Annotated in this window: 199 protein-coding genes, 1 tRNA gene and 12 pseudogenes (1 of these 212 cut by a window edge); 101 read left to right on the top strand and 111 right to left on the bottom strand. The window is 73.4% G+C overall.

Translation table 11 applies throughout. The features are described from left to right. Positions 1–929, bottom strand: partial view of a glycosyltransferase gene (locus ACZ4V6_RS10495; RefSeq protein ID WP_467824809.1) — the 5' portion only. 298 nt of this gene lie to the left of the window's left edge; 929 of the gene's 1,227 nt are visible here — the first part of the coding sequence; it begins with the start codon at positions 927–929; the stop codon falls past the left edge of the window. A gap of 38 nt (positions 930–967) precedes the next feature. On the opposite strand from ACZ4V6_RS10495, the gene ACZ4V6_RS10490 reads away from it, so the two are divergent. The 6 genes from ACZ4V6_RS10490 (at position 968) to ACZ4V6_RS10465 (ending at position 7,842) form a co-directional block, all read left to right on the top strand. After that, positions 968–1,753, top strand: a complete 786-nt coding sequence (locus ACZ4V6_RS10490; protein WP_467824807.1) for a glutamate racemase — start codon at positions 968–970, stop codon at positions 1,751–1,753. Positions 1,754–1,819: 66 nt separating this feature from the next. Beyond that, positions 1,820–2,362, top strand: coding sequence for a hypothetical protein (locus ACZ4V6_RS10485; protein WP_467824804.1), 543 nt, complete (start codon positions 1,820–1,822; stop codon positions 2,360–2,362). A 380-nt stretch (positions 2,363–2,742) separates the two neighbouring features. Beyond that, entirely contained in the window at positions 2,743–4,356 is a 1,614-nt protein-coding gene (gene lnt / locus ACZ4V6_RS10480; RefSeq protein ID WP_467824802.1) for an apolipoprotein N-acyltransferase, read from the top strand. Between the two features lie 68 nt (positions 4,357–4,424). Beyond that, a complete protein-coding gene (locus tag ACZ4V6_RS10475; RefSeq protein ID WP_467824799.1) occupies positions 4,425–4,904 on the top strand; it encodes an NUDIX hydrolase in 480 nt (159 codons plus the stop codon). 54 nt (positions 4,905–4,958) lie between these two features. Then, on the top strand, positions 4,959–5,759 hold the full coding sequence (locus ACZ4V6_RS10470; RefSeq protein WP_467824796.1) for a 3-hydroxybutyrate dehydrogenase: 801 nt from the start codon (positions 4,959–4,961) through the stop codon (positions 5,757–5,759). A 121-nt stretch (positions 5,760–5,880) separates the two neighbouring features. Next, positions 5,881–7,842 (top strand): helix-turn-helix domain-containing protein, encoded by a 1,962-nt coding sequence (locus ACZ4V6_RS10465; protein WP_467824794.1) that lies wholly within the window; start codon positions 5,881–5,883, stop codon positions 7,840–7,842. A 42-nt stretch (positions 7,843–7,884) separates the two neighbouring features. On the opposite strand, the gene ACZ4V6_RS10460 is transcribed toward ACZ4V6_RS10465, so the two are convergent. Then, positions 7,885–9,264: an MFS transporter gene (locus ACZ4V6_RS10460; protein ID WP_467824791.1), complete on the bottom strand. Its 1,380-nt coding sequence runs from the start codon at positions 9,262–9,264 to the stop codon at positions 7,885–7,887. A 1,219-nt stretch (positions 9,265–10,483) separates the two neighbouring features. On the opposite strand from ACZ4V6_RS10460, the gene ACZ4V6_RS10455 reads away from it, so the two are divergent. The 4 genes from ACZ4V6_RS10455 to ACZ4V6_RS10440 are packed head-to-tail and all read left to right on the top strand — an operon-like array spanning position 10,484 to position 12,100. After that, positions 10,484–10,696, top strand: coding sequence for a hypothetical protein (locus ACZ4V6_RS10455; protein WP_079033661.1), 213 nt, complete (start codon positions 10,484–10,486; stop codon positions 10,694–10,696). Then, on the top strand, positions 10,696–11,370 hold the full coding sequence (locus ACZ4V6_RS10450) for a restriction endonuclease (protein WP_467824788.1): 675 nt from the start codon (positions 10,696–10,698) through the stop codon (positions 11,368–11,370). Before ACZ4V6_RS10455 ends, ACZ4V6_RS10450 begins: the two co-directional genes overlap by 1 nt. Before the next feature lie 43 nt (positions 11,371–11,413). Continuing rightward, the gene (locus ACZ4V6_RS10445) at positions 11,414–11,548 is read left to right on the top strand and encodes a hypothetical protein (RefSeq protein ID WP_467824785.1); all 135 of its coding nucleotides are present in this window, start codon (positions 11,414–11,416) and stop codon (positions 11,546–11,548) included. Positions 11,549–11,605: 57 nt separating this feature from the next. Next, positions 11,606–12,100, top strand: coding sequence for a restriction endonuclease (locus tag ACZ4V6_RS10440; protein WP_467825604.1), 495 nt, complete (start codon positions 11,606–11,608; stop codon positions 12,098–12,100). Here the strand turns inward: ACZ4V6_RS10440 and ACZ4V6_RS10435 are convergent. Together ACZ4V6_RS10435 and ACZ4V6_RS10430 are read right to left on the bottom strand one after the other, a co-directional pair. Beyond that, positions 12,013–12,693: pseudogene (locus ACZ4V6_RS10435) on the bottom strand (helix-turn-helix domain-containing protein); the annotation flags it as partial. The gene ACZ4V6_RS10440 and the pseudogene ACZ4V6_RS10435 sit on opposite strands and share 88 nt — an antisense overlap. Before the next feature lie 141 nt (positions 12,694–12,834). After that, positions 12,835–13,806, bottom strand: a complete 972-nt coding sequence (locus tag ACZ4V6_RS10430; protein ID WP_467824783.1) for an SDR family NAD(P)-dependent oxidoreductase — start codon at positions 13,804–13,806, stop codon at positions 12,835–12,837. A 55-nt stretch (positions 13,807–13,861) separates the two neighbouring features. On the opposite strand from ACZ4V6_RS10430, the gene ACZ4V6_RS10425 reads away from it, so the two are divergent. After that, positions 13,862–14,284 (top strand): MerR family transcriptional regulator, encoded by a 423-nt coding sequence (locus ACZ4V6_RS10425; RefSeq protein WP_467824781.1) that lies wholly within the window; start codon positions 13,862–13,864, stop codon positions 14,282–14,284. Between the two features lie 170 nt (positions 14,285–14,454). Here ACZ4V6_RS10425 and ACZ4V6_RS10420 read toward each other — a convergent pair whose 3' ends face one another. Together ACZ4V6_RS10420 and ACZ4V6_RS10415 are read right to left on the bottom strand one after the other, a co-directional pair. Beyond that, complete coding sequence (locus tag ACZ4V6_RS10420) at positions 14,455–14,832, bottom strand: hypothetical protein (RefSeq protein ID WP_467824779.1); 378 nt, start codon at positions 14,830–14,832, stop codon at positions 14,455–14,457. Between the two features lie 566 nt (positions 14,833–15,398). Continuing rightward, a complete protein-coding gene (locus tag ACZ4V6_RS10415; protein ID WP_467824776.1) occupies positions 15,399–16,739 on the bottom strand; it encodes a hypothetical protein in 1,341 nt (446 codons plus the stop codon). A 1,723-nt stretch (positions 16,740–18,462) separates the two neighbouring features. Between ACZ4V6_RS10415 and ACZ4V6_RS10410 the strand changes: the two are divergent. Then, a pseudogene (locus tag ACZ4V6_RS10410) lies at positions 18,463–18,588 on the top strand (IS256 family transposase); the annotation flags it as partial. Further along, positions 18,563–18,874 (top strand): hypothetical protein, encoded by a 312-nt coding sequence (locus tag ACZ4V6_RS10405; protein WP_467825652.1) that lies wholly within the window; start codon positions 18,563–18,565, stop codon positions 18,872–18,874. The pseudogene ACZ4V6_RS10410 and the gene ACZ4V6_RS10405, both read left to right, overlap by 26 nt. A gap of 73 nt (positions 18,875–18,947) precedes the next feature. On the opposite strand, the gene ACZ4V6_RS10400 is transcribed toward ACZ4V6_RS10405, so the two are convergent. Next, the gene (locus tag ACZ4V6_RS10400; RefSeq protein WP_467824774.1) at positions 18,948–19,568 is read right to left on the bottom strand and encodes a helix-turn-helix domain-containing protein; all 621 of its coding nucleotides are present in this window, start codon (positions 19,566–19,568) and stop codon (positions 18,948–18,950) included. Between the two features lie 493 nt (positions 19,569–20,061). Between ACZ4V6_RS10400 and ACZ4V6_RS10395 the strand changes: the two genes are divergently transcribed. Both ACZ4V6_RS10395 and ACZ4V6_RS10390 read left to right on the top strand, forming a co-directional pair. Then, entirely contained in the window at positions 20,062–21,036 is a 975-nt protein-coding gene (locus ACZ4V6_RS10395) for an alpha/beta hydrolase family protein (protein ID WP_467825602.1), read from the top strand. A gap of 97 nt (positions 21,037–21,133) precedes the next feature. Beyond that, on the top strand, positions 21,134–21,655 hold the full coding sequence (locus tag ACZ4V6_RS10390; protein ID WP_467824772.1) for a hypothetical protein: 522 nt from the start codon (positions 21,134–21,136) through the stop codon (positions 21,653–21,655). Between the two features lie 207 nt (positions 21,656–21,862). On the opposite strand, the pseudogene ACZ4V6_RS10385 reads toward ACZ4V6_RS10390, so the two are convergent. Together ACZ4V6_RS10385 and ACZ4V6_RS10380 are read right to left on the bottom strand one after the other, a co-directional pair. Next, positions 21,863–22,873: pseudogene (locus ACZ4V6_RS10385) on the bottom strand (IS481 family transposase); the annotation flags it as partial. Between the two features lie 49 nt (positions 22,874–22,922). After that, positions 22,923–23,321, bottom strand: coding sequence for a VOC family protein (locus ACZ4V6_RS10380; protein WP_467824770.1), 399 nt, complete (start codon positions 23,319–23,321; stop codon positions 22,923–22,925). 92 nt (positions 23,322–23,413) lie between these two features. Between ACZ4V6_RS10380 and ACZ4V6_RS10375 the strand changes: the two genes are divergently transcribed. The 4 genes and pseudogenes from ACZ4V6_RS10375 (at position 23,414) to ACZ4V6_RS10360 (ending at position 26,825) form a co-directional block, all read left to right on the top strand. Continuing rightward, positions 23,414–24,403, top strand: a complete 990-nt coding sequence (locus tag ACZ4V6_RS10375) for a helix-turn-helix transcriptional regulator (RefSeq protein WP_467824768.1) — start codon at positions 23,414–23,416, stop codon at positions 24,401–24,403. Between the two features lie 100 nt (positions 24,404–24,503). Further along, a pseudogene (locus ACZ4V6_RS10370) lies at positions 24,504–25,273 on the top strand (IS256 family transposase); the annotation flags it as partial. A 93-nt stretch (positions 25,274–25,366) separates the two neighbouring features. Beyond that, on the top strand, positions 25,367–26,044 hold the full coding sequence (locus ACZ4V6_RS10365; RefSeq protein WP_467824767.1) for a TetR/AcrR family transcriptional regulator: 678 nt from the start codon (positions 25,367–25,369) through the stop codon (positions 26,042–26,044). A 16-nt stretch (positions 26,045–26,060) separates the two neighbouring features. Then, positions 26,061–26,825, top strand: a complete 765-nt coding sequence (locus tag ACZ4V6_RS10360; RefSeq protein WP_467824765.1) for a glucose 1-dehydrogenase — start codon at positions 26,061–26,063, stop codon at positions 26,823–26,825. Between the two features lie 72 nt (positions 26,826–26,897). On the opposite strand, the gene ACZ4V6_RS10355 is transcribed toward ACZ4V6_RS10360, so the two are convergent. Both ACZ4V6_RS10355 and ACZ4V6_RS10350 read right to left on the bottom strand, forming a co-directional pair. Next, positions 26,898–26,981, bottom strand: a complete 84-nt coding sequence (locus ACZ4V6_RS10355; RefSeq protein ID WP_467825599.1) for a hypothetical protein — start codon at positions 26,979–26,981, stop codon at positions 26,898–26,900. Positions 26,982–27,202: 221 nt separating this feature from the next. Further along, positions 27,203–27,871 carry a TetR family transcriptional regulator gene (locus ACZ4V6_RS10350; protein WP_467824762.1) on the bottom strand — a complete coding sequence of 223 codons (669 nt, stop codon included), beginning with the start codon at positions 27,869–27,871 and terminating at the stop codon, positions 27,203–27,205. A gap of 126 nt (positions 27,872–27,997) precedes the next feature. Between ACZ4V6_RS10350 and ACZ4V6_RS10345 the strand changes: the two genes are divergently transcribed. From ACZ4V6_RS10345 to ACZ4V6_RS10335, 3 genes and pseudogenes are all read left to right on the top strand, one after another. Continuing rightward, a complete protein-coding gene (locus ACZ4V6_RS10345; RefSeq protein ID WP_467824760.1) occupies positions 27,998–28,783 on the top strand; it encodes an SDR family NAD(P)-dependent oxidoreductase in 786 nt (261 codons plus the stop codon). Positions 28,784–29,269: 486 nt separating this feature from the next. Further along, positions 29,270–29,518 (top strand): annotated as a pseudogene (locus ACZ4V6_RS10340) (peptidoglycan-binding protein); the annotation flags it as partial. A 33-nt stretch (positions 29,519–29,551) separates the two neighbouring features. After that, positions 29,552–29,911: a M23 family metallopeptidase gene (locus ACZ4V6_RS10335; RefSeq protein ID WP_467825596.1), complete on the top strand. Its 360-nt coding sequence runs from the start codon at positions 29,552–29,554 to the stop codon at positions 29,909–29,911. A 26-nt stretch (positions 29,912–29,937) separates the two neighbouring features. Here the strand turns inward: ACZ4V6_RS10335 and ACZ4V6_RS10330 are convergent, their stop codons facing one another. The 6 genes and pseudogenes from ACZ4V6_RS10330 to ACZ4V6_RS10305 form a co-directional block, all read right to left on the bottom strand. Further along, the gene (locus tag ACZ4V6_RS10330; protein WP_467824757.1) at positions 29,938–30,060 is read right to left on the bottom strand and encodes a hypothetical protein; all 123 of its coding nucleotides are present in this window, start codon (positions 30,058–30,060) and stop codon (positions 29,938–29,940) included. Then, positions 30,057–31,259 carry a DUF2235 domain-containing protein gene (locus ACZ4V6_RS10325; RefSeq protein WP_467824756.1) on the bottom strand — a complete coding sequence of 401 codons (1,203 nt, stop codon included), beginning with the start codon at positions 31,257–31,259 and terminating at the stop codon, positions 30,057–30,059. Before ACZ4V6_RS10325 ends, ACZ4V6_RS10330 begins: the two co-directional genes overlap by 4 nt. A gap of 205 nt (positions 31,260–31,464) precedes the next feature. Further along, positions 31,465–32,049, bottom strand: a pseudogene (locus ACZ4V6_RS10320) (N-acetylmuramoyl-L-alanine amidase); the annotation flags it as partial. A 557-nt stretch (positions 32,050–32,606) separates the two neighbouring features. After that, positions 32,607–33,464, bottom strand: a complete 858-nt coding sequence (locus ACZ4V6_RS10315) for a 5-oxoprolinase subunit C family protein (RefSeq protein ID WP_467824754.1) — start codon at positions 33,462–33,464, stop codon at positions 32,607–32,609. Next, positions 33,461–34,108 carry a 5-oxoprolinase subunit B family protein gene (locus ACZ4V6_RS10310; protein ID WP_467824751.1) on the bottom strand — a complete coding sequence of 216 codons (648 nt, stop codon included), beginning with the start codon at positions 34,106–34,108 and terminating at the stop codon, positions 33,461–33,463. Before ACZ4V6_RS10310 ends, ACZ4V6_RS10315 begins: the two co-directional genes overlap by 4 nt. Continuing rightward, positions 34,105–34,857, bottom strand: coding sequence for a LamB/YcsF family protein (locus ACZ4V6_RS10305; protein WP_467824749.1), 753 nt, complete (start codon positions 34,855–34,857; stop codon positions 34,105–34,107). The genes ACZ4V6_RS10310 and ACZ4V6_RS10305 overlap by 4 nt, the downstream gene beginning before the upstream one ends. A 220-nt stretch (positions 34,858–35,077) precedes the next feature. Between ACZ4V6_RS10305 and ACZ4V6_RS10300 the strand changes: the two genes are divergently transcribed. From ACZ4V6_RS10300 to ACZ4V6_RS10285, 4 genes are read left to right on the top strand one after another with little or no spacing between them, the layout of a single operon-like run. Next, entirely contained in the window at positions 35,078–35,797 is a 720-nt protein-coding gene (locus tag ACZ4V6_RS10300; RefSeq protein WP_467824746.1) for a DUF969 domain-containing protein, read from the top strand. Beyond that, a complete protein-coding gene (locus tag ACZ4V6_RS10295) occupies positions 35,794–36,768 on the top strand; it encodes a DUF979 domain-containing protein (RefSeq protein ID WP_467824744.1) in 975 nt (324 codons plus the stop codon). Before ACZ4V6_RS10300 ends, ACZ4V6_RS10295 begins: the two co-directional genes overlap by 4 nt. A gap of 34 nt (positions 36,769–36,802) precedes the next feature. Then, positions 36,803–37,453: a pyroglutamyl-peptidase I gene (pcp, locus tag ACZ4V6_RS10290; RefSeq protein ID WP_467824742.1), complete on the top strand. Its 651-nt coding sequence runs from the start codon at positions 36,803–36,805 to the stop codon at positions 37,451–37,453. Further along, a complete protein-coding gene (locus ACZ4V6_RS10285) occupies positions 37,453–38,466 on the top strand; it encodes a DUF2891 domain-containing protein (protein ID WP_467824739.1) in 1,014 nt (337 codons plus the stop codon). The genes pcp and ACZ4V6_RS10285 overlap by 1 nt, the downstream gene beginning before the upstream one ends. A gap of 191 nt (positions 38,467–38,657) precedes the next feature. Here the strand turns inward: ACZ4V6_RS10285 and ACZ4V6_RS10280 are convergent, their stop codons facing one another. Then, the gene (locus ACZ4V6_RS10280; protein ID WP_467824736.1) at positions 38,658–39,323 is read right to left on the bottom strand and encodes a type III effector protein; all 666 of its coding nucleotides are present in this window, start codon (positions 39,321–39,323) and stop codon (positions 38,658–38,660) included. A gap of 151 nt (positions 39,324–39,474) precedes the next feature. Here ACZ4V6_RS10280 and ACZ4V6_RS10275 point away from each other — a divergent pair, with 151 nt between their 5' ends. The 3 genes from ACZ4V6_RS10275 (at position 39,475) to ACZ4V6_RS10265 (ending at position 40,951) form a co-directional block, all read left to right on the top strand. Continuing rightward, complete coding sequence (locus ACZ4V6_RS10275) at positions 39,475–39,912, top strand: Hsp20/alpha crystallin family protein (protein WP_467824733.1); 438 nt, start codon at positions 39,475–39,477, stop codon at positions 39,910–39,912. 98 nt (positions 39,913–40,010) lie between these two features. Then, positions 40,011–40,433: a DUF2267 domain-containing protein gene (locus ACZ4V6_RS10270; RefSeq protein WP_467824731.1), complete on the top strand. Its 423-nt coding sequence runs from the start codon at positions 40,011–40,013 to the stop codon at positions 40,431–40,433. Between the two features lie 77 nt (positions 40,434–40,510). Continuing rightward, positions 40,511–40,951 (top strand): DUF2267 domain-containing protein, encoded by a 441-nt coding sequence (locus ACZ4V6_RS10265; RefSeq protein ID WP_467824728.1) that lies wholly within the window; start codon positions 40,511–40,513, stop codon positions 40,949–40,951. Positions 40,952–41,349: 398 nt separating this feature from the next. On the opposite strand, the gene ACZ4V6_RS10260 is transcribed toward ACZ4V6_RS10265, so the two are convergent. From ACZ4V6_RS10260 to ACZ4V6_RS10240, 5 genes are all read right to left on the bottom strand, one after another. Next, on the bottom strand, positions 41,350–43,617 hold the full coding sequence (locus ACZ4V6_RS10260; RefSeq protein WP_467824726.1) for a hypothetical protein: 2,268 nt from the start codon (positions 43,615–43,617) through the stop codon (positions 41,350–41,352). A gap of 181 nt (positions 43,618–43,798) precedes the next feature. Then, positions 43,799–44,812 (bottom strand): ABC transporter ATP-binding protein, encoded by a 1,014-nt coding sequence (locus ACZ4V6_RS10255; RefSeq protein ID WP_467824723.1) that lies wholly within the window; start codon positions 44,810–44,812, stop codon positions 43,799–43,801. Continuing rightward, on the bottom strand, positions 44,809–46,785 hold the full coding sequence (locus ACZ4V6_RS10250; protein WP_467824721.1) for a dipeptide/oligopeptide/nickel ABC transporter permease/ATP-binding protein: 1,977 nt from the start codon (positions 46,783–46,785) through the stop codon (positions 44,809–44,811). The genes ACZ4V6_RS10255 and ACZ4V6_RS10250 overlap by 4 nt, the downstream gene beginning before the upstream one ends. Then, positions 46,785–47,735, bottom strand: a complete 951-nt coding sequence (locus tag ACZ4V6_RS10245; RefSeq protein WP_467824719.1) for an ABC transporter permease — start codon at positions 47,733–47,735, stop codon at positions 46,785–46,787. Before ACZ4V6_RS10245 ends, ACZ4V6_RS10250 begins: the two co-directional genes overlap by 1 nt. 83 nt (positions 47,736–47,818) lie before the next feature. Next, the gene (locus tag ACZ4V6_RS10240; protein ID WP_467824716.1) at positions 47,819–49,372 is read right to left on the bottom strand and encodes an ABC transporter substrate-binding protein; all 1,554 of its coding nucleotides are present in this window, start codon (positions 49,370–49,372) and stop codon (positions 47,819–47,821) included. A gap of 188 nt (positions 49,373–49,560) precedes the next feature. Between ACZ4V6_RS10240 and ACZ4V6_RS10235 the strand changes: the two genes are divergently transcribed. From ACZ4V6_RS10235 to ACZ4V6_RS10210, 6 genes are all read left to right on the top strand, one after another. Continuing rightward, positions 49,561–50,313, top strand: a complete 753-nt coding sequence (locus ACZ4V6_RS10235) for a FadR/GntR family transcriptional regulator (protein ID WP_077800791.1) — start codon at positions 49,561–49,563, stop codon at positions 50,311–50,313. Positions 50,314–50,546: 233 nt separating this feature from the next. Further along, complete coding sequence (locus ACZ4V6_RS10230) at positions 50,547–51,569, top strand: acetylxylan esterase (RefSeq protein WP_467824713.1); 1,023 nt, start codon at positions 50,547–50,549, stop codon at positions 51,567–51,569. A 26-nt stretch (positions 51,570–51,595) separates the two neighbouring features. Further along, a complete protein-coding gene (locus ACZ4V6_RS10225) occupies positions 51,596–53,071 on the top strand; it encodes an exo-alpha-sialidase (protein WP_467824711.1) in 1,476 nt (491 codons plus the stop codon). A gap of 89 nt (positions 53,072–53,160) precedes the next feature. Next, positions 53,161–54,120 (top strand): dihydrodipicolinate synthase family protein, encoded by a 960-nt coding sequence (locus ACZ4V6_RS10220; RefSeq protein ID WP_467824709.1) that lies wholly within the window; start codon positions 53,161–53,163, stop codon positions 54,118–54,120. Then, complete coding sequence (locus ACZ4V6_RS10215) at positions 54,117–55,064, top strand: ROK family protein (RefSeq protein WP_467824706.1); 948 nt, start codon at positions 54,117–54,119, stop codon at positions 55,062–55,064. The genes ACZ4V6_RS10220 and ACZ4V6_RS10215 overlap by 4 nt, the downstream gene beginning before the upstream one ends. Next, positions 55,061–55,741 carry an N-acetylmannosamine-6-phosphate 2-epimerase gene (locus tag ACZ4V6_RS10210; RefSeq protein WP_467824703.1) on the top strand — a complete coding sequence of 227 codons (681 nt, stop codon included), beginning with the start codon at positions 55,061–55,063 and terminating at the stop codon, positions 55,739–55,741. The genes ACZ4V6_RS10215 and ACZ4V6_RS10210 overlap by 4 nt, the downstream gene beginning before the upstream one ends. A 75-nt stretch (positions 55,742–55,816) precedes the next feature. On the opposite strand, the gene ACZ4V6_RS10205 is transcribed toward ACZ4V6_RS10210, so the two are convergent. From ACZ4V6_RS10205 to ACZ4V6_RS10195, 3 genes and pseudogenes are all read right to left on the bottom strand, one after another. After that, positions 55,817–57,262 carry a glyceraldehyde-3-phosphate dehydrogenase gene (locus tag ACZ4V6_RS10205; RefSeq protein ID WP_467824701.1) on the bottom strand — a complete coding sequence of 482 codons (1,446 nt, stop codon included), beginning with the start codon at positions 57,260–57,262 and terminating at the stop codon, positions 55,817–55,819. A 128-nt stretch (positions 57,263–57,390) separates the two neighbouring features. After that, positions 57,391–57,540, bottom strand: a pseudogene (locus ACZ4V6_RS10200) (AMIN-like domain-containing (lipo)protein); the annotation flags it as partial. A 91-nt stretch (positions 57,541–57,631) separates the two neighbouring features. Beyond that, positions 57,632–57,745 (bottom strand): annotated as a pseudogene (locus tag ACZ4V6_RS10195) (DUF2795 domain-containing protein); the annotation flags it as partial. A gap of 255 nt (positions 57,746–58,000) precedes the next feature. On the opposite strand from ACZ4V6_RS10195, the gene ACZ4V6_RS10190 reads away from it, so the two are divergent. Further along, entirely contained in the window at positions 58,001–58,402 is a 402-nt protein-coding gene (locus ACZ4V6_RS10190; RefSeq protein ID WP_467824698.1) for an SseB family protein, read from the top strand. A 295-nt stretch (positions 58,403–58,697) separates the two neighbouring features. On the opposite strand, the gene ACZ4V6_RS10185 is transcribed toward ACZ4V6_RS10190, so the two are convergent. From ACZ4V6_RS10185 to ACZ4V6_RS10165, 5 genes are all read right to left on the bottom strand, one after another. Continuing rightward, positions 58,698–59,090 (bottom strand): MarR family winged helix-turn-helix transcriptional regulator, encoded by a 393-nt coding sequence (locus ACZ4V6_RS10185; RefSeq protein ID WP_467824696.1) that lies wholly within the window; start codon positions 59,088–59,090, stop codon positions 58,698–58,700. Between the two features lie 90 nt (positions 59,091–59,180). Continuing rightward, entirely contained in the window at positions 59,181–60,212 is a 1,032-nt protein-coding gene (locus ACZ4V6_RS10180) for a LacI family DNA-binding transcriptional regulator (RefSeq protein ID WP_467824693.1), read from the bottom strand. Then, positions 60,209–61,114, bottom strand: coding sequence for a carbohydrate ABC transporter permease (locus ACZ4V6_RS10175; protein ID WP_467824691.1), 906 nt, complete (start codon positions 61,112–61,114; stop codon positions 60,209–60,211). Before ACZ4V6_RS10175 ends, ACZ4V6_RS10180 begins: the two co-directional genes overlap by 4 nt. Then, positions 61,111–62,040: a carbohydrate ABC transporter permease gene (locus ACZ4V6_RS10170; protein WP_467824688.1), complete on the bottom strand. Its 930-nt coding sequence runs from the start codon at positions 62,038–62,040 to the stop codon at positions 61,111–61,113. The genes ACZ4V6_RS10175 and ACZ4V6_RS10170 overlap by 4 nt, the downstream gene beginning before the upstream one ends. Then, positions 62,037–63,356, bottom strand: coding sequence for an ABC transporter substrate-binding protein (locus ACZ4V6_RS10165; RefSeq protein ID WP_467824685.1), 1,320 nt, complete (start codon positions 63,354–63,356; stop codon positions 62,037–62,039). The genes ACZ4V6_RS10170 and ACZ4V6_RS10165 overlap by 4 nt, the downstream gene beginning before the upstream one ends. Before the next feature lie 185 nt (positions 63,357–63,541). Here ACZ4V6_RS10165 and ACZ4V6_RS10160 point away from each other — a divergent pair, with 185 nt between their 5' ends. The 6 genes and pseudogenes from ACZ4V6_RS10160 to ACZ4V6_RS10135 all read left to right on the top strand — a co-directional run. Continuing rightward, entirely contained in the window at positions 63,542–65,563 is a 2,022-nt protein-coding gene (locus ACZ4V6_RS10160) for a beta-galactosidase (protein ID WP_467824683.1), read from the top strand. 135 nt (positions 65,564–65,698) lie between these two features. Then, positions 65,699–66,157, top strand: coding sequence for a hypothetical protein (locus ACZ4V6_RS10155; RefSeq protein WP_467824681.1), 459 nt, complete (start codon positions 65,699–65,701; stop codon positions 66,155–66,157). 13 nt (positions 66,158–66,170) lie between these two features. Continuing rightward, on the top strand, positions 66,171–66,635 hold the full coding sequence (locus tag ACZ4V6_RS10150) for a fluoride efflux transporter FluC (RefSeq protein ID WP_467824678.1): 465 nt from the start codon (positions 66,171–66,173) through the stop codon (positions 66,633–66,635). Next, the gene (locus ACZ4V6_RS10145) at positions 66,632–67,021 is read left to right on the top strand and encodes a DUF190 domain-containing protein (protein ID WP_467824676.1); all 390 of its coding nucleotides are present in this window, start codon (positions 66,632–66,634) and stop codon (positions 67,019–67,021) included. Before ACZ4V6_RS10150 ends, ACZ4V6_RS10145 begins: the two co-directional genes overlap by 4 nt. Beyond that, entirely contained in the window at positions 67,018–67,392 is a 375-nt protein-coding gene (gene crcB / locus ACZ4V6_RS10140) for a fluoride efflux transporter CrcB (protein ID WP_467824674.1), read from the top strand. Before ACZ4V6_RS10145 ends, crcB begins: the two co-directional genes overlap by 4 nt. An 81-nt stretch (positions 67,393–67,473) precedes the next feature. Then, positions 67,474–67,701 (top strand): annotated as a pseudogene (locus ACZ4V6_RS10135) (hypothetical protein); the annotation flags it as partial. A 196-nt stretch (positions 67,702–67,897) separates the two neighbouring features. Here ACZ4V6_RS10135 and ACZ4V6_RS10130 read toward each other — a convergent pair. Then, complete coding sequence (locus tag ACZ4V6_RS10130; RefSeq protein WP_467824672.1) at positions 67,898–69,004, bottom strand: fatty acid desaturase family protein; 1,107 nt, start codon at positions 69,002–69,004, stop codon at positions 67,898–67,900. A gap of 117 nt (positions 69,005–69,121) precedes the next feature. Between ACZ4V6_RS10130 and ACZ4V6_RS10125 the strand changes: the two genes are divergently transcribed. Then, positions 69,122–70,045, top strand: coding sequence for a glutaminase (locus tag ACZ4V6_RS10125; RefSeq protein ID WP_467824669.1), 924 nt, complete (start codon positions 69,122–69,124; stop codon positions 70,043–70,045). A 15-nt stretch (positions 70,046–70,060) separates the two neighbouring features. Here the strand turns inward: ACZ4V6_RS10125 and ACZ4V6_RS10120 are convergent, their stop codons facing one another. The 3 genes from ACZ4V6_RS10120 to ACZ4V6_RS10110 form a co-directional block, all read right to left on the bottom strand. Then, the gene (locus tag ACZ4V6_RS10120) at positions 70,061–71,239 is read right to left on the bottom strand and encodes a D-alanyl-D-alanine carboxypeptidase family protein (RefSeq protein WP_467824666.1); all 1,179 of its coding nucleotides are present in this window, start codon (positions 71,237–71,239) and stop codon (positions 70,061–70,063) included. 118 nt (positions 71,240–71,357) lie between these two features. Next, the gene (gene rho, locus ACZ4V6_RS10115) at positions 71,358–72,497 is read right to left on the bottom strand and encodes a transcription termination factor Rho (RefSeq protein WP_467824664.1); all 1,140 of its coding nucleotides are present in this window, start codon (positions 72,495–72,497) and stop codon (positions 71,358–71,360) included. A gap of 426 nt (positions 72,498–72,923) precedes the next feature. After that, on the bottom strand, positions 72,924–73,316 hold the full coding sequence (locus tag ACZ4V6_RS10110) for a nuclear transport factor 2 family protein (RefSeq protein ID WP_467824663.1): 393 nt from the start codon (positions 73,314–73,316) through the stop codon (positions 72,924–72,926). A gap of 67 nt (positions 73,317–73,383) precedes the next feature. Here ACZ4V6_RS10110 and ACZ4V6_RS10105 point away from each other — a divergent pair, with 67 nt between their 5' ends. Together ACZ4V6_RS10105 and ACZ4V6_RS10100 are read left to right on the top strand one after the other, a co-directional pair. Further along, entirely contained in the window at positions 73,384–73,968 is a 585-nt protein-coding gene (locus tag ACZ4V6_RS10105) for a PadR family transcriptional regulator (protein WP_467824660.1), read from the top strand. Between the two features lie 5 nt (positions 73,969–73,973). Beyond that, positions 73,974–74,699: a class I SAM-dependent methyltransferase gene (locus ACZ4V6_RS10100; protein ID WP_467824655.1), complete on the top strand. Its 726-nt coding sequence runs from the start codon at positions 73,974–73,976 to the stop codon at positions 74,697–74,699. 7 nt (positions 74,700–74,706) lie between these two features. Here the strand turns inward: ACZ4V6_RS10100 and ACZ4V6_RS10095 are convergent, their stop codons facing one another. From ACZ4V6_RS10095 to ACZ4V6_RS10070, 6 genes are all read right to left on the bottom strand, one after another. Next, the gene (locus tag ACZ4V6_RS10095) at positions 74,707–75,873 is read right to left on the bottom strand and encodes a serine hydrolase domain-containing protein (protein ID WP_467824653.1); all 1,167 of its coding nucleotides are present in this window, start codon (positions 75,871–75,873) and stop codon (positions 74,707–74,709) included. A gap of 110 nt (positions 75,874–75,983) precedes the next feature. After that, positions 75,984–76,952: an acetylxylan esterase gene (locus tag ACZ4V6_RS10090; RefSeq protein ID WP_467824650.1), complete on the bottom strand. Its 969-nt coding sequence runs from the start codon at positions 76,950–76,952 to the stop codon at positions 75,984–75,986. 129 nt (positions 76,953–77,081) lie between these two features. Next, positions 77,082–77,663, bottom strand: a complete 582-nt coding sequence (locus tag ACZ4V6_RS10085) for an Rv1733c family protein (RefSeq protein ID WP_467824647.1) — start codon at positions 77,661–77,663, stop codon at positions 77,082–77,084. Positions 77,664–77,895: 232 nt separating this feature from the next. After that, entirely contained in the window at positions 77,896–78,675 is a 780-nt protein-coding gene (locus ACZ4V6_RS10080) for a ferredoxin reductase (RefSeq protein ID WP_467824644.1), read from the bottom strand. Then, positions 78,668–79,273, bottom strand: a complete 606-nt coding sequence (locus tag ACZ4V6_RS10075) for a sulfite oxidase-like oxidoreductase (RefSeq protein WP_467824642.1) — start codon at positions 79,271–79,273, stop codon at positions 78,668–78,670. The genes ACZ4V6_RS10080 and ACZ4V6_RS10075 overlap by 8 nt, the downstream gene beginning before the upstream one ends. A 93-nt stretch (positions 79,274–79,366) precedes the next feature. After that, positions 79,367–79,861: a MarR family winged helix-turn-helix transcriptional regulator gene (locus ACZ4V6_RS10070; RefSeq protein ID WP_467824640.1), complete on the bottom strand. Its 495-nt coding sequence runs from the start codon at positions 79,859–79,861 to the stop codon at positions 79,367–79,369. Positions 79,862–79,940: 79 nt separating this feature from the next. On the opposite strand from ACZ4V6_RS10070, the gene ACZ4V6_RS10065 reads away from it, so the two are divergent. Beyond that, complete coding sequence (locus ACZ4V6_RS10065) at positions 79,941–81,002, top strand: hypothetical protein (protein ID WP_467824638.1); 1,062 nt, start codon at positions 79,941–79,943, stop codon at positions 81,000–81,002. A gap of 172 nt (positions 81,003–81,174) precedes the next feature. Continuing rightward, entirely contained in the window at positions 81,175–81,978 is an 804-nt protein-coding gene (locus tag ACZ4V6_RS10060) for a putative protein N(5)-glutamine methyltransferase (protein ID WP_467824637.1), read from the top strand. A gap of 12 nt (positions 81,979–81,990) precedes the next feature. On the opposite strand, the gene ACZ4V6_RS10055 is transcribed toward ACZ4V6_RS10060, so the two are convergent. Further along, the gene (locus ACZ4V6_RS10055) at positions 81,991–84,069 is read right to left on the bottom strand and encodes a SpoIIE family protein phosphatase (protein ID WP_467824635.1); all 2,079 of its coding nucleotides are present in this window, start codon (positions 84,067–84,069) and stop codon (positions 81,991–81,993) included. 249 nt (positions 84,070–84,318) lie between these two features. On the opposite strand from ACZ4V6_RS10055, the gene ACZ4V6_RS10050 reads away from it, so the two are divergent. The 4 genes from ACZ4V6_RS10050 (at position 84,319) to ACZ4V6_RS10035 (ending at position 88,423) form a co-directional block, all read left to right on the top strand. Beyond that, on the top strand, positions 84,319–85,188 hold the full coding sequence (locus tag ACZ4V6_RS10050; RefSeq protein WP_467824634.1) for a hypothetical protein: 870 nt from the start codon (positions 84,319–84,321) through the stop codon (positions 85,186–85,188). A gap of 140 nt (positions 85,189–85,328) precedes the next feature. Next, positions 85,329–85,700, top strand: coding sequence for a hypothetical protein (locus ACZ4V6_RS10045; RefSeq protein ID WP_467824631.1), 372 nt, complete (start codon positions 85,329–85,331; stop codon positions 85,698–85,700). A gap of 113 nt (positions 85,701–85,813) precedes the next feature. Then, positions 85,814–87,829 (top strand): oxidoreductase, encoded by a 2,016-nt coding sequence (locus ACZ4V6_RS10040; protein ID WP_467824628.1) that lies wholly within the window; start codon positions 85,814–85,816, stop codon positions 87,827–87,829. A gap of 42 nt (positions 87,830–87,871) precedes the next feature. Continuing rightward, positions 87,872–88,423 (top strand): PadR family transcriptional regulator, encoded by a 552-nt coding sequence (locus ACZ4V6_RS10035; protein ID WP_467824626.1) that lies wholly within the window; start codon positions 87,872–87,874, stop codon positions 88,421–88,423. 16 nt (positions 88,424–88,439) lie between these two features. On the opposite strand, the gene ACZ4V6_RS10030 is transcribed toward ACZ4V6_RS10035, so the two are convergent. Both ACZ4V6_RS10030 and ACZ4V6_RS10025 read right to left on the bottom strand, forming a co-directional pair. Continuing rightward, positions 88,440–88,985, bottom strand: coding sequence for a hypothetical protein (locus ACZ4V6_RS10030; protein WP_467824625.1), 546 nt, complete (start codon positions 88,983–88,985; stop codon positions 88,440–88,442). A 164-nt stretch (positions 88,986–89,149) separates the two neighbouring features. Further along, positions 89,150–90,145 carry a fibronectin type III domain-containing protein gene (locus tag ACZ4V6_RS10025; RefSeq protein WP_467824622.1) on the bottom strand — a complete coding sequence of 332 codons (996 nt, stop codon included), beginning with the start codon at positions 90,143–90,145 and terminating at the stop codon, positions 89,150–89,152. A 362-nt stretch (positions 90,146–90,507) separates the two neighbouring features. Here ACZ4V6_RS10025 and ACZ4V6_RS10020 point away from each other — a divergent pair, with 362 nt between their 5' ends. After that, the gene (locus ACZ4V6_RS10020) at positions 90,508–91,359 is read left to right on the top strand and encodes a glycoside hydrolase family 75 protein (RefSeq protein ID WP_467824619.1); all 852 of its coding nucleotides are present in this window, start codon (positions 90,508–90,510) and stop codon (positions 91,357–91,359) included. A 90-nt stretch (positions 91,360–91,449) separates the two neighbouring features. Here ACZ4V6_RS10020 and ACZ4V6_RS10015 read toward each other — a convergent pair whose 3' ends face one another. The 3 genes from ACZ4V6_RS10015 to dhaK are packed head-to-tail and all read right to left on the bottom strand — an operon-like array spanning position 91,450 to position 93,494. Next, complete coding sequence (locus ACZ4V6_RS10015; RefSeq protein ID WP_467824616.1) at positions 91,450–91,860, bottom strand: PTS-dependent dihydroxyacetone kinase phosphotransferase subunit DhaM; 411 nt, start codon at positions 91,858–91,860, stop codon at positions 91,450–91,452. Beyond that, positions 91,853–92,452: a dihydroxyacetone kinase subunit DhaL gene (gene dhaL / locus ACZ4V6_RS10010; protein WP_467824614.1), complete on the bottom strand. Its 600-nt coding sequence runs from the start codon at positions 92,450–92,452 to the stop codon at positions 91,853–91,855. Before dhaL ends, ACZ4V6_RS10015 begins: the two co-directional genes overlap by 8 nt. 49 nt (positions 92,453–92,501) lie before the next feature. Beyond that, positions 92,502–93,494, bottom strand: coding sequence for a dihydroxyacetone kinase subunit DhaK (gene dhaK, locus ACZ4V6_RS10005; protein ID WP_467824611.1), 993 nt, complete (start codon positions 93,492–93,494; stop codon positions 92,502–92,504). Positions 93,495–94,051: 557 nt separating this feature from the next. On the opposite strand from dhaK, the gene ACZ4V6_RS10000 reads away from it, so the two are divergent. Next, positions 94,052–94,792 (top strand): alpha/beta hydrolase, encoded by a 741-nt coding sequence (locus ACZ4V6_RS10000; RefSeq protein WP_467824609.1) that lies wholly within the window; start codon positions 94,052–94,054, stop codon positions 94,790–94,792. 431 nt (positions 94,793–95,223) lie between these two features. Further along, positions 95,224–97,107, top strand: a complete 1,884-nt coding sequence (locus tag ACZ4V6_RS09995) for a hypothetical protein (protein WP_467824606.1) — start codon at positions 95,224–95,226, stop codon at positions 97,105–97,107. A 262-nt stretch (positions 97,108–97,369) separates the two neighbouring features. Here the strand turns inward: ACZ4V6_RS09995 and ACZ4V6_RS09990 are convergent, their stop codons facing one another. Further along, on the bottom strand, positions 97,370–99,712 hold the full coding sequence (locus ACZ4V6_RS09990; protein ID WP_467825594.1) for a beta-N-acetylglucosaminidase domain-containing protein: 2,343 nt from the start codon (positions 99,710–99,712) through the stop codon (positions 97,370–97,372). 337 nt (positions 99,713–100,049) lie between these two features. Here ACZ4V6_RS09990 and ACZ4V6_RS09985 point away from each other — a divergent pair, with 337 nt between their 5' ends. After that, entirely contained in the window at positions 100,050–100,922 is an 873-nt protein-coding gene (locus ACZ4V6_RS09985; RefSeq protein WP_467824603.1) for a GyrI-like domain-containing protein, read from the top strand. A gap of 54 nt (positions 100,923–100,976) precedes the next feature. Here the strand turns inward: ACZ4V6_RS09985 and ACZ4V6_RS09980 are convergent, their stop codons facing one another. After that, positions 100,977–102,554 (bottom strand): carbohydrate-binding protein, encoded by a 1,578-nt coding sequence (locus ACZ4V6_RS09980; RefSeq protein ID WP_467824600.1) that lies wholly within the window; start codon positions 102,552–102,554, stop codon positions 100,977–100,979. A 361-nt stretch (positions 102,555–102,915) separates the two neighbouring features. On the opposite strand from ACZ4V6_RS09980, the gene selA reads away from it, so the two are divergent. The 3 genes from selA (at position 102,916) to ACZ4V6_RS09965 (ending at position 106,477) form a co-directional block, all read left to right on the top strand. Continuing rightward, on the top strand, positions 102,916–104,190 hold the full coding sequence (selA, locus tag ACZ4V6_RS09975; protein WP_467825591.1) for an L-seryl-tRNA(Sec) selenium transferase: 1,275 nt from the start codon (positions 102,916–102,918) through the stop codon (positions 104,188–104,190). Between the two features lie 5 nt (positions 104,191–104,195). Beyond that, complete coding sequence (locus tag ACZ4V6_RS09970; RefSeq protein WP_467824598.1) at positions 104,196–105,980, top strand: SelB domain-containing protein; 1,785 nt, start codon at positions 104,196–104,198, stop codon at positions 105,978–105,980. A gap of 62 nt (positions 105,981–106,042) precedes the next feature. Beyond that, positions 106,043–106,477 carry a VOC family protein gene (locus ACZ4V6_RS09965; protein WP_467824596.1) on the top strand — a complete coding sequence of 145 codons (435 nt, stop codon included), beginning with the start codon at positions 106,043–106,045 and terminating at the stop codon, positions 106,475–106,477. A 175-nt stretch (positions 106,478–106,652) separates the two neighbouring features. Here ACZ4V6_RS09965 and ACZ4V6_RS09960 read toward each other — a convergent pair. Next, positions 106,653–106,745 (bottom strand) — tRNA-Sec (locus ACZ4V6_RS09960). 61 nt (positions 106,746–106,806) lie between these two features. On the opposite strand from ACZ4V6_RS09960, the gene selD reads away from it, so the two are divergent. Beyond that, positions 106,807–107,832, top strand: coding sequence for a selenide, water dikinase SelD (gene selD, locus ACZ4V6_RS09955; protein ID WP_467824594.1), 1,026 nt, complete (start codon positions 106,807–106,809; stop codon positions 107,830–107,832). A 40-nt stretch (positions 107,833–107,872) separates the two neighbouring features. On the opposite strand, the gene fdh is transcribed toward selD, so the two are convergent. From fdh to ACZ4V6_RS09940, 3 genes are all read right to left on the bottom strand, one after another. Next, entirely contained in the window at positions 107,873–111,133 is a 3,261-nt protein-coding gene (gene fdh, locus ACZ4V6_RS09950; RefSeq protein ID WP_467824592.1) for a formate dehydrogenase, read from the bottom strand. Between the two features lie 118 nt (positions 111,134–111,251). After that, on the bottom strand, positions 111,252–112,292 hold the full coding sequence (gene nrfD / locus ACZ4V6_RS09945) for an NrfD/PsrC family molybdoenzyme membrane anchor subunit (protein ID WP_467824589.1): 1,041 nt from the start codon (positions 112,290–112,292) through the stop codon (positions 111,252–111,254). Next, on the bottom strand, positions 112,289–113,332 hold the full coding sequence (locus ACZ4V6_RS09940) for a 4Fe-4S dicluster domain-containing protein (RefSeq protein ID WP_467824588.1): 1,044 nt from the start codon (positions 113,330–113,332) through the stop codon (positions 112,289–112,291). Before ACZ4V6_RS09940 ends, nrfD begins: the two co-directional genes overlap by 4 nt. Positions 113,333–113,849: 517 nt before the next feature. On the opposite strand from ACZ4V6_RS09940, the gene ACZ4V6_RS09935 reads away from it, so the two are divergent. From ACZ4V6_RS09935 to ACZ4V6_RS09925, 3 genes are read left to right on the top strand one after another with little or no spacing between them, the layout of a single operon-like run. Then, positions 113,850–115,013, top strand: a complete 1,164-nt coding sequence (locus ACZ4V6_RS09935) for a CaiB/BaiF CoA transferase family protein (protein WP_467824585.1) — start codon at positions 113,850–113,852, stop codon at positions 115,011–115,013. 57 nt (positions 115,014–115,070) lie between these two features. Next, positions 115,071–116,747, top strand: a complete 1,677-nt coding sequence (ctaD, locus tag ACZ4V6_RS09930; RefSeq protein WP_467824583.1) for an aa3-type cytochrome oxidase subunit I — start codon at positions 115,071–115,073, stop codon at positions 116,745–116,747. Next, complete coding sequence (locus tag ACZ4V6_RS09925) at positions 116,744–117,199, top strand: cytochrome c oxidase subunit 4 (protein ID WP_467824581.1); 456 nt, start codon at positions 116,744–116,746, stop codon at positions 117,197–117,199. Before ctaD ends, ACZ4V6_RS09925 begins: the two co-directional genes overlap by 4 nt. Here the strand turns inward: ACZ4V6_RS09925 and qcrB are convergent. The 3 genes from qcrB to ACZ4V6_RS09910 all read right to left on the bottom strand — a co-directional run bounded on the left by qcrB (position 117,130) and on the right by ACZ4V6_RS09910 (position 119,617). Then, on the bottom strand, positions 117,130–118,746 hold the full coding sequence (gene qcrB, locus ACZ4V6_RS09920) for a cytochrome bc1 complex cytochrome b subunit (protein WP_467824579.1): 1,617 nt from the start codon (positions 118,744–118,746) through the stop codon (positions 117,130–117,132). The two genes, ACZ4V6_RS09925 and qcrB, sit on opposite strands and share 70 nt — an antisense overlap. Before the next feature lie 55 nt (positions 118,747–118,801). After that, positions 118,802–119,152, bottom strand: a complete 351-nt coding sequence (locus ACZ4V6_RS09915; RefSeq protein ID WP_467824578.1) for a DUF8129 domain-containing protein — start codon at positions 119,150–119,152, stop codon at positions 118,802–118,804. Positions 119,153–119,257: 105 nt separating this feature from the next. Beyond that, positions 119,258–119,617 carry a DUF6479 family protein gene (locus ACZ4V6_RS09910; protein WP_467824576.1) on the bottom strand — a complete coding sequence of 120 codons (360 nt, stop codon included), beginning with the start codon at positions 119,615–119,617 and terminating at the stop codon, positions 119,258–119,260. 179 nt (positions 119,618–119,796) lie between these two features. On the opposite strand from ACZ4V6_RS09910, the pseudogene ACZ4V6_RS09905 reads away from it, so the two are divergent. From ACZ4V6_RS09905 to ACZ4V6_RS09890, 4 genes and pseudogenes are all read left to right on the top strand, one after another. Next, positions 119,797–120,169, top strand: a pseudogene (locus tag ACZ4V6_RS09905) (four-helix bundle copper-binding protein). A 351-nt stretch (positions 120,170–120,520) separates the two neighbouring features. Further along, positions 120,521–122,749 (top strand): annotated as a pseudogene (locus ACZ4V6_RS09900) (serine/threonine-protein kinase). Between the two features lie 173 nt (positions 122,750–122,922). Further along, the gene (locus ACZ4V6_RS09895) at positions 122,923–124,491 is read left to right on the top strand and encodes a phytoene desaturase family protein (RefSeq protein ID WP_467824573.1); all 1,569 of its coding nucleotides are present in this window, start codon (positions 122,923–122,925) and stop codon (positions 124,489–124,491) included. Positions 124,492–124,573: 82 nt separating this feature from the next. Further along, a complete protein-coding gene (locus ACZ4V6_RS09890; RefSeq protein ID WP_467824571.1) occupies positions 124,574–124,765 on the top strand; it encodes a DUF2795 domain-containing protein in 192 nt (63 codons plus the stop codon). Between the two features lie 21 nt (positions 124,766–124,786). On the opposite strand, the gene ACZ4V6_RS09885 is transcribed toward ACZ4V6_RS09890, so the two are convergent. Then, on the bottom strand, positions 124,787–126,562 hold the full coding sequence (locus tag ACZ4V6_RS09885; RefSeq protein ID WP_467824569.1) for a serine hydrolase domain-containing protein: 1,776 nt from the start codon (positions 126,560–126,562) through the stop codon (positions 124,787–124,789). A 159-nt stretch (positions 126,563–126,721) separates the two neighbouring features. Continuing rightward, entirely contained in the window at positions 126,722–129,145 is a 2,424-nt protein-coding gene (locus ACZ4V6_RS09880) for a penicillin acylase family protein (RefSeq protein ID WP_467824567.1), read from the bottom strand. Positions 129,146–129,285: 140 nt separating this feature from the next. Between ACZ4V6_RS09880 and ACZ4V6_RS09875 the strand changes: the two genes are divergently transcribed. From ACZ4V6_RS09875 to ACZ4V6_RS09855, 5 genes are all read left to right on the top strand, one after another. Further along, on the top strand, positions 129,286–130,785 hold the full coding sequence (locus tag ACZ4V6_RS09875) for an acyl-CoA synthetase (protein ID WP_467824565.1): 1,500 nt from the start codon (positions 129,286–129,288) through the stop codon (positions 130,783–130,785). Between the two features lie 565 nt (positions 130,786–131,350). Beyond that, the gene (locus ACZ4V6_RS09870) at positions 131,351–132,190 is read left to right on the top strand and encodes an alpha/beta fold hydrolase (protein ID WP_467824562.1); all 840 of its coding nucleotides are present in this window, start codon (positions 131,351–131,353) and stop codon (positions 132,188–132,190) included. A 125-nt stretch (positions 132,191–132,315) separates the two neighbouring features. After that, positions 132,316–132,558 (top strand): DUF397 domain-containing protein, encoded by a 243-nt coding sequence (locus tag ACZ4V6_RS09865; RefSeq protein WP_356552451.1) that lies wholly within the window; start codon positions 132,316–132,318, stop codon positions 132,556–132,558. Between the two features lie 160 nt (positions 132,559–132,718). Next, on the top strand, positions 132,719–133,621 hold the full coding sequence (locus ACZ4V6_RS09860) for a universal stress protein (RefSeq protein ID WP_467824560.1): 903 nt from the start codon (positions 132,719–132,721) through the stop codon (positions 133,619–133,621). A gap of 106 nt (positions 133,622–133,727) precedes the next feature. Further along, positions 133,728–134,225 carry a hypothetical protein gene (locus ACZ4V6_RS09855; protein ID WP_467824558.1) on the top strand — a complete coding sequence of 166 codons (498 nt, stop codon included), beginning with the start codon at positions 133,728–133,730 and terminating at the stop codon, positions 134,223–134,225. Positions 134,226–134,233: 8 nt separating this feature from the next. Here ACZ4V6_RS09855 and ACZ4V6_RS09850 read toward each other — a convergent pair whose 3' ends face one another. Further along, entirely contained in the window at positions 134,234–136,210 is a 1,977-nt protein-coding gene (locus tag ACZ4V6_RS09850) for an N-acetylmuramoyl-L-alanine amidase (RefSeq protein ID WP_467824555.1), read from the bottom strand. A 264-nt stretch (positions 136,211–136,474) separates the two neighbouring features. After that, positions 136,475–137,605, bottom strand: coding sequence for an aminoglycoside phosphotransferase family protein (locus tag ACZ4V6_RS09845; protein WP_467824553.1), 1,131 nt, complete (start codon positions 137,603–137,605; stop codon positions 136,475–136,477). A 280-nt stretch (positions 137,606–137,885) separates the two neighbouring features. Between ACZ4V6_RS09845 and ACZ4V6_RS09840 the strand changes: the two genes are divergently transcribed. Continuing rightward, positions 137,886–139,394, top strand: coding sequence for a DNA-binding protein NsdB (locus tag ACZ4V6_RS09840; RefSeq protein WP_467824550.1), 1,509 nt, complete (start codon positions 137,886–137,888; stop codon positions 139,392–139,394). A 15-nt stretch (positions 139,395–139,409) separates the two neighbouring features. Here the strand turns inward: ACZ4V6_RS09840 and ACZ4V6_RS09835 are convergent, their stop codons facing one another. From ACZ4V6_RS09835 to ACZ4V6_RS09820, 4 genes are all read right to left on the bottom strand, one after another. Further along, positions 139,410–140,741 carry a SpoIIE family protein phosphatase gene (locus tag ACZ4V6_RS09835; protein ID WP_467824548.1) on the bottom strand — a complete coding sequence of 444 codons (1,332 nt, stop codon included), beginning with the start codon at positions 140,739–140,741 and terminating at the stop codon, positions 139,410–139,412. A gap of 248 nt (positions 140,742–140,989) precedes the next feature. Continuing rightward, positions 140,990–142,033: a Gfo/Idh/MocA family protein gene (locus ACZ4V6_RS09830; protein WP_467824546.1), complete on the bottom strand. Its 1,044-nt coding sequence runs from the start codon at positions 142,031–142,033 to the stop codon at positions 140,990–140,992. A gap of 106 nt (positions 142,034–142,139) precedes the next feature. Beyond that, positions 142,140–143,234 (bottom strand): baeRF3 domain-containing protein, encoded by a 1,095-nt coding sequence (locus tag ACZ4V6_RS09825; RefSeq protein WP_467824543.1) that lies wholly within the window; start codon positions 143,232–143,234, stop codon positions 142,140–142,142. 90 nt (positions 143,235–143,324) lie between these two features. Continuing rightward, on the bottom strand, positions 143,325–144,911 hold the full coding sequence (locus ACZ4V6_RS09820; RefSeq protein ID WP_467824540.1) for an alpha/beta hydrolase: 1,587 nt from the start codon (positions 144,909–144,911) through the stop codon (positions 143,325–143,327). Between the two features lie 259 nt (positions 144,912–145,170). On the opposite strand from ACZ4V6_RS09820, the gene ACZ4V6_RS09815 reads away from it, so the two are divergent. Then, on the top strand, positions 145,171–145,860 hold the full coding sequence (locus ACZ4V6_RS09815) for a chaplin (protein WP_467824538.1): 690 nt from the start codon (positions 145,171–145,173) through the stop codon (positions 145,858–145,860). A 163-nt stretch (positions 145,861–146,023) separates the two neighbouring features. Here ACZ4V6_RS09815 and ACZ4V6_RS09810 read toward each other — a convergent pair whose 3' ends face one another. Together ACZ4V6_RS09810 and ACZ4V6_RS09805 are read right to left on the bottom strand one after the other, a co-directional pair. After that, complete coding sequence (locus tag ACZ4V6_RS09810) at positions 146,024–146,509, bottom strand: nucleoside deaminase (protein WP_467824535.1); 486 nt, start codon at positions 146,507–146,509, stop codon at positions 146,024–146,026. A 222-nt stretch (positions 146,510–146,731) separates the two neighbouring features. Then, the gene (locus ACZ4V6_RS09805; protein WP_467824532.1) at positions 146,732–147,172 is read right to left on the bottom strand and encodes an SPW repeat protein; all 441 of its coding nucleotides are present in this window, start codon (positions 147,170–147,172) and stop codon (positions 146,732–146,734) included. Positions 147,173–147,378: 206 nt separating this feature from the next. Between ACZ4V6_RS09805 and ACZ4V6_RS09800 the strand changes: the two genes are divergently transcribed. The 4 genes from ACZ4V6_RS09800 (at position 147,379) to ACZ4V6_RS09785 (ending at position 151,076) form a co-directional block, all read left to right on the top strand. Continuing rightward, positions 147,379–147,564 carry a hypothetical protein gene (locus ACZ4V6_RS09800; protein ID WP_467825588.1) on the top strand — a complete coding sequence of 62 codons (186 nt, stop codon included), beginning with the start codon at positions 147,379–147,381 and terminating at the stop codon, positions 147,562–147,564. A gap of 149 nt (positions 147,565–147,713) precedes the next feature. Then, positions 147,714–149,036 (top strand): aldehyde dehydrogenase family protein, encoded by a 1,323-nt coding sequence (locus tag ACZ4V6_RS09795; RefSeq protein ID WP_467824530.1) that lies wholly within the window; start codon positions 147,714–147,716, stop codon positions 149,034–149,036. Between the two features lie 218 nt (positions 149,037–149,254). Beyond that, positions 149,255–150,145: a glycoside hydrolase family 19 protein gene (locus tag ACZ4V6_RS09790; RefSeq protein ID WP_467824527.1), complete on the top strand. Its 891-nt coding sequence runs from the start codon at positions 149,255–149,257 to the stop codon at positions 150,143–150,145. Between the two features lie 31 nt (positions 150,146–150,176). After that, a complete protein-coding gene (locus ACZ4V6_RS09785; RefSeq protein ID WP_467824524.1) occupies positions 150,177–151,076 on the top strand; it encodes an oxidoreductase in 900 nt (299 codons plus the stop codon). Positions 151,077–151,178: 102 nt separating this feature from the next. Here the strand turns inward: ACZ4V6_RS09785 and ACZ4V6_RS09780 are convergent, their stop codons facing one another. Beyond that, on the bottom strand, positions 151,179–151,637 hold the full coding sequence (locus ACZ4V6_RS09780) for a pyridoxamine 5'-phosphate oxidase family protein (protein WP_467824522.1): 459 nt from the start codon (positions 151,635–151,637) through the stop codon (positions 151,179–151,181). A gap of 125 nt (positions 151,638–151,762) precedes the next feature. Between ACZ4V6_RS09780 and ACZ4V6_RS09775 the strand changes: the two genes are divergently transcribed. Then, complete coding sequence (locus ACZ4V6_RS09775; protein WP_467824520.1) at positions 151,763–152,164, top strand: VOC family protein; 402 nt, start codon at positions 151,763–151,765, stop codon at positions 152,162–152,164. Between the two features lie 45 nt (positions 152,165–152,209). Then, positions 152,210–153,289 carry an adenosine deaminase gene (locus ACZ4V6_RS09770; RefSeq protein WP_467824518.1) on the top strand — a complete coding sequence of 360 codons (1,080 nt, stop codon included), beginning with the start codon at positions 152,210–152,212 and terminating at the stop codon, positions 153,287–153,289. Here the strand turns inward: ACZ4V6_RS09770 and ACZ4V6_RS09765 are convergent. Both ACZ4V6_RS09765 and ACZ4V6_RS09760 read right to left on the bottom strand, forming a co-directional pair. After that, positions 153,271–153,786, bottom strand: coding sequence for a mycothiol transferase (locus ACZ4V6_RS09765; protein WP_467824516.1), 516 nt, complete (start codon positions 153,784–153,786; stop codon positions 153,271–153,273). The two genes, ACZ4V6_RS09770 and ACZ4V6_RS09765, sit on opposite strands and share 19 nt — an antisense overlap. 25 nt (positions 153,787–153,811) lie before the next feature. Continuing rightward, positions 153,812–154,696 carry a LysR family transcriptional regulator gene (locus ACZ4V6_RS09760; RefSeq protein WP_467824514.1) on the bottom strand — a complete coding sequence of 295 codons (885 nt, stop codon included), beginning with the start codon at positions 154,694–154,696 and terminating at the stop codon, positions 153,812–153,814. Positions 154,697–154,824: 128 nt separating this feature from the next. Between ACZ4V6_RS09760 and mgrA the strand changes: the two genes are divergently transcribed. Next, a complete protein-coding gene (mgrA, locus tag ACZ4V6_RS09755) occupies positions 154,825–155,817 on the top strand; it encodes an L-glyceraldehyde 3-phosphate reductase (protein WP_467824511.1) in 993 nt (330 codons plus the stop codon). Positions 155,818–156,077: 260 nt separating this feature from the next. Here the strand turns inward: mgrA and ACZ4V6_RS09750 are convergent, their stop codons facing one another. Next, positions 156,078–156,458: a nuclear transport factor 2 family protein gene (locus tag ACZ4V6_RS09750; RefSeq protein WP_467824509.1), complete on the bottom strand. Its 381-nt coding sequence runs from the start codon at positions 156,456–156,458 to the stop codon at positions 156,078–156,080. Between the two features lie 337 nt (positions 156,459–156,795). Between ACZ4V6_RS09750 and ACZ4V6_RS09745 the strand changes: the two genes are divergently transcribed. Further along, positions 156,796–157,206, top strand: coding sequence for a hypothetical protein (locus ACZ4V6_RS09745; protein ID WP_077799143.1), 411 nt, complete (start codon positions 156,796–156,798; stop codon positions 157,204–157,206). A gap of 140 nt (positions 157,207–157,346) precedes the next feature. Here ACZ4V6_RS09745 and ACZ4V6_RS09740 read toward each other — a convergent pair whose 3' ends face one another. From ACZ4V6_RS09740 to ACZ4V6_RS09730, 3 genes are all read right to left on the bottom strand, one after another. Next, positions 157,347–158,615 carry a streptophobe family protein gene (locus tag ACZ4V6_RS09740; protein WP_467824505.1) on the bottom strand — a complete coding sequence of 423 codons (1,269 nt, stop codon included), beginning with the start codon at positions 158,613–158,615 and terminating at the stop codon, positions 157,347–157,349. A gap of 80 nt (positions 158,616–158,695) precedes the next feature. Further along, positions 158,696–159,112 (bottom strand): PRC-barrel domain-containing protein, encoded by a 417-nt coding sequence (locus ACZ4V6_RS09735; protein WP_467824502.1) that lies wholly within the window; start codon positions 159,110–159,112, stop codon positions 158,696–158,698. Continuing rightward, on the bottom strand, positions 159,109–159,693 hold the full coding sequence (locus ACZ4V6_RS09730) for a PRC-barrel domain-containing protein (RefSeq protein ID WP_467824499.1): 585 nt from the start codon (positions 159,691–159,693) through the stop codon (positions 159,109–159,111). Before ACZ4V6_RS09730 ends, ACZ4V6_RS09735 begins: the two co-directional genes overlap by 4 nt. A 146-nt stretch (positions 159,694–159,839) precedes the next feature. Between ACZ4V6_RS09730 and ACZ4V6_RS09725 the strand changes: the two genes are divergently transcribed. Continuing rightward, the gene (locus tag ACZ4V6_RS09725; RefSeq protein WP_467824497.1) at positions 159,840–160,295 is read left to right on the top strand and encodes an ATP-binding protein; all 456 of its coding nucleotides are present in this window, start codon (positions 159,840–159,842) and stop codon (positions 160,293–160,295) included. Positions 160,296–160,393: 98 nt separating this feature from the next. Here ACZ4V6_RS09725 and ACZ4V6_RS09720 read toward each other — a convergent pair whose 3' ends face one another. Continuing rightward, positions 160,394–161,281, bottom strand: coding sequence for an RNA polymerase sigma factor SigF (locus tag ACZ4V6_RS09720; RefSeq protein WP_467824495.1), 888 nt, complete (start codon positions 161,279–161,281; stop codon positions 160,394–160,396). Positions 161,282–161,559: 278 nt separating this feature from the next. Here ACZ4V6_RS09720 and ACZ4V6_RS09715 point away from each other — a divergent pair, with 278 nt between their 5' ends. Further along, entirely contained in the window at positions 161,560–161,952 is a 393-nt protein-coding gene (locus tag ACZ4V6_RS09715) for a helix-turn-helix domain-containing protein (RefSeq protein ID WP_467824493.1), read from the top strand. 79 nt (positions 161,953–162,031) lie between these two features. On the opposite strand, the gene ACZ4V6_RS09710 is transcribed toward ACZ4V6_RS09715, so the two are convergent. Further along, a complete protein-coding gene (locus tag ACZ4V6_RS09710) occupies positions 162,032–162,634 on the bottom strand; it encodes a ClpP family protease (RefSeq protein WP_467824490.1) in 603 nt (200 codons plus the stop codon). Beyond that, positions 162,634–163,287, bottom strand: coding sequence for an ATP-dependent Clp protease proteolytic subunit (locus tag ACZ4V6_RS09705; protein WP_467824488.1), 654 nt, complete (start codon positions 163,285–163,287; stop codon positions 162,634–162,636). Before ACZ4V6_RS09705 ends, ACZ4V6_RS09710 begins: the two co-directional genes overlap by 1 nt. 234 nt (positions 163,288–163,521) lie before the next feature. Between ACZ4V6_RS09705 and ACZ4V6_RS09700 the strand changes: the two genes are divergently transcribed. From ACZ4V6_RS09700 to ACZ4V6_RS09690, 3 genes and pseudogenes are all read left to right on the top strand, one after another. Then, complete coding sequence (locus ACZ4V6_RS09700; RefSeq protein WP_467824486.1) at positions 163,522–164,004, top strand: VOC family protein; 483 nt, start codon at positions 163,522–163,524, stop codon at positions 164,002–164,004. Between the two features lie 169 nt (positions 164,005–164,173). After that, a pseudogene (locus ACZ4V6_RS09695) lies at positions 164,174–164,956 on the top strand (VOC family protein); the annotation flags it as partial. A gap of 60 nt (positions 164,957–165,016) precedes the next feature. Further along, a complete protein-coding gene (locus ACZ4V6_RS09690; protein WP_467825586.1) occupies positions 165,017–165,724 on the top strand; it encodes a ribonuclease H family protein in 708 nt (235 codons plus the stop codon). 1 nt (position 165,725) lies between these two features. Here ACZ4V6_RS09690 and ACZ4V6_RS09685 read toward each other — a convergent pair whose 3' ends face one another. Then, the gene (locus tag ACZ4V6_RS09685) at positions 165,726–166,178 is read right to left on the bottom strand and encodes an SRPBCC family protein (RefSeq protein WP_467824483.1); all 453 of its coding nucleotides are present in this window, start codon (positions 166,176–166,178) and stop codon (positions 165,726–165,728) included. A 130-nt stretch (positions 166,179–166,308) separates the two neighbouring features. On the opposite strand from ACZ4V6_RS09685, the gene ACZ4V6_RS09680 reads away from it, so the two are divergent. Next, positions 166,309–167,292, top strand: coding sequence for an aldo/keto reductase (locus ACZ4V6_RS09680; protein ID WP_467824481.1), 984 nt, complete (start codon positions 166,309–166,311; stop codon positions 167,290–167,292). Between the two features lie 39 nt (positions 167,293–167,331). Here ACZ4V6_RS09680 and ACZ4V6_RS09675 read toward each other — a convergent pair whose 3' ends face one another. Beyond that, positions 167,332–167,679: a hypothetical protein gene (locus tag ACZ4V6_RS09675; protein WP_467824479.1), complete on the bottom strand. Its 348-nt coding sequence runs from the start codon at positions 167,677–167,679 to the stop codon at positions 167,332–167,334. A 150-nt stretch (positions 167,680–167,829) separates the two neighbouring features. Here ACZ4V6_RS09675 and ACZ4V6_RS09670 point away from each other — a divergent pair, with 150 nt between their 5' ends. Then, on the top strand, positions 167,830–168,339 hold the full coding sequence (locus tag ACZ4V6_RS09670) for a DUF6328 family protein (RefSeq protein ID WP_467824476.1): 510 nt from the start codon (positions 167,830–167,832) through the stop codon (positions 168,337–168,339). Positions 168,340–168,388: 49 nt separating this feature from the next. On the opposite strand, the gene ACZ4V6_RS09665 is transcribed toward ACZ4V6_RS09670, so the two are convergent. The 9 genes from ACZ4V6_RS09665 to ACZ4V6_RS09625 all read right to left on the bottom strand — a co-directional run bounded on the left by ACZ4V6_RS09665 (position 168,389) and on the right by ACZ4V6_RS09625 (position 179,988). After that, entirely contained in the window at positions 168,389–168,814 is a 426-nt protein-coding gene (locus tag ACZ4V6_RS09665; RefSeq protein WP_467824473.1) for an SsgA family sporulation/cell division regulator, read from the bottom strand. A gap of 100 nt (positions 168,815–168,914) precedes the next feature. After that, positions 168,915–169,889: an LLM class F420-dependent oxidoreductase gene (locus ACZ4V6_RS09660; RefSeq protein ID WP_467824471.1), complete on the bottom strand. Its 975-nt coding sequence runs from the start codon at positions 169,887–169,889 to the stop codon at positions 168,915–168,917. Between the two features lie 54 nt (positions 169,890–169,943). Further along, positions 169,944–170,090 carry a hypothetical protein gene (locus ACZ4V6_RS09655; RefSeq protein WP_467824468.1) on the bottom strand — a complete coding sequence of 49 codons (147 nt, stop codon included), beginning with the start codon at positions 170,088–170,090 and terminating at the stop codon, positions 169,944–169,946. 603 nt (positions 170,091–170,693) lie between these two features. Further along, positions 170,694–171,653 carry a threonine/serine dehydratase gene (locus ACZ4V6_RS09650; RefSeq protein WP_077799159.1) on the bottom strand — a complete coding sequence of 320 codons (960 nt, stop codon included), beginning with the start codon at positions 171,651–171,653 and terminating at the stop codon, positions 170,694–170,696. Between the two features lie 427 nt (positions 171,654–172,080). Then, positions 172,081–173,373: a CAP domain-containing protein gene (locus ACZ4V6_RS09645; RefSeq protein WP_467824465.1), complete on the bottom strand. Its 1,293-nt coding sequence runs from the start codon at positions 173,371–173,373 to the stop codon at positions 172,081–172,083. A 90-nt stretch (positions 173,374–173,463) separates the two neighbouring features. After that, positions 173,464–176,415, bottom strand: a complete 2,952-nt coding sequence (locus tag ACZ4V6_RS09640; protein WP_467824463.1) for a helix-turn-helix transcriptional regulator — start codon at positions 176,413–176,415, stop codon at positions 173,464–173,466. Between the two features lie 50 nt (positions 176,416–176,465). Next, a complete protein-coding gene (locus tag ACZ4V6_RS09635; RefSeq protein ID WP_467824460.1) occupies positions 176,466–176,819 on the bottom strand; it encodes a UBP-type zinc finger domain-containing protein in 354 nt (117 codons plus the stop codon). Further along, entirely contained in the window at positions 176,816–178,315 is a 1,500-nt protein-coding gene (locus ACZ4V6_RS09630; RefSeq protein ID WP_467824458.1) for an ATP-binding protein, read from the bottom strand. Before ACZ4V6_RS09630 ends, ACZ4V6_RS09635 begins: the two co-directional genes overlap by 4 nt. Then, positions 178,312–179,988 (bottom strand): NAD(P)/FAD-dependent oxidoreductase, encoded by a 1,677-nt coding sequence (locus tag ACZ4V6_RS09625; protein WP_467824455.1) that lies wholly within the window; start codon positions 179,986–179,988, stop codon positions 178,312–178,314. Before ACZ4V6_RS09625 ends, ACZ4V6_RS09630 begins: the two co-directional genes overlap by 4 nt. 242 nt (positions 179,989–180,230) lie before the next feature. Here ACZ4V6_RS09625 and ACZ4V6_RS09620 point away from each other — a divergent pair, with 242 nt between their 5' ends. Beyond that, complete coding sequence (locus ACZ4V6_RS09620) at positions 180,231–181,103, top strand: universal stress protein (protein WP_467824453.1); 873 nt, start codon at positions 180,231–180,233, stop codon at positions 181,101–181,103. A 16-nt stretch (positions 181,104–181,119) separates the two neighbouring features. Here ACZ4V6_RS09620 and ACZ4V6_RS09615 read toward each other — a convergent pair whose 3' ends face one another. The 3 genes from ACZ4V6_RS09615 to ACZ4V6_RS09605 all read right to left on the bottom strand — a co-directional run bounded on the left by ACZ4V6_RS09615 (position 181,120) and on the right by ACZ4V6_RS09605 (position 183,644). After that, positions 181,120–182,352 carry a DUF4032 domain-containing protein gene (locus tag ACZ4V6_RS09615; protein WP_467824451.1) on the bottom strand — a complete coding sequence of 411 codons (1,233 nt, stop codon included), beginning with the start codon at positions 182,350–182,352 and terminating at the stop codon, positions 181,120–181,122. A gap of 10 nt (positions 182,353–182,362) precedes the next feature. Next, positions 182,363–183,109, bottom strand: a complete 747-nt coding sequence (locus ACZ4V6_RS09610; protein ID WP_467824448.1) for an MBL fold metallo-hydrolase — start codon at positions 183,107–183,109, stop codon at positions 182,363–182,365. Between the two features lie 349 nt (positions 183,110–183,458). Further along, positions 183,459–183,644: a hypothetical protein gene (locus ACZ4V6_RS09605; RefSeq protein WP_467824445.1), complete on the bottom strand. Its 186-nt coding sequence runs from the start codon at positions 183,642–183,644 to the stop codon at positions 183,459–183,461. Positions 183,645–183,866: 222 nt separating this feature from the next. Between ACZ4V6_RS09605 and ACZ4V6_RS09600 the strand changes: the two genes are divergently transcribed. The 3 genes from ACZ4V6_RS09600 (at position 183,867) to ACZ4V6_RS09590 (ending at position 186,746) form a co-directional block, all read left to right on the top strand. Beyond that, on the top strand, positions 183,867–184,514 hold the full coding sequence (locus tag ACZ4V6_RS09600; protein ID WP_467824443.1) for a TetR/AcrR family transcriptional regulator: 648 nt from the start codon (positions 183,867–183,869) through the stop codon (positions 184,512–184,514). A gap of 38 nt (positions 184,515–184,552) precedes the next feature. Further along, positions 184,553–186,226, top strand: a complete 1,674-nt coding sequence (locus ACZ4V6_RS09595; RefSeq protein ID WP_467824441.1) for an FAD-binding dehydrogenase — start codon at positions 184,553–184,555, stop codon at positions 186,224–186,226. 70 nt (positions 186,227–186,296) lie between these two features. Then, positions 186,297–186,746 (top strand): DUF6098 family protein, encoded by a 450-nt coding sequence (locus ACZ4V6_RS09590; RefSeq protein ID WP_467824439.1) that lies wholly within the window; start codon positions 186,297–186,299, stop codon positions 186,744–186,746. A gap of 10 nt (positions 186,747–186,756) precedes the next feature. Here the strand turns inward: ACZ4V6_RS09590 and ACZ4V6_RS09585 are convergent, their stop codons facing one another. Together ACZ4V6_RS09585 and ACZ4V6_RS09580 are read right to left on the bottom strand one after the other, a co-directional pair. Beyond that, a complete protein-coding gene (locus ACZ4V6_RS09585; protein ID WP_467824437.1) occupies positions 186,757–187,008 on the bottom strand; it encodes a WhiB family transcriptional regulator in 252 nt (83 codons plus the stop codon). Between the two features lie 114 nt (positions 187,009–187,122). Further along, complete coding sequence (locus ACZ4V6_RS09580) at positions 187,123–188,028, bottom strand: LysR family transcriptional regulator ArgP (protein ID WP_467824435.1); 906 nt, start codon at positions 188,026–188,028, stop codon at positions 187,123–187,125. Positions 188,029–188,116: 88 nt separating this feature from the next. Here ACZ4V6_RS09580 and ACZ4V6_RS09575 point away from each other — a divergent pair, with 88 nt between their 5' ends. After that, positions 188,117–188,731: a LysE/ArgO family amino acid transporter gene (locus ACZ4V6_RS09575; RefSeq protein WP_467824433.1), complete on the top strand. Its 615-nt coding sequence runs from the start codon at positions 188,117–188,119 to the stop codon at positions 188,729–188,731. A 102-nt stretch (positions 188,732–188,833) separates the two neighbouring features. Beyond that, positions 188,834–190,150, top strand: coding sequence for an MFS transporter (locus tag ACZ4V6_RS09570; RefSeq protein WP_467824431.1), 1,317 nt, complete (start codon positions 188,834–188,836; stop codon positions 190,148–190,150). A gap of 7 nt (positions 190,151–190,157) precedes the next feature. Here ACZ4V6_RS09570 and ACZ4V6_RS09565 read toward each other — a convergent pair whose 3' ends face one another. The 3 genes from ACZ4V6_RS09565 to ACZ4V6_RS09555 all read right to left on the bottom strand — a co-directional run bounded on the left by ACZ4V6_RS09565 (position 190,158) and on the right by ACZ4V6_RS09555 (position 192,960). Beyond that, positions 190,158–190,613, bottom strand: a complete 456-nt coding sequence (locus tag ACZ4V6_RS09565; RefSeq protein ID WP_467824428.1) for a cyclic nucleotide-binding domain-containing protein — start codon at positions 190,611–190,613, stop codon at positions 190,158–190,160. A 326-nt stretch (positions 190,614–190,939) separates the two neighbouring features. Next, on the bottom strand, positions 190,940–192,418 hold the full coding sequence (locus ACZ4V6_RS09560; RefSeq protein WP_467824426.1) for an aminotransferase class I/II-fold pyridoxal phosphate-dependent enzyme: 1,479 nt from the start codon (positions 192,416–192,418) through the stop codon (positions 190,940–190,942). A 320-nt stretch (positions 192,419–192,738) separates the two neighbouring features. After that, positions 192,739–192,960: a hypothetical protein gene (locus tag ACZ4V6_RS09555; RefSeq protein WP_467824424.1), complete on the bottom strand. Its 222-nt coding sequence runs from the start codon at positions 192,958–192,960 to the stop codon at positions 192,739–192,741. A gap of 176 nt (positions 192,961–193,136) precedes the next feature. Between ACZ4V6_RS09555 and ACZ4V6_RS09550 the strand changes: the two genes are divergently transcribed. The 4 genes from ACZ4V6_RS09550 to ACZ4V6_RS09535 all read left to right on the top strand — a co-directional run bounded on the left by ACZ4V6_RS09550 (position 193,137) and on the right by ACZ4V6_RS09535 (position 197,112). After that, positions 193,137–193,580 carry an ATP-binding protein gene (locus ACZ4V6_RS09550; protein WP_467824422.1) on the top strand — a complete coding sequence of 148 codons (444 nt, stop codon included), beginning with the start codon at positions 193,137–193,139 and terminating at the stop codon, positions 193,578–193,580. Between the two features lie 179 nt (positions 193,581–193,759). Beyond that, entirely contained in the window at positions 193,760–194,626 is an 867-nt protein-coding gene (locus ACZ4V6_RS09545) for a SigB/SigF/SigG family RNA polymerase sigma factor (RefSeq protein WP_467824420.1), read from the top strand. A gap of 1,176 nt (positions 194,627–195,802) precedes the next feature. Beyond that, positions 195,803–196,636 carry a DUF1206 domain-containing protein gene (locus ACZ4V6_RS09540; protein WP_467825583.1) on the top strand — a complete coding sequence of 278 codons (834 nt, stop codon included), beginning with the start codon at positions 195,803–195,805 and terminating at the stop codon, positions 196,634–196,636. 41 nt (positions 196,637–196,677) lie between these two features. Further along, complete coding sequence (locus ACZ4V6_RS09535; RefSeq protein WP_467824418.1) at positions 196,678–197,112, top strand: hypothetical protein; 435 nt, start codon at positions 196,678–196,680, stop codon at positions 197,110–197,112. 4 nt (positions 197,113–197,116) lie between these two features. Here the strand turns inward: ACZ4V6_RS09535 and ACZ4V6_RS09530 are convergent, their stop codons facing one another. The 10 genes from ACZ4V6_RS09530 to ACZ4V6_RS09485 form a co-directional block, all read right to left on the bottom strand. Beyond that, positions 197,117–199,363, bottom strand: a complete 2,247-nt coding sequence (locus ACZ4V6_RS09530; protein WP_467824416.1) for an FUSC family protein — start codon at positions 199,361–199,363, stop codon at positions 197,117–197,119. Between the two features lie 89 nt (positions 199,364–199,452). Then, the gene (locus ACZ4V6_RS09525) at positions 199,453–200,829 is read right to left on the bottom strand and encodes an NAD(P)/FAD-dependent oxidoreductase (RefSeq protein ID WP_467824413.1); all 1,377 of its coding nucleotides are present in this window, start codon (positions 200,827–200,829) and stop codon (positions 199,453–199,455) included. A 223-nt stretch (positions 200,830–201,052) separates the two neighbouring features. Continuing rightward, positions 201,053–202,789: a PP2C family protein-serine/threonine phosphatase gene (locus ACZ4V6_RS09520; protein WP_467824410.1), complete on the bottom strand. Its 1,737-nt coding sequence runs from the start codon at positions 202,787–202,789 to the stop codon at positions 201,053–201,055. Then, complete coding sequence (locus ACZ4V6_RS09515; RefSeq protein ID WP_467824408.1) at positions 202,786–203,850, bottom strand: SpoIIE family protein phosphatase; 1,065 nt, start codon at positions 203,848–203,850, stop codon at positions 202,786–202,788. Before ACZ4V6_RS09515 ends, ACZ4V6_RS09520 begins: the two co-directional genes overlap by 4 nt. After that, positions 203,850–204,290, bottom strand: a complete 441-nt coding sequence (locus ACZ4V6_RS09510) for an anti-sigma regulatory factor (RefSeq protein ID WP_467825581.1) — start codon at positions 204,288–204,290, stop codon at positions 203,850–203,852. The genes ACZ4V6_RS09515 and ACZ4V6_RS09510 overlap by 1 nt, the downstream gene beginning before the upstream one ends. Beyond that, positions 204,290–204,721 carry an STAS domain-containing protein gene (locus ACZ4V6_RS09505; protein ID WP_467824406.1) on the bottom strand — a complete coding sequence of 144 codons (432 nt, stop codon included), beginning with the start codon at positions 204,719–204,721 and terminating at the stop codon, positions 204,290–204,292. The genes ACZ4V6_RS09510 and ACZ4V6_RS09505 overlap by 1 nt, the downstream gene beginning before the upstream one ends. After that, entirely contained in the window at positions 204,718–205,614 is an 897-nt protein-coding gene (locus ACZ4V6_RS09500) for an STAS domain-containing protein (RefSeq protein ID WP_467824403.1), read from the bottom strand. Before ACZ4V6_RS09500 ends, ACZ4V6_RS09505 begins: the two co-directional genes overlap by 4 nt. Positions 205,615–205,768: 154 nt before the next feature. Beyond that, positions 205,769–206,161 (bottom strand): STAS domain-containing protein, encoded by a 393-nt coding sequence (locus ACZ4V6_RS09495; RefSeq protein WP_467824400.1) that lies wholly within the window; start codon positions 206,159–206,161, stop codon positions 205,769–205,771. A 171-nt stretch (positions 206,162–206,332) separates the two neighbouring features. Further along, on the bottom strand, positions 206,333–208,822 hold the full coding sequence (locus ACZ4V6_RS09490) for a SpoIIE family protein phosphatase (protein ID WP_467824397.1): 2,490 nt from the start codon (positions 208,820–208,822) through the stop codon (positions 206,333–206,335). Between the two features lie 97 nt (positions 208,823–208,919). After that, entirely contained in the window at positions 208,920–212,915 is a 3,996-nt protein-coding gene (locus ACZ4V6_RS09485; protein ID WP_467824394.1) for a HAMP domain-containing protein, read from the bottom strand. A 339-nt stretch (positions 212,916–213,254) separates the two neighbouring features. Here ACZ4V6_RS09485 and ACZ4V6_RS09480 point away from each other — a divergent pair, with 339 nt between their 5' ends. Next, entirely contained in the window at positions 213,255–213,626 is a 372-nt protein-coding gene (locus ACZ4V6_RS09480) for a PRC-barrel domain-containing protein (protein WP_467824391.1), read from the top strand. A 67-nt stretch (positions 213,627–213,693) separates the two neighbouring features. Then, the gene (locus ACZ4V6_RS09475) at positions 213,694–214,143 is read left to right on the top strand and encodes an ATP-binding protein (RefSeq protein WP_467824388.1); all 450 of its coding nucleotides are present in this window, start codon (positions 213,694–213,696) and stop codon (positions 214,141–214,143) included. Between the two features lie 7 nt (positions 214,144–214,150). Here ACZ4V6_RS09475 and ACZ4V6_RS09470 read toward each other — a convergent pair whose 3' ends face one another. Both ACZ4V6_RS09470 and ACZ4V6_RS09465 read right to left on the bottom strand, forming a co-directional pair. Beyond that, positions 214,151–214,585, bottom strand: a complete 435-nt coding sequence (locus ACZ4V6_RS09470) for an ATP-binding protein (RefSeq protein WP_467824386.1) — start codon at positions 214,583–214,585, stop codon at positions 214,151–214,153. A gap of 152 nt (positions 214,586–214,737) precedes the next feature. After that, positions 214,738–216,648, bottom strand: a complete 1,911-nt coding sequence (locus tag ACZ4V6_RS09465) for an AMP-dependent synthetase/ligase (protein ID WP_467825578.1) — start codon at positions 216,646–216,648, stop codon at positions 214,738–214,740. Positions 216,649–216,797: 149 nt separating this feature from the next. Between ACZ4V6_RS09465 and ACZ4V6_RS09460 the strand changes: the two genes are divergently transcribed. Further along, the gene (locus ACZ4V6_RS09460) at positions 216,798–217,031 is read left to right on the top strand and encodes a DUF6480 family protein (RefSeq protein WP_403520780.1); all 234 of its coding nucleotides are present in this window, start codon (positions 216,798–216,800) and stop codon (positions 217,029–217,031) included. Positions 217,032–217,076: 45 nt separating this feature from the next. Here ACZ4V6_RS09460 and ACZ4V6_RS09455 read toward each other — a convergent pair whose 3' ends face one another. From ACZ4V6_RS09455 to treS, 4 genes are all read right to left on the bottom strand, one after another. Beyond that, entirely contained in the window at positions 217,077–218,168 is a 1,092-nt protein-coding gene (locus tag ACZ4V6_RS09455) for a glutamate--cysteine ligase 2 (RefSeq protein WP_467824383.1), read from the bottom strand. A 108-nt stretch (positions 218,169–218,276) separates the two neighbouring features. Further along, the gene (gene glgB / locus ACZ4V6_RS09450; RefSeq protein WP_467824381.1) at positions 218,277–220,499 is read right to left on the bottom strand and encodes a 1,4-alpha-glucan branching enzyme; all 2,223 of its coding nucleotides are present in this window, start codon (positions 220,497–220,499) and stop codon (positions 218,277–218,279) included. Between the two features lie 3 nt (positions 220,500–220,502). After that, positions 220,503–221,864 (bottom strand): maltokinase N-terminal cap-like domain-containing protein, encoded by a 1,362-nt coding sequence (locus tag ACZ4V6_RS09445; protein ID WP_467824378.1) that lies wholly within the window; start codon positions 221,862–221,864, stop codon positions 220,503–220,505. Positions 221,865–221,892: 28 nt separating this feature from the next. Beyond that, a partial coding sequence (gene treS, locus ACZ4V6_RS09440) for a maltose alpha-D-glucosyltransferase (RefSeq protein ID WP_467824375.1) occupies positions 221,893–223,255 on the bottom strand: 1,363 nt, incomplete at its 5' end.

Genomic DNA, 223,255 nt, shown 5'->3' with positions numbered 1-223,255 from the left:
ACCGTGCCGGCGAGCAGCAGCGGGTTGTGCCGCAACTGGGCGTAGGCGCTGCGCGAGACCATCCGCCACAGGTCGCGCAGCCGCGGATAGGGGCGCACGCTCTCCACCCCGTCGGCCAGTCCCAGCCACACCCGGCCGCCGCTGCCCTTGACCGCCCGGGCGAGGGCCACGTCGTCGATGACCGCGTGCCGGATGGCGTCCGGGATCCGCGCCCGCTCGGCGGCGCCGGTGCGCAGCAGCACGCAGCCGCCCGCCGCCGCCGCCGTCCGCGTCCCCTTCTTCCCGGCCCGGGCCCCGCCGATGCGCCGGAACGGGTACAGCTGCGCGAAGAAGTAGACGAAGGCCGGCACCACGAGCCGCTCCCACGCGCTCTCGACCCGCAGGCGGGCCATCTGGGAGACGACGTCGAACCCGCCGGTGCGGGCCGCGGCCACCAACTGCCGCAGGCTGTCCGGCGCGTGGGCGATGTCGGCGTCCGTCAGCAGCAGGTACTCGGGGTCGCGCGCGCGTGCCAGGGCGATGCCGTGCCGCACCGCCCAGAGCTTGCCCGTCCAGCCCGCCGGCGGCTCCCCGGGCGAGGCCACGGTGAGCGGCAGGCCTTCCTGGCGCCGGGCCAGATCGCGCGCCAGGCCGCCGGTGCCGTCCGTGCTGCCGTCGTCGATCAGGAAGACCTCCGCCCGCCCCGGATAGTCCTGGGCGAGCAGCGACGGCAGGCTCGCCGGCAGGACCGCCGCCTCGTCGCGCGCCGGCACGACGACGCACACGGGCGGCCACGCGTCCGGCTCCTCGCGGCCGGGCAGTCTGACGTCCGTGCGCCAGAAGAAGCCCTGGGCGAGCAGCAGCCACAGCCAGGCGGCGAGGGACAGGGCGGAGACGACGGTCACGACGGAAGCCCACGCATCGGCACTCACGTGCGCAGTCTGCCCCACGACGCGGCGCGCGGAGGCCCATCGTCTATCGTGGCCTGGTGAAGATCGCGCTCATGGACTCCGGAATCGGTCTGCTGGCGGCCACCGCAGCGGTACGGCGCCTGCGGCCGGACGCCGATCTCATCCTCTCCCTGGACCCCGACGGCATGCCCTGGGGCCCGCGGACCCCGGAGGACCTCACCGGACGGGCCCTGGCCGTCGCCGAGGCCGCCGCCGCGCACCGGCCGGAGGCCCTGATCGTCGGCTGCAACACCGCCACCGTGCACGCGCTGCCCGCGCTGCGGGCCCGCTTCGAACCCGGCCTGCCGGTCGTCGGCACCGTCCCGGCGATCAAGCCCGCCGCGGCCGGCGGCGGGCCCGTGGCGATCTGGGCGACGCCCGCCACCACCGGCAGTCCCTACCAGCGCGGACTCATCGAGGACTTCGCCGTCGGCACGTCCGTCACCGAGGTGCCGTGCCACGGTCTCGCCGAGGCCGTCGAGCACGCGGACGAGACGGCGATCACCGCCGCCGTGGCAGCCGCCGCCGCGCTGACGCCCGAGGACGTGAGGACCGTCGTCCTGGGCTGCACCCATTACGAACTGGTCGCCGAACGCATCCGCGCCGCCGTGCAGCGCCCCGGATCCCCGCGCCTCGCCCTGCGCGGCTCCGCCGGCGCGGTCGCCGCGCAGGCGCTGCGCCGGATCGGCGCCCGGCCCGACCCCGGGGCACCCGCCGCGGGCACCCTCACCGTGCTGCTGAGCGGACGCGAGGGCACCCTGCCCGCGGCCGCGGCGGCCTACGAGGAGGGCCGGCTGCTGCGCACGGTCACGCCGGCCGGCTGACCGGTCGGCCCGGTCACCCTGCGTGACGAGGTGGCCGCGCAGCGAAACATGAGTAACCTCGTAGCCATGAGGCATCGCCCCGGCGAGAGCACCCCCGTACCGGACGTCTGGACCGGACGTGCCACCAACCGCGTCCAGTGGTTCCTGGCGCTCATCGGCGTCGCCTGCGTGGCGCTCGGCATCGTGCTGGCCGTCGACTCGGCCTGGGAATCCGGTGTCGCCCCGCTGACCATGGCCGTCGTCGGCTGCATCGCGGCCGGACTGCTCGTGCTCTTCGGCACGCTGGCGTTCGTGCACGTCGCGCTGAGAGTCGACGAGGAGTGCCTCGAAGTGCGCTGCGGCCACATCGGCGTGCCCCGCCGGCGCATCCCCCTCTCGCACGTCGTCGGAGCGGAGTTCACCCCGCACGTCACTCCGCGGCACTGGGGCGGCTGGGGCTACCGCTGGCGGCCGGAGAAGGGCACCGCCGTCGTCGTGCGGCGCGGCGAGGGCCTGATCCTGCGGCTGGGGGACGGCCACACCTTCACCATCACCGTGGACGACGCGGAAGCGGCCGTCCAGGTCATCAAGGACCGTCTCCGTCCGAAGGCCCCGGGCCCGGCGCACTGAGGCCGCCGCACACGCCCCGGCGGTCGCGGCGCACCCTGCTCCCCGCCGGTACCCCCGTCCGGCGGCGCGCCGCGCGGTCGCCGGGCCCCGGAGCGTCCGCCGGGTGCGCACCATGACGCGCGCCCGTCCCCTCCTGAGGAGAGCCGCCCGCGCCCCACCGTGCCCCCGCCCGTGTCGCCCCGGCCTCCACGGGCCCCGCCGCCCGGACGGCAGGACCGGACGACCGAGGCTCCGGCGCACCGCAACGGCCGGCCGGCGGATCGGGGCCGGTCCGGCAGCCGGCCGTGCCGAAACGGTGCGGCACCGGCTGCCCGCGGGCCCCGCGGCCCCCTTCGAACCATGCTGCCGGCGGTGAAGTCACGCGCCGTACACTCCGGGGGGTGACCGTCACCGCAACCACCGTCGGCGAGCCGGACCGGCTGAAGCCGCAGGCCGCATCCGCCTCGCGCCTCGCCGCGCGGCTCACACGCCTGTTCCCGGCCGCCGCGGCCGCGCTCTCCGGAGTGCTGCTCTACGTCAGCTTCCCGCCGCGCACCCTGTGGTGGCTGGCCCTGCCCGCCTTCGCCGTCCTCGGCGCGGTGCTGCGCGGCCGGAGCTGGAAGGCGGGCCTCGGCCTCGGCTACCTGTTCGGTCTCGGCTTCCTGCTGCCCCTTCTGGTGTGGACCGGCGTGGAGGTCGGCCCCGGCCCCTGGCTCGCCCTGGCCGTGATCGAGGCGGTCTTCGTCGCACTGGTCGGTGCGGGCGTCGCCGCGGTGTCGAGGCTCCCGGCCTGGCCGGTGTGGGCGGCGGCCGTGTGGATCGCCGGAGAGGCCGCACGCGCGCGCGTGCCCTTCCACGGCTTCCCGTGGGGAAAGATCGCGTTCGGACAGGCGGACGGCGTGTTCCTGCCGCTCGCCGCGGTCGGCGGCACACCCGTGCTCGGCTTCGCGGTCGTCCTGTGCGGCTTCGGTCTCGGTGAGACCGTCCGCCTGGCCGTCGGGGCACGCCGCACCGGCACGGTACGGCGGGGCGCGGCGGCGGCGGCCCTGCTCGGCGTGGCCGTGCCCGTCGTGGGCGCCGTGGCCGCCCGGCCACTGGTCACCGACGAGGCGGAGGACGGCACCGCGACCGTCGCCGTCGTCCAGGGCAACGTGCCGCGCGCCGGCCTCGACTTCAACGCCCAGCGCCGCGCCGTGCTCGACCACCACGCGCGCGAGACGGAACGCCTGGCCGCGGAGGTCGAGGCCGGCAGGGCCGACCGCCCCGACTTCGTGCTCTGGCCGGAGAACTCCTCCGACATCGACCCGTTCGCCAACGCCGACGCGCGCTACGTCATCGAACGGGCCGTCAAGGCGATCGGCGTGCCCGTCTCGGTCGGCGGCGTCGTCGAACGCGGCGGCAAGCTGCTCAACGAGCAGATCCTGTGGGACCCGGACGAGGGCCCCGTCGACACCTACGACAAGCGGCAGATCCAGCCCTTCGGCGAGTACCTGCCGCTGCGCTCGCTGATCGGCGCGATCAACGGCGACTGGACCTCCATGGTCAGCCGGGACTTCAGCCGCGGCACCGAGCCCGGCGTCTTCACCATGGCCGGCACCCGGGTCGGCCTCGTCACCTGTTACGAGGCCGCCTTCGACTGGGCCGTGCGCTCCGAGGTCACCGACGGCGCCCAGATGATCTCCGTACCCAGCAACAACGCGACGTTCGACCGCAGCGAGATGACCTACCAGCAGCTCGCCATGTCCCGCATCCGCGCCGTCGAGCACAGCCGGACCGTCACCGTGCCGGTGACCAGCGGCGTCAGCGCCATCATCATGCCGGACGGACGGATCACCCAGAAGACCGGCATGTTCGTGGCGGACTCCCTGGTCCAGGAGGTGCCGCTGCGCTCCTCCGAGACCCCCGCCACCCGGTGGGGCGTGTGGCCGGAGACCGTCCTCGTGCTGGTCGCGGCCGGCGGACTCGGCTGGGCCGTCGGCGCCGGTGTGCGCGGGCGGCGCGCCCGTGGTGTGTGACCGTCCGCCCGCCCCTCGCCCCGGGTCGCCCCCGGGAGCGGCGCGCCCGGCCCGCTAGGGTCGGGCGCATGCCTACTCCCGACTTCATCCGCGACCTGCGCGCCTCGGCCGGACACCAGCTGCTGTGGCTCCCCGGAGTCACCGCCGTCGTCCTCGACGAGGAGGGGAGGGTGCTGCTGGGCCGGCGGGCCGACAACCGGCGCTGGTCGCTGATCGGCGGCATCCCGGAGCCGGGGGAGCAGCCCGCCGCCTGCGCCGTGCGCGAGGTGGAGGAGGAGACCGCCGTCCGGTGCGTCGTCGAGCGACTGGTCCTCGTCCAGGCACTCGATCCGGTCACCTACCAGAACGGCGACGTCTGCCAGTTCATGGACATCACCTTCCGCTGCCGGGCCGTCGGCGGCGAGGCCCGGGTCAACGACGACGAGTCACTGGACGTGGGCTGGTTCGCGGTGGACGCCCTGCCGGACCTCGGGGAGTTCGGGCAGTTCCGGATCAAGCAGGCACTGTCCGACGCACCCACATGGTTCGACCCCACTAGTTCCATCTGAACTATGGGGCGTGCCCACATGGGGTGTGGGATGGGCCCTGCCTAGGGTCGGGACATGACCTCGCCCAGTGTCCCCCCGGCCCCCCACGCCTCCCCGCTCGACCTCGGCGGCCGCACCGCCCTCGTCACCGGCGCCGCCGGCGGCATCGGCCGCGCCTGCGCGCTGCGGCTCGCCGCCGCCGGGGCCAAGGTCAGAGCGGTCGACCGGGACGCCGCGGGGCTGGACGCGCTCACCGAGCTGGCCGTGGACCTCACGGGCACGGTCGAACCGCACGTCCTGGACCTGACCGATCTGGACGCCGCCGAGCACGCGGCCGCCGGCACCGACGTCCTCGTCAACAACGCCGGACTGCAGATGGTGCGGCCCCTGGAGGAATTCCCGCCGGACGTCTTCCACACGGTGCTCACCGTCATGCTGGAGGCCCCCTTCCGGCTGATCCGCGGCGCCCTGCCCCACATGTACGGGCAGGGCTGGGGCCGCATCGTGAACATCTCCTCCGTGCACGGACTGCGTGCCTCCGCCTACAAGGCGGCCTATGTGTCCGCCAAGCACGGGCTGGAGGGCCTGTCCAAGACCGCCGCCCTGGAGGGGGCCGCCCACGGCGTCACCTCCAACTGCGTGAACCCCGCCTACGTGCGCACCCCGCTGGTGGAGAAGCAGATCACCGACCAGGCCCGTGCGCACGGCGTCCCCGAGGAACAGGTGCTGTCCGACGTGCTGCTGCGGGACAGCGCGGTGCGGCGGCTCATCGAACCGGAGGAGGTCGCCGAGGCCGTGGCGTACCTGTGCGGCCCGCAGGCGTCCTTCGTCACCGGCACCTCCCTCGTCCTGGACGGCGGCTGGACCGCCCACTGACCGCCGTGAGCGCCCTGTACAGCCGGGGGAGGAACGGCGCGCCGAGCGGTGCGCTCCCCCCGGCGGCCCGGGTTTTCCACAGGGCTGCCGGGGCGAGCGCGCGATGGGGAATCCTGTGACCATGTCCCGCGATCACGCGCAGTCCGCCGAGCGCCCCGTCCACGACGCCGAAGCGTCCCTCCACCATGCGGCGTCCGCCGGTGCCGAGACGCCCTTCCTGGAGCTGCTGGCCCGGGGAGCCTCCGCCGACGCCTACGAGCGTCCGGTGCTGCTCGCCCGCGCGGAGGGCCGACCGGCCGAGCGGATCGCCGCGCTGGAACGGGCCAAGCTCCTCGCGTTGCGCGTGCGTTCCGAGCTGGAGGGCCGGCGCCGGCGCGAGGCCGAGCTGTCGGCACTCTTCGAGACGGCCCACGACCTCGCCGGACTGCGCGACCTGGACGCCGTACTGCGCGCGATCGTGCAGCGGGCCCGCTCACTGCTCGGCACGGACGTGGCCTACCTCAGCCTCAACGACCCGGCCCGCGGCGACACCTACATGCGGGTCACCGAGGGCTCGGTCGCGGCCCGCTTCCAGCAGCTGAGGCTCGGCATGGGGGAGGGGCTCGGCGGCCTGGTCGCCCAGACCGCCCGGCCCTACGTCACCGAGAACTACTTCGAGGACGCCCGCTTCCAGCACACCCGCGCCATCGACACGGGCGTACGGGACGAGGGACTGGTCGCGATCCTGGGCGTTCCCCTGATGCTCGGGCACCACGTCATCGGGGTGCTGTTCGCGGCGGACCGGCGCGCCCGGGTCTTCGAGCGGGAGCAGATCGCCCTGCTCGGTTCCTTCGCGGCCCTCGCGGCGGCGGCCATCGACACCGCGAACCTGCTCGCGGAGACCCGCTCGGCCCTCGCCGAGCTGGAGCGGGCCAACGCGATCATCAAGGACCGCAGCGGCGTCATCGAACGCGCCTCCGACGTCCACGACCGGCTCGCCGAACTGGTCCTGCGCGGCGGTGGCGTCCACGACGTGGCCGCCGCGGTCTCCCAGGTCCTGGCCGGCACCGTCGAGTTCACCGAGGCCGCCGCGGCACCCGCCGGCGCCCTGGAGACGTCCCGCGCGGAAGGGCACGCGGTGCGGCACGACGACGACTGGATCGCCGCCGTCGCCGCCGGCGGCGAACTGCTCGGCGCCCTCGTCCTGCGCGGCCACCCCGGACTCGACCCCGTGGACCAGCTCACCCTGGAGCGGGCCGCGATGGTCACCTCCCTGCTGCTGCTCGCCCGGCGCTCCGCCGCCGAGGCCGAACAGCGGGTGCGCGGCGAACTGCTGGACGACCTGCTCGACGCACGCGACCGCGACCCGCGCCTGCTGCGCGAACGCGCCCACAGGCTGCAGGCCGACCTCGACGCCACGCACGTCGTCCTCGCCGCCCGCCTCGACACCACCGCACCCGACGCCGACCAGGAGGCGGACGCCCGCCGACGCCTGTGGTCCGCTGCCTCCCACCTCGCCGCGACCCGGCACGGCCTGGCCGCCGCCCGCGACGGCGGCACCGTCCTGCTGCTGCCCCTCGACGACCGGGACGACGCCACGGAACTGGCCCGCCGCACCGCGCGCGACCTCGGTACCGCCGTCCACGAGGCCGTCACCGTCGGCGCCTCCGCACCCGTCGAGGACCTCGCCGCCCGCCCCGAGACCGTGGCCGCCGCCTACACCGAGGCCAGACGCTGCCAGGACGCCCTGCGGCTGCTGAACCGCTCCGGGGACGGCGCCGCCGCCGAGGACTTCGGGTTCCTGGGGCTGCTCCTGGCCGGCGACCGGGACATCGCGGGTTTCGTCGACCGCACCATCGGCCAGGTCGTGGCCTACGACGAGCGGCGCGGCACCGAACTGCTGCGCACCCTCGACGCGTACTTCGCCTGCGGAATGAGCCCCGCGCGCACCAAGGACGAGCTCCACGTGCACGTGAACACGGTCGCCCAGCGCCTGGAACGCGTCGGCCGCCTCCTCGGCGACGACTGGCAGAGCCCCGCCCGCACCCTGGAGATACAACTGGCCCTGAGGCTGCACCGGCTGTCGGCCCCGGCACAGCGCTGACCCCCGTACGCCCGGGCGTACGGGGGGCCGGCGGCGCGGTGGTCAGACGGTGCGCGCACCGGTGGGGCGGGAGCCGGCCGGCTCCTCGGAGCCCTCCTGCTCGGTCGCCACGTCGGAGAGGTCCCGGTGGCGGGTCTCCTTCGCCACGCCCACGGCGACCAGCGTGAGCAGGGCCGCGGCGATGACGTAGAGCGAGATCGGCGTCGAACTGTCGTACTCGGACAGCAGCGCCGTGGCGATCAGCGGCGCCGGGGCGCCTGCCGCGACCGACGCGAACTGCGCGCCGATGGAGGCGCCGGAGTAGCGCATCCGGGTCGCGAACATCTCGGAGAAGAAGGCCGCCTGGGGCGCGTACATCGCGCCGTGCAGCACCAGACCCACGGTCACCGCGAGGAGGAGGCCGCCGAAGTGCCCGGAGTCGATGAGCATGAAGAACGGGAACATCCACAGCCCGACCCCGGCCGCCCCCAGCAGGTACACGGGACGACGGCCGATCCGGTCCGACAGCGCGCCCCACGCCGGGATGACCGCGAAGTGCACGGCCGAGGCGATCAGCACCGCGTTGAGCGCGGTCTGTTTGGAGACGTCGGCCGCGGTGGTGGCGTAGACGAGGATGAAGGCCGTGATGACGTAATAGCTGATGTTCTCCGCCATCCGCGCGCCCATCGCGATCAGCACGTCGCGCCAGTGGTGCCGCACCACGGCGACCAGCGGAAGCGGCTCGGCGTCCGCCTTGCGCGCCTCCGCCTGCGCCAGCGCCTGCTTGAAGACGGGGGATTCGTCGACGGACAGACGGATCCACAGGCCGACCACGACCAGTACGCCGGAGAGCAGGAACGGTATCCGCCAGCCCCAGCTGGTGAACGCGGCGTCCGACAGCACCGCCGTCAGCAGTGACAGCACGCCGGTCGCCAGCAGCTGTCCGGCCGGCGCTCCGGTCTGCGGCCACGAGGCCCAGAACCCGCGGTGGCGGGCGTCCCCGTGCTCGGACACCAGCAGCACGGCGCCGCCCCACTCGCCGCCGAGCGCGAAGCCCTGGACGAGCCGCAGCACGGTCAGCAGCACGGGAGCGGCCGTGCCGACGGTCGCGTGCGTGGGCAGCAGCCCGATCGCGAAGGTCGCCCCGCCCATCATCAGCAGGCTCAGCACCAGCAGCTTCTTGCGTCCGAGCCGGTCACCGTAGTGCCCGAAGACCAGCGCGCCGAGCGGACGGGCGGCGAAGCCGACGGCATAGGTCAGGAACGACAGCAGGGTGCCGACCAGCGGGTCGGAATCCGGGAAGAACAGCTTGTTGAAGACCAGGGCGGCGGCGGAGCCGTAGAGGAAGAAGTCGTACCACTCGATGGTGGTGCCGATGAGGGACGCGGCGACGATGCGCTTGAGGTTGTTCGGAGCTGGTGGAGCGGTTGCGGGCGACGACATCGGCACCACTTCCTGGGGTGTGACGGGGACGTTTGCGTGTCGCCACACCGTAGGAATCCGCAGGTCAGGCGCACATGTGGCGGGGCAACATAGTTTGAGGGGTCGCTATGCGTGCGGCCACCATGCCGGCTCGCGGGAAGGCGGTTCAGGGGATTAATGGTGGTCGAAACGAGTGCCGTCCGGGACGCGTAGTTCAGTACGATTTGACGGTGCCGTGCTGGCTCCCGTGCTGGTTTGGTGCTGACTACGCTTCGTTGAACTCGGGCATCTGGGATTGATCGACTCAGAGTCGTTGCGTGGCAGGTGGCCGGACTGAGAAACCAAGTCCGGCCTTGCCGCTCAGCCGCCGTCGGCACCGGCCAAGGCGCTGTGCCTGGGCGCGGTGCACGTTGATGCCAGGAGGTTCTTCGTCTGCTGGTGGTACACGGCTCAGATGCAGTTTGACCAGCGAAAACAGCTCTGGTCGCCACAAGCTGCGGACAGCTGGCCCGGGTATGGTCCGGATCTTTGTTCGAAGGTTCGTGGTGATGAGCGCTGCTCGCATGTTGCGCTCGTACGACGATAACGGCCTCGGCACTGCTTCGAGAGGCGACGACGGGCCGCAGGAGACTGTCCTGACCGGGCTGCACCAAGGCTGGATCCGGCGCTGGCGGAGGCCAGCGGCAGTTTCTTCCGGCCCGGCCCTACAACCGTGGCGCTGTCCTTGCAGGACCGCGACGACACCGCGTTGAGAATTCGTCCCGTGGGGGCTCGGTTGGCCGAGGCGGCGCAGCGGCGGGTTGATCAGTGCCTACCAGTGCCTCCCGATCCTGTGACGCCCCCGGGTCATGGTCGCAGAACCACGGTTCGAAGGGGCGGCGCCGGCGCACTATGGCTGTGAGCGCGCTTCCGCTGCTTTTCGCCATTCGTCAGCAGAGCTCCGCTTGGCGTGACCGGGGCTGTTTCCGCAGCTGAGAGACGGGCGGTCACGCGCCGTGTGAGGGCTGGCGGAAAGGACCATAGTGAACCGCCTGGGAGCTGAGAAGGGCATTCGCCCAGCTGAGCGGCCTCAGGCTCGCTGCCCCGTGAATTGGCCTGACGGTGTGGGCCCTCCTGGCCTGATAGCGACTCGACCGGGGTGTAGCGCCGTGATGACCCATCAGCTGCTGTCAGTGCCCACTGCTACACCTTTTTGTCGGGATGAGCCGCGCTCCGCGGCCCACCGACGGGAGGGGGAAACATGTCGAAGGTGCCGGACGGGTTCCATCGGGTACGCGGTCACATTCGTCGCAATCCGAAGCCCAGGAGCGCCAAGCGCATGAGCGGTTGGATGATTGCCGGCTTACTGGCCGGCGTGTGGCTGTGGGGGCAGGTGTTCGGGTTCAGTGAGTCCACCGCCACAACACCGCCGACGGATCCGAAGCCGGCGGCCAGCGCGACGGCCGACCGCTGATGGGACGGATACGTCTGCGGCGCCCTCGCGGTGCTGCGGAACTGGTCGCAGCGGCTGTGGTCGCCCTGGCTGTGCTCGTCCTGGTGGCGCGGACGGTGGCTACCGCGGTCGGCGCGCTGAAGGCGGCCTGGCCCGCCCTGCTGGCTCTCGCTCTGCTCACGGGAGCAGGTGCGGCGTGGCGGATCAGGCAGGCGACCACGATGCGGCGTCGGGCGAAGGAGCGGCTGGCCACTCTGCGGATCACGCTCGCGGAGTTCGACACCATGGACGACCGTCGCTTCGAGTACGCCCTGCGGGACCTGCTGGTCCGCGACGGCTGGCCGGCCCGCAGAGTGGGTGGCGGCGGCGACCAGGCCGCCGACGTCATCGGTGACCATCCGCAGCGCGGCCGGATCGTGGTGCAGGCCAAGCACACCCGCGTCGGCGGGAAGGTGGGCTCATCGGTGATGTACGCGGTGAAGGGGACGGCCGGGCCGGTCCACAAAGCCGATCACGCTGTCGTCGTCACCAATGGAGCCTTCACCCGGGATGCCATGGCGTGGGGTGACCGGCACGGTGTCCACTGGATCGACCGGGAGAAGCTACGGCGCTGGGCCGAGGACGGGGCCGCTCTGCACGAGCTCCTCGGATTGTCCGCGCGCTCCCGCCCGAGCCGATTCAGGCGTGCGGCATGACTGGCAAAGATCGTGATCGCTGCCCAAGACGTCTGGAGGTGTGGTGCTCGATGAGGACGGGTCGCTCGACCCGCTGCTGAAGTTCCTGCTGTATGCGGTCATCGCGCTGGCCGTCGGCAAGATGCTCTGGGAGTGGCTCACCGAGGATGTCGGCCAGTGGATCACCGTAGATTTGTGAGGGCTGGTAGCCGATCACCCGTGGTGGACCGGGCTCTTCGTGGCAAGCGGACTGACCATGCTGCTCCTGCTCGGCAGAATTCTGTCGTTCCTGCTTGGCGCCAACACCTACGCCAACGTGGACGACACGTTCGCCGCTCCCTCTGGCGATGCGATCGAAGCGGACGCGCTGACCCTCAAGATGAAGCAGCTTTCGTCGATGAGCGCGACGGGTTTCGAGCAGGCGTGCACTGATCTCCTGGCCCGTGACGGATTCCGGCGTCCGAAGCGGGTCGGGGGCGCCGGTGACCTCGGCGTGGACATCACTGCCCGCGATGACGAAGACCGCCTCCTGATCACGCAGTGCAAGCAGTATCAGAGCCCAGTCGGGTCAGGCCACGTGCAGAAGTTCAACGGGACAGCCCGCCCGCACCACGGAGCCGACCTCCCGATCATAATCGCACTCAACGGATTCGCGCAGCCGGCGATGCCGTGGGCCGCGAACCAGGCTTTGGCCCGGTGCAGGAACGCGACGGCGGTCGTGGCCTGCTCGTCGGAGAGCGCTTCGGTGTAGGCGAGTCGGCTGTATCCGTCGACGGCGGAGTGAAGGTAGACGTAGCCGCCGCGTGCGCCCTTAACCTTGCGGCGCTCGACGGTCTTGGCTTGAGAGCTCCCGCGTCCGTGGACGCGCCAGCCGCCGCCGTCCGGGATCCGGCCGACCTTCTTGACGTCGATGTGGACCATGTGTCCGGGACGGCGGGCGGTGATCTTCCGCGGTTCCCGGTTCGTGTCGCCGCTGGGGTCGATGAATCGGCGCCGGTTAAGGCCGAGGGCGAGCAGGTGCCGGGAGACGGTGCGGCGGCTGAGTGCGTACCCCTCGGCCTGGAGCTCGAACGTGATCCGGGATGCCGACCACTTCTCGGCCCGGCGTAGTGCCTCGATCCTGGCCACGACGTCTGGGGGAGTCGCGGTCGGCTGGCGTCGCGGTGCGGACGAACGGTCCAGCAGACCGAGTTCCCCGTGCCGCCGGTAGCGGTTGACCCATTTCGACGCGCAGGCACGGGAGATGCCCATCTCGGCGGCAACGTGCGCGATCGGGCGGGTGCGGCAGCGTTCAATGAGCCGCTGCCGGCCCTCGACCGTAAGAGGTGCATTGCGGTGCGGCATACATAGATCCCTTGATCCCTTGGCCTCAGACGGCGGAACGCCGGAGGTCTCTGCCCGGCGCGGCCGTGATCGGTCCGGGGGCGGTCCGCACCCTGCTGCCCGCCGCAGCGGCGGGCAGCAGGGCAGGTCCAGAGCGCGGCTTCATCGGGTGATCGGCGTGGCGCCGGTGGCGGCGAGAGACGTCGACCAGAGCCGGGCGGCTTCGTCAGGATCGATGGCGTAGGCGCGAACGCCGCCGTCATCCATGGGGGTGTCGGGGGCGGAGACGCGCGCGATGTCGCAGTCCTCCAGGTAGAGGCCGCCCCGGTTATCGAGGAGTGGGGAGGTGGCGGCCCACAGGCCGGTGGCGGCACCCTGGGAGGGGGTCTTGAAGCCCTCGCCGATGACATTGCCGTGCTCATCCACCCAGCCGCGGTCGATCTGTTCCTTCAAGGCCATCTCGCGCTGGAGGCCGGTGATGATTTTGCCGGGGTGAAGGGCGAACGCCCGGACGCCGTCGCCTTGCCCGATGGCGTCGAGGTGCACGGCGAACAGGGCGTTGGCGGTCTTGGCCTGGCCGTAGGCCAGCCACTTGTCGTAGCCGATACGGAAGTGCGGGTCGTGCCAGCGGATGCCGGTCAGGGTGTGTCCGGCGGAGCTGTTGACGACGACGCGCGCGCCGTCCGCGGCGGCCAGGAGGGGATAGAGCTCGCAGGCGAGGGTGAAGTGCCCGAAGTGGTTGGCGGTGAGCTGGCCTTCCCAGCCGGGCCCGACGCGCCGCTCCGGGGTGGCCATGACGCCGGCGATGGCCATCAGGACATCGATCCGGTTGAGCTGGTCGCTCAGGTGCGCGGCGGCTGAGCGGACACTGGCGAGGTCGGCCAGGTCCATGGGGATGACCTCGCAGTTCTTCACCTCCTGCAGAGCGGCACGGGCAGCGTCGGGGCGGCGGGCGGGAACGATGACCCTGGCTCCGACGGCCGTCAGCGCCAGTGTGGTGGCCAGGCCGAGCCCGGAATAGCCCCCTGTCACCACGGCCGTCTTTCCGGAGAGGTCGAGGCCAGCCACGATGTCCTCGGCAGTGGTGGAGGCAGAGAAGGGCGAGCCGAGCGACTGCTGATCAGTAATGGTCATGCCGCAGACGCTACGATCTAGAGCGAGGTCTAGATCAAGCCAAGGGGTGAGCGGGATGACGACCAGCGAGGATGCTGCGCAGTCGCTGAGCATCGGCGAGGTGGCCGAGCGCACCGGGCTGAGCGTGCACGCGCTGCGCTTCTACGAGCGCGAGGGCCTGCTCGTCGGACCCGTCCAGCGCACGTCGGGCGGCCGACGGCGCTACACCCCCGTCGACGTCGAGTGGCTGCTGGTCTGTGTCAAACTCCGCGAATCCGGCATGCCGCTCGCCGACCTCAAGCACTTCGCCGAACTGGTACGTCGCGGACCGGGCAACGAAGCGGAACGCCTGCACCTGCTCGACACCCATCGCCAGCGCGTCGACGCACAGATCCAGGCGTTGGAGGAGTGCCGATCCGTCATCACCTGGAAGGTCGCCGTCTACACCGAGCACCTCGCCCGCGGTGCAGCCGACGGACTCTGGGCCCCGACTACCTGAAGCGACCTTCTCGGGTGCGGTGCGCCAGCCATGGAGCGACGAGCCCCGGCACACCGTAGCTGCACGGATATGCCCTGCCAGGAGCGTCAACAATGTCATGACCCGCAACAGCTAGTGCCTTCACCCAGGGCAGATTCCCGTGATCAATGACATGCGAGGCAGTCTGCTGGTTACGTCTCGTGTGTCCGCTGGGGCTGCGCGACGTTCGGAGTGATGAACACCGCAAGGCAGCGGAACTCGCCACTTGAACCATCCAGTTGGGTGTACTGACGCCAGGCGAGCGTGTAGGCGCCGTGCAGCACTCGGGTGTTGTCCGGGAAGGAACCGCCGGCCCACAGCAAGGTGCCGCTCAGTTCGCGCCCGTGGTGGATGCGGAACTCCTCGTCCCTGGTGGGCATCCTGCGTTGCCTGGGGCGCCACAGGGCCGCCTCGTTTGTGATGAGCAGGGCCAGCCCGTTCTGGTCCTCGCGGTCGCAGAAGCGTTCCAGCCTTGCTACGTCCCGCAGGTAGTCCCTACGTGCGATGTCTGGGGCGTTGTGTCCGCACAAGGCGTACTCCTCGGGAGGCGTCCCTGCTGTACCCGACCATTGTCGGGTCACGTACTTGAACTCGATTGCCGTACGGCTCGCTGGCCCCAGGCATAGGAGGTCCAGGTACTCTGAGGCGTTGCTTCCGCGCACCGGGATCTCGAGACGGCACCTGACATCCGGTGCGACCTCGCCTACGGCGAGGGCGAAACTGTGCTGGAGATCGGCCTCGGAGTGGAACACCGGCCGCCGCGCGCGTAGACACTCCAGCACTTCGTCCAGCGTGGCGCTACCCGCGATCGTCTCCGGAGTGGGGGGCGGGGGCGGGGTGTTGGCATCGGCGTGGCCATGACGCCATTGAAGACTGTGCGGCCTGCCCATGTCAGCTGACAGTCGACTACCGTCAACAGGATGTCGGCCACATCGCTGGACGCCGAAGCGCTCATGATCCGCCGAACTCATCTTCAAAGGGGGGCCGATACCGAGGATGCCGTCAGGCGGCAGCGATCTCCTAAAGAAGGTTCGTACGACGGAACCCGGGCTTGCTCGACTACTGGTGCAGCGGCGGCGTGCATCGTGACCAACGGTTATCGAGTCGCGCCTCGGGAGCACGTTCCGCACGCGGTACGGCCTCCTACGATGCTGGTCAGGGTGAGGGTGATGGCCGTTCTGCACCTGCAGCGGCAGCGCCACCGGTCGGTGGTCTTCCCCGGATAGGGCTCCAACGGCTCGAACCCGGCGGCGCGTGCCTCCGCGGCGGCTGCCGCGGGATCGGTTCGGCCACCGGATCGGGGGCACTTCTTGCAGCCGGTGGTTCCAGACCGGACGGATGACAGGCGCGTCATGACCTCGTTTCCGCAGGAACAGCGGCAGCGCCAACGGTCTGTGGTACGGCCGGGGTACGGCTCCAGCGGCTCGAACCCGGCCGCTCGCACTTCGGCGGACGCACGCTCGTCGGTTGCCGAGTTGAGGGCACAGAACCGGCAGCCCTTCGAACCGCTGTTGACGTTGGAGTAGGTGGGGCTGGTTTCGCGACCGCATGTGGTGCAGCGGCACCGCCACGGCGTTTGGCTGCCCGGGTAGGGTTCAAGCGGTTGGAGTCCGGCCGCGCGCATGGTTTCTTGGGCCTTCGGCGCGTTCGTGGCGGCGCGTTTCGCCTGGATTTCCTTTGCCCGGCAGACGCGACAGCGCTGGCCCGCGTTACGGACGGCATTGAACGTAGGACGCCCCTCGTGCCCGCAGGTCATGCAGCGCGAGGGCCAAGTCGCGTTGGTGCGGCCGGGATACAGCACGAGTGGCTCGTATCCGCAAGCCCGCATCTCAGCGGCTGCGGCCTCCGCGTCGATGAGGACCACAGCACGTGGTCGGCCGCCAACTCGGGGCGCATAGGGTTTTTCTGCGCTCCGTGTTTCCTCATCGACCATGGCCCAGACCTCGGCCGCCGTGATGCGAGCTGCGGAGCAGGTCTCGGTCCAGCCGTTCGGCATGACGTCGCTCGTGAGGAAAGGAACGAGTCCGGCCTGATGCAGTCGGCCCAGCACGGCCTGCTCGACGTCGTAGGCGGCTGCGCCGGTGGTGTAGTCACGGGCCTGATGCAGTCGCCAACCCTGGCGTTCGTGTTGGATGAGGCGAGAGGTGTAGCCGGTGCAGGCACCGATCCCGATCTTGACAGCTTTCCACTCCTGGTGGGTGATCACGTAAACCTTCGACGGTCCTGACAGGTCGATGCCGTGGGTGGCACAGAACTTGCACCCTCCACCAGCACGAATCTTCATGAGCGTCGGGGAGGCCTCGTTGGCGCAGGTTACGCAACGGCACCGCCACGCAGTCACCGAGGTGACATAGGGCTCCAGCGGCTCCAGCCCAGCCGCGCGCATGGCAGCCACCGCGATGTCCGGGGCGGTCTTTCTGCCCGCTGCCGCCCTCACGTCGGCACAGTGCCGACAGCCGCCCTGGCCCGCCAGAATGCCGCCCAGACTCGGTGACGTCTCACACCCACAGCCGTTGCAGCGACACCGCCACGCCTTGTCACGACGCCCGGCGTACGGTTCGAGCGGTTCCAGGTCAGCGGCACGCATGAGGGCCTCGGCCTCGTCCGCGGGCCAGCGGCGTCGGCCACCCGAGGAGGGAGGGCAGTACGGGCATGCCCGAAGGCCGCGCCTGAGGTTGCTCAACCTGATCTCGACGTCTCGGCCGCACGCGAGGTGGCGGCAGTGCCACAGCCCGCTCGGTCCCGGGTAGGGCTCCAGCGGCTCGAGGTCGAAGTCCTTCGCCTCAATTGCGGCCCGGTCGCCGTCCGTGCGGGGCAGTTCGCGGCGACGCGACCATGCCCGGCTGATGCCCTGCCCGGCGTTCTTGCGCCCGCACGGGCCGCAGCCCCCTTGTCCGCCCTTGACCGACCCATGAGTGGGAGTCCTGATCGTGCCGCATGTTGTGCAGCGGCACTGCCAGGGGATGTCGGTCCCGGGATAGGGCTCCAACGGTTCCAGACCCGCCGACCTCATGAGCGCGGCGGCCTGGTCCGGATCGACCGGCGCGTTCGGCGCGCACCATCGGCACGGTCCCCCTCCGCGCTTGATGTACGAGTAGCGCGGCTTGACCTCCCGACCGCACGGCACGTGCCGGCAGCGCCAAGGGGGTGTCGCCCCGGGATACGGCTCCAGCGGTTCCAGGCCGGCCGAGCGCATCAACGCCACCGCCGCCTCTGGCGGAATCGGAGCCGTGCCTGAGCAGTACCGGCAGCCGCCCTGCCGGCCCGCCGCAATGTTGCCCAGCCGCGGTGACACTTCTCTCCCGCACGCTTCATGGCGGCAGCGCCAGGTCTTATCACTTCCTGGATAGGGCTCCAGTGGTTCGAGCCTGGCATCCCGCATAATCAGCACCGGATCGCGTGGATACTTCCGTGGACGTCCCGTCGCCACCCAGCCTCCTTCTGAAGTGCCCGCTTCCGGGGTGAGGATCGCACGCGGCACTGACAACAGCCTTGCTCGCGTCGCGAGCTCGGGGCGGCTTCCTCGCGGCGGCTCTCTCGCTTGGCCCTTCCGGGCTGTCCTGTTCGTGGCCTTCGGCAGCTTGTGAACCTTGGCAGGCCCGTTTTCGCCGCGAGGAGGCTTCGCTCGGGTGGGGACTCGTTCAGGGCGGTCATGAGGTCCGATGAGCTCTCCCAGTCCTGCTGGCGGTTTGGGCGCTGCTTGCGGGTATCGGCGGGTCGCTGCGCTCGTGACCGGGCGGCTCGTGGGGTGATGTCCCGAGGCGCTACTTGGTCCGCGACTGGTCCGGAGGGATCTCCTTTGGATGCCAGACAGTAGCTCGAAGAACCCAATTGATTACAGTGGATACCTATAGCGTCGGGGTGCCTGGAGCGCAAAATACCTTCAGGCAACCCGAATGCAGGCTCTAGAAGAACCCAAGCTTCTGAGGGCTGTAAGAACAAAGAATGTTCTTCGTCTGCTGGTGGTACACGGCTCAGATGCGGTTTGACCGGCGAAAACAGCTCTGGTCGCCACAAACTGCGGTTGCGTCCGGGGAAGTGGTGTACGGGTTCCCACCTGATCCGGGCGTTTGGCCCGGCGTCGAAGCGAGTATCTGGATATGAGAACGGCCACCGGCTGATCTTTCAAGACGACCAAGTCTTTGAATGAGATCAGCATGATGCCCGCACCCGACAGTCTGCCCCTGTACGCTCTCGCGGAGGACAATCTCGCCTCGGCGAGTCCGGACCTGCTGTGCGCGATGGTCAAGACGTTCACCGATGGGCTCATGTCGGCGGAGGCCGACGCCCCCCGACCGCACCGCCGTCATCAGGCTCGTCCGGGCGGTCCTGGCCGAGCAGAACGACGAGTGGACCGAAGCCCGCTGCTACATGGGCCGCGAACTCCTCGCCAAAGCCCGAATCCACCCGATCGAGTCAGAAAACGACGACCCCGCCCTGCCCACCGAACTCACCGCACAGCCTCAGACCGAGATCACCGAGTGGCCGTCGATACACCACTCCAGCGGACGTGACCCGACGCTGCCGCGCATCGCAGAACGGCTCACCTCCGCCTGTGCGGAGCGGACGTGACCCGGCCCACCGGTCAGCGCTTTCCCATGGGGGTCGGCAAGGTGGCAGTTGAGCCAAGACATCGCAGGTCCACCTACCGCACGGTTCTGGCATAGCCACCTGCGCTCACGCCGAATTCCCGTCGGAAGTGCCGATTGAGCTGGCTCTGGTCACAGTAACCGAGCTCGGCGGCGGTCTCTGCCACGGATCGTCCCGCCGCCAGCATGGACTTGGCGCGGGCCAAGCGCAACAGGGTCCGGTAATGGTGCGGTGGAACCCCGTAAGCCTGCCGGAAACTCCTGATCAAGTGGCGTTTGCTGCAACCGGCGACTGCCGCGAGGTCGTCGAGCTTGATGTTGGAGTTCAGTTGGCTGTGGAGCATATCCCGTACTTGACGAAGCGCTCGAGGGCGAAGTGTCGGACTTGCTGCGCCGGGAGCATCCGCATGCCTGGCGAGCAGGACGGTCAGCAAGCGGATCAGCGACGACTCGAGATCCAACTCGTCCTCGCCGTGCGCCAAACCCCTGTGCAGTGCAGCAATGCCGTTGAAGAGGCCGCGGTCTGGATAGGTCACCTCATGAAAGCGCGGCCGGCCTGTGCCGACTGGCATGAGATCGGCGTCAATGAACATCAGTTGCACAATGGCCTGGCCGTCAGCGGCGGCTTTGTCCTGATCGAGGCAGCTCACGACCTCATGGGGCTCGATCACCGTCACTGCGCCAGGAACAGGGGGACCCTGGGTTCGCCCGAGGTACCGAAAAGGGGGTGCAGAGCCGCCATGCGTGATCTTGACAGTGTACCCATCGTTCACAACGGTCGGGAAGTCGCCATCGGCAACGCGCACAACCAGGCTCTCGACTCCTAACCGTGCTCTTCTGTGACGCCCATCGATTGCGGACTCAGTCATGTCACTTTCGCCCTAGTTCGGTTTGTTCGGTTGGTCTTACAGTTCCCGGCAAGACAAGTGCATCCGTCGAGCTGGGGAGGCATGACAGTCGATGGTTGAGCCAGTCGCCCTCCCCTGCCGTCGGACCGCGGGACGAACACCTGACGAGATCTGTGCACCGCTGCGGAGATCACCGTCCACACCGATCCAGGTGCCGGGCGGCCGTTCCCGGCCCATCAGGCTCGCGGCCACGACCGCCAGTTCCATGCCTACCGCCAGTTACGACAGGCGCTATGTCAACACCGATCTCGAGAGGGCTCCGATGAGCAAGCCGTACAGCGACGCCGCCAACATCCCGGTCAACGCGTCGCAACCCGTCCTCACCTACCATCCGGTCACCCTCGACGTTCCCGGCCGGCCCGTGCCGCTGGAGGTCAAGGTGTCGGTCCCCGCGACCGGCACCGACCTGCCGCTCATCCTCCTGTCCCACGGGCACGGGCTGGCGAACTTCCTGTCCTCCTACAACGGCTACGGGCCGCTGGCGAACTTCTTCGCCGCCCACGGGTTCGCGGTCATCCAGCCGACCCACCTGGACTCGACGGCCCTCGGTCTGCGCGACACCGACCTCAAGGACGCGCCCCTGTTCTGGCGTGACCGCGCCACCGACATGCACAACATCCTCGACCGCCTCGACGACATCGAGGCCGCCGTCCCTGGTCTTGCCGAACGGCGGATCGACAGGGACCGTGTCGGTGCCGTAGGACACTCCCTGGGCGGCAACACCGTCTCCCTCCTCCTCGGAGCCCGGATGCTGGACCCGGACGACGACCGGCCGAAGGACCTCTCCGACTCTCGTGTCAGGGCGGGAGTGCTCATCGGGGCTCCAGGCATCGGCAACGACGAGCACTTCGCCGAGTGGGCCAAGACGAACTACCCGGTGCTGTATTACACCGACTTCGAGCAGATGACAGGCACCAGCCTGATCATCGTGGGCGATCAGGATCTCAACCCCAACTTCTCCAATCGGCTCAGTTACCGTGCTGACGCTTACTCGGCCAGCCCCGGCGGCAACAAAACCATGGTGACCATGTACGGCGCTGGTCACATCTTCGGTGGCATATCCGGATACGACGCGGCAGAGACGGACGACGAAAATCCCGAGCGCGTGGCGACTCTGCGGGCTCTCGTGTGGGCCTACTTGCGCAGCCAGCTCTACTCGGCCGACCCGTCCTGGAAGAACGCGGTGAACGCTCTGGAGAACGGTGAAGACCCGATGGCCAAGGTCGAAACGAGGTAGTTCCGCGAGGTGGGCGGCGGTGCGACGGCCGCCGCCCACCGCACTTCATCGCACCGAGACCTTCCACCCCAGCACGGATCGCACAGGAGCAACCGCCATGTGGACCACGTTCGCTGCAACCGTCGGCGGAAGCGCCGCCGGCCTCACCGGCCTCACCTTCATCGTTGTCGCCTTCCGCTTCGACGTCGCCGCCGCCTCCCGGGAATACCGCAACCGCGCCGCGCAAACCGTCTCCCTGTTCCTGACAACCACGGTCACCGCATCGCTGGTCACCCTGCCGCAACCGACCTGGGCGCTCGGGGCCGAACTGTTGGTCGCCGCAGCAGCAAGCGCAAGTCTGCTCTCGGTGCTCGACCACGCAGCCCGCCGTGGCACGTCCCAGCATGCGCGGCCCATCCTCGTCGTCGCGCTCGTCGTGTTCGCGGCAGGTATCGCCGCCGCCGGACTGTTCGCCACCGTCGGCTCCACCAACGGAATGGGCTTCTACGCCGCGAGTTCGCTGCTCGGCCTCATGTGGGGCGTCTACGGGACGTGGGTCTTCCTCACCCAGGCGGGCACAGATCAGATCAACGCGGTAGCAAACGTGCATGACCAACTCGGCACCGTGCCGGCCGCCTGACCGGCCCCGCACAGTGAGGCGGTGCGGGACTGTGACGGAGTGCGGGTCTGTACGGTGAGTGGTGCAACTCCCAGGCAGGAAAAGCCGGTCAAGTGTGGTGTCTCGGGGCCTTGGTTGCACGAAGTCCTCGAAGGTGAGCTGCTGCGGGATGTCCGAGAGTGGTTCGGGCGGCTGGTCAGAGACGATCCAGTGGTCGCTCCCGGCGGTCCGGCTGACGGGCGGTCGGCCGCCGAGCGCGGCGTGCGGCCGCTCGTGGTTGTAGTGGTTCACGAACTCCACGAGTGCGACGCGTCGTTCACGCTCGGTCGTGTAGTCGCGGACGTACGCCCACTCGCGGGAGAGCGTCCCGTCATACCTCTCCGCCTTCCCGTTCGTGCGCGGCGTGTACGGTCTGGTCCGCTTGTGTTTCGTACCGGTCGCGGCGAGCGCGTCAGCCCAGGTCGCAGACCGGTAGCACGCGCCGTTGTCGGTGAGGCAGCGGCGGACCGGTGTGATGCCGTGGGCGGCGAAGAAGGCAACGGCACGGTGCCAGAAGGCGACCGCGGTGACGGCCTTCTCATCGTCCAGGGCCTCGGTGCAGGCGAGCCGGGAGTGGTCGTCGAGCGCCGAATGCAGGTACGTGTGTCCGACCTTGCCGGTGTCGGGACCGGTGCGTTTGGAAGCGCGGGCGGACTCGGTGCCGACGCCGTGCATCCGCCGGCCGCCGCCGGTCGGGATACGTCCGAGTTTCTTGGCGTCGACGTGGACCAGGTCGCCGAGCCGGTCGTGCTCGTAGCGGATGACCTCCCGCAGCTGCTCGCCGGTCGGTGGATCGAGGTCCCGGAGCCGGTTGGGTCCTCGCCTCACCAGGATGCGGTGGGCGGTCGCCGGTGCGAGTGTGACGCCGTGCAGCCGCTGTAGGTCGGCGGCGAGCCGGGCCGGCCCGTGCTCGGTCCGCCGCCGCAGCGCCTCCACCAGGTCGGCGATGTCCTCGGGGGTGCGGGCGGGGCTGGTAGCGGGGCGGGAGGAGTGGTCGAGCAGTCCGTTCTCGCCGTGCGTCCGCCAGCGGGCGTACCACTTGGCCAGGCAACGGCGCGAGATCCCGGCTTCCGCAGCGACGTGCGCGATCGGACGTGCGGCGTCGATCCGCAGGCACAAGCGCAGACGTCCTTCGGGGGTCAGCGGGGCGTTCCAGTGCCCCCTGCTGGTGGCGCTCCTGGACTCGGCGGCCGCGTTCACCGGGAACCCTGGGATCTCAGGGCTCCCGCGTGAGCGGCTGTGCGTGGTGTCAGCGTGCGAACTTTTCGATAGCCGCCGGGGTGACGGGGGTGAAGAAGTTGACGAGGTTGCCGTCGGGGTCACGAAGCAGCAGCGACCGGTTGCCCCAGGGCATCGTGGTGGGCTCGGTGACGAAGTCGGTGACGAAGCCGGTCAGGTTCTGGTGGACGCGGTCCACGTCGTCGACGAGGAACTCGGTGATCACGCTGTGGTTGTCCGCCGGGCGGGCAGAGCCCGGGGCGAACAGCGGGACGGTGCGGGTGCCGGCGATCGCGAGGGTGGCGCCCGGGGTCTTGAGCTCGGCGAAGTCCTCGGTGGCCCACGTCGCCCGCACTCCTGTGGCTCGCTCGTAGAACTCGACGAGACGCGCTACGTCGCTGGTGATGATGCGGATCGAGACGAAGTCCATGGGGATCTCCTTGGCTGTGTGGAGTCGTGCACGTCGCAGGCTAGGAGAAATAGTGGACAGAATCGGTCCTGTATTCGCGTTAGGTTGTGCACATGCCTCGACCCACTGGCCGCGTGCTGACACTCCTGGAACTGCTGCAGTCGGGCGGCACCCGGACGGTGGCCGAACTCGCCGACCGGCTCGGCGTCGAAGGGCGCACCGTGCGGCGGTATGTGGACCAGCTGATCGACCTCGACGTGCCCGTGGAATCGGTGCGCGGCCGCTACGGCGGGTACCGGCTCGCCCCCGGGTACCGCTTGCCTCCGCTCATGCTCAGCGACGACGAGGCGCTGGCCGTGCTGCTCGGCCTGGTCGCCGGCCGCCGGGCAGGGCTGACAACGACGCAGCACACGGCAAGCGAGACGGCATCGGCCAAGATCCGGAGGGTGCTGCCCAAGCACATCGCCCGCCGGCTCGACACACTCCTGGAATCCCTCGCCTTCACGGACCAGCCCGGAGACTCCGACACCCCGGACGCCGGGGTCCTGCTCACCATCGCCGATGCGGTGCGCCACCGCCGACCGGCCTCGATCCGCTACACCGACCGCGACGAACGGCGCAGCGAACGCACGCTGCACGCGTACGGGATCGTCGCCCATGCGGGCCGGTGGTACGTCACGGGCAAGGACGCCCGGATCGGCGAGGACCGAACCTTCCGGCTCGATCGCATCGCAGACGCGCGGACCCTGCCCGGCTCGTTCGAAGCGCCGGCGGGCCCCGATCCGGCACAGCGCGTGTTGTCAGGCTTCGCCACGGCTGACTACCGGCATGAGGTGACCTTGCGGATCCACGGGACGGTCGAGCAGATCCGCGCCCACCTTCCCGCCAGCGTCGCGAGCCTGGAGGAGCACGAACCCGCGGTGGGCGAGGACCGGGTGACCGAGCGCTGGCTACGCGTCGAGCTGCGGGCGGAGCGGCTCGACTGGGTGCCTCCGGTACTCGCCTCACTCGACCGGCCGTTCGTCATCGAGCGCCCCGACGAACTTCGCGACCTCGTCATCGAGCTCGCCGATCGCCTCGCGTCCCACGCCCGCCGAGCCTGACAGCGAGGAACCAATGTCATGAGATGACACAGTCAAGGCTGGTGAACCTCCCGGGGAGGAACATTCGAGTGAGCCGGCGGCCGAGGCCGTTGAGCCAGAGCTGGACCGGGCTCTCGTGGGTGGGCTGGTGGCCCGGGCGAAGGCCGACGGGGTCCGGATGACCGGTGAAGGCGGCCTGCTGGCGCAGTTGACGAAGCTCGTGGTCGAGGGAGCTCTGGAGGGTGAGCTCACCGATCGCCTCGGGCGGGAGAGCGGGGAGCGGGCCGACGAGGGCCGCAGCGGGAACTGCCGCAACGGGCATCGCGCGAAGACGGTGACGGGCGAGGCCGGGCCGGTGGAGATCAAGGTGCCCAGGGACCGCAACGGCTCGTTCGATCCGCAGTTGGTGCGCAAGCGGCAGCGGCGTCTGACCGGGGTGGACGAGATGGTGTTGTCGCTGTCGGCCGAGGGCCCGGCCCACGGGGAGATCTCCGCCCGTCTCCAGGAGGTCTACGGCGCGGAGGTGTCGAAGCAGACCATCTCCACGATCACGGACAGCGTGGTCGACGCGATGAGGAGTGGCAGAACCGGCCGCTGGACCGTGTCTACCCGGTCGTGTTCATCGACTGCGCGCACGTGGAGATCCGCGACGGCCAGGTCGCGAACCGGCCCGTCTGCATCGTGCTGGCCGTCACGGCGGAGGGCACGAGGAACATCCTCGGCCTGTGGGCCGGCGATGGCGGTGAAGGGGCGAAGTGCTGGCAGCAGGTTCTCACCGAACTGAAGAACCGGGGGTTGCGCGATGTCCTGATGCTGGTCTGCGACGGTCTGAAGGAGCTGTCCGCGGCGGTGAACAACGTGTGGCCGCAGACCGTGGTCCAGACGTGCATCGCTCCGGAGGCGGTGCCGGGGCCTGCGAGGTGAGGAACGCGACCTCGTCCGCCCGGGCCGCACCTCCTTCCCTTTTTAATGTCGAGCATTAACATGGTGGGTGTGGCGAGAACATCGGGACCCGGGACCCGGGAGAAACTGATCCGTGCGGCGGAGGCGCTCTTCGCCGAGCAGGGCGTCCACGGCGCACAGCTGCGGGACGTCGTCGCACTGGCCGGACAGGGGAATCCGTCGGCCGTGCAGTACCACTTCGGCTCCCGCGCCGGGCTGCTGGACGCGGTCATGGCCGGCCGGCAACGGCGCACCGAACAGGTCCTCGCGCCGCTCCTGGAGGCCTCCCCCGACGAACTGCCCGCACTGGTCGGCGCACTGGTCACGGCGGAGGCCAGTGAGCTGCGCAGCGAGCGGGGCCGACGGTGCCTGCGCATCTCCGCCCAGCTCAGCCACGAGAGCGGCGTCCGCGCCCGCACGCCCCATCCCACGCTCGCCGGCACGGCCTACTGGCGCCTGATCGAGCGGACCGAGGCCTGCCTGACCGCCCACGGGCTGCCCGGGCCGTTGCTCCTGGAGCGCCTCGACCTGGCCCTCACCCTGGTGGGCGCCGCCATGGCGGACCGCGCCCGTCAGTACCTGGACGGCACCGAACCGCTGACCGGCGAGGAGCTGTTCCTCGCCGATCTGGCCGGTACCGTCACCGCCCTCCTCCTGGCGGAGCCACCGGCCCGGCCCGAGGGCGCCCGGACGGCCTTCGCACGACCCGGAAAACCCTGAAAGGACTCCTCTTCTCATGAACGATCTCACCGGCAGGACCGTGCTGATCACCGGCGGCGCCCGCGGCCTGGGTGCCGAGGCGGCCCGGCAGGCGGTGGCCGCCGGGGCGAACGTGGTGGTCACCGACGTGCTCGACGAGGAGGGCGGGGCGATTGCCGACGCGCTCGGCGAGCGGGCCCGCTTCGTCCACCACGACGTGACCTCCGAGGAGGAGTGGGAGGCGGCCGTCGCCTTCGCGGTGGAGGAGTTCGGCGGCCTGCACGGCCTGGTGAACAACGCCGGCATCTCCACCGGCACGCTCCTGGAGACCGAGTCCGTCGAGCACTTCCGCAAGGTCCTCGACATCAACCTGACCGGTGTCTTCATCGGCATGAAGACCGCCATACCCGTGATGAAGGAGGCCGGCGGCGGTTCCATCGTCAACATCTCCTCGGCGGCGGGCCTGATGGGCCTGGCCCTGACGGCCGGCTACGGCGCCTCCAAGTGGGGCGTCCGGGGACTGACGAAGATCGGCGCGGTGGAGCTCGGCACCGCCGGCATCCGTGTCAACTCGGTCCACCCGGGCATGACGTACACGCCGATGACCGCCGCCGTCGGCATCGAGCGCGGCGAGGGCAAGTACCCCAACACCCCCATGGGCCGGGTCGGCGAGGCCGACGAGATCGCCGGCGCGGTGGTCTTCCTGCTCTCGGACGCCGCCTCGTACGTCACCGGCGCGGAGCTGGCCGTGGACGGCGGCTGGACCACCGGTCCGACGGTGAAGTACGTCATGGGCCAGTAGACGCCCGCAGGACGCGGGGCCTTCGTGCCGCCGCCCGCGCGGCCCCCGCGACGGCGCGGGCCCGGCCCGTGCTCACCGGCTGGAGTATCCGCCGTCGACCACGAACTCCGAGCCCGTCGAGCAGCTCGCCTCGTCCGACAGCAGGTACGGCACCATGTCCGAGATCTCGGCGGGCCGGGCCTCCCGCCGGATCGGCTGGTGGGGTCATGGGCGCCACCTGCCCGGGCCCCGGCGCCACCGTCGGCCCCGCCGTGAGCTTCGGCCGGCTCGCGGCCGACCACGTCTCCCGTACGTGAAACCGCGGCGACCGGCGGAAGGAAGGAGGAGGGGGCACCGCGCGCACCGTCACGGGGGACGGCGGGCCGAGCCGCGCCGGTTCACGGCCGGACCGTCAGCAGGCGCAGGCCGCCCGTCAGTTCCCGCAGGCACCGCACCACGAGCTCCGCCGGGGAGGCCGCTTCGCCGGTGTCCGCGTCCGTCAGGGCCCAGGTCTCCAACGCCACGCGGATCGCGTCGGTCGCCGCGGCGGCGACCAGGCGTGCCTCCAGCGGGTCGCAGTCCGGTCCCGCCAGGCGGGTGACGATCGGCAGCAGCTCCTCCTCGGACTCCTGGTTCACCCGGTACCAGACGGCGCGCAGTGCGGGGTCGTTCCGGGCCGCCCGCAGCAGCCCGCGGGTCCAGCGCAGGCCTTCGTCCTCCTCCGCGGGCCCCGAGGGGGACAGGGAGGCGATCGCGGCGGACTCCAGGGCCGGGGCGAGCGCCGCCTGCGAACCGGTCTCGGCGAGCAGCTCCCGCCAACGGTCCCCGCCGGCCGACAGCAGCGGCCCGACCGCGTCCTGCTTGCTGCGGAAATACCGGTAGAACGTGCGCAGCGCGACGCCCGCGCGGTCCGCGATCTCCTCCGCCGTCGTGCCGTCGGGCCCCTTCTCGGTGAACAGCTCGGCCGCTGCGCGGGCGATGTCCAGCTGCGTCGCCGCCTTGCGGCGCTCCGTCAGCGAGGTCGGGGTCGAGGTCGAGGCGGAGCGGGACGGCCGGGACTGGGTCATGGGGAAAGCCTACGCGGCCACTCCCTCCACAGGCGCGTCATGCCTTGATGTCAAAACGTGCCACCAAGGCGTACAGTGGACACGCTGCGACGACGTCGCGGTACCCACCACCAGAGGGAGAACACCATGAACCGATTTCAGGGGCGCCGTGCGCTGATCACCGGCGGCGGATCGGGCATCGGCCAGGCCACCGTGCTGCGCGTCCTGGCCGAGGGCGGCGAGGTGGTGGCCGCGGACGTGAGCGAAGCGGGGCTGAAGGACACGTCCGCCAAGGCGGGGTCCGACGCCGAGCGGCTGACCACACTGGTGCTGGACATCTCCGACGAAGCGTCGGTGCGCGCGGGTGCCGCCTCCGCCCTGGCAGCCCTCGGCGGCCTCGACGTCCTGGTCAACGCGGCGGGCATCCTGCGCTCCTCGCACACCCACGCCACGTCCCTCGCCGACTTCACCCGCGTCATCTCGGTGAACCTGACCGGCACCTTCCTGATGATCCGCGAAGCGATCCCGGCGCTTCTGGAAGGCAACGCCCCGGCCGTCGTCAACTTCAGCTCGACCTCCGCGATGTTCGCCCACCCCTACATGGCGGCCTACGCGGCGAGCAAGGGCGGCATCCAGTCCATGACCCACGCGCTGGCGGCCGAGTACGGCAAGCAGGGCATCCGCTTCACCGCCGTACAGCCCGGTTCCATCTCCTCCGGCATGACCGACGGGTCCGGGGAGAGCAGGCAGAGCCGGGGCCCCGGCCTGCCCGAGGACACCGACTGGAGCCTGTTCGCCAAGCTGTCCCCCGCGCTGGGGGACGGGTTCGCCGGACCGGAGGCCGTCGCCGGCGTCGTGGCCATGCTCGCCTCCGAGGACGGCAGGTTCATCACCGGCACCGAGATACGCATCGACGGCGGCACGCACTTCTGAGCGAGCGGCCCCGCAAGGCGCCCGCGCCGCCGCGGAGCGGACGGTGACGGGGCGGTGCGCCCTGCGCGCGTCGGCCGAGCGTGAAGCGCAGCGGTGTCCCGACTCCACCCGTGCCGGCCGCCGGAGGCTGTTGTCCGCAGGCGAGCGGCGGGGTTCCACAGCTGACGGGCCGCCCGTCGGAACCTCCCCCCGTGCAGCGGCGGTTGCGGGGGTTTGCGCGTGCCTCATGACGGAGGCATGGTGGAGGTGAGGAGACCGTGCCTCGACCGACAGCGCATTCACGGTGCGGAACGGCGGCGCACACCGGGACCTGCCGGCCCCGCTGCCGAGGAATTCCCCCACCGGCCGGACGCGGAGCCGGAGGACGACGTGAACGAGGCGGGCTCGGTCCGGGCGGACGGTGCGCCGGTACGGCGGCACCTCACGCTGCCGACAGGCCGTTCCGCCTCGTGGCCCGGCTCCTTGCCGAAGGGAGAGAGGGCCATGCCTGCTTTGGCGCCGTTCCCAGGAGCGGGATTCTTCCACAAGGGGCAACGCAGTCCCGTGATCGCCGCGATGGGAGAACGCCTGGTGAAGGAAGGATGCGGCAAGTACCGGACGGGCCCGGGGCCCGAGTGGACGGATGCCGACCGACAGTCGTACGCCGCCTGGCAGCACAAGATCGGATTCGAAGGGGCCGAGGCCAACGGCATTCCGGGCAGGACCTCCTGGGACCGGCTCCACGTCCCGGCCTCGCCGCCGGCACCCGGCAGTCGCGTCGCAACTCCCGTGCCGGAGCACCGTGTGACGACCGCCTACCGGCTCGAGGGACCTCACTGGAGCCTGGGCTACCACACCGGCGCGGACTACGCCGCTCCGGACGGCACACCTTGTGTCGCCGTGCTCAGCGGTTCCGTGGCCCGCAACGGACACGACCGCAGTTTCGGCAACTTCCTCGTGCTGCGTGCCGACGGGTTCGACTACTGGTACTGCCACCTCTCGGAGCAGATCGTGAAGGGCGGGGCGGTCAGGGCCGGCCAGAGGATCGGGAAGGTCGGCTCCACCGGGAACGCCACCGGCCCGCATCTCCACTTCGAGAAGCGCCCGGCCGGTGGCGGCTTCGGGTCCGACGTGACCCCCACCTGGTAGCCGGCGGAGGAACGTTCACCGGCCCGTCAGCGGTTCTCGCTGGTCACCTGTTCGAGGGTGTCGAGAGACGACTCGTCCTGCTGCAGACGCTCCTTCAGGACCTCCAGCCGTTTTGCTCTTCCCGGCGCTTCCCTCAACCGCAGGGTCATGGGGAGCGGTCGAGTCCGTCGTGCGCGTCTGCCGCTCCGGGGCCGGACGCGGCCGGCGGCATGGGCGGCAGGCCTGCGGAGAGGCCCGGCAGCAGGACGGGCTCCAGCCGGACCTCTCCCTGCCTGCTCAGGTAGCGCTCCAGCTCCGGCGGCCGGTAGGCGGTGTTCCGGTCGTAGCGCTCCTTCGTGGGCACCGAGAGGAACTCGTTGCCGTCGGGCTCGCCGTCGTTCATCGCCTCCCCGATGGGCCGATGCAGCGGCTCGGCCAGTCGGTACATGCCCGTCCGCGAGATGTGGAGAGTGCCCGAAGCGTCCGGCCGGACGCGGAAGTCGATGCTCTCCCGAGGCCGCATCACCCGTGGCCCGTCCGTGCTCAGCGCCCCGGCATCGAACTCCAGCCCGTGTCTGCGGGCCTGGTCGACCATCCACAGCAGGGCGATGTCGGACAGACCCGTCTCCTTGTAGCCGCCACCGACATCGCAGTGGACACCGGCGAACCACACCTGTTTCAGCTCCTGGCCCGATGCGGCGGAACCGGGCTTCCGGTGCCACAACGTCGGCCGGAACGCCGAGCGCTGTTCGTCGGTGGCCAGTGCGTGGAAGGCCGCCCTGACCCAGCTGCTCAGTTCGGTGTCGTGGAACGCCCAGCGGCGGTTGAACCGGTCCGTCGCCGGTCGCAGCCACGTCGCGTCCGGGACCGGGACGCCCAGGGCGCCCACGGTGTCCCACACCCCGATGAACCTGATCTCGCTCTCGCGCGCGTACGAGCGGCGGAACAACGTGGCGGCCGCGCCGTTCGGTCGCTCGATCCGGTCACGGTACAGGGCCCAGGCCTCAGGGATCCGGCCGGCGTGGCCCCGTCGCACGATGCCGCTGTTGCGGACCAGCCCCGCGAGGCTGCGGGCGGTGAACGCACCGCGGCTGAAGCCGAAGAGGAACAACTCGTCGCCCGGCTCGTACGTCTCGACGAGGAACCGGTAGGCGTCCAGGACGTTCCGGGACAGACCCACGCCGAACGCGCCGCCGCGCAGACGCTCCCCCCGTCGGCTGCCGACACCGCTGTGGTAGTAGACGCGTTGCTCCGCCCCGGCGACGGATCCGGGGCGCACCGACAGGGCGACCTTGGCGACGTTCGTCTTGCTCGGCTGGTCCGCGGAATTCCACGTCCCGTCACAGCAGACGACCAGACGCTTGGCCATGACCATCCCTCCTCACGAAAGCCCGGAACGGTACACGGCACCACTTCCAGGATCGCACCGTCCGGCACGCCCGACCATGCCGAGCGGGACGTCGTGCACGCGGCCCGCGATCCGGGGGCGAGGGGACCGGCGTCCCGGCCGTGTCGGTGCCGTCGGACCGGCCGGGGCCCTACGCCATGGCGCGGTTCCGGGTCATGGCGGTGCTCAGGCGGTCCTTGACCCGCCCCCGCACCGAGGCCATGCCGAAGCCCTTGGGGTCGATCTTGCCGGGCTGCCACTCCAGATGGCCGATCACGCTGCGCTCGGACCAGTGGTGAGCCCGGCAGACGGCGGCGGCCGCCTTCTCGATCGCCTCCAGCCGCATCTCGGGCCAGGGGTCGACGCCGTCGCCGAGGTCGATCGCCTCGAAGCCGTAGAAGTGCCGGTTGCCGTCGGTGTCGGCCTCGTTGTCCGGCGGCAGGGCGACCTCGTCGATCACCGCGCGCAACACGTCGCCGTCACCGGACCCCGCGTGATCGGCGCGGCCGTTGCCGACCAGGTGCACGGTACCGTCCTCGGCGATGACTCCGTGGCACAGCGGCCCGGGCAGGCCGGGGCGGCCGTCGTCACACAACCGGACACTGCTCGGGGTGCCGGCGGTGACCGTGTGATGGATCATCACCCCGTTCACCGGGCCCCAGGGGCCCTTGTGGTCGCGGTTGTGCGTGCGCCGTGACCGGTGCTCGACGACGGTGAGGCCTTCGTCGCGCAGCGAGTCGAGGAACCTGTCTGCTGACATCGGGACGGCCACGGCTGTCCTCCTCGGCGTGCGTGCACAGGAGGTCTCCTCGACGGAAGGCCTTCCGCAGAGGGCTCCCGAGGGGCACCGGGGCTCCGTCGGCCCCGCGATGGTTCGAGTGTCGCGGCCGGCGTGTCACCGTCGTGTGACGGCCGCGTGACTCCCGCACCGTACCGCCGCCCTCCGTCAGGGCCGGTGACCGTCTCCTCCAGCCGGTCCCGGACCACCACCGAGAGAACGGAGGTGCCCGGACCGGCGGGCTCCGGCTCGATCCGGCCGCCACAGCGACGAGGGCCGCGACGGTGATCCTGTCGACGCGCATCGTGCGCTCCTCGGCAACGGCCCGGGTGCCGGCGCGTCGGTGCGGGCGAGGCCTTCCGGACATCAGGAGTCGCCCGGCTCGTTCCGCCCGGCCGCCCGCTACGACACGCCGGTGACGAGCAGGACCGGGCACCGCGCACACCGCCACCGGCCTGTCCTCCGACCGCACCGCACCACCCTCCCGTTGCCCATGACGACGTCGGGCAAGGGAGACGGGGCCCGCGCCCGGAGCGCCCCGCCACGCCGCGTCACGCGGGTGTGAAGCGCACCGGTGTCCCGACCGCGGCCTGGGCCGCCGCCGCGAGGGCGGGTTCGGCGACGACGGCGATCACCGGGTAGCCGCCGGTGGTCGGATGGTCGTGGAGGAACACCACGGGACGGCCGTCCGGCGGGACCTGGACCGCGCCGAGGACCATGCCCTCGCTGGGCAGTTCGGCCGTCGACGCCCGCTCGAGCGCCGGTCCCTCGGTGCGCAGGCCGATGCGGTTGCTGTGCGGGGAGACGCGGTACGTCGCCGAGGTGAAGGCGCGCAGCGCGGCCGGGGCGAACCAGTCGGCGCGGGGACCGGGCCGTACCGGGAGGACCAGTTCGGCGGGCGGCCCCGGCCAGGGGACGGCGGCCGGCGGTGCCGTCCGCCCCGCGGGGGTGCCCAGGGCGAGGACGTGCCCGTCGCGCAGGGGCTCCGGGCCGAGTCCGGAGAGCAGGTCGGTGGAGCAGCTGCCGAGCACCGGTTCCGCGGCGATGCCTCCGGCGAACGCCACGTACGAGCGCACGCCCGCGCTCACCGCCCCCACGTCGAGGACGGCGCCCGCCGGCACCCGCACCGGTGCCCCCCAGGGCGCCGGACGCCCGTCCACCGTCACCGGGCAGGGCGCGCCGCCGACCACGACGGTGACGGCACGGTCGGGCCGCACGGCGCACCCGGTCAGGGTGGTCTCCAGGACGGCGGCGTCGGGATCGTTGCCGAGCAGCCGGTTGGCGAGCCTCATCGCGGGCGCGTCCAGGGCGCCGGAGCGGGGGACGCCCAGGTGGGCGTGGCCGCGCCGGCCCGCGTCCTGCACCGTGGTCAGGGCACCGGCCCGCACGGTTGTGAGCTCGGCGTTCATGCCGCACCCTCCGCGGCGACGAAACGCACCCGGGTGCCCGGGGCGAGCAGCGCCGCCCGTTCCCTCGCGGGGTCCCACAGGAGGCCCGGGTCCGGCATCGTGCCGATCAGCTGCCAGCCGCCGGGGGTGGAGCGGGGGTAGACCGCGCTGTAGGGACCGGCGAGCGCGACCGCTCCGGCCGGGACCCGGGTCCGTGGTGTGGCCCGGCGCGGGACGTGCAGTTCCGGGGGCAGCCCGGTGAGATAGCCGAAGCCCGGCGCGAAACCGCAGAACGCGACCCGGTACGTACGGGAGGAGTGGAGGTCCGCCACCTCGTGCGGGGCGACCCCCCACAGGGCCGCCACGTCGGCGAGGTCGGGGCCGTCGTAGCGCACGGCGATGTCCACGACGGTCCCGTCGTCCGCGGCGCCCGCCGGGATCTCCCAGCCGGCGAGCCGGCGGGCCAGCGCCTCGGGGTCCCGCACTCCGTCCAGGAGCACGGTCCGCGCTCCCGGCACGACCTCCTCCACCGGCGGCAGGGTCCCCGCCGCGCGCCGTCGCAGCAGTTCGGCGTGGAAGGCCGCGGTCCGCTCGGCGTCGGGCAGTTCGACGAGGAGTGCGTGCCGCCCGGCGGGGCGGGCCGTGAGCAGCGGGTTCCGGGTCATGCGAAGGCCCCGACCCCGACCCCGGCCGCCTCCAGCGCCTCGCGCACCCGCACCGCGATCTCGGCCGCGCCCGGGGTGTCGCCGTGCACGCACAGGGAACGGGCGGCGACCGCGACGGTCGTACCGTCCACCGCCTCGACCGCGCCGTCCACCGCGAACGCCAGCGCCCGCCGTACCACCGCGTCCCCGTCCGTCACCACGGAGTTCGCCTCGCGGCGCGGGACGAGGGTGCCCTCGGGGGTGTAGGCGCGGTCCGCGAAGGCCTCGGGTACGCCGGTGAGGCCGGCGTCCTCGGCGGCGGCGAGCAGGCGCGAGCCCGGCAGGCCGAGCACCGGCAGGGCGCCGCCCGCCAGCCGTACGCCCTCCACCACCGCGCCGGCCTGCTCCGGGTCGTGGACGGTGCGGTTGTAGAGCGCGCCGTGCGGCTTCACGTAGGCCACCCGCGCCCCGGCGGCCTCGGCGAAGACCCGCAGCGCGCCGATCTGGTACGCCACCTCGGCCGCGAGTTCACCGGAGGGCACGTCCATGGTGCGCCGCCCGAAGCCGGCCAGGTCGCGGTAGGACACCTGGGCCCCGATGCGCACCCCGCGCTCGGCGGCGAGGTCGCAGACGCGCCGCATCACCGAGGGGTCGCCGGCGTGGAAGCCGCAGGCGATGTTGGCACTGGTGACGACGGAGAGCAGGGCGTCGTCGTCGGTGAGGGTCCAGCGGCCGAAGCCTTCGCCGAGGTCTGCGTTGAGGTCGATCACAGCCCGAACGTAATGGATTGTTGAACGATTCCACAAGGGTGGAGTGAAGTGCGTACCGGCGGTCCGGATGTGAAAGTCACCTCTTGTTAGATCGTTGAACGATCGTCTAGGGTCCGTGCATCTGCCACGTACCCGGAGCCATGGCCCGAGGACCGCTGAAGCGCCGGTTCCGGGACTCCGGGCCCGTGCCCCGCCCCCGATGCCTGAAGAAGGCCGCCGAATGATCGTTCTCCTCGGTGTGGTCGTGGTGATCCTCGGATTCGTCACGCGCCGCAACCCCGTCCTCGTGGTGGGTGTCGCCGGTATCGTCACCGGACTGCTCGGCAGGATGGACCCGCTGGAGGTCCTCGCGGCCTTCGGCCGCTCCTTCGCCGACAGCCGCTCGGTCACCGTCTACGCCATCGTGCTCCCCGTGATCGGGCTGCTCGAGCGCTACGGCCTGCGCGAACAGGCCCGCACCCTCATCGGCCGCCTGGGCCGGCTCAGCGCAGGCCGCTTCCTCACCGTCTACCTGCTGGTCCGGCAGGTCACCGCGGCCTTCGGCCTCAACAGCATCGGCGGCCCGGCGCAGACCGTGCGGCCGCTCGTGGCACCCATGGCCGAGGCCGCCGCCGAGCGCTCCACGGGGGCGAAGCTGCCCGACCGCCTGCGGGAGAAGGTGCGCTCCTACTCCGCGTCGGCCGACACCGTGGGCGTCTTCTTCGGCGAGGACTGCTTCATCGCGATCGGCTCCATCCTGCTGATCACCGGCTTCGTGAACTCCACCTACCACCAGGACATCGAACCGACCCAGCTGGCCCTGTGGGCGATCCCGCTCGCCGTGTGCGCCTTCCTCATCCACGGCGCCCGCCTGCTGCTCATGGACAGGCAGCTGGAGCGCGAGATGGCGCTCGCCGCAGCCGAGCACGACCTGCCGCTTCCCGAGGGGGCCGACAAGTGATCAAGGTCGAATGGCTGTACTGGCTGATAGGCCTCGTCTTCGTCGTCATGGCCGTGCAGATGGCCATGGACCGCAGCAACCCCAAGCGGTGGACGTCCGCCGCCTTCTGGGGCCTGCTCGGACTCACCTTCCCCTACGGCACCGGCGTCGCCAACGCCACGGCGGACAACGGTGACTGGACCCTGCCCGCCGAACCGCTCGGCGTCGCCGTCCTCGCCCTGATCGTGCTCGCCGGGTTCAACTTCCTCGGCAAGGGCGTCCCGGTCACCACCACCGGCGAACAGCGCGAGGCCTCCGCCGCCCGGCTGGGCAACAAGATCTTCGTCCCCGCCCTGACGATCCCCCTCGTCGCCATCGTCTGCGCCTCCGTGCTGGACGAGTCCGGCCTGTTCGAGACCGGCAGGGCCACGCTCCTCGGACTCGGCCTCGGCTGTATCGCCGCGCTGGTCGTCGGCATGATCGTCACCGGCGAGAAGAAGGTCTCGGTCCCGGTCCACTCCGGCCGCTCCATGCTGGAGGCCATGGGCTCCGCCCTGCTGCTGCCCCAGCTGCTGGCCGTGCTCGGCTCGATCTTCGCCGCGGCGGGCGTGGGCGACCAGGTCGGCGACCTCATGAACAAGGTCCTGCCCGACGACTCCAAGTACCTCGCGGTGATCGCCTACTGCGTCGGCATGTTCCTGTTCACCGTCATCATGGGCAACGCCTTCGCCGCCTTCCCGGTGATGACCGCGGCGATCGGCTGGCCGGTGCTCATCCAGCAGATGCACGGCAACGAACCCGCCGTCCTCGCGATCGGCATGCTGGCCGGCTTCGCCGGCACGCTCTGCACACCGATGGCCGCCAACTTCAACATCGTCCCGGCCACCCTGCTCGAACTGAAGGACCAGTACGGGCCGATCAAGGCCCAGCTGCCCACGGGGCTCGCGCTCCTCGTCTGCTGCACCGTGATCATGGCGGTCTTCGCCTTCTGAGCCGCCCGCCCCGCCACCGTAATAAGGAAGTGCTGTGACCCGCGTCCTCATCACCGGCTTCGCCCCCTTCGGCGGCGAGCGCGTGAACCCGTCCTGGCAGGCGGCGTCCCTGGTGGCCGCCGAACCGCCCGCCGGGCTCTCGGTCACCGCCGTCGAACTGCCCTGCGCGTTCGGCGAGTCCCTCGACGCCCTGGGCGACGCCGTCCGCGCGACCGCGCCCGACCTGGTCCTCTGCCTGGGCCAGGCGGGCGGGCGCCCCGGTGTCACCGTCGAACGCGTGGGCATCAACGTCGACGACGCCCGGATCCCCGACAACCGGGGCCGGCAGCCCATCGACGAACCGGTGGTCCCGGGCGGCCCCGCCGCCTACTTCTCCACCCTCCCCGTCAAGGCCTGCGTCGCCGCGATGCGCGAGGCCGGAGTCCCGGCCGCCGTGTCCCACACCGCCGGCACCTTCGTCTGCAACCACGTCGCCTACGGCCTCGGCCACCTCATCGCCACCCGGTTCCCGCACGTCCGGGGCGGATTCGTCCACGTCCCCTGGGCCCCGGAACAGGTCACCGACGGCCAGGCGCCGTCCCTGCCGCCCGCCACCGTCGCCCACGGCCTGCGCGCCCTGCTGGCCACCGCCGCCCGCACGCCGGCCGGACACGACCTGAAGACCACCGAGGGAGCCACCCACTGATGCCGCTCAGCACCCACGCCGCCCCCTTCGCGCGGCTCGCCCTCGCCAACATCACCCGGGAGTACCCCAACTTCCCGGCCCACCTGACCCTCTCCGCCGACGAGCGCGTCGCGCCCCGGTCCCTGCACCCCGCCTTCTACGGCGCCTACGACTGGCACTCCTCGGTCCACATGCACTGGCTGCTCGTCCGCCTGCTGCGCCGCCACGGCGGCACCCCCGCACTGCCGGACACCGGGCCGGCCGTCGACGCCCTCGACCGGCACCTCACCCCCGGCAACCTCGCCGCCGAGGCCGCCTACCTCCGCGACCACCCCTCCTTCGAGCGGCCCTACGGCTGGGCCTGGCTGCTCGCGCTCGCCGCCGAGTGCCGGGCGCACCAGGGGGCGCAGGGCGCCCGCTGGGCCCAGGCCCTGGCACCGGCCGTCGCCGTCGTCGACCGGCTGCTGGCCGACTGGCTGCCGAAGGCGACGTACCCCGTACGCCACGGCAACCACCCCAACAGCGCCTTCGCGCTGGGCCTCGCCCTCGACTCGGGAGAGCTGTCGGCCGCGACCGACCGGGCCGTACGGGAACGCCTGCTGTCCTGGTTCGCCGACGACCACGACGCGCCCGCGCACTGGGAACCCTCGGGGCAGGACTTCCTGTCCCCGGCCCTGAGCGAGGCCGACGCGGTGCGCAGGGTCCTCCCGGCGGAGGAGTTCGCGCCGTGGCTCGACCGCTTCCTGCCCGCGCTGGGCACCGGCGCCCCCTGCCCGCTGCTGGACGTGCCGGTCGTCTCCGACCACGCCGACCCGCAGATCGGCCACCTGCTCGGCCTGACCCTCAGCAGGGCCGCCGCGCTGCGCTCCCTCGCGGACGCCCTGCCCGACGGGCCGGTCCGCAGCCGCCTGGACGCGGCGGCCGGGGCACACCTCGCGGCGGGCCTGCCGGCCGTGGAACGCGGCGACTTCACCACCGACCACTGGCTGGCCACCTTCGCCGCACTGGCCCTGGACCCCCTCACCCGCCCCTAGGAGCGGCGTTCGGACCGCGCCGGGGCCCGCGGGGTCCGGCACGCGCGTCCGCGGCGTCGCCGTCGGTCGCCGGGGCTCCGCCCGCGTACGGCCCGCGCACGTGGGGCCGAGGCGCGCCGCGGCCTTCGCCCGGCGGACGGGCCGCCCGACCCGCCGTGGGGGACCGGCCGCGTCACCGTACGCGCACGCGGTCACCGGTCGACGGGGGAAGGCGGTTCGCCGTCCCCCGTTTCGCGCAGCCGGTCCGTGTGCCGGGTGAGAGTGTCGATGCGGGCGGCCAGCTCGGCGTGTTCGTCCGGGAGGTGCGCGCGGGCGCCGGCCAGCGGGGCGAGGAGGCCGGCGGCGTCGTCGTGGCCCAGGGCGCGTACGAGGGGGGTGCGGGCCTCGGCGGGGAGAGCGGTGAGGGCGGTGATCTGACCGGCGAGTTGCCGCAGGTCGGCGGCGTTGCCGCGGGCCCAGGCGGTGACGGCGCGGTCGGCGGCGCGGCGGTCGCGGGTGGCCTGGACGCGTTGCTCGCCGGTGGTGCCGGGGGCTCCGGGGCGCAGGCGCAGGTAGCGGCGTTCGGCGGCCTGCCGGCTGGCGACACCGAGGGGGTGGGCGAGGTCGGCCCAGCTGGCGCCCGCCTCACGGGCGGTCTCGATCAGCCCCGTCTCCCACCCCGCGAGCTGGGTGCGCACTTCACGCAGGAGCAGCAGTGCGGCCAGGGCCTGCTCGGAGCTGACCTCGGCGGCGGGCTGCCCGGCGGCGGGCCGGGGCGTCTGGGCGCTGTGGACGGCTTCCTCGATCGCCGCGAGCGCGGCCCGGGCGGCGGGGAAGGAGGCGGGCTGGGGAAGGGAGTGCTGGGGGTCTGCGGTCATGGTCACCTCCGCTCGGTCGTGTCACCCGGCCGCGCCACCGATCATGTCACCGGCTGGATGACGAACCCACTTGTCATCGTTTCGATGACATGCTACAAGAAATACAGGAAGCAGCGCATGAGCGGATCGCTCGGACTGGAGGTGTTTCCCGATGCTGATGCGCACCGATCCCTTCCGTGAGTTCGACCGGCTCACCCAGCAGCTGTTCGGCAATGCGTCCGGCACCTGGTCGCGTCCGACGGCGATGCCGATGGACGCCTACCGCGAGGGCGAGGCGTACGTGATCGCCCTGGACCTGCCCGGTGTCGACCCGGACGCGATCGACATCGACGTCGAACGGAACATGCTGACCGTCAAGGCCGAACGCCGGCCCGTCACCAAGGGCGACGACGTCCAGATGGAGCTCTCGGAGCGCCCCCTGGGTGTCTTCTCGCGACAGGTGATGCTGGCGGACACCCTCGACACCGAGCACATCAGTGCCGACTACGAGGCGGGCGTCCTCACGCTGCGCATCCCGATCGCCGAGCGGGCCAAGCCCCGCAAGATCTCCATCGGCGGCGGAGCGGACCGCAAGGAGATCTCCGGCTGAGACGGAGACGGCGACGACAAGGCGCGGAGGGCGGTGGCCGTCCCGACGGCGCGCCCTCCGCCCCCGGACACGCATCGTCCAGGGCAAGGAGGATCCCGATGGCCGTGCACTGGGACGTGTTCCTCGACCAGGTGCAGGAACGCGGCCAGTACGAGACCCGTGCGGAAGCGGACCGTGCCGCGCGCACCGTGCTGGCGCTCCTGGGCGCGCACCTGGTGGGCGAGGTGCGCGCCGAGCTGGCCGCCAGACTTCCGGAGACGTTCGCCCTGATCCTGCTCAACCCGCTCCAGGCCGCCGAACCGCTGTCCGCGGACCGGTTCGTGCGGGCCACCGCGGCGTGGATCGAGGGAGCCACCGAACGCACCGCGGCCTGGGACGTCGGCGCCGTGCTCAGCGTGGCCGCCGACGCGGCGGGCGAGGAGCTGACCCGTCGCGTGCTGCTGCAGCTCCCGCCCGGATACGACCTGCTCCTCGGCCGGCCGCAGGACACCACGATCGGTCTCCCCCCGGACGTCCGGTGACGAAGACCCGTCCGGGCCCGCGGTCACCGGCCGGCCCCACCAGACCATCCCACGAGCGAGAAAGGCCCCATCCACCGATGCTGACCAAGACGGACCCGGCGACGGTCACCACCATCCCGGCCATGACGTACGGCCAGATGCTGGAGCAGGTCCGTTACAACGGCGCGTACCCCACCCGCGAGCGGGCCGAACAGGTCGTCCACGCCGTCCTGTCCGCCCTCGGCCGCCGCGTCACCGGCGAGGAACGCGTCGAGCTGGCCGCCCGCCTGCCCCGCGAAGCGGCCCGGATCTTCGCCGCCGAGATCCCCGGGACCGAGGCGATGACCGGCTGGGCCTTCGTCAGGGACCTCGCCACCCGCACCGGGGGCAGCCTGGCCACCACCCGCTGGGACGTCGGCTCCGTCCTGGGCGTCGTCGCCCGTCTGGCCGGCCCCGACCTGCTCGACCGCGTCCTCGCCCAGCTCCCCTCCGGCTACGCGATCCTCTTCGGGCGCGCGGAACTCACCCAGGCGGCCTGAGCCCGGCCCGGCGGGCGGCACACCGGCCGCCGCGCGGCGCTCCGCTGCCCGGGGAGCCGGATCAGGCGCCGGTCCGGCCGGGCGGGGTGTCCGTGGTCATCCGCGCCTCTGATCGGAGGGCTCTGCTCGGGGAGAGCGTCGAGGGGCCCTGGTGCCGTCCGGCACCGGGGCCCCGAGGGATGTGCGACACCGTCCGCCGGCTCACTGCGACGCCGCCCTTCGACGAACTCCCGTCGTGCCACTGTCCGGCAGGCGGGCAGCTCGTCCCCGTCACGTTTCGCCGACCTCCTGGCCACAACAGGACGGTGGACCCGCCGACGAGCGCATCTCCGCATCGCCCACGAGGGATTTCGCCCCGAACGGGCGAACGCCTCCCCGCACCCACGCTCTCCGGGGCGTCACCGTCCGCCGGCCCGTCGGCCCGCGGCGCCGGCCCGCACCGCGCCGGGGAGCTCCTCCGGCGGCCGCTTCACGGGGAACCGCGGATCGTCCCGGAGCCGCTCGGCGTTGAGCTCGTCGACCGCGCCCCGGGCGTCGCCGACCGTGGCGTAGTCCACGGCGACGAAGTTGACCGGCCTGCCCCGCCGCCGCTCGCAGTCGTGCGCCCGTTCCAGCACCCGCTGCCGGGAGTTGACCGTACCGGCGTCGAGCCGCCGGCCGCCGCCGGCCGTGACGAAGTGGTTGAGCAGGAACAGCCGCTTGTCCGTGCCGCCCCGGTTCGGCAGGCAGGTCATCGTGTCGGGGCTGCGGAAGGCGAACGGCGTCTCCATGCCGTACCGGTAGAAGTTCCGGTACCACGGGGCGGGACCGTCCGCCTTCTCCGCGAACACCACCAGGCGCCGGCCACTGTCGATCATGTCCTTCAGCTTCGGCCACGGGCGGTCCGGATCGTCGGCCGGCACGTACAGCAGACCCGCGAGTCCGGCCTGCTCGAAGGCGCGCCGGGTGGCCTCGGCGCCGACCCCGTCCTGCACGATCAGGGTGACGATCTCCGAGGGGTGCGCCCGCAGCCAGTCGCCGATCTGACGCACCGTGGGCGTCAGCTCCAGCGCGCCCGCGCCGCACACCGAGTGGCACAGCCACAGGCCCGGGTGGGGCGGATTCACCCGTTCCAGGATCCCGGTGAGCCGCCGGCGCAGCTCCGGGGAGAACTCGGAGGTGCTCAGCCGGTCCGCGACCTCCTCGGGGCGCTCCCAGCGGTGGGTGTCGAGGAGCAGGGCGCGCACCCCGGCGTCCAACTGGCCCACGATGTCGGGATCCTGGAGGGGGCCGATGAAGCGGTCCGCCGTCGTGGCCATGGCGTTGTGCGCCGCGAGCTGGGCGATCTCGTCGTAGCGGGCGTCGCACAGCTCGGCGCTGCCCTGGCAGATCCGCGGGGAGGCGCCCGTCAGCGCCACGGGGGCGAACACCGTCCCGGCCAGCGCGCACGCCGACACGACGACGGTCAGTGCCGGTCCGTGCCGCGGGTCGGTGAACACGGGCACCGTCGGCCTGGTCTGCCAGACCCAGGCGACGGTGATCAGCAGCGCTCCCGCGGCGAGCAGGATCACGGCGACGACGGTGGCCGTGGCCGACACCCGGTCCAGAGCGGTGGCCTGGACGTCGGCGAGGAGACGGGCGGCCGTCGGGGGCCACGACGCCGGCGCCCCGAAGAGCGCGTCGCCCAGCGTGAGCCGCAGGAGGAACACCGCCAGCGCCGTGAGCGAGGCGGCGGAGGTCAGCACCCAGCCCAGCGGCATCAGCCGCCGCTTGACGGGGGAAGGGGTGGAGAACCACAGCAGCGAGAGCGCGGCCGCGCACAGGAGCGCGGCGACCGGCTCCACGACCTCCTGGAACAGACGCGTGACCGCGCGTGCCCGGTGCACCGGTGCCAGCTCGTCGCGGGAGGGGTCGAGGTGCACGGTGACGACCCAGGTGCCGTCGCGCGCCTCCCGCAGCAGCTCGGCCGCGGTCGCCCGGACCTGGTCCGTCAGGGCGACCGGCGCGAGCGCGGCCAGCGCCGCGGCCACGTCCCCCCGGTCCAGCGCGGTCTCCACGGTGGGCCCGATGCCGTCCCGCGCGCCCTCCGGCACCAGCCGCAGCAGCGCCTGGGTGGCCGCGGCCGCCTGGGCGGGGGAGAGCGGCAGCGTCGGCAGGTCCTCGAGCGGCGCCTCGCCCGCCACCACCTGCGCGGCCATGTCGGACAGACGTTGCACGAAGGCCCGGAAGTCGGGTTCGGTGCGCTGTTGCAGGGCGGCGACGGCGTCACCGAAGTACGCCCGGCTGAGCCTCTCGACGTTCGCGACGACGGGTTCGAGGTCCACCGTGACGCGCAGCCCGTCGCGGTCGCCCTCCAGGTAGTGGACCACCTCGGCGATCTGCCGGTCGCCCATGGTCCGCAGCGTCTCCGGCGGGATCACGACCTTGATGTTCGAGGTGATGGTGGACTGCGGGACGGGCAGCCGGTCCAGCAGTTCCTGGGTGAGCGGCGTACTGTGCGGATCGACCAGCACCTCGTCGTAGAACCGCTGGTAGGCGTGCTCGTCCTCGAGCACCCGGCTGTAGAACGAGGGGTCGAGCACGGTGCTGCGCACCACGGCGGCCGCGGCCAGGACGGTCAGGCTCAGCACGGCCACGGTCCGGACCAGCACGTGGACCCATGCCGAGCGGTGAACCAGTCCCTCCATGGCGCCCATTCTCGTTCCCGCCGGCCTCGTGCCGGCCACCGCTTCCGCCCCCGTGGCGGCGACAGATGCCGTCGGGGTGACCTGCGGGTCCGTGGGCAGGTCCCGTCCCTCGTACCCAGGAAGGGCGGACAGGTCACCCCTGCCCGCCCTTCCCGCACTCCGGCCCGCCGACCGGAACGGTTCACCCCGTGGTCGTGACGCGGACCTCGGCGGGCTGCGGGTGGACGCAGTGCCAGCGATGCCCGTCGGGACCGTCCGTCGCCGCCGGGAAGACGGTGGCGCACGCGTCGTCCGCCTTCCAGCAGCGGGTGCGGAACGGGCAGCCGGACGGCGGGTTGGTGGCCGAGGGCACCGGACCGTGCAGCACGATCCGCTCGGGCCGCTCCAGCAGGCTCGGCGTCGCGGACAGCAGCGCCTCGGTGTACGGGTGCCGCGAGGCACCGGAGACCTGGGCGGCCCCGCCCTCCTCGACGACGCGCCCCAGGTACAGCACCGCGATGCGGTCCGCCAGATAGCGCACCGTCTGGACGTCGTGGGAGATGAACACCATGCCCAGGCCGAGACGGGCACGCAGATCCACCAGCAGGTTGAGGATCTGGGCCCGCACCGACACGTCCAGGGCGCTGGTGGGCTCGTCGGCGACGATCAGCTCCGGCTCGAGGGCCAGCGCACGGGCGATGGCCACGCGCTGGCGCTGTCCGCCGGACAGCTGGCCCGGCAGCGCCTCGAGGGTGTGGCCGGGCAGCCCGACCAGGTCGAGCAGCTCCTCGACCCGGCTCTCCCGCTCGGCCGGCGTGCCCCGCTTGTGGACGTCCAGCGGATCGCGCAGGATCCGGCGTACGGTCAGCCGCGGGTTCAGCGCGGTCGACGCGTCCTGGAAGACCACGCCGACGGCGGCCCCGAACCCGGTACGGCGCTCGGCGGCGCCCATGGTCCACAGGTCCTGACCCCGGAAGTACACCTGCCCCTCGGTGGGGCGCTGGAGCCCGGTGATCACGCGGGCCAGCGTGGACTTGCCGCAGCCCGACTCGCCGACCAGCCCGAGGATCTCGCCGCGCCGGACCTCGAGGGAGGCGTCGGTGAGGGCGTGCACCGCGTCCCGGCGGAAGACACCGCCGCTGCGGGCCTTGTGCCGTACGTGGATGCGGTCGAGCCGGACGAGTGGGTCCATGGTGCTGTCCTCGGTGGCGGTCATCGGGCACTCTCCAGCGACTTCGCCGCACGGTTCGCGGACGCCGGGTGGTGGCAGGCGAAGACGTGGTCGAGACCGGCGTCGCGGTCGGTGGCGGGCGGCGGGGTGGTGGCGCACAGGTCGGTGGCGGCGGCGCAGCGGGACGCGAACCGGCAGCCGGGACCGAACGCCTTCGGGGCCGGCACGACACCGCGGATCTGGTGCAGCCGCCGGGCCCCCGACTCCAGCGACACGACCGAGCCGAGCAGACCCCGGCTGTAGTGGTGCGCCGGGTCGGTCAGCAGCGCGCGGGTGCCGCCGGCCTCGGCGACCTGTCCGGCGTACATGACCGCGACCCGATGGGCGAGGTCGCCGACCAGGGCGAGGTCGTGGGAGACGAGGACCATCGCGAAGCCGAGTTCGTCGCGCAGCCGGACCAACAGCTCGACCACCTGGGCCTGCACGGTGACGTCGAGGGCGGTGGTCGGCTCGTCGGCGATGAGCAGGCGCGGGCTGCGGGAGAGCGCCATCGCGATCAGCACCCGCTGGCGCTGCCCGCCCGACAGCTCGTGCGGATAGCTGCGCAGGGTGCGCTCGGGGGACAAGCCGACCAGTTCGAGCAGCTCGGCGGGGGTGCGGGTGCCGCCGCGGGAGGTGAGCCACTTCAGCTGGGTGCCGATCAGCACGGACGGGTTCAGGGACGACATGGCGTCCTGGTAGACCATCGCGATCTCCGGGCCCATCAGCGCCCGGCGTTCCTTCGGCGCGAGCTCGAGCAGGTCGCGGCCCCGGTAGAGGATCTCGCCCTCGGCCTCGGCGTTGCGGGCCAGCAGGCCCATGATCGCGAGGCTGGTGATGGACTTGCCGCAGCCCGACTCGCCGACCAGGCCGAGGGTCTCGCCCTCGCGGACGGTGAAGGAGATGCCGTCGACGACGCGGGTGTCGCCGTAGCGGTCCGGGAAGCGGATGGACAGGTCGCGCACGACCAGCAGTTCGGCCGCGTCCTCGGCGAGCGGCGGCACGGCGGGCTCCATGGCCTCGAGCCGGGTCGCCAGCTCGGCGAGCGCGGCGTTCACCTCGGCGTCGTCCGCCGCGGGCGCCGGGGCGGCGGCGTTGTCGTCGGAGTCGGTGCCGCCGGTGCGGGACTTGTCCGGGGAGGCGGCGGCGTCCGTCATGCCCTCGGAGAGCACGTTCAGCGCGAGCACCGTGACCAGCACGCACAGGCCGGGGAAGAGGGTCGCCCACCAGCCGCCCGACAGCAGGATCTGCCGGCCGTAGGCCAGCACGCTGCCCCAGCTCGGGTCGGGGTCCTGCACACCGGCGCCGATGAAGGACAGGCTCGCCTCGAAGATGATGGAGTCGGCGACCATGACCGTCGCGAACACCAGCACCGGCGCCGCGCAGTTGATCGCGACGTGCCGGGCCACGATGTAGCCGCGGCGGGCGCCGATGACCCGCTCGGCGGCGACGTAGTCCTCGCCGTACTGCTCCAGCACGTTGGCCCGCACCACGCGGGCGAGCGAGGGCGAGTAGACGAACGCGATGGTGAAGATGATGACCGGCACGCTTGGTCCGAAGACCGCGACGAGCACGGCGGCCAGCGCGATCGGCGGGAAGGACATGACGACGTCGAGCGTGCGCATCACCGACTCGTCGGCGAGCTTGCGCGAGGTGGCCGCCAGCGCGCCCAGGGCGGAGCCGAGGACCAGGGCGAGCAGGGTGGCGCCGAGTCCGATGACCAGGGAGTAGCGGGCGCCGTGCACGACCCGGGCGAACACGTCGCGGCCGGCCCGGTCGGTGCCGAACCAGTGGTCGGCGCCCGGTGCCTGGGCGGGGATGCCGGTGGCGAGCGGGTCCTGGGTGAGCAGCGGGGCGAACACCGCGCCCAGTACCACCACGAGGAGGATCCCGAGGGCGATCCGGGAGGGCACGGGCAACCGGCGCAGGCGGGTGCCGGGCCGGGCGAGGCGCCCGGCGAGGGAGCGTGGAGCGAACATCACACCGTCCTGATGCGCGGGTTGACGAGCAGGTAGAGCAGGTCGACGACGACGTTGACCACGAGGAAGGCGATCGCGATGGTGAGCACGGTGCCCTGGACCAGCCCGACGTCGCCTCCGTTGACGCCTTCGAGGATCAGCTTGCCCATGCCGGGCAGGTCGAAGATCGCCTCGATGACGACGGCGCCGCTGAGCATGTAGCCGACCTTGACGCCGAGCACGGTCAGCGGGGTGACCAGGGCGTTGCGCAGCACCGAGCGGATGATCAGGAACGGCGGCAGGCCGCTGCCCCGGGCGGTGCGCACGTAGTCGCGGTCGAGTTCGGTGACCATCGAGGTGCGGATCAGCCGGGCGAGCGACGAGGCGACCGGCAGGGCGAGGGAGAGCGCGGGCAGCGTCATGCTCTCGATCCAGCCGGAGAAGGAGTCGGCCGGGTTGACGTAGCCGCCGGTCGGGAAGAGCGGCATGTTCAGCGAGAACTGCTGGATGAGCAGCACGCCGATCCAGAACGAGGGCAGGGCGATGCCGGCCATCGACAGCACCCGGAAGACCTGGTCCGGCCAGCGGTCGCGGTAGACGGCGCTGAGGACGCCGAAGACCAGCGCCAGCACGACGGCCAGCGCGAGGCCGAGCAGGGTCAGCTGCAGCGTGAGCGGGAACGCGGTGGCGATCCGGTCGGTGACGGGCTGGCTGGGCGACATGGTGACGCCGAGGTCCCCCCGCAGCAGGTCGCCCAGGAAGGCGAAGTAGCGCACGGGCAGGGGGTCGTCGAGTCCGTTCGCCTCGGCGAACGCCGCTCGCGCCTCCGGGCTCGCCGACTCGCCCAGCGCGTTGTACGCGGGGTCGGTCGGCGAGAACTGGAGGACCACGAAGACCAGCAGCGCGATGCCGAGGACCATCACCGGCATCATCGCGACGCGGCGCAGCGCGAGCCGGAGAAATGCAACCATCGTGAGGTTCCTAGCGATTGGGGCGGGGGCCGCCGCAGCCCGTGCTGGCGCGGCGGCGGCCCGACGGCGTGGGCGTGCGGGGGTCAGCCCCGGCCGACGTCGAGGAAGGACAGCCCGGTGGTGGGCAGCGGCCTGAAGTTCGTCAGCGCCCCTTCCCGCCAGGCGGTGGGCAGCTTGCGGTGCAGGATCGGGTACAGGGCGGCCTCGTCGGCGACGAGGTCGGTCACCTTGCCCCACAGCTCCTTGCGCTTCGCCTCGTCGGCCTCGGCCGCGGCCTTGTCGAGCAGCGCCTTGGTCTGCTTGTAGGCGTCGCTGCCCTTCCACGCGTAGCGGTTCTCCGGCCAGAAGCCGTAGTAGAACCAGCGCAGCAGCAGGTCGGCGTCGTTGCCGAACACGGACGGGTCGCCCGGCGCGGCCAGTGCCTCGAAGCTGCCCTGGTCGATCTTGGCGTACTGGGCGGCGGACTGCTGGATGTCCAGTTTGGCGTCGACGCCCACCGCGGCCCAGCTCTCCTTGATCAGCGGCGCGATGTCCTTGACCCAGCCGTTGTCGGTGAGCATCAGCGTGAAGGACAGCTTGCCCACGCCGGCCTCGGCGAGCAGCTTCTTCGCCTTCGCCGGGTCGTGCGTGTAGACGGTGGCGGCCTTGTGGTAGTCCGGGTGGGTGGCCGGGACGTACCCGGAGGCGGCCTCGGCGTTGCCCAGGAGCGCGGTGGAGATGATCTTCTCGGTGTCCAGGGCGTAGTGCAGCGCCTGCCGCACCCGCTTGTCCGCGAACCGCTTGTCGGCGCAGTTGAACATCAGGAAGAGCAGCCCGAACGACTGGACCGACTCCACCTTGTCCTTGCCGGTGAAGCCCTTGATGTCGATGTAGGGCACGTCCTCGATGGCCTGCACGCGCCCGGACTTGAGCGCGCTGACCCGCGCGGACGGGTCGGACATCAGCCGCCAGATCATCTTCTTGGCCTTGGCCGGGCGCGGCCCGTTGTACTTGTCGTACGCCTCCATGACGATCTTGTCCTCGCGGACCGCCGAGACGAACTTGTACGGGCCCGTGCCGACGGGCCTGGCGTCGAAGGACTTGGCGTCGGCGCCCGCGATCTTCTCCGGAACGATCCGCACCACGGATATGCGGGAGGGGAAGAGCGCGAAGGCGTGCTTCAGCTTGAACTCCACCGTCGACTTGTCGACGGCCGTGACCTGGTCGATGAACGGGACGAACTGCGCCATCAGCGAGGCGTTCTTCTCGTCGAGGACGCGCTCGAAGCTGAACACCACGTCGTCCGCCGTGACCGCCGAGCCGTCGTGGAAGGTCGCGCCCGCGCGCAGGGTGGCCCGGTAGGTGGTGGCGTTGATCTTCTTGGGCATCTCGGTGGCGAGCGCCGGCCGCGCCACGAGCGTGACCGGGTCGAGGTCGACGAGCCCCTCGAAGATGTGCATGTTGGCGGCGTACGGGGTCGCGCCCGAGGTGATCATCGGGTCGAAGCCGGTGGACAGCGGGTACGAGAGGCCGGCCTCGATGGTGTCGCCGGCGCCGCCCGAGTCACCGGTACCGTCTCCGCTGGACGCCGGGCCTCCGCAGGCCGTCAGACCCGTGGTGATCGCGGTCGCCACACCGATGGCACTGGTATATCTCATGAAGGTGCGGCGATCGACGCCGGCTGCACTGCGCGCGGACAAGGAGTCCTCCAGGCGGGAGATGAGAGATGTCGAGCAAGGTGGAGGAGGCGGATGTGGTCGGCGCCTCACCGACTGCGCATCAGACGTCTGATGTCTGATGCTTGATAACGTGGGAACGTAGCCGGGCAAATGAGAGGGGTCAAGAGGTGGCGGTGGGGCAAAGGGCGATTCGGCAGAGAGTGCCGGAGCCCAAGACGGTACGACAACCGTTGCGACAGGAGGTCGTGGACGGCATCAAGTCCTACATCCTGCGCAACGACCTGCGCCCGGGGGATCCCTTGCCGACCGAGCCCGCCCTGTGCGAGGCGCTCGGCGCGAGCCGCTCCAGCGTGCGGGAGGCGATCAGGATCCTCACCGCGCTCGACATCGTCGAGGTGCGGCACGGTCACGGCACCTACGTCGGCAGGCTGAGCCTGTCCGCCCTGGTGGAGAGCCTGACCTTCCGGGGGCTCCTCAGTCCCGACGACGACTTCCAGGTGATGAGCGACCTCATCGAGGTGCGCGAGCTGTTCGAGCGGGGCATGGCGGACCGGCTCGTCTCCTCCCTGGCCGAGGAGCAGATCGACCTCCTCGCGCAGCACGTCGACGAGATGCGCAGAGCCGGCGCGGGGGAGGGGCGCGGCTTCGTCGAGGCCGACCGGGCCTTCCACACCCTGCTCCTCGCCCCGCTCGGCAACGACCTCATCGGTCAGCTGTCCACGGCGTTCTGGGACGTCTACGTCATCGTCGCACCGCACCTGGACGTGTTCACGCGCGAGCACGAGGCGGCCACCATCGCCAATCACCAGCGCATCGTGGACGCCGTGCGCGACCGCGATCCGGTCGAGTTCGCGGCGGCCCTCACCGAACACTACGCTCCGGTGCGTCAGCGGATCGAGGAGGCCCGCGCCCGACGCTGACGGCCCCGCCGACGACCGAGGCGCCCCCCGCCGGGGGGCGCCTTCTTCGTGCGCGCGGCAGGCGGACGCGCCGGGCGTCCCCGGGGCGGGGCACTTGACGGCCGCCGCAGCGGTCTCTAGTGTCCTCGATCAACAGACATCAGACGTCTGCTGTTTCGACGGGGCCGGTTCCGGCCGGCCCTCCCGTTCTCCGCGCTGCGCCGCGCGCACGCCTCACCCACCGGGGCCCCCTCATGCCACTGACGGACCTCACCCTCGCCCAGTGCCTGGCACTGCGGCCGGACCTCGACGAGCCCGCCGACCTCGACGCCTTCTGGGAGCAGACCCTGCGGGAGGCCCGCGAACACGGCGGCGCGCCCGGCTTCACCCGCGTGGACACCGGCCTGACCGAGGTGACGACCTACGACGTCACGGTGCCGGGCTTCGCCGGCGAGCCCGTCCGGGGCTGGCTGCACCTGCCCGCACGGGCGAGCGGACCCCTCGGCTGCGTGGTGGAGTTCCTCGGCTACGGACGCGGACGCGGCCTGCCGCACGAGCAGGTGCTCTGGGCCAACGCCGGCTACGCGCACCTCATCATGGACACGCGCGGCCAGGGCTGGTCCACCGCCGGCGGGGACACCCCCGACACCGCCGCCCTGAACGGCACCGTCCCCGGCTTCCTGACCCGGGGCGTCGAAAGCCCCCACGACCACTACTACCGGCGGGTCTACACCGACGCCGTGCGCTTCGTGGAGGCGGCCCTCGCCCATCCGGCCGTGGACCCGGACCGGGTCGTCGTCACCGGCATCAGCCAGGGCGGCGGCATCGCCCTCGCGGTGGCCGGGCTCGTGCCGGGCCTGGCCGGGGTGATGCCCGACGTCCCCTTCCTCTGCGACATCCGGCGCGGCGCGACGATCGCGGCCCAGCCGCCCTACACCGAGGTCGCCGAGTACCTGCGCCTGCACCGCGACCGCACCGGGACGGTCTTCACCACCCTGTCCTACGTCGACGCGGCGCTGCTGGCCGCGCGCGCCACCGCCCCGGCCCTCTTCTCCATCGCGATGATGGACGAGGTCTGCCCGCCCTCGACGAGCTTCGCGGCCTACCACCGCTACGGCGGCTCCAAGGACGTACGCGTCTACGAGTTCAACGGCCACGAAGGCGGCGGCGGCCACCACCGCCGCGAACAACTGGCCTGGGTACGGGAGCTGCTCCGCGCACCCCGCCCCGAGGCCCCCACCGCTCTCTCCGCCCTGCACGACCCCCAACTCGCCTGACCCCTCACCCGAGAAGAGGCCCGTTCATGCAGCGAAGAGTCACCCTCGCCCTCGCCACCGCGGCCCTGACCGTCCTGGCCGCCACCGTCCCCGCCGCCCACGGGGCCACCTCCGCCCCGACGGCCACCGGCACCCTGACCTCCCAGGACATCGCCACGGCGGGCACCGGCTCCCCCTACTACCGCATCCCCGCCCTGACCCGCACCACCCGGGGCACGCTGATCGCCGCGTACGACGCCCGCCCCACCCTCGGCGACCTGCCGGGCAACATCGGCATCGTCCTCAGGCGCAGCACCGACGGCGGCGCCACCTGGCAGGCCCAGCAGGTCGTGCGCAAGGACGCCGCCCCCAAGGGCTACGGCGACCCCAGCCTGCTCGTCGACCGCGAGACCGGCCGCGTCTTCGTCTTCTACGCGGCCTCCGTGAACCAGGGCTTCTTCGGCTCGGCCACCGGCAACGACGAGAGCGACCCGAACATCGTCCAGGCCGACTACAGCTACTCCGACGACGACGGGGTGACCTGGAAGCACGAGCGGATCACCGCCGACATCAAGAACCCGGCCTGGGCCGGCATGTTCGCCGCCTCCGGAGAGGGCATCCAGCTGCGCCACGGCGCCCACAAGGGCCGGCTCGTCCAGCAGTACGCCATCCGCAACAACGGGGCCAACTACGCGGTCAGCGCCTACAGCGACGACCACGGCGCCACCTGGAAGATGGGCACCCCCGTCGGACCCGGCGGCGACGAGAACAAGACCGTCGAGCTGTCCGACGGCCGCGTCATGCTCAACAACCGCTCCGCGCCGTACCGCACGGTGGCGTACTCCTCCGACGGCGGTGTCACCTACACCCCCTTCAAGCAGGACACCGAGCTGCCGGACCCGGCGAACAACGGCTCCATCACCCGCTTCGCGCCGGACGTGGCCGCCTCGCACCCGCGCGCCTCCTGGCTGGTGTTCAGCAACACGGCGACGACCAACGGCCGCAGCAACCTCACCGTCCGCCTCTCCTGCGACAACGGGGAGACCTGGCCGGTGCGCAGGACCGTCGAGTCCGGCGCGGCCGCCTACTCGACGCTCACCCCGCTCAGCGACGGCACCGGCGGCAACGCCGCCATGGGCCTGCTGTGGGAGCGGGCAGGCTACCAGCACATCACCTACTCCTCCTTCGACCTGAAGTGGCTCGGCGGAGTCTGCGCCCCGGTCACCGTCACCCCGCCCGCGTCCCTGCCCGCCGGCCGGACCACCGACGTCACCGTCCGCGTCGTCAGCCAGAACGACGTGGCGCTCCCGGCCGGCACGGTCTCCCTGACGCTGCCCGCGGGCTGGAGCGCCCCCACCGTCACCATGCCGGCGCTCAACCCGGGCCAGGGCGCCAACGTCAGGATCCCCGTCACCGTCCCCGCGAACGCCACCGCGGGCACCGTGTCGACGACCGCGGCCTACGAGGTCCGCGGCACCCAGCACTCCTACGGCGACAAGACGCTCACCGTCACCGCGCCGTAGCCCGGCCACGGCCCGCCCGGCGCCGGCATCCCGGCGCCCGGCGGCCCGTTCCACCCGTACCACCACTCGCACAGCCCAGGAGAAACACCATGTCCTCGTCCCAGCCCCTGAGCGGCGTCGTGCCGCCCGTCTGCACTCCTCTGGACGCGTCGGGCGAAGTCGACACCGCCTCGCTCACCCGACTCGTCGAGCACCTCGTCGGCGGGGGAGTGCACGGGCTGTTCGCCCTGGGCTCCAGCAGCGAGGTCGCCTTCCTCACCGACCGGCAGCGGGCCGTCGCCCTGGAGACGGTCGTCGAGGCCGTCGCCGGCCGCGTCCCCGTGCTGGCGGGCGTCATCGACATGACCACGCCCCGGGTGCTCGTCCACGCCGAGGCCGCCCGCGAGGCCGGCGCCGACGCCCTGGTGGCGACCGCCCCCTTCTACGCCCGCACCCACCCGCGCGAGACCGCCGCCCACTTCCGGGCGGTCCGCTCCGCCGTCGACCTGCCCCTGTACGCCTACGACATCCCCGTCTCGGTGCACAGCAAGCTCTCCGCCGCCCTGGTGCGCGAACTCGCCGAGGACGGCACGCTGGCCGGCCTCAAGGACAGCAGCGGCGACGAGGGCGGCCTGCGCCGGCTCATCGTCGAACTCGGCGGACGCCACGGCCGCGCCGACGGTCCCGCGCCCTCCTTCAGCATCCTCACCGGGTCCGAACTGACCGTGGACGCCGCCCTGCTGGCCGGCGCCGACGGCGTCGTCCCGGGACTGGGCAACGTCGACCCGGCCGGCTACGTCCGCCTCTACGACGCCGTGCGCGGCGGCGACCTGGACGGCGCCGTCAAGGAACAGGAGCGGCTCGTGGAGCTGTTCGGCCTGGTCGACGCGGGTCCGGAGAGCGAGATGGGGCGCAACTCCTCGGCCATCGGCGCCTTCAAGCACGCGCTGCGGCTGCTCGGGGTGATCACCCACGGCACCACCGCCGCCTCGCAGGTCCAGCTGGGCGAGGAGTCCGTCGCCCACGTCGAGCGGCACCTGCGCGGCGCCGGGCTGCTGCCGGTCCGATGACCGCACGGCACCTCGACGGGCCGGTGATCGGCCTCGACCTCGGCGGCACCAAGATCGCCGCCGCCCTGGTCGGGGCCGGCGGCACCGTACTGGCCCGGCACACCCTGCCCACCCCGGCGACCCGGGGCGCCGGGGCGGTCCTGGACACGATGGCGGAGGCCGCCCGCGCGGTGTGGGCGCCCGGTACCACCGCGATCGGCGTCGCCGCGGCCGGTGTGATCGACCCCGTCACCGGGACCGTCACCAGCGCCACCGACACCATCCGGGGCTGGGCGGGCACCGGCCTCGCGGCGGGCCTCGCCGCCCGTACGGGACTCCCCGTGGCCTGCGACAACGACGTACGCGCCGCCGCCGCGACGGAACTGGACGGACCCGAGGACGACGGCACGCTGATCTACGCCGCCGTCGGCACCGGAGTCGGCGGCGCCGTCGCCGCCGCGGGACGCGTGCTGCACGGTGCCGCCGGAATCGCCGGGCACCTCGGGCACCTGCCCAGCCCCGAGGCCGACGGGCTGCCCTGCACCTGCGGAGCCACCGGCCATCTGGAGGCCATCGCGGCGGGCCCCGCCATCACCGCCCACTGCGCACGCCTCGGCGGCCGACCGGCCGACCGCCTCCAGACCGTCGCCGAGCGCGCCGCGCAGGGCGACCCGCACGCGACGCGGGCCATCACGCTCGGCGCCCGCGCGGCGGGCCGCGCCCTGGGCGGCCTCGCCAACGCGCTCGGCCCGCACCGCGTCGTCGTCGCCGGTGGCGTTCCCCGCATCGGCGCCCTCTACTGGGACGCCCTGTGCGAGGCCTTCGCCGCCGAGCTCATGCCCCCGCTGCGCGGACTGAGCCCGCGGCATCCGCGGGGCGGCGCCGACGCCGCGGTCCTCGGGGCGGCCGCGCTGCCCCGCACCCTGCCCCTGCACCAGCCCCAGACCACCGGAGCACCGTCATGACCCCGCCCCAGTCCCTGGCCGACACCTGGAAGGGCCGTCTGATCGTGTCCTGCCAGGCACCTCCCGGCGATCCGATGCGCCACACCGACACACTGGTCCGCATGACGCTGGCGGCGCGCGACGGCGGCGCGGCGGCCGTGCGCGTCAACGACCCGGAGGTCGTCGCGGCCACCGTCGCGGCCGTCGACCTGCCGGTGATCGGCCTGTGGAAGGACGGCGACAGCGGCGTCTTCATCACCCCGACCGTGCGCCACGCGCTCGCCCTGGTGGAGGCCGGTGCCGCCGTCGTCGCCGCCGACGCGACCGCTCGTCCGCGGCCCGACGGCAGTACCTTCGCGGAGCTGGTCGAGGCCGTGCACGCCGCCGGCGCCCAGGTCATGGCCGACGTGTCGACCCTGGGCGAGGGCCGTGCGGCCGCCGACCAGGGTGCCGACTTCATCGGCACCACCCTGTCCGGCTACGTGCCGGGCACCCCCGTGCAGAGCGCCCCCGACCTGGCTCTCGTGACCGACCTCGCCGACGCGCTCGGCACCCCGGTGATCGCCGAAGGCCGTATCGCCACTCCCGAGCAGGCCGTCCGGGCGCTCGCGGCGGGGGCGCACAGCGTCGTCGTCGGCACCGCCATCACCGCACCGACCGCGCTGACCCGGCTCTTCGCCCGGGCCCTGGCACCCTGACCGGCACGGCACGCGCGAGGGGCGGCGGGACCCGGTGTCCCGCCGCCCCTCGCACGTGCTCGTGGTGCTTTCGGATCAGACCGCCGGCGACGGGTACGTCGGGTACTCCACCCCGGAGACGTGCTGGACGACGCGGACGACCTGGCAGGAGTAGCCGAACTCGTTGTCGTACCAGAGGTAGAGGATGGCGTTGTCGCCCTCGACCTTGAGCGCGCCGGCGTCGACGATCGAGGCGTGGCGCGAGCCGATGAAGTCGCTGGAGACCGCGTCGGGGGCGCTGATGAAGTCGATCTGGCGCTTGAGCGGCGAGGTGAGCGACACCTCGCGCAGGTGGTCGAGGACGTCCTCGCGGGTCGTCTCGCGGGCCAGCTGGAGGTTGAGGATCGCGATCGAGACGTCCGGGACCGGGACGCGGATCGAGCTGCCGGTGATCTTCGCCTTGAGGTCGGGCAGCGCCTTGGCGACGGCGGAGGCGGCACCGGTCTCGGTGATGACCATGTTCAGCGGCGCCGACCGGCCACGGCGGTCCGACTTGTGGTAGTTGTCCAGCAGGTTCTGGTCGTTGGTGAACGAGTGGACGGTCTCCACGTGGCCGCGCAGCACGCCGTACTCGTCGGCCATCGCCTTCAGCGGCGGCACGATCGCGTTGGTGGTGCAGGACGCGCAGGACAGGATCTGCTCGTCGGGCTTGACGGTGTCGTGGTTGACGCCGTGCACGATGTTCGGGACGTCGCCCTTGCCCGGCGCGGTCAGGACGACCTTGTCGATGCCGGGGCGCAGGTGCTTCGACAGGCCCTCGCGGTCGCGCCACTTGCCGGTGTTGTCGATGAGGATGGCGTTCTTGATGCCGTACGCCGTGTAGTCGACCTGCGTCGGGTCGTCGGCGTGGATCACCCTGATCGCGTTGCCGTTGGCGACGATCGTGCTGTTGTCCTCGTCGACGGTGATCGTGCCCTGGAACTGGCCGTGCACGGAGTCGCGGCGCAGCAGCGAGGCGCGCTTGACGAGGTCCTGCTCCCCGCCGCCCCGGACGACGATGGCGCGCAGTCGCAGGCCGTTGCCCGAGCCCGCCTTCTCGATGAGCAGGCGGGCGACGAGGCGGCCGATGCGGCCGAAGCCGTACAGGACGACGTCGCGCGGCTCGCGGCGGTCGATCTTGTTCGCGCCGGTGGCGCCGGCGACGGCCTCGGCGGTGAACTCCGCCACCGACAGGCCGCGGTCGTCCTCCTTGTAGGTGGAGGCCAGCATGCCGACGTCGATCTGGGAGGGGCCGAGGTCCAGCGTGGTGAGGGCCTGGACGAAGGGGAGCGTCTCGGTGACCGACAGCTCGGCACCGGCGATCTGCCGGGCGAAGCGGTGGGTCTTCAGGATGCTGACCACCGACTTGTTCACCAGGGAGCGGCTGTGCAGCAGGACGGTGACGTCCCGCTCGCGGTGCAGCTTCCCGATCATCGGGATCATCGACTCCGCGATCTCCTCGCGGTTCTTCCAATTGGTGAACGAGTCCTCGTTGACAGTCACGTCTCTATCTTTCGAGCTAGGCGGCGCTCATATGCTAACCCCACCGCCTCTGTGATCGATCAAGTGGGCCCCTGGTTGATCAGATGAGTGCCGGGACGCGCCCGGTCCGCTCCGCGGCCGCACGTCTGTCAGTGCGCGGCGCCCCGGGAGCGGGCGACGTCCACCACGACACGGCCGTCCAGGACCTGCGCCCGGAACGGCAGCCGGGCCCGGACGCCGAGCCCGGGCTGCGTCTCGCCCTCGGAGCCGCCCGCGAAGCGGGCGCCCCGGAAGGCCGAGGCCGGAGGCGGGGTCCACGCGGACCGACCGGGCCACCTCCTCACGGTCGGCGTGGCTCTCCGGCGGGATCCCGTGCAGCGCGGCGACCGCGTCCCGCGAGGCGCCCGACCTGTGCGCCGCCTCGATCGGTTCGTCCTTGTCCGCGGGGAGGTCGACGTCCTCGACCGTGTCGACCACCTCGTGGGCGCTGGTGTGGTGGGACATGGGCACCCCTCCCGGTCCGCGGCTCGACTCCCGGAAGGCTTCCGGGCGACCGCCTGAGCCCCATTTCTCGCGTTCCGGCCGTTTCGCCCACGCGTCGTCGTCGCGGCCCCCGGTGCCCCGGACGGGCCCGACCGCGGGGCCGCGGGTCCCTCGAACAGGATTGCGCCGTGGGCGATCGGGTACGCGAGGCTGGACCGCGCCCGCGCCGATGATCCGCGCGGGCCCCATCCCACCGCCGCTACCAGGGAATCTGCCATGGAGACACCCGCGAACGACAGCCCCACCACACCCGCCCAGCAGGCACTGGACGCGCTCGCCGAGAACACCGAGGACACGGCGGCGCTCGACACGCTGGCGAGCAGCGAGGTGCTCGTGCCGGTACCGGACGACGCGAACGAGCAGGACGCCGCCGACCCCGGGATGCTGGCCCTGCCGGTGCTGGAACAGCAGGGCGGACGCCAGGTGGTGCCCGTGTTCACCTCGGAGCTGGAGATGGCCGACCTGCTGCCGTACGTCTCGCGCTACCGCATGGTGCCGCTCGGCGCGCTCGCCGCACAGTGGCCGGCCGACGACCTGTCGCTGTCCATCGACGCCGGCTCGGAGCACCGCCTGACGCTCACCTCGGAGGGCGTCCGCACCCTGCTGGCCCGCCCCTAGGGCCCGGCGCGCCGAGAGCGCGCACCTGACGCCGCGAAGCCCGCCCTCCGGGCGGACGGCGGGAGTTCGACGACAGGCCCTGGGGACGCCGGAGCCGGCTCGCCCCGGGCCAGGGAGTGTCGTGCGGATCGTGCCGGGGTCGCGGGGGCGGAACGCGCGTCCGCGGCGTCGCCGCCGGCCGCCGGGGCTTCTGCCCCGTCACCCTCCTCCGCCTCGCGGCCGCACGCGCCGGACCCCGCTCGGGCCGGCCGCAAGGCACCGCCGCCCGGAGCCGGACCGATCCGAACGGCATCCCCTAACGGTCGCCCAGCGTGCGGGCCAGCACGGACCGCTGCAGCGGCAGCACCTCGGCGTGCAGGTCGCGGCCCCGGCGGGTCAGGGCGACCCACACACCGCGCCGGTCCTCCGCGCACATGGAGCGCTCCACCAGCCCCTCCTTCTCCAGCCGCGCGATGAGGCGGGAGAGCGCGCTCTGGCTCAGGTGGACCCGGCCGACCAGGTTCTGCACCCGGCACTGGGCGCCTTCCTCCGGCGCCTCGGACACCAGGATGTCGAGCACCTCGAAGTCGCTCGCGCCCAGGCCGTGCGGGTGCAGCACGCGGTCGATCTCGCACATCGTGCGGGCGTGCACCGAGAGGATCTCCCGCCACCGTTCCTCGAGCCGCGCCCCGGCCGTCTTGGCTGCCATACCTGCACGGTAGCACCGGACGGAACGTTCGTTGATCGTGCAACTACTCGGGTGCGAGGAACGGTCCGCCCCGCCTCCGCCCGGCCGTGCTCAGGCCGAGCCGCGCCGCACCAGTTCCGTCGGCAGGATCACGGTCGCCGGGTCCTCGCCGCCGATCTGGGCCAGCAGCACCCGGACCATCTCGGCGCTGATCCGGTCCCAGGGCTGGCGGATGGTGGTCAGTTCGGGGCTGGCGGCGACCGCGGCGGGGGAGTCGTCGAACCCGCCCACCGCCACGTCCTGGGGCACCCGCCGGCCGGCCCGCTGCAACGCGGTCAGCACCCCCTGCGCCATCAGGTCGGAGGCCACGAACACGGCGTCCACGTCCGGGGCCTGCGCCAGCAGCCGCTCCGCGCCCGCCTCGCCGCTGGCCCGGCTGTAGTCGCCGGAGACGACGAGCCGCTCGTCGATCCCGACGCCCGCCTCGGTGAGCACCTCCTGGTAGCCGGCGAGGCGCTCCACACCGCCCGGGGTGTCCAGCGGTCCGGTGACCACACCGATGCGCCGCCGCCCCAGCGACAGCAGATGACGGACCATGTCCCGGGCGCCGTCGCGGTCGTCGGCGGCCACGTAACTCACCTTGGAACCCAGCCCGATCGGCTTGCCGCACGCCACCAGCGGCACCCCGGCCGCGCGAAGTTCCTCGGCGACCGGGTCACCGGAGCGGCTGGAGACCAGCAGCACCCCGTCGACGTGCCCTGCCGTGATGTACCGCGTGATGCGCCGCCGCTCGTCCTTCGTCCCCGCCAGCATCAGCAGCAGCGGCACGTCGTGCGCGGCCAGCGCCTGCGTGCAACCGCGCAGCAGGACGTTGAAGTTGGGGTCCTCGAAGAACCGCTCCTGCGGCTCGGTGAGCAGGAAGCCCACCGAGTCGGAACGCCCGGTGATCAGCGACCGGGCGTGCCGGTTGACGACGTAACCGGTCTTGCGGATCGCGGCGTCGACGGCCTCCCGCGCGGCCGGGCTGACGTAGTGCCCGCCGTTGAGCACCCGTGACACCGTGCCCCGCGAGACGCCCGCCTCGCGCGCCACGTCGTGGATCGTGGGCGGTCGGCGCCGTCCCCCCGTGCTGCTCATGGTCATGACTTTACGGCCCCGGAGAGCAGGTCGAGGTTCCAGAACCGCTGGACCACCAGGAACAGCGCGACCAGCGGGATCACCGCGAGGAACGCGCCCGTGACCACCAGCGTGTAGAGCGCCGGAGTGTTGGCCCCCTGTTCGAGCAGCGTGTACAGACCGAGCGTGATCGGGAACTTCTCGTCGTCGCTCAGCATGATGTACGGCAGCAGGAAGTTGTTCCACACGGCCACGAACTGGAACAGGAAGACCGTCACCAGACCCGGCACCATCATCGGCAGCGCGACCCGGACGAAGATGCGCCACTCGCTCGCCCCGTCCATCCGTCCGGCCTCCACCACGTCGGCGGGCACGGCCGCCGACGCGTAGATGCGCGCCAGGTAGACCCCGTAGGGGGAGAGGATCTGGGGGAGCAGCACCGACAGGTACGAGTCCGTGAGGTCCGCCTGCGCCAGCAGCAGGTACTGGGGGACGGCGAGAATCACGGGCGGCATCAGCACGCCGGCGAGCAGCACGTTGAACAGCGTCTCGCGGCCCCGGAAGCGGTAGACGGCCAGCGCGTAGCCGCTGAACGCCGACACGGCCGTCGACAGCAGGGCGCCGAGCCCGGCGTAGAGGGCGGAGTTGGCCATCCACCGCCAGTAGACGCCGTCGCGGTAGGCGTTCAGGTCGCCCACGTTGTCGGCGAAGCCCGTGCCCGGCAGGAAGGTGAAGGTGGAGAACAGCTCGCTGCCCGACTTGGTGGCCGCGATGACCACCCAGGCCACCGGCAGCAGGCAGTAGACCGCGCCGAGCAGCAGCGTGAGCGTCGGCACCAGCGCGGTGCGCCCGCGTCGCGGGGGACCCTGTGCGGTGCCGGGCGTGGTGCCCGCCGCCGGCTGTGCCTTGCGCACGGCAAGGGAACTCATCGTGCTGCCTCCTGCTTGTTGCGCCGGTTCGCCGCCCGCAGGAACCCGAAGGAGAGCACCAGAGTGGCGAGCGCGATGATCGCGGCCTGTGCGGCGGCGGCGTGGACGTCGCCCTTGCCGAAGGCGTCCTGGTACACCTTCATCAGCGGACTCCAGGTCGTGGAAACGGAGTTGGTGAGGGGCTTGAGGGTGGTCGGCTCGTTGAACACCTGGAGCGTGGCGATGATCGAGAAGAAGAACGTCAGCACCAGCGAGGGCGCCACCATCGGGATCTTGATCCGCAGCGCGATCTGCAGCGGGGAGGCGCCGTCCAGTTTCGCCGCCTCGTACACCTCGGCCGGAACGGCCCGCAGCGAGGTGTAGATGACGATCATGTTGAAGCCGGTGCCGCCCCAGACCGCGATGTTGGACAGGGCCAGGTACAGCGGGCCGCCGTCCAGCAGGTCCGGCTGCGGCAGACCGAGCCGGTCGAGCACGAAGTAGAAGGGACTGACGTCCGGCAGGTACAAAAAGCCCCACAACAGCGCCGCCACCACACCGGGGATGGCGTACGGCAGGAAGATCGCGAGCCGGGTGACGGGGGTGAAGCGCACCTTGTCGGAGTCCAGCATCAGCGCGAACAGCAGGGCGAGGCCCAGCATCACGGGCACGACGACGCAGCCGTAGCCGAGGACGCGCAGCGCACCGTCCAGCAGCTCGCTGTCGCCGAGCGCGTCGGCGTAGTTCCGGAAGCCGGCCCAGACCTCCTTGCGCGCCCCGGAGCCGAGGCCCAGCCCGGACACCTCCACCTTGCGGAAGCTGAGCCAGACCGCGTACCCGATGGGCAGCGCGAAGAAGAGCAGGAACAGGACGGTCGCCGGGACCAGGAAGGCGTACGGGGCGCTCCTGACCCCGTACGGCCGGCGGCGTGCGGTCGGGCTGCTCACCGGGCGACCTCGAAGCCCTGCTTCTCCAGGTCGGCGACCGTCTCCTCCTGCATGGTGCCGAGGGCGGCGGTGAAGTCCGACTTGTTCTTGGCGGCGGCGCCGAACGCGTCCTTGAAGGCCGTGTAGGCGACGTTGACGTTGGGGCCCCAGGCCGCGGGCGCCGTGGTCCTCGCGATCTCGGCGGCGCGGGTGTAGAAGTCCGGCTGGTCGGCGAAGTACGCCGGCGGGTTGGTGAAGGCGCCGCTGAGCTGGGCGGAGGTGGAGGCGGGGTAGATGCCGCCCTCCTTGGCGAGCGCGTTGAGCGCGTCGCCGTCGGTGTTCAGCCAGGCGGCGAACTTCGCGGCCGCCTCCTTGTGCTCGGAGTCGGTGGTGACGCCGGTGGAGGAACCGCCCCAGCTGCCGGTGCGGTTCTCGGCGGCCGACCACTGGGGGAGCGGGGCCATGGCCCACTTGCCCCGGGTGTCCGGCGCGGCCGTGGTCAGCGTGCCGGGCGCCCACACGGCGCTGACCCAGGCGATCTGCTTGCCGGTGTTGAGCGCCTTGTTCCAGGCCGGGGTGTACATCGGCTGGTTGTCGATCGCGCCCTCCTCGACGAGGCCGCCCCAGAAGCCGGCCACCTTCTTCGTCGCCGGGTCGTCGATGCCGACCTTCCACTTCTCGCCCTCGGTCGTCCACCACCGGGCGCCGGCCTGCTGGGCGAGGCCCGCGAAGAGGCCGGAGTCGTTGGCGGAGAAGGTGGTGAGGGCCTTGTCGGGGGCCGCCTTCTTCAGCTTGCGCGCGGTCTGGGCGAACTCGTCCCAGGTGGCGGGGACCTCGAGGCCGTACTTCTCGAACAGGTCCTCGCGGTAGTAGAACATCATCGGCCCGATGTCCTGCGGGACGGCGTAGACGGCGTCCGTGCCGAGCGTGGTCTGCTGCCACACACCCTCGGCGAACCTGTCCTCCACGCCGCCGACCTCGCCCGCTATGTCGGCGAGGGCGTCGTTGCTGACCAGCGTCGGCAGTGCCTGGTACTCGGCCTGGACGAGGTCGGGCGCCTGACCGGCCTTGTGCGCGGTGAGGATCTTGGTGACCAGGGTGTCGCCGGACGCCTGCTTCTTCACCGTGACGGTGATCTGCTCCTTCTTGCCCGGCCCCTTGTTCCACAGGTCGACGACCTTGTCCATGCCGGGCGTCCACGTCCAGTACGTCAGCGAGACCGGACCCGACTGCGCGTCGCCGCTGTCGTCGGAGGAGCCGCAGGCGGCGAGGGCGGTGGCACCGAGAGCGACGGCGACGGCGGACGCCGCCAGGCGGCGGCGCTTCGTGTACGGCATGGATCTCTCCCCTGACCTGGGGTCCTCGCCTGCTGCGAGGACCTGCCATGCTTCTGTGAGCGTTCACAGTAGAGAAACATCCCGGACACTTGTCAATGGTTGTTGCTGTGCGGTTATGTTGGCTCAGCGCCGCCCCTCAGGTGTGTGCACGTTCCCAATTGATCGATCACATCGGGAGACCATCCATGCCGGAGACCACCCCCAGGGGCCTCACCGGGCTCGCCTTCGGCGGGGACTACAACCCCGAGCAGTGGCCGGAGAGCGTCTGGCAGGAGGACGTCCGGCTGATGCGCGAGGCCGGCGTCACCATGGTGAGCGCCGGGATCTTCTCCTGGGCCCTGCTGGAGCCCGCCCCCGGCACCTACGACTTCGGCTGGCTCGACCGGCTCCTCGACCTGCTGCACGAGAACGGCGTCCGCGTCGACCTCGGCACCCCCACCGTCGCACCGCCCGCCTGGTTCTACCGGGCCCACCCCGAGGCCCTCCCGGTCACCGCCGAGGGCGTGCGCCACGAGTTCGGCTCCCGGGGGGCCATCTGCCACAGCAACGCCGACTACCGCGCCGCCGCGGCGAACATCACCACCAGGCTCGCCGAGCGCTACGGCGGCCACCCGGCGCTGGCGCTCTGGCACGTCCACAACGAGTACGGCGTCCCCGTCTCCGCCTGCTACTGCGACTCCTGCGCCGCGCACTTCCGCCGCTGGCTCGCGACGACGTACGGCACGGTCGACGCCGTCAACGAGGCCTGGGGCACGGCCTTCTGGGGCCAGCGCTACGCGGACCTCGACCAGATCAACCCGCCGCGCGTCACCCCGACGGCCGGCAACCCGGCCCAGGCGCTGGACTACAGGCGCTTCGCCGACGCCACCATGCGCGAGAACTTCCGCGCGGAGCGCGACATCCTGCACCGCCTCTCACCCGGTGTCCCCGTCACCACCAACTTCATGACCGCCCTCAGCCAGTGCGACTCCGTGGACTACTGGGCCTGGGGCCGCGAGGTCGACCTCGTCACCAACGACCACTACCTGATCACCGACGGCCGCCGCACCCACGTCAACCTCGCCATGGCCGCCGACCTCACCCGCTCCGTCGCGGGCGGCGCCCCCTGGCTGCTGCTCGAACACTCCACCTCGGGCGTCAACTGGCAGCCCCGCAACCCCGCCAAGGCGCCCGGCCAGATGGCCCGCAACTCCCTGGCGCACGTGGCCCGCGGTTCCGAGGGCGCCATGTTCTTCCAGTGGCGCCAGTCCCGGCGCGGCGCCGAGAAGTTCCACTCGGCGATGCTGCCGCACGGCGGCACCGGGACGCGCGTCTGGCGCGAGGTGGTCGAACTCGGTGCCTCGGTCGGCTCGCTGGACCCCGTCCGCGGCACCCGCACCGAGGCCGACGTCGCGATGCTCTGGGACTGGCACTCCTGGTGGGCGCAGACCCTCCAGTGGCGCCCCAGCGAGGACCACGACCCGCGCGAACGCGCCGACGCCTTCTACGAGGCCCTCTACGACCGTCACCTCACCGTCGACTTCGCCCACCCGGAAGCCGACTTGTCGTCCTATCCCCTCGTCGTCGTCCCCGCCCTGTACCTGATGACGGAGGCGGCCGGGAACAACCTGCGGGAGTACGTGGAGAGGGGCGGAACCCTGGTCGTCTCCTACTTCTCCGGCATCGTCGACGAGCACGACGCCGTCCACGAGGGCGCCCACCCCGGTGCGCTGAGGGACGTGCTGGGCCTGACCGTCGAGGAGTTCTCGCCGCTGCTGGCGGGCGAACGGGTGCGGATCACGGGCCCCGACGGATCCGAGACGAGCGGCGACGTGTGGACGGAGTTCGTCGTCCCGCGCGGCGCCGAGCCGGTGTGGACGTACGCCGACGGCCTGACCGCCGGCGGGCCCGCCGTCACCCGGCACCGCCTGGGCGAGGGCACCGCCTGGTACGTCTCCACCCGCCTCGGCGCCGAGGGCCTGGACGCGGTCCTCGGCCGGGCGTCGGAGGACGCGCGCGTCCCCGCTCGCGCCGGCCTGCCCCGCGACGTCGAAGTGGTGCGCCGCACCGGCGGGCCGGGCACCTTCCTGTTCGCGGTCAACCACACCGCGTCGGACGCCGAGGTGCCCCTGGACACCCACGGCACCGAGCTGCTGACCGGGGAACGCACCGCGGGCCCCCTCACGGTCCCGGCCGGGGCCGTACGGGTCGTACGGCTGGACGGCTAGACCTTCCCTCCCCCCTCCCGGGCCTGCGCCGGGGAGGGGCCGGTGCCGGACACGGCGGCCGGAGTCCCGGACGGCGGGGCCCCGGCCGCGGGACACGTGGAGGGAGGCGGCACGGGGGCCCGGAGGGAGGGCGGGATGCCGAGGACTCCCGTGCGCGGTACGCGTCTCGACGTCCTGGAGCGGCTCGAGGACCCGGTCGCGCACTTCCCGCCGCAACGCCGCCCGGACGCCCTCGCGCACGGTGTCGACGCGGGCCTCGTCGCCGCGAAGCCCGGCGTGCCGCGCCGGGCGGCCGGGAGCCTCCTGCGCCGGCTCGTCGCCCTCGGCCTGATGCGCACCAGCAGAATCCGCCGGCGCACCCACCACCGGCGCGACGAGGGCCGGACCGCCGAAGCGCCGCGCCTGTCCGAGAAGGGCCGGCAGCCCCCGGACCGCTCCCCAAGTGACCCGGGCGGGGCTCCGGCGTTAGGCTGGCGGGCAGCCGCGGCCGGTGCGCGCGGCGCGGCGGTGGGGCCCGCCGTACCCGAACCGCGGCACAGGTGCCGCCAACGGTCCCTACTTGCGAACGGGGGCACCCCCATGCCCGGCGAGTAGGAGACGCACGACCATGACAGTCCCGGACACGGACAGCCCCGGCGGTCTGCGCCCCGCGGCGCCCCGGCGCCCCGCCCGGCTCGCACAGGCACCGGTCGTCGCGGTCGTGGCGCTCGGCGGCGGCCTCGGCGCCACCGCGCGCTACGCGGTCTCCCTGGGATGGCCCACGCACACCGGCGGCTTCCCCTGGGCGACCTTCTGGGTCAACGTCACCGGCTGCGCGGTGATCGGCGTGTTCATGGTCGTCATCACCGACGTGTGGGCCGCCCACCGCCTCGTGCGGCCCTTCTTCGGCACCGGTGTGCTCGGCGGCTTCACCACCTTCTCCACCTACGCCGTCGACAGCCGGCAGCTGTTCGCCACCGGCCACGTCCGCACGGGCCTGGCCTACCTCGCCGCGACCCCGCCCGCGGCCCTCACGGCGGTCGGCCTCGCCGCATGGGCGACCCGCCGCGTCCTGAAGCGGAGGCAGCCATGACACGGCTCACCGGCAGCGCCCTGCGCCTGACCGTCCTGGTCGGCGAGAACGACACCTGGCACCACCGGCCCCTGTACTCGGAGATCGTCCACCGGGCCCACCGGGCGGGCCTCGCCGGCGCGAGCGTCTTCCGGGGCATCGAGGGCTTCGGCGCCTCCTCGCTGGTCCACACCACCCGGCTGCTGTCCCTGAGCGAGGACCTGCCGGTGGCCGTCGTGATCGTGGACACCGAGGAGCGCGTACGGGCCTTCCTGCCGCAGCTCGACGAACTCGTCACCGAGGGCCTGGTGATCCTCGACGACTGCGAGGTCATCCGGTACGCCGGCCGCGAGAGGACGCCCGGTGGTCCGGGCGCGAGGGACCCGAAGGAAGAGGAGTCGTCGTGAACTGGCTGCTGGTGGCCGCGGGCGCCATGGTCGGCGCCCCGCTCCGCTACCTCACCGACCGCGCCATGCAGTCCCGGCACGACTCGGTCTTCCCCTGGGGCACCTTCGCGGTCAACGTCGTCGGCTGTCTCGTCCTCGGCGTGCTGACCGGCGCGGCGCTCGCCGGAGCCGCCTCCTCCCGCCTCCAGCTGCTGCTCGGCACCGGCCTGTGCGGCGCCCTGACGACGTACTCGACCTTCTCCTACGAGACGCTGCGGCTGACCGGGACGGGCGCCCGCCTGCACGCCGCCGTCAACGTGGCGGCGAGCGTGGCGGCCGGCCTCGGCGCGGCCTTCGCGGGGGTGGCACTGGCCGACGCGCTCTGGGGGTGAGACGGCGCGTCGCCCCGCGGGCGGGAGGACCGGCCCGTCCGCGACTGCCGTCCGCGCCCGCCCCGGGCAGAACGGGACCCCCTGAGCGTCATCGGCATCGGCCGCGCGGTCGTCGAGAAGGCGACCGGCTTCCGGCCCGTCTCCTCCACCGGTCACCTCGAGACCGTCGAGGGGCTGACGGGCCTCCCGGTCGTCGTCGGCCCGGCGGCCGAGCCGCCGGGCCGAGGCCCCCTCGCCTCGCCGCGGGTGGTCGCGGGCTCGCCGATCGCCGGCAGCGGCGTCATCGGGGTGGCGGACCGGACCGGCCGGCCGTCGGCACGGTCGTGTCCCTCGGGGTGGCCTGCGCCTCCACCGCCCGGCTGCCGGGGTTCGTCGCCGAGCACTGCACTCCTTTGACGCCCTCGTGATCCACCGGATCGTGGCCGGCGTCCTGCTGCCCGGACCGCTCGGCACGGACGCGCTGCACGGCCGGCCGCCGCGCGCCGGTCCCGGCCGGCCACGCGCCTCAGCGGGCGTCGCGCAGCGGCTCCCCGACGCTCCTCATGTGCCGCAGGGCCTCGCGGTGCGAGGCGAGCAGCCCGGTCTGGTGGTAGGGGACGCCCAGCTCGGCGCAGTACCGCTCGGTGATGACCTGGGCCCCGGCGAGGGCGGGCGTCGGCATGCTGGGGAACAGGTGGTGCTCGATCTGGTAGTTGAGGCCGCCCATGAAGGCGTCGATGAAGGCACCGCCCCGCACGTTGCGTGAGGTGAGGACCTGCCGGCGCAGGAAGTCGAGCCGCGTGCCCTCCTCGATCATCGGCATGCCCTTGTGGTTGGGCGCGAAGACCGAGCCCAGGTAGATCCCGAACAGGCCCTGGTGCACGGCGATGAAGGCGAGCGCCCTGCCGGGGGAGAGGACCGCGAACAGGCCGCCGAAGTACAGGACGAAATGGGCGACGAGCAGGGTTCCCTCCAGCACCGGCCGCTTCATCGACGGGCTGCGCAGCGCCTTGAAACTGCTGAAACTCAGATTGAGTCCTTCCAGCGTCAGCAACGGGAAGAACAGGGCGGCCTGGTGCTTTCCGAGGAAACGGGGAAGGCCCGTGGCCCTGCTCGCCTGGCGCCGCGACCAGACCAGGATGTCGGGGGAGACGTCCGGGTCCTTCTCCTCGTGATTGGGATTGGCGTGGTGACGGGTGTGCTTGTTCATCCACCAGCCGTAGCTCATGCCCAGCAACAGGTTGGCCACCAGCAGACCGCCCGCCTCGCTCGGGCGGCGCCGTGAGAAGACCTGCCGGTGGGCGAGGTCGTGGGCGGCGAGCCCGAGCTGGCCGAAGACGACGGCCGACGCCACGGCGACGGCCAACTGGCTCCAGCTGTCCCCCAGGACGACGAAGGCCGTGACGACGCCGGCGAGCGCGAGGGCGACGGCGCCGAAACGCACCGTGTAGTACAGCGGGCGGCGCCGGAGCAGCCCCGCGTCGGCTATGCGCCGCGACAGCTCGGAGAAGTCGCTTCCTTTTCCGTTCTCTTTCCCGCTTCCTTTTCCGTTTTCTTTTCCACCGGCTCTTTCGCTTCCCCCTTCCTTCTCATGGGCGGACGACGTTTCGATGAGTACCGTGGGATTGGCCATGCGCTCCAGTATGTGAAGGGCCGTCCGTCCGCAGAATGACGTCAGCCCCCGAAGGGGGGTGCGGCTGACCCCACCCCCCGCACGCCGGGCCGCACCCGGGGGAAGAAGATGGTGACCATGAGTACGCCGACGACCTTCCAGCCGGTCCTGGAGCGCATCGCCGAGGAGATCGCGCGGACCCCCGGCAGCGGCCGGCCCGCCGACTACATCCCGGCGCTCGCCGCCTGCGACCCGCGCCGCTTCGGCATGGCCGTCGCCGAGCCGGACGGCACGGTGTACGGCGTGGGGGAGTGGCGGGAGCCGTTCTCCGCGCAGTCCATCACCAAGGTCTTCACCCTCGCCCTCGACCTGGCCCGCGAGGGCGACGCCCTGTGGGAGCACGTGGGGCGCGAACCGTCGGGCAACCCGTTCAACTCCCTGGTGCAGCTGGAGTACGAGAACGGCATCCCGCGCAACCCGTTCATCAACGCGGGCGCCCTGGTCGTCACCGACCGGCTGCACACCCGCACCGGCGACGCGGCGGGCGAACTCCTCGCCTTCCTGCGTGCCGAGAGCGGCAACCCGGACCTGACCTTCGACGAGGAGGTCGCCGCGTCCGAGACCACCCACGGCGACCGGAACGCCGCCCTGGGCCACTTCATGGCGTCCTACGGCAACATCGACAACCCGGTGCCGGTCCTGCTGGAGCAGTACTTCCGCCAGTGCTCCGTCGCCGCGTCCTGTGCCGACCTCGCCCTCGCCACCGGGTTCCTCGCCCGGCACGGGGTCCGCGCCGACGGCACCCGGCTGCTGAGCCGCAGCCAGGCCAAGCAGGTCAACGCGGTGATGCTGACCTGCGGGACGTACGACGCGGCCGGCGACTTCGCCTACCGGGTGGGTCTGCCGGGCAAGAGCGGGGTCGGCGGCGGCATCATCGCGGTCGTGCCGGGCCGCTGCACGCTGTGCGTGTGGAGCCCCGGTCTGGACGAGCGGGGCAACTCGGTCGCCGGGGTGGCGGCCCTGGACCGCTTCACCACGCTGACGGGACTGTCGGTGTTCTGACCCGGGTCCGCCCGGTCAACTCCGTTCCGCCCGAACCGCCTTGATCCGCAGGACCAGTGCCATGGCGCCCGCGCCGAGCCCGGCCGCGCCCAGGATCGCGCCGGTCTCCTGCCATCCCGGCTCGTCCCGGACCGGCTCCGCGGCCGCCGTCGCGGGCGCGGCCCCGGGGCCCGGCCGCGACCGGACGCCCCCGGGGTCCAGCGAACCGACCGGGTCCACCCGGCCGGCGGCGCCGAACCCCCAGTCGAGCAGCGAGCGGGCCTCCTCGTACACGGCGTACCCGCCGCCCTCCTGGGGGTTCATCACGGTCACCACCAGGGTGCGCCCGTCGCGCCGGGCGGCGGCGACGAGCGTGTTGCCGGCGTCGCTGGTGTAGCCGTTCTTGATGCCGATCAGCCCCGGATAGGGCTCCACGCCGTCCGCGCCCGTGAGCAGCCGGTTGGTGTTCATGATCCCGTACGAGTCGCCGTCGCCGTCGGGGAACATCGCGTCGATCCTGGAGCAGTACCGCGCGAAGTCGGGGTTGCGCAGTCCGGCCCGCCCGAAGACCGCCAGGTCGTAGGCCGAGGAGACCTGGCCCGGGGCGTCGTAGCCGTCGGGTGAGCGGACGTGCGTGTCGTGGGCGCCGAGGGCGCGGGCCTCGGCCTGCATCCGGGCGGTGGTGGTGTTCCAGCCGCCGACGAGCGAGGCGAGGACGTGGACGGCGTCGTTGCCGGAGTTGAGGAACACGCCGTTCCAGAGGTCGGAGACCCGGTACGTGCGCCCCTCCACGACCCCGACCAGACTGCTGCCGGGCCCGATGTCCGACAGTTCCTCGGTACTCACCCGGTGGCTGAGGCCGCCCGGCAGGGCCGGCAGCACCGTGAGCGCGAAGAGCGTCTTGAGGGTGCTGGCGGGCGGGAGCCTGCGGTGCGCGTCGTGCGCGGCCAGCACCTCGCCGCTGCCGGCGTCGGCCACCACCCAGGCCAGGGCGGAGACATCGGGGACCTCCGCCGCGCCGGGGCGGAGCCGGACCTGGGTGCCGGAGCGGTACAGCAGGGACGCCTGCGGTGCCGTGGCCCGTGGCCCGCCGGGCACACCCGGGTCCGGCCGCACGACGCGGGCGGCCGCGGCGGCGGGCATGAGCGTCAGCAGGCCCGCCACGCAGAGCACACAGGTGGACCGAGTTGTCCGGGATGAAAATCCGATAGTCATACCGCAAACGTAGGAAGGGGACCGCGCGACGCCACGCTGCCCGGGCCGAGCCGCGCCCGCGACCACCCGGATGGCCGCGACGGGCCCGGACGCCGGCGGACCACTGTCCGTCGGCCCGTCAGCCGGAGGGCAGCGTCGGCCGGACGTCCCGCAGGAACGTGGCGTTGTCGGGGGTCCGGCGCATCCGTTCGAGCAGTGTCTCCAGACCGGACTGTCCGTCCCGGGTCCCCAGGGCCCGCCGCAGACCCCGTACGGCCGTCGACTCGGCGTGGGAGAGCAGGAGTTCCTCGCGGCGGGTGCCGGAGCCGGCCAGGTCCACGGCCGGGAAGACGCGGCGGGAGGCGAGCTCCCGGCTGAGCCGCAGCTCCATGTTGCCGGTGCTCTTGAGCTCCTCGAAGTAGAAGTCGTCCGCGCGCGAGCCGGTCTCCACCAGCGCGGTGGCGAGAACGGTGAGCGAGCCGCCCTCCTCCGCCTTCCGGGCGGCCCCGAAGAACCGCTTGGGCCCGAGCAGCGCACCGGCGTCGACACCGCCGCTGAGCGTGCGGCCGCCGGAGGCGGCGGCGTTGTTGTGCGCCCGGCACAGCCGGGTGAGGGAGTCGAGGAGGATCACGACGTCCTCACCGGCCTCGACGAGGCGCTTGGCCCGCTCGATCACCAGGTCGGCGAGCGCGATGTGGTGTCCGGCGCTCAGGTCGAACGTCGAGGCGTACACCTCGCCCCGGACGGAGCGCCGCATGTCGGTGACCTCCTCGGGCCGCTCGTCGAGCAGCACCACCATCAGGTGCGCCTCGGGGTGGTTGCCGGCGACGGCGGCGGCGATCCGCTGGAGCAGGACGGTCTTGCCGGTCTTGGGCGGGGCGACGATCAGGCCGCGCTGGCCCTTGCCGACCGGGGCGATCAGGTCGGCGACGCGCCCGGCCGGCCCGGCCGCGGGGTGCTCCAGGCGCAGCCGCTCGTACGGGTGCAGCGGGGTCAGGTCCCGGAAGTGCCGCCGTCCGCCGGGACCCGTGGGCACACGCCCGTCGACCCGGACGACGCCGGTCAGGGCGCGGCGGTCGCCGAGCACGCCCTCGACCAGATCGCCCTTGCGCAGGCCGTGCCGGCGGACCAGCGCGGGGGAGAGGGTCGGGTCGGACGGTTCGGGCAGCAGGTTCTCGCCGCGCAGGCGGCCCCTGCCTCCCGCGTCGATGTCGAGGACACCGGAGGCGGTCTCGGCCGGGGACTGCTGCACAGGGGGAGGTTCGAGTGTGGTGGTCATGGTGTTCGGTCCTTTCACGGACGCGGGCATGAGACATGCGGGAGGAAGGGGGAGAAGCCGTGCGAGGGGGCGGACGACGCCCTGAGGACGGCGGGGAACGGCACCTCGGACGCCAGGGGGGAAGACCCTGTTCACGAGGGTGTGCCGGGAAGCGGACGCGCCGGTCGTGCCAGGACGGGCGGGTCGGCGAACCGAAGGGGGGAAGCGCACCGGCGCCCGAAGAGGTCCGAGGGCCTCGAAGGAAAAGGGAGGGCGTACACAGGTGCTGAGGGCACTGTACCACCACGAGCGGTGGAGTGGGGGAGCGGGGCGGCCGGACCGCCGCGCTCCGCACGGCGCGGCGGGCGCCGCGGAGGTTCCGCGCCGATCGGCCCGGAGCCCCGCCGGGCCGCTGCGCCCGGCGGGGCTGGGAGCCTCAGGGGCCCGTCAGGCGCTCCCGGTCTCCTCGGCGATCCGCTCGAACTGCGCCGCCATCGCGGCCTGCAGCGCCTGAGCGCCCGACAGCGGGCGCACCATCACGGTGAGTTCGGCGATGCGGCCGGCCTCGTCGAGGCGCAGGAAGTCGCAGCCGCCGATCTCCCGGTCGCCAACCCGCGCGCTGAACATGAGCGCGTGGTCGCGGCCGTCCTCCTCGCCGATCACCCGCTCGTACCGGAAGTCCTCGAAGACGCGCTCGACCGCGCGCAGGATCGCCGTCGTGACCGCCTTGCCGCGGTACGGCTTGAACACGACCGGGCTGGTGAAGACGACGTCCTCGGCCAGCAGTGCCTCGACGGCGTCGATGTCGTGCGCCTCGACGGCCGCGCGGAATGCGTGCATCGCCCCTCCTATTAAACTATTTGAATAGGTGTGCAGGAGAGTAGTCATTCCTTGCTAGCGTGTCGACATGTCTCTCAAGTACGCCGTCCTGGCCGCCCTGCTGGAGGGCGAGGCATCGGGTTACGAGCTGTCCAAGGTCTTCGACGTCTCGCTCGCCAACTTCTGGCCCGCCACACCCCAGCAGCTCTACCGGGAGCTGGACCGGCTCGCGGGCGAGGGGCTGATCGAGTCCCGGACGGTGCCGCAGGAGCGCCGGCCCACCAAGCGCCTGTTCTCGCTGACGCCGGCCGGCCGGGAGCGGCTGAGCGCCTTCGCCGCCGAGCCGACGCGGCGTCCCACCGCCGTCCGCGACGAGTTCCTGATCAAGATGCAGGCCATGGACGGCATCGGCCCCGAGGAGGTCCGCGCGCTGGTCGAGGAGCGCAGGTCCTGGGCCCTGGGCAAGCTCGCCCGCTACGAACGCGTCCGCGAGCGCCTCCTCGACGGCCGCGCGGAGGACGAGTACCTGCGCGACGCGGACCGCGTCGGCCCCTACCTCACGCTGGCCGCCGGGATCACCTTCGAACAGGAGAACGTCCGCTGGTGCGAGCGCGTCCTCGACGTGCTGGAACGGCGTGCTCCCGCCGGGGCGGCCCGGCGGGTCCGGGGCTGACCGCGATGTTCGGCCCCGAAGGTCCCACCCTGCGTGAACTCGCCGTCCAGGCGCTGTCGTCGGTCGAGCGCGGCTACGACCTGCTCGCCCCGAAGTTCGACCGCACCCCGTACCGCACGCCGGACCGGATCCTGGACGCCGTGGCGTCGGCGCTGGAGCCGATGGGCCCGTTCGGCACCGGTCTCGACCTGTGCTGCGGCACGGGCGCGGGCGTGGACGTCCTCGGCCGGGTGTGCCGGGAACGGGTCACGGGCGTCGACTTCAGCGCGGGCATGCTGTCCGTCGCGCGCCGGCGCCCCGTGCCCGGGGGCCCCGCGGTCTCCTGGGTGCGCGCCGACGCCCGCGCCCTGCCGTTCGGGCCCGCCTTCGACCTCGTGGTGAGCTTCGGGGCGTTCGGGCACTTCCTGCCCCGCGAACTGCCGGGCCTGTTCACCCAGGTGCGCTCCGTGCTGCGGCCGGGCGGCTGCTTCGCCTTCCCCGTCGGCGCCCCGTCCCGCCCCGGCTCCCGGGCGTACTGGGCGCTGCTGGGCTTCGACGCGGCGATGCGCGTGCGCAACGCCCTGTGGAGGCCGCCGTTCGTCATGTACTACCGGACGTTCCGGCTCGGCGACGTGGGCCGCGAGCTGGCGCGCACCGGTTTCCGGGTCGGCCTGCACGCCCTGCCCGCCTTCGGGTGCCGGCCCGACGGCAGCCCGCGTGCCCGGCTGGTCGTGGCCCGGCGGCTGCCGTGAACGGCGCTCACAGAGCGCTGTACAGGGCCTCCACCAGCGCCATCTTCCGCGGGTCGTCGGAGATGTGCGGCCCCATGCGGTTCATCGCATAGCCCAGCGAGACCCCCGCCTCGGGGTCCGCCAGTCCGCAGGACCCGCCGAAGCCGTCGTGTCCGAAGGCCCGCGGGTTGGGTCCGTAGGAGCCGTTCGCGCCGCTGAGCCACAGTCCGAGACCGATCTCCGTCTCGTGGGCGAAACCGGCGCCGAGGACCAGGTCGCGGCAGGCGCCCTGCCCCTCGCGCACCCGCTCGGCGGCCTGCGGGGACAGCAGGCGGCGGCCGCCGTACGAGCCCCGGCCCGCGAAGATCCCGTAGAGCGCGGCGACCGCCCGCGCCGTGCCGTGTCCGTTCGCCGCCGGGATCTCGGCGGCCCGCCACGCCGCCGTGTTGGCCTCCGCCGCGCCCACCGGGGGGTTGGTCAGCGCGGCGAGGGCCGCGGGCGTCAACCGGGCGAAGACCGCCGCCTGTCCGCTGCCGGACTCGGTGCGGGGGTGCACCAGCTCGGCCGCCCGGCCCGCCTCCCGCTCGGGCAGTCCGAAGGTGAAGTCGATCCCGAGCGGCCCGGTCACCTCGCGTTCGAGGAAGGCCCCGGGCAGCAGCCCCGACACGCGCCGCACGACCTCGCCGACCAGGAACCCGTACGTGACCGCGTGGTAGCCCGACCGGGTGCCCGGCTCCCACCAGGGCTCCATGGCCGCCAGCCGCGCGGTGGTCGACTCCCAGTCGTACAGCGCGGCCAGATCGTGCGGTTCCCGCAGGCCGGACAGGCCGGCGCGGTGCGACAGGAGGTGCCGTACGAGCACCTTCTCCTTCCCCGAAGCGGCGAACTCGGGCCAGTAGGCGGCCACCGGCGCGTCGAGGTCGAGCAGCCCGCGGTCGGCGAGGATGTGCGCGCACAGGGCGGTCGGGCCCTTGGACGTCGACCACAGGTTCACCAGCGTGTCCCGCTCCCAGGGGCGCGTGCGGGCCGCGTCGGCCCAGCCGCCCCACAGGTCCACCACCGTCGCGCCGTCGACGGTGACGGTCACCGCGGCGCCCAGCTCCCCCCGGTCCCGGAAGTTCTCCTCGAACGCGGTGCGCACCGCCGCGAAGCGGGCGTCGCAGCGGCCGTCGACCTGTACCTCGTGCTCGGACATGGACCCTCCGTCGTGCGCCGGGAAACCGGGCCGCGATGCGACGGCCCGGCCCGAAGAACGTACCGACTGGTCGGACCGGGTGGAAGTCCGCGGGCACGGCCCGTCCGGGCTCAGGCGTACGAGCGCAGCCAGCGCAGCTTCGCGGCCTCCTGGAAGGGGCCGCCTCCCTCGTGGTCGTTGAAGTCGTACACCTCGATCGCCTTGTCCTCGTGCGCCCACGCGTTGAACGCCGCGAAGACGGTCGACGGCGGGCAGGTCTGGTCCTCCAGGGCCGCCGAGAACAGGGCGGGAGCGCGGCCGCGTGCCGCGAAGTGCACGCCGTCGAAGTAGGACAGCGTGCGCAGGGCGTCCTGCGTGCGGCCGCGGTGCGTCTTCAGGTACAGGCCGACCTCCCGGTACGGGTGCCGGTCGGTGAGCGTGACCGCGCGGGGGAAGTCGCAGAGGAACGGCACGTCCGGCGCGACGGCCGTCAGGTCCGGCACCAGGCCGCCGACCGCGATCGTGATGCCGCCGCCCTGGCTGCCGCCGAGCGCGACCGTGCGCGCCGGGTCGGTCAGCGGGTGCGAGCGGGCCGCCTCGACCGCGCGCACCGCGTCGGTGAAGACACGGCGGTAGTAGTAGTTCTCCGGGGCGTCGATGCCGCGGGTCATGAAGCCCGGGTACGCGGGGGTGCCGCCGACCGGGTCGGCGGTCCCGCCACCGCCGCCCCAGGCGCTGCCCTGGCCGCGGGTGTCCATCACGAAGTGCGCCCGGCCCGTCGACGCCCACAGCAGGTGCTCGTGCGGCAGTCCGCGCCCGCCGCCGTACCCGACGAACTCCACGACCAGGGGCAACGGCTCCTCGGCCGCGGCGGGCAGCGTCAGCCAGCCCTTCACCGGGTGACCGCCGAACCCGGCGAACGTCACGTCGTGCACCCGTACCGTGGACAGTCCCGTGTCGACCGGTTCGAAGCGGGCGTCGAGGTCGTGCGCGCGGGCCTCCTGGAGCGTCTTGTCCCAGAACGCGTCGAAGTCCTCGGGTTCGGCGGACTCGCTGCGGTACGCGCGGAGTTCCTCGAGCGGAAGGTCGAACAGGGCCATCGAGAACCGCCTTTGCGGGGAGAACAGTGCCGGGCCGTACGGATGATCACACCGTATGCGAGCGGCCGGACGACTCGCCAGGTCCCCGGGGGCCGGCCGCGCGCCGCGCGGGAGGCGGAGCCGAGGGCGTCACGCCCGGCGGTGCGTCCACCGCGGTTCCGTACGCGCCCAGTCGCGCTCCCACTCGGCCGCCCGGCGCCGGAGCGCCGCCCGGTGGACGACGCCGTGCCCGACGAGGACCGTGAGGGCGGCGCCCAGGGCCGCGAACGCGCCGACGGTGACGGTGTGCTCCCGGACCGCGGAGTCGCCGACCGGAGGAGGCACGCTCCGGCCACGGGCGTCGAGCCACACGGCGACCACGTCGCCCGGCCGGGCACCGGCCGGGACGCGGCTCGTGGCGGTCCGCGTGTCACCGTCCGGCGTGGTCCAGCGCACGGCCACGCGGTACGACTGTCCGCCGGTCTGCGCCGACGGCAGGCTGCCGGGGGTGCGGTCGACCACCGTGGCGTGCACCCGGTGGCGTTCGGCCCGCTGCTGCGCCGCGATCGTCCGCGCCTGGTCCTGGGCCCACGAGGCCGCGGACACCCCCGCCACCGGGGCGCCGGCGAACAGCAGGACGGCGGCGACCAGCGCGGTCCACGCCTCGACGACGTCCGACCGGCGCCGCAGCGGATTGCGCCGCCGGCGCCGGCCGCGCACCAGGGTTCGCATGCCGACCTCCTCGCGATCACCGCGGCCGGAGGACCGGACGACGGCCGTACGAGGCGGGGCCGCCGTCGTCTCCGCATCGCGTCACGCGCGCGTGTGCCCGCACAGGTCTGGTACCCCGCCGGCGGACCTCGCTCACCGCCCACCACGACGCCCGCGCCGGATCGCCCGAGGGCCGTCGCACACCGCCGCCCGAGTGTCCGGCGGAACCACGGGGAACACGGCCCGCCGGGGGTCAGCCGAAGCGCTCGATGCGGATCCGGTCCACCGGCTGTCCCGCCGCCACCAGCAGTCGCGAGGCGTGTTCCGCGAAGGAGTTGGATCCGCAGACGTACGCCTCCCAGCCGCCGGCGGGCGGGTCGGCGAGCAGGGGGGTCAGGTGCGTGGCCGCCAGCCGTCCCACCGGCGTCCCCTCCGGGGCGCTCCGGGTGAACACGGGCGTCGTCTCCGCGCCGAACTCCCGCGCGTAGATCAGCTCCTCCGGGCTGCGCGCCGACACCAGCAGCCGCACCGGGACCGGCAGTCCCCGCGCCCGGTGGTGGCGCACCATCGACATGAGCGGCACCACCCCGGAGCCGGCGCCGAGCAGCAGGGCGGGGCGGTCCCCGGGCCAGGCGAAGAAGCCGCTGAGCGGACCGCGCACCTCGATCCGGTCGCCGGGCCGGGCCACCGTGTGGAACCAGCCCGACACCTCGCCGCCGGCGACGTGGTCGAGGGTCAGCTCGATGTGTCCCGAGTCGTCGGGCGCGGACGCCAGGGAGTAGTGGCGCTGGGCCACGTATCCGTCGGGCGCGGTCAGCCGCAGCATCAGGTGCTGGCCGGGCAGGTGGCCCGCCCAGCCCGGCACCGCCAGCCGGAAGGTGGCCGCGCGGGGCGTCTCGCGGCGGATCTCCGTGAGCGTGGCCGTCTGCCACGTCCCGGCCACCCCGCCGTCCACCTCGATGCGCCCGGGCACGGCGAACCGCGTCGGGGGGGTGGAGGCGCGTGCGCTGTGCGCCGAAGCCGTCTCAGTCACCGGAGTACCGCTGCTCCTCCCAGGGATTGCCGCGCGCGTGGTAGCCGTTCTGCTCCCAGAAGCCCGGCTCGTCGTGGTCGAGGAGCTCCAGGCCCGCGATCCACTTGACGCTCTTCCAGAAGTACAGGTGCGGCACCACCAGCCGCGCCGGACCACCGTGCTCGGGGGCCAGCGGCCGCCCGTCGTACTCCCAGGCGATCCACGCGCGTCCGCCGGTCAGGTCCGCCAGCGGCAGGTTCGCGGTGTAGCCGGTGTGCGCGTAGGCGACGGCGTGCGTGGCGGACGGCAGCGGGCCGGCCGCCTCCAGGAAGGCGTCCAGGGACACGCCCCCGAACCGCACCCCGAACTTCGACCAGCCGGTCACGCAGTGGATGTCGCCGGTGTACGCCGAGGTCGGCAGCCGGCCGGCGTCGGCCCGGTCCCAGGTGCGGGGCTCGGCCACCAGGCCGCCGATGCGGAAGGACCAGTCGTCGGGTGCCAGGTCGGGTGTGACCTCGGCGGACAGCACGGGCCAGTCGTCGCCCGCGTCGTACTGGCCGGGCGGCAGGCCCGGCCGGGCGGAGCGCGCGCGTCCGGTGAAGCCTCGGGTGGTGTTCATGCGGTGGGGCCTTTCGGCCGACGGGGAGGGACTGCCCGCGGTCGGCGTGATCGGTGCGTACGCGGTCAACGGTACGTGCTGCCGGGCGGCGCCTCAGTCCCGGCTCTCCCCGGACCCGGGGCCCTGCCACGCGTTGTACCGCTCCAGATACGCGGCGAAGCGGGCCAGGTCCTCCTCGGGCCACTGGGCGAGCCGCTCCCGGAAGGCGGTCCGGCGGCTCTCGGTGACCTGGGTCAGGATGCGCCGGCCGGCGTCCGTCAGATGCAGCACCTGGACCCGCTGGTCGTCCGGGTCGACGCGCCGTTCGACCAGCTCGGCGCGTTCCAGGGCGGCCACCTGCCGGCTCACGGTGGACTTGTCCAGGGCGTAGTGGGCGGCCAGGTCGGTGGCCCGGCACCCGTCCCGCTCCTCCAGATGCCCGAGCAGCGTGTACGACACCAGCGACAGCTCGGGGTGCATGCGTCCCGCCGAGGCGCGGGCGCGGCGGGCGAAGGCCGTCATCTCCCGCTGGATGGTCTCCACGGCCGCGTCCGCCGCACGGACACCGGGGGTGACAGTCGTCTCATCGGGCCTGTCGGCTGCCGTCACGGATCCTCCTTCGCAGTGCTGGTTGTATAGTACAACGAAAAGGAAGTTGTAAAAGCCAACCATTGGAGGATGCGGGCCGATGAGGTCGCACGCCCTGCGCCATGTGCTCACGCACCTGATCACCCCGCTGCTGATGTGCATCGGCATGGGGCTCGCGTACATGGGGGCCTTCGTCACCCCCGAGCCGAACCACCTGCCCGTCGCCGTCGTCGGCTCGGGCCCCGAGACCAAGGTGCTCGCCCAGACGGTCAAGGACCGGGGCGGCGACGCGCTCGACGTCCGGACCGTCCCCACCCGCGCCGAGGCCGTCGACCTGCTCCGGCACCGCGACATCACCGGTGCCTACGTGCCCGGCGGCAAGGCGCCCGAGGTCGTCGTGGCCACCGCCGCCTCCGACATGGGCGCCATGGCGGCGGAGAAGGTCTTCACCCCCCTCGCCGAGCGGCAGGGCGTCCCGCTGAAGGTCTCCGACGTCGCCGCCCCGGTCGACGACGACCCCACCGGGCAGGGCCTGTTCTTCCTCCTGATCGCGATCAGCATCGGCTCCTACGCCTCCGTGGCCGCCCTCGGCGCCGCCGGATCGGCCCTGGCGATGCGTGTGCGGGCGCTGCTGACGCTCGGCGTCTCGGTCGTCGTCGCCGGCATCGGCACCCTGCTGGCCGGCCCGGTCTTCCACCTCGCGCACCACGGCCTCGCCGGTGTCTTCGGCATGGCCTGGATCTACGCGGCGGGCATCCTGTTCCTCGGCGTGGGCCTGCACACCTTCCTCAAGCGGTGGACCACCCTCGCCATGATGGTGCTGTTCGTGATGCTCAACTTCACCACCTCCGGCGGCCTGTTCCGGCCCGAGCTGCAGAACGGGTTCTTCGGCACCCTGCACGCCTTCTGGAACGGCGCCGGCTTCGTCGAGGGCGTCCGCGGCCTGCTCTACTTCGACGGCGACGGACTGGGCCGCGGCGTCTGGACCCTGGCCGCCTGGCTGCTGCTCGGCCTCGTGGTGACGGGAGTCGCCGCCCTCCGCGAGCGGGCCGCCGCCCCCGCGCCGGCGCACCCGAGGCACGCGCGGCCGGACGCGGAGAAGGCGGGACCGGCCGTCGGCGAGAAGGCCGAGGAAGAGGCCGAGGAGGCCGTCGGCGTCTGATCGTTGGGGTAGGGTGACCGACGGCCGCGGACCGTCCCGGCCGTCGGACACCTGGGAGGTGAGACCCATCACCGCTGTGTCGGCCCGGGCGCTCTCACCTCTCGGCGACGCGGTCACCGGCGACCGGTGACCGGGAGAGCGCCCTTCGGTTCTCGAAAGGCTCCCGGCTTCCATGCCTCCATCGTTCTCCGCGTTCCCTTCCGCCTTCCCCTCCCGTGACTCCGTCGTGGCCGCGCTCCGCGCCGCGGGGTGCGTCTTCGCCGAGGACGAGGCGGAGCTGATCCTCACCGCCGCCCGCACCCCCGGCGAACTGGCCGCGCTGGTCGACCGGCGCGTCGCCGGCCTGCCCCTCGAACTCGTCCTCGGCTGGGCCGAGTTCCGCGGACTGCGCATCGCCGTGGCTCCCGGCGTCTTCGTCCCCCGCCGCCGTACCGAGTTCCTCGTGGAGCAGGCCCTCACCCACGCGCCCGGCGCGGGTGTCGTCGTGGACCTGTGCTGCGGCTCGGGCGCCGTCGGCGCGGCCCTGGCCGCCGCGCTCGACCGGCCCGAGGTGCACGCCGCCGACGTCGACCCGGCCGCCGTGCGCTGCGCCCGCGGCAACCTCTCGGCCGCCGGCGGCCGGGTGCACACCGGCGACCTGTTCGACGCGCTGCCCGGTGCGCTGCGCGGCCGCATCGACATACTCGCCGCCAACGTGCCCTACGTGCCCACCGGCGAGGTCGCCCTGCTGCCCGCCGAGGCCCGCGACCACGAGCCGCTGGTCGCCCTCGACGGCGGCACCGACGGGCTCGACGTGCTGCGCCGCGTCGCCGCCGAGGCGCCCGGCTGGCTCGCGCCCGGCGGCTGCCTGCTGGTCGAGACGAGCGAACGCCAGGCCCCGGCCGCCGTCGACGCCTTCACCCGCGGCGGCCTGACCACCCGACTGGAGGTCAGCGACGAGCTGTACGCCCACGTGGTGATCGGCGTCAGGCGGTAGCGGGGCGCCGGCCTACTCCGGTGGCGTGGCCCGGGCGATCAGCAGGGCCACGTCGTCGGAGTTCTGCGGCTCGTGCAGCGTGCGCAGAAGCAGGTCGCAGACCTCCTCCAAGGGCCGGTCCGGGCCTTCCAGCAGGGCGAGGAGCGCGGCCAGCCGCTCGTCGATCGGCTGCTGCCGCGTCTCGACGAGGCCGTCGGTGTAGAACACCAGCCGGTCGCCCGGGTCCAGGTCGACGGTGGTGGTGGAGAAGGCGACGCCGCCCACTCCGAGCGGCACCCCGGTGGGCAGGTCCAGCAGCTCCGGAGGACGGCCCGCGCGCAGCCGCACCGGCGGCAGGTGGCCGGCGTTGGCGATGCGGCACTGCCGGGCGTGCGGGTCGTGGACGGCGTAGACGCAGGTCGCGATGGCCTGGTCCAGGCCGGCCGTGGTCCGGTCGAGGTGTTCGAGCAGCAGCGCCGGATCCAGGTCCAGGGCGGCCAGCGTGTTCGTCGCGGTGCGCAGCCGCCCCATGGACGCCGCCGCCGTGATGCCGCTGCCCATCACGTCGCCCACGACCAGCGCGGTCTTGCAGCCCTCCAGCGGGATCACGTCGAACCAGTCGCCGCCGACCTCGCTGGTGGCCTCGGCGGGCTGGTAGCGGGAGGCGACCTCCAGGCCGCCCGTCACCCGCGGATGGCTCGGCAGCATGCTGCGCTGCAGGGTGAGGGCGGCGTCGCGGGCGTTCTGGTACCAGCGGGCGTTGTCGATCTGCACCGCCGCGCGCGCGGCGAGCTCCCGGGCCAGCAGCAGGTCGTCCTCGCCGAACGGCAGCGGATTGCCGGTCCGCTTCAGGTCCAGGGCGCCGAGCACCTCACCGCGCGCGATCAGCGGCACGGCCAGGTACGAGTGCACACCGGCCCGGCGCAGCAGCTCGGCCGCCTCGGGCGAACGGGCGATGCGGGTCAGGTCCTCGTCCGTCACCTGCGCCACCAGCACGGGCCGGGCGGTGCGCACGCACTCGGTGACCAGGCGGTCCGGCCCGTACCGGGCCACCTGTCCGGGCGGATCGGCCGCCCGCAGTGCCTCCGGGGAGTCCTCCGCCTGGACGGCCAGGGCCCGGATCACCGCCGGCTCGGCGGGCTCCAGGGCGCTGCGCCGGCCCTTGACCACGGCCTCCAGCAGATCCACGGCCGCTATGTCGGCGAGGCCCGGCACGGCCACGTCGGCCAGCTCGCGGGCCGTGCGGTCCAGCTCCAGCGTGGTGCCGATGCGGGCGGACGCGTCGGCGACGGCGGCGAGGCGGCGCCGCGCGGCCTCCGCCTCGACGCCCGCCCGGTACTGCTCGGTGACGTCCACGATCGACATGGCCACGCCCAGCACCGCGCCGAGGGCGTCCTCCAGCCGGTACAGCGAGACCGACCAGGCGTGGTCCTCGTCCGGGTCGGCCGGGGTCCGTCCGGTCGCCGACCGGTCGACGACCGGACGGCCGGTCTCCAGCACCTTGCGCGCCGCTCCCTCCAGCGCGTCGGCGTCCATCTGGGGCAGCGCCTCCCGGACCGTCCGGCCGATGTGGGCCTCGGCGGGAAGACCGTCGATCCGCTCCAGCGCCGGGTTGACCGAGACGTACCGCAGACCCGTGTCCAGGACCGCCAGCCCGATGGGGGACTGCGTGATCACCCGGGCGGACAGTGCCACGTCGCGCTCCAGCCGGCGCACGGTCGACCGGTCGGCCGCGAGCCCCAGCGCGTAGACGTCGCCCCGGTCGTCGAGCAGCCGCATGTTGCGGAACTCCACCAGCCGGGTGTCGCCGTCCTTGCGGCGGATGGGGAAGGCGCCGGCCCAGCTCCGGCCGGTCCTCATCACGTCGGCGAACAGCTTCACGACCAGCTCGAGGTGCTTCTCGTGGACCATGATCCGGGCGGCGTACTGACCCAGCGCCTCCTGGGCGGAGTAGCCGAACAGCTCCTCGGCCTGCGGGCTCCACAGCACGATCCGGCCCTCGGCGTCCAGCACGACCGAGGCCACGTTCAACACGTCGAGCAGTCCGCTGGGACGCACCGGTCCGCGCGGTGACCCGGCGCCCTCGAACCCGGCAGACCCGGCTGCACTCATCCCACGCCCCGCCTTCGCCGTGCCACGCGGCACGTCTTCCCGATGCCGACACCCCTGTTCTACCGCGTTCCCTCACGTACAGGGTCGTTCCTCCGGGCCCCTGTCGCCTCCTCCAGGATCTCCCCGTGGGGCGGTCACCGCCCCACGGGACGGCCGCACCCGGCGTGTTTTGGTATGTACATGACTGTCACGGGCGGTCACACTGTGCGCCGAGTGCGTGCCGCCCGACCCCCACCGAGGAGCCGCCCCATGCCCCTGCGCGCCCGGCGTCGTCACGCGGTCCTGACCGGACTCGCCGCCCTCGCCCTCCTCCTCGCCGCCCCGCCCGCCGGGGCCGCCCCGGCCGCCGGCACCTGGACGGAGGCCGGCTCGGACCGGGCCGACCCGCTCACCGAGAGCCAGGGCCTGGCCTCGGTGGAGGTCCCGGCCGGCAGCCCCAACCGGTACACCGGGATCGGCACCGTCCCCTGGGGTCTCGCCGTGCGCGGCTGGAACCACGTCGGCGACCCCGACGCCTCCTACGACGGGCACTACGTCGAGCCGTACCAGCGCGACGACGGGAACGCGAAGATGTTCCGCGTGCAGGCGCCGGACGGGCGGTGGTCGGAGTACGTGCACACGCTGGGCGCGGACGAGGCGCCGAACAACTCCTGGGCCGCGATCTCGCCGGACGGCCAGTGGATGCTGTCCGGCGAGTGGGGCACCATGGACCGGCTGCTGGTCTTCCCGACGCCCGGCGTCAACCCGGCCACCTCGCCCTCGGCGGACCTCCCCCGGGCGGCCACCGTCCGCCTGGACCGCGCCGTGCGCGACGTCCAGGGCTGCGACTTCCTCGACGCCACCACCCTCCTGTGCTCCTCCGACGACCCGGAGGGCACCCTCTTCGGGCTCACCCGACCGCTGCTGCGCATCGACCTCTCCGCCGCTCCGGCCGGCGCCGACGTCACCGGCCGCGTCACCGCCCTGCGGCAGCTGCCGCTGCGCAGTGCCTGCTCCGGCGGCTTCGAGGCGGAGGGCGTCGACTACGACCGCCGTACCGGCACCCTGCGCGTGATCGTCGTCTCCCCGGGCTTCTGCGCGCTGACCGACAGCAAGACCTACCGCCTCGTCCGCGGCTGAGGCGGCGGCCGTCGGCCCGTGCCGGTAGTGCTCTGCCCGAGGTGGTGCTTTTCTGGGGGTATGGGTGCGGTCTCCGAGGGGCGTCCACGCAGTGGGGCGGCCGACGGCGGCGCACCGCGGCCAGGAGAGGAGCGATCACGATGGACGGCGAGCGACTGCATCCGGAGGCCGTCTCGGTGGAGCTGAGCGGATGCGACAAGGAGGACGCCCGGACCGTGTTCGACGCCCTGTGCGCGTGTTTCTCGTCCGACCGGCACGCGGGCGACGCGACCCGGGAGTACGACGCGGTGCGCCCGACCGTGTGGCTCGGCACCTTCGACGTGGCCGACGCCCACGGGGGTGAGTGCGCCCCCACCCGGCTCCACGCCTCCGTGGAGGCCGACGTGCAGGGCGGCTACTGGGCGATCGAGCGGTTCCGCACCACCCTGGACTCCCTGTTCACCGTGCACGACCTGAGCACGGCCTCCGGCGACCAGGAGCGCGAACTGCACGTACGGCTGGAAAGCCGCTGACCGGGTCCCGCCGGCGCGGCGGTGTGGTGTGCGCCGCCTCTTTGTGCAACTAGTTGCACAAAGAGGCGGCCGTCCTCTACAACAGAGGCACCACACCGCGCACGGAGGGCCCGATGAGCCGTTACCCCCACCTGCTGAGCCCGCTCGACCTGGGCTTCACCACCCTGCCCAACCGGGTCCTCATGGGCTCCATGCACGTGGGTCTGGAGGAGGTGGAGCGCGGTTTCGAGCGCATGGCCGCCTTCTATGCCGCCCGGGCCCGCGGGGGAGTGGGCCTCATCGTCACCGGCGGCATCGCCCCCAACGACGAGGGCCGGCCCTACGAGGGCGGGGCCAAGCTCACCACCGAGGCGGAGGCCGCGCGGCACCGGGTCGTCACCGAGGCCGTGCACCGCGAGGGCGGCCGGATCGCGATGCAGATCCTGCACTTCGGCCGCTACGCCTACCACGCCGGCCTCGTCGCGCCGAGTCCGCTCCAGGCGCCGATCAGCCCCCACGTGCCCCGGGAGCTGACCGACGACGAGGTCGAGCGGACCGTCGACGACTACGTCCGCGCCGCCCGCCTCGCCCGCGGGGCCGGTTACGACGGCGTCGAGATCATGGGCTCCGAGGGTTACCTGATCAACGAGTTCACCGCCGCGCACACCAACCACCGCACCGACCGCTGGGGCGGCTCCCACGAGAACCGCATGCGCTTCCCCGTCGAGATCGTCCGCCGGGTGCGCGAGGCGGTCGGCGAGGACTTCATCCTCGTCTACCGCCTGTCCATGCTCGACCTGGTCCCCGGCGGCTCCACGCTGGAGGAGGTCGTCACGCTCGCCAAGGCCGTCGAGGCCGCCGGGGCGACCATCATCAACACCGGCATCGGCTGGCACGAGGCCCGCATCCCCACCATCGCCACCTCCGTGCCGCGCGGCGCGTACACCTGGGTGACCAAGCGGCTGATGGGCGAGGTGTCGGTGCCGCTCGTCACCACCAACCGCATCAACACCCCGGACCTGGCGGAGCAGTTGCTCGCCGAGGGCGCCGCGGACATGGTGTCGATGGCCCGCCCGATGCTCGCCGACCCCGACTTCGTCGCCAAGGCGGAGGCGGGCCGCCCCGAGGCCATCAACACCTGCATCGGCTGCAACCAGGCGTGCCTGGACCACACCTTCAGCGGGCGGATCACCTCCTGTCTGGTCAACCCGCGCGCCTGTCACGAGACCGAACTGGTCCTCTCCCCGACCCGGCTGCGCAAGCGCGTCGCGGTCGTCGGCGCCGGACCGGCCGGACTGGCCTGTGCGGTCGGCGCGGCCGAGCGCGGCCACGAGGTCACCCTCTTCGACGCCGCCGGCGAGATCGGCGGGCAGCTCAACGTCGCCCGCAAGGTCCCCGGCAAGCAGGAGTTCGACGAGACGCTGCGCTACTTCCGCACCCAGCTCGACGCGCACGGCGTCGACGTACGGCTGAACACCCCGGTGGGCGTCGACGACCTCACCGGTTACGACGAGGTCGTCGTCGCCACCGGCGTCACCCCCCGCACCCCGGACATCCCCGGCGTCGACCACCCGAGCGTCCTCGGCTACCTGGACGTCCTGCGCGACGGCGCCCCCGTCGGCGACCGCGTCGCGATCCTCGGCGCGGGCGGCATCGGCTTCGACGTCGCCGAGTTCCTCACCGACGGCGGCGACAAGGCCCACGAGAACCCCGCCGCCTACTTCCGCCTGTGGGGCGTCGACATGGACTACCGCTCGCCCGGCGGCCTCGCCGCACCCGAGCGCCCCGCCCCGCCGCGCACCGTCCACCTGCTCCAGCGCAAGACGTCCAAGGTCGGCGCCGGCCTCGGCAGGACCACCGGCTGGATCCACCGCACCGAACTCAAGCACCGCGGCGTCACCATGCTCCCGGGCGTGCGCTACGACCGGATCGACGACGCCGGCCTGCACGTCACGATCGGCGACGAGTCCACGGTGCTGGAGGTCGACACGGTCGTCCTGTGCACCGGCCAGGAGCCTCGCCGCGGCCTGTACGACGAGCTGGTCGCCGCCGGCCGCGACGCCCACCTCATCGGCGGCGCGGACGTGGCCGCCGAACTGGACGCCAAGCGTGCCGTCAAGCAGGGCACCGAGCTGGCGGCGGTGCTGTAGGAGACGCGGGGGAGCGGCGTGGGCCGTCCCTAGGATGAGCCCATGTCACTCCCGCACGCGATCCTCACCGCCCTGGTCGAAAAGCCGTCGTCCGGGCTGGAGCTGACCCGCCGGTTCGACAAGTCGATCGGCTACTTCTGGTCGGCGACGCACCAGCAGATCTACCGCGAGCTGGGAAAACTGGAGGCGCAGGGGCTGATCCGCGCACTGCCCGCGCAGCAGCCCGCCCGCGGGCAGAAGAAGAGCTACGAGGTCCTGCCCGCGGGCCGCGACGAACTGGCCCGGTGGACCGCCACCGCGCAGGACCCGCGCCCCCTGCGGGACACGATGCTGCTGCGGCTGCGGGCCGCCGCCGTGGTCGGCACCACCGGCATCGAGGCGGACCTGCGGCGCCATCTGGAGCTGCACGAGCGGCAGTTGTCCGAGTACGAGGAGATCGAGAAGCGCGACTTCCCGCCGGGGAAGGACGGCCCCGAGGACCGGCTGCGGCACCTGGTGCTGCGCGCCGGCATCGACCTGGAGACCTTCTGGACCCAGTGGCTCAGGCACGCCCTGGCGGAATTCGCCGGGCTTCCCGGCGACGACCCGTCATGACGCCCGCGCGGCGCGCTCAGAACCGGTACGGCTTCGAGCGGCGGCGCAGGAACCAGGCCGCGGCGGTGACCCCGCCCCCCATCAGCGCGCTGCCCACCACGAGGGCGACCGTGCTGTAGTCCTGGACGGCCCCGCCGACCCCGCCCAGGACCCCGCGCGGCGACGCGGACGGCGAGGGGGAGGCGGACCGGCCGGGGGAGGCGGAGGGCGAGGGCGCCGGGGACACGATGACGGTCTGGGTGCCGGCGGTGCTGTTGTTCGCGCACACGACGACGACCGTGTAGGTGCCCGGGGAGATGCCCGGCCACGCGGCGGACTGACCCGCGCCCGTTTCGGACAGCGCGACCTGGCGGCCCTCCGCGAAGCTGCCCTGGCCGCTGGTGAGCAGCGAGGCCGTGCCCCAGCTCCCGTCGAGCCGGGCGCAGGCGGTGGTCGTGACCGACACGGTGCTCCCGGTGGTGCTCACCGAGATCCCCGGGCCCGCGGCGGCGGGGACGACGGGCAGCGCGGCGGCGGTTGCCACGGTCAGGCCGGAGCGGAGGAGTGGCGATGAGATGCGCATGTGGGCTGCCCTCCGGCGGCACGGTCGGCGGACATCCCTCGCGCCGCCGGGATCGGATCGCTCGTGCCTCTCAGGCGCAGCCGACAGGGCGGCGACCGGGCCCGCACCCGGAGCGCGACCGGTCAGGTGACGCGCTCACCGGCCGCGCGCGCACCGCCGGGACCTCACCGCCCCTCGCCCGTCGTCACCGTCCGCTCCTCCGAGAAGCCGCCCCAGGTGCCGTCGGGCAGCTTGGCCCGCACCCGCACCCGGTGCGTGACGCCGGCCTCCGGCCCGGCGTAGAAGCTGTACTCGGCCCGGTCGCGCGGCGCGTCGCCGCCGTACACGAGCGAGGTGGCCATGCTGCCGTCCAGGTGGATCTCGTACGCGGTGACCACGCCGTCGGTGCGCGGCGGGACCCAGTCGAGGTCGATGTAGTACGCGCCGCCGGCGCGGTGGACCGCCGCGCGCAGGCCGGTGGGCGCGGCGGCGCGGCCGTCGTCGGAGCCCGGGGTGGTGAGGCGGACGGCGGCACTGGCGGGGGAGAGGTTGTCGGCGGCGTCCCGCGCCCGGACGGTGAACACGTAGCGGGTGCCGGGGCGCAGGCCGGTGAGGACGGCCGCGGTCTGGGCGCCGCCGACGCTGTGGATCTTCGTGTCGCCCTGGTAGACGTCGTACGAGACGACGCCCCGGTCGTCCGTGGCGGCGGACCAGGTGAGCTGGACCGCACGGCTGCCCGCCGCCCGGCCGTGCGCGTCCGGCGGCGGGGTGGGCGCGGAGCGGTCGGCGGCCCCGGCGGCCGGGGTGGTCGCCCGGACCTCCGCACTGCGCGGTCCGAGCCGCCCGTCGGCGTCGCGCGCCCGCACGGTGAAGGTGTAGGCGGTGGAGGGGCGGAGCCGGGTGACGTCGACCATGCGGCCGGTGGCCGGCACCTCCCGCACCTCGGTGGCGCCGCGGTACACCTCGTAGCTCTCGGCCCCATCGACGGCGTTCCACATCACGTGCACGCTCGTCGCGCTGCCCGCCTCGGCGGTGACGCCCGTCGGTGCCCCGGGCGGGCCGCCACCCCCGTCGTCGTGGCCCGTGCCCCAGCCGCAGGACGAGACCAGCACGAGGGCGCCGCAGAGAAGGGCGCAGCGGCGCGGGACGTGGTGGGGCGCGGGAACGGGAACGCCTCGCACGGCTCTGCCTCCCGGGACGGCCAGACGGCAATGGTCCGGACCAATATGCCGCCGTGATGCGATCACATCAAGGGGCTCGTGGTGGCCGATCACCCGGAAGAGTTACGTATCCTGAGTTCCCGACGGCCCAAGTCCCCGGACCGACAGGGGAACCGGGCCGGTGGCGCGGGCCGCTGTCGTCGCTGATCCCGCGCCGACGCGGGAGGCCGGGCGGGCCGGGGACCGGTACCGGACCCGGCCCCCCGCCCCTTTGTCGCGCAACCGGACGTGCACCGTCTGGCCCTGTCATGGTGGTCCGCGCGCCCGTTCCGGGGACAGATGGGGCCGAGTGCCCGTCCACGCCCCCCAGGAGAGGCCCCAACGTGCGTGTCCAGTCGCTGACACTGGTCGCGGCCAGTGCCGCCCTGCTCGCCCCCACGGCGTTCCCCGCCGCACCGTCGCCGCCCCGGCCGGGCCCGCAGTCCCAGGCCCGGCCGACGACCGAGGCCGGGTCCCGGTCCCGGGCGGCGTCCGTGCCCGAGGCCGTCTCCCGCCTCAGGCCGGAGCACAGGGCCGGCTCCCGGTCCGGGGCCCGGCCGCCCGTACCCGGCCCGGACACCGGTGCCCGCACCGCGGACGGCGCATCCGGGGAGCCCGTCCGCGCCGCCGACCTGCTGGCCAGGACCCGGGACTGCGCCCCCGTCTCGCACGGCCGCTACCGCAGCGACGCGGGGGCACCGGCGGACATCCCGGTCTGCGGCACCCGGGACGCCGTGTTCTGGAAGGCCGACCTGGACATCGACTGCGACGGCCGGAGCGGCGAACGCTGCAACGCCCGCACCGACCCGCACTTCACCGCCGCCACGGCCTACACCCGCTCCGACGGCGGCCCGCTCGACGCGGAGAAGCTGCCCTACGTCGTCGTGCCCCAGCCCAGCGGCATCTGGGACCACAGGGCGGACGGCGTGCGCGGCGGCTCGGTCGTGGCCGTCGTCCACGGGGACCGGGTGGGATACGCGGTCGTCGGCGACATCGGCCCGCGCGAGGTCATCGGCGAGGCGTCGTACGCGGCCGCCGAGGCGCTCGGGGTCCCCGCCGACCCGCGCACCGGCGGTGTCGCCTCCGGGGTGACGTACATCCTCTTCAAGGACACCGCGACCGAGCCCATCGAGGACACGGCCGCCACCGAGCGGACGGGGGAACGGCTGGCCCGGGAGTTCGCCGACGGCGACTGAGCGGGCGGGGCGGGGGCCGCCCGCCCCGCCCGGCACGTCGGCCGTCCGGCACCAGGAGCGACGCGCGCGCCGTGCCGCCGCCCCGGCGCGCTACGCCTTCCGGTAGGAGTACGCCTCCGCCGCGGCCGCCTCCACCGCCGCCAGGTCCGCGCCCGTCGCCGCCGTGACGACCGCGGCCACCGCGCCCTCCACGAACGGGGCGTCGACCAGGCGGGTGTTCTCCGGCAGTTCGTCACCCTCGGCCAGCAGGGCCTTGACGGTGAGCACCGCGCTGCCCAGATCGGTCAGGACGGCGACACCCGCGCCCCGGTCCACGGACGCGGCGGCGGCGGAGACCAGCTCGGAACTGGTGCCGAACCCGCCGGCCGCGGTACCGCCCGCCGGAGCCACCGGCACCGCCGCGCCACCGCCCGACAGGGCCTTCGCCAGCTCCGCCACGGACGCCGCGACCTCGACGCTGTGCGACACCAGCACGATCCCGACCAGCTTCTCGTCACTCACCGGATGCCTCCTGAAGCCCTTCGATCAGCAGCGCCGCCGACGTGGCACCGGGATCCTGGTGCCCGATGCTGCGCTCGCCCAGATAACTCGCCCTGCCCTTGCGCGCCTGCAGCGGCGTGGTCGCCTCGGCGCCCTCCTCGGCGGCGGCACGGGCCGCGGCGAACGAGTCGCCGAGGGCGTCCACGGCCGGCACCAGGGCATCGACCATCGTCTTGTCGCCCGGCGCCGCGCCCCCGAGCGTCCGGACGGCGTCCACCCCCGTCCGCAACGCCTCGGCCAGCTGCTCCGCGCTCACCTCGGCGGCGTCGCCGAGCGCCTTGCCGGTGCGGCGCAGCAGCGTCCCGTACAACGGCCCCGAGGCGCCGCCGACCGTGGAGATGAGCTGCCGTCCGGCGAGCGTCAGGACCGCGCCGGGCGTGCCGGGTGCCTCCTTCTCCAGCGTGGCCGTCACGGCCGTGAAACCGCGCTGGAGATTGCTGCCGTGGTCCGCGTCGCCGATGGGCGAGTCGAGGGCGGTGAGCCGCTCCGCCTCGCGGTCGACCAACGCGGCGGTCGCCGTCATCCAACGGCGGAAGAATTCGGCGTCGAGCACAGGATCTCCTTGCCTGGTAGGTGTGTTCCGATCCCTTCCCCGCCCACCGTCACATGCCCCACCGGAGCCCGGGCGTCCGCACCGGCGCGTCCCACAGTCCGAGCAGCTCCTCGTCGATCTCGCACAGGGTGACCGAGGCGCCCGCCATGTCGAGGGAGGTCACGTAGTTGCCGACGAGGGTGCGGGCGACGGCGACACCCCGCTCGCCGAGCACGCGCTGCACCTCGGCGTTGAAGCCGTACAGCTCCAGCAGCGGCGTGGCGCCCATGCCGTTGACGAGGACCAGTACGGGATTGCGGGGGGCGAGGTCGGTCAGTACCGCGTCCACGGCGGCCTCGGCGATCTCGCCCGAGGTCATCATCGGCCGCCGCTCCCGGCCGGGCTCCCCGTGGATGCCGATGCCCAGCTCCAGTTCACCGGCGGGCAGGTCGAAGGTGGGGCTGCCCTTGGCCGGCGTGGTGCAGGCGCTCAGCGCGACACCGAAGCTCCGGGAGCTGCCGTTGACCCGCCGGGCGACCGCCTCCACCTGCTCCAGCGGACGGCCCTCCTCCGCCGCGGCGCCCGCGATCTTCTCCACGAACAGCGTGGCCCCCGTGCCGCGCCGCCCCGCCGTGTACAGGCTGTCCGTCACCGCCACGTCGTCGTCGACCAGCACCTTCGCGACCCGGATGCCCTCGTCCTCGGCCAGCTCGGCGGCCATGTCGAAGTTGAGCACGTCGCCGGTGTAGTTCTTGACGACGAACAGCACCCCCGCGCCGCTGTCCACGGCCGCGGCGGCCCGCAGCATCTGGTCCGGCACCGGCGAGGTGAACACCTCTCCCGGACAGGCCGCCGTCAGCATCCCCGGCCCCACGAACCCGCCGTGCAGCGGCTCGTGCCCCGACCCGCCCCCGGACACCAGGGCGACCTTCCCGCCCACCGGGGCGTCCCGCCGCACGATCACCCGGTTCTCGACGTCCACCGTCAGCTCCGGGTGGGCGGCGGCCATCCCCCGCAGCGCGTCCGCGACCACGGTCTCCGGAACGTTGATGAGCATCTTCACTGGTGCCTCCTGGGAAGAGTAGTAGCTGGGTCTTCGAACAGGGTCTTCGCTGGTGGGAGCGGGTGTGGGCGGTTCTCGGCCGCGGCGGTCCGCAGCGGCCCCGAGCGGGGCCGGCGGTACTGGTGCCGATGTGGCGCCGACGTCGGTGTCGGCCCGACAGGTCTGCTGGACGATCGGACGATCGGACGAGGGGGCGACTGCGGTACTCCTGTCCGAAGTATCAGCCTTGCGGAGGCGAAGGTCACGTGCGCGGGCACCCGGGCGTGCCAGGAGGCGGGACGGCCCGTGCCACTCCGCGACGGCGCGGGCCCGAAGCCCTCGTCCGCCCGGCCCCGGCCTTCGGGCGAGCGGCTCCGTGGCGTCCGGAGGCGGAGCAGCCGCGGGAAACCGTTTGGCGGACCACGGCGACCACTGCTACTTTCCCGGAGGCCGTGCGAGAGAAGGAGGAGGTGGTACCCGTGAACACATCGACGTGGGTGCTCTCCTCCGGGGTCACGGTCGGGCGATAGGTCGTCGTCCGGGAGCGCCGTTCGTGAGCACTCCCGAAAGGCACGACCGTGCACTTCACTTCCGAGCAACACCTCGACGACGGTGTCCTCGAGCGCGCATTCACCCTCGGCGGGATCCCCGGCATCCTGTGGACGCCCGCGTCCGCATCGGCACCGGCACCGGCACCGCTGATCCTGCTCGGCCCCCCTCCCCTCGGGCTGCGCAAGGCGTACCCCCGGCTGGCGGCCCGGGCCCGGCGCTCCGCGGCGGACGGCTTCGCCACGGCGACCATCGAGCTCCCCGGAAGCGGCGACCGGCCCCGTTGCCCCGCCGTCGAACAGGCCCGCGCCGGCCTGCGCAGGGCGACGGAGGCCGGTGAGCCGGTCGGCGACGAGATCGTCGACGCCCTCGTCCTCCCGCTGGTCGAGAAGGCGGTCCCGGAATGGCAGGCCGCCCTGGACGCCCTCCTGGCGCTGCCCGGGATCGGCGGCCCGGTCGGGTACTCGGGGGGAGTGATCTCCATCGGGATCCGACTGGCGGTGGTCGAGCCGCGCATCTCGGCCGCCGTCCTGTTCGCCGGGAGCCTCGTGCCCCGCGCCGTGTTCGAGGAGGCCCGGCAGGTCACCGTTCCGCTGCACGTCCTGCTGCAGTGGGACGACGAAGGGAACGACCGGCAGGCGGCCCTGGAGCTGTTCGACGCCTTCGGCTCCGAGGAGAAGTCCCTGCACGCCAACCTGGGCGGGCACACCGGCGTCCCGCAGTTCGCGGGGGACGTCGCGGCCCGGTTCTTCACCCGGCACCTGCGCTAGCCGCCCGCCGTCCCCGCCGCCCGGGCGGCGGGGACGGCGGGCGGTGCCGACCGGCCGGGGCGGCGCGCGGGCGCGTCCGCCTCGGCGGCGGTACGGGGAGGACGTGAAGGACTTCGTCCGTCTCCGTCTCCGTCTCCGTCTCCGTCTCGGTGAGGGACTGGGCCGCGCCGTGGTGGGCGACGGCACCGTCCGCCGCGTCCGCCGGGCTCGTCGGGGAGGTCGCCCACCTGCGCGCCGCGGGGCCCGACGGACCGGCCGTGGCCCTCGCCGACGTACGGCCGGACGGGTGGTGTGCGGGGTATGGCGCGACCGGGGCCGGTGAGGTGAAGATGCCTCCAGGCACGGTGTGCGCCGGACCGGGGGAGCCATCCAGGATGCGGACCACAGAGTCATCGACGGGGGAGTCACTGTCGCGGACGTCGGATTCCGACGTGACACGGCTGCTCTGCACGGCGCTCTACGCGCGCCCGGCCCGTGCCGGCGGCCCCGGGCCGTGGAGCGGGACGTCGCTGCCCCGGCTGGTCAAGGACGTGCTGCGCGAACCGGCGCGCGCGGTCCCGTCGTACGGTTTCGATCTGGTGCCGGTGCTCGTGCACGGAGCGCGCGTCCGCCGGTGGCGGCTGCTGCGCCGGGTCGCGGTGGCGGTGGTGCTCGGCACTGTCGTGGTCTGGGCGCCGGCCGCGGCCCTGGCGTGGCTGGGCGCGCTCGGCCTCGCCTGGGTGCTGGGCTCGTCCGGCCCCGGCTGGGCGCTGACACCGCTGATCGGGTTCTGGGCGTTCACGCCGGTGGCGATGCGCAAGCACGACGATTTCCACGAACTGTGGGTGCGCGCAGCCCAGTTGCCCCTCGTGCTGGCCTCGGCCGTGGCCCTGGTGTACGTCGTCGACGGGGTGGTCGCCCGGTCGGCACGGAGACGGGTGGGCCGGGACGGCGGCACCCGGGAGCGGCTGCCCTCGGTCGGGCCGCGGACCCGCGCACGTGTGGAGCGGGTCCGCACCCGGCAGAACGGCACCGCGCTGCCGTACGACGTCGCGGGCCGTTTCATCGGCGCGGGCGGGGAAGTGCGGGGCGCGGCGGAGATGCGCGTGCCGTTGCGGCCCGGGTGGCCCGGGCGAGCCGTGGTGCCCCTGCGCGAGACGGAGGTGCTGGACAGCATCGGGGCCGCGCTGACCGCCACCGGTCAGGGTGGGGACGGGCCCGGCGGCACCGAGGAGACCGCCCCACTGCCCGGTTTCTCGGTGGCCCGGGTCCTGGCCCTGCCGGCCGGCCTGTGGCTGGAGCGCGGCCGGAACGGGACCGGGGCGCCGCAGGCGGCGGGCGGCCTGGGCCGGCCGGAGCGGCCGTGCCTGCGGGCTCAGTGCGTCAGCTGGCAGGGACAGCTCGTGGTGAGTCTCTTCGTGCACGCGGCCCTCCAGGCCGGCGAATTGCGGCTCACGCTGCGGCCGCAGGTGCTGGCACCGCTGCTGCCGCTGCCCGAACCGGCCGGTCCCGCGGCGCTCGAAGGACTGCGCGGTGCGGCGCGGCTGTGGCTGGCGCTGTGGCGGCGGCTGCGCAAGACACCGGCGCGGGAGCCGGACCCGGCCGGGGACGACGGCCCGCTGAGTCTGCGCGACGCCCTGGCCCTGCCCGAGGTTTCCGACCTGCACCAGAAAGGCGACGCCGAACGCCACGTCGAGCTGATGCAGGCCGCCGTCCTGCACGCGGTGGAGGCCCTGCTCGAACGCCACGGGTTCGCGACGGAGGCGTTCTCCGACCGGCGCACGGTGATCAACAGCATTCAGGTGCTGGGGGACAACAACGCCGGGATCCAACTCGCGGGAGGTGTGACGCTGACCCAGGTGGCGCAGACGGCGCCCGCGGCGCCCGCCCCCGCCCCGACCGGAGGAGTGCTCATGAGCCGAGGGTTTTCGCGCAGGACCCCGTCCCCCGAGCCCGCCGGGGCCCCGGGGGCCGGCATCAGCATCGGCGGCGACAACACCGGCACCGCGCAGAACGCCGTCGGTCGTCGCCTGTCCCGCATCACGCAGACCGGCACCGGCCAGGGCGGCGTTCCGTCCGACGCCCTCGACTCCCTCGCCACCCTCCTGACCGCCTTCCGCGCGGACATCGACCGCAACGCGGCCCTGCTGGGGGACCCGGACGCGCTGCGGGACCAGACGACGGTGCTGGCGGGTGCCCTGACGGATCCGGAGAACGACGGCTTCCGTCCCGCCCTGCGGACAGCGGTCCGTTCCCTGCCCGCACTGGTCGCCGGAACGGCCGTCCAGCAGACGGGCGAGGCGGTGGTGACGGCGATCAGACAGCTGCTGGGCTGAACGCGTCCGGCGCCGAGCGCGGCCGAGGTGCCGGATCCGGCCGGAGACGCCGGCCGCCTCGCCGCCGCGGGCCGGCACCGGGGAAGCTCTCCGGCCCGCCCCGGTGCCGGCCGTCACCGGCGAGGCCGACGTGCCGCGCGACGGGGCGAGGCGTCCGCCGGCGAGCCGCGCGAGACCCACGCCGCCCGGACCGCCGTCACCCGGGCCGTCACCGTCCCGCGCACCGCACCGCACCCGCCGCCGGCCGAGCCCGGCCGCCGCCTCAGGAGGCGGGCGTCCCGTAGACGCCCATCTCGTAGAGGGAGTAGCCCCACGTCGTCCTCCGCTCGACGCCCTGCATGCGGACGTACCGCACGGCCTCGTCGGAGGTGAGCCGGACGACGTCGTCGCCGCAGCCGTCCGGGCGCTGGGTGGACACGGTCCGCCAGGTCACGCCGTCCAGGGAGGTCCGGACGGCGTACTCCGTCGCACAGGCGCCCTCCCACGCGAGGGTCACCGCCGAGACCTTCGCAGGGGCGGCGAGTTCGACCTGAACCCACGCGTCGTCCGCGTAACCGGAGGCCCAACGGGTGCTCATTTGACCGTCGTTGACGTACCGGGCCGCCAGCCGGTCGAGGTTCTGTTCCACGCTGGACGCGGACGCCTTCCCCTTCAGGGCCAGGTTCTCCGCGCCGCCCGCGGAGTCCCACAGCCGCAGCCTAAGGCCGGCCTGCAGGAGGAAGGTGTCCAGCACGCCGTCACCGACCTTGGGCTGGACCTTGCCCCAGGAGTTGCGCGGCGGGTCGACCCGCACGGCCCGGGCGCGCTGCTGCAGGTCGTCCGACTCGGCCAGCAACCGGTCGGACGCCTCCACGTCACCGTCCTGACGCGCCGTGAGCGCGTCGAGCATCGTCACCATGGCCCCGCCCCACAGCCGGGTGGCGTCCAGCCAGGGCGACGCGTCGGCCACGAAGCCCCTGTCCACGGCTCCGCCGCGGATGGTCGCCGGGGCCTGCTCGACCGCGGTCGCGTGGGCGCGCAGGGCCCCGACCGCCTCGGTGCGTTTCCCCTCGTCCCACATCGCCCAGAACTGCCGCACGCGCCGGTCGAGTTCGGGCGCCTGCGGTTGCCAGGGAGTGGCGCCGAAGGTCGGGGCCATGTGCTCCAGGTCGCCGAGGACCAGCAGGGCGGCCGTGGCCTCGGGGTCGCCGCCCGCGAGGTAGGACATGGCGCGCGGCCAGTTCTCCCGCGCGTCGTAGGCGCGGTCGTTCCAGGTGAAGTCCGCGGTGCCGAAGACGGCGACCTTGCTGGCGTAGGGCTGGTTCATGGGGTTGGCGACGATGCCGGAGAGGTGCTCGGACAGGCCGGCCTCACGCTTGTCGTACGGTGCGAGCAGCAGTCGCCCGCTGGTGTTGCCGAAGTCGTTGACCGGGTAGTTGTCCCAGACGAAGACCTTGCGGCCGAAGAGTTTCGAGACCCGGTCGGCCTCGTCGTTGGTGATCTTCGGCGGGACCACGGCCGTGCCGGTCCACATCACCACGACCGCCGGGTCCAGGGTCGCGCGCATGGTCTGCTTGTAGGCGGTGTCGGTGAGGTCGCCGTACTCGGTGGGCACCGTCTGCAGCGGTCGCGTGCCCTCGTGGGTGGCGACGAAGTTCCGCTGCACGTCGTTGAGCAGGTCGACCTGAGCCCTCGCGGCCGCCGCGCGACCGGGCTCGCCGTACGCGGTCCGGTCGCCCTCGCAGTTCCAGCGGGTGTAGCTGATGTCGTCGAGCGGGATGGAGAAGGCGCGGGTCCCCAGGTCGTACAGTGCCTGGAGCTTGGCCTCGAGGGCCTGGCGGTCGGCGGGATCGGAGTAGCAGATCGACTCGCCGGGGGAGACGGCGAAGGTGAAGCGCACGTGGTTCGCCGTGGCCCGGTCCACCAGCTCGCCGAGTTCGGCCAGCTTGTTCGCCGGATAGGGCTCGCGCCACCTGCCCCGGTGGTAGGGGTCGTCCTTGGGGGCGTAGATGTAGGTGTTGGCCTTGACGTCTCCGTAGAAGTCCATCTGGTCGAGCCGTTCGGCGTGGGTCCACGGCTGACCGTAGAAGCCCTCGATGGTGCCCCGCAGCGGCATCGACGGGTGGTCGCTCACCCGCACGCCCGCCACCTCCCAGCGGTCGGCGCCCGCGCGGACGAAGAGCTGGCGCAGGGTCTGCACGGCGTAGAACTGGCCGGCGGCGTCCGTGCCGCCGAGGGCGATGTGCCGTCCGCGCTTCCCGGACGAGACGTTCAGGGCGTAGCCCTCCGGGCGGTCCGGCACCGCCGTGCCGTCGAGGGCCCGGGCGATGTCGGGCCGCGTGGCCGGGCCGAGCCGGACGGTGAGCAGTCCCGCGGCCGCCCTGGGGACGTTCCCGGGGGCGACGACGTCCACCCGGTCCGCTCCGTGGGCCCTCAGCTCGCGGACGAGCCGGTCCCGGGCGCCGGCGTCGGTCTTCCCGTCCGCCACGACGAGGACCCGGCCGGTCACCGTGACGTCGCCGTCCGAGCGGGTGAGGGACTGGGGGGTCGGTGACACCGGCGGCACCGCGGACGCCGCGACGGGCGGGGCGCCCGCGACGGTGGGCGACAGGGCCTCGCTCGTCATCGTGCTTGCGAGTGCGAAGCAGATGCCGAGCGTCGTGACGGCTTTCACGCGTCTTCCCACGAGATCTCCCTGCTTGGTCTGGACCACATGGACCACCTTGCTCCCAGGGATGATGCGGCAAGGGGAGGGTCGGGCGTAAGGCGTACGGGGTCTAGACCTCTTGGTCGCTCGGCTTTACTCTGGCCAACACCGACGGGCGACGGCGGAGTTCGGCGTGCCCGGCTTCCGGCCGCCGGGCCGGGCGCGGCCGGCGCGCCCCACCGCACCGGGCACAGGATGCAGGGTCCGCCGCCCCCGGCGCTCCCTGGCGTGAGGGGCGAAAGGGGAGGAGGCCGGGGTGCTGGAGCGGCTGAACCGGGCCATGGGGCACATCGAGGCGCGTCCCGGCGGGCAGGTCGACGCGGCCGGGCCGGCGCGCACCGCGCCGACGTCGGAGCACCACTTCCGGCGCATGTTCTCCGCGCTGTCGGGGATGCCGCTGTCGGAGTACGTCCGGCGCGGGCGGCTGACGGTGACGGGCGCCGAGGTGCTCGCCGGCGGACGGAAGCTGCTGGACATCGCGGGCCGCTACGGCTACGGCTACGGCTCGGGCGAGGTCTTCGCGCGGGCCTTCCGCGCCATGCGCGGGGTCGGTCCGGGCGAGGTCCGGCGCACCGGTGCGGCTCTGCGCTCCCAGCCCCGGATGTCCTTCCGGAGCGTCATCGAAGGGGGCGGCGGCATGCGATACGGGATCGCCGACGAGAAGGAGTTCCGGATCGTCGGCAGGAAGGCCCGGGTGCCCCTCGTCCACGAGGGGGTCGACCCGGCGATCGCCGAGTTCGTCCGGGGCATGGGTCCCGGCACGCTACGGCGCCTGGCGGCCCTGTCCGACCAGGAACCGGAAGGCGTCGTGGGGGTGAGCGACCAGCTCGCCCCGAGCCGGGCGGAGGGCACCGAACTCGACTGCTGCCACGCGGTGGTGACCGACGCCGAGGCGCCCGGGGACATGGACGTGCTGCCGGTCCCGGCGGGGGCCTGGGCCGCCTTCGAGAGCTCCGGCCCGTTCCCGCGGGAACTCCAGCACCTGTGGCGGGACGTGTACACGCAGTGGTTCCCCTCGAACCCGTACCGCAGCAGGCCGGGGCCCGAGGTCCTCCGCGTCGGCCTGTCCGAGGACGGGGCGCGGGCGGACGCGGAGGTGTGGATCCCCGTGGAGCGGGTCACAGGCTGAACCCGGCGGCCCGGCGGCCCGGTGGTACGGACGCCGGGCCGCCGGGCGCGTCGGCTACGGCGTCACCGTCCTGCCGCCGAAGGTCACGACGAGGCGGCCGTCGGAGGCGAATGACCAGCCGAGCGCGCCGCTGTACGCGGAGCAGCGGGAGCCGTTCGAACCGGTCCAGAACTGGTTCGAGGCGTCGGCGTCGCCCACGGTCTTGTCGTTCGACCCGTCGTCGCCGCGGCACGAGGTGTTGCCGCGGAAGACCGAGGTGCCCTTGTCGAACGAGAAGTTGCGCTGGGCGTTGTCGACGCTGACGTTGTCCGACACCGTCATCGAGCCCGGGTTGCTGTTGTAGGTGAACCCGTGCTTGCCGTTGGCGTAGGCGATGCTGCGCCGCACGACGTGGTCCACCTCGATGTCCTCGCCGCCGAGCTTGTAGCCGTTGCGGTCGCCGCTGGAGTTCTGAGTGCCGTCGGAGAGGGTGCCGTTCTCGTAGGCGAGGGAGTCCTCGATGGCCACCGGGCCGATGGGGCCGGTGTCCGTCTTGGTGTAGAGGTCCCAGCCGTCGTCGATGTTGTTGTGGGACACGGCGTGGCGGAAGACGTTGCCGGGCCCGACGGTCAGCTTCGCGGCGAAGCCGTCGGCGTCCTCGCCGTCGGAGTCGGCGTTGTCGTGCGACTCCGCGCTCAGGATCAGGTTGTTCGACGGCCACTGGTCGCGGGGCGTCGTGGAGGCCGTCCGGGACAGCTGGAGGCCGGTGTCGCGGTTGAAGCGGGTGACCGTGCGCTCGATGACGTTGTTGCTGCCGCCGACGAAGACGCCGTTGTCCCCGGCGTGTTCGACGACGAGGCCCTTGACGTGCCAGTAGGACGCGTTCAGCGCGAGGCCTCGGTTGGCCGGGTCCTCGCTCTGCGCGGAGAAGTCCAGCACCGGCGTCTCGCCCGGGTAGGCGGCGAGTTCGGTGCGGTCGCCGGAGGTTCCGTCGTTGCCCTGCGGGATGGTGACGGTCCGGGCGTAGCGGTAGGTCCCGCCGCGGAGGTAGATCGTGCCGCCGGGAGCGACGCGGCCGATCGCCGAGGTGAGCGTCGTCGGATCGGACTGGGTGCCGGACGCGCCGTCGCTGCCGTTCGGCGACACGTACAGCGCGGATCCGGCCGGCGGCGTCGTCCCACCGCCCGTCACCTCGGCGTCGAGGCGGTCGAGGTTGGGCAGGCCGGAGGAGGTGGTGGGGCTGAGCCGGACGGTGTTGCCGCCCGCCCTCACCGGCACCGTGAGCGTCTTCGTCGCCCACGTCGTCCAGGCGCCGGTGGCCTCGAAGGAGGCCGATGCGACGGTGGTGCCGTTCACGATGATGTCCGCGGCCCGTTTGCCGGTGGTGCCGTTGGCGAAGCGGATCTTCAGTGTCGCGGTGCCCGCCGAGGCGGCGTCCACCGTGAACTGGGCGTAGGCCCCGGCCTTGTTGGTGCCGTTGCAGAATCCGCTGCCGGAGTAGCCGGTCCAGTCGGAGTCGATGGTGCCGGTGCAGACCGCCGGGGAACTCTCGGCCTCGTAGCGGACGGACGCGGCCTGCGCCGTGGGGCCGGACAGGGCGACGAGGGTGCCGGCCAGCAGGCCGGCGCACGCGGCCAGGGATCTCATGTGCATCGTGTCTCCAGGTGGGTCGGGCCCCAGGACTGGTGGGGGAGAGAGCATGGAGAAAGCGCTTTCAAGGCGGACCGTAAAGGCTTGCCGTGAACGCGTCAATGGTTGTGTATTTGATTCACGTTCACATCCCTGACTTTCTGAAGGGGTGTCAGGGCTCTACCGGCGTGTCGTGACACGCGTGCCGGGCGCTGGAGGACGATGGGGGCTCCCCGGGCAGACGCGGGAACGGCCGGACGAGGAGGGACGCGTGGATCAGCGGGCCGTACGGGAGGCGACCGCGACGGCGGACGGCCCGGCCCCGGCCGGCGCCCGCAGGCGCGGCCACGACCAGGACCGGGAGGCGGCGGACGCCCGGCGGCGCATCCCCCGCACCGACGCCGTGCTGCGCGACCCGAGGCTCGCAGATGCGGTGCGCCGGCTCGGCCCCGAGACGGTGAAGTCGGCCGTCCGGCAGGCCCAGGACCGGGCCCGTGAGGGGACGGTCCCGCCCGAGGGGGTGGCGGACACGGCCCTCGCCCTGCTGCCGTCCACGGCCGGCGGACTGCGGCCGGTGATCAACGCGACCGGCGTGCTGCTCCACACCAACCTGGGCCGGGCCCCGCTGTCACGGGCGGCCCGGCGCGCCGTGCAGGAGGCCGCCGGACCGACGGACGTCGAACTCGACCTGCGCACCGGCGCACGCGCCCGCCGGGGGCGTACCGCACTGGACGCCCTGCGCGCACGGGTGCCCTCGGCCGGGGGCGCGCACGTCGTGAACAACGGCGCCGCCGCACTGGTCCTGGCCGCGACCGCGCTCGCCGCCGGCCGCGAGATCGTCATCAGCCGCGGGGAGATGGTGGAGATCGGGGACGGTTTCCGCCTGCCCGACCTCCTGGTGTCGACCGGAGCCCGGCTGCGCGAGGTCGGCACCACCAACCGCACCACCGTCGCCGACTACGCCGACGCCCTCGGCCCGGAGACGGGCTTCGTCCTGAAGGTCCACCCCTCCAACTTCCGCATCACCGGATTCACCCACGCCGCGAGCACCGGCGAACTCGCCGCGCTGGGCGTGCCGGTCGTCGTCGACATCGGCTCCGGGCTGCTCGCCCCCCACCCGCTGCTGCCCGAGGAGCCCGACGCCGAGAGCCGGCTCCGGGCCGGAGCCTCCCTCGTGACGGCCAGCGGCGACAAACTGCTCGGCGGCCCCCAGTGCGGACTGCTGCTCGGCGACGACGACCTCGTACGGAAGGTGTCCCGGCACCCCCTCGCCCGCGCCCTGCGCGTGGACAAGCTGACCCTCGCCGCCCTGCAGGCCACCCTGACCGGCCCCGGCACGCCGACCGCCGACGCCCTCGCCGCCGACCCGGCGCGCCTCGCGCACCGCGCCGAGCGGCTGGCCGCCGCGCTGGGCGCCGCCGGCGTCGACGCGCGTGCCGTCGCGAGCGAGGCGGCGGTGGGCGGCGGCGGTGCCCCCGGAGTGACGCTGCCCAGCGCCGCCGTGTCCCTGCCGGAGGCGTACGCCGCCGCGCTGCGCACCGCCCCGGTCCCCGTGGTGGGGCGTGTGGAGGGCGGCCGGTGCCTGCTCGACCTGCGCACCGTGCCGGCCGAGGACGACGAGCGGCTGGCCGCGGCCGTACGGGCCGCGGCGAAGAGGTAGGGGACATGCGGGTGGTGGCCACCGCCGGTCACGTCGACCACGGCAAGTCCGCCCTGGTGCGGGCGCTGACGGGCATGGAACCCGACCGCTACGAGGAGGAGCGCCGCCGCGGGCTCACCCTGGACCTCGGATTCGTCTGGACCCGGACCGGGCAGGACGAGGATCTCGCCTTCGTGGACGTGCCCGGGCACGAGCGGTTCGTCGCCACCATGCTGGCCGGCGTCGGACCGGTGCCCGCCGTGCTCTTCGTGGTCGCCGCCGACCAGGGCTGGCAACAGCAGTCGCAGGAACACCTCGCGATCATCGACGCCCTCGGCGTACGGCACGCCGTCCTCGCGGTGACCCGCAGCGACCTCGCCGACCCCGAGCCCGTACGGGCCGACGCCGTCGAACGCCTCGCCGCGACCTCCCTGGGCGAGGTGCCGTCCGTCGCGGTCAGTTCCGTGACCGGCACCGGACTCGAGGAGCTGCGCGGGGAGCTGGTACGGCTGGCCCGGTCCCTGCCGGTGCCGCCGGCGGACGCCGACGTACGGCTGTGGCTGGACCGGGCCTTCACCGTGCGCGGGCGCGGCACGGTCGTCACCGGCACGCTCGGCGCGGGCACGCTGCGCGTCGGCGACCGGCTGCTGACGGGGGACGGCACGGCGGAGCTGCGGGTGCGCGGGATGCAGTGCCTGCGCGAGGAATGCACCGCCGTGAGCGGGGTGGCCCGCGTGGCGGTCGACGTGCACGGAGCCGCCGACGGCACCCTGCGCCGGGGCCAGGTCCTGCTGTCACCGGACCGCTGGCTGCTCACCGCGCTGACCGACGTCCGCGTCACCGGGGAACCGGTCGCCGGGCTCCCCCGGACGTCGACCCTGCACATCGGGACGGCCGCGGTGCCGGCGACCGTCCGCCCGCTGGGCGAGGACACGGCCAGGCTGACCCTGGCCCGTCCGCTGCCCCTGCGCGTCGGCGACCGCGCCGTCCTGCGCGAACCCGGCGGCACCCGCGTCCCCTGCGCGGTCACCGTCCTCGACGTACGTCCGCCACGCCTGACCCGGCGCGGCGCCGCCCGCGCCCGCGCCGGGGAACTGGCCGCGATGACCGGGCGTCCCGACGGCGCCGCCGAGCTGCGGCGGCGCAGGCTCGTACGACGCGGCGAACTGCGGGCGATAGGAGTGACCCCGCCGGCCGCGCCCGTCGCCGGGGACTGGCTGGCCGACGCGGACCACTGGAAACGGCTGCGCGCCCGTCTCGCCGAGGAGGTCGAGCGGCACGCCCGGCAGCACCCGATGGACCCGGGTCTGCCCACCGAGGCCGCGCGCCGTCTGCTCGGCCTCCCCGACCGGCTGCTGGTCGACGCGCTGGCCCGGGCCCCCGGCGACGAGCGGCTCCACCACCGCCAGGGCCGGTTGTACGGGGCCGACGCCATGCCCACCCTGCCACCGCCCCTGGACGCGGCCGTGGACGCCGTGCGCGGTGACCTGAGCCGCGCGCCCTTCCGCGCGCCCGAGGCGGACCGGCTGACGGAACTCGGACTCACCCGCAAGGCACTGGCCGCGGCCGTCGCCGCCGGAGCACTCCTGCGGGTCGGGGACACCGTCGTGCTGCTGCCGGGCGCGGACACCGAGGCGGCCGCCGTCCTGGCCCGCCTCCCGCAGCCGTTCACCCTCAGCGAGGCCCGCCGCGCCCTGGACACGACGCGCCGGGTGGCCGTACCGCTGCTGGAGCACCTGGACGCGCGGGGACTGACGGAGCGGGTGGGCGACCGGCACCGGCGCTGCCGGCCCGCCGGCGGCGCTCGATGACCCGGCGGCGACCGGTTCCCCGCCGGGAGATGAGCGGTCAGGCCCCCTGCTATGGTGCGCCGATGTCATCGATCAGGCAGGTCCAGGTCACCTTCGACTGCGCGGATCCGCAGCGTGTCGCTCGTTTCTGGTGCGAGGTGCTGGGGTACGTCGTCCCGCCGCCGCCGAAGGGATTCGCCACGTGGGACGACTACGACCGCTCGCAGCCGCCGAAGGAGCGGGGGGCGTGGTTCGCGTGCGGTGATCCCTCGGGCGTGGGCCCGCGACTGTTCTTCCAGCGCGTTCCCGAGGGGAAGACCGCCAAGAACCGGGTGCACCTCGACGTGCGGGCCGGCACGGGGCTCGTGGGAGAAGAGCGCCTGGCCGTTCTCGAGGCCGAGTGCGCACGACTGGTCGCGCTCGGCGCGGTCCACGTGCGAACCCTGTTCGCCGATGAGGACAACGAGTCGTGCATCGTGATGCAGGACGTCGAGGGCAACGAGTTCTGCCTCGACTGAGCATCCGCCGGGACGACGAGAACCGGGACGACGAGAAGGGGAGCCGCCGCCCTCGGGCCTCCCCGGGGCCGCCGCGGCCGGGACGCCACGGTCCTCGGCGGGAGGGGACCGGGCCCGCGCCAGGGCCCGCGTTCGGCCCAATCCCGAAGCCGGGCACGTCACCGCAGGTAGAAAACGGAGGCGGACGGGAATCGAACCCGCCTGCCCGAGATCCTCGGACACCTCGGTTTTGAAGACCGGGAGGGCCACCAGGCACCCACACGCCTCCACCGCCCGGCCAGGCTACACGGACATCCGGTCACCGTCCCGTCACCACCAAGGAGCACGGCATGACCTCGACGAGCGGGACCGCCGCACGCCTCACCCAGTACGCCCACGGCGGCGGCTGCGCCTGCAAGATCCCGCCCGGCGAACTCGAGGACATGCTCGGTCCGCCGGCCCGGACGCGGGTCACCGCGGGCGACACCCCGCTCCTGGTGGGGTCCGCCAGCGGCGACGACGCGGCCGTCGTCACCCTGCCCACGCCGCCCGGCGCCGCCGCACAGGCCGTGGTCTCCACGGCCGACTTCTTCACCCCGGTCGTCGACGACCCCTACGACTGGGGGCGCATCGCCGCCGCCAACGCGCTCTCCGACGTCTACGCGATGGGCGGCCGCCCCGTCCTCGCGGTCAACCTGCTGGCCTGGCCGCGCGACGTCCTGCCCCTCGAACTGGCCCGCGAGGTGCTGCGCGGCGGCCTGGACATCGCCACCGAGGCCGGCTGCCACGTGGGCGGCGGACACAGCGTCGACGACCCCGAACCGAAGTACGGCATGGCCGTCACCGGTCTGGCCGATCCCGCCCGGCTGCTGCGCAACGACGCGGGCCGTCCCGGTGTACCGCTGTCGCTGACCAAGCCCCTCGGCCTCGGTGTCCTGAACAACCGTCACAAGGCCACCGGCGAACGGTTCGAGCAGGCGGTGGCCACCATGACCGCGCTCAACCGGGACGCCGCCACCGCCGCCCTGGACGCCGGCGCGGTCTGCGCCACCGACGTCACCGGCTTCGGTCTCCTCGGCCACCTGCACAAACTGGCCCGCGCCTCCTCGGTGACCGCCGTGCTGGACACCGCCGCCGTGCCCTACCTGGACGGCGCGCGGGAGGCGGTGCGCGACGGCTACGTCAGCGGCGGCACCCGGCGCAACCTGGAGTGGGTGGCCCCGCACACCGACTTCGGGGACGCCGACGCCGACACCCGCCTCCTGCTGGCCGACGCCCAGACCTCGGGCGGGCTGCTCGTGGCCGGCGAAGTGCCGGGGGCGCCGGTGATCGGCGAACTGGTCGCACGCGGGCCGTACTCGGTCGTCCTGCGCTGACCGGCGGGCGCCCGCCGCGCCGGTCCGCGGGCGCCCGTCGTCACAGCTCCGTGCCGGTGTGCTCGTCGATGCCCGCGCGCGCCCGGTACTCCCGCACCAGCTCCAGGGCCGCCGGGCCCCGCGGACGCCGGCCCGGCCGGATGTCCACGGCCAGCGCCTTGGCCTCCTGGATGTGGGTGTTCGGGTCGAGGGACAGGTGCAGCAGCTCGTTGGCCGCGTCGCCCGTGCTGTAGCCGTTCGGGCCCCAGTGGTAGGGCAGTCCGACCTGGTGCAGGGTCCGGCCGTGCACGGTCAGCGGCGGCACGCGGTCGGTGACCAGCACCCGTGCCTCGATCACGCCGCGGGCGCTGACGACCGTCGCCCAGCCGGTGTGCTCCAGCGCGCGCTCGGCGGCCAGCTCGGGGGAGACCTCGCAGAAGAACTCCGGCTGCAGCTCCGCGAGATACGGCTGCCAGCGGGACATGCCGCCCGCCGTGTGGTGCTCGGTGAGCCGGTACGTGGTGGCGACGTACGGGTACACCTCGGAGCCGGGTGCGCCCGCGCTCGGCTGGTAGCGGTTGTCGGGGTGCGGGGGCAGCAGGTGCCGCACCGGGTTGCGCTGCCGGCCGTACAGCAGGTTGGGGAAGGGGGAGTCCTGCGGCTCGTAGTGCGCGGGCAGCGGCCCGTCGGTGAGGCCGGAGGGCGCGTACAGCCAGGCCTTGCCGTCGGCCTGCATGATGAACGCGTCGGTGCCCGACAGGGCCTCGGGCCCCGTGGCGTCCGGCGGCGGCACGTGGCCGGGGGACCTGTCGGGGGGGAAGTCCGGGACGTCGTGCCCCACCCACTTCTCCTGGCCCTCGTCCCACCACACCAGCGCCTTGCGCTCGCTCCACGGCCTGCCGTCCGGGTCGGCCGACGCGCGGTTGTACAGCACGCGGCGGTTGGCGGGCCACGCCCAGCCCCACTCGGCCGCCACCCAGTCCTGCTGCGCACCGGGCTTGCGGCGGGCGGCCTGGTTCACGCCGTCGGCGTGGACGCCGCAGTAGATCCAGCAGCCGCACACCGTGGAGCCGTCGTCGCTCAACTGCTCGTAGGAGGACAGGGGGACGCCCTCGGCGTCGTGGCCGTTGATCTCGGCGAGGACCGCCTCCGCGTCCGGCTCGGACAGCTCACCCTTGACCGGGTAGTCCCAGGTCAGGTCGATGAGCGGCCGGTCCGCCGGGTCGGTGGAGCCGGCGAGCCTGTGACGGATGATCCGGCCGAGGTGGTACGTGAACCACAGGTCGCTGCGCGCCTCGCCGGGCGGCCGGACCGCCTGGTGGTGCCACTGCAGCAGCCGCTGCGTGTTGGTGAAACTGCCGTCCTTCTCGGTGTGGGCGGCGGCCGGCAGGAAGAACACCTCGGTGCCGATGTCCTCCGTGCGCATCTCACCCGTCTCGATCTCCGGGCCGTCCTTCCACCAGGTCGCGGACTCGATGAGGGAGAAGTCCCGCACCACCAGCCAGTCCAGGTTCGCCATCCCGAGCCGCTGCATCTTGGCGTTGCCCGAGCCGACCGCCGGGTTCTCGCCCATCAGGAAGTAGCCCTTGCAGGTCCCCTCCAGCTGGGCCATGACCGTCTCGTACGTGGAGTGCGAGCCCGTCAGCCGCGGCAGGTAGTCGAAGCAGAAGTCGTTCTCCGCCGTCGCCGCGTCGCCCCAGTAGGCCTTCAGCAGGCTCACCAGGTAGGCGCGCATGTTGCCCCAGTAGCCCTTGCGGGCCGCCTCGCCCCGCACGAACGCGTCCAGGTCCTCCTGCCGGTGCGCGTGCGGCATCGGGATGTAGCCGGGCAGCAGGTTGAACAGGGTCGGGATGTCCGTGGAGCCCTGGATGGAGGCGTGCCCCCGCAGGGCCAGGATGCCGCCGCCGGGCCGGCCGATGTTGCCCAGCAGGCTCTGCAGCACGGAGGCCGCGCGGATGTACTGCACGCCCACCGTGTGCTGCGTCCAGCCGACCGCGTAGGCGAAGGCGGTGGTCCGCTCCCGGCCCGAGTTCTCCGTGACCAGCTCGCACACCTGCCGGAACAGGCCCTGCGGCACCCCGCAGATCCGCTCGACCATCTCCGGCGTGTAGCGGGCGTAGTGCCGCTTCAGCACCTGGAGGACGCAGCGCGGGTGCGTCATCGTCTCGTCCCGCTCGATCCCGCCCTCGCCGATGTCGGCGCCGCCCGAGCCGTGGGACTCGCCGCGCGCCGCCTCCGTCACCGAGGAGCCGCCGCCGGAGCGCTCGTCGTACTCCAGGTCCCGCTCGCCGGAGGCCGCCTGCATCTCCGTGCCCTCGTACTGCCAGCTGCCGTTGTCGTAGCTGCGGCTGTCGGGGTCGAGGCCGGAGAAGACGCCGTCGAGGTCCTCGGTGTCGCGGAAGTCCTCGCGCAGCACGACGGGACCGTTGGTGTAGGCGACCACGTAGTCGCGGAAGTACTTGTCCTCACTGAGGACGTGGTTGACGATCCCGCCGAGGAAGGCGATGTCCGAGCCCGCGCGCAGCGGCACGTGCACGTCGGCCAGCGCGCTGGTGCGGGTGAACCGCGGGTCGACGTGGATCACCTTCGCGCCCCGCGCCTTGGCCTCCATCACCCACTGGAACCCGACCGGATGGCACTCGGCCATGTTCGAGCCCTGGATGACGATGCAGTCCGCGTTCTGCAGGTCCTGCTGGAAGGTGGTCGCGCCGCCGCGGCCGAACGAGGTTCCCAGACCGGGAACGGTGGAGGAGTGTCAAATACGGGCCTGATTCTCGATCTGCACCGCGCCCAGGGCGGTGAACAGCTTCTTGATCAGGTAGTTCTCCTCGTTGTCCAGTGTCGCGCCGCCGAGGCTCGCGATGCCGAGCGTGCGGCGGGTGCGGGCCCCGTCGGCCTCCCACTGCCAGCCCGCGCGCCGTGCCTCGATGACCCGGTCGGCGATCATGTCCATCGCCGTGTCCAGGTCGAGGCGCTCCCAGTCGGTGCCGTGCGGGCGCCGGTACAGGACGTGCTGCTCGCGGGCGCCGCCCGTGGTCAGCTGGAGGCTCGCCGAACCCTTGGGGCACAGCCGGCCGCGGGAGACGGGGGAGTCGGGGTCGCCCTCGATCTGGGTGACGCGGCCGTCCTCGACGTACACGTTCTGGCCGCAGCCGACCGCGCAGTACGGACAGACGGACTTCACGACCTTGTCCGCCGAGGCGACCCGGGGGGTGAGCCGCGCGCTGGTCCCGCTCTTGGCGGCGGCGCCGCGGCCCAGGGGGTCGGTGCCCTTGAGCTGGCGGTAGACCGGCCAGGAGTCGATCCACGTGCGTACGCCCATGCCGTCCTCCGGACCTCTCTCGGTGCGTTCCGCCGGCCCGGGTGTCCCGTCTCCGGCGGTTCAATCTCCTTGCGGCGCCGTCCGGCGGACGGCGGTTCCCGCACACGGCGCGGACCGGTCAGCCCGTGCCGTCCGTGCCGTCCGTGCGATGCGCGCCGCGCGCGAGTCGCTCCCGCTGCGGTACGACGGTGTACTTCGGGTCCTCCGCCGAGGCCACCCCGGCGTGGAACACGCCGAACCGCAGGGCCGCGGAACCGGCCAGCAGCGCCGCCCCGGCCACCGCGGCCGTCCCACGGCGACGACCCGCCACGGCCGCCAGCGCGGCACCACCGGCCGTCAGGGCCTCCGCCCCGCGCAGCAGGGCGCGCGCCCTGCCGCGCTCGAACGGCTCGGCCACCATGCCCATCCGCCGTTTCATCAGCCGGAAGACGCCCAGTTCCAGTGCCGCGCCGAGCACCGCCGCCCGGCGCGCGGGCCCCGTCTGCGCCACCGGCACGCCGGCCAGCGCCAGCCCCGCCGCCGCGGTCGCCGCCGAACCGGCGAAGACGTACGGCAGCTCCCGGTGGCCCTCGTGCCAGGAGGGCACCGCGGTGTCCGAGACCAGCACGGCGGTGTACGTGGCGACCGCCGGGCCGAGCAAGGAGGCCGCCGCCGTGGCGGCGGCCCCGGCCGGCCGGCAGCGGCCGGTCACGTCGGCCGCCACGGCGGCCAGGGTGAGCGGGGCGTAACCGGCCAGCAGCCAGGACCCCACGTTCATCGGCGAGGTGGGCTTGAAGACGCGCAGCATGTTGAGGAACCGGGCGGGCCGGCCCAGGTCGTGCACGAGCGCGCCCAGCGACAGCGAGACGGCGCCCGCCGCTCCCAGCTTCGCCGTCCGCGCCAGCGCCGGACGCCCCGTGGCGTGCCCGCCGGCCGCCAGCAGGGACGACGCGCCCGCGAGCCCGCCCAGCCAGAGGTAGCCCGCGATGTCGAGGGCCGCCCACCTCGGCTTGTTCAGCACCGGCCTGCCGTAGTACGAGGAGAACTCGGCGTCCGGCACCATCGGTTGCTCACCGCGTCCACGGCGACGGCGGCGACGCCCGGCGTGCGCTCCCGTCGGAGCGTCCCGCCCGGGCAGCGCGCCCCGGACACCGTCGCGGGTGACGTCCGAACCGCTCATCGGGGCCTCCCGGCGAAGCTCACGGCGGCCATCGCGGCCAGCGCGGCGGCGGCCGCCGCCGCGTGCCGCCACATCGCGGGCAGGTCCTGGGTGGTGACCACCGGATCGGGCGGCAGCCCGTACACCTCCGGTTCGTCCAGCAGCAGGAAGAAGGCGCCGTCGCCGCCCACGCCGTCGTCCGGGCTCTCGCCGTACAACCGGGCGTCGGTCACCCCGGCCGCGTGCAGGTGCGCGACCCGGGCCGCCGCCCGCTCCCGCAGCTCGTCCAGCGGGCCGAACTGGATGGAGTCGGTCGGGCACGCCTTCGCGCAGGCCGGTTCCATGCCGACGCCGAGCCGGTCGTAGCACAGCGTGCACTTCCAGGCGCGTCCGTCGTCCTCGCGCTGGTCGATGACGCCGTACGGGCAGGCGGGCACGCAGTAGCCGCAGCCGTTGCAGACGTCCTCCTGCACGACCACCGTGCCGAACTCGGTGCGGAACAGGGAACCGGTGGGGCACACGTCCAGACACGCGGCGTGGGTGCAGTGCTTGCACACGTCGGAGGCCATGAGCCAGCGCAGCTCGGTGCGTCCGTCCGGTGCCACGGGGGAGATGCCGCCGGCCGGGGCCCCCGAGGGCGCCCGGCCCGGCGGGGGGCTGGTGGCACCGGGGCCGGGGGAGGAGGGCGAGGTGCCCAGGCTCCGGGCGGACTCGAACACGTCCACGTCCCCGTGACCGGTCCCCGGCTCCTGGCCGCCGAGCGGCTTGCGCTGCTCGATGAAGGCGACGTGCCGCCAGGTGTCGGCGCCGAGCCCCTGCGTGTTGTCGTAGGACGTGCCGGTGAACAGCAGACCGTCCTCCGGCACGGCGTTCCATTCCTTGCAGGCCACCTCGCAGGCCTTGCAGCCGATGCACACGGAGGTGTCGGTGAAGAAGCCGACGCGGGGCGGGGGGTCGGGGTGACCTGCCGCGGCCGCCACGTCCGGCTGCGGTCCGGAGATCCGGTGGGCGCGGGCCGCGCGTCCGCCGGTCCGGGCGGCGCCGGCGTTCTCCTCGGTCATGCCGTACCTCCACGCCCCTGCCGTTCGCGGCGTCCGGTTCCTCAGCCTGGGTGGCTCGGTGCCCTCCCGAGCCTGGCACGGGTGCCCGGGGCGCGCGCGTCCGAAGCGGCCGACGGGAGCTCCCGGGCCCGGGACGGCGAGCGGGCGCGCGTCGGGCGGCGCCGGGGGCCGGTGCCGCGCCGGCCGTCGTCGTGGGGCCGGACGTCGGTGGTGCGGCCCTGGAACCCCTCGGCCTGCCGCGTCATCACCGGCGCGGGCCGTCCCGGGCCGGGGCGGCCCCCGCGGCCGTGGCCCGGGAAGTGCCCGGCCCCGTGGCCGACGACGAGCGCCCGTTACGGCGCCCGGCTGCGCCAGGACCCGGAACGGGGGAGCGCGCAGGCGACCGTGGAGCAGCCCGGCGGCCGGCCGGTCCGGCGACGACTGCCCGCGCACGGCGGTCGCACCCCCTGTCGGCGGACCATGCGCAGGTGGCACCGTGTCCGGCGTGAGGGAAGCGGAGACGACGAGGAGCCCGGACATGCCGACGAACCACCACACGGACGACCCCCGGGCGCTGCGGGGCGTGCGGATCGCGGACTTCTCCCGCGTGCTGGCCGGGCCGTACGCCACGATGCTCCTCGCCGACCTGGGCGCCGAGGTCGTCAAGGTGGAACGGCCCGGCACCGGCGACGACACCCGGGCCTGGCGTCCGCCCGTCGACGCCCGCGGGACCTCCACGTACTTCCTGGGCGTCAACCGCAACAAGCGGTCCGTCGCCCTCGACCTGACCACCGACGAGGGACGCGAGCGGGCCCGCACGCTGATCGCCCGCTCGGACGTCGTGGTGGAGAACTTCCGCCCCGGCACCATGGAGAAGCTCGGGCTCGGCCCCGGGGAACTCCTCGCCGCCGACCCGCGGCTCGTCTACTGCTCCGTCACCGGCTTCGGCACCGGCGCCGGGGCGGCACTGCCCGGCTACGACCTCCTGGTGCAGGCGGTGGGCGGGCTGATGAGCGTCACGGGGGAACCCGACGGGGAGCCCCTCAAGACCGGCGTCGCCCTCGTCGACGTCATCACCGGGCTGCACGCGGTCGTCGGCATCCTGGCCGCGCTGCGCCACCGGGAGCGGACCGGCCGGGGACAGCTCGTCGAGGTCAGCCTGCTCGGTTCGCTGCTGTCGGCGATGGCCAACCAGTCCTCCGGTTACGTGTCCGCCGGCGTCGTCCCGGGACGGCTCGGCAACGCCCATCCGAGCATCGCCCCGTACGAGACCTTCCCCACGGCGGACCGTCCGATCGCCCTCGCGGTCGGCAACGACCGGCAGTTCGCCGCGCTGGCCGCGCTGCTGGGACGTCCGGAACTCGCCGAGGACGAGCGGTTCCGCACCAATCCCGGCCGCGTCGCCCACCGGAGCGAACTCCGCCCGCTCCTCCAGGAGCCGCTGCGCACCCGCACCGCCGACCACTGGGCCGGCGTCCTGCCCGCCGCCGGGGTGCCGGCCGGGCCGGTCAACGCCCTCGACGAGGCCTTCGCCTACGCCGAACGGCTGGGCGTCGAGGCCGTCGTGGACGTCGGGGGCACCCGCCAGGTGGCCCACCCGATCCGTCTCGGGGCCACGCCGGCGCAGTACCGGCTCGCACCGCCTGAGCTGGGCGAACACACCGATGAGGTGTTCCGCGCCGACGAAGGGCGCGATGCCTGACGGCGCCTCGGCGTGGCCGTGCGTCTGGCGCCCGGGCCCCTGGGTACCCTCCGCCGCATGGCGGTGGACAGAAGGACCGGGCCGCCGCGCCGGACGCCGGCGCGGCAGCGGACGAACCGCACCCTCGGACGGGCGCTGGCGCGGTGGGCGAGGACGACCGACCACAAGGTGATCGGGAACCTCTACATGACCACGTCGTTCGGTTTCTTCCTCTTCGGCGGCGTGCTGGCCATGCTGATGCGCACCGAACTCGCCCGCCCGGGGCTGCAGCTGTTCTCCGCCGAGCAGTACAACCAGCTCTTCACCGTGCACGGCACCGTCATGATGCTGCTGTTCGCGACCCCTTTGTTCGCCGGGTTCACCAACGCCGTCATGCCGCTGCAGATCGGCGCCCCCGACATGGCGTTCCCCCGGCTCAACGCGCTGTCGTACTGGATGTACCTGTTCGGCGGCCTGATGGTGGTGTCCGGATTCCTGACCCCGCAGGGGGCGGCCTCCTTCGGATGGTTCGCCTACGCGCCGCTGAACAGCGCCACGTTCACCCCGGGGCCGGGCGGCGACCTGTGGACCATGGGCCTGGTGGTGAGCGGTGTGTCGACCACGCTCAGCGCGGTCAACTTCATCACCACCATCGTGTGCCTGCGCGCGCCCGGCATGACCATGTTCCGGATGCCGATCTTCACCTGGAACGTGCTGTTCACGTCGATCCTGGTGCTGCCCGCCTTCCCCGTGCTCACGGCCGCCCTGTTCGCGCTGGAGGCCGACCGGAAGTTCGGCGCGCACATCTACGACCCCGCGAACGGCGGGGCGCTGCTGTGGCAGCACCTGTTCTGGTTCTTCGGGCACCCCGAGGTGTACATCGTCGCGCTGCCGTTCTTCGGCATCGTCTCCGAGATCATCCCGGTGTTCAGCCGCAAGCCGATCTTCGGCTACGTCAGCCTGATCGGCGCCACCATCGCCATCACCATGCTCTCCGCGGTGGTGTGGGCCCACCACATGTTCGCCACCGGGGCCGTGCTGCTGCCGTTCTTCTCGGTGATGTCGTTCCTGATCGCGGTGCCCACGGGCGTGAAGTTCTTCAACTGGATCGGCACGATGATCCGCGGCTCGCTGTCCTTCGAGACACCCATGCTGTGGTCGTGCGGCTTCCTGGTGACGTTCCTGCTCGGCGGCATGAGCGGCGTCCTCATCGCCTCACCGCCCCTGGACTTCCACCTGACGGACTCGTACTTCATCGTCGCCCATCTGCACTACGTGCTGTTCGGCACGGTCGTGTTCGCGATGTTCGCCGGCTTCTACTTCTGGTGGCCCAAGTTCACCGGCAAGCTCCTCGACGAACGCCTCGGGAGGATCCACTTCTGGACGCTCTTCGTCGGCTTCCAGACCACGTTCCTCGTCCAGCACTGGCTCGGCGAGCAGGGCATGCCGCGCCGCTACGCCGACTACCTGGCCGCGGACGGCTTCACCGCCCTCAACACCGTCAGCTCCGTCGGCGCCTTCCTGCTGGGCCTGTCCACGCTGCCGTTCCTCTACAACGTCTGGCGCACCCACCAGTACGGCGTCCGGGTGGAGCACGACGACCCCTGGGGCTACGGCCGTTCCCTCGAATGGGCCACCTCCTGCCCGCCCCCGCGCCACAACTTCACGTCGCTGCCCCGGGTGCGCTCCGAGTCCCCGGCGTTCGACCTGCACCACCCCGATATCACCCGACACGACCAGAGGCACGTGCAGTGAGGACCGAGTCCCGGCTGTTCACCGGTGTGGCCGTCTTCTTCGGCAGCGCCGCCGTTCTCTACGGCTGGTGGTCGACGGAGCCCGCCGGCACCGCCGCCCTGACCATCGCCTTCCTGATGGCCTCGCTCGTCGCGTTCTTCTTCCGCGTGCAGCACCACAAACGCGGTCCGCGGGCCCAGGACCTCGACGACGCCGAGGTCGCCGACTCCGCGGGGCCGCTGGACTTCTTCCCGCCGCACAGCCCCTGGCCGATCACGATCGCGCTGGGCGCCGTCGTCCTCGCCCTCGGCATCGTCTACGGCCTGTGGCTCGCCCTGATCGGCTTCGGGGTGGTCGCCTTCGCCGTCTCCGGGCTGGTCTTCCAGTACGCCCGCCGGGGCGTTCAGCGCTCCAGCCCGCCCGAGGGGGAAGGCTCCCGCTCCGGCTCCTCGGCGTCGACCCGGTCCCCGTAGTACCACTCGCTGAGCGTCGCCCGCAGCCGTCCGACGTGCGGTGCCTCGGCCTCGGCCTCAGGCACGGTCCGCGCGAGCGGCTCGGGTTCCCTCCGGGACCGCAGTACGTGCCGTTCCTCGGCGTCGAGCGGCTCGTGGCTCTCGGCGTAACCGCCCGCGAGGGTCTGCCGCAGCTCGCCCGTCTCCTCGCCCTCGGCCAGCCGTTCGCGGTCCGACTCCTGCATCGCCAGGCAGACCCGCTTGGTCACCATGAAGGCGGCCGGCGGCAGCACCACCAGGGAGATCCGGAACACCCACGTCAGCAGGTTCAGCGAGACGTCGAACGTGTGGGCGATGATGTCGTTGCCGCCCGCGGCGAGCAGCACCGCGTAGAAGACGCTCCCGGCGACTCCCAGACCGGTCCGCACCGGCTTGTCCCGGGGCCGGTCGCACAGGTGGTGCTCCTCGTGGTCCCCCGTCACCCACCGCTCGAAGAACGGGTACGCGTACAGCACGGCGAACAGGAGGAGCGGCAGGAGCACCGCCGGGACCAGCACGTTCCACATCAGGGTGTGCCCGGCCACCACCGTCTCGAAGGGCGGCATCAGGCGCAGCGAGCCCTCCAGGAAGCCGACGTACCAGTCCGGCTGCGAGCCCGTCGAGACGACGTCGGTGCGGTAGGGGCCGTACGTCCAGACGGGGTTGACCTGCGCCACCGCCGCGAGCACCGTCAGGACCCCGGACACCATGAGGAACAGGCCGGTCGAACTCGCCGCGAACTGCGGGAAGAGCGGCTTGCCGACGACGTTGCGGCCGGTGCGGCCCCGGCCCGCCCACTGGGTGTGCTTCAGGTAGAAGACCAGCACGAGGTGGAGGGTGACGAGCGCCAGCAGCAGCCCCGGGATCAGCAGGATGTGCACCGAGTACAACCGCGGGACGAAGTCGTGGCCGGGGTACTGGCCGCCGAACACGAACATGCTGACGTACGTCCCCACCACGGGGACGGACAGCATGATGCCCTGCGCGATGCGCAGCCCCGTCCCGGACAGCAGGTCGTCGGGGAGCGAGTAGCCGGCGAAGCCCTCGGCGAGCGCCAGCAGGAACAGCGTGACGCCGATCAGCCAGTTGACCTCACGCGGACGGCGGAACGCGCCCGTGAAGAAGATCCGCAGCAGGTGCACCCCGATGGCCGACAGGAACACCAGGGCCGCCCAGTGGTGCAGCTGCCGGATCAGCAGCCCGCCGCGCACGTCGAAACTGATGTCCAGCGTCGAGCGGTACGCCTCCGACATGCGCACCCCGAGCAGCGGCCGGTAGGAGCCGGCGTAGTCGATCTCCGTCATCGACGGATGGAAGAAGAGGGTCAGCCAGACCCCGGTCAGCAGCAGGACGACGAAGCTGTAGAGGGCGATCTCGCCCAGCAGGAAGGACCAGTGCTCGGGGAAGGCCTTGCGCAGCAGCCCCCCGCCCTCGGACACGGGCAGCCGTCCGTCGGCCCAGTCGGCGGTGCGTTCGGCCGCGTGGCGGGCCCGCGCTCCGGCGCGGGCCCTTCTCCTCTTCGACAGCACGGCGCATGGGTTCCCCGGTGTCCGTGCCGGAAACTACCTCCGTGTCACCGCGGCGTCACGTACGGTCCCCCTTCGGCTTGCCCCGCTGGTCCGGCGTGCCGTGCGGGGGCGGGCCGAACGGCTGGGGGGAGGTCGCCGGCGTCACGGGAGAGCCCTTGTGGCCCTGGCCCTGCTCCGGGCGCAGCGCGCCGGGGTCGCCCGAGGACGGCTCGGCACCGGACTTCAACTGCTCCAGACGGGTGGCCAGCAGCTCCGTCACCGGAACGCGGTCGGCGTGCGAGCGTTCGTACGCCAGCAGTTCCTCCACCTGGTCCACGTCCAGCGACCGGATGCGGCTCTCCAGACCGCCGATCGGCAGGTGGTCGTAGTCGGGCAGCGGCAGGGTGTCGCGGGCGGGATCCGTCATGGTTCTCACTTCCCTCTGTACGACGGCCCGGGCGCGGCGGTGTCAGGATGCGCCCGGGCCCCTTCGAAGCCGTGCCGGGCCCCGTGGGACGGGACGGCGGACGGGTCAGCGCGCACCCCCCGGGCCGCCGCCGCCGAACGAACCGCTGGTGCCCTCGTCCCACCGCGGCCGGTCCTGACCGGACGCGGTGCGGCTGCCCTGGTGCCGGAGCTCGTGCGGCAGCGTCCGGTCGTCGCTCCTGGGCATCTCCTCGGGCTCCCGGTTCTCCAGGACCTCGCGGACGGGTCCGCCCTCCGGCATGCGGGGCTGCTCCTCGGGGAGGGGCGGCGGGGGCTCCCTGCGCTTCAAGCGGCTGCCGAAGACGAAGGCGCCGATCAGTACCGCCACCACCACGACGGCCGCCACCACCAGCCAGACGCCGGCGGCGCCGGAGCCCGCGGCCATGTCCATCGTTGCGCTAGTCATGGAGCGCGGGTACCCCCGGCGGACCCGGACAAGCAGGCCGGCTCGACCGCGCGCCGTCGGGTCCCCGCCTCCGGCGCGTCGTCGGAGGCCCGGCGACGCACCGGGAAAAACGGGCCACACCCCTTGGGAACACGGGCCTGCGGGGGTTTGGCGCCGGTCACGGCGGCAACCCGCGCGGTGTGACATCGACGACTTCCCAGCAGGAACTGTTCCGCTTCCTGGAGGACCGCTTCGCATGCGCACAGGCGTGCACCGAGTGCGCACGGGCGTGCGCGCTGCGGGCGAGCCTGGTGGACCCGGACGGGACCGAGCACCAGGAACTCGTACGGCGCAAGGGCATCATGTGCGCGGAGGTGTGCGACGCCACCTGCCGGGTGCTGTCCGAGCAGAACCAGGTGGACGAGACCGCGATCCGCGTCCAGCTGGAGTGGTGCATGCAGGTGTGCCTGGAGAGCGCACGTCTTCGACAAGCAGCCGGGCGCCGAGGACAGCGCCGAGGCGTGCCGGGCCTGCGCCCGGGCCTGCGGAGAGTTCCTCGCCACGCTGCGCTGAGCCGCCCGGACGGCACGGACCCGGTGCCGCGGGGCGCCCCGCCCCGGCCCCGTACGCGGCCTGACGGCCTGCCGCCTGCCGCATCCGGCGTACCCGCACCTGCGCCCGTGCGGCCACGGGCGCTACGGCGGGCCGGCTCCCGCACCCGCCACCGCCACCCGCCGGCCGCGTGCCCCGGCGGTCGGACCGCACGGGTTCCCGCACGTCCGCGGCCCGCGCCCCGTTCCAAACGCCCCCGGCCCGACCCGGCCGGGCACGGGTCCGGCACCGTACAAACCCGGGTCATGAGCCGTCATACTGGACCGGCCAGGGGAGGGCGGGGCGGACTGAACCACGGGGGCGGGTGCGGTGATGGGGGAGAGCACGCTGATCCAGGGCCGGTACCGGTTGCTCGACCGGATCGGGCGCGGCGGCATGGGCGAGGTGTGGCGGGCGCGGGACGAGTCGCTGGGACGGCGCGTCGCGGTGAAGTGCCTCAAGCCACTGGGCACGCAGCACGACCAGTCCTTCACCCGCGTGCTGCGGGAGCGGTTCCGGCGCGAGGCCCGGGTGGCCGCCGCGCTCCAGCACCGCGGGGTGACCGTCGTGCACGACTTCGGCGAGTACGACGGCGTGCTCTTCCTGGTCATGGAACTGCTGGAGGGCCGCGACCTCAGCCGGCTGCTGGAGGACAACAGGCACCACCCGCTGCCGGTCGCCGACGTCCTGGACATCGCCGAACAGGTCGCCGCCGCGCTCGCCCACACGCACGAACAGGGCATCGTGCACCGTGACCTGAAACCCGCCAACATCGTGCGCCTGGCCGACGGCACCGTGAAGATCTGCGACTTCGGCATCGCCAGGCTCGGCCACGACGTCGGGTTCACCGCCCGCCTGACCGGCACCGGCATCGCCATGGGCACCCCGCACTACATGTCGCCCGAGCAGATCGGCGGCGACGAGGTCGACCGGCGCAGTGACCTGTACTCGCTGGGCTGCGTGCTCTACGAGATCGCCACCGGCGTCCCGCCCTTCGACCTCGACGACGCGTGGGCCGTCCTCGTCGGCCACCGCGACACCGAGCCCGAGCCGCCGCGCCGGCACCGCCCCGAACTGCCCGGGCACCTGGAGCGGCTCGTCCTGGACCTGCTGGCCAAACAGCCCGGGCAGCGGCCGCAGGACGCCCGCGAAGTGGTCCGCCGGCTCACCGCGCACCACGCGGCGCCGGGGTACGCGCCGGCCGTGGTGGCGCTCCGGGCCGCCGCGCGGACGCCGGAACCGGTCGGGGGCGGGGCCGCCCCGCCGTCCTGGTCCCACGGCACGGCCCCCGGGCCCGAGGCGGCCGGCACCGGGCCGTGCCCCACGCCCCCGGAGCCCGCGGCAGGGCCGTCCGGGGACGGGGGCCCGCGCCCCGCCGGTGACGAGGCGGCGGCACCCGCGCCCGGCGAGCGGCCCGGCCCGGTGCCGGAGGCCCTGACCGCGCTGGCCGAACGGCACGACGCCGCGCTGAGCCTCGGCCGGCTCGGCCGCTGGAAGGAGGCGGCGCGGCTGCACCGGGCCGTGGCCGGCGAACGCGAGCGCCTGCTGGGCCCCGACCATCCCGACACCCTCGCCAGCCGCTACGAGATCGCCTTCACCCTCAGCCGCACCGGCCGCGCCGCCGACGCGCTGCGCGCGTACAAACGCGTGGCCGAGGCACGGATCCGGACCCTGGGCGCCGACCACGCCGACACGCTCGCCGTGCGCCAGGAGATGGCGTACGTCCTGGGCAGGCTGGGCCGGTACGCCGACGCCCACCAGGTCTACACGGCCGTGCTCGCCGCCCGGGAGCGCACCATGGGCGCCGATCACCCCGACACCCTGCGCTGCCGTCACAACCTCGCCTTCAACCTCGGCCGGCTCGGCCGCCCCGAGGACGCCCACCGCATGGCCCGCGAGGTCGCCGGGGCCCGCGCCCGGATCCTCGGGCCCGATCACCCCGACACCCTGGTCACCCGCTACGAGGTGGCCTACGCGCTCGGCCGGCTCGGCCGCTGGCGGGAAGCCCTCGAGACCTACCGCGAGGTCGCCGACGCCCGTGCCCGGGCCCTCGGCCCGGACCACCCCGACACCCTCGCCGCCCGCTACGAGTCGGGCATCTGCCTCGGCCGCCTCGGGCGCAGCGCCGAGGCGCTGACGCTCTACGCCGCGCTGATCGGCGACCGCACCCGCGTCCAGGGCCCCGAGCATCCCGAGACCCTGCGCGCCCGGCACGGCCTCGGGGTCAACCTCGGGCGCCTCGGCCGCTGAGAGGAGGCGCTCACGACGGCGCGCGAGGTCCGGGCGATCCGCGAGCGGGTCCTCGGGCCCGACCACCCCGACACCCTGGTCAGCCGCCGGGAGGTCGCCGTGGGCCTCGGCTGGCTGGGCCGCTGGTCCGCCGCCCTGACCGAGTACCGCGAGGTCGCGGCCGCCCGGGAACGCGTCCTCGGGCCCGACCACCCCGACACCCTCGCGAGCCGTGACGACGAGGCGCACTGCCTGGAGCGGCTGGGCCGGGCGCCGGAGGCGGTGGAGCTCTACCGCAGGGCGGCGGTCCTCCGACGGGCCGGGTCCGGCTGAGCCGCCTGCCGCCTGCCGCCTGCCGCTTGCCGCCTGCCCCTGCGGCCTGCCGGCCGTGGTGCGCAGCGCGCCGGTCCGGAGGCCGCGCCGCGCCGTCCGCCCGGGAACGCCCGGGCACCGGCCGCCCCGGTCCACCCCTGGCACCCCGGGATCACCACGTGCTACCAAGAGCCATGACCCCACCCCGCGCATCCCGCGCCTACGACGCCGTCATCGTCGGCGGCGGCCACAACGGGCTGGTCGCCGCCGCCTACCTGGCCCGCGCCGGGCGCTCCGTGCTGGTGCTGGAGCGGCTCGGCCACACCGGGGGCGCGGCCGTGTCCACCCGGCCGTTCGCCGGGGTCGACGCGCGGCTGTCCCGGTACTCGTACCTGGTCAGCCTGCTGCCCCGGAAGATCGTGCGCGACCTCGGCCTCGGCTTCCGGGTGCGCGGCCGCACCGTCTCCTCGTACACGCCGGTCCACCGGGACGGCCGGCCCACCGGACTGCTCGTCGGCGGGGGCGAGCGGCGCACCCGGGAGTCGTTCGCCGCGCTCACCGGCTCGGACCGGGAGTACGCGGCCTGGCGGAGGTTCTACGGCATGACCGGCCACGTCGCCCAGCGGGTCTTCCCGACCCTCACCGAGCCGCTGCCCACCCGGGAGGAGCTGCGCCGCCGGATCGACGACGAGGACGCCTGGCGGGCGCTGTTCGAGGAGCCGATCGGCGTCGCGATCGAGGAGCACTTCGCGGACGACCTGGTGCGGGGCGTGGCCCTCACCGACGCGCTGATCGGCACCTTCGCCGACGCCCACGACCCCGCCCTGAGCCAGAACCGCTGCTTCCTGTACCACGTGATCGGCGGCGGCACCGGCGCCTGGGACGTGCCGGTCGGCGGCATGGGCGCCCTCACCGACGCGCTGGCCGGCGCGGCCCGGGCCGCGGGCGCCGTGCTCGCCACCGGACACGAGGCGGTGCGCGTCGACACGGACGGCAGAACGGCCGAGGTCGCCCACCGGTCGGCGGACGGCGAGGGCGTCGCCGTCGCGCGCCACGTCCTGGTGAACGCCTCCCCGCGGGAGCTGGCGGCCCTGACCGGCCAGGCGCCGCCCCCGCCCGCCGAGGGCGCCCAGCTCAAGGTGAACATGCTGCTGAAGCGCCTGCCGGCGCTGCGCGACCCCGCGGTCGACCCGCGCGAGGCCTTCGCGGGGACCTTCCACATCGCGGAGGGCTACGAGCAGCTGGCAGGCGCGTACGCGCGGGCCGCGGCCGGTGACCTGCCCGCCGCCCCGCCCTCGGAGATCTACTGCCACTCGCTGACCGACCCCACGATCCTCGCCCCCGACCTCGCCGAGCGGGGCCTGCACACCCTCACCCTGTTCGGGCTCCACACCCCCGCCCGGCTCTTCGCCCGGGACAACGACGCCGTCCGCGAGGAACTGCTGAAGTCGACACTCGCCCAGCTCGACGCCCACCTGGCCGAACCCCTCGCGGACTGTCTGGCGACCGACGCCGAGGGGCGGCCCTGCGTCGAGGCGAGATCGCCGCTGGACCTGGACCGCGACCTCCGGCTGCCCGGCGGCCACATCTTCCACCGCGAGCTGTCCTGGCCCCACGCGGCCGAGGGCACCGGCCGCTGGGGCGTGGAGACGGGGCAGGCCAACGTCCTGCTGTGCGGGGCGGGGGCGGTGCGCGGAGGAGGGGTCAGCGGGGTGCCGGGCCACAACGCCGCGATGGCCGTGCTGGAACGGACCGGAGGGTGACCGGTGCATGCGCCGGACCGGGCCGGGTACCGCGACATGACGGAAATTCCGTACATGCGACCAGCGTGACAAGGAGCCTGCCATGGCGGACCTGAGCCCCATCGACCTGCAGAAGGCCCTCAGCGGCATGGACTACCCGGCGGACAGGAAGGCGCTCGTCGACTGCGCCCGCAGGAACAAGGCGGACGACAAGGTCGTCAGCCGCCTCGACGGCCTGAAGGAGAACAGCTTCGACGGGCCGAACGAGGTGCAGAAGGCCGTGTTCAACGGGTAGCGGACCCGTCCGCGGCCTGCCCTAGTCGGCCGACGGCGTCCACCCCGCCGCTTCGATCCGCGCCGCGTCCGCCGGGCGCGCGTCGTCGAACAGGACGCCGCCGGCCGCCCGGACGCGCAGCCCGTCGACGTACGCCCCGCGGCCCACGTACAGCCGGTCGGTGGTGTACCGCCAGCGCAGGACGAGCCCGCGGGCGGCCGGGAGATCCGCCGTCAGGCGGTGCCACACGCGCCCCGACCAGCCGCCGACCGAACCCGCCGGACGCGGCTGCGGCTCCTCGCCGCGGCGCGTGGTCGTGAAGGGGACGGGCCGCCACGTGGCGCCGCCGTCCGTGGTGGCCTCCAGGGCGAGCGCGTCCGCTCCGGGCTCGGTGTCCCACCACAGCGCGCAGCGCAGCCGGGCCTTTCCGGCGGACGTGTCCAGCGCGGGCAGGGCGAGGGTCGCCGACGCGGAACTCGCCGTCCCCGAGAACCATGCGGTGCGTCCGTGCGCCGGACGGACGGGCACGGCGCGCGCCAGATGCGTGCCGGCCGCCACCCGGGGAGCCGATCCCGAGCGCCAGCTGCGCACAGGGTGGACGGAGTTGCCCAGCACCACCAGGAACGAGTCGGTCGTCGGGTCGAGCACCAGCGAGGTGCCCGTGAAGCCGGTGTGCCCGGCGGTGCGCGGAGTGGCCATGGCGCCCATGTACCAGTGCTGGTAGAGCTCGAAGCCCAGGCCGTGCTCGTCGCCGGGGAAGGCGGTGTTGAAGTCGGTGAACATCAGCTCCACCGACTCCGGCCGCAGGATGCGCGCCCGCCCGTAGGACCCGCCGTTGAGCAGCGTGCGGCCGAGCACCGCCAGGTCCCACGCGCAGGAGAACACCCCTGCGTGGCCGGCGACCCCGCCGAGGCCGAAGGCGTTCTCGTCGTGCACCTCGCCCCACACCAGGCCCCGGTCGAGACCGGACCAGGGCCGGCGGGCGTCCTCCGTGGCCGCGATCTTCGGCCGCCAGGAGGCGGGCGGGTTGTAGCGGGTGCGGCGCAGGCCCAGCGGGGTGGTGATCTCCTCGCGCAGCAGGACGTCCAGGGTGCGGCCCGTGACCTTCTCCAGCACCAGCTGGAGCGAGATCATGTTCAGGTCCGAGTAGAGGTACGCGGTGCCGGGCGGGCTGACCGGTGCCTCGTCGAGGACGAGCCGGACCTTCTCCTCGTACGTCGGCGCGCTGTACAAGGGGATCCAGGCCCGGAACCCGGAGGTGTGGGTCAGGAGCTGACGTATCGTCACCTCCTGCTTGCCCGCACGTCCGAAGTCCGGCAGGTACGAGGCGACCGGCGCCCGAAGCTCCAGCGCACCCCGCTCCATCTGCTGCACGGCGAGGAGCGAGGTGAACAGCTTGGAGATCGACGCCAGGTCGAACACCGTGTCCTCGGCCATCGGGATCTGCTGCCCGGCCGGGAACTCGACGCCGGTGTCGGTCTTCTCGTCGTACGCCCGGTAGCGCACCGCCATGCCGATCGGCTCGTGCAGCGCCACCGTGCCGCCGCGCCCGGCGAGCAGCACGGCGCCCGCGTACCAGGGATGCTTGGGGGAGGGGCCGAGGAACGCCTCGGCGTCGGTGACCAGTTGCCGCAGGTGGCCGCGGAGCAGCCCGGCGCGCTCCGCCGAGCCGCGTTCGAGGGTGGGGCGGCGGCCCTTGTCCGCGACGGCCTCGGCGGGCCCGGCCGCGAACGGGGCGATCGCCAGCGCCCCGCCCAGCGCCAGGGCGCCGGCGCCCAGTTGCCGCCGCGTGAATCCGCTCGTCCCCTGACCGGCCATCGAAGAGCCTCCCGCCGCCGAAGCTGAAAGTATCTTTCCCGGATCGCCGTGCGGAGTGAAACTTTCCTGTCAGCGGCGGGTCGTGTCAATGGGTCGTGCGAGCCCCACGGGCCGCGGCCCGCCCGGCGGGTCACCGGACGGGCCGCGGGACGGCGCCGTTCAGCGTTCGCGCACCCGGACGATCCGCAGCGCGGGCGACGTCAGGATGTCCCGCTCGCAGAAGCGGGACGTCACCCACTTCTCCTCGGAGAACAGCCGGGTCTGGTCCGCGTGGTGCGGCGAACCCGGGTCGGAGGACTGGGAGTAGGTCAGCAGCGTACGGGCCACCGGGCACCGGCCGCCGTCCCAGCCGACGGCCTGGAGGTAGCTGGAGCCGGTGGTCACCTCGGTGTAGCCGCCGTGCGCCGGGTCCCAGACCGGCTCGACCTTGTTCCAGACGCCCAGGGACTCGGTGCCGCCGCCGACGGGGACGCGCACGCCGTCGCGGACGACGAACTGGTGCGTCCCGAGCGGCGCGTCGAGCGGGATGCCCGCGGCCCGCAGCTCGCCGACCGCGTTCGCGAGGGCGGTGGCGAAGCCCTTCGCGCCGGTGTTCAGCGTGTGCGGGGTGCGGACCGGGTCCGCCGGGGAGAACGGCACCTTCCACAGCTCGCCCGCCGGTACGGTCCTGGTGAGGGACCGCCAGAACCGGTCGAAGAGCAGCGCGCCCCGGCTGCCGCCGTCCATGGTGCGGTCCCAGCCGGCGAGCACGTCACAGGCCTCCCGCACGTCCACGGACCGGCCGTCGCCGCCGGTCGCGGTGGAGCCGGGCAGCGCGGCACAGGCCTTCGCGGCGTCGGCCGCGGCCAGCTCCCCGGCGGGCGCCCGGTCGGCGAACTGCTGCCGCTGCAGGTCCCGGACGGTCAGCCCGCCCCGGTCCGCCATCGCCGCCACGTCCTCGACCGCGCCGCGCGTGCGCATCGACCGCTGGGTGCCGACCGTGCCGAAGATCCGCTCGTAACCGGTCAGCGGCCGGTCCGCGTTGGCCAGCCAGGCGCTGTCGTTGGAGTTCTCCGCGTACGGCGCGTCCTTCAGCGTGGGCATGCTCGACGGACCGAAGATCCCCGGCTGGACCGCGTCCCGGTCACGGCCGGGCGCGCAGTCCCCGCGCGAGCCGTCCAGCACCGCCAGCCCCGAGGACGGGTAGGTCACCTTGCCGAGCGGCGTGGAGCAGCGCCCGGCGAGGTCGTCGGTGATGCGGGGGAGCACCTGGGACTGGGTGAACAGGGTGTGGCCGCGCGAGTCGGCGGCGATCGTGTTCACCCACGGCAGCCCCTGCGTGCGGCGCAGGGAGGCCAGCACGTCGTCCGTGCCGCGGGCCCGGCTGAAGCCGAGGGCGGTGTCGGAGCCGCGCAGGTTGGCGGCGTTCGGATCGTTCAGCGCGTACGCGGTCGTCGCCGTCCACGGCAGCGGCAGCGAGGCGCCGAGCGAGGTCACCACCGGGCCGTACCGGGTCCACCACTGGGTCCTCGTCACCGGTGCGCCGTTCTTCACGGCGACGGTGACGGACCGCTTCGTCATCCGCTCGCGCCTGCCGTCGACCAGGTAGGCCGTCGGGTCGGCCGGATCCAGCGTCAGCTGGTGCAGGTTGAGGGTGACGCCCGTGGCGACGGTGTGGCTCCAGGCGACGTACGCGTTGTGGCCGATGGACACGGTCGCCGAGCCGAGCAGCGAGGCGCCCGCGACGTTCAGCCGCCCGGGGATCGTCTGCTGGGACTGCCAGAAGCGGCGCCCGCCCTGCCACGGGTAGTGAGGGTTGCCGAGCAGCAGCCCGCGGCCGTTCGCCGTGGTGCCGGCGCCGAAGGCGACCGCGTTGGAGCCCATGTCCGCGTCGTCGGCGGCGAAGAGCTCCCGGGCGGCACGGGCGGCCGCCTGGGCGCCGGGGCCCTGCGCGGCACCGGACCCGGCCGTCGCACTCGGCGGCCGTGCCGCCGTGATGCCGTCCACCGCCCGGCCCTGGCCGCCCAGGACGGAGAGGGCGAAGCCGCGCGCGGCCACGTCCAGCGCGGTCACCGGCCGCACCCAGGCGGCGCCCCGGCACGCCGGGTCGGTGATCCGGTTCTGTGCCAGCCAGGCGTTGTAGCCCGCGGCGAAGCCCCGCATCAGCTCCTTGGCGTCCCGGCTCGGGCCCCGGGGCGCCGGCTCGGCGAGCAGCCTCTCCACGGTGCCCGCGCGGCGCACCCCGGAGAAGTACAGGTCGCTGGAGAGGTTCGTGGCGGCGGAGGAGAGGGAGAGGTCGGGCGCCGCGTCCGGGCCGAAGTGGCGGGAGCGTTCGCCGCGCACGGTCACGAAGCCGTCGGCCAGGGTGCAGACCTGGTCGGCGGCCTGCGCCCACCCGGTGCCGAAGCCGAGGTTCGCGTAGTCCTTCGCGACGATGTGCGGAATGCCGTACTCGGTGTACCGGACGACGGCGGACAGGCCGCCGTGGGACGGCCGTTCGGCCCGGCCGCCCGAGTGGCCGTCCGCGGCGGCCGAGGGCAGGGCGGTCGCCGCGGTGAGCAGGGCGACGGCCGTGACGACGAGTCGTCTCCGGCGGATGCGCATGGTGCCTCCCGACGTCTTTGGGGAAGGGGCGGCTGAGCGTACCAGTCGGTATGTGAACGTGTCAGTGGCATGACAGCACGAGCCGGGGCGTCACCCGCACACGTCTTGACCCGCCCCCCGTACCGGCCGAGGATCATGCCATGACGCCCGGACACCGCAGCACGGTCGACGGGGTGCTGCGGCGCAGCGCCCGACGCACCCCCGCGCGCGTCGCGGTGGAGTACCGCGACCGCTCCTGGACGTACGGGGAACTCGACACCGCGGTCTCCCGCGCGGCGAGCGTCCTGCGGGACCAGGGGCTCGCCCCCGGCGACCGGGTCGGCGCCTACGGGCACAACTCGGACGCCTACCTGATCGCCTTCCTCGCCTGTGCCCGCGCGGGCCTCGTGCACGTCCCGGTCAACCAGAACCTCACCGGCGACGACCTCGCCCACATCGTCCGCCAGTCCGGCAGCGCGCTCGTCCTCGCCGACCCGGACCTCGCCGGCCGCCTTCCCGAGGGCGTACGCACCCTGGCGCTGCGCGACGCCGACGGCAGCCTGCTCGACCGGCTGGCCACGGCACCCGCGTACGACGGGCCCGAGCCGGACGGCGAGGACCTGGTGCAGCTGCTCTACACCTCGGGCACCACCGCGCTGCCCAAGGGCGCGATGATGACCCACCGGGCCCTGGTGCACGAGTACCTCAGCGCCATCACCGCCCTGGACCTCGGCGCCGGCGACCGCCCCGTGCACGCGCTGCCCCTCTACCACTCGGCGCAGACGCACGTCTTCCTGCTGCCCTACCTCGCCGTCGGCGCGACCAACATCATCCTGGACGCACCGGACGGCGACCGCCTCTTCGACCTGATCGAAGCCGGCCGCGTGGACAGCCTGTTCGCACCGCCCACGGTCTGGATCGGCCTCGCGAGCCGCGCCGACTTCGCCACCCGTGACCTCGACGGCCTGCGCAAGGCCTACTACGGGGCGTCGATCATGCCCGTGCCCGTCCTGGAGCGGTTGCGCGAGCGCCTCCCGCACCTCGCCTTCTACAACTGCTTCGGCCAGAGCGAGATCGGCCCCCTCGCCACCGTCCTCGGCCCCGACGAGCACGAGGGCCGCATGGACTCCTGCGGGCGGCCCGTCCTGTTCGTCGACGCGCGCGTGGTCGACGAGGACGGCAAGGACGTGCCCGACGGCGTACCCGGCGAAGTCGTCTACCGCTCACCGCAGTTGTGCGAGGGCTACTGGGACAGGCCCGAGGAGACCGAGGCGGCCTTCCACGACGGCTGGTTCCACTCCGGCGACCTCGCGGTCCGGGACGCCGACGGCTACCTCACCATCGTCGACCGGGTGAAGGACGTCATCAACTCCGGCGGCGTCCTGGTCGCCTCCCGCCAGGTCGAGGACGCCCTCTACACCCACGAGGCCGTCGCCGAGGCCGCCGTCGTCGGCCTGCCCGACGAACGCTGGATCGAGGCGGTCACGGCGGTCGTCGTCCGCCGCGGCGAGGTCACCGAGGACGAACTGATCGCCCACGCCCGCGAGAAGCTGCCCGCCTTCAAGGCACCCAAGCGGGTCCTGTTCGTGGACGCCCTGCCGCGCAACGCCAGCGGGAAGATCCTCAAGCGGGACCTGCGGGACCGCTTCGCCGGTTCCTAGCCCGGCCCCGGTCCGCCCTCCTCCCACCGCCGGGGGCCGCTGTGCACGTCCCTCAGGAGGTCCTCGAAGGCCCCGGCGTCGGACAGCCCCCGTTGTGGACCGCCCGGACCCGTCTGCCGTCGGTCGCGGCGGCGGGCGCCCCCGGCCCCCGGCGGTCCGCTGTTCCGCCGGCCCGCTCGTGCGCCTTCCCCGGGGCCGTCACGAAGGAGCGGTACTTCATCGTCCTCACGGCCGTGTCGAACCCGGGGCAGCGCGGACCCCGCGTACGGCCGCACCCTCGTGCTCGCGTCCGGACCACCCGCCAGGACCGGGACACCGCCCTCACCGGGTCTCTGCGGCGGCTCCTCCGCCCCCGGGCGGCCGGGCGCCGCCTTCGCCGCCCGTCGCCCACGGCCGGTCGGCACCGGCACGACCCGCCGCCCCCTGCGCACCGTGCGTCACCCCCTCCCCGGAGAACAGGCGGACGGCAGGACATCCGCGAGCCGGACGCGCCGTCGGTCCCCCGGCCGCGGCACCACGGCGGCTCCGTTGCGGCGCGGTGCCGCCGACGGCCATGATCGGCGCCATGCCGACCCTCACCTCGTACGACGGGACCGAACTCGCCTACCACCTCCGGGGCGACGGTGATCCGCTGGTCGTCCTGCCGGGCGGGCCCATGCGCGCCTCCGCCTACCTGGGCGACCTCGGCGGCCTGACGGCCCACCGCCGGCTGGTCCTGCTCGACCTGCGCGGCACCGGCGGCTCCGCGGTGCCCGACGACCCCGCGACGTACCGCTGCGACCGGCTCGTGGACGACGTGGAGGCCCTCCGCGTCCACCTCGGACTGGAGCGCATGGACCTCCTCGCGCACTCGGCGGGCGGCAGCCTCGCCCTGCTGTACGCCGCCCGCCACCCGGCACGCGTGCGGCGGCTGGTCCTGGTCACCGCCACACCGTGGGCGCTGGGCATGCCGGCGACGGCCGAGGACCGGCTCGAGGCGGCGCTGCTGCGGGGGGACGAGCCCTGGTTCGAGGAGGCGTTCGGGCCCTTTCGGGCCTGGCTGGACGGGACCGGCGACTTCGATCCCGTGTTCGTCCCCTTCTTCCACGGCCGCTGGGACGACGCGGCCCGGGACCACGACGCCCGCGGCGACGAGGAGACCAACGAGGAGGCCGCGGACGTCTGCCTGTCCCCGGACGCCTTCGACCCGCCCGCCACCCGTGCGGCCCTCGCCCGTTGCGCCGCCCGGGTGCTCGTCCTCGCCGGCGAACTCGACGGCGGCCCCCGCCCGGAACTCGCCCGCCGCTGCGCCGACGTCTTCCCGCACGCCGAGGTCGCGGTCCAGCCGGGCGCCGCGCACTACCCGTGGCAGGACGATCCGCGGTGGTTCGTCCGCCGGGTCGCCGCCTTCCTCGGGCACGGCTGAGCCGGGCGGCAGCGGGGAGCGGGACGGCGCGGGTCTCCCGGAAGGCGCTCCTCGCACGGCCTGTCGGCGGTCCCGCCCGGTCGCTAGGCTGGCCCGCGGACGACGAAACCGGGAGGAGCACGGACGTGGCCGAGAGCACCACCCACCAGCGCCCGCTCACGGGCTGGCACAAGCCGGAGCTGGATCTCAGCAACGCGCAGTGGCAGTCCAGCAGCCGAGGACTGGGGGATGTCCAGATCGCCTTTGTCGAGGGGTTCATCGCCATGCGGAACAGCGGCAGCCCGGAAAGCCCCTCCCTGATCTTCACCCCCGCGGAGTGGGGCGCGTTCGTGTCGGGAGCGCGGGAAGGGGAGTTCGACCTCACCTGACGCCCGGCGCGGAGCGCGCCGGGCGTCAGGCCGTCCGGCCGATCCGGCGGTGTTCCACCCGTTTTTCCGGACACGCGACCGTGAGCACCCTTTCGGGGCCGCCGCCTGAGCGAGGCTGACGCCACGAGGGGGAGGTCGTCCTTCCGGAGGTGAGGAACCCATGAGGACCCTGCCGGTCATCGCGGCGGTCGACGGTTCGCAGGACAGCCTGCGCGCACTGGACTGGGCCGTCGACGCGGCCCGCGGACGCGCGGCGCCGCTGCGCGTGGTGCACGTGCGGCAGTACGCCCCCTGGGCGCAGGGCGACGTCCTGGTCGCCGGCCCACCGGACACCGGCGAGGACCCGGTGATCGAGGAAGCCCGTGCCCGTCTGCGGGACCGGGCCGACGCGCCGGAGACGGAGTACCTCGGCATGGAGGGCGTACCGGGCGCCGTGCTGCCGGAACTGGGCGCCGACGCCCAACTGCTGGTGCTCGGCTCCCGTGGCCGCGGCGGATTCGCCAGTCTGCTGCTCGGTTCCAACGGTCTGGCCGCCGCCCGCGACGCCGAGTGCCCCGTCGTCGTGGTGCCCCGCCCCGGCCGCGAGGTGCACGGCGAGCCGCCGGCCGAGCCCGGCCCGCGGGTGGTCGTCGGCCTGCACGTGGACAGTCCCGACGACGCGGTGCTGTCCTTCGCCTTCGCCGAGGCCGCACGGCGCGGCGCCCGCCTCCAGGTCGTGGCCGCCTACCCGTGGCCGGTGCAGACCTGGGCCGCCGCGGGCCAGATGATGCCCCTCGTGATCGACGAGGTCTCCGTCGAGAGCGAGACCCGTGTCCTGGCCGACGGCCTCCTCGCGCCCTACCGCGGACGTCACCACGACGTCCGCGCCGACGCGTACGTCGTGGCCGGTGACGCGGCGGGACACCTCGTCGCGGCCTCCCGGGACGCCGAACTGGTCGTCGTCGGCCGCCACCGCCGGCGCCTGCTGGCCCCCGCCCGCATGATGGGCTCGGTCACCCACGCCGTCCTGCTGCACGCCGCGTCCCCGGTCGCGGTGGTGCCGCCCGCCCCGCCGCAGGAGTGACCCCGCACGGCTCCCGGGGGGACCGGACGCGGCCGTCGCCGTCACCCCGCGGTCCCGGCGTCCGCCCGCACTCCGTCCAGGGGGTCCGGCCACGTACCATGGCGGCATGTCGTTCCTCCGCCGCCGCAGCGCCACGCCCGCCGGGCCCGACTTCGACGTACTGGCCATGGACCCCGGTGACTGGCCCGGGAACCTGGGCGCCGGGCTCCTCCCCGCGCCCGACGGCAGCTGCCAGGGTGTCTTCCTGCGCTACGACCTGTTCGGCGGGCGCGGCCCCGCGATGATCATCGGCAATCTGCCGGAGGGCTCCCCGGCCCGCGACGTCCCCGAGGGCGAGATCCCCTTCGAGGTGGCCCAGCTGCTGCTGGCCCTGGAGAACGACGAGGAGATCACCGTCGTCGGCACCGAGGACGTGCCGGTCATGCAGGGCGACAACCTGCTGATCGTGCGCCGCCTCAAGCTCTCCGAGAGCCGGATCTCCTGCGTGCAGTTCGACCGCAGCGACGGCGTCCTCGTGACCATCGCCGCCTGGGACCGCCCCATCACCGACGACCTGTACGCCCTGCTGAAGCCGCTCCCGGCGGAGCTTTTCCAGCAGGGCTGACGCGGCCGCTACCGCGCGGTCGCGAGCGTGACGTCCGCGGCACGCACGTACGCGACCCGGTGGCCGTACTGGATCTCGTAGTACCGGTCCTCGCCGGTCACCACCCGGTGGGACGCCTCGTCGAAGGTGACCGCGTAGTAGTACTCGCCCGGCACCTCGTCGCCCACCACGTACGCCTGCCCCTTCGGCAGCGTGTACCGCAGCGGCGACACGGCCTGGGCGGGGACGTCCGCCGGGTAGGCGGCCTTCTCCGGGTACGCGCGCCCGTACACCGGGACGCTCTCCAGACCGGCGCGCGGGGTGACCAGCCGGCCCGAGGCGGGCACCGCGGCCGGGGCCTTCTGAGGATCCTGGAACCAGGCCTTCTGGCCCAGGTACCAGATGGCCGTCCAGTCGCCCCACCGGTCGGCCACCGCGAACTGCTGGCCCGTGGAGACCCGCGAGGACAGGTCGTTCACCCCGGTCGTCGGGGTGGTGCCGAGACCCACGTCCTTGACCAGGGGCGCGTTCACGTCGTGGTCGGTGTACAGCCGCACCTCGCTGGAACCGTGCGCCGGACAGGGCGTGCCCGCGGCGGCGCAGCCGGTGTACTCCGGGCGGTTCGTGTCGTAGTCGGGGCGGATCGTCACCAGCTGCGCCTTCTTGCCGGCGGTCGGCTCGATCGGGCGGCCCAGCAGCTGGAAGTAGTGCCGCCAGTCCCAGTACGGTCCCGGGTCGGTGTGCATCCCGGGGACGGTCGAGGCGGTCGGGCCGGGCACGTTGTCGTGGCCCAGGACGTGCTGCCGGTCCAGCGGGATGTCGTACTTCGCGGCAAGGTACTTCACCAGCCGCGCCGACGACCGGTACATCGCCTCCGTGTACCAGGCGTCCGGGTCCGCGAGGAAGCCCTCGTGCTCCAGGCCGACGGAATTCGCGTTGACGTACCAGTTGCCCGCGTGCCAGGCGACGTCCTCGGCCTTCACGTGCTGCGCGATGTGGCCGTCGGTGGAGCGCAGCGTGTAGTTCCAGGAGACGTAGGTCGGGTCCTGCACCATGTTCAGGACGCCGTTCCAGGTGCCCTCCGTGTCGTGCACGACGATGTACCGGATGCGCTGGGAGGCGGGACGGTCCCCCAGGTCGTGGTTGCCGTAGTCGCCGTCCCCGAACTCCTCGTACGGTGCCGGGATCCACTCGCAGGAGACCGACGCCGGGCACTCGGTGCCGGCCGAGGCGGCGGCGCGCAGACCGGTGCGCGCCAACTGCGCGGTGTCGGGAGCCACGCCGGGGCGGGCGGCCAGCGTGATCCGCTGCCCGGCGTCCGTGGTCCGCCGCTCACCGGCGCGGATCACCCCGTACACGTCGTCGGCGTACGCCGCCGCCGTGGCGGAGTCGTCGGCGCCCGAGAAGCGGGCCACCGCCCCGTACCAGTCCGCGGGGTCCTCGCTGAGCGGCTCGCCCAGTTCACGCTGTGCGGCGGCCAGCAGCGCGGCGCCCCCCGACACGTTCGCGGCCGGGTCGGTGCGCAGCGCGTCCGGGCTCAGCCCGGTCAGCTCGGCCGCCCTCCGCAGCGTGGTCAGCCGGGCCGGCAGCCCGGCGGCCGCGGGGGGAGCCGCCTCCCGCGTGCGCAGCGGGGTGCGGGCGTCGTCGCCGCGCGGATCCTCGGCACCCCCGCCGTGGTGCGAGGCCCCGGCCAGTGCGGTGCGGGCGTCGGTGAGGTGCATGGGGCCGTAGCCGCCGGTCACGCTCGGGGCGCCGCCGTGCGCGTCCCAGCGGGACTGGAGGTAGGAGACGCCGAGCAGGACGGACTGCGGCACGTGGTACTCGGCCGCCGCGGCGGCGAACGCCCGCTGGAGGCGGTCCGGGGCGGGCGGTGCGGCCGGCCCGGCGACGGACGGGGCCGCACCGAGCAGCGGCAGCAGCAGCGCCGCCGCGGCCAGGGCACCTGCCGTCGTACGGACGCGTCTGCCGCCGGGGGCGGGCTCGGGAACGGTGGCGGATCCTCGCAAAGCGGCCTCCTGTGACGGTCGGGCGTAGCGGGGTGTGCGGGGCCGGGCGTGGGGTCAGTGGTACCCGGCGGTCCGACGATCCGTCAATCATGCCGACACTGCGGCGATTTCCCACGTCAGCAGGGCTTCGGCGAGTTTCGTGGCGGCGGCTCACGGGCCTGCGGAGCGTCAGTGGAGTACACCAATGGCCCTCCCCGTGCGCCGCGGACACAGGAAATCCGCGGCGCGCCCCCCGGAGGGCGCACCGCGGATTCTCCGGGTCCGTCAGCGCGTGCCGACCGCCGCGCGCACGGCCCGCCGGGCCAGCTGACAGTCGTCGTGCAGCCGCCGCAGCAGCAGCCGCTGCTCCTCCCCGGAGGGCACGGCACCCGCCGGGGCCACCGGGGCCGTCTCCCGCATCGACCGCTGCACGGCCGTCTCGTACGTGCGGATCTCCCGGGTCAGCACGAGCATCAGGTTCACCAGGAAGGCGTCGCGCGCCGCGGGACCCTGTGACTGGGCGATCTGACTGATCTGGCGGCGGGCCACCGGGGCGTCACCGAGCACCGACCACAGGGTCGCCAGGTCGTAGCCCGGCAGGTACCAGCCCGCATGCTCCCAGTCCACCAGCACCGGACCGGCCGGTGACATCAGGATGTTGGAGAGCAGCGCGTCGCCGTGGCAGAACTGGCCCATGCCCTGACGCCCGGCCGCGTGGGCGATGCCGTGCAGCAGCTTCTGCAGGTCGCCCAGGTCCCGGTCGGTGAGCAGTCCGAGCTCGTGGTACCGGGAGATCCGCGCCGCGTAGTCCAGCGGGGCGTCGAAGGTCCCGACCGGCGGCCGCCAGGCGTTGAGCCGGCAGACCGCGCCGAGCACCGCCCTGATGTCCGCCCGCGGCGGCGTCTCCAGTGGGTGCCGCTGCAGTGCCGCGGGCCGCCCCGGCATCCGCTCGATCACCAGTGTGCCGTTGTCCGGGTCCGCCGCGATCAGCCTCGGCACCCGCACCGGCGGGCGGTGCCGGACGAACGAGCGGTATGCCGCTATTTCGTGCCGAACCCGTTCGGCCCACGCGGGGGAGTGGTCCAGTAAACACTTGGCGACAGCCGTGCTGCGTCCGGTCGTACCGACCAGGAGGACGGACCGCCCGCTGCGGCGCAGCACCTGCACCGGGGCGAACTCCGGGCAGATCCGGTGCACGGAGGCGATCGCCGTGCGCAGCTGGGCACCCTGGGCGCCGGACAGGTCGATTCTGCCGCTGAGCGGTTGCGTGCCGGTTCCCGCGCCGCGCCGCACCCTGCCCGCCCCGAGCACCGGGGCCGCCGGACGCGCGGGGGCGAGGTAGGGGCCGCCGCCCGCCGCAGGGCGGGGGTGGAGCGATCGCTGCGGGGCGGACACGGAGGACGATGCTGCGTACATGGGCGAGACAGATCCCTTCGTGTGCCTGCTGTGCCTGCCTGGAGGCGGTGCCCGCCGGAACGGGTGCGCCCTCCGAGAAGCCTTCGCGCCGCCCGCCCGGCCGCCGGGGGCCACCCTGGGGAGTACCCCCGCGGCGACCGGGTCGAGGTGGCGCATTCCTACCTGACACCCGGCCGCCCGTGGCACACCATCTGGCGCACCCTGGCGAACGGTGGCGAATAGTCGCCCGGCAACCCGCACCGGGCTACTGTCAACTCAGCCGAGAACCTGGGGGCTTGACGTGAGCGGAGAACCCAACACCCGTCTGTCGGATCTGTTCGGCCTGGCCGGCTGGTCCAAGGGCGAGCTCGCGAGGCTGGTCAACCGGCAGGCGGCGGCCATGGGCCACCCCCAGCTGGCGACTGACACCTCGCGGGTGCGGCGGTGGATCGACATGGGAGAGATCCCGCGCGATCCGGTGCCGCGGGTGCTGGCGGCTTTGTTCACCGAGCGTCTCGGCCGTGTCGTGACCATCGAGGACCTCGGTCTGGTCCGGCACGGGCGTGCGGGGAAACGGCGGACCGGCGGGGGCGAGGAGCATCCCGACGGAGTGCCGTGGGCGCCCGAGCGGACCGCGGCGGTCCTCACCGAATTCACGGGAATGGACCTCATGCTCAACCGACGCGGCTTGGTGGGCGCGGGCGCCGCGCTCGCCGCGGGATCCGCACTCAGCAGCGCCATGCACGACTGGCTGCACACCGACCCTGTCCTGGCTGCCGACGCACCCCACGTCACCGATCCCCTGCACGCCGACCCCGCCGGGTACGACCGTTACGAGGCCGCCCCCGTCGGGTCGGAGGAGGTCGAGGAACTGGAGCGTTCGGTCGAGGTGTTCCGCGCCTGGGACGCCGCCCGCGGCGGCGGACTCCAGCGCAAGGCCGTGGTGGGTCAGCTCAACGAGGTGGGCGGTATGCTCGCCTACCACCACCCACCCCATCTCCAGCGGCGCCTGTGGGGCGTCGCCGCCAACCTGGCGGTCCTCGCGGGCTGGATGTCGCACGACGTCGGTCTGGAGCCCACGGCCCAGAAGTACTTCGTCATCGCCGCCCATGCCGCACGCGAGGGCGGCGACCGCCCCCGGGCGGGGGAGGCGCTCTCCCGGGCGGCCCGCCAGATGGTGCACCTGGGCCGGCCCGACGAGGCGCTGGACCTGATGAAGCTGGCCCGGTCCGGCTCCGGTGAGCAGGTGCTGCCGCGCACCAAGGCCATGCTGTACACCATCGAGGCCTGGGCGCAGGCGTCCATGGGCAAGGGCCAGGCGATGCGGCGCACCCTGGGACGGGCCGAGGACCTCTTCGTCTCCGACAAGGCCGACGTACCGCCGCCCGACTGGATGCAGACGTTCAAGGAGGAGGACCTGTACGGCATGCAGGCCCTGGCCTACCGCACGCTCGCCGAGTTCGAGCCGGGCGCGGCCGCGCACGCCCAGCACTACGCCGAGAAGGCCCTGTCCCTGCGGGTCGACGGCCGGCAGCGCTCGAAGATCTTCGACTACCTGTCGATGGCCTCGGCCTGCTTCATCGCCGACGACCCCGAACAGGCGGACCGTTACGCGCGTCTCGCCCTGGTGTCGATGGGGTCCAACTCCTCCCAGCGCACCTGGGACCGGCTGCGTCAGATGTACCGGCTCACCGCCGAGTACGCCGGCTGTCCGAGGATCCAGGAACTGCGGGAGGAGATCGAACTCGCGCTGCCGAGGGGAAAGCCGTCCAAGGGCGGGGGGAGGGGCGGGAACACCGCTCCGGCGTAGCGGACGGCGTCTTTCCTACGACGTCACCCGGGCGACCAGCACACAGGCGCCGTCCCGGTGGCCGGACGCGCCGCATCCGCCGAGCGCCTCCGTCACGATCCGCACGCCGTCCCGCGCCGTGCGCGCCCCGGTGAGACGGGGTGCCAGGGCGAGGAGGCGGTGCACGGTTGCAGGCGCGGGTCCGCCGGTGCGCAGGAGCAGCAGGTCGCCCGCCTCGAGCGTCGCCGCGGTCCCCTCGTCCAGCTCGCGCCCCGTTCCGTCGCGGAACAGCAGCGGGGCGGGGGCTCCGGCGCGTGCCCACGTCAGGGCTCGGGTGCGGGGCCGGTAACCGCAGTACACGGCGTCGCGCACGGACGGCAGGGCGGTGGTTCCCAGCAGGCGGGCGAGTCGCTCCGGCAGTTGCGGGGGACGCGCGCCTCCCGTCGCCAGGCCGCGCAGGGCACTGATCACCATCGCCGGAGCCGGCGTCACGCCGGTGTCCGGGGCCGCGAGGCCGCCGACGCCGAGCAGCGTCTCGTCGTCGTCGGCGAGCGGGCACGCGTCGTACCAGACGCACCCGGGTGCGTCGGCGGTCGACGACAGGTGTCCGGCGGCCAGGTCCAGGCCGGGCCGCCCCTGGTCCGGGAACCGCAGGAGGGCGCGCCAGGGCGGTGGCACGGCCTCCTGCGGTTCCGCCACGGCCCGTTGCCCGATGTCCGCGTCCCGCGGGTGGCGGTGGAGCGAGTCACGGGTCTCGCTCACCACCCGCTGGCTGCGGCGCAGTTCGCTGACGTCCCGCAGCACCGCCCACATCGAGGCGGTGCTGCCGTCGGCGTCGAGCACGGGCTCGCCCATCATGTGCACGGTCCTCACGGTGCCGTCGGGGCGCACGACGCGGAACTCCCCGTCGATGGACCGGGCGTCGACGAGACAGTCCGTGACCATCGCGGTGAGCTTCGACCGGTCCTCGGCGAGCACCAGGGACGGCAGCTCGTCGAGGCTGAGCGGACCGGCGGCCGGGTCGAGGCCGAGGATCCGGAAGAGCTCACCGGACCAGTCGGCCTCGTCGGTCAGCAGGTTCCATTCGGCGCTGCCGACCCGGCTGAGCAGCGATCCGGACCGCGGCGCGGGGGCCGGGCCGTCCCGCAACTGCGCCAAGTGCTCGTCCAGATCGGTGAGCTGGTGGAGCGCCAGGTCGCACAGGGCACGCTGCCAGCGTCCCCGCGGGTCCGCCGCGTCGTGCCCGGTGCCCCGTCGTACGGCGTCCACGTCGCCCCGCAGCCGCCGCGTCTGCGAGAGCAGTGCCTCGACCGAGCCGCCGCCCGGCGGCTGGGCGACCGGGCGGTCCGCGGAGAGATGGGACGACATGACGCACTCCGATGTGCAGACGGTACGACCGAGGCGGATCCGGGGGGTGGCGGAAGGGCCGCTACGACTGTCGCACAGCCCGCGACGGCCCGTAAGGGATTCGGCAACACACGATACGGTGGTGCTCCTGGCATATGCCAGGGTCTTCCCGGGGCGGTCTCCGCGCATGGACGGCGTACGTCCGTGGCCGTCCAAGTCGTAGTGTTCCTAAGTCATTTGAGGCCCTCGGCCCCCGGGTGCGTCGTCGCTCAGACGTTCGTCGGACCCCTGTTCCAGTCCGGGGCGTGCAGCGCCGGGCGGGGTGCCGCCTCGACCACGGTGCGCATCCCCGTCCCCAGGGCCCGGACGCCGGCTTCGGCGACCACGGAGGCGGCGTACCCGTCCCAGGCGCTCGCACCGGTGACCCGCCCCCGCCGGGTGGCGTCCACCCACTCCTGCACCTCGCGGTCGTAGGCGTCGGCGAACCGCACGAGGTAGTCCTGCGGCACCTCCTCCCGGGCGCCGCCCGCCGCCGTCACCACCATGGTGCGCGCCTCCCCGATCCGGGCACTGCCCGCCTCGCAGACGGCCTCGCAACGGACCTCGTAGCCGAAACCGCAGTTGACGAAGACCTCCACGTCCACCAGCGCGCCCCGCTCGGTCTCGAAGAGCACGAACTGCGGATCGAGCAGCCCCTCGGGCGCGCCCGAGGACGGCCGGGGCCGCAGGACGGTCACCGCGGTCAGCTCCTCGCCCAGCAGCCAGCGGGCGGCGTCGATCTCGTGCGAGACGGAGCTGTTGACCAGCATCGCGGAGGTGAAGTGCGGCGGGGAGGACACGTTGCGGTGCACGCAGTGCAGCATCAGCGGCCGGCCCAGCCGCCCGCCGTCCAGCAGGGACTTCAGGCGGCGGTACCCGGCGTCGTACCGCCGCATGAAGCCGATCTGCGCCAGCCTGCGGCCGAGCCGCGCCTCCGCCTCCACCACGCGCAGCGCGCCCGCCGGGTCCGGCACCATCGGCTTCTCGCACAGCACCGGCAGGCCGCGGGCGAAGGCGGCCAGCAGCGCCTCCTCGTGCGCCTCGCCCGGCGAGGCGATCAGGACGGCCTCGACACCGGGCGCGTCGAGCGCGGCCTCGGCGTCCGTGTGCACGACCACCCCGTCGATCCCGGCCACGGCCTCCCGCGCCCGTGCGGCGTCGGGGTCCGCGACGGCGGCGACCCTGGCGCCGCTCACCACTCTGTCGAGGCGTCGTATGTGATCGGCGCCCATGTGACCCGCGCCCAGGACCGCCACACCCAGAAGACCGCTCACGCTCGGCCCGTCCCTTCCCTGTCCGCCGCGCACCCGCGGGGAGGGGTACGTGTACGGCGGACAGGGTTTCACGGTCGTCAAGGCCCCACGGGGCACGGCGACGGCGTCAGTACCGCAGCACCCCCGCGATGCCGTCCACGTCGTCCAGCGCACCGTCCGGCACGAACCGGACGTCGGCGCCCGTCTCCAGGCACTGTTCGACGATCTCGTCCACGATGTCCTCGCGGGCGTCGAGATCGCCGCTGTCCGCGGGCATCAGGTGGCCGCCGTCGTCCCGCATCGTCACCCGGAAGTTCTCCTCGACGGCGAGCAGCCGGACCCGCCCGGTGTGCGCGCTCTCCCACAGCTCGTCGACGCCCGCCGCGAAGTCCTTGCGCCCGCGGGCCGCCTCCAGCTCCCTGGCCACGGCCTCGACGATGCCGTGCGCCTCGTCGTCGAGCACCGGCCGCACCGCCTGCCGTACGGCCTCGGCGGTGCCGTGGGCGAGGCCGCCGTGCGGGACGAGCACCGCGTCCGCCGCGATCGCCCCGGCCTCCTCGAACAGCGACAGCGCGGCCTCGGGACCGGTGACGTACAGCGGCCGGGGATGGGCGCGCAGCACCTTGCCCATCGCGGCGTCGGCCTCGCGCAGGAACCGGCGGGTGCCCTCGTCGCGGAAGGAGCTCGGCGCGTCGCCGATCCGCTCCTGGCGCTCGGGGTCGAAGTCCTCCGGCGGCCGGTCCATCGGGAAGCCGCCGGCGCGCTCCTCGGCGACCCGGTCCCCGCCGCCGTTCCACAGCGTGACGCGGTCCGTGGCGACCGACAGCACCCAGAACGGCCGCTCGGCGGCCTGCGCGGCGACGAGGCTGCGGGTCAGGAAGGTGTCCGAGAGCACGACGCGCTCGGGCACGGAACGGGCCAGCGTCCACACCTGGTGCTCGCCGGGGGCGGCGAAGATCGCCAGGCCGTCCTCGGCGTGCGTGAGATCGACTTCGGCGAGGGCCCGGTCCAGTTCCCGTGCGACGTCGAGGCGCCGCTCCCGGGTGACGGCCGGATCGTCCTCCAGCCGTTTCTTGGCCTCGGCGACCGCGTTGCGCAGCCGGACCGGGTCCTGGGCGTTGTCCGGTTCGCGGCGGTGCGTCGGTGTCAGCACGGACACCGCCGGGTACGGGCGGGGCCGGCGCAGCTCGGCGAGGGCGGCGGGACTCAGATCGTGCTCCATGTCAGCACCATAGAGCCGTTGGACGTATCAGGCATTCGGGGCAATCCGTGTACGCCGACGGGGTCCTCCTCCGCGCTCCGCGGCGGCGGCTCAGCCCTCCTCGTCCTCGGGGCCGCAGGAGCTGCCGTCGGGCGGCAGGGAGCCGTACAGCAGGAAGTCGTCGATCTTGCGGTGGACGCAGTCGGAGGACGCGTAACCGGTGTGGCCCTCGCCCTTGTTGTCCAGCACCACCGCCGAGGGGCCGAGCCGCTCGGCCGTCTCCACGGTCCAGCGGTACGGGGTCGCCGGGTCGCCGCGGGTGCCGACCAGCAGCATCCTCGCGGTGTCGACGTCCTTCACGTCGTCGCGTATGTAGTCGGTGCCCTTCGGACGGCCGTAGCACATCAGCACCTGGGTGAGCCGGTAGCGCCCGAAGACCGGCGAGGCCTCCTCGTACCGCTCGCGCAGCCGTCCCAGGGAGCGGGCGACCTGCCCGGCGGTGGGGCGGTCGGGGTCGTCCGCGCAGTTGATGGCCATCAGGGCGGCCGGCAGGTTGTCCACGGGGACGTCCTCCTCGTCGGTGAGGCCGCCGCCGTCCGCACGGCTCTCCCCGCGGACGGGGAAGGCGACGCCGCCGGACACGAAGCCCTCCAGACCGCGGGTGTCGCCGTCCTCCAGCAGCTGCGCGAGGGCGCGCTCCAGCGAGGGCCACAGCTTCCGGCTGTAGAGCGCCTGCCCGACGGCGCCCACCATGTCCTCGCCGGAGAAGGACCCGCCGAAGGCCGTCGGCACCGGGTCCGCGTTGAGCGAGCCCACCAGCCGGACGACCTGGCGGCGGGCTTCCCGGGCGTCCTGTCCGAACGGGCAGGCGATGTCCTCGACGCACCAGTCGAGGAAGTTCTCCAGCGCGGTCTGCTGCCCCCGCGCGCCGGCCAGCCCCTGTTCGGCCAGCGGTTCCGTCAGCGTGTCCACGCCGTCCAGGACCATCCGGCCCACCTTGTCGGGGAACTGCGCGGCGTAGACCGAGCCCAGCCGGGTGCCGTAGGAGAAGCCGAGGTAGTTGAGCCGGTCGTCGCCGAGCGCCGCGCGCATCACGTCCATGTCCCGGGCGGCGTTCACCGTTCCTATGTGGGGCAGCACGGGCCCCGAGTGCTTCGCGCACGCGGCGGCCGCGTCGCGCAGCAGCCGGAGCACGGACCGCGGGTCGCCGATCTCCTCGTCCCCGTCCGTCGCCTCGACGATCTCGCCGATGGCGGGGCCGCAGGTGACCGGGGAGGACCGGCCGACGCCGCGGGGGTCGAACGTCACCACGTCGTAGCCGTTGGTCAGGTGCATGAAGTCCTTGCCCCCGGCGGACAGTTCGCCGACGCCCGAATCGCCGGGCCCGCCGAAGTTCAGCAGCACCGAGCCCCGTGAGTGACCGGTCGCCCGGTACCGGGCGAGGGCCAGGTCGAGGGTTCTGCCCCCGGGACGGCCGTAGTCGAGGGGAACGGTGACCTTCCCGCACTGCAGGTCCTCCGGCACCTCCAGGCCCTCGCACGCCGACCATCTGATCTTCTGGTCGTAGAAACGGGACAGGCCGGGTCCGGTGCCGTCCATGGCCGCGGCGGGCAGCCCCGCGCCCAGCAGGGCCAGCCCGAGCGCCCCGGTGACCGCGCAACGCCGGACCGAGGACCGAGTCGACAGCTTGGCCAGCATCGATGCCTCCCGGGCGCCCCGTCGAGGACCCGCCGTCGGCACCCTCGATCACCATAAACGGGCCCCGCGGCCCGCGCCTCCGGGCGCTTTCGCCGGGCGCGCGGGGTCCTGGGCGGGCGTGCGGACGCCGTGCCGCTCGTTCGACAAACCGCCCACTCGATGGAGTGAAAGGCCGATAAGCCATAACTCGGATGGTGCGCCCGCGTTTTAACCGGTGCGGGCGAGCGCCCGCGACAATGTCTGGAAGGCAGGGAACCTCATGCGAAGGGTTACCCGAAACGGTGTGTTCGCTGTCGCCGCCTCCGGCGCGCTGGCCGTGACGATGCCGGCGTACGCGGCGTTCGCGTCCGACGGTGCCGTCGCGGACGGCTCCGCGAGCGGTTCGCCCGGAGTGATCTCCGGCAACACCGTGCAGATCCCCGTGGACGTCCCGGTGAACGTGTGCGGGAACACGGTGAACGTGGTCGGGCTCCTGAACCCGGCCGTGGGCAACAGCTGCGCCAACACCGGCGCGGGCGGCGGGGCGCACGCCGGGACGGACGCCTCGCCCGGCACGTCCGGTGGCGGCGCCGTCGCCGAGGGGGAGACCGCGGGTTCCCCGGGCGTGCTCTCCGGCAACGGGGTGCAGTTGCCGGTCCACGCCCCGGTGAACGTCAGCGGCAACAGCGTGAACGTGGTCGGCATCGGCAACCCGGCCGTCGGCAACGAGTCGACGAACACCTCCGGAGAGCGTCCCGAGGAACCGAGTCGTCCGGCGAAGCCGGCGCCCGCCCCCACCGAGGAGCGCGCGCAGCCCCGGCCGTCCCCGCACACGGAACCGCCGCGGGCCGTGGCGTCCCTCGCCCACACGGGCACGGACGCGGCCCTGCCCGTCCTCGCGGGGGGTGCCGCGCTCGTCCTGGGCGGAGCGGTCCTCTACCGGCGTTTCCGTCCGGGGGCCGGGAGCTGACCGGGGCGGACGCCCGTCCCGGCCTCCCGTCGGCGGGACGGGCCGCGGCGCCCGACCCGCCGGGGTGAGGCGGCGGGCACGGGCCCGTGGGCCGCGCCCTTCCTGCGGCCTCCCGGCCCGTGACACCCCCGGCGTCCGGTCGCGTCGGGGGCCTCGTGCGGCGTCAGGCACGTCCCCCGTGGAACCGGCGGTGCAGCGCCCGCACCTCGTCCGTCAGCTCCGGCACGGGGCCCTCGACCGTCACGCCGGGCGCCACCTCGCCGACCGGCAGTGCCCGCACCGGTGAGGCGGGCACGCCCCATTCGGCCAGCCAGGCGCCGAGCTGCTCCGACGAGGCGACGTACACGATGCGCCCGAGGCCCACCCAGGCGTGCGCGGCGGCACACATCGGACAGTGCTCGCCGGACGTGTACACCGTCGCCGCGGCCCGCTCCTCGGGGGAGAGGCGGGCGGCGGACCAGCGCGCGAGCTCGAACTCGGGGTGCCGGGTGCGGTCCCCGGACGCCACCCGGTTGTGGTCCTCGGCCAGCACCGTCCCGTCCGGTCCCACCAGGACCGACCCGAACGGTTCGTCCCCGGCCTCCAGCGCCTCGGCGGCCAGTTCCACGCAGCGGCGCAGGTGTCGCAGCTCGGCGTCCTTCACGACCATGGCCCACGGCCCTCCTCGCGATGTGATCCTCGACGGGCACCCTACGTCCTGCGCGACCGTTCCCGGCCGGGCGCCCCCGGCGCGTCCGCGGACGGGGCGGACGCCACGCGGGCCCGGTGCGGCAGGCGCGCGAGCCGGTGAGGACGCACGGGCGCGGCGCGCCGCATCCGGCGCGCCGCGTCGAGCTGTCCGGCCCGTCCTTCCGTGCCGGGCCTCGTGGATCTACCGCCGGTGGGCGCTCCTCGCCGCCGTGGCGGCGCAGACCGTGCCCAGGGCCAGCGTCAGGGCTCCGATGATGACGTTGTTCCAGATGACGCCGGCGTCCGGGTTCCTGCCGACGATCCACGGCGATATGATCATCCACACGCCCATGGCGCACATGGCCCCGCTGAGGCCGTACATGCGCTCGGGGGCCCGGGTGAACCCGAGGGCGAGCAGGCCGATCGCGATTCCGATGATCAGGTTGTGGGCGACGAGCGCGGGCTGGCTCGTGGTGAAGTGGAGTATCCACGGGGACACGGCACAGTACAGGCCGAGCAGGAACACCGGCCCGTCCACGAGTGCCACGTCGCGACCGTCGAGCACGCGGGCGTAGCGCGCCTGCATCTCCGGTGCGTCGGGGTGGCCGCTGAGGTCACCTCTGGTGTGCGAGACGTTGGCCATGAGTCGTCTCCTTCGACTTGCCGGGCCGACCGCGTCGGATGGGGTGCGGTAGCGTCCTATATCACCCATTCTGCTCTTATTTGTCCCTTATGTGTAGGGGCGGGTGGCCCGTGCGCGTCTCCCACATGTCTCCCCGGATCGCGGGCATCCGCAGGAGTACGCGAGCGATCGACCGATACGAGGGAACGGTGGAGGTGGCGACCATCATGGGTGCGAAGGTGTTGGAGCGGTTTCCGGCGGGGTCTCCGCGCGGGTCGTGGCCGGCGGAGGAGTTCGCGGCGCGGCGCAGGGCCGAGGGTGAGCCCGCCACCGTCGTGATGGACCTGAAGACGGACGCCTTCCTGGTCGTGGTGCCGGCCCGCGACGAGGACGGGGTGCGGGCCGGTGCGTGAGAACCGCGCGTGAGTGACGGTGGGTGACGGGGTGCGCGGAACGGGGCCCCGGGGCGGGAATGTATTTCGCCACCTGAAATGTTGGTGAATACATCTAGTCGGCGACCGTCACCGGTCGCCGTCCCCGTGTCACACACCAGCGAGGCACCGTGAACCACCCCGCCCCCGAGCGGCCGGCCGACATCCTGGCCCGGCTGCGCGCCACCTTCCGCACCGGCCGCACCAAGCCCGTCGAGTGGCGCACCGCGCAGCTGGGCCGGCTGCGCGCGCTGCTCACGGAGAACGGTCCGGACCTGGAGGCCGCGCTCCACGCCGACCTGGGCAAGAGCGCCGCCGAGGCGCAGCGCACCGAGATCGGCTTCACCGTGCGCGAGATCGACCACACCCTCGAGCACCTCGCCGGCTGGCTGCGCCCCGAGCCCGCACCCGTCCCGGCCCACCTCGGCGCCGACGCGACCGCCTGGACCCAGTACGACCCCCTGGGCGTCGTCCTCGTCATCGCGCCCTGGAACTACCCCGCCCAACTGCTGCTCACCCCGGTGGCGGGCGCCCTGGCCGCGGGCAACGCGGTGGTCGCCAAACCGAGCGAGCTGGCCCCCGCCACCTCCGCCGCGCTGGCCCGGCTGCTGCTGGCCTACCTCGACCCCGAGGCCGTCGCCGTCGTCGAGGGCGGGGTGCCCGAGACCACGGCCCTGCTCGCCGAGCGCTTCGACCACGTCTTCTACACCGGCAACGGCACCGTCGGCCGCATCGTCATGCGCGCCGCCGCCGAGCACCTCACCCCGGTCACCCTCGAACTCGGCGGCAAGTCCCCGGCGTTCGTCGACCGCGGCACGGACCTCGACGTGGTCGCCGCCCGGCTGGCGGCCGGCAAGTTCCTGAACGCCGGGCAGACCTGCGTGGCCCCCGACTACGTGCTGACCGACCCGGAGACCGCCGCGGCCCTGGAGCCCGCCCTGGCCCGCGCGGTGGAGGCCCTGTACGGCGACGACCCGGCGGACTCGCCCGACTACGGCCGGATCGTCAACGAGCGGCACTTCGACAGGCTCACGGGACTGCTGGACTCGGGCCGCCCGGTCGTGGGCGGCGGCAGCGACCGCGCGGCGAGGTACATCGCGCCGACCGTGCTGGCCGACGTCGAGCCCGGAGCGCCCGTGATGGACGAGGAGATCTTCGGCCCGATCCTGCCGATCGTCACCGTCCCCGGGCTCGACGAGGCCATCGACTTCGTCAACGACCGCGACAAGCCGCTCGCCCTCTACGTCTTCAGCCGGTCCGCGCGGACCCGGGAGCGGTTCGCCGCCGAGACGTCCTCCGGCGCGCTCGGCCAGGGACTGCCGCTCGCCCATCTCACCGTCTCCGACCTGCCGTTCGGCGGCGTGGGGGAGAGCGGCATGGGCAACTACCACGGCCGGTACTCCATCGAGACGTTCAGCCACCGCAAGGCGGTCCTCGACAAGCCGGTCGGCTGACCGGACAGCCGCTCCGCCTCGACCCGGCCGGGATCAGGCCGGGTCGAAGTGGTCTGGACCCTTGACTGGTACAGACCAAGGCGGTTGAGTATGCCTCCACACCCCCCACCACGGCCGCCCCCACGCCCGGCCGGCCCGACCGGCACGCGCGGACAAGGCCCGGCTCCCCCCTGCCCTTGTCGCGGGGAGCGGCCGTGCTCCGCAAAGGAGGCAGACCTGTGCCGAGACGCCGTATCTCCGCCGTCGTGACCGCACTCGCCCTCGCGGGCGCCGTACCCGCCTTCCTGCCGGCCACCGAGGCGTCGGCCGCCGCCTGTTCGAGCTACCCGAACTGGACGGCCGGCAAGTCCTACAACACCGGCGACATCGTCCGCTACACCGACGGCAAGGCCTACGTCGCCGAGCACGCCAACCCGGGGTACGACCCGGTCATCAGCACCTGGTACTGGGAGCCGTACGCCTGCGACGGCGGCTCGCAGACGCCGGCCGGCACCTTCGTGGTCAGCGAGGCCCAGTTCAACCAGATGTTCCCGGGGCGGAGTTCCTTCTACACCTACAGCGGCCTCACCGCCGCGCTCGCCGCCTACCCGGGCTTCGCGGGCACCGGCAGCGACACGACGAAGAAGCAGGAGGCCGCCGCCTTCCTCGCCAACGTCAGCCACGAGACCGGCGGCCTGGTGCACGTCGTCGAACAGAACACCGCCAACTACCCGCACTACTGCGACTGGAGCCGGCCCTACGGCTGCCCCGCCGGCCAGGCCGCCTACTACGGGCGCGGGCCGATCCAGCTCAGCTGGAACTTCAACTACAAGGCCGCGGGCGACGCGCTCGGCATCGACCTGCTGAACAACCCCTGGCTGGTGCAGAACGACGCGGCCGTCGCCTGGAAGACCGGCCTGTGGTACTGGAACACCCAGACCGGTCCGGGCACCATGACCCCGCACAACGCCATGGTCAACGGCGCCGGGTTCGGCCAGACGATCCGCTCCATCAACGGCTCCCTGGAGTGCGACGGCAGGAATCCCGCGCAGGTCCAGAGCCGGGTCTCCACCTACCAGCGGTTCAGTCAGATCCTCGGCGTCCCGCCGGGCGGCAACCTGTACTGCTGAGCCCGGGCCGGTCCTGTGCGAGACTCCGCCGATGACCTCGGAAACGATCACCGCGGAGTCCGCGGGCACCTGGAACCTCGGCGACCTGCCCGTCAACCGCGTCGGTCTCGGCGCGATGCGGCTGACGGGCAGCGCCGCCTTCCACCTCGGCACGCCGAGCGACCGTGAGCGCTCCCTCGCCGTACTGCGCCGGGCCGTCGAACTCGGCGTCAACCACATCGACACCGCCGCCTTCTACTTCTCCTCCCTGCGCTCCGCCAACGAACTGATCAACAGCGCGCTGGCGCCGTACCCCGACGACCTCGTGATCGTCACCAAGGTCGGGCCGTACCGCGACTGGTCGGGCCGGTGGGGCACCTCCGCCCGTCCCGAGGACCTGCGCGCCCACGTCGAGGAGAACCTGCGCCAGCTCGGCCGGGACCACCTCGACGTCGTCAACCTGCGCCGCATGCGGCAGGACTCGATCGCCGAACACTTCGGCGCCCTCGCCGAGCTGCGCGAGGCGGGCCTGATCCGCCACCTCGGCCTCTCCGACGTCGAGCCCCGCCACCTCGCCGAGGCCCGGGCCATCGCGCCCGTGGTCTGCGTCCAGAACCGCTACGGCCTCGGCTTCCACGATCCCGCCACCGACGAACTCCTCGCCCTGTGCCGGGACCAGGGCATCGCCTTCGTGCCCTTCTACGCCATCGCCGGCGAGGCCGGGCCGCATGGCGCCGGCGCCGCGCACGAGGACGAGGTCCGTGCCGTCGCCCGTGCCCACGGCGCGAGTCCCGCGCAGGTCAGGATCGCCTGGACGCTGCACCAGGGGCCGAACGTCCTCGCCATTCCCGGCACCGGTGACCCCGGCCACCTCGCCGAGAACGTGGCCGCGGGCGCCCTGCGCCTGACCGACGAGGACCTGGCGCGACTCGACGGCGCCCGGAAGGGCTGACGCGCCAGGGGGCGTCGTCCGGGTCCTGCCGGGGCCGCGGGGTCCGGTGCGCGCGGCTGCCGGGCGCCGTCGCCCGGAGCCGTCCCGATCCGGACGGCACGCCTAGACGGTCCAGGCGCCGTCCCGCATGATGTGCCGCTGCTTCAGTTCGCGCTGCCCGTGCCACGCCTGCACCGCGAGCGGGCGCACCCGGAACCAGGCGTACGAGGCGCCGTCCTCGCGCGGGTCCCAGCCGGTCTTCGCGAGGAACGCCTCGGCCGCCGCGGCCGGAGCCTCCCGCAGACCGAACGTCTCCGCCTCGCCGTCGACCAGCACGACGTCCCGGGTGTGCCCGAACGCCAGCCGGGCCCGGCCGCCGTCCCGCAGGTTGCGGCCGGTCGGGTTGGTGAGCCGCGTGCACAGCCAGACCGACTCCCCGTCCCAGGCGAACCACAGGGGAACCATGCACGGCAGCCCGGCGGCGTCCGCCGTGGCCACCCAGACGTCCTCCTCCCGTTCCAGGCGGTCCAGCACGTCCTGCTTGCGGCGACCGGGCTCGCGCGGCGGTGCGGTGATCTTCATGGCCGTGACGGTAGTGGACGGGGCCGTGCTCGCACCTCGGGCCCGGGACGTAGGACCGGAGACTGGCGCCGCGGCGGGTTTTACGTATAACCTCTCCCGTCGATCACCCGTCCCGGAAGGTCCCGATGACACGCATCGCCCTGGTCACCCTCGTCGTCGACGACTACGACGAGGCGATCCGCTTCTACACCGAGGCCCTCGGGTTCCGGCTCGTCGAGGACGCGCCCCGGCCCGACGGCTCCCGCTGGGTCGTCGTCGAGCCCGGAGCCGCCGGCGCTCCGGCGCGGGGCGCCGCCCTGCTGCTGGCCCGGGCGAAGGGCGAGGCCCAGCGCGCCAGGACCGGTGACCAGACGGGCGGGCGCGTCGGCTTCTTCCTGCACACCGACGACTTCGCCCGCGACCACGCCCGCATGAGCGCGGCCGGCGTGACCTTCCTGGAGGAACCCCGGCACGAGCCCTACGGCTCGGTCGCCGTCTTCCAGGACCTGTACGGCAACCGCTGGGACCTGCTCCAGCCTGCCGTCTGACCCGCCCCGCTTTCCCGCACAGACCCTGCCGAGGAATCACCGCACATGTCATCTACGCGCATAGACGCCGATACCCTCCGCCGCCTCCCCAAGGCGGTGCTGCACGACCACCTCGACGGCGGCCTGCGCCCCGCGACCGTGGTGGAGCTGGCCGGGTCCGTCGGCCACACCCTGCCCACCACCGACCCCGACGAGCTGGCCGCCTGGTACTACGAGGCCGCCAACTCGGGCGACCTGGTGCGCTACATCGCCACCTTCGAGCACACCCTCGCCGTGATGCAGAACCGCGAGGGACTGCTGCGCACGGCCGAGGAGTACGTCCTCGACCTCGCCGCCGACGGTGTCGTCTACGGCGAGGTCCGCTACGCCCCCGAGCTGATGACGAACGGCGGGCTGAGCCTCGCCGAGGTCGTGGAGACGGTCCAGGAGGGCCTGGCCGCCGGCATGGCCAAGGCCGCGGCGGCGGGCACACCGGTCCGCGTCGGGACCCTGCTGTGCGGCATGCGGATGTTCGACCGCACCCGTGCCACCGCCGACCTCGCGGTCGCGTTCCGGGACGCGGGCGTCGTCGGCTTCGACATCGCCGGGGCCGAGGACGGCTTCCCGCCCGCCGACCACCTCGACGCCTTCGAGCACCTGCGCCGCGAGAACGTGCCCTTCACCATCCACGCCGGCGAGGCACACGGGCTGCCCAGCATCCACCAGGCCCTCCAGGTGTGCGGTGCCCAGCGCATCGGTCACGGGGTGCGCATCACCGACGACATCCCCGACCTCGCGGGCGGCAAGCTCGGGCGCCTCGCCGCCTGGATCCGCGACCGCCGCATCGCCCTGGAGATGTGCCCGACCTCCAACCTCCAGACCGGCGCCGCCACCTCCATCGCCGAGCACCCGATCACGGCGCTCAAGGACCTCGGCTTCCGCGTCACCCTCAACACCGACAACCGCCTGGTGTCGGGCACGACGATGACCCGCGAGATGTCCCTCCTCGTCGAGCAGGCCGGCTGGACGGCCGAGGACCTGCGCACGGTCACGGTGAACGCCCTCAAGAGCGCCTTCATCCCCTTCGACGAGCGCAAGGCCCTGATCGAGGACGTCGTCCTGCCGGGTTACGCCGCGGCGCTCTGAACGAGCCCGCGCACGTAGGCGGCCTGTCCGGCGTGCTGGAGATCGTCGGACAGGACGCTGACCAGCCGCACGCCCAGCGTGACCGGCGGATCCCAGTTCTCGTCCACGACCCGCTCCAGGTCCCCCGCGGTCAGGGAGCGCAGGGCGCCGAGCGTCTGCTCGTGGACGGCGTCGTAGTAGCCGGTCAGCAGGTCGGCCGAGTCGACCCGCACCTCGGCGACCTTCGCCGAGCTGTGGCCGTACCCGGTGTCGCGGCGGGGCAGGTCCAGCCCGAAGCGCTTCTCCCAGTCCCGGGTCAGCCACACCTGGTCCAGCCCGAAGGCGTCCGCGATGTGGTCGTCCTGCACCCGGGTGAGGTGCCAGACCAGCCAGGCGACGGAGTTGGCGTCGGCGGCGGGGCGGGCGTTCAGGCCGTCGGGGTCCAGGCCCTCGACCGCGGCGTGGACTTCTTCCCGGACACGGCCGTAGCCCTCGATGAGGATGTCCTTGGCATGCATGGGTCCACCATCGCGCAGTCCGCCCTCACGCGCCCCCCGTTTCCAGCAGCCCCATCAGCGCCCGCGCCGCGGGGCTGGTGGCCTCGGCGGGCGGCAGCAGGGCGATGGTCTCGTACGCCCTCCCGTCGCCGTCCCCCAGCGGCAGCGAGGTGAGCGAGGCCCGCTTGTGCCGGAAGTGGCGCGGCACGACCGCGATGCCGAGGTCCTCGTCGAGCAGGTCGAGCAGCCCGTGGACGTCGTTGACCTCCAGTGCGACGGTCCGCCGCACGCCGGCCGCGGCGAAGGCCGCGTCGGTGACGCGGCGCGGGCCCCAGTCCGGGTGGAAGTCGACGAAGACCTCGTCGGCGAGATCCTGCGGGCTCAGCACCGGGCCGCCGCGCGCCAGCCGGTGGCCGGGGTGGCACAGGACGGTCATCGGCTCGCCCGCCAGCGAGACCGAACGCAGCTGGTCCGTGTCCGCCTGCGTCCGGTAGGCGAAGGCGAGGTCCAGCCGCCCGGCCGCGACCTCCTCCGCCAGCTCCCCGGAACCCGCCTGCCGCAGCCGGATCTCCACGTCCGGATGCCGGCGCCGGAACGCGGCCAGCAGCCCCGCCACCGGCACCCCGGCGATGCACTGCTCGGTGCCCAGCGACAGGGTCCCGCGCAGCACCCCCTGCACCGCGGCGACCGCCTCGTGCGCCGACCGCACCTGCGCCAGGACGCGCTGGGCCTCGCCCAGCAGAGCCCGCCCGGCCTCGGTCAGCGTCACACGGCGGGTCGTGCGCACGAACAGCGGCGCCCGCAGCTCCCGCTCCAGCGCCCGGATGGACGCGGACAGGCCGGACTGGGACACCAGCAGCCGTTCCGCCGCCCGGGTGAAGTGCTGGTCCTCGGCGACCGCCACGAAGTGCTGGAGATGACGCAGTTCCATGACTCAGAAGCGTAAGCGCACAATCCCATCGGATTCTTCTGTTGGACCACTGCGCGCAGGTCACGACAGAGTGGGACGCGGTTCCGCACAAGTCCCGCACCCCGGGTGCCAACCCCACTGGAGTCGCGTTGTACACCGCACACCCCGACCGCTACGCGGAGATGCCCTACCGGCGCACCGGACGCAGCGGCCTGAAACTCCCCGCGATCTCGCTCGGCCTGTGGCACAACTTCGGCCCGGACCGCCCCGTCGAGACCCAGCGTGCCATCCTGCGCCGCGCCTTCGACCTCGGCGTCACCCACTTCGACCTCGCCAACAACTACGGCCCGCCGCCCGGCGCCGCCGAGTCCGCCCTCGGCGAGGCCCTGAAGGCCGACTTCGCGCCGTACCGCGACGAGCTGGTGATCTCCACCAAGGCCGGCTACCTGATGTGGCCCGGCCCGTACGGCGAGTGGGGATCGCGCAAGTACCTGCTCTCCTCGCTCGACCAGAGCCTGAAGCGGATGGGTCTGGAGCACGTCGACATCTTCTACTCGCACCGTCCGGACCCGGAGACTCCCCTGGAGGAGACGATGGGCGCCCTGCACACCGCGGTCCAGCAGGGCAAGGCGCTCTACGTCGGCGTCTCCAACTACTCGCCGGAGCAGACCCGCGAGGCCGCCCGCATCCTCGCCGATCTGGGCACCCCGCTGCTCATCCACCAGCCGCGCTACTCCATGCTCGACCGGCGCCCGGAGACCAGCGGCCTCCTGGACGCCCTCGACGAGCTGAAGGCCGGCTCCATCGCCTACTCCCCGCTGGAGCAGGGCCTGCTGACCGGCCGTTACCTCGACGGCATCCCCGAGGACTCGCGCGCCGCGAGCGACAGCCCCTTCCTGAACTCCGACGCGGTCACCGGGGAACTGGTCGGCACACTGCGCGCGCTGGACGAGATCGCCAAGTCCCGCGGCCAGTCCCTGGCCCAGATGGCCCTGGCCTGGGTGCTGCGCGAGGGACGGGTGACCTCGGCCCTCGTCGGCGCGAGCAGCCCCGGCCAGCTGGAGGACAGCGTCTCGGCCATCGGGAACCTCGCCTTCGACGCCGACGAACTGGCCCGGATCGACGCCCTCGTCACCCGGTAGGGCGCCCGTGCGCCGCGGTCGCGTTCCGGGCCGTCCCTCCGGCCGGACCGTGACCGCGGCGCACCCCTCCCCCCCCGGCGGCCCGGCGGGCCCCGGCCGGGCGAGACAGGTCCGGCCGCCCTTGCCGGGGCTCCTGCGCGGGAAGGTCGTGAATTCCTCGTCCGGTTCCCGTCCACGGCCGTGGCCCCTGCTCCCAGGGGCCCGGCGCCCGTCTCCCGGCAGACCCCGGGAGCCGTGGAACCCGCCGCGGCGGCGTGGTCTCACGCCTCCGCGGGCACCCGGTCCAGGAAGCCGTACACGGCCCGGATCCGGCCCTCGCCGTCCAGCGTGATGACGTCGGACCCCGCCACGGGCGCCGAGCCGTCGGCCTCGTCCACCAGCTCCCAGGAGAAGCGGGCCGTGTCGTGGTGCCCGTCGACGGCGCCGGACAGCCGGAAGACGAACCCCGGGAACTGCTCGCGGGCTGCCGTGATCACCGCGGCGATCCGCTCGTGGCCGCGCACGTCGGCGAGGGGGTCGGTGTAGCCGCCGTCGGCGGCCCAGGCCGCGGCGACCGCCTCGTCCCGCGCTTCCGCTCCGGCGTTCCAGGCCTCGAAGTAGCGGGCTACGGCATCCTCGTGACGGTGGGTGGGTGCGGACATGTCGATCAGCCTCCATGGGGGGGGTGCGTGCTGGTCAGGTGCCGGATCCCGTCCCGGCGACCCGGCACCGCAACCATGCCCGCGCCCGGTCGGAGCCGTCGATTACCCCGGGGGTCATGACGGCGGGCCGGGCCGATCGTCATGTTTTCGGCCAACAGGCGCCGTGAATATGCCAGGAGACTGGCCGGAAATTCATGGTGACACTGATTCAGCGGTGAACATACTCACCTCTAGGGCGTCTCACACCACGCGACAGCGTCCTCACGCACCGCACGCACGAGCCGCACGGACGTCATGCCCGACCGGCGGACGAGCCGGGCGACGGGGGAGGGGAGCAGTGCACGACGAGTTCCTGTGCCATGTCACCGCCTACGGCGTCTGCGACGGCCGGCGCGTGGGCGTACCCCTGGGCACCTACCGGGCTCCCACGCTCGCCCTCGCCCTGTGGTGGCTGCGCGACCGCGCGTCCTGGATCGCCGAGCGCCTCGACCCGCAGCCCGACTCCCCGCACTTACCGCGCGGCGCCCTGACCCCGGTCGCCGACGACGCGCCCGACGTGCCGCGCGTCCTGCGCGTGTGGTGCGCGGACGTCGTCCAGCAGGAGCTGGTCGCCGACGAACTGGCCGCGGGGCGCCTGGTGCGCATCGCCACCAGCGACGACACCACCGAGTACGAGCTGCTGGCCGAGTCCGTCGACGCCCTGCGCATGCAGCGTGCCGCACCACCGCTGGTCGTCCCCGTCGCCTGAGCCCGCGTGCGGCAGCGGGGTCCGAGGAGTGACGTCCGGATCGGGCCGGCGGCGCCTTGCAGCGGACGGCGACGCCGCGGACGCGCGTGCCGGCCCCCGCGGCCCCGGCACGACCCGGACGACACCCCCTGGACCGAGCCTCACCCGGCCGCGCCGCCCCTGCCGCGCACCCCCCGCGCGAGCAGTGCGCCGAGGAACCCGGCGACCAGGCCCCACGGCAGGGCGAGGCCGACCGCGCCCCACAGCCGCGGGCGCAGGAACAGCCGCCCGGACAGCCCTCCGCCCAGGTCGCCGATGCCGAGCACCGACAGGCCGTAGTACGCGGAGATCCTGCCCACCGCGCAGATCATGAACACCGTGAGCGCCAGTGCGACCGCCATGTGCACGGCGTGCCGCCAGGCCGGCGTCCCGGCCGGCGAGCGGGCCGCCGCCAGACACCCGGCGGCCAGCAGCAGCAGCACCACGGCCGCGACCAGGAGCCACCACATCCGCCCGTCCCGCTCGGTGAGCGTGCCCAGATCCACCGTGGAGACGTCCGGCGTGCGCAGCACCTCGTCGAGCACCTGCGGCATCGGCAGCCCGAACGGTCCCTCCACCCGTCCGTCCCAGGCGGCGCCGAGGCCGATGGTGAGCGCGGGCCACGCCAGGTTCGGCAGACCGAGCAGCAGGACGGCGAGGGTGTCCGCCGGATGCCCCCGCGTCCCGGTGACGACCAGGCCGACGACGACACCGACGACGACGTGGGCGAGCAACAGCGCCACCATCGCGTACGCCACCGGCCGCACCGACGCCTGGAAGCGCGGCAGCCGCCCCGGCAGCGGCGCCCCGCGCGACACCAGCAGGGCCAGTACCAGCACACCCGCCAGCCACAGCAGTCCGAACAGCACGGTCAGCGGCACGTCCGTGGTGAAGCCGATCCGCGGAGTGATGCCGAGCAGGTCCCCGAGGTCGTCGAGGATCCCCTCCCCGAGCGGCACCTCGAAGGTCTGCCGCGAGGCGAAGGCCAGTCCGACGAGGGCGAGCAGCCACAGCACGGCGATGCGGCCGGCCCAGCCGGCCAGCTCACCGGCGCCGGCGACCGCCCGGTGGCGCAGCGGCCGCAGGAACCCCGCGGCGATCACCAGCGCCCCGGCCAGTGTGACGGACAGCGGCATCACGGTCAGCCCCGCCTCGGTGCCGGCGAGTCCGCCGACGTCCCCGGACAGCTCCAGCGAACCGCCCACGGCGGCGACGACCGTCGCCGTGACGACCCGGGGAAAGGCGTTGCCGGGCAGGTCCGCCGCGCCGGCCGCCCACAGTCCGAACGCGGCCACGGCTCCCATGGCGAGCAGTCCGGCCAGCACCGTGGCGAGGGCCTGAGCCCAGCCGTGCCGGGCCGCTGCCGGGCCGGAGGGGTTTCGTGAGCTCACGCGACCACGCTAAGCAGCACCCGCGCGCCGCGCCCTTCCGGCGGGGCCGTCCGCGTCGGCCCGCGCCCGGCCGCCCGGGCTCAGCCCGCCCGGACGACGAGCGCGTGGTCGCCGAGGCCCATCATGCGGCCGGCCGGCAGCTCGCCCCGTGTGGTGAACAGCGCCAGGACGCGGCCGCTGCGCGGCTCGAACGCCACGTCCAGCACCGTGCCGTGCTCGACGCCCGCCTCGGTCAGGACCCGGCGGCCCAGCAGGTCGTGACCGGGCGGCACCACGTCCGGCGCGCTCGCCGGACCCACCCGGAGCGCCCCGGGGCCGAGCGACCGCACCGCCTCCCAGGGCAGCACCGTCTCCCCGCGCAGGCGGCCGGCGCGGTACCGGACGTGGCTGACCACGCCGGAGGGGGCGTCGACCGTCAGGGACGTCACGGCGCCCAGCCTGCGGTCCCCGTCCCGGTCCAGCACGGGCAGGCCCCGCACCTCGGAGAACAGCATCACGACGGCGAGCCCCTCCAGCTGCCGGGCACACCGCCGAGCAGGGCCGTGAAGCCCGGCAGGTCGTCGGCCACGTGCCGTACGGCGTCCGGGGGGAGGACGAGCGCCCGGCCGGCGACCGTCAGCGTCTGTCCCCGTGCCACGTACACCTTGCGCCGGTGGCGGGCCGGGCCCGGCGCGAACCGCTTGCTCGCCGCCACCCGGAAGCCGACGACACGCCCGCCGGTGCCGCTCTCCACCACGACGTCGAGCACGGTGCCGACCTCGGTGCCCGCGTCGGTCACCACGTTCGCCCCCAGCAGCCGGCCCCGCAGCGTCTCCTGGCGCACCATCAGCAGCGCGGTGCTCACCAGGCCCCGCCGGTCGCGGACCATCACCGCGTCGTGGCCGAGCGCGTACACCGCCGGCCACGGAAGACCCTCCTTCATCGGGCCGGACCACAGACCCCGGCCGCTCAGCGTGAAACCGGTGATCCGCCCGGCCGCGGCGTCGAAGACGGTGTCCTTGACGTGGGCGATCGCGTCCCCGCCCAGGGTGACCACCGGCCGGGTGGTGAGACTGCGCGCGCCCATCAGTTCGTCCATCGCACACCCTTCCCGCACCCTGCGGGTTCCCCGGCCGGCTGTGACGATGCCCGCACTGCCGGAAGAGAGGGACTGCGAAGCCGAACCCTGGGTACGAGGACGGGTGCAGTAGCGTCCGGCCAGTCCGGCTTCCGAGAGAGAAACGCATGACCGAACATCTGGACGGGGCAGTGATACCGACTGGCTTCGACGTACCCGTGGAACCACTGAGGCGGGCGGCACACTACTCCGGCGAGCCCGGATGCATCGCGCAGGCGCGGCACCTGGCCTCGCTCTTCCTCGACCAGCTCAGGACCGAGTGGTGCGCCACGGTCGGCCGGCGGTCCGACGGCGCGGTGCTCCTGGTGGTGAGCGAACTGGTCACCAACGCCGACCGGCACAGCCAGGGGCCGTACATCCTGGAACTGGAGGGGACGGAAAACACCGTGACGGTGACCGTCTACGACAGCAGCGGCACGGTGCCCCGGCGTTTCCCCCGAGATCCCGAACGCGTCGGGCGGCACGGGCTCGAGATCGTCCACGCCCTCGCCGAGACGCTCGTCGTCGAGCGGGTGCCGGTCGGCAAGCGCGTGCGCGCGGTGGTGCGGCTCACCGACGAGTGACCGGTGCGTCCACCCGTACCACCGGCAGGTCGGGGGAACGGACCGCCCCGGGGCCGTGAGGGTCCCCGGGGCGTGTGTCGTGTGTGTCGTCGTCGGTGTCAGGCGCAGCCCAGCTCGCCCAGCATGCCCTCGCGCAGCCGGGTGATGATCCGCTTGATCAGCCGGGACACGTGCATCTGCGAGCAGCCGAGCTGCTCGCCGATCTCCGCCTGGGTGGCCTCCTCCACGAACCGCATGTGGATGATCTGCCGGTCGCGCTCGCTGAGCTCGGCCATCAGCGGAGCGAGGGAGTGGAAGTCCTCGACGAGCCGCAGCCCGTCCTCCTCGACCCCGATGAAGTCGGCGAGCACCGACTCGCCGCCCTCGGGGCCGTCCCCGGTCAGCGCGGCGTCCAGCGAGGAGGAGTTGTAGCCGTTGGACGCGATCTGCCCCTCGACCACCTCCTTCTCGCTGATGTTCATCAGCGTGGCGAGCTCGGCGACGGTGGGCTCACGGTCCAGCCGGCTGGACAGCTCCTCGCGGGCCTTGGCCAGTTCCACGCGCAGCTCCTGGAGCCGCCGCGGCACGTGCACCGCCCAGGTGGTGTCACGGAAGAAGCGCTTGATCTCGCCGACGATGTACGGCAGGGCGAAGGAGGTGAACTCGACCTCGCGCGACAGCTCGAACCGGTCGATGGCCTTGATCAGGCCGATCATGCCGGTCTGGACGATGTCCTCCATGTCGTCGCCGCGGCCGCGGAACCGGCCGGCGGCGAACCGCACGAGCGACATGTTCATCTCGATCAGCGTGTTGCGCGCGTACTGGTACTCGTGCGTGCCCTCTTCCAGCTCCGTCAGACGCTGGAAGAACTGGCGGGACAGCTGCCGCGCGTCCCGCGGGGCCACCGCGCGCGGGTCCACGACCCCCGGCAGCGACCCGTCGTCCGTCCCGCTCCCGGTGGTCCTCCCGACGACCTGCGCTTCCGACCGGATCACGGCGGTCTCCATTGCCTCTCCCACGAACGTCACGGTTTGGGCGTCTCCCCAGGTTCTTCCCGTTGGCGGGTACCCGGGTCACGCGTGTCCATGCCCCCCGGTTCCCGGGGTGGCGTGAACGCGATGACCGCGGCGTCGTCGCGGGGTGCCGTCTCTCCTTCCAGGCTATGCCCGTGAGCGGCCGGGGGCATCCGGGCGCGCCCGGATGCGGAGCTTCACCCTCCGCTGATTTCCCTGTCGGCGGAACGCCGCCCCCTTCCACCCGGCCGCGGGGCTCCTAGGCTGTGGACGTGACCAGCCACGTGCCGAACGAAGCCCGCGTCATCCCCCTGCGCCCGCCGGCCGCGCGCCCCCAGGACCGTCCCGCCGTCAGAGAGCCCCTGTGGCGCGATCTGGTCGGCGACGTCCTGCGGCGCGAGCGCCTGGCCCAGGAACGGACCCTGAAGGACGTCGCGGAGGCCGCGCGCATCTCGATGCCGTACCTGTCGGAGGTGGAGCGCGGCCGCAAGGAGGCCTCGTCGGAGGTGCTCGCCGCCGCCGCGGGCGCCCTCGGCATGGGCCTGGCCGACCTGCTGGCGCGGGCCCAGGGCGAGCTGGTCCGCGTCACCGCGCGGCACACCGGCGCCGGCCGCGGCCCCGGTGCCTCCGGCGCCCGGTACGACGGGATGTGTCTGGCCGCCTGACGGGGAGTTCCCGCCCGGTGCCCCGCGACGGTCGCCCCCGTCACCGGGCACCGGGCCGGAGGTCTCACACCCTCGCGGCTCACCCCCTCGCGAGACGGCGGCTGAGCACCTCGTCGGCCAGCCCGTAGGCCACGGCCTCCTCGGCGGTGAACACCTTGTCGCGGTCCATGTCCGCGCGCAGCGCCGCCGGGGCGTGCCCCGTGTGCCGGGCCAGTACCTCCTCGACCTGGGAGCGGATCCGCACCATCTCCTTGGCCTGCAGGGTCAGGTCGGAGACCGTGCCCTGCCGTCCGCCGCTGGCCGGCTGACCGAGCAGCACCCGCGCGTGCTCCAGCACGAACCGCCGTCCGGGGTCCCCGCCGGCCAGCAGCACGGCCGCGGTGGAGGCCGCCTGCCCGACGCAGAAGGTCGAGACCGGCGCCTGCACGAACGTCATCGTGTCGTAGACCGCCATCAGCGAGGTGAACGAGCCGCCGGGGGAGTTGATGTAGATCGCGATCTCGCTCTCCGGGGCCGACGACTCCAGGTGCAGGAGCTGCGCGATGACGACGTTGGCCACACCGTCGTCGATCTCGGTCCCCAGGAAGATGATCCGCTCCGACAGCAGCCGGCTGAACACGTCGTAGGACCGTTCGCCCCGCGGGGTGCGCTCGACGACGTTCGGAATCGTGTAGCTCCCCATCACTGCAGCCCCATCCTGCGTCGCGAGGCGGCCGGGCGGACGTCCGCGAGCGACCGGACGACCTGGTCGACCATGCCGTACTCCCTGGCCTCCTCGGCCGTGAACCAGCGGTCGCGGTCGCCGTCCCGGGAGATCGTCTCCGGGCTCTGGCCGGTGTGCTCGGCGGTGATCCGTTCGATGGTCCGCTTGGTGAACTCCAGGTTGTCCGCCTGGATCTCGATGTCGGCCGTGGTGCCGCCGATGCCCGCCGACGGCTGGTGCATCATGATCCGCGCGTTCGGCAGGGCGTAGCGCTTGCCCGCGGCGCCGACACTGAGCAGGAACTGCCCCATGCTCGCCGCGAACCCCATGGCGAGCGTCGAGACGTCGTTGGGGATCAGCCGCATCGTGTCGTAGATGGCGAGTCCCGCGTGCACGGAGCCGCCGGGGCTGTTGACGTACAGGCTGATGTCGGTGCGCGGGTCCTCCGCCGAGAGGATCAGCAACTGGGCGCAGACCCGGTTGGCGGAGACCTCGTCGACCTGGGTGCCCAGCAGCACGATGCGCTGCGCGAGCAGTTGCGCGGCCAGGTGGTCGTCGAACCGGGTGGGGAGGGTGTCGCCCTCCTCCGCCCGGGGCGGGGCCGGCGCCGGGCCGGTGATGAGTGGAGACATCGGCGCTCCTCGTCGAGTCGTCGGGGAAGTGGTGAGCGGCTGGTGCGCCGCGGTCCCCCCACTCTCGGCCGGGGACCGGCCCCCGCGGGGATTTCTCTGCCCGCGGCAGATCTGCCGTGGGCAGAGCGCTCGCACGGCCCGGCGGGAGGTCCCGGCACCGCGGCCGATGAGTTCCGCGGCCCGTGCCGGTCGACAGTGGTGACCGCGTTCCACGCCCGCACCCGGGAGGTACTCATGACCACCGACGGCTTCACCACGTGTCTCTGGTTCGACGGCCGGGCGGAGGAGGCCGCCGGCTTCTACGTCTCGGTCTTCAAGAACTCGGGCATCGGCGCCGTCACCCACTACCCCGAGGGCGCGCCAGGCTCCGCCGGCACCGTCCTGACGGTCGACTTCACGGCCAACGGCCAGAAGTTCGTCGCCCTCAACGGCGGGCCCCGGTTCACGTTCAACGAGGCGGTCTCCTTCCAGGTCATGTGCGAGAGCCAGGAGGAGGTGGACCACTACTGGGCCAAGCTCGTGGAGGGCGGCGGCGAGCACGGCCCCTGCGGCTGGCTCAAGGACCGGTACGGGGTGTCGTGGCAGATCGTGCCGGTCCGGCTCGAGGAGATGCTCCGCGACACGGACCCGGCCGGGGCCGCCCGTGCCTTCAAGGCGATGATGTCGATGGGCAAGCTCGACATCGCCGAGCTGGAGGAGGCGTACGCGGGCCGGTGAGGCACCCGCCGCCGTGCCCGGCGCGGCGGCCCGCACCCGGCCCGTCCCGGGACCGCGACGCCCGGCGCGCGGAGCCGGACCGTGACGCCCGACGTGAGGGAACGGACCCTTCCCACCGTTCGCGCCACCACGGCCGAACGGCACATCCAGCGATGCGGAGGCGGCAGACGTGGCCGTGCAGCCCGAAGGAGCCCCTTGCCGGGCCGACGCGATGTTCAGTGTTCAGCGACGTCGAGGGGGCCGAGAGCTTCTACGGAGACGTCCTCGGCCGGACCTTCGGCGAGTCGTCGTCGGAGCACGGCGGCTGCACCCAGTGCTGCGCGAACGGCAAGGCGGTCGCCGCGGTGGTCCCGCCGCCCGGCCGGGAGGACCGGTCCCCGTGGTGCCTCTGCTCCGCCTCCCCGGACGCCGCCGCGACCGCCGGCCGGATCCGCGAGGCCGGCGGCGAGCTGCTGCTGGAGCCGATGCGGGTCGGAGACCTCGGCACCGTGTGCCTGGCCCGCGACCCGGGCGGCGTCGTGTTCGGCGTCTGGCAGGGCGGCACCCACGAGGGGTTCGGGGCGATGGCCGAACCCGGCGCGCACTGCTGGGCCGAGGTCTTCACCCGCGAGCCCGGCGGGTCGGACGCGTTCTTCCCCGCGGTCTTCTCCTGCGAGGCGAAGCAGACGGAGGACGAGCACGTGGACTTCCGCGTCTTCGGGCCCGGAGACCGTCCCGTCCTGGGCCGGATGCGGATGACGGAGGACTTCCCGCCCGAGGCGGAGCCCCGCCTCAACGTCTGCTTCACCGTCCCCGACTGCGACGAGGCCGTGGCCCGCGCCACCGGGCACGGCGTGTCCTGCGCCTCGGGCCCGTGGACACCCCGTCCGGCTGCTTCGCGGCGCTCGGCGACCCGCAGGGCGCGGACTTCTCCGTGATCGACATCACGAGGACCGAGGGGGAGCCGCCGGACCACGGGCCCGTTCCCCGAGGGCCCTGCGGACACCCGTCCGGGCCATGGCATGATCGGGGCATGCGTGAACGTGTGGTGGCCGCGTGCGACGGGGCTTCGAAGGGAAACCCGGGCCCGGCCGGCTGGGCCTGGGTGGTGGCCGACGCGTCGGAGGCCCCGGTCCGCTGGGAGGCGGGACCGCTCGGCCGGGCCACCAACAACATCGCCGAACTCACCGCGCTGGAGAGGCTGTTGGCGTCGACCGACCCGGACGTGCCGCTGGAGGTCCGCATGGACTCCCAGTACGCCATGAAGGCCGTCACCACCTGGCTGCCCGGCTGGAAGCGCAACGGCTGGAAGACCGCCGCCGGCAAGCCGGTCGCCAACCAGGAACTGGTCGTGCGCATCGACGAGCTGCTCGACGGCCGCTCGGTCGAGTTCCGCTACGTGCCCGCCCACCAGGTCGACGGCGACCGGCTCAACGACTTCGCCGACCGCGCCGCCAGCCAGGCGGCCACCGTCCAGGAGCCCGCGGGCAGCGGCCTCGGTTCCCCCGAGCCGCCGCCCGCGCCGGCCGCCCCGGCGGCGAGGAAGACACCGCGCCGCGGACCGGCCACGGCCCGCAAGGGCGGGGGCGCCTCCGCGCGCACCCTCAAGGCGAAGTTCCCCGGCCGCTGCGTGTGCGGCCGTTCGTACGCCGCGGGGGAGTCCATCGCCAAGAACGACCAGGGCTGGGGCCACCCGGAGTGCCGCACGGCGGCGGCCGGACAGCCCCGGTCGGAGGCGTAGGTCACCTGACGGTGCCGCGCCAGCCGCCGGTCTCCCGGCCGCGCTCCTCGATGAACCGCTTGAACCGCTCCAGGTCGCCCTTGGTCTGCCGCTGCACGACCCCGAGCTTGTCACCGACCTTCTCGGTGACGCCTTCCGGCTGGAACTCCATGCGGAGCATCACCTCGGTGCGGTCCTCGTCCAGGCGGTGGAAGGTGACCGCACCGGCCTGCCGGGCCTCGCCGGACACCGTGGTCCACGCGACCCGCTCGTCCGGCACCTGCTCGGTGATCTCCGCGTCGAACTCCCGGCGGACGCCGTCCACGCTCGTCACCCAGTGGGTGAGGGTGTCACCGCGCTGCTCGATGCGCTCCACCCCGCTCATGAACTCGGGGAACGACTCGAACTGGGTCCACTGGTTGTAGGCGGTACGGACCGGGACGCCGACCTCGATGGTCTCCTCGACCTGCGACACGCTGTCTCTCCTCCTTGGGTTCGTCGGACGGAGTCACGCGGGTACCCGGCGGCCGCCCGGCGAATCACCCTGTCGGGGGGCCCGCCGGGCCGGCGCGGCCGCCGGGGCCGGGGATGACAGACTGTGCGGCATGGACGAGCGCACTTTCGACAGGTCGGACCAGCACGCCTCGGTGATCGGCCTCGGCACCTGGCAACTGGGGGCCGACTGGGGAGACGTCGACGACAAGGAAGCCCTCGCGGTGCTGGAGGCGGCGGCCGAATCGGGGGTGACCTTCTTCGACACCGCGGACGTCTACGGCGACGGCCGCAGCGAGGAGACCATCGCGACCTTCCTGCGCGGCAGGCCGGACCTGCACGTGCTGGTCGCCACGAAGATGGGCCGGCGCGTCGAGCAGATCCCGCAGAACTACGTCCTCGACAACTTCCGGGAGTGGAACGACCGTTCCCGGCGCAATCTCGGCGTCGACGTACTGGACCTGGTCCAGCTGCACTGCCCGCCGACCCCGGTCTACTCCTCCGACGAGGTGTTCGACGCCCTGGACACCCTCGTCGAGGAGGAGCGGATCAAGGCGTACGGCGTCAGCGTCGAGACCTGCCAGGAGGCACTGACCGCCATCGCCCGGCCGAACGTGGCGAGCGTGCAGATCATCCTCAACCCGTTCCGGATGAAGCCCCTGCGCGAGGTCCTGCCGGCCGCCCGCGAGGCCGGCGTCGGCATCATCGCCCGGGTGCCGCTCGCCTCCGGCCTGCTGTCCGGCAAGTACACCAAGGACACGGTCTTCGCCGCGAACGACCACCGCAGCTTCAACCGCCACGGTGAGGCGTTCGACCAGGGCGAGACCTTCTCCGGCGTCGACTTCGCCACCGGCGTGGAGGCCGCCGCCGAGTTCGCCGCCCTCGCGCCCGAGGGGTACACCCCGGCCCAGCTGGCGCTGCGCTGGATCGTCCAGCAGCCCGGCGTGACCACCGTGATCCCCGGCGCCCGTTCGCCCGAACAGGCCCGCGCCAACACGGACGCCGCCCGACTGCCGGAGCTGGGCGAGGACACGCTCACGGCGGTCCGCGACCTCTACGACCGCCGGATCAAGGAGCAGGTCGAAGACCGCTGGTAGCCCGCTCCGGCCGCCGCACGGCAGCCCTCACCGCACCGCTCACGGCACCAGGAGCAGCTGCCGTTCCCGCTCCTGGTCGCCGGAGGAGGCGCCCTCGTCCCGCGTCGAGAAGGCGCCGGTCAGCGTCCTGCTCGCGGCCTCGACGGCCTGCGGGGTGCCCTGCACGGTGACCGTCACCGGCGCCGAGAGTCCGGCGCCCGCCCGGGGCGGCGCGGTGTCCGCCTCCGGGGAGGGCGGGGAGCTGAAGGTCGCGGTGCGGACCGTCGCCCGCTCGTCGGCCGGCAGGTCGTCGGGCGCCCCGAAGGCACCCTCCAGGGCGCGGACGACCGCCCGCGCGTCGTCGATGCCCCCGCCGCTGAGCGTCACGGTGAGCTGAGTGTCGGACATGCTTCGCCAACCTCCTGTGCCTCGGTGTGGGTCCCGCCCGTGTAACCGTCCCCCGACCGCCCAAACCGGACGCCGCCGCCGGCACGGCGTCTGACCGCGGGGAACCCGGGAAGAGGGAGGGGGACCCAGACGGCGGCGACGGGAGGAACGATGGCGGACACGGACGCGGACACGGCGGGGGCCCCGGGCCGGCGCAGGGGGCGCGACGAGACGGAGGACGAGCGCGCGGACCGGATGTGGACGGAGCTGATCCAGGAGGTCCGCGTCGCGCAGATGGGCGTGCAGATCCTCTTCGGGTTCCTGCTCACCGTCGTGTTCACCCCGAAGTACGACGACCTGTCGGACACGAACCGGACGATCTACCTGGTGACGGTCGTCCTCGGGGCGGTGACGACCGGTGCCCTGATCGGACCGGTGTCCCTGCACCGCCTCGTCTCCGGGCGGCGCGTGAAACCGCAGGCGGTGCGGTGGGCCTCCCGGCTGACCCTGCTCGGGCTGGTGCTGCTGCTGGCCACCACGACCGCCTCGCTCCTGCTGATCCTGCGTGTCGCGACCCATGACGGCTTCGTGCCCTACCTGGTCGCCGGCGTGGTGCTGTGGTACCTGCTGTGCTGGTTCGGGATACCCCTGTGGACCCGGCACCGCCACACCTCACGCTGACGGCGCGGCCCCCTGCCGGGGAGCCGCGCCAGGGGTGTGCCGCGTCCGCTCAGCCGTCGGCCATGAGGTGCGCCAGGAAGTCGTCGACGTGCACCTCCTCCTCGCCCGGCCGGACCACCGCGTGGGTCTCGCGCAGGAACGCGGCCACCGCCGCCGCCCACATGAAGACCACGGCGCGGTGGCGTTCCCCGTCGGGCCGTTGGTCGCCGAGGAACTCCATGCGCAGCTCCTCCCACACGCCCCGCGACTCGGGCCGCAGCCGCACGTCGCCCACGCCGACCGGGCGGGCGAGCCCCTCGCCCACCATCTCCCGGTCCAGCGTCCAGCGGGCCAGCACACGGCCGTCGTGGCTGAACAGCACGGTGAGCGCGAACGGGTCCGCCGGGTCGTAGCTCAGATGGGCGAGCACCGGGAAACGGTCGGCGTCACCCGTCTGGAGCTGCACGACCAGGGTCTTGTGCACGAGGGACTTCACGGCAGGGCCTCCGGGAGAACAGACGTAGGGCCCTCTAGTACCCCGATCCTCGGCAAGATGCTCCGGCAACCGGGTGATTCCCTCACGGGCTCCCCGGCCGTCAGGACCCCAGGGCGTCGCGCAGGGCCGGCAGCAGGGTCTTCTCCGACCAGTCCAGGAACGCCGGCTGGGAGTCGCCGCCGATCTGCACCAGGGCGATCTCGGTGAACCCGGCCTCCGCGTACGGGCGCACCGCCTCGACGAAGGCGTCCGGATCGTCGCCGCAGGGGATCGACTCCGCGACGTCCTCGGGCGTGACGAACTGGGTCGCCGCCTCGAACGAATCCGGGTGCGGCAGCTCGGAGTTGACCTTCCAGCCGCTGCCGAACCAGCGGAACTGGGAGTGGGCGCGCTCGATCGCCGCGTCCCGGTCCGGGTCGTAGCAGACCGGAAGCTGGCCGACGCGCGGCTTGCCCCGGCCGCCGTGCCGGTCGAACGCCTCCAGCAGCTCCGGCTTGGGCTCGGTGGCGATCACCAAGTCGGCGAGCTCGCCCGCCAGCTTGCAGGAGCGCTCGCCGGAGACGGCGATGCCGATGGGCGGCGGGCTGTCCGGCAGGTCCCACAGCCGGGCCGACTCGACGTCGAAGTGGGTGCCGCGGTGGTTGACGTGGCCGCCCTCGAAGAGCGCCTTGATGATCTCCAGGGCCTCCTGGAACATCTCGTGGCGCACGTCGACGGACGGCCAGCCGCCGCCCACCACGTGCTCGTTGAGGTTCTCGCCCGAGCCGAGCCCCAGCCGGAACCGGCCCTCGGACAGCAGCGCGAGCGTCGCCGCCTTCTGCGCCACGACCGCGGGGTGGTAGCGGAAGGTCGGACACGTCACGTACGTCATCAGCGGGATGCGGGAGGTCGCCTGCGCCGCGGCGCCCAGCACGCTCCACGCGTACGGCGCGTGCCCCTGGGAGCGCAGCCACGGGAAGTAGTGGTCCGAGGTCACCGAGAAGTCGAAGCCCACCTGCTCGGCCCGCACCACGTGGTCGACGAGCTCACGGGGACCGGCCTGCTCGGTCATCATCGTGTATCCGATTTGCACCATGCGAGGCGAGTCCCCGTCCGCGCGGCACGAAAACGGACGCTTGCCGGGCCCGGGTCAGCCGGAGTCCTCCCGGAACGTCGCGAGGAAGGCGGTGAGCGCCCGCTCGTTCGCGGCGTCGTCCCGGTCGGCGGCCGGGGTCGTCCAGCGCAGCGAGAAGCTGCGCCCGCCGCCCAGCAGGAGACCTCGCCCGAACGTGCGCACCCGGACGCCGTCGTCCTCGGCGAGCCACTCCGTGTCGGCCGCCCCGCGCCCGGGTGGGCCGTCGGGCGGATCCCGCCGACCCTCCGGTACCCGCCCGACCGCTCCAGGCCGGGTTCGACCTCGTCGTGCCGGACCGCCACGGGGTCCGCGCCCACCCGCTCGCCGTAGGCGACCGCGAGGGTCCGCGGATCGCCGGCCTCCCCGAAGACGGCCCGGTGCGACCCGTCCGGCACGCGCGAGGCGCCCAGCCGCCGCCGGTTCCCGGGGAGGGCCACGGAGAAGCCCTCCGGCGCCCGGTAGCGGCGGGACCCCGCGGGGACGGCTGCGCCGGGCTCCGACGGGGACGGCGTCGCACCCGGCCGGGGAGCGGCGCCGGCGGGCGGTGCGGCGGGGGAGGAGGGGCGCTGCCGCGCGCCGGTGTCGCCGCCCGTGCCGGACAGGCCGTGGACGGCGGCGAGGGCGGCGACCGTGACGGCGGACGGCCGCCGCGGTCCCGGCGGCCGCCGCCCGCCGGCTGTCGGTCGCCCAGGGGTACGGTGGGCGGGCCGGGGCGCGTTCAGTCCGGCCCGGCCCTTCCCGCGCGGCCCACGGGGAACGCCGGCCTCAGCGCGGCCCGAAGCGGTCCGCCCAGGCCGTCATGTCGGCGATCGTGGCGTTCCCCCCGCACACCACCAGCCCGATCCGGGCCCCGCCGCCCACCCGCTCCACCACCCGCCGGGCCGCGGGCAGCAGACAGCCGGCGGCCGGCTCGGTCCACACCTTCGCGTGCTCGGCGAGCTCCAGGGACCCCTGGACGGCCTCCCGGTCGGACACCACGAGCACGTCGGTGACCAGCGCGGACACATGGTCGTACGTCAACTGCGAGACGGACGGGGCGCTGAGCGTGGTGACGACCGACGACAGCGGGACCGGCAGCGGGCCGCCCGCCGCCAGCGCCCGGGACATGGCCTCGGCACCCTCCGTCTCCACGCCCCAGATCCGCACGTCCGGCCGGCGGGCCCGCAGCGCCGCCGCCACCCCCGCGATCAGCCCGCCGCCGCCGATGCTCACGACCACGTCGGTGAGCTCCCCGGCGTCCTCGGCGAACTCCAGCCCCACGGTGCCCTGTCCGGCGATCACCACGGGATCGTCGAAGGGATGGACCAGCGTCAGCCCCTCCTCCCGCAACCGCGTCACGAGCGCGAAGGCGCTGTCCATGCCGTCGGTGAGCCGCACCAGCGCACCCGCCTCCTCGGCGGTCTCCACCGAACGCGCGGGCGCCGTGCGCGGCATCACCACCGTGGCCTTCACGTCGAGCGCGGCGGCCATGACCGCCACGGCGATGCCGTGATTGCCGCCGCTGACCGCCACGACACCCGCGGCCCGCTCGGCTTCGGTCAGCGACAGCAGCTTCGCCGTCGCGCCGCGCGCCTTGAACGACCCGGTGCGCTGCAACAACTCCAGCTTCGCGGTGACCGGGGCCCCGAGCAGCGCGGTCAGCCCCGGACTCGGCACCGTCGGGGTGCGCACGACATGGCCGGCGATCCGCTCGGCCGCGGCTTCGATCTGAGTGATCCCGATCAAGGCAGTCATCCTTCCGGCGCGGGTGGTGATCCACGCCGCCTCGCAGCCTTCCGCGCGACGTGCCCCGGGTCAACAGGGTCCCCGGGCGAGGCCGCCGGGGCCCGCGACCCGGACGACCCCCGCCGGGCCCGGTGCTGCCGGGGCTTTGGCGACGTCGCCTCGCTCGGCCGCACGACGACGTGCTCTTCGCCCCGGAGCGTCGGCTGCCCGGCCTCCCCGGGCCCCCGCGCGGCATCGGGCCGGGGGACCGCGCGCCCGGGCATGCCGCCCGCACCCCGGCCCTGTGCTCGAACCGGAGGCTGCCGCGGCAGGCGATCACCGCTCCCCGCCGGGCGGGCACCTCGCCGTCCACCGCGTACCGCACGACCTCGGCGTCCTCGACGGTCGTGTCCGCCGCCGCGGCCGGTTCCGCCGGGGAGGGGGCCGGTCAGCCGCCGAAGAGCTGGGTCCAGTACATGCCCGCCCGGCCGCCGCCGGCCAGACCGACCCCGATGTGGGTGAAGCCGGCCTTCAGGATGTTGGCCCGGTGCCCGGGGCTGTTCATCCACCCCTCCACCACCTCGGCGGGAGAACGCTGGCCGCAGGCTATGTTCTCGCCGACCGTGCGCCGCGTGGCTCCCGCCGCGGCCGCCCGGTCCCAGGGCCTGCCGCCGTCGGGGTCGGTGTGCGAGTAGAAGTCCCGGGCCACCATGTCCGCGCTGTGCGCCTGCGCGGCCGTGGTGAGCCGCGGGTCGGAGGCCAGCCCGGGCAGGCCGGCCCGGGCCCGCTCCCGGTTGGTCAGATCGACGACCTCGCCGGTCGCGCGGTCCAGGCCGTCCGGTGTCAGCGGCACGGCCCACAGGGCCGTCCAGTACGTGTCGCCCGAGGGCCCGCCGGTGGCGTGGCCCCAGCCGGCGTGCGTGAAGACGGCCTCGTGCAGGGTGCGCCGGGCCCGCTCGGTGCGCAGGCAGTGCTCGACGAACTCCGCGGGCGTGCGCGGGCCCGAGACCAGGTGCTCGCCGACGGTGAGGTACGCGTACCCGGCCAGGACGACGCGCTGGTGGACCGAGACGCCGTCCCGGGTCTCCACGCTCAACGCGCCCCCGGCGGCCATGGCGCCGGCGTGCGAGCGGGCCGCGGAGGCCAGGCGCGCGTCGGCCGAGACGGGAGGGGAACCGGCCGTCGCGCGGGCGGAGTTGACCAGTTCGAGAAAGCCGCCCGGGGCGGCGGGCGGCGGCGCGGCCGCGTCGGGGTCCTGGGCGTCGTCCACGACCTCCACCCCGAAGTCCCGGGCGAGACCGGCCAGTCCGTCCGCGTACCCCTGGCCGAGGGCGCGCAGCTTCCAGCCCCCGCCGCGCCGGTAGAGCTCCGCGAGCAGCAGCACGGTCTCCTGGCGCGGGCGGGGCGGGGAGAACCGGGCGAGCACGCGGCCGGCCGCGTCGGTGACGTGGAGCGCGGGAGAGGGCAGGCCGCTCAGCGGCATCCCGGGGTCGGCGGGGCTGACGGCCACCGTCACCCGGGTGGCACCGGCGCGCAGCCGCCGCGGATCGACGGTGAGCGTGTCGTCCCGCAGCCGGGCGCCGGGGGCGTCGGGCTGGTTGTAGAAGACGAAGTCGCCGTCACCGCCCACCTTGCCGCCGTCGTCGGTGATGAGGGCGGACACGTCGAACCCGCCCGGCACCCGCACGTTCACGGGGCCGCCCGGCAGGGGGACGTTGCCGCCGGGGACCAACTCGCTCATCCTGTGCCGCCCTGTGTCGTGGTTCGCCGTGGGGTGGGGTGCCCGGACAACGCCCCCCGGCCGGCCCGGGTTCCCGGCGTCCGGCCGGGGTCAGCCCGACGCGGCCGGCTCCGGTGCGACGAGGCCCTGCCGGTAGGCGACCGCGACGGCCTCCGTACGGCTCGAAGCACCCAGTTTGGCGAGGATGCGGGAGACGTGGACGCTCGCCGTCTTGGCGCTGATGAACAGCTCCTCGCCGATCTGCCGGTTGGTGCGTCCCAGGGCGAGCAGCCGCAGCACCTCCTGCTCGCGGGCCGTCAGCACCGCCGTACCGCCCCCGGCGGGCGCGGCGTCGGTCAGTCCTCCGCGCCGGACCAGGGCGTCCAGCCGCTCGCGCAGCAGCGTGGCACCGAGCCGGTCGGCCTCCCGGCGTACGGCGTCGGCCTCGGCGGCCGCCTCCTGGCGGCGGCCCGCCGCCAACAGGGCTCCGGCCAGCCGCAGCCGGCACCGCGCGCGTTCGTAGGGGTCGCCGCAGGCGAAGGCGGCCACCGCCCGCTCCCAGGACGCCGGGTCCGGCGCGGCGCCGGAGATCCCGGACCACTCGGCCTCCGCCCGCGCCAGCCACGCCTGGCCCTCCGGGCCCTGGGGGAGGTCGTCGTAGCCGTGCTCGGCGGACCAGCGGGCCTCGGCCAGCAGTTCGGCCGCGGTGTCCGCCCAGCGGGCCGCTCCCGGCCCGTCCCCGGCCCGGCGCAGCTCGGCCACGGTGTCGGCGACCGCGGACAGCGCGAGCGTGGCGAGCCGGACGGTCACGGCGGGCCGCGTGCCCGCCTCGGTGAGCGCGAGCGCCTCGACGGAGGACCGCATCCACCGCACGGCCTCCTCCGCGTTCCCGCGCAGCGCCGCCGCGTCGGTCAGCACGATTCCGCCGACCATCCGCGCCATCCAGTCGAACGGCCCCTCCAGCAGGGCCCGGGCCTGCTCGGCCGCCCCGAGGTCGCCGCGCGCCAGCGCCACGTACAGTCCGGGACCGAGGGCGTGACCGCTCAGGGCAGGCCGCACCCCGGCCTGCCCGGCGGACTCGCGCAGCACCTCGTCCCAGTGGCCCAGCGTGTACTGCACGAGCAGCCGCAGGTACCGCATCTCCCGCGGATACGGCGAGGACAGCAGCCCGGAGCGCCGGGCCCGGTCCAGTCCCTCCGCCGCCCAGAACAGGCACTCCTCCACGTCACCGGACTCGAAGCAGCCGATGGCGAGGTTGAACAGCGCGCGCATCTCCACGGGCGTGTTGCCCGCCCGCCGCGCCAGCTCGCGCGCCTCCAGCAGCCGCTTCCGGCCCGCCGGGGTGGACCGGTTGCCTCCCTCCAGGCTCGTCAGGGAGATCAGCAGATCGGCGCGGGCGTCGGTGACCCCCAGGTCCTCCGCGACCCGCAGGGCCCGGCGGGCGACCCGCAGCGCGGTCCCGTTCTCCCCGACCTGGCGGGCCGCCGTCACATGGGTGGCCGCGGCCCACACCCACGTCGACGACGGGGGCTCGGCGGGGATCAGGCCGAGCGCCTCGCTGCTGTGGGCGTACGCGGCCGACAGGTTGTCCACGCTCAGCAGGTTCCCGGCGAGCGTGTAGCGGACGCGGGCGGCCAGCTCCAGGTCCGCGTCCTGGCCGAGGCCCGCCAGCGCGGACCGGGTCAGGGAGACCGCGCGGTGCAGCTCCCCGGCGTGCGCGGCGGCGGCCGAGGCGCGCAGCGTCAGCGTCACCGCGTCGGGGCCGACGGGGCGCGCGGCGGCGTCGACCGCCGACCACAGGTCCAGGACCGCCTCCAGGTGCCGCAGCTCCTCGGCCGGCGCGCCGACCCGCTGGGCGTGGTCGGCGGCCTCCAGCGAGGCGGCCAGGGCCTCGGGCAGGTCGTGGCTCTCGCGGTAGTGGTGGGCGCGCTCGGCGGCGCTGTCGGACCGGCGGCCCGCCCCCGCGAGCAGCCGGGCGAACGCGCCGTGCAGCCGGGCCCGTTCGCCCGGGAGCAGGTCGGCGTAGACCGCCTCCCGGGCGAGGGCGTGCCGGAAGGAGTACGCGCCTCCGTCGCCGGAGACGAGCAACTGCCGCTCCACGGCCTCGCGCAGCGCCGACTCCAGCTCCTCCTCGGGCAGCCCCACGGCGTCCCGCAGCAGGCCGTGCCCCACACGGCGCCCGGCGACGGCGGCGGTGCGCAGCACCTGCTGGGCGGTGTCGGACAGCTGCTCGAACCGGATGAGCAGGACATCGGCCAGACCGCTGGGCACGCCCCCGGCGGGCGTGTCCGTGGCCGCGACCAGCTCCTCGGCGTAGAAGGCGTTGCCCTCGGCGCGTTCGACGATCCGGTGCACGGTGGTGTCCGGCAGCGGCCGCTCCCGCAGCGCGCGCACCAGCCGGGCCACGTCGGCGTCCGGCAGGGGCCGCAGTTCCAGCCGTTCCACGGCGGGCAGCCGCACCAGCTCGGCGAGCAGCGGGCGCAGCGGGTGGCGGCGGTACAGGTCGTCCGCCCGGTACGAGGCGAACACCGCGATCCGGTGGCGCTGGAGCACCCCCCTGCTGAGCAGGAACCTCAGCAGGTCCCGGGAGGACTGGTCGGCCCAGTGCAGGTCCTCCAGGACCAGCAGCAGCGGCGCGGCGTCCGCCAGGTCGGTCAGCAGGGCGGCCACGCCCTCGAAGAGCAGCAGCCGCGAACGCGGGGCGCCGGCGTCGTCCTCCGGACCGCCCCCCAGCAGCCGCTCGGCCACCGGGTGCGCGGCCAGCACGGGGGCGAACCGCTCGTCGGCGGCCAGCACCCCGAGGATCTCGGTGAACGGCAGATACGGCAGGCCGACGTCGCCCAGGTCGACGCAGTGCCCGGTGAGCACGGTCGTCCCGGCCGCGGCGGCCCGCCCCGCGACCTCGTCCAGCATCCGGGTCTTGCCGACCCCGGCGTCCCCGGCGACGAGCACCGCGCGGGCCTCACCGCCGCGGACGCGGTCCAACGCCTTGGTGAGACGCGCGAGTTCGTCCTCGCGGCCGACGAGTGGGCGGGTGGGTGAGGTCTGCGACACGCCGCCCATCCTGACACGCGCCGCCGGACGGTGGACCGGCGCCGCCGGTCCGCGCGCGGTCAGCGCCGCAGCGTGGCGGCCCAGTCCGCCGGGACCCGTCCCGCCGGGCCGGGCGACGGCTGGTCGCCGGGGTGGCTGTGGGGCGGGGCGAGGTCCGGACCAAAGGGCCGCACCTCGTCGGTCGCGTAGTCCCAGAACCAGTCCTCGCCGGGCTCGAAGCTCTGCACCACGGGATGCCCGGTGGCCCGGTAGTGGCCGGTCGCGTGCTGCCCCGGGGAGCTGTCGCAGCAGCCGACGTGGCCGCAGGCGGCGCAGCGCCGCAGGTGGAACCACCAGCCGCCCGTCGCGTCGCACTCGACGCAGCCGGTGCCGCTCGGCGCGGCGGTGGGGTCGATTCCGGTGTCGCTGGTCATGCCGGCTCCTCGGTCGGTTCGGGTTCGGTCGCGGTCGTGTCGGGTTCGTCCGCGGCCGGTTCGGGTTCGTCCGCGGTGAGCGGGAGAAGCACCTGGAAGCGGGTGTCGCCCGGCACGGAGTCGACCCGGAGGGTGCCGTGGTGCTTGTCGACCACGATCCGCCAGGAGATGTCCAGGCCGAGCCCGGTGCCCTCGCCCACCGGCTTGGTGGTGAAGAACGGGTCGAAGATCCGATCCCGGATCTCCGGGTCGATCCCGGTGCCGGTGTCGCGGAACTCCACCAGCAGCCGGTCGTGATGGAGGGCCGTCCGCACGGTCAGCGTGCCCTCCCCGCCCGCGTCGTTCACGGCGCAGACCGCGTTGTCGATCAGGTTGGTCCACACCTGGTTCAGCTCCGCCGGGTACGCGGGGACCTTCGGCACCGTGCGGTCGTACTCCTTGACGACCTCGATCCGGGGACCGATCTTGCCCGACAGCATCAGCAGCGTGCTGTCGAGGAGTTCATGGACGTCGACGGTCCGGTAGGGCGCCCGGTCCAGCTGCGCGTACTGCTTGGCCGCGTCCACGAGGTGGGAGATGCGGGCGGTGGAGTCCGCGATCTCGTTCATCAGCAGCTCGGTCTCGACGGTGTAGTTGAGCCAGCCGACCGCGCCCGGCAGGATCTCCGCGTCCACGGCCGCCGCGACCTGCTCCAGCCACCCGGTGTCCAGCCCCGCCTGCACGAAGGTCGGCGCGAGCTGCCAGCCCTGCCCGATGCCGTGCTCCTCCAGCCAGTCGGTGAGGGCGTCCTCCCGGTCGGCGGCCTCCAGCGGACTCAGCGAGGGCGCCTTGGCGACCCGCTCGGCCGTGCGTTCCTGGATCTCGATCAGACCGGCCAGCGCGTCCCGGGAGAACGGGCCCTCGGCGATGACGGCGAGCTTGTGCCGCATCTTCGCCACCCGCTCCCGCAGCGACGACGTGGCGCGCACTGCGGCCGCCGCCGGGTTGTTGAGCTCGTGCGTGAGACCGGCGGACAGCGAACCGAGGGCCAGCAGCCGCTCCCGCTGCCCGATGGTCCGCTGGTTGTTCTTCGAGCCGAAGAACAACCCCTCCAGCAGGTGCACGGCCATCGGGAACCACTCCCGCACGACGGACGCGAAGGTGTCCGCCGGCAGGACGAAGAACCGCGTCGGCTCGGTGACTCGCAGGGAGTTGGTGTAGACCTGCGGCACCCGGTCGCCGACGTACGCCTGCATCGCGCCCGCGTACACCCCGCGCTGCGAGGTGCGGTTGGTCTCCACGTCGTCCCCGCCGACCCGGCGGGAGAGCACGACCGTTCCGTCGAGCATCACGTAGAAGCAGGTCGCGGGCTCGCCCTCGGCGTACACCGGACCGGGCTCGAACAGCTCCACCCGGCCCTCGGCGCACAGCCGGCCCAGCTGCTCGGGGGACAGCTTCTCGAAGAGGAACAGCTCCCCGATCTCCCCGGGGCTGCACGGCATCGGCCGCCCGCTCACGACTGCTCCAGGTAACGGTGGACGAGCATCACGGCCATGGCTCCCTCTCCGACGGCGGACGCGACCCGCTTCGCGGACTGGGCGCGGGCGTCGCCCGCCACGAACACGCCCGGGACGCTGGTCTCCAGGTGGTACGGCGGCCGGTCCAGCTCCCAGTCCGCCGGCGGCCGCCCGTCGGGGGTCAGGTCGGGCCCGGCCAGGATGAACCCGCGCTCGTCGCGCAGCACGGTGCCGTCCAGCCAGTCGGTCAGCGGGGCCGCGCCGATGAACACGAACAGCCACTGCGCGTCGACGAGTTCGGTGCTCCCGCTCTCCGCGTCGCGCAGCGTCAGCCGCTCCAGGTGCCCGTCGCCGTGCGCGCCCTCGACGACCGTGCCACAGCGCACGTGGATGTTGGGCGTCTCCTCGATCTGCTGGATCAGGTAGTGCGACATCGACGCCGTCAGGGAGCCGCCGCGCACCAGCAGCGTCACGGACTTGGCGCCCCGGGACAGGTACATCGCCGCCTGCCCGGCCGAGTTGGCGCCGCCCACGATGTACACGTCGTGGTCCTGGCAGGCCGCGGCCTCGGTCAGCGCGGAGCCGTAGAACACCCCGCAGCCGGTCAGCTCGTCCGTGCCCGGCGCGGCCAGCTGCCGGTAGGAGACGCCGGTCGCCAGGATCACGCTGTGCGCGGCGATCGCCGAGCCGTCCGAGAACCGGACGATCCGCGCCGCCCCGTTGGCCTCGAGGCCCGTCACCTCCCGCGCGGTGAGGATCTCGGCGCCGAACCTGGCGGCCTGCCGCCGGGCCCGTTCGGTGAGCTGCCCGCCGGACACGCCGTCGGGGAAGCCGAGGTAGTTCTCGATCCGGGAGCTCTGCCCGGCCTGCCCACCGGTCGCCGAGCGCTCCACCAGCACCGTCCGCAGGCCCTCGGAGGCCCCGTACACCGCCGCCCCGAGTCCGGCCGGGCCGCCGCCGACCACGACCAGGTCGTAGAACTCGGCCGCCGGCGTCGTCGCCAGCCCCACCCGGGCGGCGAGGTCCGGCGCCTGGGGCTCCACCAGCGGCGCCCCGTCCGGCGTGATCACCACCGGCAGCCGCTGCCCGTCCTGCCCGGCCGCCGCCAGCAGCCGCCGTCCCTCCGGCTCGTCGGAGGAGTACCAGCGGTAGGGCACCTGGTTGCGGGCCAGGAACTCCCGGACCTCCGAGGAGCGCGCCGACCAGCGGTGACCGACGACCTTGGTGCTGGGCACCGGCCGGTGGTCGCCGGCGCGCCACGCCTGCAGCAGGTCGTCCAGCACCGGGTAGAGCTTCTCCTCCGGCGGGTCCCACGGCTTGAGCAGGTAGTGGTCCAGGTCGACGACGTTGATCGCGTCGATCGCCGCGTTGGTGTCGGCGTACGCGGTCAGCAGCACCCTCCGCGCCCCCGGGTACACGTCCAGGGCCTGCTCGAGGAACTCGATGCCGTTCATCTGCGGCATCCGGTAGTCGGCGAGGATCACCGCCACCAGGTCGCCGCGCAGCTTGAGTTCGCGCAGCGCCTCCAGCGCCGACCCGCCGGACTCCGCGCGCACGATCCGGTACGAGGCGCCGTAGCGCCGCCGCAGGTCGCGGGCGACGGCACGGGAGACCCCCGGATCGTCGTCCACGGTCATGATGACGGTCCGTGTCGCCGCGTCCGCCTGTGCCATACGTCCCCCACGTCGAACGGCCGGGTTCACGGCACGGCGTCCCCGTCACCGCACCGGCCTGGGACCCATCGTATGGTCGATCGCCCCGCACCGCTCAGGACGGCCGGGCCGCGCCCGCCCGGCGCGCGGAGCCGCCGGCCGCGGCCCCCGGAGGTCACCACCCGCTCCCGCCGTGACGCCGCGCGTGCGCCGTGGTGAAGACTGGCCCCATGGACGTGACCGCGACACAGGGAGGGACCCGCATGACGCGCCCGATCACGGCAGGGCTGGACGGATCCGAGGAGAGCCTGGCCGCACTGGCCTGGGCCGCCAGGGAGGCGGTCCGCCGGGGAGATCCGCTGCACGTCGTGCACGCCTGGCGGGCCGAGCCGGAAGCGGCCGGCGCGGGGGACCGGGACGCGCAGGAACGGTGGGTCCGGGACTCGGTCGCCGAGGCGGTCCGGACCGTCACCGGGCGGCACCCGGACCTCGCGGTGACCACGGACGTCACCGAGGCCGACGACGCCGTCGCCGTGCTGCTCGCCGCCGCGGCCGAGGCGCGGACGCTGGTGCTCGGCTCGCGCGGCCACGGAGCGGTCGTCGGCTTCCTGCTCGGCTCCGTCGGCCAGCAGGTGATCGCCGAGGCGCCCCGGCCCGTCGTCCTCGTGCGGGCCGGGGACGAGGCCGCGGCGGAGGCCGGCGGGCGCGAGATCGTCGTGGGCCAGCAGGGGGAGCCGGAGGACAGCGCCGACGTGATCGGGTTCGCCTTCGAGGCGGCCGCCGCGCGCGGGGCGACCGTGCGGGCCGTGCGGGCCTGGACCCTGCCGACGGTGTTCACCTACAGCCCGGGCTCGATGCGGCTCGCCGACGAGGCCGGCGGCCTGGAGCAGTACGAGAGGAAGGCCCTCGGCGAGGCGCTCGGGCCGTGGCGCGAGCGCTTCCCCGACGTCCCGGTGATCGAGCACGTGGAGATGGGCAGTGCCGGGCAGGTGCTGCTGTCGGCGGCCGGGAACGCCCAGCTGACGGTCGTCGGCCGCCGCGTCCGCCGCACCGCCGTCGGCGCCCGGATCGGCTCGGTGGCCCATGGCGTGCTGCACCACGCGGCCTGCCCGGTGGCGGTGGTCCCGCACGCCTGAGCCGTGCCCGGACGCCTCACTCCGACGTGGGCTGGAGCGTCTCCCGGGCCTTCGGCAGGATGTTCGTGACGTAGTCCTGGACGGCGGTGCCCAGGCCGATGTCGTGCTGGGCCCGCTCGGACAGGTACCAGCGGTGCTCCAGCAGCTCGTGGTAGATCTCGGCCGGGTCCATCGCGCCCCGCAGCTCCACCGGCACCGCCCGCACGGTCGGCCGGAACACCTCCCGCACCCAGCGGTGGGCGAGGACCTCCGGGCGGGCGCCGAGGGGGTCGCCCGGGGCGTAGTCGTCCTGGGTGGCCATCCAGCTCTCCAGGTCGTTGAGCAGCCGCCGGGCCTGGTTCTCCTCGGCGTCCAGGCCCGTCAGGCGCAGCAACTGGCGCTGGTGGTGGCCCGCGTCGACGACCTTGGGCACGAAGGTGACCGTGTCGCCGTTGGAGGCGTGCTCGATCTGCATCTCGGCCACGTCGAAACCGAGGTCGTTGAGCCGCCGGATCCGGCGCTCGATGTAGTGGTGCTTGCCCGCCGGGTAGACGGAGGTGCGGGTCAGTTCCTCCCACAGGCGGCCGTAGCGCGCGCAGATCTCCCTGCCGAAGTCCACCGGGTCGACGGAGGGGTGCAGCGCCCCGGACGCCTCCAGGTCGAGCAGCTCGCCGCTGATGTTCACCCGGGCCAGGTCGAGGTCGTAGTCGCGCTGCCCGTCGCTCAGCCGCGGGTGCAGCTCGCCGGTCTCCGCGTCCACGAGGTAGGCGGCGTAGGCGCCCGCGTCGCGCCGGAAGAGCGTGTTGGACAGCGAGCAGTCGCCCCAGGCGAACCCGGCCAGGTGGAGGCGGACCAGCAGCACGGCGAGGGCGTCCATCAGACGGTGCATGGTCGCCGGACGCAGCGTCGTCTCGAACATCGACCGGTACGGCATGGAACCGCCGAGGTGCCGCGTGATCAGTACCGGCTCCAGCGGCTCGCCGGCGCCGTCGGTGCGACCGGTCACCACGCCCAGCGCGTCCACCGCGGGGATGGCCAGCCGGTCCAGGTCGCGCAGCAGTCCGTACTCGCGCAGGGCGGGCCGCTCGGCGAGCTCCTTGACGGCGATCACCTCGTCGCCGGCCCGGGCGTAGCGGACGACGTGGCGGGAGATGCCGCGGGGGAGCGGTACGAGGTACTCCTCGGGCCACTCCTCCAGCGGCAGCTGCCACGGCAGTTCGAGCAGGAGCGCGGGGTGCTCCGGATTGGTGGCGCTGATCTGCAAGGCCATGGCCCGAACTCTAGAACGTCCGTTCCCGGGCCAGTCGCGCGGCGTCCGCCACCGGTCCGCGGTGGACGGGTCCGTGCCCGGGGAGCAGCACGTCGCCGTCGAGCCGCGCGATGACGTCGAGCGAGGCCACCGTGCGGTCCCGCTCGTGGTGGAACATGCCGGGCAGCAGCTGGGGCCCCTTCACCCGCGAGGTGGGGTGCCCGCTGACCAGGGCGTCGCCGGAGACCACCACCCCCGCGTCCGGCAGGTGGTAGACGCAGTGTCCGTCGGTGTGCCCGGGGGTGTGCACCGGCACGGGCCGGCCGGGCAGGTCGAGCGGGCCGTCCGGGGGGAAGGGGGCGGGAGCGGCCACCGGGTGCTGCCGGGTGCCGCCGGAGCGGAGCACGTGCACCATCCAGGGCAGCACGCCCGGCCGCCAGCCGTTGCGCAGGACCTCGCCGACCGACACCTGCTGCAGGAAGTCCCGCCGGGCGTGCGGCACTTCGGCCTCGTGCAGGAGCACGGGCGTGCCGTGGGCGGCGCGCAGGTACTCGGCGGAGCCCAGGTGGTCGTTGTGGGCGTGGGTGAGCAGCACGGCCGTCACCGCCTCGGGCGAACTCCCGATCGCCGCGAGGGAGTCGAGCAGGAGCCGCCGGTCACCGGGGTAGCCGGTGTCGACCAGGGTCACCGCGTCGCCCTCGGTGAGGAGGACCCAGTTGGTGTCGCTCCCGTGCACCAGGTAGGTGCCGTCCGCGACGTGCCGCACGTCCGCGCGCATCAGTGTCCCCGCATTCGTTCCCAGGTGGCTGCCCGACGGGGACAGCCAACCAGACGCGCGGGTGCCCGGCGCTCGACGCGTCCCGCGCGGACGGAACCGGACGCTGATGCGCGGGCCCACGGCGCGGGTGCTCCGGGGGCTGTGGTGCTCCCGGGCACGCCGGCAGGAGCCGCCCGGCACGATCAGGCCGCCGCGGCCCGGACGCTGCTGCGGGACCCGGACACGGCCTGGACCCCCGCGGGCCCCGGGCCGGGCCCGCCGGGTCCGCCCGGTCGCCTCGAGGACGGCCGGGTCCTCGCGCCTCACGAGGATCCGTCGGTGCTCCGCCGGCCCCGGGGGCGCCGCCCGCTCAGGGCATGAACAGGGCCAGGAAGATCACCACGATGACGATGATCCCGACGATGAGCCAGATGTTCTTGCGCCGGCCCCCGCGCCGGGGCGACGGGTCCTCCGGGCCGCCGCCGCCCCGGGGCCGGTCCTCCGGGAGCTGCGGGTTCTCCGGACGGTCATGTGCGTAGAAGTCGTCGTCCGTCATTTCGGGCTCCCTCCGTGACCGGATACGGGTCCCTCGTACGCCTTGTCCGACACCTCGCAGCGTCTGCCTTTCTCGCACCTCGCCCGCGCCGGCGGCTCTCCTCGCCGCCCGGGCCCGGCGGGCCGCCACCGACGGGTCCCCCGCGCGCCCGCTCTTTCGATGCACCGGTGTATCCGATACATTCGCGCATCGAACGGGAAAGACAGCGGAGGGGGTGCGGGCATGGCCGTCGGGCAGGCCGCCGGGCGCGTGACCCGGCGACGCGCGCGCACCCGCGCCGACCTGCTGGAGGCGGCGTTCGCGGTGTTCGCCGCCAAGGGGTTCGGCCGGGTCCCGATCGAGGAGGTCTGCGAGGCCGCCGGCTACAGCCGGGGTGCCTTCTACTCGAACTTCGACAGCCTCGACGAGCTGTTCTTCGCCCTCTACCGCGAACGGGCCGACCTGATCGCGGACCAGGTGACCGCCGCCCTCGCCCTCGACGGACCGGACCTGGACGTACGGGCCGCCGTGGACCGCGTCACCGAGGTACTGCTGCTGGACCGGGACTGGCTCCTGGTCAAGACGGACTTCCTGGTGCACGCGGCCCGTGACCCGGACGTGGCGCGGACCCTGCTGGAACACCGCGCGCGCCTGCGCCGCGCGATCGCCGACCGCCTGGCCCGGGCGCACCCGCGCACACCGCCGCCCGCCGTGCTGGGCGACGCCGAGGCCGCCGCGCACGCCGTGGTCGCCGCCTACGACGGCGTCACCGTCCAACTGCTCCTGGACCGGGACGTCGAGCACGCGCGCGCCTGGCTGGGGCAGTTGCTCACCGCACTGCTCACCGACGGGAACGGCACCCCCGACGACAACCCCGGCAACACCCTGTGAGAACACGGGCAGGGACGGACGAGGAAGGGACGGTCGCCATGGACGCCGACGTCATCGTGGTCGGAGCGGGCCTCGCGGGCCTGGTCGCGGCGCACGAGCTGACCAGCCGGGGCCGCAGGGTCGCGCTGGTCGACCAGGAGAACGCGGCCAACCTCGGCGGGCAGGCCTTCTGGTCCTTCGGCGGCCTCTTCCTCGTGGACTCCCCGGAGCAGCGGCGCCTCGGCGTCAAGGACTCCTTCGACCTGGCCTGGAGCGACTGGCGGGGCAGCGCCGGCTTCGACCGGACCGAGGACGAGGACGCCTGGGCGGTGCGCTGGGCGCGGGCGTACGTCGAGTGGGCGGCGGGGGAGAAGCGTTCCTGGCTGGCCGGGCACGGCATCACCTTCCTGCCCACCGTCGGCTGGGCCGAGCGCGGCGACCTCACGGCCGGCGGGCACGGCAACTCGGTGCCCCGCTTCCACGTCGCCTGGGGCACCGGCACCGGGGTCGTCGAACCGTTCGTGCGGTACGCGCAGCAGGCCGCGCGCGACGGCCTGCTCACCTTCCACCACCGTCACCGCGTCGACCACCTGGTCGTCGAGGGCGGCACCGCGCGCGGCGTGCGCGGCACGGTCCTCGCCGAGGACACCTCGCCCCGCGGCGTCGCCTCCAACCGCGACGCGGCCGGCGAGTTCGAGCTGACCGCGCAGGCCGTGATCGTCACCTCCGGCGGCATCGGGGCCGACCACGACATCGTGCGCCGCCACTGGCCCGCACGCCTCGGCACGCCGCCCGCCGAGATGGTCACCGGTGTCCCCGCCCACGTCGACGGGCGGATGCTGGACATCAGCGCCGAGGCGGGCGTCCGCCTGGTCAACCGCGACCGGATGTGGCACTACACCGAGGGCGTGCGCAACTGGGACCCGATCTGGCCCGGCCACGGCATCCGCATCCTGCCCGGACCGTCCTCGATGTGGTTCGACGCCCTCGGCCGCCGTCTGCCCTCGCCGTACCTGCCCGGCTACGACACCCTCGGCACGCTGCGGCACCTGCGCACCGCCGAGGACCTCGCGGGCCACGACCACTCCTGGTTCATCCTCACCCGGAAGATCATCGAGAAGGAGTTCGCCCTCTCCGGCTCCGAGCAGAACCCGGACATCACCGCCAAGGACCGCGCGGGATTCCTGCGCGAACGCGTCCTCGGCAAGGGTGCCCCGGGCCCGGTGGACGCCTTCCTGCGCAAGGGCCCCGACTTCGTGACCGCGCCGGACCTGGAGCAGCTGGTCGACCGGATGAACGGGCTCACCGGCGAGCCGCTCCTGGACGCCGCCTCGATCCGGCGCCAGATCGAGGCCCGCGACCTCCAGACGGCCAACCCGTACGCCAAGGACGCCCAGGTGCAGGGCATCCGCAACGCCCGCCGCTACGTCGGCGACCGCCTCGGCCGGGTCGCGGCCCCGCACCGCATCCTGGACCCGGCGGCGGGCCCGCTGATCGGGGTCAAGCTGCACATCCTCACCCGCAAGACCCTCGGCGGCATCCAGACCGACCTCGACTCCCGCGCCCTGGGCACCGACGGCACGCCGGTCGAAGGCCTGTACGCGGCAGGTGAGGTGGCCGGCTTCGGCGGCGGCGGAGTGCACGGCTACAACGCGCTGGAGGGCACCTTCCTCGGCGGCTGCCTGTTCTCCGGGCGATCGGCGGGCCGGGCGGCGGCGCGGCAGACCGTCTGAGCCCGCACGATTCCCTCCCGCCCCTCGCGGGTACTCCGTCGCCCCGACGGACGGCGAGGGAGGTCTGCGCATGAACGCATCGGACGGCCTGCCGGTCGTGCGGACCCTCGCCGAACTCGCCGGCCTGGTCGAACGCCACCAGGGCCTGTACGTGCGCTGGTCACGCGGCCCCGGGACCGATCTCGCCAGGACCTCCAGCATCGACGAGCTCACCGGCGTGCCCATGCCGGGCCTGTCCGCCAACCCCCTCGACGTGGAGGAGTGGTGGGCGGACCGGCCCGTACGGGTGTGGGCGGCCCGCCGGCTGCACGACTACGCGCATCTTCCGCACGACAAGGGTGCCGGTGTGCGGCCCTGGGTGCTCACCGGCCGTGAGACGGGCCGCGGCCCGGACAACGAGCCGCTGGTGACCGACGTCCGGCCGATGTGCTGGGTCGCCCCGGGCGTCATCGACGAGGCCCGGAGCGAGGTGCGGCGCCAGGAGCGCCCCTGGGGCCCGCTGCGCCGCACCGGCCGCTGACGGACCGCGCTCACCCGGAGCGCCGGCGCGCCGCCGCGCGGCGCTTGAGCGCATGGCGCTCCGTCTCGCTGGTCCCGCCCCAGACGCCGAGGGACTGCCCCGTGTCGAGCGCCCACTGCAGGCACTGCTCCCGGACCGGGCAGCGCCGGCAGACCGCCTTCGCCTGCTCGGTCTGCAACAGGGCCGGGCCGGTGGTGCCGATCGGGAAGAACAGGTCGGGGTCCTCCGTGCGGCACGCGGCGTGCTCGCGCCAGTTGTCCATCAAAAGTCACCTGCGATCGAATCGAGTCGTGCCTCGCGAATCCCTTACTCCGTTTCGGGTGACCTGTCGACAGCGCAGTGAAACCGGCGGCCTTCCCCGGGTCCTGCCGGCCGCTCAGTTCCGCAGCGCCCCGGCCGCCGCCGTCACGACCGCGTCGGCCACCGTCGCCAGGGCGGGGGAGTCGAGCTTCCACTGCTGCCAGTACAGCGGGACGTCGACCGCCCGGCCCGGGGCGAAGTCGACGAGGCGGCCGGTGCGCAGCAGGGGTTCCGCCTGCGGCTCCGGCACCATGCCCCAGCCCAGCCCGGCGGCGACCGCCTCCACGAAGCCCTCCGAGGTCGGCACGTGGTGGCGCGCGGCGCCGGCGCCGTCCCGCCCGAGCCGGCGCGCGAAGCCGTCCTGGAAGTCGTCCCGCCGGTCGAAGACCACCACCGGCGCCCCGGCGAGCACCTCGGGCAGCGGCCCGTCCAGGTGCCGGGCGGCGAAGCCGGGGGCGGCGCAGGGCCGGTAGCGCATCCGGCCCAGGGACCGGACGGTGCAGCCCGGCACCGGTTCGGGCGAGGAGGTCACCGCGGCCATCACCACGCCCTCGCGCAGGAGGGCCGCCGTGTGGTCCTCGTCCTCGCGGCGCAGCTCGAAACAGAGCCGGGGTTCCTGGGGCACCCGCGTGAGAGCGCCGAGGAACCACGTCGCGAGCGAGTCGGCGTTGACGGCCACCGAGACCCGGGTCGGCTCCCCGGCACCGCTCAGCCCCAGCTCCGCGTACGCGTCCCGCTCCAGCCGGGCCACCTGCCGGGCCAGCCGCACCAGCACCGCACCGGACTCCGTGGGCCGCACCGGCTTGGTGCGCAGCAGCAGTACGCGCCCGGTGCGCTGCTCCAGCGCCTTCACCCGCTGGCTGACCGCGGACGGCGTCACGTGCAGCGCGGCGGCGGCCGCGTCGAACGTGCCCTCGTCCACCACGGCCAGCAGGGTGCGCACCTGGTCCAGCGGCAGATCCGCGAAAACGGCCGTGCCCACCTCGGTCCTCCTCCTCATCAGGAGCGCTAAGGATACATAAGGATCTTTAGCTGTACGCGCGGTGATCACCCCGCTTAGCGTCGAGGTCATGACCGACGCACTGTCCGCCGCGGCCGCCGGCTTCGGCACCGGCCTCTCGCTCATCGTCGCCATCGGCGCCCAGAACGCCTTCGTCCTGCGCCAGGGGATCCGGCGCGACGCCGTCCCGGCCGTGGTCGGCATCTGCGCGCTGTCCGACGCCGTCCTCATCGCCCTCGGCGTCGGCGGGGTCGGCGCGGTCGTGGTGGCCTGGCCGGACGCGCTGACCGCGGTCGCCTGGGCCGGGGGCGCCTTCCTGCTCTGCTACGGCGCGCTGGCCGCCCGGCGCGTGTTCCGGCCGGCCGGCGCGCTGCGGGCGGAGGGCGACGCGGCCGGCTCGCGGCGGCGGGCGGTGCTCACGTGTCTGGCGCTGACCTGGCTCAACCCGCACGTCTACCTCGACACCGTGTTCCTGCTGGGCTCCGTCGCCGCCGACCGCGGCCCGCTGCGCTGGACCTTCGGCCTGGGTGCCGCCCTCGCCAGTCTGTGCTGGTTCGCCGCGCTCGGTTTCGGCGCCCGTCACCTCGGCCGCTTCCTGGCCCGGCCCGTCGCCTGGCGCGTCCTGGACGGACTGGTCGCCGTCACCATGATCGTGCTCGGGCTCTCCCTCGTCGCCGGCGCGTGAACACGGCCGCGGCCAGGCCCGACACGCGGTGCGGGCGCAACCGGACAGGGCTGCGATAGTGAGGCTCGCAATCGAAAGATGTAACGAGCATGTAGGAAGCGCGTGGACACGAGCGAGAGCAGTACCGCATCCCCGGACGAGGCCTCCGCCCCGAAGGAGGCCCTCGCCCCGGCCGGGGGCCGGCGGCGCGGCCTGCGCCGCTGGGCCATGGACACCCGTCCGCTGCGCCGTCCCGCCTACCGCAGGCTGTGGTCCTCCACCATCGTCACGGCCGTCGGCAGCCAGCTCACCGCCGTCGCCGTGCCCAAGCAGATCTACGACATCACCGGCTCCTCCGCCTGGGTCGGCGCCGCGAGCCTCGCCGGCCTGCTGCCGCTGATCGTGTTCGCCCTGTGGGGCGGCGCGGTCGCCGACACCATGGACCGCCGCAAGCTGCTGCTGATCACCAACACCGGCATCGCCGTCACCTCGCTGCTGTTCTGGGTGCAGGCCGTCACCGGTCTGGAGTCGGTGGCCGCCCTGATGCTCCTGCTCGCGCTGCAACAGGCCTTCTGGGGCCTGAACGCCCCGGCCCGCAACGCCTCCATCGCCCGTCTGGTCCCCGACGGCGAACTCGCCGCGGCCAACGCGCTCGGCTCGACCGTCATGCAGACCGGCCAGGTGGTCGGACCGCTGCTCGCCGGCGCCCTCATCCCCGTCATCGGCCTGCCCGAGCTGTACCTGATCGACGCGCTCGCGCTGTGCGTCACGGTGTGGGCGGTCCACAAGCTGCCCGCCCTGCCGCCGCTCGCGGGCACGGCCGTCCGGCGCGCGGGCGTCCGCGAGATCGTGGCAGGCTTCCGCTACATCGCCGGGCACAAGGTGCTGCTGCTCTCCTTCCTGGCCGACATCGTCGCCATGGTCCTCGGCATGCCCCGCGCGCTGTTCCCGCAGCTCGCCGCCGAGACGTACGCCCCCTGGGGCGAGGGGCTCGCCCTCGGCCTGCTGTTCGCGGCCGTCCCCGTCGGCGCGGTGGCCGGGGGGCTGTTCTCCGGGACCTTCTCACGGGCGCGCCGGCACGGCTGGATGGTGATCGGTGCGGTCGTCGTCTGGGGGGCGGCCATCACCGGCTTCGGGCTGAGCGGCAGCCTGTGGCTCGCGGTGGCGTTCCTCGCCGTCGCCGGAATCGCCGACATGGTCTCCATGGTGTTCCGCGGGGCGATCCTGCTGTCCGCCGCGACCGACGAGATGCGCGGGCGCATGCAGGGCGTCTTCACGGTGGTCGTCGCCGGCGGCCCCCGGCTGGCCGACGTCCTGCACGGCGGCGCGGGTTCGGCCTTCGGGGCGAGGGAGGCGGTCGCGGGCGGCGGACTGCTCGTCGTCGTGGTGATGCTGGCCCTCGCCGCCGCCGTACCGGCGCTGCGCCGCTACCGCGTCTGACACCGCGTCACAGCGCGCCGCGGCCCCGCAGCGCGGCGTGCTCCATGAGGCGGACCCGGGTGGCCTCCAGCCGGTGCGCGAGGATCTCGGCCACCGTCCGCACCAGCACGACCCCGAGCTGCGGGTCCTCCTCGCACAGGGCGAGCACCGACGCCGCGTCGAACTCGTAGGCGCGCACCGGGCTGAAGGCCTCGGCACCGAAGTCCCACTCGTACGGCGGGAACAGCCAGGACCAGCCGAGCAGGTCGCCGACGCCCAGACTGGCGACCGTCACCCGTTGCAGCGACGTCACCTGCTGGGTCAGGGAGACCGCGCCGGACCGGATGACCCAGAAGCGGTCGGCCCTGGCTCCCGCCTCGAAGATCCGGGTGTCCTCCGGGAAGGAGACCTCCCGGGCGAGCTCCATGAGACGACCGCGCTGGTGCGGGGGGAGGGCGGTGAGCAGTTTGATCGCTTTGGTCATGACCCGGAGCTCCTCGCCGACGATTCGGTTCAGGTGCGTTCCCTACGCACCATTTCAGCCGCTGCCGACGCCCCGGGCACCTCGGCGGACGGGAGGATCCCGTACGAATTCCGTGCCGGTCCGGGGGGCGGCGGCGCCGGGCATGAAAAAGCCCTGGCTGGACGGGGGAAGCCAGCCAGGGCCGTAAGCGGTGACGCCCGGAGGACATGTCCGTCGACTCCGTCGCCACGTATGGATGAACGCTAAACCATCTCGTCGCGTTCCGGGAACCCGGAACCGGGGCACGTGACCTGTTTCACTGGGACGTCACCCGCAGTGAGGAGACGTCACCCGGCATCCCCCGCGACGACCCTGACCCTGTCCAGCGACGGATCGCTCGGATCCGGGAGGTACATCCCCGCCTCCAGGCCGCTGCGCAGGTACCGCAGCACGGGCTCGGTCAGCAGTTCGCCCGGCAGGACGGCCGGGATGCCGGGCGGGTACGGCGTGATCATCTCCGCGGCGACGCGCCCGGCCGCCCGGTCGAGCGGCACCGCCTCGGCCGGACCGAAGAACGCGTCCCGGGGCAGCATCGCCTGCGGCATCCGCAGCCGCGACGGCGACGGCACCTCGACGCGCGGCGGGGCATCGAGGTCCGGCGCCGCCCGGGCGAGGTCCTTGAGCGCGGCGAGCAGCTCGCCGGCGGTCTCCCGGTCGTCGCCGTGGGTGATCTGCGTGCCGATGCGGCGGTGGTCGGTCAGATGCGCGACGACGCCCCGGTGCTCGCGCAGCCAGTCCGCCGCCTGGAAGCCGGACACGCCGAGTCCGTCCAGGTCGATGACGACGGGCAGCGGATCGAAGCCGTGGGCCAGCCCCGGGCCGCAGAAGTCGTCCCGGCCGTCGACGTGCATCCCGTCGATCTCCTCGACGGCCGCCCGGACCTCGGCCACCAGGTCCAGCGCACCGCCCATGATCTCCCGGCCCCGCAGCGCCATCTGGCGGCGCCAGCCGTCCAGACCGGCGAAGACCAGCACCGACGGACTGGTCGTGCTCAGCAGGTCCGCCCGCATCCCGAGCAGCTCCGGCGGAACCAGGTCGCCGCGCAGGTGGAACACCGAACCCTGTTCCAGGCCGCTGCCCATCTTGTGGATGCTGGTCACGCAGATGTCGGCGCCGGCGTCCATCGCCCAGGAGGGCAGGTCGGGGTGGAAGGGGAGGTGCGCCCCCCACGCCTCGTCGACGATCAGCGGCACCGAACGCCGGTGGCAGACCTCGGCGACGGCCCGCAGGTCGGCGCTCGCCCCGTACGGCGTCGGGCTGGTGATCAGCGCGCCCTTGGCGTCGGGATGCGCGGCGAACGCCCGCTCGAACCCGTCGGCGGACGGCGGATGGGCGAGATGCCGCTCGGCGTCCCAGCGGGGCTCCACCCAGACCGGCTCGATGCCGGACAGGATCAGACCCGAGACGACGGACTTGTGGGCGTCCCGGCCGATCAGCAGCTTCTCGTGCGGGCCCGCCACGGCGAGCATCGCCGCCTTCACCGACAGGCTGCTCCCGCAGGTCGAGAAGAACGTGTGGTCGGCGTGGACCGCGTCGGCCATCAGCTCCTGGGCGCGCTGCAGCACCCGGCCGCGGGTGAGCCGGTCGTCGAGGCCGCCGGTCGCCAGGAGATCGCCGAAGAAGACGGCGTCCCCCAGCACCTCCCGCACCGCCGGATCGGCACCGCGCGCCTGTTTGTGCCCGGGCGGCGTGAACGACAGCCGTCCCTCGCGGCGGTAGTCGACGAGGGCTTCCAGAACGGGCGCACGGGTGTGGTCGGCTGTCATGACGATCCGGTTTCCCGGCCCGGGACCACGTCAATCCGCCGGTGGCGCGGTGGCGCGGTGGCGCGGTGGCGCGGTGGCGCGGTGGCGCGGTGGCGCGGTGGCGCGGGGGCCCTGGCCTGTACCCGTGACCCGCACCCGCAGCCCGTGGTCACGCTGTCCTTTGCCCACGGGCGGGGATCCGTGTCCCTCCCGTCCACGACCGCCCGGCTCGCACCCTCCCCGCTCCGCGGGCCGGGCCCCCGGTCCATGGGTGCGGGGGCCGGCCCCCGCACCCGGGTGCGGTCCGGACTTCCGCCGGCCGTGGGACCGGCCGGCGCCCGTCAGCCCGGCTCCGTGCGGCGGCCGGGGGTCAGGACCTCGTCCAGCACCCGTAGGACCGCCTCGTACGCCACCGTCCGGACCGCTGCCTCGCGGGAGCCCTCCGGGTCGGTCGCCCGCAGCTCGTCCCTTCGCGCCCGCCACGTCCGTTCCTGTTCCACCGCGCAGGCCCTCGCGCGGTGCATGCGGCGCAGCAGTTCGTCCGAGTCCACAACATCCGTCATGCACTCCGCGTACCCCCGCACGGCGCCCGGATGGCCGTTGGTCCGTCAGGAGGGCCGAAGGTTTGGGAGTGCGGCCGGAGGTCAGCCGGAAACCACGAGGTCCGCGGCGGACGCACCGCGCGGGCCCGGCCGGATCCCGCCCATCCCACCGACCCCACCGAACAGGGAGCTGATGGATGCGTGACAGGCACACCACCCCATCCGCCCTCGGGCGGCCCGGTACGGACCGGTGCCGGCCGTCGCCGCCGTGCGAACCCGCCGAGGCCCGCAGCACGGTGGAACGCGTGGTCACCGAACGCTGCCGCACCGACCGCGTGCCGTGCGACGCGAAGGCCCTGTCGGACGCCGTCCTCGTCGCCTCGGAGCTGACCACCAACGCGATCCTGCACGGCGGAGGCATCACCGACTTCCAGGTAGACGTCGTCGGTCCCGGCGTCCGCCTCTCGGTGTGCGACCGCAGCGCCGAGCTGCCGGTGGCCGTGCCGCCGACCGACCCGCAGGGCCGTCGTCGCGTCGGCGGCCACGGCTGGCCGATCGTCTGCCGCCTGGCACGCGACGTGCGCGTGGCAGATCTGCCGTCCGGAGGCAAGCGGATCACCGTCTTCGTTCCGCTGTCCTGAGTACTTTTCGAAAAGCGGAGTTTGTTCCCCCGGGGCAGGGGCAGTCGCAAGTTCGTGCTTCGGACCGGAGGCGCAGCAGCGGGAGCGGTATGGCTGCTCCGGCCCCTCCGGGTGGAGACCCGGACAGTGCCGCTTCCGCGGAAAGTTCCCCTGAGACCACCGTTCAGGAGCGAATCCGCATGCTCATCGAAACGCCCACCATCCGTCCCGGTGCCCCTGAGCCCGCGCAGGACTCCACCGCTCCTGCCGCCGCCCCCCGTCGTCGGCACGACGACGCGCCGGACACCGCCGCGCTCTTCGCCCGGCTGTCGGCGCTGGAGGACGGACCCGAACGGGATGCCGTCCGCGACGAACTCGTCACGGCCTGGCTGCCCATGGCCCACCGGATCGCCGGCCGCTTCCGGGACCGCGGCGAGTCCATCGAGGACCTGCGCCAGGTCGCCGCGCTCGGGCTGGTGAAGGCCATCGACCGCTTCGACCCGGAGCGCGGCGCCTTCGAGAGCTACGCCGTGCCCACCATCACCGGCGAGGTCAAGCGGCACTTCCGGGACCGGATGTGGGCCCTGCGCGTGCCCCGCCGGGTCCAGGAACTGCGCAACAAGGTGCGGGTGGCACGGCGCGAGCTCACGCAGAGCCCGGGCAGCCCCGAACCGTCGGTCGCCGACCTGGCCGCCCACACGGGACTCACCGAGGACGAGGTCAGCGCCGGGATGGAGGCGCTGGAGAGCTTCAGCACCCTGTCGCTGGACGCCGAGCTGTCGGCCGGCGACGACGGCTACAGCCTCGCGGACACCCTCGGCGCGGCCGACGCCTCGTACGACACCGTGATCGACCGCGAGTCCGCCAAGGAGGGCCTGCGCAGGCTGCCCGAACGCGAGCGGGCCATCCTCTACATGCGCTTCTTCGAGGACATGACGCAGAGCCGTATAGCCGACCGCCTGGGCATCTCGCAGATGCACGTGTCACGGCTCATCAGCCGCAGCTGCGCCCGCGTGCGCGACGAGGCGCTGGGACAGCGCCCCGTCCGCCGGCGCACGACGGTGTGAGAAGCGCCGGACGACGCCTCCACCACGGCCCCGGGGAACGACGGGACGGATCCTGACGCCTCCCCCCGGCCCGCCGCGCCGACTCGCCGGCGACCACGAGGAGCATCGCGGACCACGACGCGACGGACGGGGAAGGCGAGGTGGTGTGCCGCCCCGTGTGCCGGCCGACGGCATACGGGGCGCACGCATGTCCGGTGGACGCAGGCGAAGGAGCGGCAGGACGGCGGACGATCGCGCGGTGGTGGACGAGCGGGCGGAACCGGGGAACCGGAGGAACCCGAACGGCTGCGGGCGCGACTGCGCGACCTGCGCGCCAGGACCCGGGTCCACCCACTGAACTCCCAGGCGCAGGGCATGCTGCGGGAGCGGTACGCGCTGCCCGACGCGGAGACGGCGTCCGCGCTGATGCAGCGCGCCTCCCGGTGCTCCCACATCAAGGTGCGCACCCTGGCCGACGACCTCGTGACCACACCCGGCCCCGACCGGCCGGACGGCCCGTGGTTCCCGCGCCGCGTCCGCCATCCGCAACCCCCGCCGGCCTTCACGGACACGCACGGCGGCGGCGCCGGCAACCGCGGAGGCGTCCTGGGCGCCGTACCGAGCCGGACGCTCGCCGCGGTCGGCACCGACATGGGCGACGTCCAGCTCGCCGACCGTGCCCGGGGCGGACTGCGCATCGAGAAGCACACGGGCCCCACCGAGGACTTCGTCGGCTTCTCCGCGTACGTCGGCGAGGAGGGCGCCTCCTGCGCGCGGGCCGCCCGGGACATCGCCCAGGTCACCGTCCGGGAGGTGGGATCGGCCCCCGTCTTCACCGAACCGGCGCGGCACGCCGTCCTCGCGGCCGGCAGCCGCTCCTGCCACAGCGTGCCCCTCACGACCGCCTCCGGACGGCGCGCCGGAATGGTCTCCGCCCACGCCGGCCGTCCGCCGGGCCGGCTCACGCGGCCCAGTACGAGGCCCTGGACGCCCTGGGCCGCGAGGCGGGCCGCTGGGATCGCCCGGCACGACCACACGGTGGTCGTGGACGCCCTGGAACACCTCCACGCCCTCGGCCGGCCCCCGCGGGGCGGCCGGCCGCCCCGCGACCGAGCGGGCGTGCGCGCACCGGCCGCGAAAGTGCCCGGTGTGCAGGGGAGGAGGCGGGGCATCCGGAGTCCCGGAGGGGAGGCTCGCATGAGTGTTCTGACACGCACCGGCCGCGGCACCGCCCGACGGGCGGCCGACGGATCGGCCACCGAGGGAGCCGCACGCGCCGGACTGACCGCACGCGGCGTCATCTACCTGCTGGTGGGTCTGCTGGCCCTGAGGATCGCCTTCGGCGACGGGCAGCAGCAGGCGGACCGGGGCGGCGCCCTGGCCGAGCTGGCCGACAAGCCGTTCGGCGCCGTCCTGCTGTGGGCGCTGGGCGCCGGACTGGTCGGCATGGCGCTGTGGCGGCTGTCCGAGGCGCTCTTCGGCGCCGTCGGCAAGGACGGCCGCAGCGCGAAGAAGCGCGTCCCGGCCGCCGCCCGCTGCGTCTTCTACTCGTTCGTCGCGTACTCGGTGCTGGCCTTCGCGGCCGGTTCCCGCGGCAGTGGCGGCGGGGCCGGCGACCGGCAGTCCCGCGACGTCACGGCCAAGGTGCTGGAGATGCCCGCCGGGCGGTGGGCCGTCGGCGTGGCCGGGGTCGCGATCGTCGTCGCCGGGGTGGTGATCGCCGTCCAGGCCGTGCGCCGCAGCTACCACAAGAAGCTGAAGCTCGGCGAGCTGAGCCCGCGGGTGCGGCGACTGGTCGACGTCACCGGCGTCGGCGGCGGGACGGCCCGGGGGATCGTCTTCGCGGCGGCGGGTGCCTTCGCCGTGCAGGCCGCGGTCGACTACGAACCCGACAAGGCCAAGGGCCTGGACGACACCCTGCGCTCCTTCGCCGGCACCCCGCTCGGACCGTGGCTGCTGGTCTGCGTCGCCGCGGGTCTGGTGCTGTTCGGCGTGTTCTCGTTCGCCCTGGCGCGCTGGCGCAGGGTGTGAGCCCGACGTCTGAGCCGCCCCGCACGGGGAACACGGGGCGAATGAACGAACACGAGATTCCTCCGCCGGACGGACGTCCCGTGGACGTCTACCTGGACCTCCTGCGCTTCCGCATGGAGACCGACGACTTCCAGCTGCTGCTCAGCGTGGTGGAACCGGTCCTCCAGGCGATCGACGAGCACCAGATGCCCACCATCGACTTCTCCCTGGACGGCGACAGCGCCGAAGCACTGCCCCAGGAGATCCGGGACGAGGCCGCCCTGGTCATCGCCACCGCCGTCACCGGCCGGCTCGACAACGAGGTCGTCGAGATCAGCACCGACGAGACCGGGCCCGTCCGCGTCGTCACGGACGCGGTCACCGCCTCCGACCCCGAACGCCTCGGCGAGATCGCCGACTACCTCAAGGAACGCCACCGGCAGAACGAGGAGCTGCGCGGCATCGCCGAGGTGAGCGGCATGCCCAGCGACTTCTGACCCGTCACCGCCCGGGCGTCGCGACGGGCACGCCCAACGGCCGGGCGAGACCCACCACGGCCTCGTCCAGCCGCTCCAGGTGCCGCAGGACGCGTCCGGTGATCCGGCCGTACCGCGGCGTCCCACCCGGCTCGAACTCCAGCAGCGAGGCGATGCTGGGCCCGGTCTCCACCTGGGTCCCGGCGTCCTCGTCGGCGACGCGCGCCGCGATCGCCTCGATGTTGCGCACCGTGCGCCGCACCGCCCCGCGCAGCCGCGGATCGGCCGCGATCGACGGGTGGGTGGGCAGCAGCTCGGCCGTCGCCGCCAGCGACCGCGCGTGATAGGCGCACGTCTCCAGCAGCGCCACCACGTACTGGGCCGTGTTCCGGCGGGTCCGCAGCGGAGTGATCGGGTGGGTGAGCGGCTGGATGGCGCCGCGCAGGTCGCCCAGCGCCTGGTCCAGGTCGCGCGCCGTGTCCAGCAGATCGGCGGCCGGCCCGCCGCTGAGCTGGTCGACGGCGCCCTCGGTGACGTCGACCAGCCGTTCCAGGACGGTGCCCAGCAGTTCGTTCGTACGCCGGTCCGTGCGGATCGGCAGCACCAGCGCCGCCGCGATGATCCCGCAGGCCGCGCCGAGCGCCGTCTCCTCCACCCGCAGCAACAGCACCGACATGCTGTACGTGTGCAACAGGGTGTACAGCAGCCCGAGCATCGCCGTCACGAAGAACGACATCAGCGTGTAGGACAGCGGCGCCGTGTAGAACATCGCGAAGATGAACACCAGCACCAGCCCGAACGCGGTCCAGGTGTGGTTCCCGACCAGTCCGGCCAGCACGATGCCGGCCACCACCCCCAGTACGGTCCCCAGCAGCCGGCGGTAGCCCTTGACCAGGATCTCGCCGGTGGAGGCGGTGTTCAGGAAGACGATCCAGCAGGTGAGCACCGCCCAGTACCAGCGCTGCGAGGACAGGAACTCACCGCCGACGATGGCGAGCGAGGACCCCACGGCGACCTGCACGGCGGCGCGGGTGGTGGGCCGGCGCAGCCCGTCCGGCTCCTCCTCCGGCGCGGGCTCCTCACCGGCGTCGATCGCGGCGTCCTCGGCGTCCAGCTCCTCGCGCGAACGGGTCGTGGCGGGAGTGTCGTCCGACTCGTCCTGCGGCCCGTCCAGCGCGATCCTGAGCCCCATGACCGCGCGGGCGGTCTCACCGATCCCCCGGAAGACGTCCTGCACGGCGGGCGTGGCCTCGGGCAGGTTCTCCTCGTCGCGGTAGCCGAGCAGCCGGTTGCGCAGGTGGGCCAGGGCCGTCCCGCGGGCCTCGGCCGGGGGCCGCAGCACCAGCGCGCGCAGCGCCCCCAGGTCCCGGCGCAGGACCGCCGTCGCCTCGCCGGGCGCCGGCGTGCTGCCCACCGTCGGGGCCGGAGCGCCCGGCAGGTGCAGGGTGAGGGTGTCCGCCCGCTCGGCACTGCGCGCGGTCAGCAGCAGCAGGCCGAGACGCTCGGCGGCGATCTCGGCGTCCGCGACACGGCGCTGCACCAGACGCGCGGTGGACGCGTCCGGGGTGCCCTCCTCCAGCCGGGACTGGATCATCAGCGCCGTCTCGTGCAGCCTCGCGGTGCCCTCCCGCAGGTGCCCGAGCGTCTTGTCGATCTCGTCCGGCCCGGCGTCCAGCAGTTCGAGCTGCGCCGAGATCAGCTGCGCCAGCCGGGCGCGGAAGGCCTGACGCAGCCGCGACAGGACGCGTGCGGGCGTCGCCGGCACGATGGCGAAACGCACCAGGGCGCTGCACGCGAACGCCACGGCGATCGCGGCCCACAGCGCCGGCAGCGCCGACGTCCTCGCGCCCACGAACAGGGACAAGAAGTAGACCTGGAAGCCGATCAGGCCCAGGGCGGTGCCGCGGTCGCCGAAGCGGCGGCTGTAGACGGCGCAGAAGATCAGGACGACGAAGAAGACGTCACCGACGACGACCCGCGAGGCCAGCAGCGCGCTCACCGACACGGACGCCAGCGCCACGGGCAGGCCCAGCGCCAGGGTGACGGCCTGCGCGCCGGGCTGCTTCTCGCGGATGGCGAAGGTGGCGACCATCGCCGACATGGCGCCCGCCACCAGGTGCTTGACGTCCGACCCGAGCAGGGCCAGCACGGCCAGCGCCAGGGCGATGGCGCCCACCGTCCGCAGTCCGGCGGTCAGCCGCAGCAGACCGGGATCGGACGCGGCGACGCGGTCCCGCAGTCGTGTTCGCACCGAGCGCCCCGCCTGCTTCACGCCGCCGTACACTCTCCCGGTTCACGTCGATTCCACGCCTAGATCCACTTCTCAGCATGCCATGCCGCGAACGGGCCGCCGACAGGGGGTCACGGCCGCGCCCGGCCCGCCCCTTCGACCTGCTCGCGCACCTGCTCCGGCGTCAGGTAGGCGTCGGTGTACTCGAAGTCCTTCAGCTTCGCCGGCTTGCGCGCCTGGAAGCCGGTGCGCACGAAGTCGTCGCCGGCGACCGCGTTCAGCAGCCAGTTCGTCGCCACCCGGGCCTTCGCCACGCCCGTGCGCAGCGCCGACCAGTGGTATCCGCGGGCCACCGCCTGGGCGGGCAGACCGTGCAGCTCGACGCCGAGCGGCTTGGACACCGCGTCGGTGCCGCCGAGGTCGACGACCAGACCGAGGTCCTTGTGGACGTACGGCCGCATGGGCTGGCCCCGCAGGACGGCGATGACGTTCTCGGCCACGTGCCGGCCCTGCCGCATGGCGTGCTGGGCGGTCGGCGGGCACACGGCGCCCTCCTGGCCCTTGGCGAGGTCGGGCACGGCCGCGGAGTCGCCGAGCGCGAACACCCCGTCGTGGCCCGGCAGGCACATGTCGGCGGTGACCGCGAGCCGTCCCTTGACCGTCTCCGCGCCCAGCGTGGCGATCAGCGGGCTCGCCACCACGCCGGCGGTCCAGATCAGCGTGCGGGTGGGCACCACCCGGCCGTTGGTGAAGGTGACCTCCTCGGGCCCGGCCTTCTCGATGGACACGCCCAGGGAGATCTCGATGCCGCGCCGCGTGAGCACCTCCTGCGCGCTGCGTCCGAGCTTCTCGCCCAGCTCGGGCATCAGCTTCGGCGCGATGTCGATCAGGTGCCACTTGATCAGGGACGGGTCCAGGCGCGGGTAGCGCTTGACGGCCGCGTGCGTGAGCCGCTGCAGGCAGGCCGCGGTCTCGGTGCCCGCGTATCCGCCGCCGACCACCACGAACTGCAGCCGGGAGGCGCGCTCGGCCGGGTCGTGGCTGGCGTCGGCCAGGTCCAGCTGCGTGATGACGTGGTCGCGGACGTAGGCGGCCTCCGCGAGCGTCTTCATGCCGAACGCGTGATCGGTGAGCCCGGGGATGTCGAACGTGCGGGTGACGCTCCCGGGAGCCAGCACGATGTAGTCGTACGGCTCGTTGACGATCTCGCCGTTGATGGTCCGCACCACGCAGACCTTCGCCTTGAGGTCCACGCCGATGGCCCCGCCCGGGATGATCCGGGTGCGGTACCTGCTGCTGCGGCGCAGGGACAGCGCGATCGACTGCGGCGTCAGCACACCCGAGGCGACCTGGGGCAGCAGCGGCAGGTAGAGCTGGTAGGCGAACGGCGTCACCAGGGCGACGTCGGCCTCGTGGGGGGAGAGCCTGCGCTCGAGACGGCGGACGCACTCCACGCCGGCGAAACCTGCGCCGACTACCAGGATCCTGGGTCGTGTCACGGTGTTCATCCCTTTCTGCGGTTCCAGGCGGTCTGCCGCGAACGCCATTCGCCTGCCCCTGGATCGCTGCTTCGCACCTCGTCGATCCCACCGCGTCGGCGGTGGTCCGGCGAGCGGGGAGCGCCGGGCGGGCGACACGCCCTGTGCACCACCATGCCCCGGCGGGGGCCGGACCGCACCGGGCGGGAGGGGCCGGACGGGAACGGACGGGAACGGACCGGTGGGGGAGCGGTCAGCCGGAGCCGTCGAGATGGCACAGCAGCAGGCACACGTCGTCGTCGCGCTCGGAGTCGCTGAGCAGGGGACGCAGGATCCCGTCCGCCGAGCCCTCCAGGTCGGTGCCCAGCTGCTCCGGGGTGAACGACCCCAGGGCCCCGGCCAGGCGCTCGATGCCCGGGTCTATGCCCCGGGCCCGCCGCTCCACCAGGCCGTCCGTGTACAGCGCCAGCGTCGAACCCGGCGCGAGCAGCTCGGTGTGATCGGCGATCTCCTGCTCCAGCGGGATGCCGAGCATGGCCCCCGGTTTGGCGTCCAGCGTGCGCACTCGGCCGTCCGGGGTACGCAGCACCGGCGGAGGGTGACCGGCCGCGGCCCACGTCATCGTCGGATCGTCGGGATGGAAACGCGCGATGACGGCGGTGGCGAACAGGTCCGGCTGGAGGTGGTGCAGGAACGTGTGCAGCCGGGTCAGCAGTCGGCCCGGGCTGCCGCCGTCGACCGCGTAGGCGCGCAGCGCGGTCCGCAGCTGGCTCATCATCACGGCCGCCCGCAGCCCGTGCCCGGTCACGTCGCCGACCACGACGATCACCCCGCCGTCGGGCTGGCGGAACGCGTCGTACCAGTCGCCGCCGATGTTCAGCCCGTGCGTGGCCGGCAGGTAGCGCGCGGCCAGACTCAGGCCCGGTGGTGCCGGAAGGTCCGTCAGCAGGGCGCGCTGCAGGGTCTCGGCGATGTCGCGGTTGTGCTGGTAGCGCTGGGCGTGGTCGATCGCGATGGCGGCCCGCCGGGTGAGCTCGATCAGCATCACGGCGTCGTCGGGGTCCCAGCGCTCCCCGGGCGGGGTGAGCGTCAGCACTCCGAGCGACGCACCCCGGGTCGGCAGCGGGATGCACAGCAGGGGCCGGTCCGGGTCCAGCGCCGACGGCGGCTGGTCGTCGACGCCCGGCAGCCCTCCCGGCTGCGCGGCGGCGTACTGCGGCCGTCCGGTGCGGGCCGCGGCCAGGGCCGCGGCGGTGTGCACCGCGGGCTGGTTCCGGTCGCCCTCCTGGTCGAAGATCCAGACGTCGACGCCGGCGGCGTACTCGGGCACGAGCAGGTCCGGCAGGCGACGCACGATCTCGTGGTGGTCGAGCGAGGCGGTGAGCACCGCGCTCGCGTCCGCCAGGAACGTCAGCCTGCGGCGGGCGTTCTCGGCCTCGGTGCGGGCCTTGCGCTCGGCGGCGAACGCCTCCCGCTGGGCCCGCCCGGCGGCGTCCAGTTCGGCGTGCAGCGCCACGACGCCCTGGTTCGTCTGCTGCAGCTCCTCCCGGTGGAAGGCGACGAGGGCCTCCTGCTCGGTGAGCCTGTCCAGCACCAGCGCCGTGTCCTCGTCGGCGCCCAGCAGGGCCTCGGCCAGCGCGGCGGGGTCGTCCGCCACGGCATCGTCCCCGGCGGCCGGGACCGCCTCGGGGCAGGGCACCGACGTCCGCCACGGCGGCTCCCCGTCGGCCGCGGCCTCGCCCGCCGGCGTCACCACGGCGTGCAGCACGCCGCGGCCGGCGTCCGGGGCGCCGTCGGGCTCCGTGGCCGCTTCCAGGGTCAGCCGCCAGGTGCCGCCCTTGGTCAGGCACTGCCGCAACCGCGTGCTCAGCGAGGTCGCCAGCCGCGTGCGCTCCAGCGGCGGCACACCGTACGCCGCGGCCAGCCGGGCGACGGCGATACGGGCCCGGGCGGCGTCGGTGACGCCGGCGATCTGCCAGGTACGGGTCATCGGCGGTCCGGCGGGGTCGAGGTCAGGACGGCCACGGCGGTGTCGTCACGCACGGGGCGGGCGGAGCTGCTGGCGTCACGGATCGTCACGGCCGCCGTCACGGCCGGGTCGACGCCCGGGGCGCAGGCGTCGGGCGACGGCGTCCAGCGGCTCGGCAGACCGTCGCTGTGCAGGATCAGCACCCGGTCGTCCGCCCACTCCCGCTCCTCGTCGCGCACGGTCGTGGGCCGGTGGGTGCCGACGATGCCGGGCTGGGACACCAGCGGCCGCCAGGTGCCGTCCGCGCAGAGCCGGGCCCCTATGTTGCCGACGCCGGCGAACCTGAGCCGTCCGGCCCGCGTGTTGACCTGGGCGAGGGCGACGGCCGCGCCGCGGGTGCCGGTCAGCGCCGCGTCCAGCCGCTTCAGCGCCTCGGAGGGCGCCAGGTGGGCGACGCCGCGCAGCGCCTCCACCGCGGCCGACGAGGCCCGGGCCGCTTCGGGGCCGTGCCCCAGTCCGTCGGCCAGCATCAGCGTCACCCGGTCCCCGGCCCGTACCCACGCCCAGGCGTCGCCCGAGTAGTCGTCACCGCCGAACGGCACGTTCACGCCACCGGCCCGCACGCCTGACGCCGGGTCCCCGCCCGCGGCCCGGCCGCGGGGGGCGCCGCCGATCCGGGCCAGCGCCACGGTGCCCCGGCCCGGGACGCTGTGGAGCTCGAAGTCCTCGGCGAGGCGCGCGCAGGTGCCCAGGCCCGCGCCGAGCGATCCGGTGGTGGTGAAGCCGTCGCTCAGGGCGGTGGGCACGTCGGTGATGCCCGGGCCGTGGTCGACCGTGGTGATCTGCACGGCCCTGGCCTCGTCCCGGCCGGCCGTGAGGAGGGGCGGGGACACCACGTCGATGAGGACCTGGCCGCCTCCCGCGTGCTTGAGCAGGTTGGTGGCCAGCTCGGTCGCCACCAGCGCCGCGGAGGCGGTGCACTGCTCGTCCAGACCGGCCAGGGCCGCCGCGTGCTCCGCGGCCACCCGGGCGTCGCGCACCCGGGTCGAGTCGTGCACGGGTACGTCCCACACGCGTGGCATCAGAACTCCTCTCGCGGCCGCGGCGGACGGCCCACCCAGGAGGTCACCCGCACGGTGGTGCCGGCGCCCGGGGCGCTCTCGATCGCGAACTCGTGCACCAGCCGCCGGGCACCGCCCAGCCCCATGCCGAGCCCGTCGCCGGAGGTGAAACCGTCACTGAGCGCCTGCTCCACGTCGGCGATGCCGGGCCCCTCGTCGCTGAACGTGAGCCGGAGTCCGCGCACGCCGCCCTCGGCGAGGGGTTCCGTCTCCATCGTTCCGCCGCCGCCGTACACCAGCGTGTTGCGGGCCAGCTCGCTGGCCGCCGTGACCAGCTTGGTCTGGTCCACCAGTCCGAAGCCGAGCTGGGCGGCGGCCTGCCGCACGTGCTGTCGCACCCACACCAGATCCATGTCCGACCGGATCGGCAGGCGGGCCTGGGCGCCCGCGGCAGTGTGCATCACGGACTCTCCTGGCTCAGCCCGCCGAAGCGGGACGACGGAGCCTGCCGGGCGAGGAGCTGCATCGCCACCTCGGTGCTGAGCGCGGTGTGCACCCGCGGCAGGTTCAGGCCCAGTTCCACCAGGGTGATGGCGACCGCCGGCCGCATGCCGACGACCACGGTCCGCGCGGCCAGCAGATCGGTCTGCCCGGCGATCTCGGCCAGCACCCGGCCGAGGAAGGAGTCGACGATCTCCACACCGGAGATGTCGATGATCACGCCGGTGGCCCCGGTGCGCACGATGGTCTCGGCGAGGTCCTCCTGGAGCTGCTGCGCCGTGCTGTCGTGCAGGTCTCCCTGAAGGGTGACCAGAAGGACGTCACCGAGCCGCAGGACCGGCACGTGGCCCGTCACGGGGCCCGCGTGGGGCCCGGGGAAACCCTCGTTCACCGCGCGACCGGGCCGTTCGTGACGGGGTTCACGATGCCGACGCCGAGCTGGTGCAGGATGTAGCCCAGCGCGTCGGCGAGGCTCGCCCGGGTCACGACGGTGCCCAGGTCCAGTCCGAGGTGGACCATGGTCTGCGCGATCGCCGGCCGGATGCCGGAGACGATGCACTCGGCGCCCATCAGCCGGGCCGCCGCGACCGTCTTCATCAGGTGCTGGGCCACCAGGGAGTCGACCGTCGGGACGCCGGTGATGTCCAGGATGGCGTAGCGCGCCTGCTGCTCGACGACGGACTCCAGCAGGGTCTCCATCACCACCTGGCTGCGGGCGCTGTCCAGCGTCCCGATCAGCGGTACGGCCACGATGCCGTCCCACAGCTTGATGACGGGCGTGGCCACCTCCAGGAGCTGCAGCCGCTGCCGGTCGATCAGGGCCTGGTTCTCGTTCAGCGCCGTCTGCATGACCACGACGCGCAGGGTGCCCATCAGGACGCCCAGCGTGGTGGCACAGTCCCGGACGTGGTCCGCCGGGGCGTCCGGGATGTCGGCGAGCAGCAGCTTCTCGACCGGCGGACGCAGGGCGGCCAGCTCGCTCGACACCTGTGCGGCGCTCAGGCCGGCGCGGGAGCGGGCCGCCCCCATCCGCGCCAACTGCTCGCGCACCGTGGTGAATCCCGCCGCGTCCGGGTCCTCCACCCGGCCCGCGTCCGCGACTTGGGCCAGGGCGTCCACCACGGCCTTGCCCGCCTCGACGGCCTCGTCGCGCGAGACGGTGAACACGGCCCGGAACAAGGGCTCGTCGGCCCACCGCTGGGCGATCTGTTCACGGCGGCGACGCAGGAACTCCCTGACCTCCTGCGTCGCCGATCCGGCCGTTCCCTCCGCCTGCTCCGGCACCTGCTCCACTCCTCATCCGCGCTGCGCCGTACCGACCCCACGGGCAACGTGACGGCGACGTGACTCTGCCGGGCGACAACTGTAACCACCCGTCGACCTCGTACGACACCTGATCCCGCACGAGCGGCCCGGATGAGCGGCGGGGCGGGCCGGATCAGGCGTCGGGCACCTCCGGGCCCTCCGGCTGCCGGTCGACGCGGGAGAGCGCCTCCTCGACGCTGTCGGACACCGGCACGGTGATGCTCACACCGGTCAGGTCCAATATGCGCAGCACCGCGGGGGTCGGCGAGATGATGTGGACGCTGCCCGGAAGGTCGCGGGCCTCCTGGTAGACCCGGAGGATGATGTTCATCCCGGAGGAGTCCATGAACGGGACGTCCGACAGGTCCAGCAGGAAGTGCCGTCGGCCGTGGTGCAGTTGGTTGGCCAGGTGGTGCTGGAACTCGGTCGCGGTGTCGACGTCCAGGTAGCCCTCCACCTTGAGCAGCGCGACGTCCTCCCGGGGCAGCGTCACCTCGACGGACAGCGGGTTCTGGGCAATGGGCACGTGTACCTCCAACGATCCTGACGGCCAGGGGCTGGGCCGCCCCCGTGAGCGACTTCGCAGTCCCCGGGCGAGGGGCACGTCGGTGATCAACATCTCACCGCACGCCGTGCCCCTGCCCGTGAACACCGCTCACCGCGCCCGGCGCATACCCCCGAATCCGGAGGTCACACATCACCCGACCCGGATGCCCACGAGACAGGTGTCGTCGTCCGTGTCTGACCTGCTGTAGGTGAGCAGACGGTCCAGGTGCTGGTCCAGCGTCCTGGGACTCGTACGGGCGGTGCTCAGCAACTGCGTCAGCGACTCCTCCACCGAGCGGTCACGGCGTTCGATCAGGCCGTCGGTGTACATCAGCAGCGTGTCCTCGGAGGCCAGCTGCACCTCTTCCTCCTCGTAGGCGGCCTCCGCCACCGCGCCCAGCAGCATGCCCTTCACCAGCGGCAGCGGCTGCGCCTCCGCGCCCCTCACCAGGACCGGCGGCAGGTGCCCCGCGCGGGCCCAGCGCAGCGTCCGCCGGACCGGGTCGTACAGTCCGCACACCGCGGTCGCCGTGACCCCGCCCGTCAGGTGGTGCGCCACGATGTTCAGCCACGACAGCAGCTGCCCCGGCCCCGCCCCGGTCACCGCCAGCCCGCGCAGCGCGTTGCGCAGCACGACCATGCTCGTCGCGGCCTCTATGCCGTGCCCGGCGACGTCCCCCACGCACAGCAGCACCATCCGGTTCGGCAGCAGCACCGCGTCGTACCAGTCACCGCCCACCAGCTGCTCCGTCTCCGCCGGCCGGTAGCGGACGGCCACCTGGAGGTCCGGCACCGTGAGCGGGGTCTGGGCGGGCGGCATGATGGCGTGCTGCAGCTGCAGGGCCAGCCGGGCGCGCTCGATGGCCTGCTGCTCGGTGTGCGCGAGCTGGTCGCGGGTCGCGGCGAGCGCCACCTCCGTCCAGTGCTGGGCAGAGATGTCCTGGTAGGCGCCGCGCACCATGAGCAGGCGGTCGTCGGTGTCCAGCACCGGTTCCGCCACCACCCGCACGTGCCGGGTCACCCCGTCCGGCCGCTGCAGCCGGAACGCGGCCGACGCCGGCCTGCGGTGGTGCAGCAGCGTGCGCAGGAACCGGCCGATGGGCACCGCGTCGTCGGGATGGGCGTGGGCGGCCAGTTCCTCCAGCGGCACCGGGGTGCTCGTCTGCGGACGCCCGTACAGGTCGAAGAGCTGCCCGTTCCAGGTGATCTCCCCGGTCAGCAGGTTCTCCTCGAAGCCGCCGATGCGGCCGAGGCGCTGGGCGTGCTGGAGCAGGCTCGCCAGCCGGGCCGTCTCGTCCTCGATGCGCCAGATGAGCAGCACCGCGTTGCCGTGCCGGCTGATGCTGATGTCGGCGACCGCCGACAGCGGCACCTGGTCGACCAGCGCGGTCAGGTTCATCCGGCGGGCCCGGAACGACTCGCCCGTCGCGTAGACCCGCTCCACGCTCCGGAACAGCTCGCTCTCCCCGGCGGCCATCGGATAGGCCTCCAGCAGCAGCGCGCCGCCCACCACGGCCCGCGGTCGTCCGGCGGGATCCAGGAAGCGCTTGTTGACGTGCTGGATGCGGAAGTCCGCCAGGTGCCCGGCCGCGTCCAGGTGCGGCACCAGGACCAGGGCGGGGTCGTGCAGCCCGTCCGCCAGGTCCATCAGCTCCGCGGCGTCCGGCAGCACCCGCGGCTCCGCACCCGCGCCGTGCGGCGGCGTGTACGTCTCCAGCGTGTGCGCGCACAGCTCCGCCAGGGCCTCCACCTGGCGCACCACCTGGGGCGGCTGCGGGGGCAGGGGCTGCGGCCACGCGATCTCCAGCACCCCGTGGATGCGTCCCCCCGTGCCGGCGGGCACGGCGACCCGGCCGCCGTCGGGGTACTGGTGGCGGCCCACGCTGGGCAGCCCGGTCTCCGCCAGCGACGTGATCCACTGGCCCGCGCGTTCGGTCAGGCCGCGCCGCGCCACCGTCGCCACGTCCGGCGGCACGTAACGCCACCGGGTGGCCTCGGCGGGGGAGAACCCGGCGCACCCGGCGAGGGTGAGCGAGCCGTCGGAGCCGGCCGCCCAGATGGCCACGGCGACCGCGCCGAGCGGGCGCAGCGCCTGCTCCAGCAGGGCGTCGGCGACGGCCTGGGTGTCGTCCGCGGCCAGCGCGCCGCTCTCGGCGGCCCGCAGCCGCACGGCGGCGGACTCGGCGGCGGACGGGTGCCCGGCGTCGTCGGACCGCTCCGCCTCCGCCGCGGCGGTGGCCGCGAGGAACGCGTCCGTGACCTCCGACATCCGGTCGCGGGCGGCCTGGTTGATGACGTCGACCGCGAACTCCAGCGGCGTCACCTGGGACTGCTCGGCCAGTTCGGCGAGCTGCCGCGCCGCCTCGGCCGGGCCGCAGCCGAGCCGGGCGACCAGCACGCCCTTGGCGAGCTCGATCAGGGCCCGGCCCTCGGCCTCCGCCTGGGCGGCCCGTACCTCGCGGCTGAGCCGGTCCACCGTGGCGGCGAGTCTGCCCACGGGCGACAGCGGGGGAACGCCGCGCGGACCGGCGACGGCCCCGGCCTCGCCGGAGAGGGGCGGCGCGGATCCCGGGGGCCGCGCCGCGGACGAACCGGACGGCTCGGTGCCGCCGGGTTCGCGTGGCTGCTCGGAGATGCTCACGGTCGGGTCACTCCTCGGCTGGAGACCGCCACGGCGCGCGACGGGACCCGTCGCGCGCCGCCCGGCCCACCGGTGGACGGAACGGGGGCCGGCGCGCTCATGCGGGCAGCCAGCGGCGGACGCACGCGATGAGGTCCTGCGTGTCCACGGGTTTGGTGACGTAGTCGCTGGCGCCCGAGGCGATGCTCTTCTCCCGGTCGCCCGGCATCGCCTTGGCCGTCACCGCGATGATCGGCAGATCGGCGTACTGCGGCATCCGGCGGATCTCCGCGGTCGCCGTGTAGCCGTCCATCTCCGGCATCATCACGTCCATCAGGACCAGGGCGATGTCCGGATGGTTCACCAGCGTCTCGATGCCCCGCCGCCCGTTCTCCGCGTGCAGGACCCGGAAACCGTGCAGCTCCAGGATCCCGCTGAGCGCGAAGAGGTTGCGCGCGTCGTCGTCCACGACCAGGACGGTGCGGCCCGACGGCGCCTCCTCCACGGGCAGCGGCGTCAGGCGCTGCGGCTCCTCGGGGCGGACCAGGGACAGCACGTCCCCGGGCTCCTCGGCGGCCAGGTGCAGCGCGATCCGCTCCCGCAGCTCGTCGAGGCTCGACAGGAACTCCAGCGCCCCGCCGCCGGCACCGGAGCGCAGGCGCTCCTCCAGCGCCGCGTCCGCGCGGTGACCGCTGTGCACGAGCACCGGCACGCTCGCCAGCGCCGAGTCGCCCCGCAGCGCCTGGAGGAACCGGGACGCCTCGGAGTCCGGCATGCCCAGCTCCAGGACGACGCAGTGACACGGCTCGGCCGCCAGCGCGCCGGCCGCCTCCTCGGCCCCGACGGCGGTGATGATGTCGAGCGGCGGTCTGCCGCTCGCGTCGTCCCGGCCGTGCGGCAGTTCCGCCACCACGCTCTCCGCGACCAGGGTCAGCAGACCGCGCGGCCGCTCCTCCACCACGAGCAGCCGCCGCGGCCGCCGCCGCTGCCCGCCCGTCAGCTCGGGCAGCGGCGCCGGGCTCGTGAGCACCTCCTCGGACGACCGGGCCGGCGCCTGCTCCCCGCCCCGGCCCAGCAGGTCCTCGAAGTCGGGCCGGGCCACCGGCAGGAACAACGTGAACGTGCTGCCCTGGTCGGGCGTGCTGTCCACCGTGACGGCGCCGCCCAGCAACTGGGCGATCTCCCGCGTGATGGACAGGCCGAGTCCGGTGCCGCCGTACTTGCGGCTGGTCGTGCCGTCGGCCTGCTGGAACGCCCCGAAGATCGACTCCAGGTGCTGCTCCGGGATGCCGATGCCGGTGTCCTTCACCCGGAAGGCCACCACGGCACCGCCCCGGACCACACCACCGGGCACCTCGTGGTCCGGCGCCGGCTCGATGGACAGCTCCACCCCGCCCCGCTCGGTGAACTTCACCGCGTTGGACAGCAGGTTGCGCAGCACCTGACGCAGCCGGGAGTCGTCGGTCAGCAGGTCCGCCGGCGCGCCGGGGGCCGTGGTCACCGTGAACTCCAGGCCCTTCTGCGTCGTCATGGGCCGGAACGTGGCCTCGACGTACTCGATGAGCTGCCGCAGCGTCACCCGCTCCGGGGAGACGTCCATCTTCCCCGCCTCGACCTTCGACAGGTCCAGGATGTCGTTGATCAGCTGGAGCAGGTCCGAGCCCGCCGAGTGGATGATCCCCGCGTACTCGACCTGCTTCGGGGTGAGGTTGCGCGAGGGGTTCTGGGCGAGCAGCTGGGCGAGGATGAGCAGGCTGTTGAGCGGGGTGCGCAGCTCGTGGCTCATGTTCGCCAGGAACTCCGACTTGTACTTCGAGGCCAGCGACAGCTGCTGGGCGCGGGCCTCCAGCTCCTGCCGGGCCTGCTCGATCTGGAGGTTCTTCGCCTCGATGTCCCGGTTCTGGGCGGCCAGCAGGGACGCCTTGTCCTCCAGCTCGGCGTTGGAACGCTGCAACTCCTCCTGCTGCACCTGCAGTTCCGTGGAGCGGGCCTGGAGCTCGGCCGTCAGGCGCTGCGACTCGGCGAGCAGCTCGTCGGTGCGGGCGTTGGCCACGATGGTGTTGACGTTGACGCCGATGGTCTCCATCAGCTGTTCCAGGAAGTCCCGGTGGATCGGCGTGAACGCGGTGACCGACGCCAGCTCGATCACGCCGAGCACCTGGCCCTCGACCACGATGGGCACCAGCACCAGGGCGGTGGGCACCACCTGGCCGAGCCCCGAGGAGATGGTCACGTAGTCCGGCGGCAGCTCGTCCACCACGATGGTGCGCCGGCTGCGCGCGGCCTGGCCGACCAGCGTGCGGCCGAACGCGATCCGGGTGGGCCGGTCCGCGTCGTCGGGATAGCCGTAGGAGCCGACGAGCCGCAGTTCGGGGCCGCCGTCGCCGTCCTCGGCCAGGTAGAAGGCGCCGTACTGCGCCGACACCAGCGGCACCAGCTCGTCCATGATCAGCTCGGCGACCACGGGCAGGTCCCGGTGGCCCTGCATCAGGCCGGAGATCCGGGCGAGGTTGGTCTTGAGCCAGTCCTGCTCCTGGTTGGCCCGGGTGGTCTCGCGCAGGGACTGCACCATCGCGTTGATGTTGTCCTTGAGCTCGGCGACCTCGCCGGACGCCTCCACGTTGATCGAGCGGGTCAGGTCGCCCTCGGCGACGGCGCTCGTCACCCCGGCGATCGCGCGGACCTGCCGGGTGAGGTTGCCCGCCAGCTCGTTGACGTTCTCCGTGAGCCGCTTCCAGGTGCCCGAGACGCCCTCCACCTCGGCCTGGCCGCCGAGCCGGCCCTCGGTGCCGACCTCGCGGGCCACGCGGGTGACCTCGTCGGCGAAGGCGGAGAGCTGGTCGACCATCGTGTTGATCGTCGTCTTGAGCTCGAGGATCTCGCCGCGCGCGTCGACGTCGATCTTCTTCGACAGGTCGCCGCGGGCCACCGCCGTCGTCACCAGCGCGATGTTGCGCACCTGGCCGGTGAGGTTGTTGGCCATCGAGTTGACGTTGTCGGTCAGGTCCTTCCAGGTGCCGGCGACGTTCGGCACGTGCGCCTGGCCGCCGAGCCGGCCCTCGGTGCCGACCTCGCGGGCCACGCGGGTGACCTCGTCGGCGAACGCCGACAGCGTGTCGACCATCGTGTTGATGACCTCGGCCAGGGCCGCGATCTCGCCCTCGGCCTTGACGGTGATCCGCTGCGACAGGTCGCCGCGGGCCACCGCGGTGGCGACCTGGGCGATGGAACGGACCTGCCCCGTCAGGTTCGACGCCATCACGTTGACGTTGTCGGTGAGGTCCTTCCAGGTGCCCGACACGCCGCGCACCTGCGCCTGTCCGCCCAGGTTGCCGGCCGTGCCGACCTCGCGGGCGACGCGGGTGACCTCGTCGGCGAAGGCGGAGAGCTGGTCGACCATCGTGTTGATGGTGTTCTTCAGCTCCAGGATCTCGCCGCGCGCGTCCACGGTGATCTTCTGGGAGAGGTCGCCCTTGGCCACGGCGGTCGCCACCTGGGCGACATTGCGGACCTGGTTGGTCAGGTTGCCCGCCATGAAGTTCACCGAGTCGGTGAGGTCGCGCCACGTCCCCTTGACGCCCTGGACGTCCGCCTGGCCGCCGAGCCGTCCGTCGGTGCCGACCTCGCGGGCGACGCGGGTGACCTCGTCGGCGAAGGCGGAGAGCTGGTCGACCATCGTGTTGATGGTGTTCTTCAGCTCCAGGATCTCGCCGCGCGCGTCGACGTCGATCTTCTGGGAGAGGTCGCCCTTGGCCACCGCCGTGGCCACCTGCGCGATGTCCCGCACCTGGGTGGTCAGGTTCCCCGCCATGGCGTTGACCGAGTCCGTCAGGTCGGCCCAGGTGCCCGAGACGCCCGGCACCCTCGCCTGCCCGCCGAGGGTGCCCTCGGTGCCGACCTCGCGGGCCACCCGGGTGACCTCGGAGGTGAACACGGACAGCTGGTCCACCATGCCGTTGAAGACCTTGGCGATGTCGCCCATCAGGCCGTCCGCCTCGTCCGGCAGACGCGTGCCGAAGTCGCCGTCCCGTACGGCCGTCAGGCCGGCCAGCAGGCGCCGCAGCTCCTGATCGCCCGGCACCGTGTCCACGGTTCCGGCGCTGTCGCTGGTCATGCGCACCCTCGTTCCGCTCCCCAGGAGCCCCCGGCTTCCGAGGGCTCGGAACACCTCCGGCACCGCCGGGCGGTCCGGTCTGTCGTGCGTGCATTTCCGCAGTTCACGGATTTGCGCGATGAGAAAAATACGTCAGAGGCTAACCCAGGTGCCGGGCGGGCGACAAAGCGGGGACCCCTCACCGGGCCAGGAACCCGTGGCGCCGCCCGGCCACGCGCCCCGAATGGGGCGGCCCACGCCGGGTATCCGCTGCTGTGGGCCGGACCGGCCGGGCCGCCCCCGGCGCCCGTCCGGTCCCTCAGTCGCCGAACCGTGCCGAAGGGGAAGGAAAGGGACAGCGTGCCGACGGACAACATCTGGTCGTACGCGGCGGACAGCGGTCACACGGAGGGACAGGACCTCACGGGCTGCACCGTCCTCGCGAGCGACGGCACCATCGGCCACGTGGACCGGCAGGCCGACCACTTCGGCATGCGGCACCTGGTCGTCGACACCGGCGTCTGGATCTTCGGACGCAGCGTGCTCGTCCCGGTCGGCGCGGTGCGGGGCATCGACCCCGGGACCCGCACCGTCACCGTGGCGTGCACCAGGGCGCAGATCAAGGCCGCACCCCGGTTCCGGACCGACAGCGAGACCATGGACCGGGAGTACCTGGCGGCCGTGGGCGACTACTACGACCGGTTGCCGCCGCGGGAGGCCACGGGCGACTGACCCGGTGGCCGGCCCGATCCGGTGCAGGACGACAGCACGGACGAAGCGAGCCAGGGACACCACAGACATGGAACGAACCGATGGAACCACCACGTCCGCGCCCGGTACCGCGGCCGGCACACCGGCGCCGCCCGCCGTGACCAGCGCGGCCGACGCGCGGGCCCGCGCGGAGTCGGCGGTACGCGCACGGTGGGGCGGCACGGACCGCGGGGTGCGCGAAGAAGACGTCGTCGACCTGCTGCTCGTCGTCTCGGAGCTGGTGACCAACGCGATCCGGCACGGCGGCGGGCTGGCCGGCTTCGACGTCCGGACCACGGGCGAGGGCGTGTGGATCGCCGTCCACGACCACAGTCCGGTGATGCCCCGGGCGGTGCGGGAGTTCCCCACCCGGCACCACGGCAGCGGCTACGGCTGGCCGCTGGTCGCCCGGCTCACGCGGGACATCGCCGTCGAGCTCCGCCCCGGGGGCGGCAAGACGATCAGCGCGCTGGTGCCGGTGCGCCCCGCCGGCACCTGACCGACGGTCACCAGGGCAGGAACACGTGGATGTCCTTGCCCCGTCCGCCGGTGACGACGCTCACCTGGTCGGACAGCGTGTGGATCAGGTGCCAGCCGATGCCGCCGCCGCCGCTGCTCGGATGGAAGGGGCGCGGCGCGGGTTCGGTGGTGCTCGTGTCGTGCATCACCACGTGCACCCCGTCGAAGGTACGGCGCAGGCGCAGCTCGAAGGGGCCCGGGGCGTACTGCACCGCGTTGGCCGCCAGTTCCGTGACGACCAGCAGGATGTCGTCCCAGTGCTCGGGCGCCGAGGGCGGTGCCACACGCGCCAGGTCGTAGAGGAACTCCTCCGCGACAAGGCGGGCGTCGGTCACATTGTGCAACTCCCCGCTGAAGCTGGCGGTGCGGCTCGTGATCTCCTCGGAAGCCAGTGTCCTGTCCCAACGCGACTCGGCTGCCATCTCGCCTTCCCGGCCCGGCGTCCACCGGGCGTCGTCCTTCCTTCGCTTCTCCTTCGTTTGTTAGTTCCCGGGTCGGCGGAGCCTACGCGCACGTCCGCGCGGCAACGGCGCAGCGCACCGCGGGTGACGCTCCCGTCACCGGAAGAAGGCGTTCACCGGAGGAAGACGTCGTCCGTGTCCTCCCAGCCGGCCGGCTCCCGCGCCGGCACGTGCGGCCGCCGCCGCGAGCGCGCTTCGTACATCGCGTCGATCTCGAGGGCGTAGGTCCGTACGATCTCGTCCCGCCGCAGCTTCATCGACGGTGTGAGCAGCCCGTTGTTCACGTCGAACGGTTCCGGCAGGACGCGGAAGACCCGGATGGACTCCGAGCGCGAGACGGCGCTGTTGGCCGCGGCGACGGCCCGGGTGATCTCCTCCCGCAGCGCGTTCTCCTCGCGCGCCTCGCGCACCGACACGTCGCCCTGGAGCGCCAGACCCGCCCGCCAGTGCGTCAGGAACTCGGGGTCCAGCGTGATCAGCGCACCCACGCAGGGCCGGTTGTCACCCACCACCACCGCCTGGTGGACGAGCGGGTGCATCCGCAGCCGCTCCTCCAGGACGGCCGGGACGACGCTCTTGCCGCCGCTGGTGATGATGACGTCCTTCTTGCGGCCCGTGATCGACAGGTAGTTCTCGTCGTCCAGGTGCCCGAGGTCCCCGGTGGCCAGCCACCCGCCGCACAGTACCCGGCGGGTGGCCGCCTCGTCGCCGACGTACCCCTGGAACAGCGACGGTCCGCGCACCAGGATCTCCCCGTCGTCGGCCACCCGGACCTCCATGCCGGGCAGGGGCTGCCCGACGGTGCCCGACTTCTCGCGGCCCAGCGGCTGCATGGTCAGTCCGCCGCTGGTCTCCGTCAGGCCGTAGCCGTCGTGCACGTACACGCCGATGCCCTCGTAGAAGAGGGACAGCTCGCGGCTGAGCGGCGAACCGCCGCACGTGGCCCGCCGCACCCGGCCGCCCAGCGCCGACCGCAGCCGGCGGTACACCGTCCGCTCGTACAGGGAGTGCTGGAGCCGCAGGTCGAAGCCGGGTCCCGGCCCCCTGCCGAGCCGCCGGCGTTCCAGCGCCGCGGCGAAGTCCCTCGCCGTGTCGGCGGCCCGTTCGAACAGCGCCCCCCGGCCCGCCTGCTGGGCCGCGCGCAGGAAGTTCTTGTAGAGCTTCTCCAGGATCGACGGGACGGCGTAGAAGTACGTCGGACGGAAGGACCGCAGCGCCGACGACAGCGCCTCCTCGCTCATCGCCGGCTCGTGCGCCATGAGCAGTCCGCCCCGGACGCACAGGTTCTGGATCATCAGCCCGTACACGTGCGAGAACGGGAGGAAGGCGAGGACCGCGCCCTGCTCCCCTTCGGGCGCCACCGTGTGGCCCCAGCCGGCGAGCAGCGTGTCGCACGGGGAGGCCAGGCTGCGGTGGCTCAGCGCGCACCCCAGGGCCCGGCCCGAGGTGCCGGAGGTGTAGGCGACGACGGCGGTGGAGTCCGGCGGCACGAGACGGCGCATGGAGTCGACGGTGGCGTACGGGATGAACTCACCGCGCGCCACCAGCGCGGCCGGCGCGCCCGCGTCCAGCTGCCAGACGTGCCGCAGCGACGGCAGCGTCGCGCACACCGAGCCGACGGTCATCACGCTCTGTTCGTCCTCGACCACCACGGCCACGCAGCCCGCGTCCCGCAGGATCCATTCGACCTGGTCGCGCGAGGAGGTCGGGTAGACCGGGACGACCTCGGCGCCCACCGTCCACAGCGCGTAACTGAAGACCGTCCACTCGTACCGTGTGCGGGCCAGGATCGCCACGCGGTCGCCCGGCCGGATCCCGCACGCGATCAGCCCCTTGGCCAGGTCGACCACCTCGTCGCGGAACTCGGCGGCCGTCACCTCCTCCCAGACGGCGGAGGACGGTACGGGGCGGCGCGCGAGCATCGGCAGGGCGGGGGTGCGGGCCGCCGTCTCGAAGAGACTGTCGGCGAGCCCGCCGGTCAGGGGCGGCAGGGCGGCCCGGGGAGCGAGGGCGAGGTCGCGCATGCGCTGCTCCTGACATGTGCGGAGGGTGACGTCGCCGACGAGCACCGTCATCGGAGGCTCGAATCTAGCCGAGCCCCGGGCGGCGGGGGGCCGGGACGGCGGAAGTGTTCCCACCCGGTGATCCCGGCGGATCGGGGGACCCGTACGGCATGAGCTACACGAACCCCGATCCCGACCCCGAACACACCACCGGCCTGGAACCGGGCGGTGGCGTACCGCCCGGCGAGACCCCGCCGGCGGAGAGCAGCCTGCCCGAGGCGGGCCCGCGGGAGGTGCACAATCCCACCAAGGGCTGGGCCAAGGGGCCACTGGTCCTGATCCTCGCCCTCGTGGTGCTGATCGCGGCCGGGTTCCTCGCCTACGCCCTGGCCCTGATCTTCTGAGCGGCCGCGGTCAGGAGGGGGCCGGGCGGTGCACGCCCGCCCCCGTCAGGCCAGCTGGGTGCGGCGTACGCACTCGGTGACGACGTCGCGCAGGCTGCCGGTGCGCTCCAGCAGCTCGCGCTGCACGCGGGCGCCGTTTCCGTGCCGCAGCAGGTCCTCGGCCAGTTTCTCGGCCCGCTCCAGGTCACCGGCGGCGGCCAGCGCCTCCCGCACGTGGTCCAGCAGGGCCCGCACGACCGTCTCCGCGGGCATGCGCCGCATCGTCGCCGGGTGCAGCAGCTCCTCCGTCAGCCCGGACCGGGCGGCCCGCCAGGCGGCCAGGCGCAGCAGGCTCACACTGTGCCCGACCGGCTCCACGCCCTCCCGCCACTCCCGCGCGGCCGTCTCGACCAGGGCACGGGCCAGGGCGGCGATCAGGACGGCGGTGCTCGCGTCCAGGCAGACGTCCATGACCCGGAACTCGATCGTCGGGTACCGCCGGGCCAGCCGGACGTCGAAGTAGATCATCCCCTCGTCGAGGATGGTCCCGGTGGCCACCATGTCCGCGACCCGCCGGTGGTAGGTCTCCGCCGACCCGAACAGCTCCGTCGGCCCGGCCGACGGCCAGCGCTGCCAGACCCGGCTGCGGTAGCTGCTGTACGCCGAGTCCCTGCCCTGCCAGAACGGCGAGTTCGCGCTCAGCGCGGTGAGCACCGACAGCCAGGGCCGCACCCGGTCGACGACGGCGACGGCCTCCTCGTCGGACTCCACGGACACGTGCACGTGACAGCCGAGGACGAGCTGCTCGTGCACCACGACGCCGTACTGCTCGGCCATCCACCGGTAGCGGCGGTTCATGCCGACGGCGGGGCTGACCGGCAGCGGGGAGGTGGCGAGCGCGGCGACGGCACAGCCGATCCCCCCGGCGTGCCGCCCGGCCTCCTCACGGCAGCGGACGATCTCCGCGTGCAGCCGTTCCATGTCCGTCTGCGGATGCGTGGCGAACTCGAGCATCTGCTCGTGCAGTTCCTTCTCGAAGACGTCCTGTTCGCCGTCCTCCTGGGAGGCCCGGGCGAGCACCGCGGCGGACAGCGCACGCGGTTCGCCGGACTCGGGATCCACCAGGAGGAGTTCCTCCTCCACTCCGACGGTGCGCACGTGATGCCGCCTTTCCGGGGGTCCGACCGGGACGACGGGGCCTTCCCGCCGTTCGAACCCCGCCTGCCCCCACAAAGGCCGCGGAACACCTGGCCGTGCCGCAGTGCGTCACAGGACGAAGGGCATCAGCCACACCGTGGCCAGCGGCGGCAGCGTGATCCGGATGCTGCCGTCCTCCGGCTTGACCGGGTCGGGGTTGGTCACCCCGCTGCCGCCGTACTCCGCGGCGTCCGTGTTGAGGACCTCCTGCCAGACGGCGACGTCGTCGCCGACGGCGAGCCCGTACTCGTGCCGGACCACCGGCGAGAAGTTCGACACCGCCAGCAGGGAGCTGCCGTCCTCGTCGAACCGCAGAAACGCGAAGACGTTGTCCTCGGCCGCGTCCACGGCGACCCAGCGGAAACCGGCCGGGTCCGTGTCGCGCCGCCACAGGGCCGGGGTCCGGCCGTAGCGGGTGTTGAGCTCGCGCACCAGGTCCTGGATGCCGCGGTGGTCGCCCGCCGAGTGGTACCCCTCGTCGAGCAGCCACCACTCGGGGCCCTGCTTCTCCGACCACTCGGCACCCTGCGCGAACTCCTGCCCCATGAACAGCAGCTGCTTGCCGGGGTGCGCCCACATGAAGCCGAGGTAGGCGCGGACGTTCGCGCGCCGCTGCCACCAGTCGCCCGGCATCTTCGACACCAGCGCCTGCTTGCCGTGCACCACCTCGTCGTGGGAGATCGGCAGCACGTAGTTCTCGCTGTACGCGTACACCATCGAGAAGGTCATCTCGTGGTGGTGGTACTTGCGGTGCACCGGCTCGTGCGCGACGTACTCCAGCGAGTCGTGCATCCAGCCCATGTTCCACTTCAGCCCGAAACCGAGCCCGCCGGTGTCGGTCGGCCTGGTCACCCCGCCCCACGCGGTCGACTCCTCCGCGATGGTCACCACGCCGGGGCAGCGCCGGTAGACGGTCGCGTTCATCTCCTGCAGGAACGCCATGGCCGCCAGGTCCTCCCGGCCGCCGTACCGGTTGGGCTCCCACTGGCCCGAGTCGCGCGAGTAGTCCAGGTACAGCATGGAGGCGACCGCGTCCACGCGCAGCCCGTCGATGTGGAACTCCTCGCACCAGTACACGGCGTTGGCGACCAGGAAGTTGCGCACCTCGGTGCGGGCGAAGTCGAAGGTGTACGTGCCCCAGTCCGGGTGCTCGGCGCGCCGGGAGTCCCCGGGCTCGTACAGCGGGTCCCCGTCGAACCGGGCCAGTGCCCAGTCGTCCTTCGGGAAGTGCGCCGGCACCCAGTCCATGATCACGCCGATGCCCGCCCCGTGCAGGGCGTCGACCAGGTACCGGAAGTCGTCGGGCGAGCCGAGGCGCGCGGTCGGCGCGTAGAAGCCGGTGACCTGGTAGCCCCAGGACGGGCCGTAGGGGTGCTCGGCGACCGGCATCAGCTCGACGTGGGTGAAGCCCAGGTCCTTGACGTAGGCGGGCAGCACGTCGGCCAGCTCGCGGTAGGTCAGCCCCGGACGCCACGAGGGCAGGTGCACCTCGTACACCGAGAACGGCGCCTCGTGCACCGGCGTGGCGGAGCGGGTCCGCATCCACTCGCGGTCGTTCCACTCGTAGTGCGACGCCGTCACGACGGATGCCGTGTTCGGCGGTTCCTCCGCCGCGCGCGCCATCGGGTCGGCCTTGAGGAACCGGTGCCCGTAGCGGGAGTGGATCTCGAACTTGTACCGGGTGCCCTCGCCGACGCCCGGCAGGAACAGCTCCCACACCCCGGACGAACCGAGCGAGCGCATCGGGAACGCCGTGCCGTCCCAGTGGGTGAAGTCGGCGGCGACGCGCACGCCCTGCGCGTTCGGCGCCCACACCGTGAACCGGGTGCCGGTGACGCCCTCGTGGGCCATCGGCTCCGCGCCCAGCGCCCGCCACAGCTGCTCGTGCCGGCCCTCGCCGATCAGGTGCAGGTCCAGTTCGCCGAGGGCGGGCAGGAAGCGGTACGGGTCGTGCGTCTCCTGCTCCCCCTCCTCGTACGCCACGACGAGGGTGTACGCGGGGATCTCCGCCAGCGGCAGGACGCCGGAGAACAGGCCGTCCTCCTCCGACACCAGGGCGTGGCGCACGCCGTCGACGACCACGCTCACCTCGCGGGCGAAGGGGCGCAGCGCCCGGAAGGCGATCCCGCCGGGCACCGGATGGGCGCCGAGCAGCGCGTGCGGGTCGTGGTGGGCGCCCGCCAGCAGGCGCCCCCGGTCGGTCGGATCCAGCGGCGGTGCGGCCGTGCACGCCCCGGGTGCGGGCGCGACGGGACCGGACGGCTCGGGGAGCGAGGTGTCGCGGAGGGCCACGGGTCAGTCTCCTCTCACGGCGAGTCGTTCGATCGCCGCCATGGGTACGGGAAGCCAGTCGGGGCGGTGCCGGGCCTCGTACAGCACCTCGTACACGGCCCGGTCGGTCTCGTAGGCGCGCAGCAGGCCGTGCTTCTTGCGGGGGTCCCACCCGGCACGGGCGGCGTAGCCCGCGCAGAACGCCTCGCGGCAGCGGCGGGCCCACTCGGGGCGCCACGGGCGGCGCTGCCGGGCGGCGTAGTCGAAGGAGCGCAGCATGCCCGCGATGTCCCGCACGGGGGAGTGGGCGCTGCGCCGTTCGGCGAGCGGGCGGGACGGTTCGCCCTCGAAGTCGATGACGAACCAGTCCCGGCCGGCCCGCAGCACCTGACCCAGGTGCAGGTCGCCGTGGATGCGCTGGGCGGGCGGTCCCGAGTCGCAGGTGGTCAGCGCGGCGAAGGCCGCCCGCAGACCGGGGACGAAGGGTCGCAGCGCCGGCACGGCGTGCGCGGCCGCGGTCAGCCTTTCGGTCATCGCCGCCGCCGTGCGGCCGTTCTCCCCGGGGGCACCGGAGGGGAAGGCCGAGGCCAGCGCCAGGTGCACGTCGGCCATCGCCCGCCCCAGTTCGTGGGCCTGCACGGTGAAGTCGTCCCCGGAGGACAACGCCTGAAGGGCGAGGGTCCAGCCGTCGGAGGCGTCGTGCAGGAACGGCTGGAGCACGCCGAGCGTCGCCCCGTAGGGATGGGTCGTCCGCAGCCACGCCACCGGCGCGGGCACCCGGTCGCACCCCTGCCGGACCAGGGCGCTCGGCACCTCCAGGTCAGGGTTGACCCCCGGCTGGATGCGCCGGAACACCTTGAGGATGAACTCGTCGCCGTACACCAGCGAGGAGTTGGACTGCTCGGCGTCCAGGATGCGGGGCGCGAGCCCGCCGGGCACCGGACGGGACGGGTCGCACTCGAAGCGCAGCGGACCCGCCTTGCCGGGGTGCCGCAGCCGTTCCAGGAGCAGCTGGGCCGCCCGGGGGTCGTGCAGCGCGTCGTAGACCGTCCGGCCGGCCAGCGGGCCGTCCTGCACCTGCCCGATGAGCGCCCGTCCCAGGCGCGGCGACGGCTGCTCGCGCACACCGAGCAGCAACTGGTAGCAGTCGCCGGCCGGGGGCGCGCCGCCCGGCGCGGGAACGGGGCCGTGTCCGGTGTGGACCAGCAGGTGCAGGCAGCCCGGGAACAGCTCGGTCATCGACAGCAGACCGAGTTCGGCCACGGGCCGGTCCTTGCCCGCGAACCAGCGCTGCCGCGGCAGCCACTCCCGCAGCAGCCCGCCGAGCGAGGCCATGGGCTCGGCGGGATGCGTCGGCCTGGGGCGCAGGGGTGCGGTCTTCGGCATGGTGACGCGTCCTTTCCTCGGCCTGCGCTCACGCGCGGCGGCCGATGCGGGATGCGACTCGGGTGAGCCGGAACCAGTAGAAGCCGTGGCCCCCGAGGGTCAGTAGGTACGGCAGTTCACCGATGGCGGGGAAGCGGACCCCGCCGAACAGCTCGACCGGATGGCGTCCGGCGAACTCGCGCAGGTCCAGCTCGGTGGGCTGCGCGAACCGCGCGAAGTTGTTCACGCACAGGACCAGGTCGTCCTCGTACTCGCGCAGGAAGGCCAGGACGGCGGGGTTGGACGAGGGCAGCTCGGTGTACGAGCCCAGGCCGAACGCCACGTTCTGCTTGCGGATCTCGATCATGCGCCGGGTCCAGTGCAGCAGCGAGGACGGCGAGGCCATGGACGCCTCGACGTTCGTCACCTGGTAGCCGTAGACCGGGTCCATGATCGTCGGCAGGTAGAGCCGGCCCGGATCACAGGTGGAGAAGCCGGCGTTGCGGTCCGGGGTCCACTGCATCGGTGTGCGCACCGCGTCGCGGTCGCCGAGCCAGATGTTGTCGCCCATGCCGATCTCGTCGCCGTAGTAGAGGATCGGTGATCCCGGAAGGGCGAGGAGGAGGGCGGTGAACAGTTCGATCTGGTTGCGGTCGTTGTCGAGGAGGGGGGCCAGGCGCCGGCGGATGCCGATGTTGGCGCGCATCCGCGGGTCCTTCGCGTACTCGGCCCACATGTAGTCGCGCTCCTCGTCGGTGACCATCTCCAGGGTCAGCTCGTCGTGGTTGCGCAGGAAGATGCCCCACTGGCAGCCCGAGGGGATCGCCGGGGTCTTGGCCAGGATCTCCGAGACCGGATAGCGCGACTCGCGGCGCACGGCCATGAAGATGCGCGGCATCACCGGGAAGTGGAAGGCCATGTGGCACTCGTCGCCGCCGGCGGCGTAGTCGCCGAAGTAGTCGACCACGTCCTCGGGCCACTGGTTGGCCTCGGCCAGCAGCACCGTGTCCGGGTACTGCGCGTCGATCTCGCGGCGGACGCGCTTGAGGAACTCGTGGCTGGCGGGCAGGTTCTCGCAGTTGGTGCCCTCTTCGGCGTAGAGGTAGGGCACGGCGTCCAGCCGGAAGCCGTCGATGCCGAGGTCCAGCCAGAACTTCAGCGCGGCCAGCATCTCCTCCTGTACCGCGGGGTTCTCGTAGTTCAGGTCCGGCTGGTGGGAGAAGAAGCGGTGCCAGAAGTACTGTCCGCGCACCGGGTCGTACGTCCAGTTCGACGCCTCGGTGTCGACGAAGATGATGCGGGCGTCGGCGTAGCGGGTGTCGTCGTCGGCCCAGACGTAGTAGTCGCCGTAGGGGCCGTCGGGGTTCTTCCGCGACTCCTGGAACCACGGGTGCTGGTCGCTGGTGTGGTTC

The sequence above is a fragment of the Streptomyces sp. NPDC029152 genome, assembly GCF_055564355.1.
The sequence above is the reverse complement of the archived record's forward strand: the minus strand, read 5'-3'. Positions and strand labels throughout refer to the sequence as shown.

Excerpts from the sequence above, each read along its gene's own strand:
- ACZ4V6_RS10485 (WP_467824804.1), top strand. The coding sequence starts at position 1,820 with ATGAGGCATCGCCCCGGCGAGAGCACCCCCGTACCGGACGTCTGGACC.
- ACZ4V6_RS10475 (WP_467824799.1), top strand. The coding sequence starts at position 4,425 with ATGCCTACTCCCGACTTCATCCGCGACCTGCGCGCCTCGGCCGGACAC.
- ACZ4V6_RS10470 (WP_467824796.1), top strand. The coding sequence starts at position 4,959 with ATGACCTCGCCCAGTGTCCCCCCGGCCCCCCACGCCTCCCCGCTCGAC.
- ACZ4V6_RS10465 (WP_467824794.1), top strand. The coding sequence starts at position 5,881 with ATGTCCCGCGATCACGCGCAGTCCGCCGAGCGCCCCGTCCACGACGCC.
- ACZ4V6_RS10460 (WP_467824791.1), bottom strand. The coding sequence starts at position 9,264 with ATGTCGTCGCCCGCAACCGCTCCACCAGCTCCGAACAACCTCAAGCGC.
- ACZ4V6_RS10455 (WP_079033661.1), top strand. The coding sequence starts at position 10,484 with ATGTCGAAGGTGCCGGACGGGTTCCATCGGGTACGCGGTCACATTCGT.
- ACZ4V6_RS10450 (WP_467824788.1), top strand. The coding sequence starts at position 10,696 with ATGGGACGGATACGTCTGCGGCGCCCTCGCGGTGCTGCGGAACTGGTC.
- ACZ4V6_RS10440 (WP_467825604.1), top strand. The coding sequence starts at position 11,606 with ATGCTGCTCCTGCTCGGCAGAATTCTGTCGTTCCTGCTTGGCGCCAAC.
- ACZ4V6_RS10430 (WP_467824783.1), bottom strand. The coding sequence starts at position 13,806 with ATGACCATTACTGATCAGCAGTCGCTCGGCTCGCCCTTCTCTGCCTCC.
- ACZ4V6_RS10425 (WP_467824781.1), top strand. The coding sequence starts at position 13,862 with ATGACGACCAGCGAGGATGCTGCGCAGTCGCTGAGCATCGGCGAGGTG.
- ACZ4V6_RS10405 (WP_467825652.1), top strand. The coding sequence starts at position 18,563 with ATGGGCTCATGTCGGCGGAGGCCGACGCCCCCCGACCGCACCGCCGTC.
- ACZ4V6_RS10395 (WP_467825602.1), top strand. The coding sequence starts at position 20,062 with ATGAGCAAGCCGTACAGCGACGCCGCCAACATCCCGGTCAACGCGTCG.
- ACZ4V6_RS10390 (WP_467824772.1), top strand. The coding sequence starts at position 21,134 with ATGTGGACCACGTTCGCTGCAACCGTCGGCGGAAGCGCCGCCGGCCTC.
- ACZ4V6_RS10380 (WP_467824770.1), bottom strand. The coding sequence starts at position 23,321 with ATGGACTTCGTCTCGATCCGCATCATCACCAGCGACGTAGCGCGTCTC.
- ACZ4V6_RS10375 (WP_467824768.1), top strand. The coding sequence starts at position 23,414 with ATGCCTCGACCCACTGGCCGCGTGCTGACACTCCTGGAACTGCTGCAG.
- ACZ4V6_RS10365 (WP_467824767.1), top strand. The coding sequence starts at position 25,367 with ATGGTGGGTGTGGCGAGAACATCGGGACCCGGGACCCGGGAGAAACTG.
- ACZ4V6_RS10360 (WP_467824765.1), top strand. The coding sequence starts at position 26,061 with ATGAACGATCTCACCGGCAGGACCGTGCTGATCACCGGCGGCGCCCGC.
- ACZ4V6_RS10355 (WP_467825599.1), bottom strand. The coding sequence starts at position 26,981 with ATGGTGCCGTACCTGCTGTCGGACGAGGCGAGCTGCTCGACGGGCTCG.
- ACZ4V6_RS10350 (WP_467824762.1), bottom strand. The coding sequence starts at position 27,871 with ATGACCCAGTCCCGGCCGTCCCGCTCCGCCTCGACCTCGACCCCGACC.
- ACZ4V6_RS10345 (WP_467824760.1), top strand. The coding sequence starts at position 27,998 with ATGAACCGATTTCAGGGGCGCCGTGCGCTGATCACCGGCGGCGGATCG.
- ACZ4V6_RS10330 (WP_467824757.1), bottom strand. The coding sequence starts at position 30,060 with ATGACCCTGCGGTTGAGGGAAGCGCCGGGAAGAGCAAAACGGCTGGAG.
- ACZ4V6_RS10325 (WP_467824756.1), bottom strand. The coding sequence starts at position 31,259 with ATGGCCAAGCGTCTGGTCGTCTGCTGTGACGGGACGTGGAATTCCGCG.
- ACZ4V6_RS10315 (WP_467824754.1), bottom strand. The coding sequence starts at position 33,464 with ATGAACGCCGAGCTCACAACCGTGCGGGCCGGTGCCCTGACCACGGTG.
- ACZ4V6_RS10310 (WP_467824751.1), bottom strand. The coding sequence starts at position 34,108 with ATGACCCGGAACCCGCTGCTCACGGCCCGCCCCGCCGGGCGGCACGCA.
- ACZ4V6_RS10300 (WP_467824746.1), top strand. The coding sequence starts at position 35,078 with ATGATCGTTCTCCTCGGTGTGGTCGTGGTGATCCTCGGATTCGTCACG.
- ACZ4V6_RS10285 (WP_467824739.1), top strand. The coding sequence starts at position 37,453 with ATGCCGCTCAGCACCCACGCCGCCCCCTTCGCGCGGCTCGCCCTCGCC.
- ACZ4V6_RS10280 (WP_467824736.1), bottom strand. The coding sequence starts at position 39,323 with ATGACCGCAGACCCCCAGCACTCCCTTCCCCAGCCCGCCTCCTTCCCC.
- ACZ4V6_RS10275 (WP_467824733.1), top strand. The coding sequence starts at position 39,475 with ATGCTGATGCGCACCGATCCCTTCCGTGAGTTCGACCGGCTCACCCAG.
- ACZ4V6_RS10270 (WP_467824731.1), top strand. The coding sequence starts at position 40,011 with ATGGCCGTGCACTGGGACGTGTTCCTCGACCAGGTGCAGGAACGCGGC.
- ACZ4V6_RS10265 (WP_467824728.1), top strand. The coding sequence starts at position 40,511 with ATGCTGACCAAGACGGACCCGGCGACGGTCACCACCATCCCGGCCATG.
- ACZ4V6_RS10260 (WP_467824726.1), bottom strand. The coding sequence starts at position 43,617 with ATGGAGGGACTGGTTCACCGCTCGGCATGGGTCCACGTGCTGGTCCGG.
- ACZ4V6_RS10255 (WP_467824723.1), bottom strand. The coding sequence starts at position 44,812 with ATGACCGCCACCGAGGACAGCACCATGGACCCACTCGTCCGGCTCGAC.
- ACZ4V6_RS10250 (WP_467824721.1), bottom strand. The coding sequence starts at position 46,785 with ATGTTCGCTCCACGCTCCCTCGCCGGGCGCCTCGCCCGGCCCGGCACC.
- ACZ4V6_RS10245 (WP_467824719.1), bottom strand. The coding sequence starts at position 47,735 with ATGGTTGCATTTCTCCGGCTCGCGCTGCGCCGCGTCGCGATGATGCCG.
- ACZ4V6_RS10240 (WP_467824716.1), bottom strand. The coding sequence starts at position 49,372 with ATGAGATATACCAGTGCCATCGGTGTGGCGACCGCGATCACCACGGGT.
- ACZ4V6_RS10230 (WP_467824713.1), top strand. The coding sequence starts at position 50,547 with ATGCCACTGACGGACCTCACCCTCGCCCAGTGCCTGGCACTGCGGCCG.
- ACZ4V6_RS10225 (WP_467824711.1), top strand. The coding sequence starts at position 51,596 with ATGCAGCGAAGAGTCACCCTCGCCCTCGCCACCGCGGCCCTGACCGTC.
- ACZ4V6_RS10220 (WP_467824709.1), top strand. The coding sequence starts at position 53,161 with ATGTCCTCGTCCCAGCCCCTGAGCGGCGTCGTGCCGCCCGTCTGCACT.
- ACZ4V6_RS10215 (WP_467824706.1), top strand. The coding sequence starts at position 54,117 with ATGACCGCACGGCACCTCGACGGGCCGGTGATCGGCCTCGACCTCGGC.
- ACZ4V6_RS10210 (WP_467824703.1), top strand. The coding sequence starts at position 55,061 with ATGACCCCGCCCCAGTCCCTGGCCGACACCTGGAAGGGCCGTCTGATC.
- ACZ4V6_RS10190 (WP_467824698.1), top strand. The coding sequence starts at position 58,001 with ATGGAGACACCCGCGAACGACAGCCCCACCACACCCGCCCAGCAGGCA.
- ACZ4V6_RS10185 (WP_467824696.1), bottom strand. The coding sequence starts at position 59,090 with ATGGCAGCCAAGACGGCCGGGGCGCGGCTCGAGGAACGGTGGCGGGAG.
- ACZ4V6_RS10180 (WP_467824693.1), bottom strand. The coding sequence starts at position 60,212 with ATGACCATGAGCAGCACGGGGGGACGGCGCCGACCGCCCACGATCCAC.
- ACZ4V6_RS10175 (WP_467824691.1), bottom strand. The coding sequence starts at position 61,114 with ATGAGTTCCCTTGCCGTGCGCAAGGCACAGCCGGCGGCGGGCACCACG.
- ACZ4V6_RS10165 (WP_467824685.1), bottom strand. The coding sequence starts at position 63,356 with ATGCCGTACACGAAGCGCCGCCGCCTGGCGGCGTCCGCCGTCGCCGTC.
- ACZ4V6_RS10160 (WP_467824683.1), top strand. The coding sequence starts at position 63,542 with ATGCCGGAGACCACCCCCAGGGGCCTCACCGGGCTCGCCTTCGGCGGG.
- ACZ4V6_RS10155 (WP_467824681.1), top strand. The coding sequence starts at position 65,699 with ATGCCGAGGACTCCCGTGCGCGGTACGCGTCTCGACGTCCTGGAGCGG.
- ACZ4V6_RS10150 (WP_467824678.1), top strand. The coding sequence starts at position 66,171 with ATGACAGTCCCGGACACGGACAGCCCCGGCGGTCTGCGCCCCGCGGCG.
- ACZ4V6_RS10145 (WP_467824676.1), top strand. The coding sequence starts at position 66,632 with ATGACACGGCTCACCGGCAGCGCCCTGCGCCTGACCGTCCTGGTCGGC.
- ACZ4V6_RS10130 (WP_467824672.1), bottom strand. The coding sequence starts at position 69,004 with ATGGCCAATCCCACGGTACTCATCGAAACGTCGTCCGCCCATGAGAAG.
- ACZ4V6_RS10125 (WP_467824669.1), top strand. The coding sequence starts at position 69,122 with ATGAGTACGCCGACGACCTTCCAGCCGGTCCTGGAGCGCATCGCCGAG.
- ACZ4V6_RS10120 (WP_467824666.1), bottom strand. The coding sequence starts at position 71,239 with ATGACTATCGGATTTTCATCCCGGACAACTCGGTCCACCTGTGTGCTC.
- rho (WP_467824664.1), bottom strand. The coding sequence starts at position 72,497 with ATGACCACCACACTCGAACCTCCCCCTGTGCAGCAGTCCCCGGCCGAG.
- ACZ4V6_RS10110 (WP_467824663.1), bottom strand. The coding sequence starts at position 73,316 with ATGCACGCATTCCGCGCGGCCGTCGAGGCGCACGACATCGACGCCGTC.
- ACZ4V6_RS10105 (WP_467824660.1), top strand. The coding sequence starts at position 73,384 with ATGTCTCTCAAGTACGCCGTCCTGGCCGCCCTGCTGGAGGGCGAGGCA.
- ACZ4V6_RS10100 (WP_467824655.1), top strand. The coding sequence starts at position 73,974 with ATGTTCGGCCCCGAAGGTCCCACCCTGCGTGAACTCGCCGTCCAGGCG.
- ACZ4V6_RS10095 (WP_467824653.1), bottom strand. The coding sequence starts at position 75,873 with ATGTCCGAGCACGAGGTACAGGTCGACGGCCGCTGCGACGCCCGCTTC.
- ACZ4V6_RS10090 (WP_467824650.1), bottom strand. The coding sequence starts at position 76,952 with ATGGCCCTGTTCGACCTTCCGCTCGAGGAACTCCGCGCGTACCGCAGC.
- ACZ4V6_RS10085 (WP_467824647.1), bottom strand. The coding sequence starts at position 77,663 with ATGCGAACCCTGGTGCGCGGCCGGCGCCGGCGGCGCAATCCGCTGCGG.
- ACZ4V6_RS10075 (WP_467824642.1), bottom strand. The coding sequence starts at position 79,273 with ATGAACACCACCCGAGGCTTCACCGGACGCGCGCGCTCCGCCCGGCCG.
- ACZ4V6_RS10065 (WP_467824638.1), top strand. The coding sequence starts at position 79,941 with ATGAGGTCGCACGCCCTGCGCCATGTGCTCACGCACCTGATCACCCCG.
- ACZ4V6_RS10060 (WP_467824637.1), top strand. The coding sequence starts at position 81,175 with ATGCCTCCATCGTTCTCCGCGTTCCCTTCCGCCTTCCCCTCCCGTGAC.
- ACZ4V6_RS10055 (WP_467824635.1), bottom strand. The coding sequence starts at position 84,069 with ATGAGTGCAGCCGGGTCTGCCGGGTTCGAGGGCGCCGGGTCACCGCGC.
- ACZ4V6_RS10050 (WP_467824634.1), top strand. The coding sequence starts at position 84,319 with ATGCCCCTGCGCGCCCGGCGTCGTCACGCGGTCCTGACCGGACTCGCC.
- ACZ4V6_RS10045 (WP_467824631.1), top strand. The coding sequence starts at position 85,329 with ATGGACGGCGAGCGACTGCATCCGGAGGCCGTCTCGGTGGAGCTGAGC.
- ACZ4V6_RS10040 (WP_467824628.1), top strand. The coding sequence starts at position 85,814 with ATGAGCCGTTACCCCCACCTGCTGAGCCCGCTCGACCTGGGCTTCACC.
- ACZ4V6_RS10035 (WP_467824626.1), top strand. The coding sequence starts at position 87,872 with ATGTCACTCCCGCACGCGATCCTCACCGCCCTGGTCGAAAAGCCGTCG.
- ACZ4V6_RS10030 (WP_467824625.1), bottom strand. The coding sequence starts at position 88,985 with ATGCGCATCTCATCGCCACTCCTCCGCTCCGGCCTGACCGTGGCAACC.
- ACZ4V6_RS09990 (WP_467825594.1), bottom strand. The coding sequence starts at position 99,712 with ATGACGAGCGAGGCCCTGTCGCCCACCGTCGCGGGCGCCCCGCCCGTC.
- ACZ4V6_RS09980 (WP_467824600.1), bottom strand. The coding sequence starts at position 102,554 with ATGCACATGAGATCCCTGGCCGCGTGCGCCGGCCTGCTGGCCGGCACC.
- ACZ4V6_RS09970 (WP_467824598.1), top strand. The coding sequence starts at position 104,196 with ATGCGGGTGGTGGCCACCGCCGGTCACGTCGACCACGGCAAGTCCGCC.
- ACZ4V6_RS09965 (WP_467824596.1), top strand. The coding sequence starts at position 106,043 with ATGTCATCGATCAGGCAGGTCCAGGTCACCTTCGACTGCGCGGATCCG.
- selD (WP_467824594.1), top strand. The coding sequence starts at position 106,807 with ATGACCTCGACGAGCGGGACCGCCGCACGCCTCACCCAGTACGCCCAC.
- nrfD (WP_467824589.1), bottom strand. The coding sequence starts at position 112,292 with ATGAGCGGTTCGGACGTCACCCGCGACGGTGTCCGGGGCGCGCTGCCC.
- ACZ4V6_RS09940 (WP_467824588.1), bottom strand. The coding sequence starts at position 113,332 with ATGACCGAGGAGAACGCCGGCGCCGCCCGGACCGGCGGACGCGCGGCC.
- ACZ4V6_RS09935 (WP_467824585.1), top strand. The coding sequence starts at position 113,850 with ATGCCGACGAACCACCACACGGACGACCCCCGGGCGCTGCGGGGCGTG.
- ctaD (WP_467824583.1), top strand. The coding sequence starts at position 115,071 with ATGGCGGTGGACAGAAGGACCGGGCCGCCGCGCCGGACGCCGGCGCGG.
- ACZ4V6_RS09915 (WP_467824578.1), bottom strand. The coding sequence starts at position 119,152 with ATGACGGATCCCGCCCGCGACACCCTGCCGCTGCCCGACTACGACCAC.
- ACZ4V6_RS09910 (WP_467824576.1), bottom strand. The coding sequence starts at position 119,617 with ATGACTAGCGCAACGATGGACATGGCCGCGGGCTCCGGCGCCGCCGGC.
- ACZ4V6_RS09895 (WP_467824573.1), top strand. The coding sequence starts at position 122,923 with ATGACCCCACCCCGCGCATCCCGCGCCTACGACGCCGTCATCGTCGGC.
- ACZ4V6_RS09890 (WP_467824571.1), top strand. The coding sequence starts at position 124,574 with ATGGCGGACCTGAGCCCCATCGACCTGCAGAAGGCCCTCAGCGGCATG.
- ACZ4V6_RS09885 (WP_467824569.1), bottom strand. The coding sequence starts at position 126,562 with ATGGCCGGTCAGGGGACGAGCGGATTCACGCGGCGGCAACTGGGCGCC.
- ACZ4V6_RS09880 (WP_467824567.1), bottom strand. The coding sequence starts at position 129,145 with ATGCGCATCCGCCGGAGACGACTCGTCGTCACGGCCGTCGCCCTGCTC.
- ACZ4V6_RS09875 (WP_467824565.1), top strand. The coding sequence starts at position 129,286 with ATGACGCCCGGACACCGCAGCACGGTCGACGGGGTGCTGCGGCGCAGC.
- ACZ4V6_RS09870 (WP_467824562.1), top strand. The coding sequence starts at position 131,351 with ATGCCGACCCTCACCTCGTACGACGGGACCGAACTCGCCTACCACCTC.
- ACZ4V6_RS09860 (WP_467824560.1), top strand. The coding sequence starts at position 132,719 with ATGAGGACCCTGCCGGTCATCGCGGCGGTCGACGGTTCGCAGGACAGC.
- ACZ4V6_RS09855 (WP_467824558.1), top strand. The coding sequence starts at position 133,728 with ATGTCGTTCCTCCGCCGCCGCAGCGCCACGCCCGCCGGGCCCGACTTC.
- ACZ4V6_RS09845 (WP_467824553.1), bottom strand. The coding sequence starts at position 137,605 with ATGTACGCAGCATCGTCCTCCGTGTCCGCCCCGCAGCGATCGCTCCAC.
- ACZ4V6_RS09835 (WP_467824548.1), bottom strand. The coding sequence starts at position 140,741 with ATGTCGTCCCATCTCTCCGCGGACCGCCCGGTCGCCCAGCCGCCGGGC.
- ACZ4V6_RS09825 (WP_467824543.1), bottom strand. The coding sequence starts at position 143,234 with ATGGAGCACGATCTGAGTCCCGCCGCCCTCGCCGAGCTGCGCCGGCCC.
- ACZ4V6_RS09820 (WP_467824540.1), bottom strand. The coding sequence starts at position 144,911 with ATGCTGGCCAAGCTGTCGACTCGGTCCTCGGTCCGGCGTTGCGCGGTC.
- ACZ4V6_RS09815 (WP_467824538.1), top strand. The coding sequence starts at position 145,171 with ATGCGAAGGGTTACCCGAAACGGTGTGTTCGCTGTCGCCGCCTCCGGC.
- ACZ4V6_RS09810 (WP_467824535.1), bottom strand. The coding sequence starts at position 146,509 with ATGGTCGTGAAGGACGCCGAGCTGCGACACCTGCGCCGCTGCGTGGAA.
- ACZ4V6_RS09805 (WP_467824532.1), bottom strand. The coding sequence starts at position 147,172 with ATGGCCAACGTCTCGCACACCAGAGGTGACCTCAGCGGCCACCCCGAC.
- ACZ4V6_RS09800 (WP_467825588.1), top strand. The coding sequence starts at position 147,379 with ATGGGTGCGAAGGTGTTGGAGCGGTTTCCGGCGGGGTCTCCGCGCGGG.
- ACZ4V6_RS09785 (WP_467824524.1), top strand. The coding sequence starts at position 150,177 with ATGACCTCGGAAACGATCACCGCGGAGTCCGCGGGCACCTGGAACCTC.
- ACZ4V6_RS09780 (WP_467824522.1), bottom strand. The coding sequence starts at position 151,637 with ATGAAGATCACCGCACCGCCGCGCGAGCCCGGTCGCCGCAAGCAGGAC.
- ACZ4V6_RS09775 (WP_467824520.1), top strand. The coding sequence starts at position 151,763 with ATGACACGCATCGCCCTGGTCACCCTCGTCGTCGACGACTACGACGAG.
- ACZ4V6_RS09770 (WP_467824518.1), top strand. The coding sequence starts at position 152,210 with ATGTCATCTACGCGCATAGACGCCGATACCCTCCGCCGCCTCCCCAAG.
- ACZ4V6_RS09765 (WP_467824516.1), bottom strand. The coding sequence starts at position 153,786 with ATGCATGCCAAGGACATCCTCATCGAGGGCTACGGCCGTGTCCGGGAA.
- ACZ4V6_RS09760 (WP_467824514.1), bottom strand. The coding sequence starts at position 154,696 with ATGGAACTGCGTCATCTCCAGCACTTCGTGGCGGTCGCCGAGGACCAG.
- ACZ4V6_RS09750 (WP_467824509.1), bottom strand. The coding sequence starts at position 156,458 with ATGTCCGCACCCACCCACCGTCACGAGGATGCCGTAGCCCGCTACTTC.
- ACZ4V6_RS09730 (WP_467824499.1), bottom strand. The coding sequence starts at position 159,693 with ATGGACGAACTGATGGGCGCGCGCAGTCTCACCACCCGGCCGGTGGTC.
- ACZ4V6_RS09725 (WP_467824497.1), top strand. The coding sequence starts at position 159,840 with ATGACCGAACATCTGGACGGGGCAGTGATACCGACTGGCTTCGACGTA.
- ACZ4V6_RS09720 (WP_467824495.1), bottom strand. The coding sequence starts at position 161,281 with ATGGAGACCGCCGTGATCCGGTCGGAAGCGCAGGTCGTCGGGAGGACC.
- ACZ4V6_RS09710 (WP_467824490.1), bottom strand. The coding sequence starts at position 162,634 with ATGGGGAGCTACACGATTCCGAACGTCGTCGAGCGCACCCCGCGGGGC.
- ACZ4V6_RS09705 (WP_467824488.1), bottom strand. The coding sequence starts at position 163,287 with ATGTCTCCACTCATCACCGGCCCGGCGCCGGCCCCGCCCCGGGCGGAG.
- ACZ4V6_RS09700 (WP_467824486.1), top strand. The coding sequence starts at position 163,522 with ATGACCACCGACGGCTTCACCACGTGTCTCTGGTTCGACGGCCGGGCG.
- ACZ4V6_RS09690 (WP_467825586.1), top strand. The coding sequence starts at position 165,017 with ATGCGTGAACGTGTGGTGGCCGCGTGCGACGGGGCTTCGAAGGGAAAC.
- ACZ4V6_RS09680 (WP_467824481.1), top strand. The coding sequence starts at position 166,309 with ATGGACGAGCGCACTTTCGACAGGTCGGACCAGCACGCCTCGGTGATC.
- ACZ4V6_RS09675 (WP_467824479.1), bottom strand. The coding sequence starts at position 167,679 with ATGTCCGACACTCAGCTCACCGTGACGCTCAGCGGCGGGGGCATCGAC.
- ACZ4V6_RS09670 (WP_467824476.1), top strand. The coding sequence starts at position 167,830 with ATGGCGGACACGGACGCGGACACGGCGGGGGCCCCGGGCCGGCGCAGG.
- ACZ4V6_RS09660 (WP_467824471.1), bottom strand. The coding sequence starts at position 169,889 with ATGGTGCAAATCGGATACACGATGATGACCGAGCAGGCCGGTCCCCGT.
- ACZ4V6_RS09645 (WP_467824465.1), bottom strand. The coding sequence starts at position 173,373 with ATGAGCGAGTTGGTCCCCGGCGGCAACGTCCCCCTGCCGGGCGGCCCC.
- ACZ4V6_RS09640 (WP_467824463.1), bottom strand. The coding sequence starts at position 176,415 with ATGGGCGGCGTGTCGCAGACCTCACCCACCCGCCCACTCGTCGGCCGC.
- ACZ4V6_RS09635 (WP_467824460.1), bottom strand. The coding sequence starts at position 176,819 with ATGACCAGCGACACCGGAATCGACCCCACCGCCGCGCCGAGCGGCACC.
- ACZ4V6_RS09625 (WP_467824455.1), bottom strand. The coding sequence starts at position 179,988 with ATGGCACAGGCGGACGCGGCGACACGGACCGTCATCATGACCGTGGAC.
- ACZ4V6_RS09620 (WP_467824453.1), top strand. The coding sequence starts at position 180,231 with ATGACGCGCCCGATCACGGCAGGGCTGGACGGATCCGAGGAGAGCCTG.
- ACZ4V6_RS09615 (WP_467824451.1), bottom strand. The coding sequence starts at position 182,352 with ATGGCCTTGCAGATCAGCGCCACCAATCCGGAGCACCCCGCGCTCCTG.
- ACZ4V6_RS09610 (WP_467824448.1), bottom strand. The coding sequence starts at position 183,109 with ATGCGCGCGGACGTGCGGCACGTCGCGGACGGCACCTACCTGGTGCAC.
- ACZ4V6_RS09605 (WP_467824445.1), bottom strand. The coding sequence starts at position 183,644 with ATGACGGACGACGACTTCTACGCACATGACCGTCCGGAGAACCCGCAG.
- ACZ4V6_RS09600 (WP_467824443.1), top strand. The coding sequence starts at position 183,867 with ATGGCCGTCGGGCAGGCCGCCGGGCGCGTGACCCGGCGACGCGCGCGC.
- ACZ4V6_RS09595 (WP_467824441.1), top strand. The coding sequence starts at position 184,553 with ATGGACGCCGACGTCATCGTGGTCGGAGCGGGCCTCGCGGGCCTGGTC.
- ACZ4V6_RS09590 (WP_467824439.1), top strand. The coding sequence starts at position 186,297 with ATGAACGCATCGGACGGCCTGCCGGTCGTGCGGACCCTCGCCGAACTC.
- ACZ4V6_RS09585 (WP_467824437.1), bottom strand. The coding sequence starts at position 187,008 with ATGGACAACTGGCGCGAGCACGCCGCGTGCCGCACGGAGGACCCCGAC.
- ACZ4V6_RS09575 (WP_467824433.1), top strand. The coding sequence starts at position 188,117 with ATGACCGACGCACTGTCCGCCGCGGCCGCCGGCTTCGGCACCGGCCTC.
- ACZ4V6_RS09565 (WP_467824428.1), bottom strand. The coding sequence starts at position 190,613 with ATGACCAAAGCGATCAAACTGCTCACCGCCCTCCCCCCGCACCAGCGC.
- ACZ4V6_RS09560 (WP_467824426.1), bottom strand. The coding sequence starts at position 192,418 with ATGACAGCCGACCACACCCGTGCGCCCGTTCTGGAAGCCCTCGTCGAC.
- ACZ4V6_RS09555 (WP_467824424.1), bottom strand. The coding sequence starts at position 192,960 with ATGACGGATGTTGTGGACTCGGACGAACTGCTGCGCCGCATGCACCGC.
- ACZ4V6_RS09550 (WP_467824422.1), top strand. The coding sequence starts at position 193,137 with ATGCGTGACAGGCACACCACCCCATCCGCCCTCGGGCGGCCCGGTACG.
- ACZ4V6_RS09545 (WP_467824420.1), top strand. The coding sequence starts at position 193,760 with ATGCTCATCGAAACGCCCACCATCCGTCCCGGTGCCCCTGAGCCCGCG.
- ACZ4V6_RS09540 (WP_467825583.1), top strand. The coding sequence starts at position 195,803 with ATGAGTGTTCTGACACGCACCGGCCGCGGCACCGCCCGACGGGCGGCC.
- ACZ4V6_RS09535 (WP_467824418.1), top strand. The coding sequence starts at position 196,678 with ATGAACGAACACGAGATTCCTCCGCCGGACGGACGTCCCGTGGACGTC.
- ACZ4V6_RS09525 (WP_467824413.1), bottom strand. The coding sequence starts at position 200,829 with ATGAACACCGTGACACGACCCAGGATCCTGGTAGTCGGCGCAGGTTTC.
- ACZ4V6_RS09520 (WP_467824410.1), bottom strand. The coding sequence starts at position 202,789 with ATGACCCGTACCTGGCAGATCGCCGGCGTCACCGACGCCGCCCGGGCC.
- ACZ4V6_RS09515 (WP_467824408.1), bottom strand. The coding sequence starts at position 203,850 with ATGCCACGCGTGTGGGACGTACCCGTGCACGACTCGACCCGGGTGCGC.
- ACZ4V6_RS09510 (WP_467825581.1), bottom strand. The coding sequence starts at position 204,290 with ATGCACACTGCCGCGGGCGCCCAGGCCCGCCTGCCGATCCGGTCGGAC.
- ACZ4V6_RS09485 (WP_467824394.1), bottom strand. The coding sequence starts at position 212,915 with ATGACCAGCGACAGCGCCGGAACCGTGGACACGGTGCCGGGCGATCAG.
- ACZ4V6_RS09475 (WP_467824388.1), top strand. The coding sequence starts at position 213,694 with ATGGAACGAACCGATGGAACCACCACGTCCGCGCCCGGTACCGCGGCC.
- ACZ4V6_RS09470 (WP_467824386.1), bottom strand. The coding sequence starts at position 214,585 with ATGGCAGCCGAGTCGCGTTGGGACAGGACACTGGCTTCCGAGGAGATC.
- ACZ4V6_RS09465 (WP_467825578.1), bottom strand. The coding sequence starts at position 216,648 with ATGCGCGACCTCGCCCTCGCTCCCCGGGCCGCCCTGCCGCCCCTGACC.
- ACZ4V6_RS09460 (WP_403520780.1), top strand. The coding sequence starts at position 216,798 with ATGAGCTACACGAACCCCGATCCCGACCCCGAACACACCACCGGCCTG.
- ACZ4V6_RS09445 (WP_467824378.1), bottom strand. The coding sequence starts at position 221,864 with ATGCCGAAGACCGCACCCCTGCGCCCCAGGCCGACGCATCCCGCCGAG.